Genomic DNA, 225,071 nt, shown 5'->3' with positions numbered 1-225,071 from the left:
TTTCGTGGTCAGTTTGTCCGTACGCATGGTGCAGACTCCTTCAGTAGTCGTTCGCTTTGACTATTGATATGGGGTGTGCATCAGGCCTTTGCAAGTCGCGCCACGAACCCGGCAAGACGGCCCGTGGCACCCTCACGCCGATAGGAATAACTGGTGCTCGACGCCGTGTGGGTGCAGCGCCCCACCCCGGTGATCGCGCCAATGCCCCCGTCCGCGAGAATCCCGCGGGCGGTGGCCGCCAGATCAAGTTGAAAGCGCCCGCTGGGGGTGTCACCCGCTGGGGGGCCCTGTCCCGCGTTGTCGGTGACGGTTGCCGACCGATATCGGGCAGCCACCCCTTCGCTTGCCATCGCCTCGAGCACCTCACCGCCCACCGCATAGGCCTCCGCCCCGATACACGGGCCGATACAGGCCATGAGCTCAGACGCCGGGACGGGCAGTGCCGCCAGGGTCTGCGGGATCACCCCTGCTGCCAGACCACGCCAGCCCGCATGGACCGCGGCCACACAACTGCCGTCCCGTGCGGCCAGCAGGATCGGCACACAATCGGCCACCAGCACCGCACAGACCTGGCCGGGCTGATCCGTCCACACCGCGTCGGCCTCGGTGACGTCGCGCTCGACGGCGCTTGCATGCACCACACGGGTGCCGTGCACCTGGGAGAGCCAGCGGGGCGCCTCGGGCAGGGCGGCCTGCTCAACCAGACGCCGACGATTTTCCCGCACCGCGGCAGGGTCATCACCCACATGCATCGCCAGGTTGAGGGCGTCATACGGCGGCTCGCTGACTCCACCGTGCCGGGTCGTAAAGCCGGCGTTCACCGGCGCTGGCCAGTCCGGGCGCAGGATCGACAGGCCCGTCCCGGCGGTCATGGCCGCCACCGTCCGTCATCCTCGGCGGCCGACGCCATCTGAGCCTGATGCGCACGCAGGGCGGCCAGCAGCGCGGCAAAATCGTCCGGCGGCGGCACCGACCAGGAAAGGGTCTCGCCGCTTGTCGGGTGCACCAGCGTGAGGGTCTCGGCATGCAGGGCCTGCCGGCGGAAGCGGCGCAGCACATCGGCCAGCGTGTGGACGTCGCGTGTGGATGACGAGTGTTCACTCGGCGCCAAAGCAACCCCACTATTCCCCTCGGCCGGGATTGCCGACTCGGCCCCTGACGGCAGCGCCAGCCGCCCGCCATACAGCGCGTCACCGACAATCGGATGCTGGATATGCGCCATGTGCACACGGATCTGATGCGTCCGCCCCGTCTCCAGCCGGCAGCGCAGCAGCGTATGGGCCGGGAAACGCGCCTCGATACGGTAATGGGTGACCGCCGGCTTGACCCCCGCTCCGATGGGATCGCCGTTATTGTCCACGCCCTGGCGCACCGCCATCCGCAACCGGTCCCGCGGGTGCCGGCCAATGGCCGCATCCACGCTGCCGCCCGCGGTAAAGGTGCCGCCCACCACCGCCAGATACTCGCGGCCCACAGTGCGGGCCTGGAGCTGCTCAACCAGATGGGTATGCGCCTCGAGGGTCTTCGCCACTACCATCAACCCCGTGGTGTCGCGATCGAGCCGATGCACGATCCCCCCGCGCGGCAGCCCGCCAAGGTGCGCATCATGATGCAGCAGCGCATTCTGCAGCGTGCCGTCCGCATTGCCCGCGCCGGGGTGCACCACCAGACCGGCCGGTTTATTGATCACCAGGATAGCCGCGTCCTCATGAACGATGGACAGCGGAATGGGCTCCGCCGCGACCACCCCCTCCTCCGAGGCGGTGGCGGCCAGCCGGATGCGCTCACCGCCCTTGACCGCCACGCGCCCCCGCGGCGATCCACCATCGACGGTCAGATCCCCATCGCGCAGCCAACGCTGCAGCCGCGAGCGCGAGAACTCCGGGAGCAGCTCCGCGAGCACGGCATCCAGCCGCCGCCCCGCGGCGGCCTCGGGGATCGTCGCGTCGCGCTCGATCCGGGTCACTGACGAGTCATTCATGCTGGGCGATGCTCCCCGTTTTCTCTAGACTGGGTGAATCAGACACACGGTGGATACAGGTGCCATGACGCGCTTTCTCGCAATTCTACTGCTTATCGGCCTGCTCGCGGGCTGCGCCGGCAACACGCAGACCTCCAACCGGCTCGACAACACCGAGGCGGCGGCCCTCTACGAAGCCGCCAGCGAGGCGGCCGGGCGCAACGACTGGCAGACCGCCATCAGCGAGCTCGAGTCGCTGCAGGCGCAGTACCCGTTCGGGCTCTACGCCACCCAGGCCCAGCTCGACATCATCCACGCCTACTACCAGGCCGGCGAAGTAGCCTCCACCGTGGCCGCCGCCGAACGCTTCCGGCGCATCAACCCGCGCCACCGCGCCGTGCCCTACAGCTGGTATATGCAGGGCCTCGCGCTTGAGGAGAAAAACCGCGGGCCGGTCAAGGACTGGGTGGGCATCAACGACGTCCTGCGCGACCCGGTCCCGAGGCGCCAGGCCTTCGCCGCCTACACCACACTGATCGAGGACTATCCCGACAGCGAGTACACCGACATGGCGCGCGGAAGACTGGATGTGCTGTACGCCGAAGGCGCGGAGTTCCAGTTGAGCGTGGCGCGCTTTTATGCCGATCGCGATGCCTGGGTGGCCGCCGCCCGGCGGGCCATCACCGTGATCGAGGCCTTTGAGGGCACCGCCGCGGTCAAGCCAGCCACCGACCTGCTTGGCACCGCCTACCAGCGCCTCGGTCTGGATGCCCTGGCTGATGGCGTGCGCACGGCCCAGCGCGAGACCGACCGCGATGCTGGGGACCGCATCCCCGACACGCCGACACTCTACGAGGAAGAGACGATGGAAGTGCCACCCGCCCCCACGTCCGAAGGCCCCTCAGGCGGCTCAGGCGGAATGGGTGGCCCGATGGGCGGCGGCCTCTAGCCGCCTCCAGCGGCTTCTAACCGCCGCGGACGGCGTTCGCGATCAGAGCGCCTGTTCGCCGGAATCGCTGGTACGGATCCGCACGGCCTGCTCCACCGGCGTGACGAATACCTTGCCGTCACCGATCTTGCCGGTATTGGCCGCCGCCACGATGGCCTCGACCACGCGCTCGACCTGGTCGTCGGCCACCACCACCTCGACGCGCATCTTGGGCAGGAAGTCCACGACGTACTCCGCCCCGCGATAAAGCTCGGTGTGGCCCTTCTGCCGGCCAAACCCCTTCACCTCGGTCACCGTCATGCCGGTGATGCCCACTTCGGCGATGGCCTCGCGCACGTCATCGAGCTTGAACGGCTTGATGATGGCCTCGATTTTCTTCATTCCAATGCTCCGCTGTTGGCTGGAGGCGTGAGTGTATCAGGCGCCCGGTCCGCCCGGCTGACGACCGAACCCGGAGGTGATCGGATAGCGCCGGTCGCGGCCGAATGCCTTGGTGGTCACCTTGACCCCCGGCGCCGCCTGACGGCGCTTGTACTCGTTGCGGTGCAGCAGCTTGACCACCTTGGCCACCGTCTCGCGGTCATGCCCCTGACCCACCAGATCCTCGACGCTGGCATCGTCCTCGACATAGGCGGCGAGGATGGTGTCGAGCTCGGCGTAATCCGGCAGGCTGTCGCTGTCCTTCTGATCGGGGGCAAGCTCGGCGCTCGGTGCGCGGGTCAGGATCCGCTCGGGGATGACCGGGGCGTCGGCGTTGCGATAGGCGGCCAGGCGGTACACCTCGGTCTTGAAGATGTCCTTGAGCGGCGAGAACCCGCCCACCATGTCGCCATAGAGCGTGGAGTAGCCCACCGCCATTTCGCTTTTATTGCCCGGCGCCAGCACCAGACCGCCCAGCTTGTTGGACACCGCCATCAGCATCGTCCCGCGGATCCGCGACTGCAGATTCTCCTCGGTGACATCCACGGGCCGGTCACCAAACACCGGCGCCAGCGTGGCGCAGAAGCCATCGAACACCGACTCGATGGCCAGCGTGTCGTAGCGAACGCCCAGCGCGTCGGCCAGCCCGGCGGCATCGGTCTGACTCATATCGGCGGTGTAGCGGGTGGGCATCATCAGGCAGTGCACCCGGTCCGGGCCCAGCGCGTCGGCGGCGATGCAGGTCACCAGCGCCGAGTCGACGCCGCCGGACAGACCGATCACCACGCTCGGGAAGCCGTTTTTCTCGACATAGTCGCGCACCCCCCAGACCAGGGCCTCATAGACCACCGCCTCGGGCGAGAGCGATGGCTCGATGGCCCCCTCCAGCGGTGTCCAGCGGCCATGGATGCACTCGACATCCACCGGATGCAGGCCCGTGTCGAAGTGTGGCGCGCGCACCATCAGATCGCCGTTGCCGTCGAACGCGCAGGAGCCGCCGTCATAGACGACCTCGTCCTGACCACCGGCCATGTTGCAGTAGAGGATGGGCAAACCGGTCTCGGCGACGCGGTCGCGCAGCACCGACTCACGGGCGGCGCTTTTATAGTGATCGAACGGTGAGGCGTTCAGGTTGACCACCACATCCGCGCCGGCCCCCGCCGCCTGGTTGACCGGCCCGCGGTGCCAGGCGTCCTCACAGATGGTCACGCCCACCCGGCAGCCGTCGACGTCGATCACACAGGGCGACGTCCCCGGTGTGAAATAGCGCAGATCGTCGAATACGCCATAGGTGGGCAGCTCCTGCTTGGCGTAGCAGGCCTGCACCGCGCCGTCGCGGATCACGCAGGCGGCGTTGTAGAGATGGCCATCGGCAAGCTGCGGGGCGCCCACGATCACAGTGATGCCCCGGGCTGCCTCGGCGATGCGGCCCAGGCCGTGATCGACGGCGGCGATGAAGTCGGGCCGCAGCAGCAGATCATCCGGCGGATAGCCGGTCAGCGTCAGCTCCGGAAAGCACACCAACCGCGCACCCAGGTCGTCCCGCGCCCGGGTGGCGGCTGCGATGACCGCATCGGTGTTGCCTGCGACATCGCCGACCAGCAGGTTGAGCTGGGCCATGACCAGCCGCAGGTGCTGATTCATCCGGTAAAGGCGTCGCTCACGCGCTGACCGATCTCCGCCGGCGAGCGAACCGTGGCCACGCCGGCGCGCTCGAGGGCGCCGAACTTATCCGCCGCGGTGCCCTTGCCACCACTGATGATCGCACCGGCATGACCCATGCGCTTGCCGGGCGGCGCCGTGACACCGGCGATATAGGCGATCACCGGCTTGCGCACGTTGGCCTGGATATACTCCGCGGCCTCTTCCTCGGCGGTGCCGCCGATCTCGCCCACCATGACGATGCCCTTGGTGTGGCGGTCGGCCTCGAAGCGCGAGATCACATCGATGAAGCTCATGCCCTGGATCGGATCGCCGCCGATGCCCACACAGGTGCTCTGGCCCATGCCGATGTCGGTGGTCTGCTTGACCGCCTCGTAAGTCAGCGTGCCCGAGCGCGAGACGATGCCGATGGACCCCGCCTTGTGGATATGGCCCGGCATGATGCCGATCTTGCACTGATCCGGGGTGATGATGCCGGGGCAGTTGGGACCGATCAGCGTGGCGTCGTAGAAGTCCAGCGCCGCTTTCACCTTGAGCATGTCCAGCACGGGAATGCCCTCGGTGATGCAGGCGATGACCTTGATGCCCGCCTCGGCGGCCTCGAGGATCGCGTCGGCGGCGAACGCGGCCGGCACATAGATCATCGAGGCGTCGGCCCCGGTGCCGTCCACTGCATCGCGCACGGTGTTGAACACCGGCCGGTCAAGATGCGTCTCGCCGCCACGGCCCGGCGTGGTGCCACCGACGATGTTGGTGCCGTAGGCAATGCACTGCTCGGCGTGAAAGGTGCCCTGCTTCCCGGTGAAGCCCTGGACGATGACCTTGGTGTGCTTGTCCACCAGAATGCTCATGTGTATTCCTCGTCGTTAGTCCGGGTTGCGGGATCAGGCGCTGACCGCGCCGACCACCTTGTCTGCGCCGTCGGTCAGGTCATCGGCGGGGATGATATCGAGACCGCTTTCAGCGAGCAGCTGTTTGCCCTGCTCGACATTGGTGCCCTCGAGCCGCACCACCACCGGGACGTTGACCCCCACTTCCTTAACCGCGGCGATCACGCCCTCGGCGATCATGTCGCAGCGCACGATGCCCCCGAAGATATTCACCAGAATGCCCTGCACATCGGGGCTGGCGGAGATGATCTTGAACGCCTCGGTGACGCGCTCCTTATTGGTGCCGCCGCCCACGTCCAGAAAGTTGGCCGGCTCGCCGCCGTGCAGCTTGATGACATCCATGGTGGCCATGGCGAGCCCCGCGCCGTTGACCATGCAGCCGATGTTGCCGTCGAGGGTGATGTAGTTGAGGCCGTGCTCGGCGGCCTGCACCTCGGTCTCGTCCTCCTGGCTCAGATCGCGCATGTCGGCGATCTCGGGCTGGCGGTTGACCTCGATGGCGTTGTCATCGACGTTGATCTTAGCGTCCAGCGCCAGCAGTGAATCATCCGCGGTGACGATCAGCGGATTGATCTCGATGAGGCTGAGGTCGCGGTCCTCGAAGCAGCGGTACAGGCCCTTCATGATCTGCGTCAGCTGCTTGATCTGGGCGGGCGTCAGGCCCAGCGCAAAGCCCATCTGGCGGCACTGATAGGGCTGCAGACCGGCGACGGGATTGACCCGAACGGTCACGATCTTCTCCGGCTCGGTGGCGGCCACCTCCTCGATGTCCATGCCGCCGGCGGCGGAGCCCATGAACACGACTCGCTTGCTGGCCCGGTCGACCAGGGCGCCGAGATAAATCTCGCGGGCGATGTCCAGGCCTTCTTCGACCATCACCGCGTTGATCGGCATGCCCTGCTCATCGGTCTGATGGGTGACCAGCCGGGTGCCGAGCATGGCCTCGGTGTACTCGCCCACCTCGTCAATGCTCTTGGCCAGCTTGACGCCACCGGCCTTGCCGCGGCCGCCGGCGTGGACCTGCGCCTTGACCACCTGCACCGAACCGCCCAGCTCCTGCGCAGCGGAGCGGGCCTCGGCCGCGGAGCGGGCCACGAAGCCCCGGGGGATGGGAATACCGAACTGGCTGAAGATGTGCTTCGCCTGAAATTCGTGAAGGTTCATGGACGCTCCGCCTCCTCCAATAAAAGTGCCGACATTCTCCACGATTAAACGCACCGATTCAAAAGATCAGCTACCCCGTGATGACCGCCATTCGTCCGGCGCATCCGCCGGGCGGCTCGGTTGTGTGACCCGGCGCGCAGATCGGCACCGGCACCTGGGGCTGAATGGACCGGCAGGCCGCAGTCTGGCCTGAGCATGACAATGGAGGTTTCCCATGCGAATGCGACAGAAGGGCTTCACCCTGATCGAGCTGATGATCGTGGTCGCGATCATCGGCATCCTGGCGGCGGTGGCCGTACCGGCCTACTCGGACTACACGGTGCGGGCGAAGGTCACCGAGGCCCTCACCGCCGCCGGCGCCGCCAAGACGAGTGTGGCGGATTACTACTATGCGAATGGCGAGTTGCCGACCAGTAATGCGGAGGCGGGCCTAGCGACGGGGACCGATTATGCAACAGACGTGATCAAGGATCTTTCTATTCACGGGGATGCGGTGCCGGGACAAACTCAGGGGACTATTGAGATCGAATTTGGCGATATCGGAGACTCTGCTGCGATAGATACCCTGCTGAACTTCGTACCGGACACCTCGAACAACGCCCTCGCCTGGAACTGCGAGATCCCCGACACCAATGGCCTCCCCGCTCAATACGCCCCGGCCAGCTGCCGTTCCACCTCCACCACTCAATAGCGACCCATCCGTCATAACCCGGCCCTGAGCATGCGCCGACGCGCAGGCCGGTCCACCGCAAGCGGCAGCGGGCGCATCACCGGCAGCATCATGCTGGAAACGGTGATCGCCCTGCCGGTTGTACTGGTGCTGGGCCTGTCGATCACCCAGTGGGCGCTCATCCATCAGGCCCGGGCCGTGGTCGATCACGCCACCCTGATGGCGACGCGGACCGGGGCCCTCGCCAATGCCGAGACGGGCCCCATGCGCAATGCCTTTGCCCGCGCCATCGTCCCGCTGCATCTCAAAGACGCCACGGCCACCGGGTTCGAGACGGCCTTTTTCACCCGGGCCATGCCCGATGCCCGGCTCAACCTCGCGCTGCACATTCTTAACCCGACCCGCGAGGCGTTTGCCGACCACGGCCAGCGGGACGCCAACGGCAAGGTCTATCTGCCGTTCCGCCACCTCGATCGTGCGCCCAGCGGCATCGGCCGGCGCAGCGGCATCAGCCTCCAGGACGCCACCCTGCTACGGGTCCGGGCCACCTACGGCTACGCCCTTGAAGTGCCCTATGCCGGTGCATTCATTCTCCAGGCCCTGCGCACCGCCACGCGCTGGACTTCGGCGTACGGCGCGCGGGAGCGTGCCATGCTGGCCACCGGGCGGCTGCCACTGGTGACCACGGCCACGGTGCGGATGCAGACCCGGGCCTACCGCGGCGGGCGCTTTCCGCGTCGCAGCGAACTGCCGGAGGTGCCGCGACGGGCGCCGGATAACGGTAATAACGCGCCATGATCGTGCATGATTCGCGCCATTTTAAAGCATATGCCACTGACTTGACCCCCGCGAACAGCGCGGGATAGCTTTAACGGGTCTGTCACATCAGTGACGGCTGGTAATCGGCAAGTGCGCGGCATTCTGCCGTCACCCGAAACAGCAACAAGGAGACTCATTCATGAAGTCATCCGCGCTTTTCACGCGTACCGCCGCCGGTGCGCTCGCCCTCGGCCTGTCCACGGCCGCCTTCGCCGACACCTGGCGCTATGCGCACGAGGAGTATGAAGGCGACGTGCAGGACGTCTACGCCGTGGCCTTCAAGGACTACATCGAGGCCAACTCCGATCACACCCTCGAGATCTACCGCTTTGGCGAGCTGGGCGAGTCCGACGACATCATGGAGCAGGCCCAGTCCGGCATCCTCGAGTTCGTCAACCAGTCGCCGGGCTTCAGTGGCGCCTGGCTGCCACCGGCACAGATCTTCTTCGTGCCCTACCTGCTGCCCACCGACGAGCAGACCGTGCTCGAGTTCTTCAACGAGAGCGAGGCCATCAACGAGATGTTCCCCGAGCTCTATGCCGAGCATGACCTCGAGCTGCTGAAGATGTACCCCGAGGGCGAAATGGTGGTCACCGCCGACGAGCCGATCACCAGCCCGGAGGATCTCAACAACAAGAAGATCCGGGTCATGACCAACCCGCTGCTCTCCGAGACCTACGACGCCTTCGGCGCCAGCCCGACGCCCCTGCCCTGGGGTGAGGTCTATGGTGGCCTGCAGACCGGCGTGATCGACGGTCAGGAGAACCCGATCTTCTGGATCGAGTCGGGCGGCCTCTACGAGGTCTCGCCGCATCTGACGTTCACCGGTCACGGCTGGTTCGTGACGGCGTCGATGGCCAACCAGGACTTCTTCGAAGGCCTGTCGGACAGCGATCAGCAGATGATCCGCGAGGCGGCCAATGTGGCTTATGACCACACCATGGAGCACATCCAGGGTCTGGCCGACGAGTCGCTTGAGAAGATCCGCGAGGACTCCGACGAGGTCACCGTGACACGTCTCACCGACGAGCAGATCGAGGCCTTCAAGGCCCAGGCGCCGCAGGTCGAGCAGGCGTATCTCGAGATGACCGGCGAGGATGGCGAAGCGCTGCTCGAGCAGTTCAAGGCCGATCTCGAAGAAGTCCAGTCCAACTGAGACCCTGACTGACTGATCGCCAGTCAGCCCCGGGGCGGCCCGCGTGGCGGGTCGCCCCCTTTATTAACCAGTGATCGAGGAGGCGGAGCGGGCATGAACGCCGAAGACGAAGCAGCGGAACGGGCCTATCGCTCGGACCTGCCGGGCCCACTTGGCCTGCTCGACACCTTTCTCGCACGACTGGAGGCCGTCATCCTGGCCTCGGGCGTGCTGCTCATGGCCACCAACACCATCGCCAACGTGGTGGGGCGCTTCGCGCTGGGTCAGAGCATTTCCTTTTCCGGCGAAATCAACCGGATCCTGATCATCCTGATCACGTTCGCGGGCATCGGCTACGCGGCGCGCCACGGCCGCCACATCCGCATGTCGGCCATCTACGACGCATTCCCCGTCGGCGGGCGCAAGGTCGCGATGATCATCATCGCCCTGGTCACCTCGGCGACGATGTTCTTCCTGCTCTACTTCTCGGTGTGGTACATCATCGACGTCCGCGACAGCGGTCGGGTACTGCCGGCACTCGGCTTCCCCATCTGGACGGTCTACGTCTGGGTGCCGCTGGGGCTGGGGATCACCGCCATCCAGTACCTGCTCACCGCCATCAAGAACATCCGCGAGAAGGACGTCTACCTGTCCACCGCCGTCATCGACGGCTACCGCGACACCGAGACCGAGGTCTAGGCCATGAGCATCATCATGTTCAGCGCCATGGTGATCCTGCTGCTGCTGGGATTCCCCATGATGGTGCCGCTGATCGCCGGGGCGGTGATCGGCTTCACCATGATGTTCGGCGGCTTCGGGCAGATGGAGACCCTCATCCAGCAGATGCTCGCGGGGATCCGGCCGGCGTCGCTGATCGCGGTGCCGATGTTCATCCTCGCCGCCGACATCATGACCCGGGGGCATTCCGCCGAGCGCCTGATCAACATGGTCATGAGCTTCATCGGCCATATCAAGGGCGGCCTGGCGGTCAGCACCGCCGCCTCCTGCACGCTGTTCGGCGCGGTCTCGGGCTCCACCCAGGCAACGGTGGTGGCCATCGGCTCACCGCTGCGGCCGCGGATGCTCAAGGCCGGCTACAAGGACCCGTTCACGCTCGCGCTGATCATCAACGCCAGTGACATCGCGTTCCTGATCCCGCCGAGCATCGGCATGATCGTCTACGGCGTGATCTCCGAGACCTCCATCGGCGAGCTGTTCATCGCGGGCATCGGCCCGGGGCTGATGATCCTCACGATGTTCTCGGTCTACTGCATCATCTATGCCCACATCAAGGACGTCCCCACCGAGGACAAGGCCAGCTGGGGCGAGCGCCTGGCAGCGGTGCGCCATGCACTCTGGCCGCTCGGCTTTCCGGTGATCATCGTCGGCGGCATCTACGGCGGCGTGTTCAGCCCCACCGAGGCCGCCGCGGTCTGCGTGCTCTACGCACTGATCCTTGAGTTCGTGATCTTCCGCTCGCTCAAGGCCAGCGAGATCTGGGCCATCGCCAAGTCCACGGGCCTGATCACCGCGGTGGTGTTCATCCTGGTGGGCGCGGGCAACGGATTTTCCTGGATCATCTCGTTCGCCCAGATCCCCGAGGCAGTGCTCGGCGCCGTCGGCATCAACGAAGCCGGACCCGTGGGCGTACTGATCGCGATCTGCGTGGCGTTTTTCATCGCCTGTATGTTCGTCGACCCCATCGTGGTCATCCTGGTGCTGACCCCGATCTTCATGCCAGCCATCGAGGCCACCGGGCTCGACCCGGTGCTGGTGGGCATCCTGATCACGCTGCAGGTGGCGATCGGATCGGCGACACCGCCGTTCGGCTGCGATATCTTCACGGCCATCGCGATCTTCAAGCGACCCTATATGGAGGTCATTCGGGGGACACCGCCGTTTGTCCTTATGCTGGTGTTCTCGGCGGCCCTTTTGATCATGTTCCCGCAGATCGCCCTGGGACTGCGCGACCTGATGTTCAACTAGAGGCGGCGTATGGCGTTATTCAACCGAATCCTGGTGCCCGTGGATGGTTCGAGCGGCGCGATGTCGGCGCTGCATACGGTGATCGGCCTGCAGCGACTGACCGACGCCGAGGTGTTCGTGCTGTGTGTGTTCAAGCACCACAGCCTGCGCGAGGCCTCGCTGTCCATGGTCCGGCCAAAGCGCATGACCATGCCCGACGACGCGCTCAAGGAATACGCCACCGACATCGCCATGTCGGCCAAGCAGTCGATCATCGACCACCACGTCCCCCGCGATCGGGTGCGGGCGTTCGTCAAGGGCGGGCGGCCGGCGAGCACCATCGTCCAGTTCGCCCGCCAGCGCGAGTGTGACCTGATCGTGATCGGCGCCCAGGGCACCACCGACGAGACCAGTATGCTGCTGGGCAGCGTTGCCCACCGTGTGGCGGGCGGGGCGCACTGCCCGGTCATGGTCGTCTAGCGATCGTTCCAGCGGGGGCCCGGCGGCTCAGCCGATGATCAGCAGCACGCCCGCCGCCACCAGGGCCAGCCACACATAAACCGTCCGCCGCAGCAGCGCATAGGCATCGTCCACAGCGTCGGCGGTCAGATCGCGGGGGGCGTTGGCCAGCGGCACACCCAGAGCCGCCATGCCGGTTTCCGCCAGGCGCCGCGGTGCGCCCGCCGCCGCCTCAGATTCCCAGACCGTCCAGGCCGCACTGAAGTGGCCCGCCAGCGCCAGTGTCAGCGCCATCAGCCGGTCGGGCAGCCAGTCCAGTCCCGCCACCAGGCGCGTTGCACGCCCGCAGTAGCCGGGACCGGCATTGTCCTGGCAGTCGCCGAACGCCCGCGCCAGCACCGCCAGTCGATAGCCGAACGCGCCCACCGGGCCCAGCAGCACAAACCAGAACACCGGCGCAAACAAGCGCGTCCGGGCGCGCAGCATCAGATGCCCCGCCGCCGCCTCGGGCATGGCCTCGAAGGCCATCGGCTCGTCCCGCCCCCCGGCCAGCGCCTTCAAGGCGGTCTCGGCGGCGGCGATGTCCCCGCGCCGCCAGGCCGCGGTGAACGCCGCCACCTCGGCCTCGAGGGGCTCGCCCCCGCCAAACGCAAAGCACAGTGCGGCCACGCTCAGCACCAGCCCCACGCCGCCGAACAGCGCGCCACCCAGGCTCCACTGCAGGATCGCCACCGGCAGTAGCGGCGGCAGCAGCACCAGCGCCACGCCCAGGCCATGGTCCCAGGCGCGCAGGCGCATCAGCCGCGGCTGCAGCCAGGCACTGTAGCGAAAGAACCCCCGCGCACTGCGCCAGCCCCCGGGTGGCAGGCGGCTGTTGATGAGCAGTGCGGCAATCAGGGCAAGCAGCTTCACAGGGTGAGCGCCCGGCGCTGGGTGATCGGGCAGCGGATCTCGAGGTTGCGGGCCAGGCGCTGCCAGTCAAATCCGGGACCGGGATCGCTCTTGCGCCCGGGGGCGATATGGCAGTGCCCCACCACGCGGTCCGCGCCGATGGCCGGATAGGTCGCCCGCAGCCCGCGGATCAGCGCCTCAAGCCGGTCATACTGAATCGGCCGGTAGGGCTGGGTGTCCGTGCCCTCCAGCTCGATGCCAATGGAGAAATCATTGCAGTCGCGCCGCCCCTCGAACACCGACTCGCCGGCATGCCAGGCGCGCCGGTCAAACGCGACATACTGGGTCAGCCCGCCGTCCCGGGCGATCAGCACATGGGCGGATACCCGCACGCCGGCCAGGTAATCGAAGCGCGCGTCACCGCGGGTGTTGAGCCGATTGGTGAACAGCTCGGTAATATGACCGCCGCCGAACTGGCCGGCGGGCAGGCTGATGCCATGCACCACAATCAGCTCCGGCGCCTGACCGGGCGGTCGCTCGCCCTGATTGGGCGATGCCACAAAGGCCGCCTCGGCAACCCGTCCGGTTGCCCCATCGATCCGCATGAGTGCCCGTTCCTGTGCGTCGAGACCCGTTGATGGCGAGGATGATAGCATCCAGCCCGCGTTATCACTGTCTGTCGGGATCATGCCATGGCCGAATCACCCCTCACCAGCAATCGACTGGGCGCGGCGAGCAGCCCCTACCTGCGCCAGCACGCCGACAACCCGGTGCACTGGCAGCCGTGGGACGACACCGCGCTGGCCGCCGCCCGCGATCAGGACCGGCCGATCCTGCTGTCCATCGGCTATTCGGCCTGTCACTGGTGCCATGTCATGGCGCATGAGTGCTTCGAGGATCCGGCCATCGCCGATCAGATGAATCACGGGTTCATCAACATCAAGGTCGACCGCGAGGAGCGCCCCGATCTTGACCACATCTACCAGACCGCCCATCAGCTGTTGGTGGGCCGCGGCGGTGGCTGGCCGCTGACCGTCTTCCTGACCCCCGATCAGATGCCGTTTTTTGCCGGGACCTACTTCCCCGCCAAGGCCAGCCAGGGCATGCCCGGCTTTGGCGATGTCATGGATCGCATCACCCGGGTGTGGCGCGACCACCGCGACGAGATCCACGAGCAGAACGCCGATCTCAAGCGCGTGCTGGATCGGCTGGGCACGGTCACGCCGCGCACTGCCCTGCCCGATGCCGGCGTGCTCGACACCGCCCGCCAGCAGCTGGGCGAGCGCTTCGACCCGGCCCACGGCGGGTTCGGCCCGGCGCCCAAGTTCCCGCAGCCCATGACCCTCGAGCGGCTGCTGCGCACCTATGCCCGCGGCCAGCAGCGCGGTGAGCCCGACCGCGGCGCCCTGCACATGGCCTGCCACAGCCTGCGGCGGATGGCGCTGGGCGGCATCTATGACCAGATCGGCGGTGGCTTTGCGCGCTACAGCGTGGATGCCGAATGGCGGATCCCGCATTTTGAGAAAATGCTCAGCGACAACGCCCTGCTGATCGGTGTCGCCAGCGACGCCTTCCAGGCCACCGGCGATCGGTTCTTCCGCCGCATTGCCCGGGAGACCGCCGAGTGGGCGCTGCGCGAAATGGAACAGCCGGGCGGCGGCTTCGCCACCTCGCTGGACGCCGACAGCGCCGGGGGCGAAGGCGCGTTCTATCTATGGACGCCCGAGCAGATGCGGGCGGTGCTCAGTGCCGACGAGGCGGAGCTGGTGATCCGGCGACTGGGCCTGGATGAAAAACCCAACTTTGACGGGCGCTGGCACCCGCAGGTGCATATGGCCTTCTCAGAACTGGCCAAGGCCCTGCACACCCCGCGCGACGTCCTGGTGGCCCGTTGGAAGTCGGCGCAGCAGAAACTCCGTGATGCCCGCGACCAGCGCCCGCGGCCGGGCCGCGACGACAAGGTGCTGACCGCCTGGAATGCGCTGATGATCCGTTCCCTGGCGCGGGCCGGGCGCTTCCTCGACCTGCCGCACCTCATCGATGCCGCCGAGCGCACCGAGGCGGCACTGCAGGCGCGCGGCGCGTTGACCTTCCTCGACGATCACGCCTTCCTGCTGGATGCCCTCATCGAGCTCCAGCAGGCGCGCTGGTCCGATGCCCGCACGGCGTGGTCGCGCTCACTGGCCGATGCCCTGCTTGAGGGCTTCGAGGATGCGGCCGTCGGCGGCTTCTATCTGACCGCCCGCGACCATGCCCCCCTCATCCAGCGGCCCCGGCGCTGGACCGACGATGCCCTGCCCGCCGGCAATGGCATTGCGGCGCTGGCGCTCAACCGACTGGGGCACTGGCTGGGCGAGCCGCGCTACCTGGATGCCGCCGAGCGCACGCTGATGGCGGCTGCCGAGAGCATCGAGCAGGCACCGGCGGCGCACTGCACCCTGCTGGATGCCCTGGATGAGCAGCTCGTCCCCCCGGCGCTGGTGGTGATCCGCGGGGACACGCCAACGCGCCAGGCCCTGCGCGACGTCGCCGAGGGCGGCTTCGCCCCGGGCCGGCTGGTGCTGACCCCCGGGGACGGCCAGCGTGCCGGCGCCGCGCCGGTCGAGGGCAGCGGCGCGTGGGTGTGCCGCGCCCGGGCCTGCCTGCCGAAGGCGGCCACCGCCGCCGAGCTCAAGGACCGCCTCAGCGAGTCGCTGTGAACGCCCTGTTGCGTCTTCACCACGGCTGTCATCCAAATGCCATCGTCCTGTCATTGAACCGCCACTGATCTGTCACTGAATCCTCATCGCCTCGTCACATTGCCCCGGCATTGTCATCGCCAGTCGGGGCAGCGGCGGACGCCGCGGCTGTCGCGTCAACGCAACGCCACAATCAAACGAGGATTCAAGTGATGAAGCACGCACCCAAACTGGCCCTTCTGGTCGCGGCCGGCATGGCCTCCGCCGGCGCCCAGGCCGCCGATTTCGAAGTCTCCGAGAACACCACACTGACCCTGGGCGGCGAAGTGGTCCTCAACTACCTGTACGAGAAGAAAACAAACGGCGAAAACGACACGGACTTCAAAGATGACGGGTCGAAAGTCGTCATCGGCGGTACCCGGGATCTGGGCAATGGCATCACGGCGTTTGCCGAGGCGGAGTTTGAGTACAACACGCTCGGAAATAGCGACACTGTAAGCCGCGACGGCAGCATCCTCGGGTTTGTCGGCGACTTTGGTGAAGTGGCGATCGGTGCCAGCGATAACGTCTTCGAGGACCTCATCTCTGACGCGGTGGATCCGTTTGAGAATGCTTCGCTGGACGGCGCCAGCCTGACCGAGGAAGACAGCATGCTCACCTATTACAGCCCCGACATGGATGGGTTCTCATTCCGGCTGCAGGGTCGTCACAACAATCGTGACGGTGGTGAGAGTGCAGAAATCAGCCTGATCGCGGCGGCCGAGTATGACTTCGGCCCGGTCGCCATCGCAGCTGCTTACGACAGCCGCGGCTCAGAGGATTCCACTGAAAGCGATGACTTCAAGTCGCAGGACCACGTGGTCGGCATCGCTGCAGTGGCCCAGCTGAGTGACCGTCTCGAGGCGAGTGCTCGTTTTGCCCAGGAGAACGATCAGGCTGGTAATGACACCGATTACACGGCTATCGCGCTTTCCTACAACTACGGCGGCGGTGACCTCTACGGGGCGGCCCAGAGCGTTGATCCCAGCAACGGTGACTCGAACACGCAGACGGCAGCTGGTATCAACTACGAAATCGCCAGCGATGTAGTGATCTTTGCCGAGTACGGCGACCTTGATCGCAAGGCCACTGACGGCAAAACGTTCGCCGAAAGCGACACCGACAAGCTGGGCGTCGCGGGTCTGATCTACGAGTTCTGATCCCACTCCCAGGGTTTCCCCCACACAACCGCTGACCGGCGTCGCTACCCGGTCGGCGGTTTTTTTGTTCCAGGGACTAGAGATCCAGCGTGCCCTGCCCCGGCGGCGGGCGGCGCCGGCCGGAGCGCGGCCGCTCGGGGGCGGGGCTGCGGCTGGCGTGCTGGCGGCGCACTCGGGCCGATTCCCGGGCCAGATCCCGCTGCTCGCGGTGGGCCTTGATGCGCGCCCGGGCGTCCCGCGCGGCCTGCTCGTGATCCACCACCGGCCAGGGGTAATCCCGCCCCAGACGCACACCGTAGCGCCGCTGCAGCCCGCCGGGCATCCGCCAGGGCTCGTGAATCCACTCGCCGGGCACGGCGGCCAGCGCCGGCAGCCAGTGGCGGATATAGGCGCCGTCCGGATCCTGATCGCGGGACTGCTTGACCGGGTTGTAGATGCGCAGGGTGTTGATCCCCGTGGTGCCGGACTGCATCTGGAACTGGCAGTAGTGGATGCCCGGCTCGTAGTCGGTAAAAAGCCGCGCCAGCGCCTGTGCCGGTTCACGCCAGTGCATCCACAGGTGATAGCTCGATACGGCGACGAGCATGGCGCGCATCCGGAAGTTGATCCAGCCCTCGGCCCGCAGCTGGCGCATGCAGGCATCGACGAAGGGCAGACCGGTGCGGCCCTCGATCCAGGCGGCGAGGCGCTCGGGATCGGTCTGCGACTCGTCCCGCAGCCCGTCGTAGCCGCGGTGCATGTTGCGCCACTCAAGCGCCGGCTCGTCCTCGAGTTTCTGGATGAAATGGCAGTGCCAGTGCAGGCGCGACTCGAACGACTTGAGCGACCGCGCCCAGTGCGAGCGCGGCGCCTCGGCCTTCAGTGCCATCCAGCGGCGGCGATGGGTCTGCACGATCTCGCGCAGCGAAAGCGTCCCGTAGGCGATATGCGGCGAGAGCCGCGAGCAGACCTCGCCGGCGGACACCGGGCTTGCCATGCCCTGGCGGTAGGTCTCGCCGCGGGTGGCCAGAAAGCTGGCCAGCAGGGACTCGCCAGCGGCCCGACCGCCCGGCTGACGGCCCGGGCAGTCAATCCGCCCCCAGCCGCGCTCGGCCGGCAGCCGATCGATGGGGATGGCGGCGGCGTGCACCGCCGCGCCCGGGTCAAGCGCCCGGGCGGTCGCCGGCGGGCACACGGGCGGGGCCTTCATCCGCCGCTCCCAGTGTCCGGCCCATTCATCGCGGCTCGCCAGCGGGCGGACGACGCCGAACTGCGGCACCTCATGCAGGGCGATACCGGCCTCGCGGCAGCCGCGTCGCACCGCCCGGTCACGCTGATGGGTCCAGGCGTTGCCCGTCTCCTCGTGGGCGTGGAGGGTGATCCCGCCCAGCGCGGCATTCAGCCACCGAAAGATCACCATGGCCTCGCCCTCGAACACCCACAGGCGCAGGCCCCGCTCGGCGAGGGCCGCATCCAGTTCGATCAGGCTCTCGCGGATGAACGCCCAGTGGCGCTGAGCGGTGTCCGGCTGGCGCCAGTAGTCGGGCTCAATGACATACACCGGCAGCACCGGCCCTTCGGCCATGGCGCGTGCCAGCGGCGCATGGTCGGCGGTGCGCAGATCGCGCTTGTACCAGACAAGCTGCGCGCTCATCGACTGCGCCGACAGCGTTCCGAGCAATAGCGCACGTTCTCCCAGTCACGCGCCCACTTGCGTCGCCAGTTGAACGGCCGGCCGCAGACCGGGCAGATCTTGCTGGGCAGCGGCTTTTTCGCCATCAGCCCACCGCCCGGCGGGGTGACAGGGACTGGATGATCGCGGCAAGCCCGCTCGCGCAGTCCGCGGTCACCCGACCGCTGGCCTCGGCGTCGCCGCGGGTGATGCCAAGCCCCAGCACATACACCGGCTTGCCGGCCGCCGCCGCGGCGCGCACGAACCGGTAGCCCGACCAGACCATCAGGGAGGAGCCCACCACCCACAGCGCGCCGGCCGACTCAAGGGCGGCGAAGGCGGCGGCGACCCGGGCCTTGGGGACCGTCTCACCAAAAAACACCACTGCGGGCTTGAGCATGCCACCGCAGGCCTCGCACGCCGGCACCACGAAATCGTCGTAGTCGACATCGCCCAGCTCGGCATCACCATCCGGGGTCATCTGCGGGGACCGGGCCGCGGCCGCCCAGCCGGGGTTGGCCGCCTCCAGCTGGCTCTGGTGATGGGCGCGGGGGATAACCCGGCCGCAGTCCAGGCACTCGACGCGATCGAGCCGGCCGTGGAGGTCGTGAACCGCCGGGCTGCCGGCGGCTTGGTGCAGGCCATCGACATTCTGGGTGATCACCGGGCCCACCACGCCACGGGCGCCGAGTTCGGCCAGCCGCCGATGGGCGGCATTGGGTCGGGCCTGCTCGACGGTGCGCCAGCCCACCAGGCTGCGCGCCCAGTAGCGCCGGCGACCCGACTCGTGACCGGTGAACTCGGCCAGCTGCATGGGCGAGCCGCGCTTCCAGACGCCGTGATGGTCGCGATAATCCGGAATGCCCGAGCCGGTGGACACCCCGGCGCCGGTGATCACCAGCGCCGGGGCGTGCGCCTCGAGGGCCTGCGCCATGCGCTCGACGGGCCATTCATCGGCGGGTTCGGGAAGGGGTCGTGAACGTGCCACGCGAAGGAACTCCTCGGCCTGACTGGCCTCCACTACGCTACGGTATACTGACAGATGCAAGCGGCCGGAATTCGCTTGCTCTTTGGCGCCAGGAGGCCCTCACCCTTGTTCGGACCCATCAAGCCCGCCCGCCCCGACGGCGTGGCGATGATCATCATTCTGGGCGTGATCACCGCGTTCGCCCCGCTGTCCATCGACCTGTACCTGCCAAGCCTGCCGCTGATCGAGGCGGACCTGGGGGTCAGTGCCGGGCAGACACAGCTCAGCCTGGCGCTGTTCTTTGTGGGACTGGCACTGGGGCAGTTCTTCTATGGCCCCCTTGCCGATCGCTACGGCCGGCGCCGGCCGCTGCTGGCCAGTATTTTACTGTATGGCGCGGCGACGCTGATATGCGGTCTTGCGACCGGCATCGAGGCCCTGCTGGTCGGCCGGCTGATCCAGGGCTTCGGGGCGGCGGCCGGGCCGGTGATCGCCCGCGCCGTGGTGCGCGATCTGTACTCGGGCCGACGGGCGGCGCGCATGATGTCGTTCGTGATCCTGGTCATGACCATGGCGCCGCTCATCGCCCCGGTGCTGGGCGGCTGGATCAGCTCGCAGCTCGGCTGGCGTGCGGTGTTCGCAGTGCTCGCCCTGTTCGCGGTGATCTGCACCGCCATGCTGCTCATCGCGCTATACGAAACCCACCCTGCGGAGCGGCGCCCGGATGCCCGGCTGGGGCAGCTGTTCATGGCCTATGGCCCCATCCTGCGGGATCCGGTCAGCCTCGCCTATCTGGGCGCCGGCGGCATGGCCTTCGCCGCGCTGTTCGCCTATGTCGCCGGCAGCCCGTTCGTCTACACCGAGGTGTTCGGCGTCTCGCAGGCGCAGTTCGGCTACTACTTCGCCCTCAACGTGGTGGGGCTTTTGATTGGCAACCTCACCAACGGCCAGCTGGTCATGCGCTACGGCCACCGGCGCATGCTGAGTGCCGGAGTGCTGATCATGGCGAGCGCCACGGCCGCCCTGGTCGCGCTGGTGGCGGGCGGGGTGACCGCGCAGTGGCTGATCACCCCGCCCCTGTTCGTGGCGTTGGGCACGGTGGGCATCATCGCCGCCAACACCGTGGCCGGACTGCTCGATCGCTACCCGGCCCACGCCGGGGCGGCCTCGGCGCTGTTCGGCGTCGCCCAGTTCAGTCTGGGGGCGGTCAGTGCGGCGCTGGTGGGGCTCATCACGGCCGGGCCGCTGATCACCATGGTCGGTGTCATGGCGGTCACCGCGGCGCTCGCCCTGGCGGCGGTCTCCGCACTCTGGCACCAGCAGCGCCGGCCGGCATCCGTCGCCTGAGCCATGGCCCGCGAAGACGACCGCATCGACAACCGCATCGCGTGCCTGCGCACCGATCGACTGCCCGCCACGCTGGTCTCCGACGCGGGTTATCACTGCGAGGTCTGGCGCAGCAGCGGCAGCGTCCGCCGGGACGGCGAGCGCCAGCCGGTGGACCGGATCATCAAGATCCCACGGACGGCCACGCCGGCCCGCGAGGTGGCCGTCCTCAACCGCGACCACCAGCGCCTGCGCGCCGCCCTGGGTGACATCGTCCCGCCCACGGTGTTCGTGCGCACCCACATTGACGGCGAGGCGAGCGTGATCGCCATGGCACCCAACATCCGCCGCTGGTTTGACGTGGCCAACCCCGGCAATGAGGCCGAGCTCGCGCCCATGATCGCCCGCGACCCCCGCCTGCGCGACGCCCTGGCGCATTTCATCGGCAGCGCCGAGCGCTGGTACCGCGAGGACGACCGGGTGCTCGACCTCTACGGCATCGACAATCTGGTCCTCGACCGCAATCATCACCTGCACTACATCGACAGTTTCGGCGTATTCTTTCATGCCGATCTGCTCGAGATCCTGCCCGACCCCGACCCGGGGCTGGCGACACGGATCCGTACCTCTCGGCTGCGGCTGGAGTACCTCAATCATCTGCTGGAGCGCGCCCATGACAAGATCTAGCCCCCTCGCCCGGACCCTGCTGGCCCTGATCGCCGCGCTGCTGATCCCCGCCACCGGGGTGCAGGCAAGCGCCACCACCCCCGACGAGGGGCCGCCCGAGGCGCCCAAGGCGGTGGTCAACTACGTGGTCACCGAAGCCCTCAATCGCATTGTCGACGAGCGCGAGACGCTGGCCAACGATCGCGCGGCGGCGGTCGAGCTGTTCAACAGCCGGGTGCGTCCCTGGGTAGATACCCAGCTGATGGCCCGGTTTGCCATGGGCCCGGCGGCGCGCACCGCTGAGCCGGCGGAGATCGAGCGGCTCGCCACGGCGCTTGCCGATCGGGTGGCCAACCTCTACGCCGGGGCGCTGCAGCGCTATGCTCAGGAGGCCGTGGATTTTGCCGAAAAGGGTGAGGTCGACCTGCGCCTGGTCACCCAAGAGGACGACCGCGCCATCGTCAACGCCATTGCCCAGGGCCCGGACATCGACACGCTCGAGCTGCGCATCCAGCTCTACAAGCGCGATGATCGCTGGCGGGTCTTCGACATCGAAACCCGCGGCGTGAGCATGCTGCTGGTGTTCCGCGACGCGCTGCAGGCCGAGGCCGGCCGTGACGGCGGCGTGGACGCGATGATCGCCGCCCTCGAGGAAGGCACGGTGGATGTCGAGGGCACCTGGGAGGAGGAGACCGGCGACGCCGGTCAGTAGCCGGTCATCTCCAGATAGCCCACGCCGCTGGCGCTGCCGGTCACCGCGACGCTGCCCTCCCAGTAGCGCACGGTGGTGGGCATCGCCTGGTCATCCAGACGGGCATTGACCCGCAGGTCGATGCCCTCATCCGGCAGCTGAATGCGCCAGGCCACCGGATAGCGCGACCCGGTGCGCGGGTTCTGCCACTCCCGCGTCGGCGTCAGACGGAAGTCCTCGGCGCTCAGGCGCCGGCTCTGCCCGGCGGGCCCCACCAGGATCCCGGCGGAGCGGGGGTCTGTGCTGCCATCCTGCCGGCGCAGGCGATAGACCATCAGATCGCGGCCGTCGTCGAGCTGCAGCGCAAACCAGTCCCAACCCGCCTGATCGGCATCCAGCGCGCTGGTGGACCACTCACGATCCAGCCAGGCACTGCCGGTAACGGCATGGGTTTGATCGGCAAAGCGTACCTCGCCATCGGCGGCGAGACGCGTGTACGAGTAATAGCGCGAGGCATTGCCCGGTTCCTCACCCTTGCGGCTGTAGCCGCGATCCCCCTGCAGCACCCGCGGTTTCTGCGCGGCAATGGCCAGATCGATGCCAATCCCGCGCGACGGGGCGCTGGCGGTGACCCGCAGCGGGAACAGCGCCTCGCTGCCCTCGCTGCGGATCTGCCAGTCATCCAGCCACACCCGCACCGGTCGGGTGGTGGCGCCGGCCAACCCCAGGGCCCCGCGCTGGTAGCGCTCCACCGCCCGATGCGTGCCGGCCGTCACATCGGTGACCGCGAAATGCCCCATCCAGACCTGCCGGGTCGCCCAGTCCGAGGGCCGATCGCCCGCCTCCGGCGCCAGGGCGGTGCGGAACAGCGTCAGCTGAAAGCCGTAGTCGCGGCCCGCCGGACTGGTGAGGTTGCCGGTGAAATACCACCACTCGGTGCGGTGGTCGGGATGCGCGCCATGATCGGCGGGAAAGTCGAGCGGCCGTGGGCCGGTGACCCGGGCGAAGGCATCGGCGTTGGCGCTCGGGCCCATGGCGGCGGCGAGACTCTGGGCGCCGTCGCTGGCGGGCTCACCCGCCGGTGTGCCCCCAAAGCGCACCGCCCCGATCACAATGGCCGCCACCAGCAGTCCGGCCAGTCCCAGCAGCCCCGCATCCAGTCGATTGCGCATCACTCCCCCTTCAACGCCGCGGCAATCCGCAGCCGTGTGGCCCGCCAGGCCGGATAGACCGTGGCGAGTAGCGCCGCGACCACCGCCAAGGCAACGCCCTCGACCACCGGCCCGGCCTGCAGCTCAAAGCCCATGGTCCAGCCATAGGCCCGGCGGTTGATGACAAACACCAGCAGCCCCGCCAGCGTCACGCCCAGCGGCACCGCCCAGAGCCCGGCGATCAGCCCCAGCAATGCGCTCTGCCCGCTGATCAGCCCGGCCAGCCCGGCGCGGCCCAGCCCCACGGCCCGCAGCACCGCAAACTCGCGCAACCGGTCGAGCTGCAGGGCCATCAGCGCCGAGATCACGCCGACGAAGGCCACCAGCCCGGCCAGCCAGCGCAGCACCTCGGTGATCGCGAAGGTGCGATCGAAGATGCGCAGCGACTGCTCGAACACCGCGGCATTGTCGGTGACCCGCGCCCCGGGCACCCCGGCCAGAGCCGATTCAAGGCGGCCGATCAGCGCCTGCCGGTCCGCGCCGTCACGGGCATGCACGCCGATCCCGGCCAGCCCGGCATCGTCGTAGAGATCGCGATACAGATCACGCCGCATGAGCACCGCGCCGGTGGGCGAGGCGTAATCGCGATAAACGCCCGCTACGGTCAATGCCTGGCGCGACTCGCCCACCGGCAGCCGCAGGGTGTCGCCGGGCGCCAGGTCGCGCCGGACGGCAAACGGCTCGCTGATCAGCACCGCCGTCTGCCCGCGATAGGCCGCCAGCGCCGCGGCACGCTCGGGCCGGCGGATGTCCACCGAGGGTTGGCGCCCCTCGGGCAGGCCCAGCGCCCAGATCGTAACCGGCCCGTCCGCGGTGGCCAGGTCGTACCACTGCGAGCGGCTGACAAAGGCCACCTCATCCAGCGCCGCCAGGCGGTCGGCCCGGGAGTCGCTGAGATCCGCCGGGGACGAAACATAGAAATCCGCGGCCAGCGAGCCTTCCAGCCAGTCCACCACACTGGCGCGGAAGCTCGCGATCATCACGGCCACCCCGATCACCGCCGCCACCGCCACCGACAGCGCGGCGACCGCCACCCCGGTGCGACTGAGTGAAGCCACCGCCCCTTCGACGATGAGCCCGCCCACCGGCCGGCCGCGCATCAGCGGTCGCAACAGCGCGCCGACGCTCAGGATGATGGCCGGGGCCATGAACGCGGCCCCCAGGATGACCGCGAACAGCCCGACAAAGGCGGCGACCAGGCCGTCGCTCGCCGCAATCACCAGCGCCCCCAGCAGCAGGGCACTGCCACCGATCCAGCCGGCACGGCCCGCCAGGCGCCGGGCGCGCTGCTCCAGATCAGCCCGCGACAGCGCCGCCCGCGGGGGCGTGGCGGCGGCGTCCCGGGCCGGCGCGGCCGCCGCCAGCACCGATCCGCCCAGGCCCACCAGCAGGCCCGCCGCCAGACTCCAGGGCGAGAGCACCAGATCACCCGCGGCGCGGGCGAAATAGACATCATTGACGGTCTGCAGGACCAGTCCCACCAGCCCATGCGCCAGCGCATAGCCAAGGGCGAGCCCGGCCAGCGTGCCGATCAACCCGATCAGCAGGGCGTCACCGATCATCTGCCCGATGATCTCGCGCCGCTGCACCCCCATGGCGCGCAGGATGCCGATGGCCGCCCGGCGCCGGACGCCCAGAAAACTCAGGGTGTTGAACACCAGGAACGCGCCCACCACGACGGCGAGCAGCGAGAGCGCGGTCAGGTTGATCTGAAAGGCGAGGCTCATCTGCAGCACCGACTGGGCGCTGGCCGCCGCGGGCACGATGCGCACCCCCGCGCCCAGGGTCTCGGCCAGTGCCGCGGCCCGGGCCTCATCCACCATCAGGTCAATGCGATCCAGCCGGCCGTGTTGATCCAGCAATGTCTGGGCGGCGGCGATATCCGCGAGCACCAGCCCGCGGGCCTGATCGTCGGGATCGTCCACCACCGCCACCACGGTGACGGTGTGGCGCGCGCCATCAATGAGCAGATCGAGGGGGTCGCCGGCGGTCACGCCCAGGCGCTTGGCCTCGCCCTGGCCGACCACCACGGCATCATCGCGCAGCATCAGGTCGTTGAAGGCGTCCCCCAGGTTGTTGGTGGCGCCCAGCGGGCGCTGGAACGGGCCCTCGGCAAAGGCATCCACCCCCAGCAGGGTCAGGGCACGACCACTGCCGTCGGCGCGCACCACACCGCCCTGGATGACCGGTGCCGCGCGGCGCAGGCCCATCTCGGTGCGCAGTCGGGTGTAGAGCCGTTCGTCGACGCCCGCCGGGCCGCCGACGACCTGGTGGGTGGCACTGCCGGTGACCGATTCCAGCGACACGCGCATGGCCTCGCGCGCCGAGTGGTTGGCCAAGTCCACGGCCACCACCACCGCCACGGCGATCGCCACGCCCAGCATGGCGAGCCCGGTCTGCAGGGGATGCCGCGCGAGGTCCGCGCGGCCGATGCGCCCGATCAGTCGAGTCATTCGGCGTCGACCAGCCGGCCTTCACGGATGGTGAGCAGCTGATCGGCCAGCCCCACCACCTCCTGGGCGTGGGTGACCATGACCAGCGTGCGCCCCTCGGCGCGGCACAGCCGGTCGAGCAGCGCGACAATGCGCTCGGCGTTGTCCAGATCAAGGTTGCCGGTGGGCTCGTCGGCCAGAATGATATCCGGGGCGTGGATCAGCGCCCGGGCAATGGCCACGCGCTGCTGCTCGCCGCCCGAGAGGCGATCCGGCCAGTCGCCGCCCCGCCCGGCCAGGCCGACCCGCTCGAGCCACTGCTCGACCCGACCGTCTTCCGGCAGGCGGTTGAGGCTGAGCGGCAGGCGCAGGTTATCGGCCACGGACAGTGTCGGGATCAGGTTGTAGGCCTGGAACACAAAGCCCATGCGCCGCCGGCGCAGGGCGGTGAGCGCCCGATCATCAAGGCGGGCGATGTCGGTGCCATCGATGCGCACCACCCCGTCGCTGGGCGACTCCAGCCCACCGAGCAGGTTGAGCAGCGTCGACTTGCCCGAGCCGCTACGCCCCACCACCACCGCGAATTCGCCCGCCTGGATGGTGCCCGAGACCTGATCGAGAACAGTGCGTCGCGGGGTCTCGCCGTACCAGCGGCTCAGCGACTCAAAGGCAATATCGGCCATGCAGGCCCTCCCATCATGTTGGTGCGGCGGCTCTGTTATTCTCAGTGACCGACAACCGCGCAAGAGATTCCATTATGAGCGACTCCGAGCAGCCGACGGTCGGGCCCCGGCATTACCAGATCCCCGAGGGCGATGATCGTGAACGGCTCACCTGTCCCGACTGCGGTTTCATCGCCTACGAAAACCCCCGCATCGTGGTCGGCGTCGTGGCCCGCGCCGAGGATGAGCGCATCCTGCTGTGCCGCCGGGCCATCCCGCCGCGGATCGGCTACTGGACCCTGCCCGCGGGCTACATGGAGCTGGGCGAGACCGCCGAGACCGGCGCCCGGCGCGAGGCCTGGGAAGAGGCGCGGGCCCAGCTCAAACTCACTGGCCTGCTCGCGGTCTACAGTCTGGCACGCATTCATCAGGTCCAGCTGATCTATCGCGCCGTGCTCACCGACCCGCATGTCGAGGCGGGCCCGGAATCGCAGAGCGTGGGGCTGTTCCACTACTCGGAACTGCCCTGGGACGAACTGGCGTTTCCCACGGTGCGCTGGGCGCTCGAGCAGGACCATCAGGCCCACATGCAGGGCCACGGCGAGGCCTTTGCCAATCCAACCGCGGAGGAAGACTGAATGGCGACAGCAACACTGGGCGGCGGATGCTTCTGGTGCATCGAAGCGGTATTCCAGCGCCTCGACGGCGTTCATTCGGTGACATCCGGCTATGCCGGCGGCGATACCCCCAACCCGGACTACCGCAGCGTGTGCACCGGCCGCACCGGGCATGCCGAGGTGGTGCAGGTGGACTACGACCCGGCGGTCATCGACTTTGACACCCTGCTTGCGGTGTTCTTTGCCATCCATGATCCGACCACCCCCAACCGCCAGGGTGCGGATGTGGGGCCGCAATACCGGTCCATCGTGCTCTATGCCGATGACGCGCAGCGCCGGACCGCCGAGGCGCACATCCAGCGCCTGACCGACGAGGGGGCATTCCGGGCGCCCATCGTCACCGAGGTCAAACCGCTGACGGCGTTCTACCCGGCCGAGGGCGATCATCAGGACTACTACCTGCGCAACGCGCCCATGCCCTACTGCCAGATGGTCATTGACCCCAAGCTGGACAAGGCCCGGTCACTGTTCGCCGATCGCATGCGCGATCAGGCCCCCACCGCCGGCTCCTGAACCAGCACCCACGGGGCGGCCACCACCGCCCACAGGTCAGGATCGCGCTGGTGCCAGTCCTGGGCCTCATCAGTACTGGCCCGGGCGACCTGCCCGGCGGTCATCCAGCTCATCACTGTCGGCTCGTCATCGCGCACGAACGCCGCCGCCACCGCCACCAGATCCAGCGCCGGGTCCACCCGCACCACCACCCCGCGGGCGAAATGGCGTTCAAGCTCGGCCCAGCGAATGGGCCCGGTTTCGGTGTTCAGCTGGGTCTCAAGCGGGATCTCGGTATCGGTCATGGCCGGCTCCTGGTGATGCGTGGGGCGTTGCGCGCAAACAACGAGTCGCAGAAGCCACTCATGGTTATCGCCCAAGCCCCTGAAAAATTATGCCCTTGTTGATGACAAAGGGGTTTGCATGGGGGCGGAAACTAGGCTACCTTCCAACTCGTGCGCAACAGTTGCATGGCATTTGTGGCAAAAACACAACGCCGGCACTGACCAGCACACAATACGAACAGTCGGGGTAGCTACCCGACACGATTGTTCAAAACCTATCCCATATGGGGGAAACCATGATGAAGAAGACAACTAGCGCCCTGGCCATCGCGGCCCTGCTGGGCACCGGCGCGGCCTCCGCCGCCACTTTCCAGATCAATGACACGACCACGGTCGGCATTGGTGGTGCGTTCTATCCGTTCTACACGAACACCAAGGATGCAAACGGCGATAGCACCGACGGCTACGGCGACGCCAGCCGCCTGATCTTCACCGCCGAGAAGGCCGCCGTGAACGGCATGACCGCCTCGCTGTACTACCAGCTGCGTCCGCAGAATGGTCTGGGTGATTTCGCCGACAGCAATGCCGTTGTTCAAACTCAGGGCGGAGACACCACTGAGAACGACGCCGGCGTCCGCACCCACGTGGCTCATGCCACGCTTAGCGGCGACTTCGGCTCCGTCACCTACGGCAAGAACGACAACCTGATGTACCGTTACATCGACGTCGTCCGTGACTACAACGACGCGCTGGTGTTCACGTTCTCGAACGCCATCACGCGGACTCGCATCCTCAACTACGCTTCCCCGGACTTCGACGGCTTCGGCTTCGAGATTGAGTCTGAGCTGGCCGGTGACGATGAACAGGCCAAGACGGATACTGGCAACTCCAGCAGTGTCAACGTGGCGGCCTACGCCGACCTCGATCCGGTGCGTGTGCATGCTGCGTACACTGCCGGTAACCTGCAGGACAAGAACTCCGACGGTGCCTACGGTCTGGCGGCGGTCACCAGCATCGATGTTGTCGACCTGAGTGCAACCTACGTCAACAGCCAGATCGAAGACGGCCAGGATGAGAAGATTGCCGGTGTGTATGCCAGCACTTCTTACAACTTCGGCTCGCTGCAGCTGGGTGCTCAGAGCGTAGATGTTGATGGCCAGTCGAACCGCACCGAGGTGATCGGTCGCGCGACTTACGACATCGCCGACAACGTCTACACCTCGCTCGAGTACCGTTCCGCCGACAAGGCGAATGATGCGGGCAACGGCTACGCCGTGTCCCTCTGGTACGGCTTCTAAAACTGCCCAGCAGTTAGAGCCTTCAAAGGCGGCCTTCGGGCCGCCTTTTTTTGTGCGTTTGCGCTGGACGCGGCGGGGTTGGCGGCCTAGGCTTGCCCGCCATGAACACCCGCGACTGGCTACTCCTGATCATCCTCTCCACTGTCTGGGGCGGATCCTTCTTTTTCTTTGAGCTGGCGCTGCAGACCCTGCCGCCGTTCACGGTGGTGCTGGGGCGAGTCAGTCTGGCGGCGATGACGCTGCTGGTGATCGCCCGGCTGCGCGGTGTTCCCCTGCCCTTCAACGCCTCGCTGGTCCGCCGCTATCTGCTGCTGGGCCTGATCAGCAACGCCATGCCGTTTTCCTTCATTGTCTGGGGGCAAACCCAGATCCCCAGTGGCCTCGCCTCGATCATCAATGCGATGACGCCGATCTGGGCGATGCTGGTGGGATTGCTGATCGGCAGTGATGAGCGGCTCACCCCGGCCCGTGCCCTGGGCATTCTGCTGGGGTTCTCCGGGGTGGCGGTGCTCATGGGCCCGGATCTGCTGCGCAGGATCGATCCCTATAGCCTGGGCCAGCTCTCGGTGCTGGGGGCGACGATCTGCTACGGCTTCGCGGTGCACTACGGCCGGCGATTCAAGGACACCCCCTCGCTGGTGAATGCGGCTTATATGCTGACCGCCGCCACCGTCTGGCTCACGCCCGTGGCGCTGGTGGTCGATCAGCCGTGGACACTCTCGCCGGGGCTGTCGGGCTGGGGCGCGCTGCTGGGGCTCTCGCTGCTATGCACCGCCGTGGCCTATCTCCTCTACTTCCGCCTGCTGGCCTCGGCCGGCGCCAACAATATGTCGCTGGTGACGTTTCTGGTGCCGGTCTCCGCCATCACCCTGGGGGCGGTGTTCCTTGACGAGCGACTGGGGTCCACCGCGTTTGCGGGCATGGGGATCCTGTTCGTGGGTCTGGCGGTCATCGACGGGCGCCTCTGGCGGCGGCTGCGGGCGGGCTGAGGCTGCGTCCTGTGCCCGCTCAGTCCTGGGCCGGGTCCTCGCCGCCCAGGGGCTGGAACAGGGTCTCAAGGGTGGAGGCATCAAGGGCACTCACCGCCGAGGCATCCTGATCACCCAGCAGGCGCTCGCCCAGATCGGCCTTGTCCCGCTGCATCGCCATAATGCGGTCTTCCACCGTATCCCGGGTCAGCAGGTGGTAGACGAACACCGGCTGATCCTGGCCGATGCGATGCGCGCGGTCCGTCGCCTGGCGGGTGACGGCCGGGTTCCACCAGGGGTCGTAGTGGATGACGCTGTCCGCCGTGGTCAGGTTAAGCCCCGTCCCGCCGGCCTTGAGGCTGATCAGGAAGATCGGCACCTCGCCCGACTGAAAACGCTGGACGGCGCCCTCGCGATCGCGGGTCTCGCCGGTCAACCGGGCATAGGTCATGCCGCGGGCGGTGAGCGCCGCACCGATCAGGTCGAGCATGCGCGTGAACTGCGAGAACACCAGGATGCGGCGGTCGTACTGGCGCAGGTCGTCGATCAGCGTGAGCAGCCGCTCGAGCTTGGCCGAACGATGGGCGGTCTGCGGTGCATCGCGCACCAATCGGGGGTCACAGCAGACTTCGCGCAGCTTGAGCAGGGCGTCGAGGATCTGGATCCGGTTCTGGGGCTGATCGGGGCGCGCCAGGGCTTCCCGAATGCGCGGCTCCTGCCCCAGGCGTAGCTGCTCGTAGAGGGCGCGCTGATCGCCACTGAGCTCGGCGTAGACCGGGATCTCGGTCTTCGCCGGCAGTTCTTCAGCGATCGCGGCCTTGGTCCGGCGCAGCAGAAACGGCGCCACCCGCGCGCGCAGCGCCGCCAGCCGGCTGTCGTCGCCGTCATCTTCGATGGGCCGGCGATAGACCCGCTTGAACGCGGCCGCATGTCCCAGTAGCCCCGGGAGGACGAAGTCGAACTGCGACCAGAGCTCGCCCAGGTGATTCTCCAGCGGTGTGCCGGTCAGGCTCAGGCGCTGCCCGGCGCTCAGCGTGCGCACTGCCCGGGCGGCCTGGGCGCGGGGGTTCTTGACCGCCTGCGCCTCGTCCAGCACCAGCAGGTGCCAGGCCTGTGCCTGCAACCGCTCGATGTCGCGCACCACCAGACTGTAGGTGGTGAGCACCAGATCCTGCTCACCCAGACGGGCATAGTCGGCGTGGCGCTGCGGCCCATGCAGCCGCAGCACGCGCAGTGTCGGGGCAAACTGCTCGGCTTCGCGCTGCCAGTTGAACAGCAGGCTGGTGGGCACGACGATCAGGCTGGGCGCCTGGGTGCGGCCGGCAGCCTTTTCCATGAGCAGATGACTGAGCACCTGAAGGGTCTTGCCAAGCCCCATGTCATCGGCCAGCACCCCGCCCAGGCCCAGCCGCGAGAGGTGCTGCAACCAGCCGACGCCCTCGCGCTGATAGGGCCGCAGTTCGCCACGCAGACCCGGCGGCGTCACCGGTACGTCGGTCTCCGCCGGCGGATGCCTCAGGGCCTGCCCCAGACCCCGCACCTGCGCCTCGTCCCGCCAGCGCAGGGCATGGCCCTCGGCCCGCTCAAGATCATCCAGCACCGCCGCGCGGGCGGTGGGCAGGACGAGCTGGCCGTCACGCAACTGCGTGGTCGGGTCATAGAGTTCGGTCAGCCCCTTGAGCAGGGGCACCAGCCGGCGCGCGGGAACCGGCGCGAGGCGCCCATCACCCAGGTCCACCAGCAGGCTGCTGTCGGGATCGATGGTGTCCAGATGGCGGGTGGCCATGGCCTCGGGGTGTTCGCGGATGAGCGCCAGCAGAAGGGGCATCAGCGGGTGGTGCTCGCCCTCCACCTCAAGGGTCATGCCAAAGCTGAACCAGCCGGGCTGACTGGACCGGGTCTCGGCCTGCCATTGATCGGGGCTGACCACCCGCCAGGGAAAGCCGCGCTCCACACTCACCCGCCAGCCCTCGGCCTCCAGCTCGGGCAGGGTTTCGACAACGATCTTGCGCCAGTCGCGGGTGTGATCCGGCACGCGGCGGCCCTCGGCCATGGTGCCGGTGGCGTGCAGGCCTGCCTGGGTAAGGCGCTGCAGGGCGCGGGTCTCGGCACGGGTGTCCCGCGGGTAATCAAGGATCTCGCCGCCCTCGAACACCGACAGCCAGTCGCCCCCGGTCTCGGCATCGATACGATGCTGATCGTAATCGAAGTGCAGTTCCGCGACGGCCTCGCCCCGCTCGTCGCGGGCCGGCCGGCGGGTGTCGCCAAGTCGCGTCAGGCGCAGGACGGGGACCGGCTGCACGCCCTCCACACGGCGCCGTTGCGGGGCTTCGGGCACCGGAATGGGCAGACGCCCGTCAGACAGCTTGGCGGCCACCGCCGGGACCTCCTCGGGGGCGACCACCGGGCCGGCCTGGAGTTCGGCTACCAGCGCCGGCGCCAGACCCGTGTCGATGACACCAAAGGTGCCGCTTGCCGGCGCCAGCCACAGCGGCGGCTGCGCGGCCAGGGCCAGACGCCCGGCGCCGGCGTCCACGGTCAGGCGCTGACTGCCATCGGCGAGGGTCTGCCACGCGAAGGCCCCCTCAATCGCCGGTGCGGCCTGAATGGCGGCGGCGTCGGGCTGCTGCCAGTGGGCGTGCCCGGTGGCGGCCAGCGCCTGCAGCAGAAAGTACGCATCGTCCGGATTCACGGGACAGCCGGTCTCGGGCAGCAGGCGCAGCAATCGTCGGTCGGCGGCCGTCAGCAGGCCTTCGGGCGCCCGGCGCATCCCGGCAAACGGCAACAGCCGCCCGTAGCCGCCGTGCCGGCGCAATCGGGCGCGTTGGGGGGTCACGGTCAGGCGACCACTGGCGTCGCGGTCAAGCAGATAGATCAGCGCTTCGCCGCGTGGCGTCGCCGATGAATGCGACTCGGCGGCAAGCCGGCGGGCGCGATCCAGCCACTGGGTGACGGCCGGGTTGGCGCGGGTCAGCCCGGCCGGTGCCGTGCGGCCCAGGTAGTGCAGGATCGCGGCGACGGCATGCCCGCAGGCGCCGCCCTCAGGGCAGCTGCAGAGCGGGGTCAGGGGCCGGTGCGAGGGCAGTGGATGGACCCGGATGTCCACCGAGTGGATGTGGCGGCGATCGGCCTGGACGCGGGCGAAAAACCCCTGCCCCCCGGGGCTGCAGTCGAGCACGGCCCGTGACTGGATCAGGCGCTCACCGGCCTCCAGTGCCTCGCGCGGGAAGTCCGCCCAGAGGACGGCCTCACCGTGGGTCGAGATCCATTCGGCAAGAGGATCGGTCAAGGCGGCTACTCCCGGGCGTCTGCATGCACAACCTCACAGCATACATCAGCCGCCGCTCACCGGCGGCAATAACACCAGGGTTTCGTCGCCCTGCAGGATGTCCTGGCGGGTTCGCATCTCGTCGCCCACCGCACACGCCACACGCGGCAGAGTGTCGGCCAGCGCCGGATACTGGCGGACCAGCGCGGTCAATGCCTCGGCAATGGTGCAGGGTGTGTCGACGGACAGCTCCACGGTCTGAGTGCTGGCGACTTCGCGGAGCCGGCCATAGAGTTCGATTTTCATAATCGCATTGCCCGCGGTCGACTTTGAACCTGGTACTCAATTATCCATAAAAAAGCCCCCTGACGGGGGCCTTTTCATGGATGGCTGGGGGACCAGGATTCGAACCTGGGTTGACGGATTCAGAGTCCGTAGTCCTACCGCTAGACGATCCCCCAATAAACCCTTTAGCGCTTGGAGAACTGCGTGGCGCGGCGCGCTTTGTGCAGGCCGATCTTCTTACGCTCGACCATCCGGGCGTCGCGGGTCACGTAGCCGGCCTTGCGCAGGCCGCCCTTGAGCGCTTCGTCGTAGTCGATGAGCGCGCGGGTGATGCCGTGCCGGATGGCGCCGGCCTGACCACTCGAGCCACCACCGAAGACGCTCACCTTGATGTCGAGCTTTTCCGTCGTGTCGGTCAGCTCGAGGGGCTGACGCACCACCATGCGCGCGGTCTCGCGGCCGAAGTACTCGTCAAGGGGCTTGCCGTTGACGGTGATCTGGCCGTTGCCGGGCCGCATGTTCACACGGGCCGAGGACTTCTTGCGCCGGCCGGTGCCGTAATACTGTTGGACTGCCATCGGTTATCGTCGCTCCGATTCAGATTTCCAGCGCCTGAGGCTGCTGGGCATGGTGCTGATGTTCGCCACCGCTGTAAACCTTGAGCTTGCCGAGCATCTGCCGGCCGAGAGGGCCCTTGGGCAGCATGCCCTTGACCGCGAACTCGATGGCCCGCTCCGGGTGCTCCTGGATCAGCGTCGCGAAGTTCGTCGACTTCATGTTGCCGACATATCCCGTGAAACGGTGATACATCTTCTGCTCCGCCTTGCGGCCGGTGATATCGACCTGCTCGGCATTCACCACAACGATATAGTCGCCCGTATCAACGTGCGGCGTGAATTCCGGTTTATGCTTGCCCCGAAGCCGATAGGCGATTTCAGAGGCGAGTCGTCCGAGGGTCTTGCCGGTGGCGTCGACGACATACCAGTCACGCTGGACCGTCTCGGCTCTGGCGCTAAACGTTTTCATGGGTGCTGTTTCTCCGAAGTCAACGCGCCCGAATTAAGATCGTGGAGTGTACAGAAACCGATTTACGGCGACAAGCCATCCCCGGTGCCCGGAGCCGCGACCACCTCATGGCTGTGGGTGACCGTGCAGGCCTTGGCCAGCATGATCGACGCCGAGCAGTATTTCTCGGCGGACAGCTTCACGGCCCGCTCCACCGCGGCGTCCTTGAGCGCGTGCCCGCTGATCCGGAAATGCAGATGGATCGCGGTGAACACCTTGGGGGGTGTCTCCGCGCGACTTGCCTCGATATCCACCTCGCAGCCCGTCACCGCGTGGCGACCGCGCTCGAGGATATACACCACATCCACCGCCGAGCAGGTCCCCAGGCCCTGGAGCATGAGCTCCATTGGCCGCGGGCCCCTGCCCTGGCCGCCCAGATCCGGTGGGCCATCCACCGTTAGTCGGTGGCCACTGCCGGATTCCGACTCGAATGCCATCCCATCAAGCCAGCGTACATGCGCTTTCACGGTTCACCCCCCATTCTGGACCCCTCCATATGGGTCATATCCGATTACCGCCGGTGAGTATAACGTCCAAGAACCGATTGACCGATGCGATTCCAGGAAACAGGGAGGTTCCCATGTCACCGGCCAGCTACCGCTTTTTCCAGCGCCCATCGATCATCGAGCTGCTGCGCCACTGCGGCCGCAGCCGCTATCGACCCCATTCCACGCTGATCCATCAGGGCTCGAGCAGCGACCGGCTGTTCCTGCTGCTGAGCGGATCGGTGAGCGTGCTCGAGGAAGAGCCCGACGGGCGGGAGCTGATTCTGGCCTATCTCAACCCGGGAGATTTCATCGGCGAGATGGGGCTTTTCCTGGAGGCGCCGCAGCGCAGCGCCTGGATCCGTACCCGCACCACCTGTGAGTTCGCCGAGATCAGCTATGCCGGTTTTGCGCGGGTGCAGGCCGAGCATGCCATTGTGCTGCAGCCGCTGATCGAGCAGATCTCGAGCCGGCTGCGCGACACCAACCGCCGGTTCCGCTCACTGGCCTTCGAGGACGTCCGCGGCCGGGTGCTCGCCACGCTCCACGACCTCGCCCGCCAGCCCGATGCCATGACCCACCCGGCGGGCATGCAGCTGAAGATCACCCGCATCGAGCTCGGCCGGCTGGTGGGCTGCTCGCGGGAGATGGTCGGCCGGGTGCTGCGCGACATGGAGGCCGATGATCTGATCTCGGCCCGCGGCAGGACCATCGTGGTGCACGAGGCGCGCTGATCAGCCGAACAGCGCGGCCAGCTGATCACCGGGGGAATCGGCCCGCATGAAGGCCTCCCCCACCAGGAAGGCGTCGATGCCCCGCGCACGCATGGCGCTGACATCGTCGCGGTGATGAATGCCGCTCTCGGTCACCAGCCGCACGTGGTCGGGGACGGCGGGCGCCAGTCGGGCGGTGGTCTCCAGGGTGGTCTCGAAGGTGCGCAGGTCGCGGTTGTTGATGCCGATCAGGTCCGTGTCCAGCGCCAGCGCCCGATCCAGCTCGGCGGCATCATGCACCTCCACCAGCACATCCATGCCCAGCGCCCGGGCCTGGTCGTGGAGCCCGCGCAGTCGCGCGTCATCCAGCGCGGCCACGATCAGCAGGATGCAGTCCGCACCCAGGACCCGGGCCTCGAGCACCTGGTAGTCATCGAACAGGAAATCCTTGCGGATCACCGGGCAGCGGCAGGCGGCGCGGGCCTGCTCGAGATGCGCGTCCGCGCCCTGGAAGAACGCCGATTCGGTGAGTACCGACAGGCAGGCCGCACCGCCGTGCTCGTAGCTGCGGGCGATGGCGGCGGGGTCGAAGGCCTCGCGCAGCACCCCCTTGCTGGGCGAGGCCTTCTTGACCTCGGCGATCACCCCCGCATGGCCGGCGCCGATGCGCGCCTCGAGGGCCGCGCGAAAACCCCGCACCGGCGGTGCCTCGCCCAGCCGGGCCTCAAGCGCCGTGGCACTGACCTGGCGCTGGCGCTCGGTCACCGACTCGGCCTTGCGGGCCATGATCCGGCGCAGGATATCGGGGGTATCCGGGCCAGCGCTCATGGCGTTGCCCCCAGTCGCTGGCTGGTGGCGATGAACCGGTCGAAACGGGTCCGCACTTCGCCACTCGCAAGCAGCCCGCGGGCATGGGCCACGGCGTCGCCAAGGTGGTCGGCAAGGCCCGCCACATGGATGGCCGCACCGGCATTCAGCGCGAGTAGATCCGCCGCCGGACCGGGCAGGCCGTCAAAGATCGCCTTGATCACCTCGAGGCTGCGCTCCGCGGAATCCACCCGCAGCGACTCGAGCGAAGCCGACTCCAGGCCGAAGTCCTCGGGACGGATCGTGTATTCACGTACCTCGCCGTTGCGCAGTTCCGCCACCCGGGTGGGGGCGGCGATGCTGATCTCATCAAGACCGTCTTCCGAATGCACCACCATCACCCGCTCGCTGCCCAGGGTGCGCAGCACTTCGGCGATGGGCCGCACCCAGGCGGCGTCATAGACGCCCAGCAGTTGATTGGGAGCGCCCGCGGGGTTGGTGAGGGGTCCCAGCAGGTTGAACAGGGTGCGCACGCCCATCTCGCGGCGCGGGCCGATGGCATGGCGCATGGCCTGGTGGTGCTGCGGGGCGAAGATGAACCCCACGCCCTCGGTGTCGATGCACTCGGCCACGGCCGCGGGCTCCAGATCGAGACGCGCCCCGGCGATCTGCAGCAGATCGGCACTGCCCGAGGCGCTCGAGACCGAGCGGTTGCCGTGCTTGGCCACCCGACCGCCGGCCGCCGCCACCACAAACGCGGTAGCCGTGGAGATATTGAACGTGCCGCGGGCGTCGCCGCCGGTGCCGCAGGTGTCCACCAGATGGGTGCGATCCACTTCGACCCGCATGGCCAGCTCGCGCATCACCGCCGCCGCCGCGGCGATCTCGGTGACCGTCTCGCCCTTCATCCCCAGACCGATCAGAAACCCGCCGATCTGTGCCCCCGTGGCCTCGCCGGTCATGATCCGCTGCATGACCGCGGTCATTTCGGCGTGGTCAAGATCAGCGCGGGCCATCACCCGTCGGATCGCCGCCTGCATCTCCATGCTGACTCCTTAGAAAGTTGCGCAATAGATCGTGCCCGGTGCGGGTGAGGATGGACTCGGGATGGAACTGCACCCCTTCGACATCCAGCTCGCGGTGGCGCACGCCCATGATCTCCTCGCGATCGCCGTTGGCATGTTCGGTCCATGCCGTCACCTCGAGGCAGGCCGGCAGGGTCGCCGCCTCAAGCACCAGCGAGTGATAGCGGGTGGCCTCGAGCGGGTTGGGCAGCCCGGCGAACACCCCCTGATCGCGGTGATGCACCCACGAGGTCTTGCCATGCATCACGGTCTGGGCGCGGATCACCGCCCCGCCAAACGCCTGGCCGATGGCCTGATGGCCCAGACAGACCCCCAGGATCGGCAGCCGCCCGGCAAAGCGCTCGACCACCGCCATGGAGACGCCCGCTTCGTCAGGCGTGCAGGGCCCCGGCGACAGGACGATGCGCTCGGGCTGCAGGCGCTCGATGGTCGCCAGATCGATGGCGTCGTTGCGATAGACCTCGACATCCGCGCCCAGCTCGCCCAGATACTGGACCAGGTTGTAGGTGAACGAGTCGTAGTTGTCGATCATCAAGAGCATGGCGTTCGCTCACATGGCTGGCACTGACTGACACCCGACAGGATAACCCGGATGGGCCCCGGCGCGAGTCCCAGGGCGGCGGGAATATGGATATTCCAGTTCGTTATTTAACGCGGAGTGCTCAGACTGAGTAAGCTTTGGGGTTTGATCAGCGATGGAACCCGTATGTCTGCCCACCAGCGCTTGAACCGTTCGACCCGCAACCCACTGATCGCCCTCGCCCTGGGGGCGGTGCTGGCACTGACGGCGGCCGCCCCCCGGGCCGAGTCGCCGGTGACCCTCGAGGTGGGCTACATGCCGATCCTGCCGGTGGCGCAGCTGTTCGTGCTCGAGGAAGCGGGCTGGGCGGACGAGGCGGGGCTGGATCTGTCCCTGACCCGTTTTGGGAGTGGACCGGCCATGGTCCAGGCCCTCGCCTCGGGCGAGCTCGATGTCATGGTGTTCGGCATTGGCCCGGCCATGGTCAGCCGCAGCCGCGATATCCCCATCCAAGTGCTGGCCGCGAGCATTCAGGAGCAGATCGGGCTGATGGCCACCGGGGAACTGGCCGAGGCCTTCGCCGATGAACCCGATGATGCCGCGGCGGCGTTCGAGCTGTTCGAGGAACGCACCGGCAGCCGCCCGCGCATCGCCACCTTTCCCCAGGGCTCGGTCCCGGACACGGTCCTGCGCCACTGGCTGATCGAGGAACTGGACGTGGGCGTTGATGCCGTCGAGATCCTGCCCATGGGCGCCGACCGGGTTCAGCAGGCGCTGCTCGCCGGCGCCGTGGACGGGGCGTCGACGCTTGAGCCGATCCTGACCACGGTGCGCGAGCGGGTGGATGGCGCGCGGGTGGTGGCCACCGCCGGCGACATGCTGCCCGGCCAGCCCGGCGCGGTGCTGGCGGCGCGGGAGTCGGTGATCGCCAACGAGCGCGAGGCCCTGATCCGCCTGCTGGCCCTGCATGAGCGCGCCACACGGCAGCTCAACGACCAGCCCACCGAGGTCGCGCCCTACGTGCGCGAGTTCGTGGGCAAGCGCCTGATCCCGCTGGCCACCGTTGAGCGCGCCCTGCAGTCGCCGGCGTCCAACTACGTCGCCGATCCGGCCGCCATCCGCGAGGGCACCCGCCGGATGCATGACTTCCAGATCCGCCAGGGCAGCCTGGTCAAGCCGGTCGATCTTTCGGCGCTTTTCAACGACACGCTCTACGAGGCGGCGACCGACGGTGATTGACGCCGGACCCCGTGGCAGGCGGCTGGTCGCGAGCGCGGCGGGACTCGCCGGGTTCCTGCTGCTGTGGGAGGGCATCCTGCGGCTGGGACTGCTCCCGAATACTCTGGTGCCGCTGCCCTCAGCGATCCCCGGCGTGCTCGCCCAGGAGATCCGTGACGGCATCTGGCAGACCATGGTGGTCTCGAGCCTGCAGCACTACGGGATTGGTCTGCTGCTGGGCTCGAGCCTGGGCATTGCGGTGGGCATGAGTGCGGCGATGTTCCCCGCCTTTGATGCGGTGCATGCCTGGCTGGCGCGGCTGCTGCGCCCGATCCCGCCACTCGCCTGGATCCCGTTCGCCATCATCTGGTTTGGCATCACCCCGACCGCGGCGGCGTTTATCATCAGCATCGGTGTGTTCTGGATCAACTACTTCGCCAGTTACAGCGCGGTGGATGCCATTGACCCGGGTTATCAGGAGCTTGCCGCGGCTTTCGGGCAGAACCAGCCGCTGGTGCGGCTGCGCAAGATCACCCTGCCCGCCGCGGCGCCCGGCATCCTCGGCGGGCTGCGTGCCGGCCTGGGCCAGGGCTGGATGACGGTGGTGGCCGCGGAGCTGTTCGGCATCACCGGCATCGGTCAGCGCATGATGGAAGCCTCGAGCCTGCTCGCCACCGACATCGTGGTGGTCTACATGCTGACCATCGCCGGTCTCTATGCCCTGGTGGACGCGGTGTTCGTCATGCTGCAGCGACGGATCCTGCAATGGCAGTACTGAGCGCCGAGCAGCTGGCCGTGGGCTTCGGCGACGCCCCGGTCCTCGAGGGGGTCGATCTGACGCTTCAGGCCCAGGGGCTGATCGCCATCGTCGGGCCCTCGGGGGTAGGCAAATCGACGCTGCTGCGCGCCCTCGCCGGCCTGCTGCCGCCACTGGCCGGCCGCATCGAGCGGCCCCGTCACGCGCCGCGCAAGGCCCGCGACAGCGCCATGGTGTTCCAGTCGCCGCGCCTGCTGCCGTGGCGGCGTGTCCTCGGCAACGTCGAGCTGGGGCTGGAGAACCTCGGCGTGCCACGCGCCGAGCGCCAGTCACGCGCCCGTCACCACCTCGAGCAGGTCGGCCTGGGCGAGTTCCTCCATCGCTGGCCCCACCATCTGTCGGGCGGTCAGCAGCAGCGCGTCGGCCTGGCCCGGGCGCTGGCGGTCCAGCCGCGGGTGCTGTTCATGGACGAGCCCTTCTCGGCCCTTGATGCGATGACCCGCGGGCGGCTGCAGCAGGCGCTGATCGCCCTGCGCCGCCAGACCACGGCCGCCATCGTGTTCGTCACCCACGACATCGAGGAGGCCACCCTGCTGAGCGACCGCATCATGGTGCTTGGCCACGCCGGCTCCCGTCAGCCGGCGCGGGTCCGGGCGCTGCTTGAGGTGGATCTGCCGCTGGATGAGCGCCGCGATGATCCCGGCTTCCGCCGGACCGTCCACGAGGTCGAGCGCCTGATCGGCGAAGGGGCCGCGCCATGACCGACCGGGTGATCTTTCATGCGCCGACCGCCGGGTCGCTGGCCCGGGCGCGCCGCAATCTGCTCAATTTCAGGGCCATGGCGCCGGCGGCGGAGCTGCGCATCATCGCCAACGCGGCGGCGGTGGCAGCGGCGCTGGAACACCCCGACCCCGACACCGACGCGCAGCTGGTGCTCTGCCGCACGAGCCTGACCCGTCAGGGCCTGAACAATGACGCCGGCGTGGCCGAGACCGATTCAGCGGTGGTGGCGATCGCCCGTCTGCAGCAGGCGGGCTGGCAGTACATCCGCGCCTAGCCGGGGACGTTCAGCGCGGCTCGAGCCCCGCCTCGGCCATGGCCACCGCCCGGAACAGCGCCCGGCCCTTGTTCACCGTCTCCTCCCACTCGGCCTGGGGGTCGGAGTCGTGGACGACGCCGCCACCGGCCTGCACATGCACGCGTCCATCCTTGATCACCGCGGTGCGGATGGCGATGGCCGTGTCCATGTTGCCCGACCACGACAGATACCCCACCGCGCCGCCATAGACCCCGCGCTTGACCGGCTCGACCTCGTCGATGATCTCCATCGCGCGGATCTTGGGCGCACCGCTGAGGGTGCCCGCCGGGTGGGTCGCGCGCAGCAGATCCATGGGCCCCAGGCCCTCGCGCAGCCGCCCGGTGACGTTCGAGACGATGTGCATGACATGGCTGTAGCGCTCGATGGTCATGCGGTCGGTCAGCCGCACGCTGCCCAGTTCGCTGACCCGGCCGATGTCGTTGCGGCCCAGATCGATCAGCATCAGGTGTTCGGCGCGCTCCTTGGGATCGGCCAGCAGTTCGGTCTCGAGGGCGCGGTCCTCTTCAGCGGTGGCGCCGCGCCGGCGGGTGCCGGCGATGGGGCGCACCGTCGCCTCGCCGTCCTCGAGCCGGGCGAGGATTTCCGGCGACGAGCCCACCACCTGGAAGTCGCCAAAGTCCAGAAAGAACAGATACGGCGACGGGTTGGTGCCGCGCAGCGCACGGTACAGATCCAGCGGCCGGCCATGGTAGTCGGCGCTCATGCGCCGTGACGGCACCACCTGCATGCAGTCGCCGTCGATGATGTACTGCCGGATGCGCTCGACGATGGCCTCGTAGTCGTCGCGGCCAATGGACGAGTCGAAATCCTCCTCGGCGACCACCCGCGGCGTCGCCGGGGCGGCGTCCTGCAGGGTCCGGGTGCGCAGCTGCGTGGCCAGCCCGTCGAGCCGCGCCTCGCCGCGGGCCAGGCCGTCGGCCTCGGCGGGATCGATGTTGACCACCACATAGAGCCGGCCGGCGAGGTTGTCGAACACCAGCACCTCCTCGGACTCCATGAGCAGGATGTCGGGCACGCCCAGCGGATCCGGGTTGGGACACTCGGCGAGCCGCGGCTCGATATAGCGGATCGTGTCGTAGCCGAAGTAGCCCACCAGCCCACCGATGAAACGCGGCAGTCCCGGCAGGCCCTCGGGCGGTGCGGCGCGCACGGCGCGGTGCCGGTGCTCGACCCACTCCAGGGGATCATCGACGGTCTGGGTGGCGGTGCACTCGCCGTTCTCCCAGGTCTCGATGCGGTGACCGTGGATGCGGTACTGGCGCTGGCAGGGCAGCCCGATGATCGAATAGCGCCCCCACTTCTCGCCGCCCTGGACCGATTCGAACAGATAGCTGCCGGCATCGGCGGCCAGCTTGAGATAGGTGGAAAGCGGCGTCTCGAGGTCGGCGAGCAGCTCGCGCACCAGCGGCACGCGGTTGAAACCGTGCTGGCGGTGCTCGGCGATGGTGTCCTGGTTCATGATGCGTTCGTGAGCCCTGTTGCGAGCTGGTCGATGGTCAGCGTCATCGCCGCTGGGTGATCGGCGAAGATAGCATCGTCGCCGGGATAACCGTAAGGCACCCGCACCAGCGGCATGCCCGCCGCCGCGGCGGCCCCCTGGTCAGCAGCGGAATCACCCACATACAGGCAGTCGCCGACGGCCACCCCAAGCTGATCGGCGGCATGGATCAGGGGCGCGGGGTCGGGCTTTTTGACCCCCAGCGTGTCGCCGCTGACCGTCGCCGCGAAATACCCGGCGATGCCCAGCGCCTCGAGCAGCGGCCCGGTGAACGCCGCCGGCTTGTTGGTGACCACCGCCATCGGGCGGCCCAGCGCCCGGAGGCGATCAAGCCCGTCGCGGACTCCGGGGTACAGCTGACTGCGATCGCACAGACAGTCGTGGTAGTGGACGAAAAACCGCGCCAGCGCGGCCTCGGTTTCCGGCGGCTCGGCATCAATGTCGCGTCGACCCGCGATCGCCCGGGCCACCAGCCGGCGGGCGCCATCACCAATCCACTGCCGCACCCGGGTCTCGCTCAGCGCGGCATGGCCCAGATCGGCGAGGCTGTGGTTGACCGCGGTGGCCAGATCCGGGGCGCTGTCCACCAGCGTGCCGTCAAGGTCGAACAGCAGGCCGCCGGCTTGCAGCGGCTTCATGACGCCGCCCGGGCGGCCCGCTGGCGCAGGGTGTCGATCACCGCGGCATAGTCCGGCTGGCCGAAGATCGCCGAGCCGGCGACCACGGTATCGGCACCTGCGGCGACCACCGCTTCGATGTTATCCGGGCCGACACCGCCGTCCACCTCCAGGCGAATCGGGCGCGATTGCGCATCAATCAGCGCCCGGGCCTCGCGCAGCTTCTCGAGGGTGACCGGCAGGAACTGCTGGCCGCCGAACCCGGGGTTCACCGACATCAGCAGGATCAGGTCGACCTTGTCGATGACATAGCGCAGGGCATCCAGCGGGGTCGCGGGGTTGAACACCAGCCCGGTCTGGCAGCCCTGGTCGCGGATCAGCTGCAGGCTGCGGTCGACATGCGCCGAGGCCTCGGGGTGAAAGCTGATCAGGTCGGCGCCGGCGGCGGCGAAGTCGGGGATGATGCGATCCACCGGACTGACCATCAGGTGGACATCGATGGGCGCCTTGATGCCATGCCGGCGCAGGGCCTGGCAGACCACCGGCCCAAAGCTCAGGTTGGGCACGTAGTGGTTGTCCATGACATCAAAGTGGACCCAGTCGGCACCGGCGCGGATCACCTGGTCCACCTCGTCGCCCAGACGGGCGAGGTCGGCGGCGAGGATCGAGGGGGCGATAATCAGATCATTCATGGCCGGGAATGCTAGCAGAAGCCGGGCCTAGACGCTGCTGCCCGCGAGGTTGGCCAGCAGCGCCCGGCGGACGGCCGCAAAGTCGCCACGACCGTGCAGCCGGGCCAGCTGCAGACCGCCCTGGGCGGCCGCCATCACCACCCGGGCCTGATCGCGGGCCGAGCCCGGAAACTCCAGCGTGCCGGCCCTGCGCCCGGCGTCCAGGGTGGCCGCCAGCCATTCGAGCAGATCGTCGCGCAGGCCCTCGGCCTCGGCGCAGGCACCGGCGGGCAGGCTGGCGTACTCCACCGCCGCCACCCCCAGCGGGCAGACGCGCTGGTCATCGAGGTGGCGGGCCTCCAGGTCCAGAAACCGCTCGATCTGCTCGCTGGCCTCCAGCGGGCTCGCGCTCATCTGCTGGCACCACCTGACGAGGTCCTCGCGATACTGGCGAAATAGCGCGGTGGCGAGATCCGCCTTGGCCGGAAAGTGATAGTGAATGGCGCTGCTGCCCACCTCCAGCGCCTCGGCCAGCTGGCCAAAGCTGAAGCCGTGATAGCCGCGGGTCTGCAGCCATTCACCGGCGAGACGCAGAATCCGCCGCCGCATTTCGCCACGCGGGCGGGCCTGGGGCGGCGTCCCGCTCACAGTCCCAGCGCCAGTTCCGCCAGGTTGCAGGGGCGGTGGGTAACATCGAGCTGCTCGCTGAGCAGTCCCGACCAGCCATCCCGGCAGGCGCCGGTCGAGCCCGGCAGCGCCACCACCAGGGTGCGGTTGGCGATACCGGCCAGCGCCCGCGACTGCAGCGTCGAGCTGCCGACGCTGGCGTGGGAGAGCTGTCGAAACCGCTCGCCAAAGCCGGGGATGGTGCGATCGAACAGCACCTCGATGGCCTCCGGGGTCACGTCCCGCTGCGAAAACCCGGTCCCGCCGGTGCAGATCACCGCGTGAACGCCGGGATCGGCGATCCACGCCGAGACCACGGCACGAATGGCGTAGCGGTCGTCGGTGACGATCCGGTGGTCGGCGATTCGATGGCCATCGGCCGCCGCCAGCTCGCGCAGGGTCTGCCCGGATCGGTCGTCCGCCACGGTGCGCGTGTCGGAGACCGTCAGCACCGCCACACTGAGCGGGGTGAATTCACGGGGTTCGGTCACGGTCTACTCCGGTGTCTTCCGGCCAAAGGCTGTAGAATATAGCGCTTCAGACAACAGTGAGTCATTGCATGCAATCTCGGAGAATCGCGGTGGTGGGGAGCGGCGTTGCGGGCATCAGCGCCGCCTGGATGCTCTCGCAACGCTATGAGGTGACGCTTTTCGAGGCCTCGGACCGGCTCGGCGGCCACAGCCATACGGTGGACTGCGACCTGCCGGAGGGCCGGGTGCCGGTGGATACCGGCTTCATCGTCTATAACGAGCCCAACTACCCGCAGCTGAAGGCGCTGTTCGAGCATCTCGCGGTGGCGACCCTTGACTCGAACATGTCGTTCGCCTTCGCCGCCCGCGATATCGACCTGGAATATGCCGGCAGCGGGCTCGGCACCCTGTTCGCCCAGCGCCGCAATCTGATCCGCCCGCGTTTTCTGGGCATGGTGCGCGACATCCTGCGCTTTAACAAAGCCGCCCACGAGCGCCTGACGGACGGTACCCGCGGCGATGACATCAGCCTGGGCGCGCTGCTCGACGAGCTGGGCATGGGCGAGGCGTTCCGGCGCTACTATCTGCTGCCCATGAGTGCCGCGATCTGGTCCTGCCCGCAGGACGTGATGCTGGCCTTTCCGGCGCGCTCGTTTCTGCAGTTTTTCTACAACCACGGCCTGATCCAGCTCAAGGACCGGCCGCAGTGGCGGACCGTAGCGGGTGGCAGCCGCGAATACCTCGAGCGCCTGCGTCCGGCCATCGCGCATATCCACACCGGGACCCCCGTGGGCTCGGTCCAGCGCACGGACGCGGGGGTGCGCCTGGCAGGCCCCGGTGGCGACCTGGGTACCTTCGATGAGGTGGTGCTGGCCGCGCACGGCGACCAGAGCCTGGCCATGCTCGATGCCCCGCGCGATGACGAGGCGCGGCTGCTAAGTGCGTTCCGCTACCAGATGAACGAGGCGTTTCTGCATACCGATGCGCAGCTGATGCCCCGACGCCGCGCCGTCTGGTCATCGTGGAACCATCTGACCACTGAAAGCGTCGACGGGACACGACCCGTTTCCGTGACCTACTGGATGAACCGACTGCAATCCCTGCCCACTGACACCGATGTCTTCGTGACGCTGAACCCGCTCGAGACCCCGCGGCCGGCGAGCGTCATCCAGCAACAGACCTACGACCATCCGGTGTTCGACCGCGATGCCATCGCCGCACAGGCCGGACTGGGCAACCTCCAGGGCAATGATCGGCTCTGGTACTGCGGCAGCTACCATGGCTATGGTTTCCACGAAGACGCCCTCGCCAGCGCGGTGCGGGTGGCCGAGCGCCTCGGCGCCCCCGCGCCCTGGCAGCGAGACGCGGTGGCATGAGCGCCGACGACGCGCTCACCCTGTATGCCGGCCGGCTCTTCCACGAGCGCCGCATCGCCCCGTTGTACCGGTTCCGCTATCGGGTGTTCAGCCTGTTGCTGGATATCGACCGGCTGGATGAGGCGGACCGGCGCCATCGGCTGTTCTCGTATAACCGCTTCAACCTGATCGGGTTCCGCGACCGCGATCACGGGCCCAAGGATGGCTCGCCGCTGCGGCCCTGGATTGACGCGCGGCTGGCCGAGGCGGGCATCGACCTCGCGGGCGGGCGCGTGCAGCTGCTGTGCTACCCGCGGGTCCTGGGGTATGTCTTCAATCCCCTGTCACTGTGGTACTGCCGGCACGCCGACGGCAGCCTGCGCGCGGTGCTGGCCGAGGTGCGGAACACCTTCGGTGAATGGCATGGCTACCTCATCCACGACCAGGGCGCGGCGCTGTCCGAGCGCCTGCACGACCGCGCCCACAAGGTTTTCCATGTCTCGCCGTTCCTGCCGCGGAACGGTCACTACCGCTTCCGCCTTCAGGCGCCGGGCGAGCGCTATGGCGCCACCGTGAACTGGCACAGCGCCGAGCAGCCCGAGACACCGGCGCTGATCGCGGTACAGACCGGTGAGCGCCGGCGGGGCGGCGATCTGGGCTTGCTCCGCATCGCCGTGACGGTACCCTTGATGACCCTGAAAGTGATCACTGCCATTCACTGGCAGGCCCTGAAAATCTGGCTCCGGGGCGGACGTTTCCACCGCAGACCGGCGCCGCCGGATTCGGAGATCAGTCAATGACGAGTCAGCAGCAATCGATGATCGATCTGCCGTCGCCGCTGCCGCTTGCCGGCCGCATCCTGCTGGGGTGGTTCGCGCGCCTGCGCCGCGGCCGCATGGAAGGCCGGATGCCCAACGGCGACGCCTTCGTCATCCAGGGCGGCGAGGCGGGGCCCACGGGCACGCTGCGGCTGCACCGCCCGGCGCGGATGGTGGCCCGCATCGCCACCCGCGGCTCGGTGGGCTTTGCCGAAAGCTACATGGCCGGCGAGTGGTCCAGCCCCGACACCGCGCATCTGCTCGAGCTCATGCTGGTCAACGAGGACGCCTTCCAGCAGCGCATGGAACCGTCCTGGCTGCACCGTCTGCGTCTGTCGCTGCACCACCGCGGGCGGCGCAACACCCAGCGCGGGAGCCGGCGCAACATCGCCGCGCACTATGACCTGGGCAACGAGTTCTACCGCCACTGGCTTGACGAGACCATGACCTATTCCGCGGCGATCTTCGATCACCCGGGGCAGTCCCTCGCCGAGGCCCAGCGCAACAAATACGACCAGCTCCTCGACACCCTGGGCGCGCAGCCCGGCGAGCATATCCTCGAGATCGGCTGCGGCTGGGGCGGGTTCGCGATGGCGGCGGCGCGGCGTGGCATCAAGGTCACCGGCCTGACGCTGTCCACCGAACAGCTCGCCTGGGCGCGGCGCCAGATCGCCGAGGCGGGCCTCGCGGAATGGGTCGACCTGCGGCTCGAGGACTATCGCGACACCCGCGGGCGGTTTGATCACGCGGTCTCCATCGAGATGCTCGAGGCGGTGGGCGAAGACTACTGGCCGGCCTATTTCCGCATGCTCCACGACCGGGTCCGGCCCGGGGGGCGGATCGGCCTGCACGGCATCACCATCGCCGAGGATCGGTTCGAGGACTATCGCCGGCGGCCGGACTTCATCCAGCGGTACATCTTTCCCGGCGGCATGCTGCCCACCCCGCAGCGGCTGGCCGAGGAGAGCAACCGCGGCGGACTGGCGGTGGTCGAGTCCACCGGCCTCGGCCAGCACTATGCCACCACCCTGCTGCAGTGGGACGCGCGCTTCGTCCAGGCCCTCCCGCAGATCCGGCAGCTGGGCTTTGATGATCACTTCATCAACATGTGGCGTTACTACCTGGCCTACTGCTACGCGGGGTTCCGCACCGGCAGCATCGACGTCAAGCGCCTGCTGCTGCGCCGGCCGTGAGCCTGAGCCGCGGCCAGATCCTGACCTACGGGCTGCCGGCCGTGCCGCTGGCGGTCATGGGCGTTCCCATGTACGTCTTCCTGCCGGGCTTCTACGGCGAAACCCTGGGTCTGGCGGCGGTGGGCGCCGCGCTGTTGCTGGCGCGCCTGTGGGATGTGGTTACCGACCCGCTCATCGGCAGTCTGGGCGATCGTCTGCAGACGCGCTGGGGGCGGCGTCGGCCGCTGATCGCCGCGGGCCTGCCGATCCTGCTGGTCAGCGCCTGGGCGCTGTTCCGCCCGCCCGAGGCCGTGGGCCTGGGTTACCTGCTGGGCTGGGGGTTGGCCGCCTATCTGGGCTGGACGCTGATGTCGCTGCCCTACACCGCCTGGGGCGCAGAGCTGTCCGAGGACTATGACCAGCGCGCCAGCCTGACCGCCAGCCGCGAGGGCTTCATGCTGGCCGGCACGCTGCTGGCCATCGCCTGGCCGACCCTGGTGGGGGCCGGCCGCGCCGATGCCGAAACCCTCTCCGGGCTTGCCTGGCTGCTGGTCCTGCTGCTGCCGCCGGTGGTGGCACTGGCCCTCTGGCGGGTGCCGGAGTATCGGCTGACCGCCCACTCGGTCGGCTGGCGCGAGGGCTGGCAGCTGCTGCGCCACAACCGCCCGTTCCTGCGGCTGCTGGCCGCCTATGTCATGAATGGCCTGGCCAACGGGCTGCCCGCATCGCTGTTCACGCTGTTTGTCATCCATGTCCTGCGCGCCGAGGCCTGGACCGGACCGCTGCTGCTGGTCTACTTCGTGGTCGGGATCGCGGCGCTGCCGGGCTGGCTGTGGCTGTCGCGGCGCATTGGCAAGCACCGCGCCTGGGCGCTGTCGATGCTCTGGACGTCACTGATCTTTGCGGCGGTGCCGTTTCTGGGGCCGGGGGATACCACCGCGTTTCTGATCATCTGCCTGCTCTCGGGCGTGGGCGTGGCGGTGGATATGGCCCTGCCGGCGGCCATCCAGGCCGATCTGGTGGACATCGATACCGCCGCCGGCGGCGGCCGGCGCACGGGGCTGTATTTTGGGATCTGGAACATGGCCACCAAGCTGGCCCTGGCGCTGGCGGTGGGCATCGCCTTCCCGCTGCTGGAGTGGTTCGGGTTTGATGCAACCCGGGTCGAAGATCGCGACGGCACCTTCGCCCTGGCGCTTTTCTATGGCGCCGTGCCCATCGGCTTCAAGCTGGCGGCGACGGCGCTGATGTGGCGTTTTCCCCACGACCGGCGTGCCCAGGTGGCGACGCGGGCGCGGATGCACGATACCCAACAGGCCTATGCGTCCACCGACAGCCGGGCACGCAGCCAGCGCATCAGCCCACCCAGCACCGGGAACTGATCATAGAGCTCGCCGGCGGCGTCCCAGTAATCAATGTGCTCGCGCACCCGGCCATCTTCGGCCAGCACCACCCGCGAGACGCCATCGATGGGGCGGCGGTCGTGACGGTCACGCTTGAGGCGAAAATGAAAGCGCCAGCGCAGATAGCCCGTCGCCCCCTCACCCACGGTTTCCAGCACCTCGAAGCGGGCGGCCGCGCAGTTGGCATACATATGCTCGAACACCGCCCGGATCCCCGCCAGGCCCTCGACTTCATTGAAGGGATCACGAAACCGCGCGTTCTCGACGAACACCGCGTCCAGCCGATCCAGATCCGCCGGCTGCATCGCGGCAAAGAACGCGCCATAGCGCTCGAGGGCCGTCACGACTGCACCATGCGCCGGGTCAGCGCAAAGTAGAGCTTGTAGGGCAGCAGCCGCAGCAGCTTGAGGGTGTAGCCGAAGCGCTTGGGAAAGACGATCTCGAAGCCGGCGTCATCGATCTCGTCGTGGATATACTCCGCGGCGCGCTCGGCGGAAATCAGCTGCGGCATATGGAAGCGGTTTTTCTCGGTCAGGCGGGTTTTGACGAACCCCGCGTTGATCACCCGCAGGGTCACGCCGGTACCCTCGAGCGCCGGGCGCAGGGACTCGGCCATGTTGAGCACCGCCGCCTTGCTGGCACCGTAGGGCGCCGCCTGCGGCAGCCCGCGATAGGCGGACAGGCTGGCGGTCACCAGAATCTGGCCGCGGCCGCGCGGCCGCATCCGCGCCAGCGCCGCCCCCACGCCATTGACGGTGCCTAGGTAATTAACCTCGGCCAGGCGCCGGAAAACCGCCGGGTCAAAGTCGTCGAGGGGCATCGGGTCGTAGTCACCGGCGTTGAGGATCAGCGTATCGATCTCGCCCACCTCGGCTTCCACGGCGTCGAACACCTGCTCGCAGGCCGCCGGATCGGTGACATCCAGCGGATAGGGATGCAGTCGCCCGGCGATATCGGGGTGCGCCTCGCCAATCGCCCGCAGGGCGGCCTCGCGGCGGGCGCTGACCACCACCTGCCAGCCATCCCGCGCCAGTCTGATGGCGAGCGCCTCGCCAATGCCGGCACTCGCGCCGGTGATGAGGGCGACGCGGCCCCCCTCGGTTGTTGCTGCGGTCATGCTTTTCCTGTGCCCCCGGTTGGACGGTTGAGTACAATTATGGGCTCAGACAGCCACGGCTGGCCAACGACTCCACCCAACCAGAGGATGCCGCGCCATGCACCCTGCCCTGTACTGGATCCGCCGGGACCTGCGCCTTGCCGATAACCCGGCCCTGCACGCCGCCGCCCGGTCGGGTCGACCGGTGGTCCCGGTGTATGTGCATGCCCCGGACGAGGCCGGTGCCTGGGCGCCGGGCGGTGCCAGCCAGTGGTGGCTGCATCACAGCCTGCAGGCACTGGCTGAAGCGCTTGCCGGTCACGGCCTGACGCTGATCATCCGCCACGGCGACAGCCTTGCGGCACTGACCGAGCTGATCGCCGAGACCGGCGCGACGGCGGTGCACTGGAACCGGCTCTATGAACCGGCCCGGGTACAGAGTGATATCCGTGTCAAGCAGGCCCTCAAGGCGAACGGGATCGAGGCGCACAGCCATAACGCCGCCCTGCTGCACGAACCCTGGACCATCCAGACCGGCAGCGGCGGCGATTACAAGGCCTTCACGCCCTTCTGGCGGGCCTGCCGGCGCCAGCAGCCTGAACCACCAGCACCGCTGCCGATCCCGGCGGCGCTCACGGCGCCGGCCGGCGCCGACGCCCTGCCCGGCGCGGTGGACCCGGGTCGCGGCCGCACCGCCGCCCTCGACGCACTGGGCCTGCTGCCCCGGGTGGACTGGGCGGAGGGCCTGCGCGCCACCTGGCAGCCCGGCGAGGCGGGCGCCGGGCAACGCCTGAGCGCCTTCCTGGATCAGGCCCTCGCCGGGTATCACGACGGCCGCGAGCAACCCGCCGTGGCCGGCACCTCGCGACTCTCGCCACACCTGCATCACGGTGAAATCGGCCCGCGCCAGGTCTGGCAGGCGGTTCAGATCCGGCTCGCGGAGCACGGCAGCGCAGACGGCCGCGGCGAGAGCGCCGAGACGTTTCTCTCGGAGATCGGCTGGCGCGAGTTCGCCCAGCATGTGCTCTATCATCACCCGGCCTTTCCCGATGAGCCGCTCAACCCGCAGTTCGCGGCATTCCCTTGGCAGGATGACCCCGGCGATCAGCTACTGGGCGCGTGGCAGCGCGGCGAGACCGGCATCCCGCTGGTGGATGCCGGCATGCGCGAGCTCTATGCCACCGGCTGGATGCACAATCGTGTCCGCATGGTGGTGGGCTCGTTCCTGGTCAAGAACCTGCGCCTGCCCTGGCAGGCCGGCGAGGCCTGGTTCTGGGACACGCTGGTGGATGCGGATCTGGCCAGCAACAGCCTGGGCTGGCAGTGGGTGGCGGGCAGCGGCGCCGATGCCGCGCCGTTTTTCCGGGTGTTCAACCCGATCCGTCAGGGCGAGCGCTTCGACGCCGAGGGCGCCTATGTGGCCCGGTGGCTGCCGGCCCTCGCCGGGCTGCCGGCCAAACACCGTCACGCCCCGTGGCAGGCCCCGGCAGCGGCGCTGGCGGCGGCCGGGGTTACGCTGGGGATCGATTACCCACATCCGCTGGTCGACCTGAAGGAAAGCCGTCAGGCCGCCCTCGCCGCGTTCGAGCAGATCAAGAAAGGAGCCTGAAGTGCCCCCCGAGCGCCTCTATCAAAGTGAACTCAAAAGCCTTGAGCTGCTGCAGCGGGGCAAGGTCCGTGACGTCTATGCGGTGGACGACCGCACCCTGCTGGTAGTGACCACCGATCGCCTGTCGGCGTTTGATGTGGTGCTGCCCGACCCGATCCCTGGCAAGGGCGCGGTACTCAACCGCCTGTCGGCCTTCTGGTTCGAGCGGCTGGCTGGCCGCCTGCCGGATCAGCGCCTGGATCTGCCCCTCGAGGCGGTGCTGAGCGACCCGGCGGAGCGCGAGGCCGTGGCCGGCCGGGCGAGTCTGGTCAGGCGCGTCCAGCCGCTATCCTTCGAGGCCATTGCCCGCGGCTATCTGATCGGCTCTGGCTGGAAGGACTATCAGGCCACCGGCCAGCTCTGCGGCCTACGCCTGCCGGCCGGCCTGCGCCAGGCTGATCGTCTGCCCGAGCCGCTGTTCACCCCCTCGACCAAGGCCGAGGTGGGCGATCACGACGAGAACGTGGGCTTTGAGGCGGTGGTCGAGGCCCTGGGCCGGGATCTGGCCGAGCGGCTGCGGCGGATCACCCTGGCGCTCTACACCGAGGCGGCCGAGCACGCCCGCCGGCAGGGGCTGATCATCGCCGACACCAAGTTCGAGTTCGGCCTCGACAGCGCCGGCGATCTGGTCTGGATTGATGAGGCCCTGACCCCCGACTCAAGCCGCTTCTGGCCGGCCAGCGAGTACCGCCCGGGCAGCTCGCCGCCGAGCTTTGACAAGCAGTACATCCGCGATTACCTGGAGACCCTGGACTGGGACAAGACCGCGCCGGCCCCCACCCTGCCGGCCACCGTCATCGAGCGCACGGCGGCCAAGTACCAGGAGGCGGAGGCCCGGCTCAGCGGACGATCTCGCTGACCTTGACCACCTTCATGGCGTTGGTGCCGCCCTGCTCACCGGCCAGATCGCCCTTGGTGATCACCACCAGATCGTCATCGCCGACCGCGCCCAGGCCCTTGAGCTCGGCCACCGCCTCGCGGTTGACCGCATCATGCTCGCGCTGGGTGGGATCGAAGCGGATCGGATTTACGCCGCGGTAAAGGGTCACCTTGCGCCGCGTGCGGGGCTGCTCCGAGAGGGCGTAGATCGGGATGTCGGTGCCGATGCGCGACATCCACATCGCCGTGGCGCCGGACTCGGTCAGGGCCGCGATGGCCTTCGCGCCCAGGCTGTTGGCGGTGGTGATGGCGGTCTTGGCGATCGCCTCGTCGATGCGGTCGAAGTGCACGCCGGGTTTCAGTCCACCCGACGGCCGCGTCTCGTCGGCATAGGTCTCGGCCCCGATGCAGACCCGGGACATGGCGCCGACCGTCTCGGCCGGGTACTGCCCCATGGCGGTTTCCTCGGACAGCATCACCGCGTCGGTCCCGTCGAGCACCGCATTGGCCACGTCCAGCACCTCGGCCCGGGTGGGCATGGGGCTGTCGACCATGGACTGCATCATCTGGGTGGCGGTGATCACCACACAGTCCCGCTCGCGGGCCATGCGCATGATGCGCTTCTGCACGCCGGGCAGTTCGGCATCACCGATCTCCACGGCCAGATCACCGCGGGCGATCATCACCGCATCGGCGGCCTCCATGATCTCATCGAGGGCCTCGACCGCCTCGTGGCGCTCGATCTTGGCGACGATGCCCCCGTGGCCTCCGGCCTCGCGCAGCAGTGCCCGCGCCTCGTCGATGTCCGCGCCGTCGCGGGGGAAGGACACGGCCATGTAGTCGGCCTCGAGCTCGGCGGCCAGCTTGATGTCGACCCGGTCCTTGTCGGTGAGCGCACGCACTGACAGCCCCCCGCCCAGGCGGTTGATGCCCTTGCGGTCGCCGAGCGTGCCGCCCACCGTCACCCGGGTGTGGATGCGGGTGCCCTCGATGCGCTCGACCTCGAGCCGGATCAGGCCATCGGCCAGCAGCAGGATGTCGCCCGGGGCCACGTCGGTGGGCAGCCCGGCGTAGGCCACGCCCACCCCCTCGGCAGTGCCGGCATCGCCATCAAGCTGCGGGTCCAGGAAAAACGCCGCGCCTTCATCAAGCTCGACCGATCCGCCGGCAAAACGCTCCACCCGGATCTTGGGGCCCTGCAGGTCGCAGAGCATGCCCACCACCCGGCCGGCATCGCGGGCGGTCCGCCGCAGTGTCTGCTCGCGCGCCCGGTGCTCGTCATGATCGCCATGCGAGAGGTTCATGCGCACGACATCGACGCCGGCGTCGACGATCCCCCGCAGCGCCTCCTCGTCGGTGGTCGCCGGTCCCAGCGTTGCCACGATTTTGGTTTGACGGCTCATCGTCGATTGTCTCCCTATCGATCCAGCACGGCCACGGCAGGCAGCTCACGACCCTCGAGAAACTCGAGGAAGGCGCCACCGCCGGTGGAAATATATGAAATGCGATCCTCGACGCCGTATCGGGCCACGGCGGCCAGCGTGTCGCCGCCGCCGGCGATGGAAAACGCCCGCGAGTCGGCGATCGCCTCGGCGAGCGCCCGGGTACCGGCACTGAACGCGTCGATCTCGAACACCCCCACGGGCCCGTTCCAGACCACCGTGCCCGCCTGGCGCAGGCGATCGGCATAGGCGGCCGCCGTCTTCGGCCCCACATCCAGGATCATTTCGTGATCCTCGACGGCGTCCACCGCACGCACCCGCGCTTCGGCGCTGTCACTGACCTCGTCGGCGACGATCACGTCCTCGGGGATGGGGATCTCGCCGCCGGCGGCGCGGGCACGGGCCATCAGCGTACGGGCGGTGTCGACGAAGTCCGCTTCGATCAGTGACTTGCCCACCGGGTGGCCGGCGGCGGCGATGAAGGTATTGGCGATGCCGCCGCCCACGATCAGCTGATCGACCCGCTCGCTGAGCTGATCCAGCACGGTCACCTTGCTCGAGACCTTCGAGCCGCCGATGATCGCCACCAGCGGCCGGTCCGGTGACTTCAGCGCCTTGCCCAGCGCCTCGAGCTCGGCGGCCAGCAGCGGCCCGGCCACGGCATCGGGCGCGAAGCGCGCGACGCCATGGGTCGAGGCCTGAGCGCGATGGGCGGTGCCGAAGGCGTCCATGACGAACAGGTCACAGAGCGCGGCCATCCGCCGCGACAGGGCCTCGTCGTTGTCGGTCTCGCCGGCGTTGAAGCGCACGTTCTCGCAGAGCACGATCCCGCCCGGCGCCGGCACGGTGTCGCCCTCCAGCCAGTCCCGCACCACCGGCACGGGGCAGTCCAGCAGCTCGCCCAGCCGCGCGGCCACCGGCGCCATCGAGGCCTCGGGGTCAAAGGCCCCGGCCTTGGGACGGCCAAGATGGCTCATCACCATGACCCGGGCGCCGGCGTCCATCAGCCGCCGCAGGGTGGGCAGCGCGGCCCGCAGCCGGGCCTCATCGCCGATCCGCCCGTCCTTGATCGGCACGTTCAGATCCTCGCGGACCAGCACCCGCTGGCCGTCGAGGGTGACATCATCGAGGGTGCGGACCGCCATTATTTGGCCTTCATCATGGCCAGTGCGGTATCGAGCATCCGGTTGGAGAAGCCCCACTCGTTGTCATACCAGGCACAGGCCTTGACCAGCCGGCCGCTGACCTTGGTCAGGGTGGCGTCAAAGGTCGAGGAATGCGCGTCGTGGTTGAAGTCCACCGACACATAGGGCCCGTCGCTGTACGCCAGCACGCCCTTGAGCGCCCCCTCGCTGGCCTCGCGGACCACGCGGTTGACCTCGTCGACATCGGTATCCCGCGAGGCGATGAACGACAGATCCACGCTCGAGACGTTGATGGTCGGCACGCGCATGGCGTAGCCATCCAGCCGGCCGTCGAGCTCAGGCAGCACCAGGCCGACCATGGCCGCGGCACCGGTCTTGGTGGGGATCTGCGACATGGTCGCGCTGCGCGCCCGGCGCAGATCCTTGTGGTAGACGTCGGTGAGGACCTGATCGTTGGTGTAGGCGTGAATGGTGGTCATCAGCCCCTGCTCGATACCGATGGCATCATTCAGCGGCTTGACCAGCGGCGCCAGGCAGTTGGTGGTGCACGAAGCATTGGAGACCACCTGATGGTCGGCGCGCAGCACGTCGTGGTTGACGCCGAACACCACCGAGGCGTCGACGTCGCTACCGCCGGGCGCGGAGATCAGCACCTTGCGCGCACCCGCCTGCAGATGCGCCGAGGCCTTCTCCTTGCTGGCGAACAGCCCGGTGCACTCCATGACCACATCGACCCCCAGTTCGCCCCAGGGCAGCTGGGCCGGATCGCGCTCGGCCATCACCCGGATCTCGTCACCGTTGACGACCAGGTTGCCGTTGCTGACCTCGACCGTGCCCGGGAAGCGGCCGTGGGCCGTATCAACGCGGGTCAGGTGGGCGTTGGTCTCGGCATCGCCCAGGTCGTTGATGGCCACGACGCGGATCTCATCGCTGCGGCCGTTTTCGTAGAGTGCCCGCAGCACGTTACGGCCGATGCGGCCATAACCGTTGATTCCTACCTTGATCGCCATGCTTCGAACTCCTGTTATTGCTCTAATTGCTGCTCAAGCGCGCTGACCACGGCATCGGTGGTCAGCCCCATGTGTTCATAGACCCTATCACCCGGCGCCGATGCGCCGAACTGACGCAGTCCGACCAGTCCCACGTCGTGGCGCACCAGCGCCCGCCAGCTGTCGGGCTGTGCCGCTTCCACCGCCGCCCGGGCCTGGATGGCCGCCGGCAGGACCGATTCGCGATAGGCGGCGGGCTGCGCCAGAAACCGCTCGAGGCACGGCACCGAGACCACGCGGATGGCATGTCCCCGGGCCTCGAGGGCGTCGGCCGCGTCCATGGCCATGCCCACCTCCGAGCCACTGGCCATGATGATGCCCTGGGGCTCGACCGCCGGCTCGCGCAGTATATACCCGCCCCGGCGGATGCCTTCGATCTCATCGTTCTGACGCGACTGGTGGGGCAGTTTCTGTCGCGACAGCGCCATCGCGCTGGGCCCATCGCTGCGGGTCAGCGCCATCTGCCAGGCCACGGCGGTTTCGGTGAGATCGCAGGGCCGCCAGACATCCAGATTGGGGATCAGGCGCAGGGCGGGGAGCTGCTCGATGGGCTGATGGGTGGGCCCGTCCTCGCCCAGACCGATGGAGTCGTGGGTGTAGACCAGGATGCTGCGCACCCCCATCAGCGCCGCCATGCGCACCGCGTTGCGGGCATAATCGGAGAACACCAGGAACGTCCCGGCGTAGGGGATGAGCCCGCCATGCAGCGCCATGCCATTCATGATCGCGGTCATGCCGAACTCGCGCACCCCGTAGAACAGGTAATTGCCGCCCGGGTCCTCGGCGCTCACCGCCGAGCAGTCCTTCCACCAGGTGTTGTTTGAGCCGGTGAGATCGGCGGAGCCACCGGTGAGCTCGGGCAGATGCGGGCCAAAGCCGTTGAGCACCGCCTGCGAGTGCTTGCGGCTGGCATCGTCGCCGCCCTCGGCCTGGGCCTTCTCGATGAAGGCCTGGGCATGCGCGGCGAAGGTCGAGGGCAGCTCGCCGGCCATCCGGCGCTCGAAATCGGCGGCCAGTTCGGGATGCGCTTCGCGGTAGGCGGCCAGCGTCTGGCGCCACTGCGCCTCGGCGGCGTTGCCGCGGGCACGGGCGTCCCAGCGATCGTAGATGCTGTCGGGGATCTCGAAGGGTGGGTGATCCCAGCCCAGGAACTCCCGACTGGCCTGGATCTCGTCATCGCCCAGGGGCGCACCGTGCACGCCATGGGTGCCACAGACATTGGGAGCACCGAAGCCGATGGTGGTCTTGGCACAGATCAGCGACGGCCGGTCGGTGACCGTGCGGGCGGTCTCGATGGCGGCGCGCACCGCCTCGGCATCATGGCCGTCCACCGCTTCGACCACATGCCAGCCGTAGGCACGGAACCGCGCCGGGGTGTCGTCGGTAAACCACTGCCGCACCTTGCCGTCGATGGAGATGCCGTTGTCGTCGTACACCGCCACCAGCTTGCCCAGCCCCAGCGTGCCGGCCAGCGAGCAGGCCTCGTGGGAGATCCCCTCCATCAGGCAGCCGTCGCCGAGGAAGCAGTAGGTGAAGTGGTCCACCAGCGGATGACCGGGCCGATTGAACTGCCCTGCAAGGATGTGTTCGGCAAGCGCCATGCCCACCGCGTTGGCCAGCCCCTGACCCAGCGGGCCGGTGGTGGTCTCAACGCCCGGGGTGTCGCCCACCTCGGGATGGCCGGGGGTACCCGAGTCGAGCTGGCGGAACTGCCGCAGCGCCTCCATGGGGACGTCATAGCCGGTCAGGTGCAGCAGCGAGTAGACCAGCATCGAACCGTGGCCGTTGGACATCACGAACCGGTCGCGGTTGGGCCAGTGCGGGTTGGCGGGGTTGTGCCGCAGGAAATCGTTCCATAGCACTTCGGCGATGTCGGCCATGCCCATCGGGGCGCCGGGATGCCCCGACTGGGCGGCCTGGACGGCGTCCATAGACAGGGCGCGGATGGCGTTCGCGAGCTCGCGGCGGGTGGTCATGGGGCGGAGTCTCCGGCGCAGGGGCGGTGGATGAAAGGCGTCAATTCTCCAGAACTTCCCGCACGCAGGCAACCGACGGTACACTCTGGCGCTAATACGCGTGTCATCGTCACAAGGAGCCAACGGCCAAGCATGGGCAGTCAGTACCTCTTCACGTCGGAATCGGTCTCGGAAGGCCATCCCGACAAGGTCGCCGATCAGATCTCCGACGCCATTCTCGACGCCATCCTCGCGGATGACCCCTCGGCGCGCGTCGCCTGCGAGACTCTGGTCAAGACCGGGATGGTCATCGTCGCCGGCGAGATCACCACGTCGGCCTGGATCGATCTCGAGGATCTGGTCCGCCAGCGCATCACCGAAATCGGCTACAACAACGCCGATGTCGGGTTCGATGGCGTCACCTGCGCGGTGCTCAACGCCATCGGCAAGCAGAGCCCCGACATCAACCAGGGCGTCGACCGCGCCTCGCCCGAGGAACAGGGCGCCGGCGACCAGGGCATGATGTTCGGCTATGCCTGCCGCGAGACCGATGTCCTCATGCCCGCCCCGATCACCTACGCCCACCGGCTGGTCAAGCGCCACAGCGACATCCGCCGTAACGGCGTGCTGCCGTGGCTGCGGCCCGATGCCAAGTCCCAGGTGAGCTTTGTCTATGAGCAGGGCCGGCCCGTGGCGGTGGACACCATCGTGCTGTCGAGCCAGCACGATGAGACGGTCTCGGCGGCGGACCTGCGCGAGGCGATCATGGAAGAGATCATCCGCCCGGTGATCCCGGCGGAGTGGATCAGTGACCGGACGCGGTTTTTCATCAACCCCACCGGCCAGTTCGTGATCGGCGGGCCGGTCGGCGACTGCGGCCTCACCGGGCGCAAGATCATCGTCGACACCTATGGCGGCATGGCCCGGCACGGCGGCGGGGCCTTCTCGGGCAAGGACCCGTCCAAGGTGGACCGCTCGGCGGCCTACGCCTGCCGCTACGTGGCCAAGAACATCGTCGCCGCCGGCCTGGCCGAAAAGTGCGAGATCCAGGTGGCCTACGCCATTGGCGTCGCCGAGCCGATGTCGATTTTCATCGACACCTTCGGCACCGGGCGGATCGCCGAAGACCGGCTGGTGGAACTCGTGCGGGCGCACTTCGATCTACGCCCCTATGGCATCCTGCGGATGCTTGATCTGGTGCGGCCGATCTATCAGCCCACCGCCAGCTTCGGCCACTTCGGCCGCGAAGAGGATACATTCACCTGGGAGCGGACCGACCGGGCCGAGGGCCTGCGCGAAGCGGCCGGGCTGTAACAACCGATTTCACGACCCGGGCATCGAGGAGCGCTGCACCGCACCGTCTGACGGCGCGGGAGGCTCGATGCCGGCGGTCCAATACCAACGGCGCTCAACCGCAACCCATGGAGTCAAGCCATGAACGCTGTCGTTGAGACGAAGCTTTCCGGATCGATCATCAAGGACCCGTCACTGGCCCCCTTCGGCCGTCGGGAAATGGATATCGCCGAAACCGAAATGCCCGGCCTGATCGCCCTGCGCGAGAAGTATGCCGGCGAACAGCCCCTCAAGGGTGCCCGCGTGGCGGGATCCATCCACATGACCATCCAGACCGCGGTGCTCATCGAGACCCTCGAGGCCCTCGGTGCCGAGTGTCGCTGGGCGAGCTGCAACATCTACTCCACCCAGGATCATGCCGCCGCCGCCATCGCCGAGAGCGGCACCCCGGTGTTCGCCTACAAGGGCGAGTCGCTGGAGGAGTACTGGGAGTTCACCCATCGGATCCTCGAGTGGCCCAATGCCGAGCCCAACATGATCCTCGATGACGGTGGCGATGCCACGCTGGCCGTCACGCTGGGGGCGCGGGCCGAACAGGACCCGTCGCTGCTCGATCACCCGGACAGTGACGAGGAGCGCGCCCTGTTCGCGGCGATCCGCCGGCGGCTGAAGGACAACCCCGGCTTCTATGCGCGCACTCAGGCGGCCATCCGCGGTGTCACCGAGGAGACCACCACCGGTGCCAAGCGCCTCTACGAGATGCAGCAGACCGGCGAGCTGCCCTTCCCGGCCATGAACGTCAACGACTCGGTCACCAAGACCAAGTTCGACAACCTCTATGGCTGCCGCGAGTCGCTGGTGGACGGCCTCAAGCGCGCCACCGACGTCATGATCGCCGGCAAGATCGCGGTCGTGGCGGGTTACGGCGATGTCGGCAAGGGCTGCGCGCAGAGCCTCAAGGCCCTGGGCGCCAGTGTCTGGGTCACCGAGATCGATCCGATCTGCGCCCTGCAGGCGGCCATGGAAGGCTATCGCGTGGTGACCATGGAAGAGGCCGCCGACAAGGCCGATATCTTCTGCAGCGCCACCGGCAACTACAACGTGATCAACCATGACCACATGAAGGTCATGAAAAACGAGGCCATCGTCTGCAACATCGGCCATTTCGACAACGAAATCGATGTGGCCGGGCTGCGCCAGTACGAGTGGGAGAACATCAAGCCGCAGGTGGATCACGTGATATTCCCCGACGGCAAGAAGATCATCCTGCTGGCCGAAGGGCGCCTCATGAACCTGGGCTGCGCCACCGGGCATCCGAGCTTTGTGATGTCGGCGAGCTTCACCAACCAGGTGCTCGCGCAGATGGCGCTGTTCAACAACGACGGCAGCTACGAGAAAAAGGTCTACGTCCTGCCGAAGGACCTGGACGAGGAAGTCGCCCGTCTGCATCTGGATAAGATCGGCGCTCAGCTGAGCACGCTGCGCGAGGATCAGGCCCAGTACATCGGGGTCACCGTCGATGGGCCGTTCAAGCCCGAGCACTATCGCTACTGATCCCGCGACCCGCCTGCATGTGACAGGCATCCCGCCGGTCGGAGAGGTCATCGACCTCCCCGACGCGGCGGTCCGACATATACAGGCCCGTCGACTGCGAAGCGGTGACGGGCTTGTGCTTTTTGATGGCAGCGGCGGCGAATACACCGCCCGCATCGAAGCCCTGGAAAAGCGCCGGGCGCAGGCACGGATCGAGGCCTTCTCGGCCCGCGAGGCCGAGGCACCGGTGGGCGTCACCCTCCTGCAGGGCATCAGCAAGGGCGAGCGCATGGATTACTCCATGCAGAAGGCCGCCGAGCTGGGCGCGGCGCGCATCATCCCGGTCATCAGCGCGCGCTGCGTGGTCCGGCTTGACGCTGAGCGCTGGGCGAAAAAACAGCGCCACTGGCAGGCCGTGGTGGTGGCGGCCTGCGAGCAGTGCGGCCGCAATCGCATTCCAGCGGTAGAAAAGCCCTGCGCGCTGGACGAGGCTCTGGCCACCGTGGCTGGCCTGCCCGGCGTCATCTTTGACACCGAGGGTGACCGCGCCGCGCAGGACCTCGAACCCACCGCCGAGCTGGCGACCCTGATCGGCCCCGAAGGCGGGCTGGCGCCGGACGAAATCCAGCGCGTCGCCGACCTCGGCTGGCAACGCATCCGCCTGGGCCCGCGCATCCTGCGCAGCGATACCGCCCCGGTCGCCGCGCTCGCGGTCATCCAGACGGTCATCGGCGATCTGGGGTAGCGCCCCTTCATGGTGCTGACCGACCCGTTGCTGAACCAATGCAGTGCAAACCCACCGCCCGCGCGCGCGTCGCTCGACATGCTCCATCGGTGCCCGGGCTGCCCGCAAGGCAGCGGCAGGAAACTGGCAGGGATATTGCAGGGCAATAATCGGGTACACGGGACCCTCGGCGGATTCGCCTCGGGCGATCAGCCGCTACAATCAGGTCACCAATAGGACGCTAGGGTTCCGATCCGCTCTGCGGGTGTCTGGTCCGAGAGCATCCGACCTCTCCGGAAGGGGTTACACGGCGGGATAAAAGCCCGGGAGATTCGTTGAGAGGCTCCCGTGTGACATCCCGACCAACCTCATAGGAGACGGTCATGAAACGTCCAAACCGCACCCGTTCCACCGCCCGGCGCGTTGCCGGCGCCGGCCTGCTTGCCGCCATGCTCGCCCTGCCCGGGCTCGCCAGCGCTCAGGAGAAGGACAGCTTCCGCATTGCCTGGAGCATCTACGTGGGCTGGATGCCCTGGAGCTATGGCGACAGCGCCGGCATTGTCGACAAGTGGGCCGATCGCTACGACATCGAAATCGACGTCGTCCAGATCAACGACTACATCGAGTCCATCAACCTCTACACCGCCGGCGAGTTTGACGGCGTCACCATCACCAACATGGATGCCCTCGCCATACCGGCGGCAAGCGGCGTTGACACCACCCTGCCAATCATCGGCGACTTCTCGAACGGTAACGACGGTGTCGTGCTCAAGGACACCGATGAGCTGACCGACATCGAGGGCCAGCGCGTCAATCTGGTGGAGCTGTCGGTCTCGCACTATCTGCTGGCCCGTGCCCTCGAATCAGTCGGCATGAGCGAGCGGGACGTGACCGTCGTCAACACCTCGGATGCGGACATCGTCGGTACCTTCTCGACGCCCGACGTCACCGCCGCGGTGACCTGGAACCCCCAGCTGAGTGAACTGCGGGCCATGCCCGAGGCCAACGTGGTGTTCGACTCCTCGGACATCCCCGGCGAGATCATCGACACGCTGGCACTCAACACCGAGGTGCTCGAAGCCAACCCCGAGCTGGGCAAGGCCCTGACCGGTGCCTGGTACGAGATCATGGCGCGGATGTCCGGCGACGATGAGACCGGCGTCGATGCCCGCACCCGCATGGCCGAGGCCGCAGGCACCGACCTGGCGGGCTACGAGGCACAGCTGGCCAGCACCCAGATGTTCTACGACGCCGCCGACGCGGTGGAATTCGTGACCAGCGACCAGCCCGAGGCAACCATGGACAACGTCCGTCAGTTCGCCTACGACCGGGGTCTGCTGGGTGCGACAGCCACCAGCCCTGACTTCGTCGGCATCGAGTTCACGGACGGATCGGTGCTGGGCTCAGAGGACAACGTCAAGCTGCGCTTTACCAGCGAGTACATGGAGATGGCTGCCGAGGACACCCTGTAACGCGTCCCGCCCCGTCCGGGGGTGTCATGGGCACCCCCGGGGCTTTCCGCCCGCGCAGGTCATACCGATGAAGCGACTGATCAACCAACGTCCGGGCCGAGCCATGGGCGGTCTGCTGATGCTACTGCCGTTCGTGCTGGTGGTTGTCGCCTATATGGCGGCCTCAATGGCCCGCCTGGCCGATAATCCGGACGACAAACTACTGCCCTCCCTGATGACGATGGCCGACTCGTTCGCGCGGCTGGCCACCGAGCCGTCGCGGCGTACCGGCGAGATCCTGCTGTGGGCGGACACGGCCGCCAGCCTCAAACGACTGCTGGCAGGGGTGGCGATCAGCATGGTGGCGGCGATCATCATCGGCACCACCACCGGTCTGATCCCTTACCTGCGACGCACCCTCTCACCGTTCATCGCCGCGCTCGCGATGATCCCGCCACTGACCATCCTGCCGATCCTGTTCATCGCGTTCGGCGTGGGGGAGCTCTCGAAGATCATGCTGATCGTGTTCGGGATCCTGCCGTTCATGATGCGTGACATCCAGCAGCGGGTGGAGGAAATCCCCGACGAGCAGCTGGTCAAGGCGCAGACACTGGGGGGCTCGACCTGGCAGATACTGCTGCGGGTCACCATCCCGCAGACGCTACCCCGCCTGTTCGATGCCACGCGGCTTGCGCTCGGCGCCGCCTGGCTGTTTCTGATCGCCTCCGAGGCAATCGCCGCCGAACAGGGGCTCGGCTATCGGATCTTTCTGGTCCGGCGCTACCTCGATATGCAGACCATCATCCCTTATGTGGCCTGGATCACGCTGCTTGCGTTCTCGCTCGACTGGTCGCTGCGCCGGCTCACGGCGTGGCTGTTTCCCTGGTACGTCGCGGGGCGGTCGGCATGAGCACGATCGAAGCCAGAGCCCTGTGGAAAACCTACGGTCAGGATGTCGTGCTGGAGGATATCCACCTGCGGGTTGAGACCGGCGAGTTCGTGACCGTGGTCGGCGCCTCGGGCTGCGGCAAGAGCACGTTCCTGCGCATGCTGCTCGGCGCCGAGTCGCCCAGCCGCGGCCAGTTGCTGCTGGATGGCGCGCCCATGGCCGCCGAGCCCGGTCCCGACCGCGGCGTGGTGTTTCAGAAGTATTCGGTGTTCCCGCACCTCACGGCGATCGCCAATGTGCTGATCGCCGAAGAGATGGAAAAGGCTCCGGCGCTGGGGCGGCTGTTTGGCCGCGCCCGGCACGAGGCCGTGGCGCGGGCCCGTGACATGCTGGGGCGCGTGGGGCTCGCGGACGCCGCCGATAAATACGCCAGCGAACTGTCAGGCGGTATGCAGCAGCGCCTCGCCATTGCCCAGGCGTTGATGAAAAACCCGCGCATCCTGCTGCTCGACGAGCCCTTCGGCGCCCTCGATCCGGGCATCCGCAAGGACATGCACGCGCTCATCCTTGATTTGTGGGCCCGCAGCGGCATCACCGTGTTCATGGTCACCCACGACCTCAAGGAGGGCTTCGATCTGGGCACGCGGCTGCTGGTGTTCGACAAAGTGCGCCACGATCCGCAGGCCCCCGAGGCGTTCGGCGCCAGCATTACCTACGACCTGCCCCTGCAGCACGGCGAGGCGCGTGACGCCGCGCTGGCACCCGAGCTGCGTGAGCAGCTTTCCTCCCCCAACCGCAAGGAGAACGACTGATGCCTGCGACTCCGATCGCCGAATCGCGCATCGTCCATCACGAGCGCGTCCCCGGCGGGCGTTACTGGTCGATGGTGGTGCGCCGCGGCTTCACGCTGCGCCTGGTGGATACCGACGGCACCGCGAATGCCGCGCTGCTGGCGTATAACCCGTCCAACCCGCTCGAGCGCTACAACATGGCCGACACCCTGAAGGGTCAGCACGTCAGCCGACTCAGCCGGGGCAACATGCTGTTCTCGGACATGGGTCGGGCGATGCTCTCCATCGTCGAGGACACCGTGGGCTGGCACGACCCCATTGGCGGTATCAGCGATGCCGAGTCCATTCAGCGGCGTTTTGGCGAGGCGCGCTTCCAGGAGCACTGGAACGACTTTTACCGCAACGGCCGCGAACTGTTCCTCATCGAGCTGGCCAAGTGGGGGCTGGGACCGCGCGATCTGGTCAGCCCGGTCAATTTCTTCCAGAAAGTCAGCGTCAACGACGACGGCGATCTGCATTATGCCGCCGAGCACAGCCACCCCGGGGCCAGCGTCGACCTGCGCGCTGACAGCGATACGCTGGTGGTACTGACCACCGCGCCCCACCCCATGGCACCGGGGCCGATCTATCAGCCCGGGCCGGTGGACGTCTCCATCTACCGCTCCGCGCCGGTGCGCGATGACGATGCGTGCATCCATCACCGCCCCGAAAACGCCCGGGCCTACGCCAACACGCTAATCGCCAACTGCCAGGAGGGCTGACCGTGCCTGCGATGAACCTCAAAACCAGCGAGCTTGATCCCACCACCGCGCTTCAGCGCACCGTCGTCCCCGCCGGTGACTGGTGGATGGCGGAAATCCGTCGCGGTCAGCATCTGCGCATTGTCGATGTGGAAGGCAACGAGGCCGCCGATACCCTGTTCTACAGCCTGAGCGACCCACGTCACGAGCACTACAGCGCCGTCGACACCACCACCCGCCAGGGCAATGTCTATCTGACCACCGGTACGCAGCTCTACTCCAATCAGGGACAGGTCATGCTGACCATCACCGCCGACACCTGCGGCCGTCACGACACCCTGGGCGGCGCCTGCTCGGCCGAGGCCAACCAGATGCGCTACGCGCTGGAGAAAAAGCCCATGCATTCGTGCCGGGACAATTTCCTGCATGCCATCCAGGAGAGCGGCTATGGGCTGACCAAGCGGGATGTGCCCAGCAACATCAATTTCTTCATGAATGTGCCGCTGACCGGAGAGGGCGGCCTGAGCTTTCAGGACGGGATCTCGGGGCCCGGCAAGTACGTCGAGATGCGCGCCGAGATGGACGTGATCGCCCTGATCTCGAACTGCCCGCAGCTCAACAACCCCTGCAGCGGCTTCAATCCGACGCCGCTCGAGATGATCATTTGGGATTGAGCATGTTCTCGAAAGTACTGATTGCCAACCGCGGCGCGATTGCCTGTCGCATTGAGCGAACCCTGCACCAGCTGGGGATCACCGCCGTGGCGGTATACTCCGAGGCCGACCGGGCCTCGGCCCATGTCCGCAACGCCGATGAGGCCATCCCGATCGGCGGGGCGCGGGCCAGCGATTCGTACCTGGATGCCGGGCGCATCCTTGCCGTCGCCCGCGAGCAGGGCGTCGACGCCATCCATCCCGGCTACGGCTTTCTCTCGGAGAATGCCGAATTCGCCGAGGCCTGCGAGCAGGCGGGGATCGCCTTCATCGGCCCCACCCCGGACCAGATCCGGCGTTTCGGGCTCAAGCACACCGCCCGCGAGCTGGCCGCCGCCAATCAGGTGCCCCTGCTCCCCGGCAGCGACCTGATCAGCGATGTCGAGGCGGCCGCCAGCGAGGCCGCCACCATCGGCTATCCGGTCATGGTCAAGAGCACCGCCGGCGGCGGCGGCATTGGCATGGCGATCTGCGACGATGAGGCCGCCCTGCGCGCCGCCCATGCCTCGGTGGAGCGCGTGTCACAGAACAACTTCGCCAACGCGGGCCTGTTTGTGGAGCGCTTCATCCGCCGCGCCCGCCACATCGAGGTGCAGATCTTCGGCGATGGCGCGGGTACCGTGATTGCCCTGGGCGAGCGCGACTGCTCGCTGCAGCGCCGCAACCAGAAAGTCGTCGAGGAAACACCCGCGCCGGGCATCGATGCCGAGACCCGTGCCGCGCTGATGGAGGCCGCCGAGCGCCTGGGTCGCAGCGTGGCCTACCGCTCGGCCGGGACCGTGGAATTCATTGTCGACGCCGACACCGGGGCGTTCTTTTTTCTGGAGATGAACACCCGCTTGCAGGTCGAGCATGGCGTGACCGAGGCGGTCACCGGCGTGGATCTGGTGGCGTGGATGGTGCAGGCGGCCGCCGGCGAACTCGATGACCTGGCCGCCCGACGACCCGGGCCCGCCAACGGTCACGCCATTCAGGCGCGGGTTTACGCCGAAGACCCGGGCAAGGACTTTCAGCCGGCGACCGGTCTGATCACCGAGGTCATCTGGCCCGAGGCAATGCGTGTCGACACCTGGGTGGAGGCGGGCACCGAGGTCACCCCCCACTACGACCCCCTGCTCGCCAAGATCATCAGCCACGGGAGCGATCGCGAAGACGCCCGCCGGGCGATGGGCGAGGCCCTGGCGGCAACGCGCATCGACGGGCTCATGACCAACCTCGCCTATCTGCGCGCGATCATGACCGACCCGGTGTTCATCGAGGGCCGCGCCACCACCACCCGACTCACCGACTTCCGGCCCGCCGAGCCGCGCATCGACGTGATAAGCGCCGGCACGCTCACCACCGTGCAGGACTGGCCGGGACGGACCGGCTACTGGGACATCGGTGTCCCGCCCTCGGGCCCGATGGACGAACTCTCGTTTCGGTTGGGCAACCGGCTGCTGGGCAACCCGGACAGCGCCGCCGGACTGGAGATCACCGCCCAGGGGCCGACCCTGCGCTTCGCCGAGGCCACCCATGTGGTCGTTACCGGCGCCACGGTCTCCCTTGACTGCGATGGCCAGCCGCTGCCGGCCGGCGAAGTGGTACGTCTGCCCGCCGGCGCCACCCTGACCATGGGCAGTGCCCGCGGCGTGGGCATCCGCAGCTATCTGCTCATCGAGGGTGGCATCGATGTGCCGTTGCACATGGGCAGTCGCGCCACCTTTACCCTGGGGCAGCTGGGCGGGCATGGCGGCCGCGCCCTGCGGGCCGGCGATGTCCTGCACCCGGTCGCACCGGCCACCGACCGCCCCTCACCCGGCGGGCGGCGGCTGCCCGCCGGGCTGCAGGCCGAGGCGTTGATGCCCGGCGCCGATGAGCCCTGGACACTGCGCGCCATGTCCGGCCCCCACGGCGCGCCGGATTACTTTACCCGCGAGTTCATCGAGACCTTCTTCGGGACCGACTGGACGATCCACTACAACTCGAGCCGCACCGGCGTGCGGCTCATCGGACCGGCCCCGGCGTGGGCCCGCGAAGACGGCGGCGAAGCGGGACTGCACCCCTCCAACATCCATGACAACGCCTACGCCATCGGCACGGTCGACTTTACCGGCGACATGCCTGTCATTCTGGGTCCGGACGGCCCCAGTCTCGGGGGCTTTGTGTGTCCGGCCACGATCATCGAGGCCGATCGCTGGAAGATCGGTCAGCTGCGCCCGGGCGACCGCATCCGCTTCTGCGCGGTGGATCGCAGTGAAGCGGCCATGGCCGAGGCCGAGCGCACCGCGATGATCACCACCCTGCAGCCGCCCGCGCCACGGACCACCGCCGCACTGGCGCCGCCCGATCCGGTCGCCCTGCATCGGCCCGACCGCCCGCATGCACCGCAGGTCACCTACCGGGTCGCCGGCGATCGCTATCTGCTGGTTGAATACGGACCGATGATGCTCGATCTGGGCCTGCGGTTCCGCGTCCAGGCGCTGCTGGACTGGCTGAGTGCGCGGCCCATCCCCGGCGTCATCGAAATGACTCCCGGCGTGCGCAGCCTGCAGATCCACTTCGAGCCCCGGCAGCTGCCCGCCGAGCGGTTGATGGAAATCCTCGAGCAGGCCGAGCGCCACATCGAGGCCATGGCCGACAGCGCGCTGCCATCGCGGATCATCCATCTGCCGCTCGCCTGGGACGACAGCCAGACCCGGCTGGCCACCCGCAAGTACATGCAGTCAGTCCGCGAGGATGCTCCCTGGTGCCCGGATAACATCGAATTCATCCGCCGGATCAACGGCCTCGAACACCGGGAGGACGTCAAACGCATCGTCTTTGACGCCTCTTACCTGGTCATGGGCCTGGGGGATGTCTACCTGTCCGCGCCGCTCGCCACGCCGGTGGATCCGCGGCACCGTCTGGTCACCACCAAGTACAACCCGGCCCGCACCTGGACGCCCGAGAACGCCGTGGGCATCGGTGGCTCGTACATGTGCATCTATGGCATGGAAGGCCCCGGCGGGTATCAGTTCGTTGGCCGGACATTGCAGATCTGGAACCGCTATCGCACCACGCCCGAGTTCCAGCAGCCCTGGCTGCTGCGGTTTTTTGATCAGGTGCGCTTCTACGAGGTCTCGGAAGACGAGCTCATGGAAATGCGTGCCGCCTTCCCGGCGGGTGGCCTGCGTCTGGACATCGAGGAGACCCGCTTCTCGCTGGCCGAACACGAGGCCTTTGTCGCTGCCAACGCCGGGTCCATCGACCGCTTCAAACGTCACCAGCAGGGCGCCTTCGAGGCCGAGCGCCAGCGCTGGATCGACAGCGGCCAGGGCGATTTTGCCGCGAGTGTGCAGGCGACCCCCGATGTCGATGCCGAGGCCATCGAGCTGGCCGACGACGAATCCGCCGTCGAGGCTGGCGTCCAGGGCAGTGTCTGGGCCATTGAGGCGCGGGTCGGCGAGCGTGTCGAGGCCGACGCGACCCTGCTGGTGGTGGAGTCCATGAAAATGGAAATCCCGCTGCCGGCGCCCTGTCCAGGCACGGTCAGTCGCGTCCTGTGCAAGCCCGGCACCGCGGTGGCGCCGGGTCAGACCCTCGTCATCATCCGCCGGGAGTCCACCTGATGGAAACCATCGCCGCCCGTCTCAGTGCCTATCGCGACGCCGGGGACTCGGTGCGCGATCACCTGCTCGAACGCCGGGACGCCATCGTCGGCGCTGATCCGCACAATGCCTGGATCAGCGTCATCGACACGGCCACCCTGAGCGGCATGATCGACTGGCTCGAGCAGCAGTCCCCATCACTGCCGCTCTACGGCGTGCCATTCGCAGTCAAGGACAACATCGATGTGGCCGGCCTGGCCACCACGGCCGGCTGCCCGGCCTATTGCTACTGGCCCGACGCCCATGCAGCGGTGGTCGAGCGACTCATGCGCGCCGGTGCGATCCCGCTGGGCAAGACCAATCTCGATCAGTTCGCCACCGGCCTGGTGGGCAGCCGGTCACCCTACGGCGCCTGCCGCAATGCCTTTGACCGCCGCCGCGTCTCGGGCGGTTCGAGCGCCGGCTCGGCGGTGGCGGTGGCGCTGGGTCAGGTGGTCTTCGCCCTGGGCACGGATACCGCCGGCTCGGGTCGGGTACCGGCGGCGTTCAACAACCTCATGAGCCTCAAACCGACCCGCGGCCGGCTGAGCACCCGCGGGGTGGTGCCGGCGTGCCGCAGTCTCGACTGCGTCAATATCTTTGGCCTGTGCGGCGACGACCTGCGCCGGGTCTTCGAGGTGGTGGACGGCTTCGATCCCCTCGATCCGCAGTCCCGTCCTCCGCAGCCCCCGGCGCCCCTGCGGGCGGCCATCCCGCCGGGGCGCTTTGCGTTGGGTGTCCCCCGTGATGAGGATCTGGAGTTTTTCGGCGACGAACAGACCGCGACGGCGTTCCACCGCGGCATCGAGGCCCTCGAGGCCCTGGGGGGCGAGGTCCGCCGGATCGATCTGACGCCCTTTCTCGAAGCCGCTCGCCTGCTCTACGAAGGCCCCTGGGTGGCCGAGCGCTACAGCGCCATCCGTGGATTCATCGAGTCCCAGCCCGACGCCCTGCTGCCGGTCACCCGCCAGATCATCGGTGCCGGCGCCGAGCCGCTGGCCTGTGACCTGTTCACCGCCCAGCACCGGCTGGCCGAACTGCGCCGGGCCACCGAATCGGTCTGGGCCGGGATCGACTGCCTGGTCACCCCGACCGCCGGCCACCTGCCGACCCTGGAGGCGGTGGAGGCCGATCCGGTGGGCGTCAACAGTCAGCTTGGCTACTACACGAATTTCATGAACCTGCTCGACCTCAGCGCCGTCGCCGCGCCCGGCGGGTTTACCCCCGACGGCCTGCCGTTTGGCCTGACTTTATCGGCCCCGGCGTTCATGGATCGGGCGTTGATCGATCTGGCCGAGCGGCTGCAGCGTCACTGCCAGCTGCCACTCGGCACCGGTCGGCAGACCGCGCCCGCGGCGGAGGCCCTCGACGCCGGGCATGGCGAGCATCGCCAGGCGATCGCCGTCTGCGGGGCCCATATGAGTGGTCTACCCCTGAACGAAACACTGATCGAGCGCGGCGGGCGCCATCTGCAGACCACCCGCACCGCCGCGCTGTACCGACTCTATGCCCTGCCCGGCGGACCGCCGGCGCGACCCGGGCTGGTGCGGGTCGACGCCGACGGCCATGCCGTGGAGGTCGAGGTCTGGACCCTGCCACGGCATCGCGTCGGCGATTTCCTCGACACCATCCCGGCGCCGCTGGGCCTGGGTCACATCACACTGGAGGATGGCCGCGAGGTGACCGGCTTTATCTGCGAGGCCTGGGCCACCGCATCGGCCGAGGATATTTCGGCGCTGGGATCGTGGCGGCGGTATCTGACGCGTCCGGCGTGACGCGCAGCGCGATCATTTAAATGGGAGCGTCCACCCAGGGATCGATCACTTCGATACCGCAGTCTGCAAAATCCCGCGTGTTGCGGGTCGCCAACTGCGCACCGCGCGAGGCGGCTGCCGCTGCGATCATGGCATCGAACTGACTGATGGGGCGGCCGATGCGACGGCGGTGCGCGGCAATCTGCGAAAATGCCTCTGCGCATTCACGGTCGAACGGGATGACACGCGCGCGAAAGTCTTCAAGAAAAATCCCATCCAGCGCTGCCTGCAGCTGGTCCCGACGCTCACCTGCATCGAGAATGCCAACGCCGTAACGCAGCTCGGCCTCGACAACAGCAGTCGTGAAAAATGTCGATCGAGGCGGACAGGCAAGCCAATCAACCACTGCCTTCGCGGGCGATGGCTTGAGCACTTCCGAGAGCACATTGGTATCGAGGATAATCATTCAGATAGATCCGGCGGCTCGCGCATCGACTCGCGCTGCGGAACATCCAGCTCCACGCCACCCAACGGTTCGATACGACGACGGATTGCCTCATAGAGCGATCCCGTCTCGGCATCTTCGCTGGTCAGGGCAACCCGCAGGATGTCCCGGGCTTCATCCTCCATGGAACGCCCATGCACAGCCGCCTGAATGCGCAAGCGGCGCTTCAGTGCTTCATCCAGATGACGAATTGTCATTGCGGCCATGACAGACTCCATTTTGCAATCAATGAGTGCAAATTATCCGTTGATAAGAAACTTGGCAAGGCGCTGGCGACGCACTCGCGGTGATGGCTTATACTGCGCGCCTGCCAAAGGAGTGCCCGCTATGCCCTACCGCCTCGGCGTTGTCATGGATCCCATCGAGGGGATCACCCCGTACAAGGACACCACCCTTGCCATGCTGCTCGAAGCGCAGCGGCGCGGCTGGATAATCCAGTACTACACCCTGGCCGACCTGGCCCTGCGCGACGGGGTTGCCTACGGGGACGGGGCCGAACTGACGGTGCGCGATGACAATCACGACTGGTTCAGCCTGGGCGAGCGCCGCGAAGCCCCGCTCGACGAGCTCGATGCCCTGCTCATGCGCAAGGACCCGCCGGTGGACAGCGCCTTTGTCTATGCCACGCAGATCCTCGAAGTGGCCGAGCGCGCCGGCGTCCAGGTCGTGAATCGACCGGCCGGGCTGCGCAATGTCCAGGAAAAGCTCGCCATCGCGATGTTCCCGCAGTGCTGCACGCCCACCGTTGTCGAAATGAAGGCCGCCCCGCTGCGGGCATTCATCGACGCCCAGGGGCAGGCGGTGCTCAAGCCGCTGCATGGCATGGGCGGCGAGGCCATCTTCGTGGTGCAGGCCGGCGATCCGAATACCAGCGTCATCATCGAGCAGCTCTCCGAACGGGGCACGCGCTACGTCATGGCGCAGCGCTACCTGCCGGAGATCAGTGACGGCGACCGCCGCATCCTGGTGATCGATGGTCAGCCCGTGGATTATGCCCTGGCGCGCCTGCCCGCCGCCGGCGAGAGCCGCGGCAACCTGGCCGCCGGCGGTCGCGGCGTTGCCCGCCCCCTGACCGATCGCGAGCGCTGGATCGTCGATCAGGTGCGACCGCTGCTCATCGAGCAGGGGATCCTGTTTGCCGGGCTGGATGTGATTGGCGGCTATCTCACCGAAATCAACGTCACCAGTCCCACCTGCGTGCGCGAGATCGACGCCCAGCAGGAGACCTGCATCGCCGGCGAGCTGTTTGCGGCCATCGAGCGCGCGCTGCCCGCCGCATCCTGATCGATAATGGAGGATGCCGCCCGGGTCCGCGATCGGCTGATCATGGCGATACTGATTTCGGCGGTGATCCACCTGATCGTGATCATGGGCCCGCTCGGACCCATGCCACCGACACCCGCGACGCGGACCGCCGAGCGCCCCCTGGCGCTCAACGTGCAGCCCGCCAGCCCGGCCGACCGGCCGGTGTTGCGGCTGATGGCCGGGGACGGACCCGCGAGCGAATCCGCCCGATCGTCCGCCGATCCCGCGCCGCGTGCCATCGACGGCACCCAGGATGACGACGCCCGGGCGCGGTATCTGCGCGACTGGATCGTGCACACCGAAACCCGCGGCAACCGCGCCTATCCGGCCGAACTGATCAACGCCGGCATCCGTGGCCGGGTGGTGATGGCCATCACCCTCAACGCCGCCGGCGAGGTGCGCGGGGCGCGTATCATCGGCGGCAGCGATAACCCGGTGCTGCGCCGGGCCGCGCGATCCCTGGTGCAGGCCGCCGCGCCCTACCCCCCGGTGCCCGAGACCATCCTCGAGGACCGGGACACGCTGGTCATCACCCGCAGCTGGTCATTCGGCGGGGACTGACGGATACTGGCGGGCGATGAGCGCGACCGGCACCTATCTGGGCTTTGACGCGGGCGAAAAACGCCTGGGCGTCGCCGTTGGCGAGACCGTCACCGGGCATGCCCGTGCGCTGGCGGTGATCACCTGCCGTCAGGGGACGCCCGACTGGTCACGCCTTCAGGGGCTGATCGACGACTGGAGCCCGGAGGGCCTGATCGTGGGCATTCCGCGACATGCCGATGGCCGCGACTCGCACAGCACCCGGCTTGCGGAGCGGTTTGCCGGCGAGCTCGCCCGGCGCAGCGGCGGCAGCGTCCATCGCATCGACGAGCATCTGTCCAGTCACGCGGCCCGGGACGCCGTGCGCGGCCGGGGCCAGCGCCCCGAGGTGATCGATGCCGAGGCGGCGCGTATCATCCTCGAGACCTGGTTAAGCGAGCATTTCCCGTGAGCACCGATCTGCCTGATATCGAACCGCTGCTCGAGCAGCTGACCACCCGCGTCGCCGCGCTCATCGATGCCGAGGGCCGCGAGCGCTGCACCCTGGTGGGCATCCATCAGGGCGGTGCCTGGCTGGCCCGGGCCCTGCAGCAGCGCCTGGGACTGGACACGGCCCCGGGCACCCTCGACATCGCCTTCTACCGCGACGACCTGAGCCGCGCCGGTCTGCCCGGCGATATCCAGCCAAGCCGCATGCCGCTGGATATTGACGACCGGGTGATCATCCTGGTCGACGATATCCTCTACACCGGGCGCACCATCCGCGCGGCCCTCAACGAGATCTTCGACTATGGCCGCCCGGCCGCGGTGCGCGTGGTGGTGCTGTTGGAGCGCTCCGGCCGTCAGCTGCCCATCGCGGCGGACATCGCCGCCGCGCCCATCGACCTGGCTCCGCGCCAGCGCGTCAAGCTGCGCGGTCCCGACCCCCTGCATCTGGTGATCGAGGAGGCGAGCCCATGAGCGTGCAGATCGACACCCAGGGCAACCTGCGGCATTTCCTGACCACTGAAGGCGTCGATCCGCGCCTGCTCGGGCGCATCCTCGACACCGCCGAATCGTTTGCCGGCGTGCTGGGCAAATCGGTGAAGACCGTCCCGTTGCTGCGCGGCCGCACCGTGGTCAATCTATTCTTTGAGTCGAGCACCCGCACCCGCACCACCTTCGAGCTGGCCGCCAAACGGCTCTCGGCCGATGTACTCAACATCGCCGTCGACACCACGACCACCAAGGGCGAGAGCCTGCTCGACATGCTGCGCAACCTGCAGGCCATGCAGGCCGACATGTTCGTGGTGCGCCACCACCAGAGCGGCGCCGCGGAGTATTTCGCCCGGCATGTCGACCCGGGCGTCGCGGTGCTGAATGCCGGCGACGGCTGGCACGCCCATCCAACCCAGGCCATGCTCGATGCCTTCACCATCCGCCGCCACAAGGGCGCCTTCGAGCCCCTGCGCATCGCCATCGTCGGGGACATCCGCCATTCGCGGGTGGCGCGCTCGCAGATCCATGCCTTCAACGCGCTGGGCGCCGGCGAGGTGCGGGTCATCGCCCCCGACACCCTGCTGCCCGCCGACATCGACAGCCTGGGCGCGCAGGTCTACAACGACCTTAATGCCGGTCTGCGGGATGCCGATGTGGTCATCGCCCTGCGCCTGCAGCGCGAACGCATGCAGGGCGCGCTGCTGCCGGGCGAGTCGGAGTACTTCCGCCACTACGGACTCACCGAATCGCGCCTGCGCGGTGCGCACCCCGAGGCGATCGTCATGCACCCCGGGCCCATCAACCGGGGCGTCGAGATCGACTCGGCGCTGGCCGACGGGCCGCGCTCGGTGATCCTCGATCAGGTCACCAACGGCATCGCGGTCCGCATGGCGGTCATGACCATGGTCCTGGGCGTCCAGCCCGACACCCCGCGGGAGGCATCATGACGCGCATACTCATCCGTCAGGGGCGGCTGATCGATCCCGAGAGCGGACTCGACGAGGTGGGCGATCTGGCCGTCGCCGATGGCCGCATCGTCCAGCTCGGCGGCACGGTCGACGACTTCACCCCCGACCAGACCATCGACGCGGCGGGCCAGTGGGTGATGCCGGGGCTGATCGATCTGAGCGCCCGGCTGCGCGAACCGGGCCTGACGCGCAAGGCCGACATCGCCAGCGAGAGCCGCGCCGCGGCCGCCGCCGGGATCACCACCCTGGTCATGCCACCGGACACGACGCCGGTCATGGACAGCCCGGCGGTGGTCGAGCAGGTCACGCACCGCGCCGAGCAGGCCGCCGGCGCCCGGGTCGTCCCGCTGGGTGCCCTGACCCTGGGGCTGGCCGGCGAACAGCTATCGGCCATGGCGGGGCTGGCCGCGGCCGGCTGTCCGGCCGTCTCCGACGGTGGCCGGCCGGTGCAGGACTCGCGGGTGCTGCGCAATGCCCTGGACTACGCCTGCACCTTCTCGCTGCCGGCGCTGCTCACGCCGGTGGATCCGTTCCTGGCCACGGGCTGCCTCAACGAAGGTCCCACCGCCACCCGGCTGGGCCTGCCCGGCGTGCCGGCCGCCGCCGAAACTGCCGGTCTCGGGCGCCAGCTGGCGGTGGCCGGCGCCACCCGGGCCCGCGTGCATGTCGGCCGGCTGTCCAGCGCCGAGGGCGCCCGCCTGCTGACCGATGAACAGGGCCGCCAGCGCCGGCTGAGCGCCGATGTCGCGATCCATCAGCTGTTCCTGACCGATCAGGACGCCATGGAGTACGACACCCGTTTTCATCTGGATCCGCCCCTGCGCGATATCGTCGACCGCCAGGCGCTGCGCCAGGCCGTGGCGGATCGGGTCGTGCGCATCATCTGCTCCGACCATCAGCCCCACGACGGCGACGCCAAGGATGGCCCCTTCGCCAGTACCGAGCCGGGCGCCAGCGGCATCGACACCCTCCTGCCCCTGGTGCTGCGGCTGGTGGAAGACGAAGTCCTCCCCCTGCACCGCGCCCTGGCGACGGTGACCGTTGAGCCGGCGCGCCTGCTGGGGCTCGAGGGAGGGCGCCTGGGCCTGGGCGGTGTTGCCGACCTGGTCGTCGTCGACCCGGTGGCCCCGTGGTTCTGCACCCGCGGGACGCTCGCCAGCCGCGGCCACAATTCGCCGTTTCTGGGCTGGGAGTTCAGCGCCCGCGCTACGCATACGCTGGTGGGCGGGCGCCTGATCCGCGCCGCCGACCGGGCATGACACCGGGCCGGCTCATCGATGCCATGCCGGTCATCGATGACTGGTGGCTGCTCCGGCTCGAGTGGCGTGCCGGCCGCCCCGCACCCGGTCAGTGGCTGTGGCTTGACCTCAATGGCCAGCGCCTCTGCCTGCCGATCCGTGACGCCGATACCGGCGAGGGTTGGGTGGCCGGCATCCTGCCCGGCGCCTGCCTCCCCGACGGGCTGCGACCGGGGCTGACCGTCTCGGTATCGGCGCTGCAGGGTCAGGCCGTGCGCCCGGATCCCGACGATACGCTGCTGATCATCGGCGAGAACCTGGGGGTGGGCCCGGCCATCGCGCTGGCCGAACGGCATGCCGATCAGACCCGGCTCGCCCTGCTCGGCGGCCGGCATGGCATCCCGGGCCGGCTGGTGCCGTCGCGGTTTTTCGTGCCGGCGCTGAGCGAGGTGGCCATCGCCGGGCTGACGGCGCTGGAGCAGGCCGGTGTCCCGGCCCGGGTGGCGCTCGACGAGGAGCGCCCCGGTGTCCATGAGGGCAGCGTCATCGAGCTGACCAGCCGCTATCTGGGCGACACGCCGGCGGACCAGCGCGATGGGCTGCGTGTCATCGCCTTCGGTCCGTGGCAGAGCCTGCACCCGTTCCGCCAGGGTGCCGCCGCCAATGTCGGCGAGGCCGAATGGGTGGAGCTGCCGAGTCGCTAGGCAACCGCCGGGATCGGCCCGCGGCCTGCAGCATTCGACGCCATCACACCTCCCGCCGTATCATTCGGTCATGACGACAACCCCGGCTCACGACATCGCCCGACGCCTGGCGGCGGTCCGCCAGCGGATCCGCACCGCCGAGGCCAGCTATGGCCGTCAACCCGGCAGTGTAGCGCTGCTGGCGGTCAGCAAGCGCCAGCCCGTCGAAGCCCTGCGGGCGGCACTGGCCGAGGGTCAGCAGGCGTTTGGCGAGAACTATCTGCAGGAGGGGGCGGAGAAGCGCGAGACGCTGGCCGACACCCCCATCGAATGGCATTTCGTCGGGGCCATCCAGTCCAATAAGACCCGCGCGGTTGCCGAGGGCTTTGACTGGGTGCACACCGTCGACCGGCTCAAGATCGCCCGGCGGCTGTCCGAGCAGCGCCCCGCAGACCGTCCGCCGCTGCAGTGCTGTCTGCAGGTCAATGTCAGCGGCGAAGCCAGCAAATCCGGCGCCGGGCCGGAGCAGGTGCACGAGCTGGCCCACGCCATTGCCGAACTGCCCCACCTGACCCTGCGCGGGCTGATGACCCTGCCCGAGGCGGTGACCGACTTCGACGCCCAGCGCGCCGCATTCCGGCAGCTGCGTGAGCTGCAGGCCGGTCTTGTCGACGGGGGCCTGAGACTCGATACCCTGTCCATGGGCATGTCCAACGATCTGGAGGCCGCGGTGGCCGAGGGCGCCACGATGGTCCGCCTGGGCACCGCCGTTTTCGGACCCCGACCGGAGAAAACGCCTTGAATGAAAAGACCATTGCCTTCATCGGTGGCGGCAACATGGCACGCAGCCTGATTGGTGGGCTCATCGCCGATCGCCATCCGGCCGCCGGACTGCGCGTCGCCGAACCGGACGCCGAGCGCCGCGAGGCCCTGATCGCGGACTTCGAGGTGCAGGCGTTTCAGGAAAACGCCACGGCCGTGCGCGGCGCCGACGTGGTCATACTGGCGGTCAAGCCCAACCGCGTCGCCGATGTGGTGCGCGAGCTGGCGCCGCAGATTCAGGCCCAGGGCAGCCTGGTGATCTCGGTGGCGGCCGGCGTGCGCTGCGCCGACATCGACAGCTGGCTGGGCGGCGACCGGCCGGTGGTGCGGGCCATGCCCAACACGCCGGCCCTGGTGCAGACCGGCGCGACGGCACTGTTCGCCAACGCGGCGGTCAGCAGCGAGCAACGGGATCTGGCCGAGACCATCCTGCGCGCGGTGGGGCTGATCGTGTGGCTCGAGGACGAACGCGACATGAACGCCGTCACGGCGATCTCCGGCAGCGGCCCGGCGTATTTCTTCGCGACCATGGAGGCGATGCAGTCCGCCGGCGAGTCGCTGGGGCTGGATGCGCGGACGGCGCACCTGCTGACCCTCGAGACCGCCCTGGGCGCCGCGCGCATGGCGCTTGAGAGCGCCGAGGATGTGGATGAACTCAAACGCCGGGTCACCTCGCCGGGCGGCACCACCGCCGCGGCCATCGACGAGCTCGAGGCCGGGGATCTGGCCGGGGCCTACCACCGCGCGCTGCACGCCGCCGCCCGACGCGCCGAGGAACTGGGCCAAGAGCTGGGAGATCAGTAGCCATGGGCCCGGGCTATCTCACCAATCCGCTGGCGTTTCTGGTCGACACGCTGTTCAGCCTCTACATCATGGCGGTCATGCTGCGGTTTCTGCTGCAGTGGTCGCGGGCGGATTTCTATAATCCGCTGGTGCAGTTTCTGGTGCGCGTCACCCAACCGGCGCTGCAGCCCCTGCGCCGCCTGATCCCGTCATGGGGCGGCGTGGACATCGCCGCCATCGTGCTGATGGTGATCCTGCAGATGATCGCGATCAGCCTGCTCATGAGCATCGCCGGCGTCACGCCACGCATCGACTACCTGCTGCTGCGCACGCCCGCGGAACTGATCAGCCTGCTGCTGAATGTCTACCTCATCGCCATTGTGGTGCGGGCGATCCTCTCGTGGGTCAGCCCGACCGACTACAACCCCGCCACCACGGTGCTGCTGAGCCTGACCGAGCCGGTGATCCGCCCGTTTCGGGCCATCCTGCCGGACATGGGCGGGATTGATCTGTCGCCGCTGGCGGCGATCCTTGCCCTGCAGGTGGTGAAGATGCTCGTGCTGCCGCCGCTTGATCGCATCGCCCCCGGCCTGATGATGTAGCCATGGCCGCGCCTGCCGAGGAGACATCGGTCGGGGTGATCGTCCCGCAGACCGTGCATTTCGATGAACCCCTGGCGCTGGACTCGGGCCGGGTGCTGCCGGGCTATACTCTGGCCTACGAGACCTACGGCACGCTCAATGCCGACGCCAGCAACGCCATCCTGGTGTGCCATGCCCTGTCCGGCAACCACCATGCCGCGGGCTATCACCACGCCGGCGAGCGTAAGCCGGGCTGGTGGGAGGCCTGCATCGGCCCGGGCAAACCGCTCGACACCAACCGCTTCTTCGTGGTCTGCAGCAACAACCTGGGCGGCTGCCACGGTTCCACCGGCCCCACCTCGATCGACCCCGAGACCGGCGAGCTCTATGGCGCCGACTTCCCGCTGGTCACCGTGCGCGACTGGGTGCGCAGCCAGGCACGGCTCGCCGACCACCTGGGGGTGGCGCGCTGGGCGGCCGTGGCCGGCGGCAGCCTGGGCGGCATGCAGGCCATGCAGTGGGCCATCGATCAGCCGGAGCGCCTGCGCCACGCGGTGGTCATCGCCGCCGCACCCCGCCTGTCGGCACAGAACATCGCCTTCAACGAGGTCGCCCGTCAGGCGATCCGCTCCGACCCGGATTTCCAGGACGGCCGCTACGCCGCCACCGGCGATCGGCCGCGGACCGGACTGATGCTCGCGCGCATGCTCGGCCACATCACCTATCTCTCGGAGGCGGCCATGGGCGAAAAATTCGGGCGCGAGCGGCGCGACACGCGGGGCGGCTATCACTACAACTACGATGTCGAATTCGAGGTGGAAAGCTACCTGCGCTACCAGGGCGAGTCATTCGTCGACCGGTTTGACGCCAACACCTACCTGCTCATGACCCGGGCGCTGGACTACTTTGACCCCGCGGCCGCCACCGATGGTGATCTGTCGGTGGCACTGAGCGGCGTGACGGCGCCGTTTTTCGTCGCCTCGTTCACCAGCGACTGGCGCTTTCCGCCGGCCGCCAGTCATGAAATCGTCCGGGCGCTGCTGGATACCGACAAACGCGTGAGCTATGCCGAAATCCGCGCCAACCACGGCCACGACGCCTTTCTGATGCCGGTGCCGCGCTACCGCGAGGTCTTCTCGACCTATATGCAACGCATCGCCGAGGAGGTCGGGGTATGAGCCCACTGCGTGCGGATCTCGAAATCGTCGCCAACTGGGTGGGCCGCGGTGACCGGGTACTTGACCTGGGCTGCGGCGATGGCCGGCTGCTGCGCTATCTGTTCGATCGCCGCCAGGCCACCGGCTATGGGCTGGAGATCGATCCCGACGGCATCACCCGGAGCCTTGCCAACGGCATCAACGTCATCGAGAGCGATATCGACGAGGGCCTGTCCGATTTTGACACCAATGCCTTCGATCAGGTCATCCTCACCCAGACACTGCAGGCCGTGCAGCGGCCCGACCAGCTGCTCTGGGAAATGCTGCGGGTGGGGCGCACCGGCATCGTGACCTTCCCCAACTTCGCCTATTACCGGCTGCGCTGGCACCTGGCGGTCAAGGGCCGCATGCCGATGAGTCATGCCCTGTCCTATGCCTGGTACGAGACGCCCAACATCCATTTCTGCACCATCGATGATTTTGAAGCACTCTGCGAGCAGCTGAGTATTCACATTATTGAGCGCCGCGTGTTATCTCATGACTACAAGAGTCCGCGACTGGCGCGCTGGATGCCCAACCTGTTCGGAGAAGTGGCGCTGTACCGGATCTGTCGGGCGTAAAGGAGAATGACATGAAGCATCCCGGACATCGGCTGGCCCGCTGGGCGGCCGCCCTGCTGGTCGCCCTTCCCCTGCTGGCATCGGCCCAGCAGTCGGAGCGCTTCGGTGACTATGAGATCCACTACAGCGCCATCCCCACCGGCATGCTCAATGCCGACGTGGCCCGCGAATACGGACTGGTGCGCAGCCGCACCCGCGGCATGGTGATGGTGACGATCCTGCGCAATGGCGAGGCCGTGTCCGGCGCCGTCGACATCGTCGCCCGCGATGACAATGACGAGCTCACCGAAATCCCCGCCGAGCGGGTCCGCGAGGACGGCTGGGTCTCCTATGTCGGGACGTTCCCCATCGAGCCCGGCGATGCGCGTATCTTCGAAATCGACGTCAACCCCCATGCCGGTGGCGAGGTCTACTCGGTGGCCTTTCGGCAGACCTTCCACCCGGGGGAATAGGCTTGTGTCGACCTGGCTGATCACCCACGAGGCCTGCCTGCAGCATGACACCGGCAGTGGCCATCCCGAGCGCATCGAGCGGCTTGAGGCCATCCTCGCCGCCCTCGACACCCCGGCGTTTGCCGACCTGCAGCGCCATACCGCGCAGTCGGCGTCGCGGGCGGTGCTCGAGCGCGCCCATAGCCCCGGGTATATTGATGAGGTGATGGCGGCCGTGCCGGCCACCGGGCGGACGCAGCTCAACGCCGATACCACCCTGTCGGCCGGTTCGGGAGAGGCCGCACTGCGCGCCGCCGGTGCGGCGACCCAGGCGGTGGACGCCATCCAGACCGGCGAGGCGCGGCGGGTGTTCTGTGCCGTGCGCCCGCCCGGGCATCATGCCGAGACCGGTGAGTCCATGGGGTTCTGCCTGTTCAGCAATGCCGCCATCGCCGCCCTCCACGCGCAGGCGGTACACGGTGTCCAGCGCGTCGCCATCGTCGATTTCGATGTCCACCACGGCAACGGGACCCAGGCGGTGGTGGCCGAGCGCGAGGGGCTGTTCTACCTGTCCACACACCAGTATCCGCTGTTCCCCGGCACCGGCAGCCGCAAGGAAAACCGCCCCGGGCATATCCTGAATATCCCCATGCCCGAGGGCACCGGCTCGGCGGACTACCGCGAGCAGTTCCACCGCGAGGCGATTTCAGCGCTGATCGACTTTGACCCCGAGCTGATGATCATCTCGGCGGGATTTGATGCCGCCGTCGAGGACCCGCTGGCCGGCATGGCGCTGACCACGGAGGACTTTGCCTGGATCACCGACGAGCTGGTGGCCGTGGCCAACTACTGCTGCGGGGGGCATATCTGCTCGGTGCTCGAAGGCGGCTACGACCTCGATGCCCTTGCCCGGGGTGCGGCCGCGCACGTCGCCGGGCTGATGAAATAGGGCTTGACAGCGGCGGTTGTGCACATCCAGCGCGGCGCCGGACGGTCACGACGCCGCTAACTCCCTGATACCGCCGGATAAACCGTAAGTACCTGTTTTTAAAGCTTATTTAAAACTGGTTAAGAATTCGCCAGTCTGAGAAAAGCCGCATCACGCGGGCCTGTCCGGCATTCATCCCCGGGTTCCTCCACAGACTTGTCCACAGGGTCTGGGGAAAACCCTAGGGCCGGTGGGGCAGGGCCAGATACTCCCGGGACTGCATCTCGCGCAGACGCGAAATGATGCGCCGAAACTCAAAATGCAGGTGCCGGCCGCGGTACAGCCATTCAGGCTCGGCGGTGGCGGAGATGATCAGCTTGACGCCGCGATCATAGAACTCGTCGACCATCGCCGCGAAGCGCCGCGCCGCGTCTTCGCGGTCGCGATCCATAATCGGCACGTCCGAGATCAGCACGGTGTGAAAGCGACGGGCGATCTCGACATAGTCATCGGCGCTGCGCGGCCCCTCGCACAAGGCACCGAAGCGCACCCAGAGCACGCCGTCGCCAAGGGCCAGCACCGGGATGTCGCGCTGGTTGATGGCCAGTCCATCGGTTTCATGATCACGCTCGGGGCTGAGGCGCTCGAAGGTCTCGGCAAGGGCGGTGCGGGCATGCGCGTCCGCGGGCACATGATAGACCGGTGCGCGGCTGAGCAGCCGCAGGCGATAGTCGGTGCCACCATCCACGTTCATCACCTGCAGATGGCGCTCCAGCAGATCGATGGCGGGCAGGAAGCGATCACGCTGGAGACCGCCCGGATAGAGCCCGTCCGGCGGCAGGTTCGAGGTGGCCACCAGCGTCACGCCCTCGTCGATCAACCCATGCAGCAGTCCCGAGAGGATCATCGCGTCGGCGATGTCGCTGACGAAGAACTCGTCAAAGCAGAGCACCCGCGCCTCGCCGGCCCATTCAGCGGCCAGGGTGCGCAGCGGATCCGGCTGTTCACGCAGCCAGCGCAGACGGTAATGGGCGGACTGCATGAAGCGGTGGAAATGCACCCGGCGCCGGGGGATGGAGGCGGGCAGGCATTCATAGAAGGTGTCCATCAGATAGGTCTTGCCGCGGCCCACCCCGCCCCACAGATAGAGCCCCGACACCGCGGCGGGGGCAGCGCCGCGGCGACGCTGCCACCAGCCGCGCAGGCCGGTGGCCGGCGGCGGCTGGTCCTGCAGCGCCGCCTGAAGGGCATCCAGCGCCTCCACCGCGGCGCGCTGCGCCGGATCGTCGACGAAATCACCGCCGGCCAGATCGGCCTCGTAACGGATACTCGGCGTTGTCACCGCCCCTTGCCTGCCCTGTCGCTTTCCTCAATTGCAGAGTATGCCATTGCAGGGCGTGGCGACGATTGCCACCCGCCCCGGAGTTTCGTATTTTGTCGGTTGACCGATCACTACCCATCATCAAGGAATCACCATGGCCGACAACCGCCGCAGCCGCGCCGTTACCGAAGGACGTGCCCGCACCCCCAACCGCGCGATGATGCGGGCCGCCGGCTTTACCGACGAGGACTTCGCAAAGCCCATCGTCGGCGTGGGCAATGCCCATAGCACCATCACGCCCTGCAACATGGGCATCGGCGCCCAGGCCGAGCGCGCCAGCGACGCGCTGCGTGCCGCCGGTGCGATGCCGGTTAGCTTTGGCACCATCACCATCTCCGATGGCATTTCCATGGGCACCGAGGGCATGAAGTACTCGCTGGTCTCGCGGGAAGTGATCGCCGATTCCATCGAAACCGTCTGCAACGGCCAGAGCCTTGACGGCATTCTCGCCACCGGCGGCTGCGACAAGAACATGCCCGGGGCGATGATCGGCATCGCCCGGCTGAACATCCCCGCGATCTTCGTCTATGGCGGCACCATCAAGCCGGGCCACTACAAAGGCCAGGACCTGACCATCGTCAGCGCCTTCGAGGCGGTGGGCCAGTCCGCCGCCGGCAACCTCTCGGATGAGGACCTCAAGGGCGTGGAAATGAACGCCTGCCCGGGCGCCGGCTCGTGTGGCGGCATGTTCACCGCCAACACCATGTCGAGCGCCTTCGAGGCAATGGGCATGAGCCTGATGGGCTCGAGCACGGTCTCGGCCGAGGACGACGAGGCGCGGGACGTGGCGGCACGCGCCGCCGAGGTGCTGGTGGATGCCATCCACCACCAGCGCCTGCCCCGCGACCTGATGACCCGCAAGGCCTTCGAGAACGCCGCCAGCGTGGTTATGGCACTGGGCGGTTCGACCAATGCCGTGCTCCACCTGCTGGGTATCGCCAGCGCCTGCGAGGTGGAATTCTCCATCGACGATATCGAGCGGATCCGCCAGCGCGTGCCGGTGCTCTGCGATCTGAAGCCCTCGGGGCGCTATGTCACCAGCGAATTCCACGCCGTTGGCGGCACCCCCCAGGTCATGAAAATGCTGCTGGCGAATGGGCTGCTGCATGGAGACTGCATGACCATCACCGGACAGACCATCGAGCAGCTGCTGGAGTCGGTCCCCGCCACGCCGTCGCCGGATCAGGACATCATCCGCGACTTCGACAACCCGGTGTATGCCGAGGGCCATCTCGCGATCCTGCGCGGCAACCTGGCCAACGAGGGCGCCGTCGCCAAGGTCAGTGGCATTAAAAAGCGCCGCATCGAAGGCCCCGCTCGGGTGTTCGATTCCGAGGAGCTGGCCATGGATGCGATCCTCGCCGACCGGATCCAGGCCGGCGATGTCCTCATCATCCGCTACGAGGGCCCGCGTGGCGGCCCCGGCATGCGCGAAATGCTGGCGCCGACCTCGGCGATCATCGGCCGCGGGCTGGGTGACGCCGTGGGCCTGATCACCGACGGGCGGTTCTCCGGTGGCACCTACGGCATGGTCGTCGGCCATGTCGCCCCCGAGGCGGCGGCCGGCGGCAACATCGCCCTGGTCGAGGAAGGCGATACGGTGATCATCGATGCCGACCAGAACCTGCTCGAGGTGCAGATCGACGAGGCCACACTCGCTGAGCGCCGCGCCCGGTGGAGCCCCCGGCCGCCGAACTACCGCCGCGGCGTGCTGGGCAAGTTCGCCCGGCTGGTCAGCTCGGCGTCCTACGGCGCGGTCACCGACAAGGACCTGTTCGAGGACTGAGCGCGCCGAGCTGACCCCGGGCTAACCCCGGGCGATGCGCCGCAGATCCGCGGCCATTCCCGTCACACTGTCGCTCGGGCGGAACAGCGCCCGGGCGTGACCCTCGGCATCAAACACGTACATCGCGCTCGAGTGCGAGACGTTGTAGTCGCCGAACTCATTGGGCTCGCCGTAGCCGAAGGTGGCGCGGTAGCGCTTGGTGAGCTCGCGGAGTCGCTCCACCGGTGCCGTGGCGCCGGTGACGCGGTCACTGAAAAAGTCCGTGTAGTCGGCAAGCCGCTGGGGCGTATCCCGGCCGGGATCCACCGAGACGAACAGCACCTGCAGATCGCCGTCGAGGCTCTCGCCGGCCGCCTCCGTGGCCGCCGCAATCCGCGCCATGGCCGTGGGACAGACATCGGGGCAATGGGTGAAGCCGAAGAACACCACCGTGGGCGCGCCCCGCAGATCGGCGGCGGTCAGCGTTTCGCCAGTCTCACTGGTCAGGCGGAAGGCGAGATCCGGCAGCAGCCCCTCGATGCCCTTGGTCTGATAGCCACTGCCGCCGCAGGCGCTCAGCAGCGCAGCCATCATCACAACCAGCGCGGGGCCCGGCCAGCGACGTTTTCTGGGGTGCTCAGGCATCCGATTCCCTCCCGTGCAGACGGAATGCGAGGACGATGATGGCAGCCATCACGCTCATCATTGCCGCCGGTATCCATGTAATCAGGCCGCCGATCTGCTGATCAAGCAGCGGATCGATGGGAAACGCGCGGCCGCAGACATCGTAGATTTCGAACAGATTCTGGCCGCTGAATGTGATGTACGCCCCCAAGGCGATCTGCGGCGGCATGATCAGCGCCAGCAGCAGAATGCGCCGACCGGGGCTCAGGCGGGGTGTGACGGCCTGATCACTGCGCTCGAAAATGAGCCACCAGAACAGCAGCCCGTCGAGCAGCATCGTCCAGTTCATGAACCAGTACAGGTCGATGCTCAGCATGGCGTCAAAGTGAATCTCGGGCGTCAGCCAGAAGTAGATCACCCCGACGAACAGCACACCGGCGATGAACGGCTGCTGGAGCACGCGATACACCCGGCGCAGGGCACCGAAAAGCGGTGCCGCCGGCCCCCGCGGCCAGGCCCGGACCCGCGCCGGCAGGGCAGTCGCCAGCACGCCCGCCGGCATTGCCAGTGCGATCAGGAACGGCCCCAGGTGATGCAGCACCAGATGCTGCAGCCGGTGCGCCGAGAACAGATACTGCGAGTAGTAATCATAATGGGTCTGGGTGACGGCATAGATCAGCGCCACACCGGCGAAATACGACAGCGCCGGCCAGAACCCGGGCGAGGCCCCCCGGATCAGACCGATGGCGTACAGGCCGACGGCCAGCGCGCAAGCCAGAAAGACCGGCAGCGAGGGCTCCCACGGCTGCAGCCAGGTGACCAGGGTATTCATCGGCCGTCAGACCCCGGCATGACCGGTAGCCGCGAGCAGGCCGCGCGGGACAGCAGAATGGCCACGTGGCTGCTCGGGTAGAGTCTGCCGTCGGCGCGCAGGCGCTCGATCAGCGCCGCGGCGGCGGCATCGGACGGGGCATCGATGGGCTCGACAAAAAAATCCCGCTCCTCGACCAGTCCGGCCTGACAGCGCTTGAAGGCGCGAAAGGCGGTGCCCTTGGGCGCCGCCGCCCATTGATCGAGCTGGCGAAGCGTCGCCACATCGACGCCGCGATGGCGGTAGAGTGCGGTGCCAGGTGGGTTCATGCCCCTCCCCTGCGGCGGGTGGCTTCTTTCATCGGTTGGCTCGCGTAGACTTGCAGTCCAGTCGTATTCGGCATTCATGAAAGGATAACGCGATGGAATTCCTGCAGGATTATGCCCTTTTCCTGGCCCGTGTGCTCACCCTGGTGGCGGCGTTCGCGGTGGTGCTGGGCATGATCGGCGGCATGACCAGCCGGCGGCGCGGTCGTCACCGCGAACAGCTCGAGGTCGAGCCCCTCAACCGCCGCTACGAGGCCATGAGCCGGCGCATCCAGCGCGGTCCCGACGCCCGTCGGTCCAACCTGCTCCAGCGCCTACGGGAGCGCCGCCAGAAGCGCCGCGGACAGGATGGCGAAGGTCGCCTGCCGCGGTTGTTCGTGCTCGACTTCGACGGCGACATCCGCGCCACTGCGGTCGACTCGCTGCGCGAAGAGGTGAGCGCCATCATCGCCAGCGCCCGACGCGATGACGAGGTGCTGCTGCGCCTTGAAAGCCCCGGCGGCATGGTGCCCGGCTACGGCCTTGCGGCCAGCCAGCTGGCACGGCTGCGCGAGGCCAATATCCGCCTGACCATCGCGGTGGACCGGGTCGCGGCCAGCGGCGGCTATCTGATGGCCTGCGTGGCCGACCGCATCGTCGCCGCCCCGTTCTCGATCATCGGCTCGATCGGCGTGGTCGGCCAGCTGCCCAACTTCCACGGCCTGCTCAAGCGCCACGACATCGAGTTTGAGCTGCACACCGCCGGCGCGCACAAGCGCGATCTGACCGTGTTTGGCGAGAACACCGACGAGGGCCGCGAGCATTTCCGCGAGTCCCTGCAGGCGGTGCATGACCTGTTCCGCCACCACATCGGCCGCTACCGGCCACGCATGGACGTCGACCGCGTCGCAACCGGCGAGCACTGGATGGGCGAGCGCGCCCTTGAGCTGGGGCTGGTGGATGATCTGGGCACCAGCGACGACCTGCTGCTCGAGCGGCGCGAGCGCATGGAGCTGATCAGCCTGTCCTGGCATCAGGCGCCGTCGTTCAGCCGACGGCTGTCCGTGGTGGCCGAGTCCCTGCTGGCGCGCCTCAGGGGCCCTTCTCAAGCCAGAATGTGAGGACATCGCCGGACTCGGTCTCATGCAACAGCTGATGCCCAGTGGTGTCACACAAGGCACGGAAGTCGATCACCGCATGCGGGTCGGTGACCTGCACAGCGATGCATTCGCCCACCGCCATGTCCCGCAGCGCCTGTTTGGTGCGCAGGATGGGCAGGGGGCAGTTCAGTCCCCGCAGGTCCAGTTCACGATGGGCATGAGGGTATGAGGCAGCGGCCATGGAGGCGGTCCGGTTTCAAACGTATACTGGATTTTACATGACACAGTCAGGATGCGGAGGGTGCCGTCATGAGTGATGAACGGCCAGACAAGCAGGATAAAGACGATACCGAGGGATATGATCCGCGGCCGGTCAGCGATGGCCGTCTGCGCGAGGAAATGACCCGTGAGGAGGTTGAAGCCTACCGGGAGGACGCCGATCGGGCGCACGCCAACTGGTTTTCGGTGATGAACAACCCCTACGGCAAGGACTGAACGAGGCAAGGAGTCGGACATGCCCGAACTCAAAGGCATCCCCGTTGTGGTCAGCGGCCAGAAGGTCGACAAGGACAACGGTATCCGCGCGATCAAAAATGGCGTCAAAGCCCAGCGCGACACCGCGCCGGTGGGGCGCGGCGACAAGCCGGACTGGCTGCGCGTCAAGGTCCCCACCGGTGAGACCTATCAGAAGGTCCGCAACACGGTGCGCGAGCACAAGCTTGCCACCGTCTGCGAAGAGTCCATGTGCCCCAACATGGGCGAGTGCTGGAGCGCCGGGACAGCGACCATCATGCTCATGGGCGATGTCTGCACCCGCGCCTGCAGGTTCTGCGCGGTGGACACCGGCAACCCCAAGGGCTGGCTTGACGACAACGAGCCCAATGGCGCCGCCACCACTGTTGAACTGATGGGCCTTAAGTATGTGGTGCTGACCTCGGTGGACCGCGATGATCTGGCCGACGGTGGGGCCCAGCACTACGCGGACTGCATCCGCGAGATCAAGCGCCGCAACCCCAACACCGCGGTCGAGGCACTGACCCCCGACTTCAACGGCCGCCACGAAGCGATCGACACCGTGGTCGACACGGGGCTCGAGGTGTTTGCCCAGAACGTTGAGACGGTCAAACGCCTCACCCACCCGGTCCGTGACCCGCGGGCGGGCTATCAGCAGACGCTGGACGTACTGGCGTATGCCAAAAAGCGCCGGCCGGGCGTGCTCACCAAGACCAGCCTGATGCTGGGCCTGGGCGAGACCGATGAGGAGATCATCGAGACCATGGACGATCTGCGCGCCATCGGCGTCGATATCGTCACGTTCGGCCAGTACCTGCGCCCCACGGTCAATCATCTGCCGGTGGACCGCTACGTCACGCCCGAACAGTTCGAGCGCTACCGCGAGATCGGGCTTGGCAAGGGTTTTCTCGAAGTGGTCTCGGGCCCGCTGGTGCGCTCGAGCTATCGCGCCGACCGCGTCCTCGAGAAAAACAACGTCGGCCTGGACAGGGCGGCGGGCGAAGGCTGAACGCCCCTCAGTCACCCGCGTCGCCGCGATCCTCCGGGGTAATCGGGGGAATGGGCGTGCGCTGGGTTGGCGGGGCGCCGCTGATCAGATCCACTGCCCGATCGGCGGCGTCCTGAAAAGGCTCCATGACCGTGTCCGCGCCGCGGGCGAGCAGTTCGTCCGTCTCACGGGCGTTATGCGAGGCCACCGCCACTTGGCCACGGAATGGGGTTGAGCGAACGATCTGCATCAGCGTGTGGCGACTGTCCTCGTGGCTCAGGCCCGTCGGGTGCCGCGGCACCGTGCTGACCACCCACTGGGCCTGTTCGAGGGGCAGCGAGGCGATGAACTCCGGGTCGGTCGCATCGCCGTATTCAGCCCGCAGCCCCAGACTGGTGGCGCGTGCGATGGCACGCGGATCAAAATCCACGCCGATCACTCCAAACCCCCGGCGCTGGAGCCGCAGCGCCATGGCGGTGCCAAACCGCCCCATACCAAAGATGAGGACGTCGGCGGCCGCCTGACTCGCCCCCGCGTTGCCCTTCGGTTCACGCGGCGTCCCGGCGCGCTCGAATATCGATAGATGACGCCCGACGTGTTCGTAGAGCCAGTGCGAGTAGGTAATCATATAGACCGAAACCGCGATCGTGATCAGCCCCACCAGCGTCACCAGGCCGAGGGCCTGCTCACCGACATGACCCAACGCCAGTCCCATGCTGATGAAAATCAGCGAGAACTCCGAGATCTGCGCCACCGTCAGGCCCGCCAGAAATCCGGTTCGCCGACGGTAGCCCATCGCCCCCATGATGGCGAGCACGATCAGCGGATTACCGATCAGGACGAAGGCCGAGAACACCAGCGCCTCGCGCAGACTGTCCCCCAGCAAGGCAAGATCCAGTGTCGAGCCCAGCGAGATGAAGAAGAACAGCAACAGGAAGTCGCGCAGCGGAGCGAGCCGCGCCGAGATGGTCTCGCGGTAGGGCGTTGACGCCAGTGAGACCCCGGCCAGCAGGCCGCCCAGCTCCTTACCGAGGCCGATGACGTCGGCCACAGTGGCAAAAACGGTCGCCTGGGCAATGGCGAAGATCACCAGCAGCTCCGGGGCATGGGCCAGCCGGGCACTGAGCGGGTTGGCCACATAGCGGACGAAGAGGATCACCAGGCCGACCAGCGCCACGCCGGCCAGCAACACCATGGCGATTTCAGCAACGCCGCCGCCATCGGCGCGACCACCGATCCCCACCGTGGACAGGACGATCATCGCCAGGACCACCACCAGATCCTGGACGATCAGAAACCCCAGCGCGATCTGGCCGTGAAGCGAATCGATCTCGCGCTTGTCCGAGAGCAGCTTGACGATGATGATGGTACTGGAGAAAGTAAGCGCGACGGCGACGTACAGCGAGGTGACCGCCTCAAGCCCCATGGCGAGCCCAAGCAGAAAGCCGATCCCGGCGGTGAAAGCCACCTGACCGAGCCCCGTGACCAGCGCCACGGCGCCGAGAGACCGAATGAGCTTGATATCCAGTTTGATGCCGACCAGAAACAGCAGCACGGCAATGCCGAGTTCGGAAAGCAGGTCAATCTGCGCCTCGGCATGCACCACATCGAGCATGGAGGGGCCGGCCATGATGCCAACGGCGATAAAGCTCACGATCAGTGGCTGGCGCAGGAGGATGCCGGCAAAGCCGACCACCGCCGCCAGCATGAGCAGGGTGGCGACCTCCGCGAAGGCGGAATGCAGCATCAAGTCCATGATCAAACTCCTCCCCGCCGGCCGTTTGCGTCATCGGCAGGACGCGGAACCCCGCTGATGCGCCGGATTGTCTTGGCGACCGACTTCAGTGACCGTGCCGAGCGCGCGCAACGCATGGCGCTGCTACTGGCCCGTGAGCATCGCTACGGCCTCAAGCTCGTCTACGCCATCGATACCGACCAGCCGACGGCCATGATCGATGCGCAGCGCGACACCGCCAACTTTATGCTACAGCGTCTCGCCACCACGATCGAGACGGTGGATGGTGTGGCCTGTTCCGTCGCGGTCGTGAGCGGCCGGGGGCCCGATGAGGCCATCCGATCCGCCGTCGACGACACGACACCGCTGATCGTGTTGGGCAGCCACCGCAAACGCCAGCTGCGTGACCTGTTCCTGGGCGGCACCTCGGAGCGCATCATCGCCCATACCGACTGCCCGGTACTGGTCGTTCGGGCGGCTCCGGTCGAGCGCTACCGCCGGCTGCTCCTTGCCACAGATCTCTCGGAAGGCTCCATGGCCAGGGCGCGCGCTCTGGGCGCGACTCCCGTCAGCGCCGGCACCTCCACGACGGTGGTGCATCTGGTCGGCACTCAGGAGCAGTCCGCCGTGCCGACCGGCCGAATGACGGATGACGCGCGCGATCGACTGCTCGCCCACGATCAGGCGGTGGCCCGGGAGCGGTTGGAAGGATTCGTCCGCAATGCGGACCTGGGGGCTGTCGGTATCCGGGTCGAGGCGGATACCCGCCCCACTGCCACTGCCCTGATGGACATCGCGGCGCATGAGGGGGCGGATCTGATCGTGCTGACCCCGCGTCAGGGCGAAGGCCTGGATCACTCTCTGCGCTATCGCACCACCACCCGGCTGCTGAATGCCTCGCCGGTGGATCTGCTGATTCTGTGATTCAGCCCAGCAGGGGCGCCAGGATCACCGGCAGATAGGCGTCCAGCAGCAGCACCGCGAACAGCGCCATCAGATAGACAATGCTGAAGCCGAACGACTTCATCGGTAGTGACCGGTCGTCGGGGCGGGCGAGCAGTGCGTAGCCAAACCACAGATAACGCGCTCCCAGTCCCACAGCGCCCACCAGATACACCCAGCCACTCATCCCGGTGGCAAACGGCATAAGCGTCACGCCCACAAGCAGCACGGTGTAGAAAAGGATCTGCCAGCGCGTGAATCGATCGCCGTGGGTGACCGGCAGCATCGGGATGTTTACACTCGCGTATTCCTCGCGCCGATGAATGGCCAGGGCCCAGAAATGCGGTGGCGTCCAGGTGAAGATGATCAGGAACAGCAGCAGGGCATGAGGATCGATGCTGCCGGTGACCGCGACCCAGCCCAGCACCGGCGGTGCGGCCCCCGCCGCGCCACCGATGACGATGTTCTGCGGCGTCGCACGCTTGAGAAAGAGGGTGTAGATGAACGCATAGCCAATCAGCGAGCCGAAGGTCAGCCAAGCGGTAAGCGGGTTGACCAGAAAGTACAGCATCGACAGGCCCGCCAGCCCCAGCACCCCGGCAAACAGGCTGGCGTCGCGGGTGCGCAGCCCGCCGGTGGGCAGCGGGCGCCCTTCGGTACGCTTCATGCGGGCATCGATGCGCCGATCGACCAGATGGTTGATCGGCGCCGCCGAGCCGGCCGCCAGCGCAATCCCCAGGTTACCCAGCGTGAGTGCTGTCCAGGGAATGGCACCGGGGCTCGCCAGCAGCTCGCCCACCAGCGCGGTGAACACCATCAGCGCCACCACCCCGGGCTTGGTCAGCTCGTAGTAATCCCGCCAGTGCTGGACGGCATGCTGCAGGACGGCCGTAGCGCCCGTGGCAGGGTTGGAAGTGGCGTCGATATATCGGCTCATGATCGCGCTATGGGTCGCCGGACGTGAATGGCGGTGACCAGCACCAGCATCAGCAGCGCTGCGCCTGCATTGTGCGCGACGGCCAGTGTCAGCGGCAAGCTGTAGATGACATTACCAATGCCGATCAACACCTGCAGACCCAGCGCCCCGGCAACCGCGACGCCCATGACGCGGCCCAGCCCGCCCGCACGCCACAGCCAGAACGCCAGGCCACCGAGCACCAGCGTGACGGCGATGGCGCCGATGCGGTGGACCAGATGAATGGCCATGCGCGCTGGATGGTCCAGCACGCCGAACTCGTAGTTCACACCCAGGCCGCGCCACAGCACAAAGCCCTCGCTAAAGTCGGCATTATCCGGCCAGTACTCGCCGAGGCTGCAGGTCGGAAACTCATTACAGGCAAGCGCCGCGTAGTTGGTGCTTGTCCAGCCGCCCAGCGTGATCTGGCCGACCGCCGCCAGCACCCCGACGGCAAGGAACACCCCCAGCCCCGGGACCTGCGAGAGCCGTCCGGCCCCCAGACGATTGCTGCGCAGCGTCACCCACCAGAGCAGTGACAGCGTTGTCAGGCCGCCCAGCAGATGCGCCGTGACCACCGCGGGCTTGAGCTGCCAGGTCACCGTCCATGCGCCCAGCAGACCCTGAAAGCAGACCAGCGCGACCAACAGCAACGGCACCCGCCACGGCTGGCCGGGGCGATGCCGCTGGCGCCAGGCGAACACCCCCATCCCCACGATCAGCAGGCCCAGGCCGCTGGCGAGATAACGGTGCACCATCTCGCGCCATCCCTTGCCCACATGCACCGGCGTATCGGGGAATGCCTCATTGGCCGCGGCGATCGCCTCGGGCGTGTTGGGGACATCCCACTGCCCATAGCAGCCGGGCCAGTCCGGGCAACCCAGTCCGGCATCCGTCAGCCGCACCCAGGCACCCAGCACCACGACGCAGAGCGCCGTCGCAGTCGCCAACAGACTCAGGCGGTAAAACCAGGGATGGGGATTCATTCGTTGACAGCCTCCTCAAGGGCGCGGCGCTCGGCCTCCTCTTTGGCCAGACTGAGGAGGTTTTCCAGATCATCCAGCAGGCCGGATGCATCCAGCGGCCGGGGGTAGCGCATGACGTGATAACCGCGATAATCGACAATATGCGCGGCCATCGGTTCACCGTTGTGGACAGCCAGTCGATCCACCACGGCATCGGCCGCCGACAGATTGAGGATGCCGGGAACGGGTTCGAACACCGGATCCTCGAGGCTTTCGGGCTGCAGCACCACCAGGCGCACCCGCTCAATGTCGCGGTCCAGTGCGATCTGCACCCGGTTGAGGCGATCGACCCGCTCGCGGCAGGCCTCGCCACAGGACTCGCGCTGCGGCGTCACGATCAGCCAGTCGCCGGCGAGGATCGGCGCTGCCTCGACCACGCCCTGCCACTGCCCGGGATTGATCTGCTCAGCGGGCTGCACCAGCTCGCCATTGTTGGTGAATGATTCAGGTCGCCAGTCGCTGAAGACCATGATCATGGCCGCGGCGGTGGGCAGGATGAAGACCGCCAGCAGCGCGAACGGCTGCCAACGGCCCTTGAGTCGATCGATCAACTGCTCTCTCCTCGTGTTGGCCGGCGCGTATTGACCACCAGCCAGATCACCGTCAGCGCCGCGGCCAGTGAGAACCACTGCACCGCATAGCCCTGGTGACGCTCGGGCCCGAAGCGCCAGGCATCCCGATCGCTGCGCCGGGCGACCGCGTCGGTGGAAAGCGATCCCTCGACCAGTACGTAGTCGCTGAGCGGATAGTCGAGCATCGCGTTCATGGCCTCAAAATCAATGTATTGCAGGCGCCGCGGCCAATCCCCGCTGCCATCCGCCGCCTCGCCCAGACGCATGCCCACGGACGGCCCCGACCCGATCCGGCCACTGACCCGCGCGGGCGAGTCCGCCGGCGGCAGCTCGGGCAGCGTCTGGCGGCTGCCGGCGATCGGCACGAATCCCCGCTGAACCAGCACCGCGGCGTCCCGGCCCGTCAGTCGCAACGGCGTCAGCACCCGGTAACCGATACGCCCGTCCTGGACCTGGTTGTCCAGCAGGAACTGGTGGTCCGTGTCATAGCGCCCCTCGGCGGTGGCCCGCCGGTATTCGTGGCGGGCCAGGCTCGCCGGGCGGTCATTGAGCGCCATCACCGGAGCATCCGTGGCGTCGGCCCTGGCAGCCAGTGCCGAGCGCTTCTCCGCCGCCCGGTCGAGCTGCCACTGACCCAGCCCGATCAGCAACCCCAGCAGCACCGCATAAACCAGCGTCGGCAGGGGGCCGGGTGCGAACACCCAGCCGCCGACGCGGATCCCCCGGCGGGCGGTGATCAAGCCAGCTGCCGCCCGTATCTTCCTTTACAATGCGCGCAAAGCGACAGGGAATAGCTCATGGATTTCGCAATTCGCATCACGATTCTGCTCACATTGTTCGTCATCGTCGCGAGCCTCGGCTCGGGTCTGTTCTATCTCATCCGCGACCGGGGCGAATCGCGCCGCACGCTGAACGCCCTGACGGTGCGCATCACGCTGTCGATCATCCTGTTCGTGCTGATCCTGGTGGGCTTTCTGACCGGGGCCATCGCCCCGAACGGCAGCCCGTTGTAGCCGCGCTAGAGGATGTAGACGAAGATAAAAAGGCCCAGCCAGACGACGTCGACGAAGTGCCAGTACCAGGCCGCTCCCTCGAAACCGAAGTGTGACTTGGGATCGAAGTGGCCTTTCATGCACCGCAGCGTGATCACCAGCAGCATCAGTGTACCGATCACCACATGCATGCCGTGGAAGCCGGTCAGCATGAAGAACGTCGACCCGTAGATGCCGGTGTCCATGCGCAGATTCAGGTGGACGTAGGCTTCGTAGTACTCATAGGCCTGCAGGCCGACGAACAGTGTGCCCAACAGCACCGTGGCCCACATGAAACCGATCAGCTTGGTGCGGTTGTCGTCCTTGAGGGCGTGATGCGCGATGGTCAGCGTCATCCCCGAGGTGAGCAGGATCAGGGTGTTGATGGTGGGCAGCGGCCAGGGGCCCATCGGCCGCCACTCCATGGCCGCATTGGCCGGCCCGGCGGTGGGCCAGTTGAGCGCCATTGAGTCCCACAGCAGGCGGCTGGTGGCCGGGTCTTCGCCGGACAGCCACGGTACCGACAGCATCCGGGCGTAGAACAGCGCGCCGAAGAACGCGGCGAAGAACATGATCTCGGAGAAGATGAACCAAATCATCCCCCAGCGCAGTGAGCGGTCGACCTGATCGCTGTAGAGGCCCCTGACGCCCTCACTGACCACGTCACTGAACCAGCCGAACACGAACCAGGCAGTGATCAGGCCGCCACCGCCCATCACCCACGTCCCCAGTGCCATGCCTTCGAGGTACATCGCGATCCCGACCACCAGGGCGGTGACGCCGATGGTGCCAATGATCGGCCAGTAGCTTTGATGCGGGACGTAATACCCGCCCTGTGCCTGTGCCATTGTCTGCTCTCCCTCTCCCCCGGTCGGATCGCTAGAGACGATCGAGGAAAACCCCCAGATAGATGCCCAGAACGAGCAGCACGAGCAGGACCACCGTCCAGCGGATCCTGCGTCGTGTGCGTCGATCGACTTCGCGGTTGATCATTCCCTAGCGGACGACCGGTGGCGTCTCGAAGGTGTGGTGCGGCGCCGGTGAGGGCACATCCCACTCAAGACCGTCAGCGCCTTCCCAGGCCTTGGCCTCGGCCTGCTGGCCACCACGGATGCACTTGTAGAGCAGGTAGACGAACAGCAGCTGGGCGAACCCGAAGCCGAACCCGCCGATGCTCGAGACCATATTCCAGTCGGCGAACTGCACCGAGTAGTCCGGGATGCGGCGCGGCATGCCGGCGAGCCCGAGGAAATGCTGCGGGAAGAACAGCACGTTCACGAACACCACCGACAGCCAGAAGTGCCACTGCCCCAGCCGCTCGCTGTACATGTGCCCGGTCCACTTGGGCATCCAGTAGTAGGCCGCCGCAAGGATGGCGAATACCGCCCCGGTGACCAGCACATAATGGAAATGCGCGACCACGAAGTAGGTGTCGTGGTACTGGAAGTCGGCCGGCGCGATCGCGAGCATCAGCCCGGAAAAGCCGCCGATGGTGAACAGGAACACGAACGCCAGCGCGAACAGCATGGGCGTTTCAAACGTCATCGCCCCGCGCCACATGGTCGAGACCCAGTTGAACACCTTCACCCCCGTGGGCACCGCGATGAGCATCGTCGAGTACATGAAGAACAGCTCGCCGGCGAGCGGCATGCCGACGGTGAACATGTGATGCGCCCAGACAATGAACGACAGGAACGCGATGGACGCCGTGGCGTAGACCATCGAGCTGTAGCCGAACAGCGGCTTGCGCGCGAAGGTGGGGATGATCGTCGAGATGATGCCGAATGCCGGCAGGATCAGGATATAGACCTCGGGATGACCGAAGAACCAGAAGATGTGCTGATAGAGCACCGGATCGCCGCCACCCGCGGCGCTGAAGAACGTGGTCCCGAAGTACTGATCCGTCAGCAGCATGGTCACGGCGCCGGCCAGCACCGGCATGACCGCGATCATCAGATAGGCGGTGATGAGCCACGTCCACACGAACAGCGGCATCTTCATCAGGCTCATGCCCGGCGCGCGCATGTTCAGGATGGTGGCGATGACGTTGATCGAGCCCATGATCGAGCTGATCCCCAGCACGTGGATCGCGAAGATCACGAACGGGAAGGCGGTGCCGGTCTGGAGCATGAGCGGCGGGTACATGGTCCAGCCACCTGCCGGTCCGCCGCCGGGCATGAACAGCGTCGACAGCAGCACGGCAAAGCCGAACGGCAGAAGCCAGAAGCTCCAGTTGTTCATTCGCGGCAGCGCCATGTCCGGCGCGCCCACCATCAACGGGATCATCCAGTTGGCCAGCCCGGTGAACGCCGGCATGACGGCCCCGAAGATCATCACCAGCGCATGCATGGTGGTCATCTGGTTGAAGAAGTACGGATCCACAAGCTGAAGGCCGGGCTGGAACAGCTCGGCGCGGATCACGAGGGCCATGGCGCCGCCCACCAGGAACATGGCCAGCGAGAACAACAGGTACATGGACCCGATGTCCTTGTGGTTGGTGGTCACCAGCCAGCGTGTGATGCCGGTCGGCTCTCCCTCGTGCGATGCGTCGTTGTAGGTCGTTGCCGTCATCTCAACCATCTCCCCTGTCTGATTCTGTTTACCGGGCGGCCAGTTCGGCGTCGGTGTCCGGCGTCGCGTCGGCGTCGGCGTCGGCCGTCATGCCCTCGCCACTGGCCTGGCGGTTGGCGAGCCAGGTCTCGAACTCCGCCTTGGGCAGCGCCTCGACCACGATGGGCATGAAGCCGTGATCACGTCCGCACAGCTCGGCGCAGCGGCCGCGATACACGCCCGGCTCTTCGATCTCGGTCCACATCTCGTTGACATAGCCCGGGATCGCGTCCTTTTTCCAGCCCAGGTCCGGCATCCACCACGAATGGATGACGTCCGCGCCGGTGATCTGAAAGCGGATGCGGGTGTCGACCGGCAGCACCAGGCGCTGGTCGACGTTCTGCAGGTAGTTATCCACCGAGGCCGGCTTGATCCCTGAGTCGAGCCGCCGTGCCCGGTCGCTGTCCGTCGACAGGCGACTGAGGAACTGGACATCCTCGCCGCGGTACTCGTAGCCCCAGAACCACTGGTAGCCGGTCACCTTGACCGTCATCTCCGAACCACTGGTGTCATCGAGGTCGATCAGTACCTGAGTGGCGGGCACCGCCATGGCCACGAGAATGCCCAGCGGAATCACCGTCCAGACGATTTCCATGGTGGTGCTGTGATGGAACTTCGAGGGTGTTACGCCGCGCGACTTCCGGTGCCGGAAAATCGAGTAGAACATCGCCCCGAAAACGCCCACACCGATCACCACGGTGATCATGAAAATGGTCATGTGCAGGCCATAGATCTCGCGGCTCGACTCGGTGACCCCCTGGGTCATGTTGAGCAGGCCAAAGTCGGCGCTGGCCGGTACGGCGGCGAGTGCGCCCGCCAGGGCGGTCAGTTGGGCCACACGCTTCATCGCGGTTGCTGCAGTCATCCCGATTTTTCTCCAACGTTGGCGGTGAGCCCCGGCGTCCAGGACCTCTCCGGCGCATTCGATTCAGTGGCCGTCACCGGGCGCGCGTCACCCCACCGGGCCATCGGCCCGATGCAGGCCCTGAGCGCCCGCTCGAGGCTGCGTCGCTCGTCGGCGTCAAGAAACGCGCCGATCACCAGTGACCGGTCCCGCGAGCGCAGCAGCAGCTGGGTTTCATCCCAGCGCCGGGACCGCCGGCGGAGCTGCACGTCGGTCCACGTGCGGTCCATTTCGAAGCGCTCCTCGACCCGGCCGCAGCCTTTTTCCACGACCACGGCGTTGTCCACTACGTGGATGACCTCGCGGTCGAGCGAGCGCCGCGCCGACTTGTAGAGCGCCCAACCCAGGGCCGTCACCTCAATGCCCGCGAAGGGCAGGATCGGCCACAGCCCGAACCACGCGCAGACCACGCCGATCCCCAGACACACTGTACTGATGCCGGCGAAGATCAGCATGGTCTGCCGCCAGTCGGGCGCGATATTGGGCGCCAGAACAAAGCGGCGGCCGTGATTCGGCTCGCTTTCCGTCCGGGTACTCATGGGCCCGCCCCGCTCGGGTTGAAACTGATATTCGTCAAGTTTAGTGAATTCCGCGCGCGGAGGAAAGCAATAGCGCGGGTAGCGATCGCCTCAGCGCTGCCGGTGAGGCATGGACAGGGTATCCAGCGGTACCCGCACGGCGCCGTCGTCACCGGTGATCTGCCGCTGGGCATCGGTGCCCCAGGCATGCCCATAGGCGATTTCCCAGGTTGCCGGCAGCCGACCCTCGGCGTCGGCCAGGGCCTGATAGGCGGTTTCCATCGCCTGCCAGCGCTGCCGCGACGTGAGCCCCGGCTGACGGGCCATCAGCGCGTTGCGCAGCCCCAGTGCATCGAGGTCGCGGATCAGCGCGGGCACGTCCGCATAGGTCAGCGTGAAATGCTCCATGTCCATCACCGGATCCGCCAGACGGGCGTTGACCAGGGCATCGCCAATATCATGCATGTCGACAAAGCCGTGCACATGGGGCGTCTCATCGGCCGCCTGCCAGGCCGTCCGCAGCTCGTCCAGCGTATCCGGCCCGAAGGTCGCGAACAGCAGCACCCCATCGGGGCGCAGCACGCGTTGCAGCTCGCGGGCAGTGGGCGCCAGGTCGGGCACGCGGTGCAGTGCCAGGCTCGAGACCACCAGATCAAAGCTGTCATTGCGGAACGGCAGCTGATCGAGCCCGGCGCAGACACCCGGCGGCCGGCGCCAACGGCCGGCGCGCCGCCGCGTCTGGGCCACCAGCGGGGCGACCAGATCCATGGCGTAGTAATCCGCCCGGGGATAGCGCTTGCGCAGCGCCTGGGTGTTCAGCCCGCTGGCACAGCCAAGATCGAGCATTGCCGTCGGTTGCAGGCGGATGTAATCGAGTCGCTCCACCAGTCGCCGACTGACTTCGCGGTGGAGTACCGCGGCGTCGTCAAAACGCGGGGCGGCACGCTCCAGCCGGCGCCGAAGGACGCGGGGGTCAAGCTGCAGGGGATCGTTGGCGGGCTCTGACATACGCTCATCCTGACATAATCCACCGCCGGTCGGCAGCGCCCGGCGGCGCACTGGCCGCAACGCGGCCGCCGCGGCAGTCTGCCCGCATGACCCTGCCCGTCCCGCCACCTCAGGCGCGCACGCCCTGGCGCCCGCCCGGCCGCGGCGCCGCTTTTCTGCACAACCTGCTCAGCGGCCGCTGCCGGTTCTGCCAGGCCCGCAGCCTTGAGTGCCCCCTGTGCCCCGGCTGCCGCGAGGACCTGCCCTGGATCAGCGCCGCCTGCGAGCGCTGCAGCCTGCCACTGGCCTCGGGCGAGCCGCTCTGCGCCGGCTGTCGCACCGCGCCGCCGCCATTTGACCGGACCCGCGCGATCTGGACCTACGGCGAGGGTGTCGACGACCTGATCCGCGCCTTCAAGCTGCACGAGGATCTGGCCGCCGGCCGTCTGCTGGCCGAACTGGCCGCCACGGCACTGCATCAACGCGGCACCCCCTGCCATGGCCCGCTGGTGCCGATGCCGCTGCATGCGGCCCGCTATCGCCGGCGCGGGTTCAACCAATCGGCGCTGCTCGCCCGCTGGCTGGGACCACCGGTGGCCCCGTCACTGATCCAGCGCCACCGCCATACCGCCCCCCAGCGCGGTCAGACAGCCGCCGACCGGCGCGCCAATCTGCACGGCGCTTTCCGGCTGCAGCGCCCACCACCGGCCGCGGTCACTCTGGTGGATGATGTCGTGACCACGGGGGCCAGCCTGGCGGCGGTGGCGGACTGCCTGCGCCGCGGCGGGGTCAGGCGGATCGAGGTCATCGCCCTAGCCCGGGCGATTTAGGCGCCGGTCAGATAGGCCAGCGCGATCCCCGCAAAGACCACACCGCCGTACAGATTGTTATTGAGAAACGCCCGAAAACTGCCATCACGACTGCGGTCGCGGATCAGCCACTGCTGGCGCAGGAACAGTCCCGTGGCCAGCGCCAGCGCCAGGTAATAGACCGGCCCCAGTCCGGCACGCCAGCCGATCACCGCCAGCAGCAGGGTCAGCAGCCCCTGCAGCAGCCCGATCATGGCGCGGTCGTAGCGCCCGAACAGCACCGCCGTGGACTTGATGCCCACCTTCAGGTCGTCATCGCGATCGACCATGGCGTACTCGGTGTCATAGATGGTCGCCCATACCACCGATGCGGCGAACACCAGCCAGGCAAGCACCGGCACACCGCCGGTCTGGGCGGCGAAGGCCATGGGGGCCGCCCAGCCGAACGCGGCCCCCAGGTGGACCTGGGGCAGATGGGTATGGCGTTTCATGAACGGATAGGTGGCGGCGAGGATGACACCGCCCAGCGAGAGCAGGATCGTGAGCCGGTTCATGAGCAGGACCAGCGCGAAGGCGATCAGACACAGGCCAGCAAACAGCAGCAGCGCCTCGCGCTCGCTGACCTCGCCGGTGGTCAGCGGCCGCGTGCGGGTGCGTTTGACGTGACGGTCAAAGTCGCGATCGGCGTAGTCATTGATCACGCAGCCCGCCGCACGCATCACCACCACGCCCAGCACGAACACCACGAGGACATCGAGGCGCGGCTCGCCAGTGCCCGCCAGCCACAGCGCCCAGAGCGTGGGCCAGAGCAGCAGGAAGTTGCCGATGGGCCGGTTCAGGCGCGCCAGCCGGGCATACAGCGTCAGCCGATGCGGCCAGCCGGTGGCGGATGCCGTCATGGGTGGAGCTCCTCGATCAGGGGTTGCAGGAAAACTTCGGTCACCAGCAGCGGGCGGCCGGCGATTGAGAACACCGAGCGCCGTGCCCAGCACGGCTCGGCTCCCGGCGCCCGGGCCCGGGCGCCGAGGCGCGAGCTGGCGTCGAGCGGCGCCACCTCGATGGGCCCGCGGGCCACCGGGTAGCGACCGAACAGCAACGCCCCCAGCGGCTGCCGCCCCAGGGTGCGCAGACGGCGCAGCGGGCCTTCGAGGCTATGGCGCGGGATGACGCTGCGGGCATGGATCCAGGGCTGGTCACCGGTGCCCAGCCTGACCTCGCGGATCCACAGCCAGGCCGGCGCGCGCGCGCCCAGCCGCCGGCGCTCATCCGGCCAGGGCCGCCCCCAGTACTCGCGCAGCACCTGCACCCGGAAGGCGCCACCGGCCTGTGCCCGCAGCCGCCGGGTCAGTGAACCGGGCTCGTCCAGCCAGTCACGGACGGGCCCCGGCCGCGGGCGGGCGCCGGGCACACCCCGCGGTCGCCAGTGACGCAGTCCCGGCTCAGCCATGCTGGAATCCCCTCATACCTGTGCGTAACGCTCGCCCTCGCCCACCCAGCGGCGGATCAGCTCGGACACCGCCACCGGATCCTCGTCGAGCAGCGTGCGCGCCGCCGCCTGGACCGCGTCCAGCAGATCGGCGTCACGGGTCAGATCGGCAATGCGATAGGTCAGCGCGCCGGTCTGGCGCGTGCCCAGCACCTCGCCGGGACCGCGGATTTCGAGGTCGCGCCGGGCGATGCGAAAGCCGTCGTTGCTCTCACGCAGCACGCCCAGCCGCGCCCGGGCGGTGTCGCCCAGTGGGCCATGGTACAGCAGCACGCAGCTGCTTCGGGCATGACCGCGCCCCACCCGGCCGCGCAGCTGATGCAACTGCGACAGGCCCAGCCGCTCGGCGTTCTCGATGATCATCAGCGAGGCGTTGGGCACATTGACTCCGACTTCGATCACCGTGGTCGCCACCAGCAGATCGATCGCGCCCGCCTCGAACTGCGCCATGACGGCCTCCTTGGCCGCTGCCGGGAGACGCCCGTGCACCAGCCCGATGGTCAGCTCCGGCAGCTGTTCGCGGAGTCGATCGGCAGTGGCTTCGGCCGCTTCGGCTTCGAGCCAGTCCGAGTCCTCCACCAGCGTGCAGACCCAGTAGGCCTGCCGGCCCTGCGCCCCCACCGCCCGAATGCGCTCGATGACGGCGTCGCGGCGGGTGTCGGGCAGGGCGACGGTCTGCACCGGCAGGCGCCCCGGCGGCAGTTCGTCGATCACCGAGGTATCCAGATCGGCGTAGGCGGTCATCGCCAGCGTGCGCGGGATCGGCGTGGCGGTCATCACCAGCTGATGGGGCTGGTGATGATCGCTGCCCTTATCCCGCAGCGCCAGGCGCTGATGGACGCCGAAGCGGTGCTGCTCGTCAATCACCACCAGTCCCAGCGCGCGGAACACCACATCAGCCTGGAAGAGCGCATGGGTGCCCACCACCACCTGGATGTCGCCGGCAGCGAGCCCGGTCAGCGTCGCCCGCCGCTGGGCGGCGCCGGCTCGGCCACTGAGCCAGCCCACCCGCAGGCCAAGCGGCTCGAGCCAGTCCCGGAAGCTGCGCTCGTGCTGCTCGGCGAGCAGTTCGGTGGGCGCCATGATCGCCACCTGCCAGCCGGCCGCCACCGCATGCAGTGCCGCCAGCACGGCGACGACGGTCTTGCCCGAGCCGACATCGCCCTGCACCAGGCGCAGCATGGGCAATGGCTGGCCCAGATCGGCCACCACCTCGGCGTGCACACGCTGCTGGGCGCCGGTCAGCGCGAATCCCAGTCCATCCAGAAAACGCGCGACTCCCCGGGTGTCCTCGCCGATCACCGGCGCGGGCATGACCTGCTGCTGGGCGGCGCGCAGGCGCAGCAGGCTGAGGCGGTGGGCCAGCAGTTCCTCGAAGGCCAGGCGCCGCACGCTCGGATGGCGCCCGTCCAGCAGGGCGTCGACGTCGCTATCCGCCCCCGGCGCATGAACCTCGGCCAGGGCCGTGTCCAGTGGCACCAGATCGAGCGATGCGCGCAGCGGGGCCGGCAACCACTCGGTGACCGCGCCGGGCTTTGCCAGCGCCGCCGCGATGGCGCGCCGCAGGGCCGCCTGGGTGATCCCCTCGGTGGCGGGATAGACCGGTTTGAATTCGCCCTGGGCCGGTGGGGCACCCGCCTCGACGCGCTGCCAGTCGGGGTGGACCATCTGCATGACCACCGGCCCGGCACGGGCCTCGCCAAACACCCGCAGCGACACACCGCGCGCCATCTGACGCTGCTGACTGGCGTAGAAATGAAAGAACATCAGCTCGAGACTGCCGGTGCCATCGCTGATGCGGCAGATCAGCCGGCGGCGTTGCCCGCCGACGACCTCCACGGCGGTCACCGTGCCATCCACCAGCGCCGCGACGCCGGGCACCAGCTCGCCGATGGCCCGCACCCGGGTGCGGTCCTCGTAGCGGTTCGGCAGGTGAAACGGCATGTCCTCGACGCGCTCGAGCCCCAGCCGTGCGAGTTTCTCGGCGAGCCGTGGGCCGATCCCCGGCAGGCGGGCCACCGGCGTGCCCGACGCGGCGGCGCCCTCAGCCATGGCTCAGGCGTCTTCGGCCAGGCTCAGGATCGCCTCGACCTCGACCATCGCCCCCTTGGGCAGCTCGCGCACGCCCACCGCGGCTCGCGCCGGGTAGGGCTCGGCGAAGGTCTCGGCCATGATGTCGTTGACCGTCGCGAAATGGCCGAGGTCGGTCAGAAAGATCGTCAGCTTGCAGATCGAGGCCAGATCGCCCCCGGTGGCAACGCAGACGTGGCGCAGGTTATCGAATACCTGGCGGGTCTGGACGCTGATGTCGCCCTCGACCAGGGTCATGCTGGCCGGGTCGAGGGGGATCTGACCCGAGATGAAGGCCAGATCGCCCACCTGCACCGCCTGCGAGTAGGGCCCGATGGCCGCCGGTGCCTGGTCGGTCTGAATGATACGGCGTGTCATGGCTTGCTCCGTTGTGGGATGACTGGAGGCGCTCAGCCGCGCCGCCGGGTGATGCGCTGCACCGCTGACAGGCCCCGCAGCCGCCGCATGATACGCGCCAGATGGGCGCGGTCACGCACCCCCACCACCAGCCGCAGGGTAGCGATCATGTCGGCCTTTTCGTCGATCTCGACGGCATCGATGCTGGAGTCGAGATCGGAGATGACCGCCGCCACGCTGGCCAGCACGCCGCGGTTGTTCATTACGTCCATATCCACGGCCACCGGATAATCGCCCTCGGCAATGGCGCCCCAGCGCACGTCCACCCACTTCTCCGGGTGCTTGCGGTACTCGCGGATGTTGTTGCAGGCCTCGTGGTGCACCACCACGCCCCGCCCGGCGCTGGCAAAACCGACAATGGGGTCACCCGGGATCGGCCGGCAGCAGCGCGCAAACGCCACCACCGCCCCTTCCGTGCCCTGCAGGGTCAGCGCGCCACCGGCGCCGGCGGTATCGGGCCGATCCGCGCCATCGTCGCCCCCGGCCAGATAGCGGGCCACGAACCAGGGCAGCCGCCGCCCGAGACCGACTTCCTCGAACACCTCGTCGACGCGCTCGACGCCGAACGACTCGAGGGCCGTCGCGATCTGCTCGTCGCTGAGATCGCCCAGGCTCAGATCCATGGCATTGAGCCCCCGCTCCACCAGACGCCGGCCCAGATCGGTGGCCTCGGCCCCCTGCAGCCGCTTGAGGCTCTGACGGATGGCCGAGCGCGCCTTCGCGGTCACCACGAAGTCCAGCCAGGCGGGATTGGGACGGGCGACGGGGGCAGAGATGATCTCGACGGTCTCGCCGGTCTTGAGCGGCGTGCGAAGCGGGGCCAGGCGGTTGTCGATGTTGGCGGCGATACAGGCATCACCGATCTCGGAGTGGACCGCGTAGGCGAAGTCCACCACCGTCGCGCCCTTGGGCAGCTCCATGATGTCGCCGCCGGGGGTGAACACATAGACCTCGTCGGGGAGCAGATCGATCTTGACGTTCTCGATGAACTCCAGCGAGTTGCCCACGTTTTCCTGGATCTCGAGCAGGCCGTGGACCCACTCGCGGGCCCGGGTCTGGGCGACATTGCTGGGCTGGCCCGGGTCCTTGTACAGCCAGTGGGCGGCGATCCCGGCCTCGGCCACCCGGTCCATCTCGGCGGTGCGGATCTGCACCTCGAGCTGAACCCGGCGCGGCCCCAGCAGAGTGGTGTGCAGGCTCTGGTAGCCGTTCACCTTGGGAATCGCGATGTAGTCCTTGATGCGCCCCGGCAGGGGTTTGTAGCGCCCATGGCAATGGCCGAGCACGCGATAGCAGGTATCCACGTCCGCCACCACCACGCGGAAGCCATAGACGTCGAAGATGTCCTCGAAGCCGGCCTGCTTGCTGCGCATCTTCTGATAGATGCTCCACAGGTGTTTCTGCCGGGCGCTGATCTGCGCATCGATGCCCGCTTCGGCAAGGCTCGCCTGGATCTCGTCGCGGACGTTGTCGAGCAGCTCGCGGCGCGATCCGCGCTGCTGGCGCACCCGCTCCTTGAGGACCCGATAGCGCATCGGATGCAGGGCGGCGAAGCCCAGGTCCTCGAGCTCCACCCGAATGCTGTTGATGCCCAGTCGCTGGGCGATCGGCGCGTAGATCTCGAGGGTTTCGCGGGCGATGCGGGCCCGCTTGCTGGGCGGCATCACGAAGATGGTCCGCATGTTGTGGAGCCGGTCGGCCAGCTTGATCAGAATGACCCGGATGTCCTTCGACATCGCCAGGATCATCTTGCGGAAGTTCTCGGCCTGGGCCTCGGCCTTGCTGCGGAAGTTGATCTGGGTGAGCTTGGAGACGCCATCCACCAGCTGGGCCACTTCCGGGCCGAACGCCTCGGCGATCTCGACCTTGGCGGTGGGCGTATCCTCGATCACGTCGTGGAGGATGGCGGCGCAGAGGCTCTCGGCATCCAGGCCCATCTCTCCCAGCGTGCGCGCCACCGCCAGCGGATGGGTGATGTACGGCTCGCCGGAAAGTCGGCGCTGGCCCTGATGGGCCTGGGCGCCAAACTGATAGGCCCGATAGACCTTCTGGACGTTGTGCGGGTCGAGGTAATTCTCGAGCAGCGAGCACAGGTCGGCCGCCCGGGCCGCGGAGTCGTATCCCGATGTGTCGGGGGTGACTACTGCCTCGCTGCTGGCCATGGCTCCCCGGTCAGTCGCCGGTCTCCGCCCCGTCATCCGCCGGCGGCGTCGCCGGGGTGTCGGCCGCTTCCGGCTCGGCCTCGCGGCTGGCGTCATCCAGCGCGCCCAGCGCCTCGGCCGCCTCCGCCTCGACATTCAGGATGTCGGCGGTGACATAGCCCTCGGCAATCTCGCGCAGCGCGACCACGGTGGGCTTGTCATTTTCCCAGTCCACCAGCGGCTGGGCACCATGGGCCACCTGGCGGGCGCGCCGGGTGCCGGCCAGCACCAGTTCGAAGCGGTTATCGATGTTGTCGAGGCAGTCCTCGACCGTGACTCGTGCCATGGCGGCGTTCTCCAGAATGAATGCGCTGTGGAATGACGACCAGTCTAGCCTGAAAGCCGGGTTGCAATAAAGGCTTGATTGTGCGGCCAGAAACGCCCGCCCGCGCGGAATCAGCCCGCCGCGTCACCGCCGGTGAGCTGCGCCAGCGCCGCCGCGTGGGCGCGCGCCTGCTGATCGGTGGCCAGACGCCGCGCCCGGATGACGGCCTCGAGGTCGGCCAGCGCCACCGCAAAGTCGTCATTCCAGACCAGGTAATCGTACTCGCGGCAATGACTCATCTCGCTGACCGCTTCGGCCATCCGCGCCGCGATCACCGCGTCGCTGTCCTGCCCCCGACCGCGCAGCCGTGACTCGAGCACATCCCGCGACGGCGGGAGGACGAAAACGGACACACAGTCCGGCAGACGCTCGCGGATCTGGCGCGCCCCCTGCCAGTCGATCTCCACCAGCACGTCGCGACCGGCGGCCAGATCGTCGTCCACCGCCGCCCACGACGTCCCGTAGCGGCGATCGAAGACGTGCGCATGCTCGAGAAAGGCATCGGCGTCGATCAGGCGCCGAAACCCCTGCTCATCGACAAAGTGATAGTCGCGGCCGTCGCGCTCGCCGGGTCGCGGCTGGCGCGTGGTGTGCGACACCGAGAAGCACAGCCGCGGGTCGCGCTCCATGAGCGCGCGCAGCAGCGAGGTTTTGCCGGCGCCCGACGCCGCCGAGACGATATACAGAGTGCCCGTTGTGCCCGATTGCATGCCCGCGATGTTACCCTGCGCGCTGTTTTTTCGCATCTTGCCAACCACCCGGGAGATCCGCATGCGCCCCAGCGGCCGAAGCCCTGACCAACTCCGCACCGTTCGCCTGACCCGCGACTTCACCCGACACGCCGAAGGCTCGGTGCTGGTGGAGTTCGGTGACACCCGGGTGCTCTGCACCGCCTCGGTCGAAGAGCGCGTGCCGCCGTGGCTGCGCAACAAGGGCCGCGGCTGGGTGACCGCCGAGTACGGCATGCTGCCGCGCGCCACCGGCAGCCGGACGGATCGCGAAGCGGCCCGGGGCCGTCAGCAGGGCCGCACCATCGAGATCCAGCGGCTGATCGGCCGCAGCCTGCGCGCCGTGGTTGATCTGGAGGCGCTGGGCGAGCGCCGCGTGGTGGTGGACTGTGACGTCCTGCAGGCCGACGGCGGGACGCGTACGGCGGCCATCACCGGCGGCTATGTCGCCCTCGCCGACGCGGTGCAGACGCTGGTGCGCGCCCGCAAGCTGCGCCGTAACCCGCTGCATGGCCACGTCGCCGCGATTTCGGTGGGCATCCATCAGGGCACGCCGGTGCTTGATCTCGACTACGCCGAAGACTCCGAGGCCGAGACCGACATGAACGTCATCATGAATGACGCCGGGCACTTCATCGAAGTCCAGGGCACCGCCGAGGGCCACGCCTTCCGCCGTCCCGAGCTCGATGCCATGCTGGATCTCGCCGGCGCCGGCATCGCCGAACTGATCGCCGCGCAGCGCACCTCGCTGGAGGCCTGATATGGCGCTCATCGAACGACTGGTACTGGCAAGCGGCAATGAGGGCAAACTGGCCGAGCTCACCGCCCTGCTGCGCGGCCCCGTCGATGAGATCGTCCCGCAGTCCTATTACTACGTCCCCGAAGCGGCGGAGACCGGGACCACATTCGTCGAAAACGCCCTGATCAAAGCGCGCAACGCCGCCGCCCACACCCGGCTGCCGGCCATCGCCGATGACTCGGGGCTCGAGATCCCGGCGCTGGACGGGGCTCCCGGGGTGCGCTCCGCCCGCTGGGCCGGCGATGACGCCGGCGATGCCGAGAACAACGCCCGGTTGCGCGATGCACTGATCGATCTTGGCGAGGATGAGCGCGGCGCCGCCTACCGCTGTGTGCTGGTGGCACTGCGCCACGCCGATGACCCCGCGCCGCTGATCGCGGAAGGGGTATGGACCGGGCGGCTGATCGAAACGCCCCAGGGCAGCGGCGGATTCGGCTACGACCCGCATTTCTATCTGGTCGAGTCCGGCTGCACGGCCGCCGAACTGCCCGCCGATACCAAGAACATGCTGAGCCACCGCGGCCAGGCGCTGAGTGCCCTGCGCCGGCGGCTGGAGCAGGAATGGCAGCCACGCTGATCCCGCCACCGCTGGGGCTGTACGTCCACCTGCCGTGGTGCGTGCAGAAATGCCCCTACTGCGATTTCAACTCCCACGCCCTGCGCGGCGAGCTGCCCGAGGCGGACTACACCGCCGCCCTGCTGCGGGATGCCGGGCGCGAGGCCGCCGACGCCGGCGGCCGGCGCATCGACAGCGTGTTCATCGGCGGCGGCACGCCGAGCCTTTTCAGTGCCGGGGCCATTGGCGGGCTACTGGACGGCCTGCGAGAGCGGCTCAACCTGTCCCCGACTGCCGAGATCACCCTTGAGGCCAACCCCGGCACCGGCGAGGCCGGCCGCTTCGAAGGGTTTCTGGCCGCCGGCGTCAATCGCCTGTCCATCGGGGTGCAGAGCTTCCAGGGCCATCACCTCGAGCGCCTCGGTCGCATCCATGGCGGTGATGAAGCGGCGGACGCGGTCAGGACGGCCCAGCGCGCAGGGTTTGAGCGCATCAACGTCGACCTGATGCACGGTCTACCCGGGCAGACGGCCGCCGAGGCGCTGGATGATGTCGAGCAAGCGCTGGCACTGGGTGTTGAACACCTCTCGCACTACCAGCTGACCCTCGAGCCCGGCACCGCCTTTTTCGCCCGCCCGCCGACACTGCCGGACGACGACCAGCTCGCCGACATCGAGGCGGCCTGCGCCGAGCGGATCGAAGGCGCCGGACTGCAGCGCTATGAGGTCTCCGCCTGGGCGGTGCCCGGCGAGGAATGCCACCACAATCTGAACTACTGGCGCTTCGGGGATTACCTGGCGATCGGTGCCGGTGGCCATGCCAAGCTGAGCCGGCCGGAGGGCGGCATCCGCCGCACCCACAAGCAGCGGCTGCCGCGGCTCTATCAGGAACTGGCGGGCACTGATGCGGCCACCGCGGGGGAACGCGACATCACCCCTGACGAGCGGCCGCTGGAGTATCTGATGAATGCCCTGCGCCTGACCGGAGGCACATCCATGGCCGACGCCCGGGCCCGCACGGGCCTGTCGGCAGCGGCCTTCGAGCCGGGGCTGAGCGAGGCCCGACGCCGCGGGTTAATGGTGACCGACCCCGCGCGACTGCAGGCGACGGCGCTGGGGCAGCGTTTCCTCAACGACCTTCTGGGGCTTTTCCAATGATGATCGAGACGCTCACCATCGACTGTCCTTACTGTGGCGAGACATTCTCCACCGTGGTCGACTGCTCCGCCGGCGATCAGGCCTATATCGAGGATTGCGTGGTGTGCTGCCGGCCCATCGAGTGCCGGCTGACCGTCACGCCCGATGGCCCGGTCCTGACGGTGCAGCGCGACGACGACTGATCAGATCGGCAGCGGGGTCTTGTACAGCGCCACCATGACGATATAACCGTAGACCACCAGCGCGGCCACGAAGGCCGTGACGCGGATGGTGGCGGTGCGCCCGCGCTTGAGTGCGATGATGCCGAGCACGATATAGACCACCAGCGCAACCACTTTGGCCGTAATCCAGTCATGCGGCACCACCGGGTAGCGCCAGCCGATCCAGGCCACCGCGAAGGCGGTGATCAGCAGTGTCGTGTCGATCACATGCGGCAGGATCTTCACCCATTTGCGCTGCAGCATCGCCGAGCCGGCGACCATCCAGCCCCCCCGCAGGATGAACAGCAGGACCGTCAGCGTGGCGACGGTGGTGTGCAGATGCTTGAGCCCGATGTAGAGCATGAACGCGATTCCTGTTCGACGGCCGAGTTGACCGCGTCATCCTACCGGCGCGACATGGGCCGGTCGAGCGCGTCTCTTGTACCGCCGGCAGCGACCGCCTAACATACGCGCATCTTTTAACCAGTGTTTCGAGAGACGGAATGAAGAAAGACATCCATCCCGAGTACCGCCAGGTGGTGTTCCAGGACATCTCCGCGGATTACTCGTTCCTGACCCGCTCGACGGTGAAAACCGACGAGACCATCCAGTGGGAAGACGGCAACGAGTACCCGTTGGTCAAAGTCGAGATCTCCAGCGCCAGCCACCCCTTCTACACCGGCAAGCAGCGCGTGCTGTCGAGCGGTGGCCGGGTTGATCAGTTCCGTCGCCGTTATGGCGGGATGGCGAAAGGCACCAAGAGCTGAGACCGGACAGCGCCGAACGAACAGGAGGCGTCTCGATGGCCGACAAGACCGTTACCATCACCGACAACGAGACCGGCCGGCGGGCGGATATGCCGGTACGCCAGGGCACCCACGGCTCTGACGTCATCGACATCCGCTCACTGCAGAGCGATCTCGGCTACTTCACCTACGATCCGGGCTACGGCACCAGCGGCAGCTGCCAGAGTGACATCACCTTCATCGATGGTGAGCGCGGCATCCTGCTGTATCGCGGTTATCCCATCGAGCAGCTGGCCGAGCACGGTTCGTTCCTCGAGGTCGCGCGGCTGCTGATCCACGGTGATCTGCCGAATAAGCGCGAGCTCGAAGAGTTCGACGAGGCCATCACCCGGCACACGATGGTCAACGAAAGCCTGCGGATCTTTTTCAACGGTTTTCACTACGACGCCCACCCAATGGCCATGCTGACCGGCGTGGTCGGATCGCTGTCGGCGTTCTACCACGACGCCATGGACATCACCGACCCCGAGAGCCGCCTGCTGTCGGCGCACCGCATCATCGCGAAGATGCCCACCATCGCCGGCGCCTCGTTCAAGCATATGGTCGGCGAGCCGTTCGTCCACCCGCTCAACCGTCTGTCCTACACCGGCAACCTGCTGAACATGCTGTTCGCGCGACCCAGTGAGGACTACGCGATCAACCCGGTGGCCGAGCGTGCCCTCGATCAGCTGCTGATCCTGCATGCCGATCACGAGCAGAACGCCAGCACCTCCACGGTGCGGCTGGCCGGCAGCACCGGGACCAACCCGTTCGCCGCCATCTCGGCCGGCTGCGCCGCCCTCTGGGGCCCCGCCCACGGCGGTGCCAACGAGGCGGTGCTCAACATGCTGAGCGAGATCGGCAGTGTCGAGCAGGTGCCGAAGTACATCGAAAAGGCCAAGGACAAGAACGACCCGTTCCGGCTGATGGGCTTTGGTCACCGGGTCTACAAAAACTACGACCCGCGGGCGACGATCATCCGCAAGACCTGCCACGAGCTGCTCGATGAGCTTGGCGTCGGCAACGACCCGCAGCTCGAACTGGCCATCCGGCTTGAGGAGATCGCCCTCGCCGATGATTACTTCGTCGAGCGCAAGCTCTACCCCAACGTCGACTTCTACTCGGGCATCATCTACCGCGCCCTGGGGATCCCCAAGGAGTTCTTCACGGTGCTGTTCGCCATCGGCCGCACGCCGGGCTGGATCGCCCAGTGGATGGAGATGCTCTCCGACCCCGAGCAGCGCATCGGTCGGCCGCGCCAGCTCTACACCGGCCCGGCCCGCCGCGACTATATCCCGCTGCACCGCCGCGGCTGAACCCTAGTCGACGGCGCTGGCGTCCTCGGCGATCAGCGCCTCGACGTCGCGACGGCTCGCCCGCTGCATGGGCCGGCCGTCGATCGGGCTTTTCGGCGGCTGATGATTGCCGCGCCCCGCGAACACCGCCACCGTGATCGGCGTATCGCCGGCGACGAAGTGGTGCACGGGAATCGTCTCGTAGTCATCCTCGAACCGAAACCGCTTTTCCTGGGTATCGAAAGGGATGTCGTGATCCATGAGAAAGAACACGACGTCCTCAGGGGTTTCGGCGAAGCAGTGCAGGTCCACGGCGCTCTGATCACCGGCGGTGCCATCCAGCACCGAGCCCGTCAGCCGCGGCCGGAACGCCGCGAAAAACGTCATCGCCTCGAGGGCCGCCTCGCGCAGCGACTGCAGGGCCGTTAGCTGGCGCTCGCCGCCGAACAGCCGCTGATAATCCTGCAGGGCGGCCTGGATCTCGCGGTTCTGCGGCAGATTGGTGGTCCGCGGGGCGTTCAGCTGCAGCGCCGCCTTGCGCTTCGCGATTGAAAAGTCCCGGATCCCTTCCACCGCCATGATGCGGGCCGACTCCTGAACCAGGCGCTCGCGCATGCGGGCATCACGGTTGGCTTTTCCTCGGGCCATGGGGGTGTACTCCCAGATCAGAACAGGGGGGTGTCCGCTTCCCCGCCGCTGCCCGACGAACCCTCGTCGCTGGGCGCCGGTGGCGGCGGGAGATTCTCGGTACGGAACGTCTCGTAAATGGCGTCGGGGGCGTCACCGCTGACCCGCTCACCGGTCTCGGGATCGATCTTCACCGTCACCAGACCATTAGGCCGCGACCACTCGGATGCCGGCCGCCCCGCCAGCGCCTCACCCATGAAGTCCATCCAGATGGGCAGGGCCGCCCGGCCGCCGGTTTCATAGCGGCCCAGGCTCTGGCGCTCGTCAAAGCCCACCCAGACCGTCGCGACCAGGTCAGCGTTGAACCCCGAGAACCAGGCATCGTTCTGGTCATTGGTGGTGCCGGTCTTGCCGGCGATGTCCGAGCGGCCCAATTCCCTGGCCCGCCGGGCGGTGCCCTCCTCGACCACATTGCGCAGCATCGAGCGCATCAGCCAGGCGTTGCCGGCGCTGATCGCCCGGCGCCGCTCGGCGGATTCGGTCTTCGGGGCTTCATGCACGGTCTCGCCGTCGTTATCGACGATGCGCTCGATGACATGCGGCTCGACGGCATAGCCGCCGTTGGCGAACACCGCATAGGCCCGCGCCAGCTCAAGCGGCGTGACCTCGGCCGCCCCCAGCGCCAGCGACAGGTTGCGCGGCAACCGCCCGCGAGGCAGGCCAAAGCGCTCGAGGTGAGCCAGTGTGGGGCTGATGCCGATCTGGCGCAGCACCCGGATCGAGACCAGGTTGCGGGAGCGGGTCAGGGCCTCGCGCAGGCGGGTCGGCCCGAACACGCGGCCGCTGTAGTTCTCGGGACGCCAGACGTCCTCCAGCGCGGCATCCGTGAACACCACCGGGGCATCGTTGATCAGCGTCGCCGGTGTCAGGCCGTTGGCGAGCGCCGCCGAGTAGATCAGCGGCTTGAAGGCCGAACCGGGCTGGCGGGCGGCCTGGGTCACGCGGTTGAACTTACTGAATGAAAAGTCATAGCCGCCCACCAGCGCACGGATGCCGCCGGTATCGGGATCCAGCGCCACAAGACCGCTCTGGGGCTCAGGCGGCTGGGCCAGGCGCCAGCCGTCATCCGTCTCGCGGGCGTGCACCACATCCCCCACCGAGAGCACCAACTGCGGTCGCGCCCACTGCATGCCCGCCTCGGGCAGCGCGATCCGTTCGTCCGCGGCGGTCAGCAGCGTCGCGCCCTCATCATCGACCCCGGTCACTACGCCCACGCGAAGCGCCCCCGGGCGCGGAAACCCGGACAGCCGATCCAGCAGGGCCTCGCGCGGCCCGTCGATGAGCGCCGGTTCAAGCTGCGCGAGTGGGCCCCGGTAGCCGTGGCGCTCGTCATAGGCATGCAGCCCCGAGCGCAGTGCCCGACGGGCCTCGGCCTGGCGATCGGCGGCGACGGTGGTATAGACCGAATAGCCCTCGGTGTAGGCGGCGGTGCGACCAAAGCGCTCGACCACCCGGGCGCGCGCCATCTCGGCGACATAGGGCGCATCCACGCGGCTCTGGCGGCGATGCTGATCCGCGGTGATGGGCGCCGCCATGGCCATGTCGTAGCGGTCCTGGTCGATCACGCCGGTGGCGAGCATGCGCCCCAGCACATAGGCCCGGCGACTCAGGGCCTCGTCCGGATCGGCGAGCGGATTGGAGGCCGACGGCGCCTTGGGCAGCCCGGCGATCATCGCCTGTTCGGGCAGCGTCAATTCCGCCAGTGGGCGGCCGTAGTAGGCCTCGGCCGCCGCCGCCACCCCATAGGCACGCTGACCCAGGTAGATCTTGTTCAGATACAGCTCGAGGATCTTGCGTTTGTCGAGCTCCTGCTCGATGCGCAGCGCCAGAAAAATCTCGCGGAGCTTGCGAAGATAGGTCTGTTCCGAGCTGAGGAACAGGTTGCGGGCGAGCTGCATGGTGATGGTGCTGCCGCCCGGTCCTTTCTCGCCGGTGCGAACCAGGTACCAGACCGCCCGGGCGATGCCTTCATAATCAACGCCGGGATGTTGATAGAAGCGCTGATCCTCGGCGGCGATGAAGGCCTCCACCATGCTCGGCGGGATGGCTCCAAGGCCGACGGGCGTCCGCCGCACTTCGCCGAACTCGTCGATGAGCTCGCCCTCGGCGGTGTAGACGCGCAGCGGCACCTGCAACTCGACATTGCGCACCGACTCAACGCTGGGCAGCCCGGGCGCCAGCACGATGTAGGCGGCAATCATGCCGCCGGCCGCCAGGAGCCCCAGCGAGGCCAGCCCCGCCAGCATTTGCAGTGAGCGCCGAATGATGACCGACATGAACCTTCTTGCATGCACTGACCCGTCGAGAGCCGAGTATATCACCGCCGGCGGCGGCGACGGGGCGCCGGGGCCCACCGCATCATGATGCCAGTGCGACGCCGGCGCTCCCGAGGCCCCGCCGTCATCGGCATCGACTGCGGCACCACGGCGGTCAAGGCCGTTGCGCTGCGCCGGGCCGGCGGGCAGATGATCCTCGCCGGCCATGCCATCGAACCCTATCCGGTCGACGACCCGTCACCCGCCTCGGTGGCCGCGACCATCGCCACGGCCGCCCGGCGCGCCGCCCCCGACGCGCGACTGGCTGCCACTGCGCTGGCCGACGAACAGGCCATCACCCGAGTGATCAAGGTCCCGGCGGGTCTCCATGAGGCGGCCCTCGAGACCCGGGTCCAGCTCGATATCGAGGCGACCCTCAAACAGTCCCGCCAGGCACTGGCGTTTGACTTTCGGCGACTCGCCGCCGAGCCCGACGGGGATCAGCAGGCCGTTCTTGTGGTGGCCGCCCGGGACAGGGCCATTGCCGAGCGGCGGCGTCAACTCAAGGCGGCCGGACTGCGCTGCCAGCTGATCGACCTCGACGCCCATGCCAGCGTCCGCGCCGCGTTGCGGGACGATCGCCTGCCGCTCGGCCCCACCAGCGCCCCGGTCGCACTGCTTGATATAGGGGCGCGCTTGCGGCTGGGCATCTTCGATCGCCAGCGTCTGCACTACTGCCAGACCCACGAGCTGAGCGATACGCCGGGCGACAGCGACTGCCTGCGCCGCATTGAACAGGCCCTCGCCATGCACCACGGCAGTGCCTCAACCCGCGTCCCCGATGCCATGGCCCTCATCGGCGGCGGCGCCAGCCAGACGCTGGCGGCGGCCATTGCCAGCCGGCTGGGCAGCGACTGCTACCTGCCGGACCCGCTGCGCGGCCTGGAACTGGCCGACGCCAGCGATGCCGATGCATTCGCCGCCGACCAGTCACGGCTTGTCACGGCCATCGGGCTGGCCCTTCATGCCGGAGACCGTTATGCCCATTGGCGTTAACCTGCTGCCCTGGCGCGCCCGACAAGCCCGCCGGCGGCGTTGGCGGCTGGCGCTGATCGGCCTTGGCGGGGGCCTGGCGGGGCTGATGGCCCTCGCCATCATCGCCACCCGCGTCGATCAGCAGAATGCCGCGGACCGGGCGCATCAGGCCGAGCTCGAGGCGCAGCTCGCCGAGCTTGCCCCGGCGATCGAAGCCCAAGGTCGCCTCGAGCGCACCCGCGAGCGCCTCGATGCCCGCCATGCAGTGACTGAGACACTGGGCGAGCAACGCCGCCGCGCGCCGGATGCACTGACCCAGACGCTGGCCGCGCGCCCGCCGACGATCGCCCTGACCCGGTTGCGGATCCACGCCGAAGAACGCGTCATCGAGGGCCACAGCCGACAGCCCGATGCCCTGCCGCGGCTCATCGACGCGCTGCGTGCCGCGCCGGCGTTCGCGGGGTTTCACCCGCAGCGGCTGACCCACCTGGCCGCCGAGGGCGGGGAACGCCGCGGGTTCCGGCTGACCCTGACGCGCCCGTCAACGCCGACGGTGGACGATGACCGTTAAAGCGCTCAAGACCGCGGGCGTGGGGCTGTTGCTGGGGCTGATCGCCGGCTGGCTGATTGCCCTGCGACCGGCGCTGGCCGAGCGCGACCGGCTGGCCGAAAGCCGCGCCCCCCTTGCCCAGCGTCTGGATGCCGAGCAACGCCGCCTCGCCGACCGCAAGGCAGTCACAGCGGCGATCGAGCGGCGGCGCAGCGCCCTCCGCCATCACCCCATGCGCCTGCCGGCAGCAGCGGACGAGTCCCGGCTGGTGAGTCATCTGGCGGGACTGGCTGCCGACAACGGCGCACGTCTGGTCGACATCGACCCCGGCACCACCCGAGCGACGCCCGCCTACCATCAACGCCGCCTGGTGGTGCGCCTAAACGGCGGGTGGACGCCCCTGATGCGGTTTCTGGCCGGCGTCGAGCAGACCACCCGCGGGATCGCCATGACCGGCCTCGAATTCAACGATGGCGATGCCGATGCGCAACCGGGCGGAATCGTCCTGACGCTGAACCTGGACGTCTACTGGCAGCCGTCGGTGGCGGGGGCGTCCCAGCCCGCGGAGACCAGCTTGGGCTGGATCGCCGAAACCCCGCGACCGGACGCCGTGCCCCCGGGGAGACCGCCGGCCAACCCCTTCGCCAGCGCCAGCCCCTCCATGCCCATCGCCGACACCGATATCCGCTACATCGGCCGGATCATCCGCGGCGATCGGCAGTGGGCACTGATCCGCCGGGCCGACGGTCCGCTGCAGCGACACCAGCGCGGCGACCCGATCGCCGGGCTGGGGCAGCTGGCGCGCATTCAATCCGGTGCGATCAGCGTGGCGCCCGGCCCCAGCAACCCCGACGCCCCCATGCGGATCATTCCCCGACAGCCGGGACCGCCATCGGCAGGAGAATAGCGGATGCCCCTTCCCCTCATCCGGCCGCTACCCGCGGCGCTCATCGCCCTGATCACGCTGCATGGCGTGGCCCTGCCCGCGGTCGCCCAGCCGGTTCAGCTGGACGTCGACTCGGTGACCCTGCCGGAGGTGCGCGAGCACGTCGAAGCCATCACCGCCGAGCCGGGGCCCGCCACCGACGCGCCGGCCACCACGCCGGCACGGACGGTGTTCATGCCGATCCGTTATGCCAATGCCGGCGAGCTCGCCAGTCTGCTCGACGATGCGCGGGTCAGTGTCGATGGGCGCACCAACACCCTCATCATCCGCGGGTCGGATCGCGCCATCCAGCAGGCCCGGACGCTGGTCGAGCGTCTTGACGTGCCGGTGAGGCAGGTGCTTATCGAGGCGCGGATCGTGATCGCAAGTGACGATTTCAGTAACGAGATCGGCGTGCGCTTCAATGCCGCGCGTCGCAATCAGACCGGCGACACCCGCATCACCAGCGGCGGCACGCTGGATGCCGACGGCCTGATGGTGGATCTGCCCGCCAGCAATGCCGCCGGCGGCGCCGGGGTGGCCATCGGCAAGATCGGCAGCTACCTGCTCGAGCTCGAGCTCTCGGCCATGGAGAGCGAGAACAAGGGCGAGATCATCTCAAGCCCACGCGTGGTCACTGCCAGCAACCGGCAGGCCGAAATCAAGCAGGGCGTGCAGATCCCCTTCGAGCAGGCCACCTCCAGCGGCGCCACCAGCATCGCCTTCCGGGAAGCGGTTCTGGGGCTGGTGGCGACACCCCAGATCACCCCGGATGACCAGGTGCAGCTGACCCTGGCGATCAACCAGGACAGCCGCGGCGAGGAGACCCCGGAGGGCCCGGCCATCAACACCCAAGCGGTGCGCACCCACGTGCTGGTCGCCGACGGCGAGACCGTGGTCCTCGGCGGCGTGTTCGAACAGACGCGCCGCGATGGCGTGCGCCGCGTCCCCGGACTGTCGGATCTGCCACTGGTGGGACAGCTCTTTCAGCGCCGCACCGCCGTCAACGACCGCAGCGAATTGCTGATCTTTGTCACACCCCGCATCCTCGAGGCTCCGGGCACACCCACAAACGCGATAGAATCAGAACCATGAGCAGGATTGACCGGGTATTCCTCGTCGGCCCCATGGGCGCGGGCAAGAGCACCATCGGCCGCCGCCTGGCGGCGCGGCTGGCGCTGTCGTTCGTCGATCTGGACGCCGCCATCGAGGCGCGGACCGGCGTCGACATCCCACGCATTTTCGACATCGAGGGCGAGGCGGGCTTCCGACGCCGCGAGTCGGAGCTGCTTGAGACACTGACCCGGCAGCCGCGTACCCTGCTCGCCACCGGCGGCGGCGCCGTGCTCGACCCGGCCAATCAGCGCTGTCTGCGCGAGCGCGGCCAGGTGGTCTATCTGCGCGCCGATGTGGCCACGCAGATCGCACGCACCCGGCATAGCGATCGCCCGCTACTGCGCGGCGACGACCCGGCCGGACGGCTGGCGGCGATCCTCGAGGCACGAGCGCCGATCTACGAAGCCATCGCGGATATCAGCATCGATACCCGGGATGGATCACCGGAGCGGATCGCCGAGCAACTGGCCCGGCGCCTGCAGCAGACGGAGCCCTCGCATGACGGATAAACCCCGCCGCGTCGACGTCGCCCTGGGCGAGCGCAGCTACCCCATCCTGATCGGCCGCGGCCTGCTCGATGATCCCCGCTGCCTGCGCGATTCCATCGACGCCCGCGAAGTCATGGTGATCAGCAACGAGACCGTCGCGCCGTTGTACCTCGACCGACTGCGTGCGGCATTCGCGGACCGTCGCCTGGCCAGCGCCTGCCTGCCGGACGGCGAACAGGAAAAACGGCTCGAATCGATGCTGCCGGTATTCGACACCCTGCTGGTCAACGGCTTCAGCCGCGACTGCCAGGTGGTGGCCCTGGGCGGCGGCGTCATCGGCGATCTGGCGGGGTTCGTCGCCGCCACCTACCAACGCGGGGTGGGCTTTGTTCAGGTGCCCACCACGCTACTGGCCATGGTCGACTCGTCCGTGGGGGGCAAGACCGGCGTCAACCATCCCCGCGGCAAGAACATGATCGGCGCCTTCCACCAGCCCCGCGCGGTCATCGCCGATCCGGCCGTGCTGGACAGCCTGCCGCAACGGGAACTGCGCGCCGGCATGGCCGAGGTCATCAAGTACGCCCTGCTGGGCGACGCCGATTTCCTTACCTGGCTCGAAGCCCACCTCGACGCGGCGATGGCGCGCGATCCCGCCACGCTGGCCCATATCGTCGAGCGCTGCTGCCGTAACAAGGCCGCCATCGTCGCCGCCGACGAGCGCGAGGCCGGCCAGCGTGCCCTGCTCAATCTGGGGCATACCTTCGGCCATGCCATCGAAGCTGCCCGTGGCTATGGCGATTGGCTGCATGGCGAGGCGATTGCCGCCGGCATGTGTATGGCGGCGCGCCTGTCCGCGCGGCTCGGCTGGATCAATGCCCGCGACCGCGACCGGGCCATCGCCCTTATCGAGCGCGCCGGGCTGCCGGTGCATGCGCCCGCCGACATGGGCGCCGGGCGCTTCCGCGAATTCATGGCCCGCGACAAGAAAAACCGCGACGGCGCGTTGCGCCTGGTGCTCTTGCGGGCCCTGGGGGACGCCACGGTCACCGCCGATTATGACCCCGATGCCCTCACCGCAACACTGGAGGCGGAAGGCCATGACTGAGCCGGCCAGTGACCCCCTCGGCCTGGCGGCGTTTGCCTGCCGCCCGTCCACCAGCCGCGGCCGGCGTCATGCGGACAGCCGCCCCGACCTGCGCAACGCCTTTCAGCGCGACCGCGACCGGATCATTCACAGCGCGGCATTCCGGCGCCTTGAGTACAAGACCCAGGTATTCGTCAATCACGAGGGCGACCTGTTCCGGACGCGCCTCACCCACAGCCTCGAGGTGGCGCAGATCGCGCGCACCATCGCCCGGGCACTGGGCCTTAACGAGGATCTGACCGAGGCGATCGCACTGGCCCACGACCTGGGCCACACGCCCTTCGGGCATGCCGGGCAGACCGCGCTCAACGACTGCATGGCCGAGTACGGCGGGTTCGAGCACAACCTCCAGTCGCTGCGCGTGGTGGATCAGCTCGAGACCCGCTATCCCGAGCACGATGGGCTCAACCTGACCTTCGAGACCCGCGAAGGACTGGTCAAACGCTGCCCGCTCGCCCATGCCGAGCGGCTGGGCGATGTCGGCCAGCGCTTCATCGACGGGACCCAGCCATCCCTCGAGGCGCAGCTCACCAACGTCGCCGACGAAATCGCCTACAACAGTCACGACGTCGATGACGGCCTGCGGGCCGGACTGCTGGATATCGATGCGCTGCGCGAGGTGGAGTGGATCGACGCGCTCGACCGCCATGTCGAAGCCGAATATCCCGCCCTCGGCGGCCGGCGGCGGGTCTATCGCATCGTCCGCGAGCTGATCGCCGGGCAGGTGAACGACCTGCTGACCACCAGCCGCGAGCGGATCACCCGGGCCAACCCCCTCGGACCCGACGATGTGCGCGCGAGCGCGCAGCCACTCATCGCCTTCAGCCCCGGCATGCAGGCGCGTCACCGGGCGCTCAAGGATCACCTGATGGCCAACCTCTACCGGCACTACCGGGTGCACCGCATGACCACCAAGGCGGACCATGTGGTCCACAGCCTGTTCGAGCGCTTCATGGCCGACCTCCAACTGCTGCCCCCGGAGTTCGCCGAGAGCGCCCGCGAGCGGGCCGGGCGCAACGGCCGACGCGGTCAGGCACGGGTGATTGCGGACTATATCGCGGGCATGACCGACCGCTTTGCACTGGAGGAATACGAGCGCCTGACCGATCCCGCCAAGCTCACCTGACATTGCCGCAAAACGCCGCCCGCGCTATATTGTCCAACCATTTGCCCGCTGACATGGAAGTCGCGCATTGATTGAGGACGTCAACTGCTGGCGCCGCCGGAGGCGTCGTCCGCACCGGGCCCCGATGCGGCCCGAACGCCGGGCGACGCCCAACCCCAGCCAATAACAGAGAGGCAGTTAGCGTGGAGCAACTACCCTTCAACGGTCCGACGCTCTATCAGCCGGAATTCGAGCGAGACAACTGCGGCTTTGGCCTGATCGCCCACATGGACGGCCAACCCAGCCACTGGCTGCTGGAAACGGCGATTTCCGCCCTGGCGCGGCTCACGCATCGCGGTGCGGTCGCCGCCGACGGCAAGAGCGGCGACGGCTGCGGTCTGCTGATCAAGCCGCCGGTGGCGTTCATGCGCCAGGCGGGCGCCGCGGCCGGCATCGATCTGGCCGAGCGCTTTGCCACCGGCTGCGTGTTCCTGTCCCGCGATGCGGAGGCGGGCCGCCATGCCCGCAGCGTGCTCGAGCATGCACTGGCCCACTACGAGGTGCCGGCGGCGGGCTGGCGCGAAGTCCCGGTCGACACCAGCGCCTGCGGCGAACAGGCCCTGGCGACGCTGCCGGACATCGCCCAGGTGTTCGTCAACACGCCCGATGACATGGAAGAGTCCGAGTTCGAGCGGCGCCTGTTCATGGCGCGCCGGCGTGCCGAGAAGGCGCTGGAGGGCGTCGATCCGGTCTTCTATATCCCGAGCCTGTCGGCGCGGGTGCTCTCTTATAAGGGCCTGGTCATGCCGGAGAACCTGCCGGTGTTCTACAAGGACCTGCAGGATCCCTCCCTCGAGACCTCGCTGGCGGTCTTCCACCAGCGCTTTTCCACCAACACGCTGCCGCAGTGGCGGCTGGCCCAGCCGTTCCGCTATCTCGCGCACAACGGCGAGATCAACACCATCCAGGGCAACCGCAACTGGGCCATCGCCCGGGCGTACCGGTTCAGCACCCCGCTGCTGCCCGACATCGAGGCGATCCAGCCGCTGGTCAACCTGACCGGCTCGGATTCCTCGAGCCTCGACAATATGCTCGACGTGCTGATCACCGGCGGCATGGATATCTTCCGGGCCCTGCGTCTGCTGATGCCGCCGGCCTGGCAGAATGTCGAGACCATGGACGCCGACCTGCGCGCGTTCTACGAATTCCACTCCCAGCATATCGAGCCCTGGGACGGGCCCGCCGGCATTGTCCTCACCGACGGCCGGCATGCCGCCTGCGCCCTCGACCGCAACGGCCTGCGACCGGCGCGCTGGGTGATCACCAAGGACCGCCATATCACGCTGGCCTCCGAAGTGGGCGTGTGGGATTACGATCCCGATCAGGTGGTCGAAAAGGGCCGTCTCAAGCCCGGCGAGATGCTCGCGGCGGACACCGAGACCGGCAACCTGATCCTGCCCGAGGACGTCGACGAGCGGCTCAAGAACCGCGCGCCCTACAAGCGCTGGCTGGCCGAGCACTCCCGCGATGTGCCCTCGGTGGGCGACACCGGCGAGTCGCGTATCAGCCACTCGCTCGACACCTATCAGAAGCAGTTCGGCGTGACCTTCGAGGAGCGTGACATCGTCACCCGCGCACTGGCCCAGGGCGGCCAGGAAGCGGTCGGCTCCATGGGTGATGACACGCCGATGCCGGTGCTCTCGCGCCAGGTGCGGCCGCTCTACGACAACTTCCGCCAGCAGTTCGCCCAGGTGACCAACCCGGCCATCGATCCGCTGCGCGAGCAGATCGTGATGTCGCTGGAGACCGTGTTCGGCCCGGAGAAGAACCTCTTCGAGGAGGTCGAGGATCATGCCCGGCGCCTGGTGCTCGACTCGCCGATCCTCTCCGACGGCAAGTTCAGCGGCCTGATCGAGGCCCACCGCGAAGGCGAGCGCGTCCACCACATCGACCTCAGCTTTGCCGCGGACGGTTCGCTGGAGGCGGCCATCCATGCCATCCGCGACGAGGCGGCCGAGGCCGTCCGCGGCGGCGCCACATTGCTGGTGCTCACCGACCGAGAGCTGGCCCGCGATCGCATCCCGGTGCATGCCCTGCTCGCCACCGGCGCCGTTCACCATCACCTGGTGCGCACCGGTCTGCGCTGCGACACCAACCTGGTGGTGGAGACCGGCACGGCCCTCAACAGCCACGAGTGCGCGGTGCTGATCGGTTACGGCGCCACCGCGGTGTACCCGTATCTGGCCTTCGAGGTGGTGCAGGATCAGCTGCGCACCGGCGAGATCAAGGGCGCGGAGCTCTCCGACCTGCTGCGCAACTATCGCAAGGGGCTGAACAAGGGGCTCTACAAGATCCTCTCGAAGATGGGCATCTCGACGATCACCAGCTATCGCGGCGCTCAGCTCTTCGAGATTGTCGGCCTCGGCGACAGCGTGGTGGACCTGTGCTTCACCGGCACCACTTCACGCATCCAGGGCGCGGATTTCGCGGACCTCGAGGAGGACCAGCGCAGTCTCCACGAACAGGCCTGGCGGGCCAGCGTGCCCCTCGCCCAGGGTGGGCTGCTCAAGTACGTCCACGGCGGTGAGTATCACGCCTACAACCCCGATGTGGTGGCCGCCCTGCAGGAGGCCGCCTACACCGGCGATTACGCCCGTTATCAGGCGTACGCCGAAACGGTGAACACCCGCCCGGTGGCCGCCATGCGCGATCTGTTCCAGGTCACCGACCGGACACCGATCCCGCTCGACGAGGTCGAGCCGCTCGAGAACATCATCCGCCGCTTCGACTCGGCCGGGATGTCACTGGGCGCGATCTCGCCCGAGGCCCATGAGGCCCTGTCGATCGCCATGAACCGCCTCGGCGGGCGCTCCAACTCCGGCGAGGGGGGCGAGGATGCCCACCGCTTCGGCAACGAGCGGATGTCCAAGATCAAGCAGGTGGCCTCGGGCCGCTTCGGCGTCACGCCGCATTACCTGCGTAACGCCGAGGTGCTGCAGATCAAGGTCGCCCAGGGTGCCAAGCCCGGCGAGGGCGGACAGCTGCCCGGGCATAAGGTCAACGAGATGATCGCCCGGCTGCGTTACTCGAAGCCCGGGGTGGCGCTGATTTCGCCACCGCCGCATCATGACATCTACTCCATCGAGGACCTCGCCCAGCTGATCTACGACCTCAAGCAGGTCAATCCGCAGGCGCTGGTCTCGGTCAAGCTGGTGGCGGCGCCCGGTGTGGGCACCGTCGCCGCCGGCGTGGCCAAGGCATATGCCGACCTGATCACTATTGCCGGCCATGATGGCGGCACCGGCGCCAGCCCGCTGACCTCGGTCAAGTACGCCGGGACGCCCTGGGAGCTGGGCCTCACTGAGACCCATCAGACGCTGCGCGCCAACGACCTGCGTGGCAAGATCCGGCTGCAGACCGACGGCGGGCTCAAGACCGGGCTCGACGTCATCAAGGCAGCCATCATGGGGGCCGAGAGTTTCGGCTTTGGCACGGCACCGATGATCGCCATGGGCTGCAAGTACCTGCGCGTCTGCCATCTCAACAACTGCCCGACGGGCGTGGCGACGCAGGAGAAGGTCCTGCGGACCAAGCACTTCATCGGTACCCCCGAGCGGGTCGCCAACTACTTCACCTTCGTGGCCATGGAAACGCGGGAGTGGATGGCGCGGCTGGGAATCCGCTCGCTCGAGGAGCTGATCGGCCGGGTGGATCTGCTCGAGCAGCGCACCCCCGAGACGGCCCGGCAGGCCAAGCTCGATCTCTCGCCGATCCTCTCCGACGGCGGGCTCGATCCGGCCAAGCCCACCCACTGCGTCACACCCAGCAACGTGCCGTTCGACCGCGGCGAGCTCGCCGAGCGCATGGTCGCCGACGCCCTGCCGGCCATCGAGTCGGCCTCGGGCGGGGTGTTCGAGTACGCGGTGCGCAACGACGACCGCTCCATCGGTGCGCGGCTGTCCGGCGAGATCGCCGTCCGCCACGGCAACCTGGGCATGAGCGGCTCGCCCATCCGTCTTAACCTCTCCGGCAGCGCCGGTCAGAGCTTTGGCGTGTGGAATGCCGGTGGGCTCAACATGGTGCTCGACGGTGATGCCAACGACTACGTCGGCAAGGGCATGGCCGGTGGCAAACTGGTCATCCGCCCGCCGGCAGGCAGCGGCTTCGCCAGTCAGGACACCACCATCATCGGCAACACCTGCCTCTACGGGGCCACCGGCGGCAAGCTGTTTGCCGCGGGCCTGGCCGGTGAGCGGTTCGCGGTGCGCAACTCCGGCGCCCATGCGGTGGTGGAAGGCGTCGGCGATCATGGCTGCGAGTACATGACCGACGGCGTGGTCTGCGTGCTCGGGCCGACGGGGCTCAACTTCGGCGCCGGGATGACCGGTGGGATCGCCTTCGTACTGGACATGGACAACCAGTTCGTCGATCGCTACAACCACGAGCTCATCGACATCCGCCGCGTCCAGACCGAGCCCATGACTGCGCATCGGGAGTTCCTGCGCGATACCATCGCCGAGTACATCGACGAGACGGGCTCGCCCTGGGGGCAGGAGATCCTCGACAATTTCCGCGATTACGTCGGCTGTTTCTGGCTGGTCAAGCCGCGGGCTGCTGACATCAACGAGGTACTGAGCACGCTGCGGCAGGCAGCCTGAGAACGCTATGGGTAACTACTTCCAGTTTATCGACGTCCCGCGTCAGGACACCGAGAAAGAGCCGGCGCGTGCCCGGGTGCAGAAGTTCACCGAAATCTACGGTGACTTCAGCACCGAGCATGCCGCCGCCCAGGCCGACCGCTGCGTGGAGTGCGGCAATCCGTACTGCGAGTGGAAATGCCCGGTCCACAACTACATCCCCAACTGGCTCAAGCTGATCGCCGAGGGCAACCTGTTCGAGGCCGCCGAGCTCTCGCACAAGACCAACACCCTGCCCGAGGTCTGCGGCCGGGTGTGTCCGCAGGACCGGCTGTGTGAAGGCGCCTGTACGCTCAACGACGGTTTCGGCGCCGTGACCATCGGCTCGGTCGAGAAGTACATCACCGACGAGGCCTTCAAGCAGGGCTGGCGGCCGGACATGACCGGTGTAGTGCCCACCGGCCGGCGGGTGGCGGTCATCGGTGCCGGCCCGGCCGGCCTGGGTGCCGCCGACATCCTCGTGCGCAATGGCGTCGAGGCGGTGGTCTTTGACCGCTACCCCGAGATCGGCGGGCTGCTGACCTTCGGGATTCCGCCGTTCAAGCTCGAAAAGGAAGTCATCGCCAAGCGCCGCGAGATCATGGAGTACATGGGCGTCGAGTTCCGTCTGGGCGTGGACGTCGGCACCGACGTCACCTACGCCGAGCTCGAGCGCGAGTACGACGCGGTCTTCCTTGGCATGGGCACCTACACCTACATGCGGGGCGGTTTTCCCGGGGAGGACATGCCTGGCGTCTACGAGGCGCTCCCCTATCTGGTCTCCAACATCAACCGGCTCATGGGCTTCGAGAAAAGCCCGGAAGAGTTCGTCGACATGGCCGATCAGCGCGTGGTGGTGCTGGGCGGCGGCGACACGGCCATGGACTGCAACCGCACCGCCCTGCGTCAGGGCGCGAGCAGCGTGACCTGCGCCTATCGACGCGACGAGCAGAACATGCCCGGATCGCGGCGCGAGGTCTACAACGCCCGCGAGGAAGGCGTCGACTTCCGCTTCAACCGTCAGCCTGTCGAGATCGTCGGTGATGGCCAGGTGGAGGGCGTCAAGGTGGTCGAGACCCGCCTCGGCGCCCCCGACGAGCGCGGTCGCCGGCGCCCCGAGACCGTGCCGGGCAGCGAGGAGATCATCCCCGCGGACCGGGTCATCATGGCCTTCGGCTTTCGCCCCGATCCGCCGGAGTGGTTCGACGAGCACGGCATCGGCGTCGACGAGCGCGAGCGGGTCCGCGTCAAAAAAGGCGGCCGGCACCCCTTCCAGACCGACAACCCCAACGTGTTCGCCGGCGGCGACATGGTGCGCGGCTCGGACCTGGTGGTCACCGCCGTCTATGAAGGCCGCGAGGCCGCCAAGGGCATCCTCGCCTACATGGGCGTCTAGGCCGGCCCGTGGTCATGAGCGAACTGCACAACGACCGTCTCCTGCGGGCCCTCGCCCGCGAGCCCGTCGACCGCACCCCGGTCTGGATCATGCGCCAGGCCGGGCGCTATCTGCCCGAGTACCGCGAAATCCGCGCCCAGGCGGGCAGTTTCATGAACCTGTGCCGCAATCCCGAGCTTGCCTGCGAGGTGACCCTGCAGCCGCTGCGGCGCTTCGACCTGGATGCCGCCATCCTGTTCTCGGACATCCTCACCGTGCCCGACGCCATGGGCCTGGGGCTCTATTTTGAGCCCGGCGAGGGTCCGCGCTTTGAGCATACGGTGCGTGATGCCGCCAGCGTCGACCGCCTGCCGGTGCCGGATGTGGACGCCGAACTGCGCTACGTCACCGATGCCGTGAGCCGGGTCCGACAGGCGCTGGAAGGCAGCGTCCCGCTGATCGGCTTCGCCGGCAGCCCCTGGACGCTGGCGACCTATATGGTCGAGGGCGGCAGCAGCAAGGACTTCCGCCATATCAAGGCGCTCGCCTACGACGAGCCCCAGGTCATGGCCCGCCTGCTCGAGAAAACCGCGCGCGCCGTCACCGCCTATCTCAACGCGCAGATCGAGGCGGGTGCCCAGGCGGTGATGATCTTTGACACCTGGGGCGGCGCGCTGGCCCACGATGTCTATCCGCGGCTGTCACTGCAGTACGCCCAGCAGATCATCGACGGGCTGATCCGCAGCCGCGAAGGCCGGCGCGTGCCAGTGACCTTCTTCACCAAAGGCGGCGGCATCTGGCTCGAGACCATCGCCGACAGCGGTGCCGACGCGCTGGGCATCGACTGGACGCTGTCAATGGACGAAGCGCGGCGCCGGGTGGGCGATCGCGTGGCCCTGCAGGGCAATCTCGACCCGAGCATCCTCTACGCGCGCCCCGAAGTCATCCGTCGCGAGGTCGAACGCGTGCTGCGGGAGTTCGGCCCCGGCAGCGGTCATGTCTTCAACCTCGGTCACGGCGTACACCCCCAGATCCCCCCGGAACATGTCGAGGCCATGGTCGATGCCGTCCGCTCTCTGAGCCCGGCCTGGCATGACTAGACAGAACCCACGCATCCTGTCCGCCGGCGTGGTTCTGGTGCGCGCGGAACACCGCCGCTGGCGGTTTCTGCTGCTGCGCGCCTACCAGTACTGGGACTTCCCCAAGGGCCGGACCGAAACCGGCGAGACGCCCCTTGAGGCCGCCCGGCGCGAAGTGGCCGAGGAGACCGGCATCACCGACATGTGGTTCAACTGGGGCGAGGACTACACCGAGACCGGTCCCTACGCCCGCGGCAAGGTGGCGCGCTATTACCTGGCGGAAACCCCCATCCGAGAAGTGACGCTAGGTATTGCCCCTGAGCTTGGCACCCCCGAACATCACGAATGGCGCTGGGTGGACCAGCCCACGGCCTATCGCATCACCGCGCCCCGGGTGCGGCGGGTGCTGGACTGGGCGGTGGCCCGCCTGCCCGAACAACCGAGCGGAGGATTCAAAGGTGACGCATGAATCAGCCCACGGGCCGGGATTTCCCGCCAGCCGTCCGCGGCGGCTGCGGCGCGACGACGCCACCCGGCGACTGGTGCGCGAGAACGGCCTGTCGGTCAACGATCTGATCCAACCGGTCTTTGTCATCGAGGGTCACGATCACAGCGAACCGGTGCCATCCATGCCCGGCGTCGAGCGCCTGACCCTGGATCGCCTGCAGGCGGAAGCCGCCGAGCTGGAGCGGCTGGGGGTGCCGGCCATCGCCCTGTTTCCGGTCACGCCGGCGGCCGCCAAGAGCAATGATGCCGCCGAGGCCTGGAATCCGGAGGGGCTCGCACAGCGCGCAGTCCGCGCCATCAAGGCCCGGACGCCGGAGATTGCCGTGATCACCGACGTCGCCCTTGATCCGTTCACCGTCCACGGCCAAGACGGGCTGCTGGATGCCAATGGCTATGTCGCCAATGACATCACCCTGGAGGCACTGGTCCGCCAGGCGCTGTCGCATGCGGCGGCCGGGGCGGACATCGTTGCCCCATCGGATATGATGGATGGACGGGTCGGCGCCATCCGCCGGGCACTTGAGGCCGATGGCCACCCCGAAACGCGCATCCTTGCCTATGCCGCCAAATACGCATCGGCCTTCTACGGGCCATTCCGCGACGCGGTCGGCTCGGCCGGCAATCTGGGCGGCGGCGACAAGCGGACCTACCAGATGGACCCCGGCAATGGCGCCGAGGCGCTCCGCGAGGTGGGGCTCGATCTGGCGGAAGGCGCCGACATGGTCATGATCAAGCCGGGCATGCCGTATCTGGATATCATCCGGCGGGTGCGTGAGCGCTTCGACGTGCCGACCTTCGCCTACCAGGTCAGTGGTGAGTACGCCATGCTGAACGCCGCTTTCGACAACGGCTGGCTCAGCCGCGAGGCCTGCGTGATGGAGTCGCTGCTCGGTTTCAAGCGGGCCGGCGCGGATGCCATCCTGACTTATTTCGCGAGGGACGTTGCCGGCTGGCTGGCCGAGCACTGAACGCCCCGACCTATCGGAGGTCCCCATGGATTCCTATGCCGTTTTCGGCCACCCCATCGATCACTCACTGTCACCGCGCATCCACGCGCTGTTCGCCGAAGAGACCGCCCAGCAGATCGAGTACACCCGGCGCGAACCACCACTCGATGGACTCGCCGAGGCAATCGCGGCCTTTCGCGCCGAGGGGGCGCATGGCGCCAACATCACGGTGCCGTTCAAGGAACAGGCCTGGGCGCTGGCCGACCAGCGCAGTGATCGGGCCGAGCGCGCCGGTGCGGTCAACACCCTGATCTTTGGCGAGAGTGTCTATGCCGATAACACCGACGGCGAGGGACTCATCAACGACCTGCGCAACAACCTGGGCGTCGGCCTTGCCGGCAAGCGCATCCTGCTGATCGGTGCCGGCGGCGCCGCGGGCGGCGTGCTGATGCCGCTGCTCGACGAGAACCCGGCCACTCTGGTGATCGCCAATCGCACCCCCGAGCGGGCACAGACCCTCGCCCGGGCCTTCGCCGACGCCGGCAGCATCGAGGGCTGCGGACTCGATGACCTGAGCGGCGAGCGCTTCGAAGTGGTCATCAACGCCACCTCGAGCGGGCTCGAAGGCGACGTGCCCGACCTCCCGGCCAGCATCGTCGGCGACGGGGCCACTGCCTTCGACATGCTCTATGGCGCCGAGCCCACGCCGTTCCTGCGCTGGGCCGAAGCCAATGGCGCCTATCGCACCCGTGACGGACTGGGCATGCTCGTCGAGCAGGCCGCCGGGGCCTTCGAGCTCTGGCGCCGCATCCGGCCCAGCACCGCTCCGGTGATCGAAACCCTGCGCAACGACACCCGTCCCTGACCCGCGTGGATGATCCAGGCCAGCGCCACACCTGACTCGCTACTGGTGCTGCTGGTGGGCGGCGTCACGCTGCTCGCCATCGTGCTGAAACACCTCTGCGAGCGCTTGAGGATCCCGGCCCTGGTGGGCTATATCCTCATCGGCCTGGGCCTGCGGCTGCTCCACGACGTCGTGCCGCTGCTGAGCCCGGCGGTGCAGGGGGCCTTCGACCTGCTTGCCGCCCTGGGGCTGGTCGCCCTGCTGTTTCGGGTGGGACTGGGCAGCAACCCCCGACGACTCCTCGACAAACTCCCCGGCGCCAGCCTGATCTGGCTGATCAGCGTGCTGGTCTCAGGGGCGGTGGGCTACTACGCGGCGCGCTGGGCGGGTTTTGATAACGTGCCGGCGCTGGTCGCCGGCGTGGCCCTGACCGCCACCAGCATCGGCGTCGCCCTGCCGCCGTGGCAGGCCGCCGGTGCGCTCCGCAGCGAGCAGGGTGCGCTGGTGCTGGACGTGGCCGAGCTCGACGACATCTCCGGTGTGGTGCTGATGGCACTGCTGCTGGCGATCATCCCGACCCTGACCGGTGGCAACGGCGTCGACTGGATAGCGGCGAGCACCACCGGCGCCGGCCTGCTGGCAAGCCTCGCCGCCTTCACCGCAGGCTGCTATGCCTTCGCACACTGGGTCGAGCCTCCCATGACCCGGGCGCTCATCCGCCGCGAGCGCTCGCCAACGCGCATGCTGATCGTCGTGGCGGTGGGCAGCCTGATCGCCGCGCTGGCGGGCATGCTCGGATTTTCGCTGGCGGTGGGGGCGCTGTTCGCGGGACTGGTCTTCAGCAAGGCACCGCGAAAGATCCGGCAGGATCGGGGTTATCGCGTGCTCTACGACTTTCTCACGCCGTTCTTTTTCATCGGCATTGGCCTCAAGCTCGAGCCCGAGGCCCTGACCGGCGCGCTCAGTGCGGGTGCCATCCTGCTGCTGGCGGCGGTCCTCGGCAAGCTGGTCGGCACTGCCCTGCCGGCGCGGTTCATGGCCCCGCGGTCGAGCGCGCTGGTCATCGCCATGAGCATGGTGCCCCGGGCCGAGATCGCGATGGTGATCGTCGACCAGGCCGGCCGCTACGGGCCCGGCGTTGTGCCGCCGGCGCTCTACGGCGCGATGACCGTGGTCACCCTCGCCACCTGCGCGATCACCCCCAGCATTGTCCAGCGCCAGTTGGCCGCCAACCCGATCACGCCCCCCAACCTGACCGGGCCCGATCAGCCGCCGTCGCGGTGACGCCCCATCAGTGACTCGTAATGGCGGGCGGAGTAGGCCAGCTGTTCGCGCTCGCGATCATCGAGCGCACGCACCGCCCGCGCCGGGCTGCCCAGGTACAGATAGCCACCCTCGAGCTGCTTGCCCGGGGGCACCAGCGCCCCCGCACCAAGGATCGCCTCGTCCCCGACATGGGCGCCGTCCAGCACCGTCGCGCCCATGCCCACCAGCACACGATCACCGATGTGGCAGGCATGAATGATGGCCCGGTGCCCCACGGTGACGGCCGCACCGATGATCGCCGGATGACCGGATTGATAAGGCCCCTCATGGGCTACATGGACGATCGCGCCATCCTGGATATTGGTCTGCGCGCCCACGTCGATGTGGTGCACATCCCCCCGCAGCACGGCCGTCGGCCAGACCGACACCGACGCCGCGAGCCGCACATCACCGATCACCACCGCGCTGTCATGGATCCAGGCCGAGGCCGCCACCTGCGGGGTAATGCCCTGATAGGTCTCAATCATCGCGACACCACCTGTCTCAGGTCAGGGTGACCAGCTCTTCGGCGCTGGTCGGATGGATGGCGACGGTTTCATCCAGGTCGTGCTTGGTGGCGCCCATGCGCACCGCCACGGCAAAGCCCTGCAGCATTTCGTCGCTGCCGACTCCGAACAGGTGCACGCCCACGACCCGCTCGTCATCGCCCACGCAGACCAGCTTCATGGTGCTGCGCTGCTTGGCCTCGGCGGGCGCCAGAGCAAAGTCCATGGGCACAAACCGCGTTTCATAGACGCGCACCGCATCGCCATGGGCCGCGCGGGCATCGGCCTCGGTCAACCCGACGCTGCCGATGGGCGGATGCGTGAACACCACAGTGGGAACGTCCCGATACTCCAGCCGGCGCTCATGCTGACCGCCCCACACCCGATCGGCCAGGCGCCGGCCGGCGGCAATCGCCACCGGCGTCAGCGGGTAGGGATTATCGGTGACATCGCCCAGCGCAAATATATGCGGCTGATTGCTCGACTGCCATTCATCCACCGGGATGGTGCCGGCGGCATCCATACGGACACCCGCCGCGTCCAGGCCCAGCTCGTCGGTATTGGGCAGCCGCCCCACCGCCCAGATCACCTGATCGAGACCTTCCAGCGTGCGGCCGTCGGCTCCATGCAGCGTATAGCCGCCCCAGGCGGCCTCCAGCCCCGCCGGTGTGAAATGATTGACCAGCGTGGGGCCATGCGCCGCGATGGATTCGACGAAGGCATCCTGAATGGCGGCATCAAAACCGCGCAGCGGCTTTTCCCGTCGCACCACCAGCTGCACGTCGCTGCCCAGTTGATGAAGGACGCCCGCCAGCTCCACGGCGATATAGCCCGCGCCGACCACGGCCACCTTCTCGGGCCGATCGGTCATCTCAAAAAACCCATCCGAATCAATGCCCAGATCGCCACCCGGGATACCGGGCCGTCCCGGCGTGCCACCGGTGGCGATCACGAAGCGCTCGGCCCGATAGGACTGACCGTCCACCTCAACGGTATGCGGATCGGTGAAGCGCGCCTGACCGCGGATAAGGTCCACGCCGGAGTTATCCAGGTTGCGGTCGTAGATGCCGTTCAGGCGCTCGATATAGGCCTCGCGGGCACTGACCAGGGCGCCCCAGTCAAGGCTTGGCGCGACGCCGCTGAAGCCGTAATCCGCGGCCCTGGCCATGACCTCGCGGCTGTGTGCGGCCTGCCACATGACCTTCTTGGGCACACAGCCAACGTTCACGCAGGTGCCCCCCAGCCGCGACGCCTCGATCACGGCGCAGCGTGCGCCATGGGCGGCCGCACGCCGCGCGGTGGCGATCCCGCCACTGCCGCCGCCGATGCAGATCAGGTCATAGTCGTATTGCTCGCCGCTCATTGCCGGCTCCTGCTGTCGATGAATGTCTCGACCGCCATTTTGACATAGTCATGGCTCAGGACCGCGAGTCGGGATCAGACAGGGGTTCGGAGTCCTCCCTCTGCCGGCTTTCTTGCTGGGCCCGTTCCGAGGTCAGACCGGGGGAAGGCCAACTGTCCCGGACCGTATAAATGACGCTGGCGGGAACCGCGAAACGGGTACCGGAAGCCTCGACGATTCGCTTGATGTGGAAGTTCACGTCCTCGCGAATGGCGTGATACTCGTTCCAGTCGCGGGTGAGTGCATAAATGCGCACGCTGACATCGAGCGAGGATTCGCCATAGCCCGCAAAGCGGACACGGATCGTGGATTCCTCGATCCGAGGGTGGCCGTGCAGCATTTCGCGAATGCCGATGAGGACGTGGCGAAGCTGATCGGCCGAGGTCTCGCAACGCAGCCTGAGGGTCTGTTCGATCAGCATGGTGTCGCATCGCGCCCAGTTGACGATTTCCATATCAACGAACTTCGCATTGGGCACCGAGATCAGCGCCCGGTTGAGGGCGCGGATCTGGGTCGACCGGATGCCGACCCCTTCGACCGTGCCACTCATGTCCCCGAAGGTGCAGAAGTCGCCAACACGCACCGGCTTGTCGCTGAACAGGATCAGCCCACCGATGAGGTTTTCCAGCGTCGGCCGGGCCGCTAGCGCCACGGCCAGACCGCCCACCCCCAGACCGGCCAGCAACGGCACCACATCCACACCCAGCCGCCCCAATCCAAAGGAGGCGACGCCAATGCTTGCGGCCACGCCGAGGAGCCCGGACAGCAGCCGGACCAGGCTGGCATCGAAACCGCGATTCGACAGGGCCGACGACGCCAGTATTGTCGTGGCGAACGCGCTGGACAGACGCCAGACCGCCCAGACAAGAAAGCCCAGCACAGCCAGCCCCGATGCGAACAGCAGATATTCGAGCATCGTGCCGCTGAAATTCAGGTCGTAATCGATGAAAAGGGTCGCGCGGTGGGTCAGGAATGCGGCGAGCAGCGGGGCGGCAATCGCCATCCAGGCGGCGATCCCGCTGTCCGGGTGGTGCCGGGCAGGCTGGTCGATGACGCGAAACGCAAGCCAGATGGTAAGGACCAGGACCGCCAGCGTCACCACGGATCCGCCCCACTGCCAGACGGTTTGATCCATGATCACCCGCTCGGACCAGTCGGGCAGTCGGTCGACGATGGCGCCCAGCGGATGGGCGCCGGGCACCAGATAACCCGGACCCGTTATGTAGAAATCATAGAATCCCGGCGTGATCCCGGCCGCGGGAAAGGCCGCGAGGGCAAGGGCCGTCGGATCACGGTACTCAAGGTCACGCAGCGCCGCGTAGCTGTCCCGCAGAATGCTGACCGTATTGGCATCGAACAGGAAGCTTCCGGCGTGGGGGCCCGACTGCATGCGCTCGATCCGAATCTGCGTGCCCGGTATTCGCCAGTCGTAATCCGCCCCGGCGGGCAGCCCGGCCAGATCGATTGCGTCGGGTATCGTCTCCGGCCGTGGTAGCGGGATCCGGTCGATGATCTCCTTGAGGAGCAGCGCGGCCTCGATCCCGGTATCCCGTCGCAGCGCTTCAGGCACTTCCGACAGATCAAAGACCGATACCGCCTGCTGGAGCTGGTCGGTGGCGATGGCCTGCTGGCGTCGCGCCGCCTCGATGGATATCTGCGGCGGATCGCTGCCGAGCTGGCGGGCCGCGGTCCGCGCCACCCGGTAAGCGTCGGTCATGTTGCCGAGAAAGCTCTCCATGGTGTCGCGCGGGCTGGTGGTGCCAACGACATGCAGGCGGCTGGCGATCAATGCCTGACTCAGCCCCATCGCGCCCGCACCGGCGTCGACGTCGGCGATGTAGCGCTGATAGGCATCGGGCGCGCCGTCGAGCCTGGGCCTGTCGCTGATCCGACGATACAGATCATCGATTTCCGCGATGGTGGCGGCATCAAACCTGAATGCCCCCTCGTGGCGGGTACCGGTCATGCGCCGCATGCGCAGCTGGGTCCCGGGAACGGTCCAGCTGCGCAGATCCGTCTCCGTCACCCGGGCTCGGTCGGGGATCGTATCCAGCGGCGGCATGGGCAGACGCGCGATGATCTCGCGGGCCATCAGGATCCGGCGGATCTGCTCGGCGGTCGATGAGGCGTGGGGCGTCGCGTCAAAATCGAAACTGCCGGCCGCTGCACGAAGACGGGGGACCTGCTCGCTCACCGGCGCCCCGTCGGCGCGGAGGCCGATCAACGCGTCGGTGTTGCGGATGAAACGGTCGAACGAGGCACGGGGACTGAAATAATCGACCGAGAGCAGCGACGGGGAGTCCGAGGCGTCCGCGCGAGCGGTGCCGGGCAGCAACAGGACCAGTGAGGCCAGCGCGAGTCCGGCAGCAAACGTGGCCGCGCGGAGGCGTTTCGTGCTGATCATTGAGTGTTCATTATTATGGCATGCCCCGGGTTCAGACCACTCAGACGGTATTGCAAGGCACTGACACAAAGCAACGGCTGGCCGGAACCATCGAACTTCCGAGCGAGGATTCGGTTCGAACAGGCCAAGCCGAATCGACTACCCTGATGATCTGTCCGCAACGGGGAATCTTCCCCACTGACCTACGGAGCACAACGGCATCACCATGACCAACCCATTGCTCGCTGAATCCGGCCTGCCCCGTTTCTCGGAGATCCGTCCCGAACATGTCCAGCCCGCGGTCGACCAGGTGCTGGCCGACAACCGCGCCGCCATCGACGCGATCACCCGCGATGGCGGGCCTTACACCTGGCACAACCTGGTTGCCCCGCTGGAGCGGCTTGAAGACCGGCTCGAGCAGATCTGGGCGCCCGTGTCGCACCTGAACGCCGTCATGAACAGCGAGGCGCTGCGCGAGGCCTACAACGCCTGCCTGCCGGCGCTATCCGCCTACCATACCGAGATGGGGCAGAACACGGCGCTCTACAGCGCCTTCCGGACGCTGCGCGACAGTGATGAATACGCGCATCTCGATCAGGATCAGCGCCAGAGTGTGGACAATGCCCTGCGTGACTTCGAGCTGGCCGGCGTTGCGCTGGAAGACAGTGCCAAGCAGCGCTATGCCGCCATCGCCGCCCGCCTTGCCGAGCTGTCATCGCGGTTCCAGGAGCACCTCATGGATGCCACCGATGCCTGGTACCGCGATACGGGCGATGCCGACGAGCTGGCCGGCCTGCCCGACAGCGCGCTGGGGGTCATGAAGCAGAATGCGGAGCAGGCGGGGGTCGAGGGCTGGCGCATCAGCCTGGACATGCCAGTCGTGCAGGCCGTCCTGGCGCATGCCCATGATCGCGGGCTGCGCCGCGAGGTCTACGAGGCGTTTACCACCCGGGCATCGGATACCGGCCCGCAGGCCGGCCAGCGGGACAATCACCCGATCATGGCCGAGATCCTCGACCTGCGGCAGGAGCAGGCGGAGCTGCTGGGCTATCGCGACTATGCCAGCCTGTCACTGGCGCCCAAGATGGCCGACTCGGCCGCCGAAGTGATCGCCTTTCTGGAAGACCTTGCCGAGCGCGCCAGGCCCGTCGCGGAGCAGGAGTATGCCGGGCTCCAGGCCTTCGCCCGCGAGCGGGATGGGCTGGCGTCGCTGGAGGCCTGGGATGTCGGCTATTACAGCGAGCGGCTGCGCGAGGCGCGCTTTGACCTGTCGCCCGAGGATCTGCGCCCCTGGTTTCAGGCCGACCGGGTGATGGCCGGGCTGTTCGCGGTGGTGGAACGGTTGTTCGGTGTGCGCATCGCCGAGCGCGAGGGTGTCGACACCTGGCACCCGGATGTCCGCTTCTATGAAATCCGCGACGCGGATGGGGCACTGCGCGGGCAGTTCTACACCGACCTCTACGCCCGTTCGCACAAGCGTGGCGGGGCGTGGATGGCCCCGGCCCGGGGTCGCATGAATCACAGCGGCCAGACCCGGACACCGGTGGCGTTCCTGACCTGCAACTTCACCCCGCCGGTGGGGGATCGCCCGGCGCTGATCACCCATGGCGAGGTCGAGACGCTGTTCCATGAGTTCGGCCACGGCCTCCACCACATGCTGACCCGGGTGAATGCCGCCAGCGTGGCCGGCATCAACGGCGTCGCCTGGGATGCCGTGGAGCTGCCCAGCCAGTTCCTCGAGAACTGGTGCTGGGAGCGCGAGGCGCTGGATCTGTTCGCCCGCCATCACGAAACCGGCGAGCCGATCCCCGATGCCCTGTTCCAGCGCATGACCGCGGCGCGCAACTTTCACGCCGCCATGCAGATGGTCCGCCAGCTCGAGTTCTCGCTGTTTGACCTGCGCCTGCACGTCGAGCATGACCGCCAGCGGGGCGAGCGGATCTTTGCCCTGCTCAACGAAGTCCGCGAGCAGGTGGCCGTCGTCCAGCCACCGGCCTTCAATCGCTTTCCCAACAGCTTCGCGCACATCTTTGCCGGTGGTTACGCCGCCGGCTACTACAGCTATAAGTGGGCCGAGGTGCTGTCGGCGGACGCCTTCGCGCGGTTTACCGAGGAAGGCATCTTCAATCCAGTCACCGGCCGGGCGTTTCTCGAAGCCATCCTCGAGCGCGGTGGCTCGGTGGATGCCGCGACGCTGTTCAGGGACTTCCGCGGCCGGGCGCCGAGCATCGAACCGCTGCTGAAGGCCAGCGGCCTGGCCGCCTGAGCGGCGCAGGGGCGCAGGCGGGCATGACCGCGCGGCATCTGCTGCTGGTGGGCGGCGGCCACAGCCATGTCGAGGTGGTGCGCCGCCTCGGCCGGCGGCCACTGCCCGGCGTCCGCGTCACCCTGCTCTCGCGGGACCGGTTCACCCCCTATTCGGGCATGCTGCCCGGCTATATCGCCGGGCATTATCGCTATCGCGACGTGCACATCGACCTGCAGGCACTGGCGGCGAGGGCCGGCATCGAGTTCATCCCCGCCAGTGCGACCGGGCTGGACCGCACGGCGCGCACCCTTATCACCGCATCGGGCGCAGCCTATCCCTACGATGCCGTGTCGCTGGACATCGGCTCGACACCCGATCCCGGTCAGACCGGGGCCGATCGGCATGCGGTGGCGGCCAAACCCATTGACGGCTTCGATGCGCGCTGGCGGGCCCTGCTTGAGCGGGTGTGCGCCGATCCGCGACCGCGGCGGATTGCCGTGGTCGGCGGTGGCGCCGGCGGTGTCGAGCTGGTGCTCGCCATGCAGCACCGCCTGACAGCCGAGCTCCAGGCCCGGGGTACTGACCCGTCAGTGCTGCGCTTTGCCCTCTACACCCGTGGCGCCAGCGTGCTGCCCACCCACAACCCGCGCGTGCGGCGACGCTTCCAGCGGCTGTTGGCCCGGCGTCATATCGGCCTGCACTGCGGCGAGGCGGTCACCGCCGTCGATGCCCACGGTCTGACCACCGCCGATGGCCGACATCACGATGCCGAGGAAGTGATCTGGGTGACCCGCGCCCGGGGCGCCGACTGGCTGACCACCACCGGACTCGCCCTCGATGCGCAGGGCTTCATCCGGGTCGGCGACACCCTGCAGAGCGTGACTGACGCCCGCGTGTTCGCGGCCGGCGACATCGCCAGCATGGACAATCAGCCGCGCGCCAAGGCGGGTGTGATCGCGGTCCGCCAGGGGCCGCCGCTGGCGCACAACCTGCGCCGGTTTCTGCGCGATCAACCGCTACGGCCCTATCACCCCCAGCGCCGCTGGCTGGCGCTTGTCACCACGGGTGATCGTCATGCCGTTGCCTCGCGCGGGGCCTTCAGCATCGGCGGGCGCCTAGTCTGGCACCTCAAGGACTGGATCGACCGGCGGTTCATGCGTCGCTACCGTAGCGCCCGCGGTGCGACGTCCAGCGTCTGACCGATGATCATCCCGACACTGCACGGACGACGGCCTCAGCGTATACTGCACGTCTGCCAACACGCTGCCCGGAGTCCTCGGTGAAGATCGCGTCCTGGAACGTCAATTCGCTCAACGTCCGCCTGCCCCATGTCCTCGACTGGCTCGAGACCGCCGGCCCCGACATTCTGGGGCTGCAGGAGACCAAGCTGCCCGACGAGCGATTCCCGGTGGAGGCGATACGCGAGGCCGGCTACGAGGTGGCCTACTCGGGCCAGAAAACCTACAACGGCGTGGCGGTGCTCGCACGCGCGCCGCTTGAGGCGGTCAGCCTCGACATCCCCGGTTTCGAGGACCCGCAGCGCCGGGTGCTGGCCGCCACGGTCGATGGCGTGCGCTTCATCAACCTGTATGTGCCCAACGGCAAGGCGGTGGGCGACGACAAATACCAGTACAAGCTGGAGTGGCTCGCGCATCTGCGCGGCTGGCTGCAGGACGAGCTGAGCCGCCACGACCAGGTGGCGGTGGTGGGCGATTTCAATATCGCGCCGGCGGATGCCGATGTCCACGATCCCGAGGAGTGGGCGGGGAAGATCCTCTGCTCCGATGCCGAGCGCGATGCCCTGTCGGCCATCACCGCACTGGGCTTCAGCGACAGCTTCCGACGCTTCGAGCAGCCGGCTGACCGCTTTTCGTGGTTCGACTACCGGGTCAACAACTTCAAGCGCAATCGCGGTCTGCGCATCGACCTGATCCTGACCAGCCCCGCCCTCACCCGGCGCCTGACCGCCAGCGCGGTGGACCTCGACCCCCGGCGCTGGGAAAGGCCCTCGGACCATGCCCCTGTGCTGGCGGAGTTCACGCCGGCGTGAACGTGACCGGCACCGTCAATGTCTGTCCTGCCACAAGCCACGACCCGCTGACTGAGGGAGACAACCGATGAGCTACCAGGTCCGCATCGCCGACAGCGATCACGCCTTTGACGTGGATGATGGCGAGAGTGTCATCGATGCCGCCCTGCGCGCCGGGCTCATGCTGCCCTACAGCTGCCGCGGCGGCACCTGCGGGACCTGCATGGGCGATGTGGTCGAAGGACGGATCGCCTATCCCGACGGGCTGCCCCCGGCCATCGACGCCGACCAGGATGAGTCGGGCAAGGCGCTGTTCTGTCAGGCCCGACCGGCCAGCGATCTGGTGATACGGGTGAAGGAAGTCCGCGAGGCCGGCGATATCCGCCCCCAGCGCCTGCCGGCCCGGGTGGAGGCCATCGAGGAATGCGCGCCGGACGTGCGCCGGCTGTTTCTCAAGTTGCCGCGGGACAAGCGCCTGGCATTCCTGCCCGGGCAGTACATCGACTTTCTGCTGCGGGGCGGCCAGCGGCGCAGCTTTTCGCTGGCCAACACCCCCTACGACGACGATCTGCTCGAGCTGCATATCCGCCACCTGCCGGGGGGCGTATTCTCGGGGCATGTATTCAATGACCTCAAGGAAGGGGCGCTGCTTCGTTTTGAAGGCCCGCTGGGCAATTTCTTTCTCCGCGACGACAGCGATCGCCCCATGATCCTGATGGGTGGCGGCACCGGCTTTGCCCCGGTCAAGGGCATCATGGAACAGGCCCTGCACCTGGGCCTCAAGCGGCCCATGCATATCTATTGGGGGGCCCGCCGGCCGGCCGATCTCTATCTCGATTCGCTGCCGCGCCAGTGGGCCGGGCAGGCTGCGAACATCGCCTACACCCCGGTGCTCTCCGATCCGGAACCCGCCGATGAGTGGCGCGGCGCCACCGGCTTTGTCCATGAGCAGGTGGTGCGCGATCACCCGGATCTGAGCGGCTTCGATGTCTATATGAGCGGACCGCCGCCGATGATCAACGCCGCCCGCGAGGCCTTTGCGGCGGCGGGGCTGCCCTCGGACCGGCTGTTCTACGACTCCTTTGAAGCGGCACCGGAGTAATTCAGTGACCCGGCAGCATCATCCGAACCACCCGCCCGCCGGCATCCTCCGGCTGGTCGCCCTGCTTCTGATCACCCTGGTGGTGAGCGGCTGCGCCAGCACCGGCAGCAACTCGGCCAATGACCCCATTGAGGGGTTCAACCGGGGTGTCTACGACTTCAACGAGGGCGTCGACACCTACGCCCTCGAGCCCGCCAGTGAGGGCTGGACGCGCATCACCAGTGAGGGCGTGCGGGACAGCGTTGACAACTTTTTCACCAACCTCGAGGCGCCGGGCTACATCCTCAATGACCTGCTTCAGGGCAAGGCGGGGGATGCCGGTCGCGAGAGTGTCCGGTTTGTGGTGAACACCACAGTGGGGCTGCTGGGACTGTTCGACCCGGCGCAGGCCTGGCTGGGCATCGAGGGCCGCGCCGAGGACTTTGGCCAGACCCTGGGCGTCTGGGGCGTCGATGCCGGCCCCTATCTGGTGCTGCCGCTGTTCGGTCCCTCTGACACCCGCGACGTCACCCAGTACCCGGTGGCCTATTACACCAACGTGATCACCTACGTGACCCTGGATACGGTGACCTTCGGCGCACTGACCGCCCTCGAGATCGTCAACACCCGCGCCCGGATGGCGGGGGCGGCCCGCTTCCGCGATGACGCCGCGGTTGACCCGTACGTCTTCACACGCTCGGCCTATCGCCAGTACCGACGCTCGCAGGTCGTTGACGGCGACGTGTCCCTGGAGGACGACGCCTACTCCGACTTTTTCGAGGAAATGGGCCGCCTGCCCGGCGAGTAACGGCTAGCTGGGGCTTGCGGCCAACCGCTCGCGCAGCGGACTGCGACGCGGGAAGTGCGCACGCAGGAAGGCCATCTGATCGGCCAGAATGCGTCGCCCCTGCAGATAGACATACTCGGCATGGGTGGGGGCGAACGGCACCGCCAGCAGCTGCATGCCGGCCTGCTCCGGCGTGCGGTTGCCCTTGAGGTTGTTACAGCGCTTGCAGGCCGTAACCACATTGGTCCAGGTGTCGATGCCCCCGCGACTGATCGGCTTGATGTGATCGCGGGAGAGCTCGCGGACCGGCCGGCGCTCGCCGCAGTACAGGCACAGATGATCGTCCCGGCGGAACAGCGTGGCGTTATTCAGGGGCGGTCGATAGGCGGCGTGATCCTTGAGGCTCGCCTGCATCGCCCCTGCGGTCGCGATGATCGAGTTGACGTCGACCACGCTGCGTAGACCGGTCCGGGCGCTGTAGCCGCCGTGGACCCGGTAGAGGGTGTGGCCGCAGGTATAGGCCACCTGGTCGAGGTGGTAGAGGCGGACCGCCGCCTGGTAGGTCATCCACTCCAGTGGCATGCCGGAGACATCGGTCCGGAGGATGGGCTGCTGCAAGCTGATCACGCCAGGGTCCCCTTGTCACGCGCGTCACCGCACCTGAATGACTGACTTCGATCATCCGATGCTTGACGTTACTGTGCAAGTATGACTGCTTGATTACCGTGGCGGTTCCGGGATACCCCGATGGGCGTGGGGGTGTTTAGCCGCAAAGATGTTGTAGAATCGCGGGTTCGACGGTTCAAGTGGACCGCCAAAGGACAGGAGTTAACTCGATGAGCATCACCATCGCCGTCCCCAAGGAAACGGCCAACGGAGAAAAACGCGTCGCCGTCGTGCCCAGTGTTCTCAAGCAGTTCACCAAGCTTGGCGTCGAGGTGCGGATTCAGCGGGGCGCCGGCGAGTCGGCCGGTTTTCCCGACGAGCTCTACGAAGGGGTCAGCTGGGCCGACGATCAGGCAGCACTCTACAAGGATGCCGATGTGGTCCTTCGGGTCGAGCCACCCAGCGCCGATGAAGCCGGCAAGCTCCCCGAGAAAAGCCTGCTGCTCGGGTTTCTTACGCCCCACGAGGGCGACACCCGCATCCGCAACCTCAACAAGCGCCGCGTGACCAGCTTCGCGCTGGAGCTCGTGCCGCGCATCACCCGCGCCCAGGGCATTGATGCCCTGTCGTCGCAGGCGAACATCGCCGGCTACAAGTGCGCGCTGCTGGCCTCGCACCTCTCGCCCAAGCTGTTCCCGATGCTGACCACCGCCGCCGGCACGGTGCGCCCGGCCAGGGTGGTGGTTGTCGGCGCCGGCGTGGCGGGTCTGCAGGCCATCGCCACCGCCAAGCGCCTGGGTGCGATTGTCGAGGCGTACGACGTGCGCTCCGCCACCCGCGAGCAGGTCGAATCGCTGGGCGGCAAGTTCATCGACACCGGCGTCAGCGCGGAGGGCGAAGGGGGCTATGCCCGCGAGCTCACCGACGAGGAAAAGGCCCAGCAGGCCGAGGTCCTCGCCCGCCACATCGCCCAGGCCGACGCGGTGGTGACCACCGCATCGATCCCGGGGCGGCCGGCGCCGACCATCATCGACCGGGCCACCGTCGAGCGGATGAAGGCCGGTGCGGTGATCGTCGACATGGCCGCCGAGACCGGCGGCAACTGCGAGCTGACCGAGGCCGGCAAGGAAATCACCCACCAGGGCGTCATCATTGCCGGGCCCAGGCACATTCCCAGCATGGCCGCGACCCATGCCAGCGAGATGTACGCCCGCAATCTGGTCAACCTGCTCGGGCTGATCATCAAGGACGGCGAGATCCACCTCGACTGGGACGACCAGGTCCTGGCCGACAGCTGCCTGACCCACGACGGCGAGACCCGGCATGCGCCGACCCGCGAGCGCATGGAAGGAGATAAATAATGGCGATCGAAGGATTTGTCGCAATCTACATATTCATGCTGGCGGCGTTCGCCGGCTTCGAGGTCATCAGCCGTGTGCCGGTCATCCTGCATACGCCGCTGATGTCCGGCTCCAACTTTGTCCACGGCATCGTGGTGGTGGGCGCCATGGTGGTGCTCGGCCATGCCGGGACGGTGACCGAGCAGATCATCGGCTTCATCGCGGTGCTGCTCGCCGCGGGTAACGCCGTGGGCGGCTATGTCGTCACCGAGCGCATGCTCGAGATGTTCAAGAGCAAGGATGAGCAGAAGAAGGGGGCCGAGGAATGAACTTTGTTGTCCAGCTGAGTTACCTCCTCGCGGCGGTCCTCTTCATTCTTGGCCTCAAGGCCATGAGCTCCCCGCGGACCGCCCGCAAGGGCATCATGTGGGCCGGCGCCGGCATGGTGCTGGCCACCCTGGTCACCTTCCTGCACCCGGCGGTGCATGGGCTGACCAATTATGTCCTGATCGTGATCGCGATCGCCGCCGCCGGTGGGCTCGCGTGGTGGTCGGGGCGTCGTGTGGGCATGACCGAGATGCCCCAGATGGTCGCGCTCTACAACGGCATGGGTGGTGGCGCCGCCGCCGCCATCGCCGCGGTCGAGATGCTGCGCGCCCTGCGCACCCTGCCCAATGACCTCCAGGTACGGGCCGAGGCGCTGGCCGCCGATGCCGACATCAGCGTTCAGGCGGCCACCGCCGCCCTGCGCGCGGAAGGCGCCGGCAGCGTCGGCATCGCCGGTGCCCTCGGGGCCGACGTCGCCATCCTGGCGATTCTGGGTGCGTTCATCGGCACGGTGGCGTTCTCAGGATCGCTGATCGCCTGGGCCAAGCTTGACGGCCGCATGAAGCGCAGCCAGCTGGTCCCCGGCCAGCAGATCGTCAACATTGTGGTGTTCGCCCTGGCGGTGCTGTTCGGCATTCTGACCTTCTTCACCGACAGCGCGCTGGTGGTGGCGGTGTTCTTTGCCCTCGGCCTGCTGTTCGGCGTGTTCGTCGCGGTACCGATCGGCGGCGCCGACATGCCGGTGATCATCTCACTGTTCAACGCCCTGACCGGTCTGGCCGTGGGCTTTGAGGGCTATGCCATCGGCAACCCGGCCATGATCATCGCCGGTACGGTGGTGGGTGCCGCCGGTACGCTGCTCACGCAGCTCATGGCCAAGGCCATGAACCGTCCGCTCACCAACGTCCTGTTCGCCGGCTGGGGCAGCAGCGAAGGGGCGAGCAGCGAAGGCCCCGCGGGCGAGATGAAGGACATCTCGGCCGAGGACGCCGGCATCATGATGGCCTACGCCGAGCGCGTGATCATCGTGCCCGGTTATGGCATGGCGGTGGCCCAGGCGCAGCACAAGATCTGGGAGTTCGTCGAGCTGCTGCAGGACCGGGGGGTTGAGGTCAAGTTCGCCATCCACCCCGTGGCCGGACGTATGCCGGGTCACATGAACGTTCTGCTCGCTGAGGCCGGTGTGCCCTATGACATGATCTTCGACATGGAAGACATCAACGAAGAGTTCGCCATGACCGATGTCGCCGTGGTGATCGGCGCCAACGACGTCGTCAACCCGGCGGCGCGGGACGATCCGTCGAGCCCGATTTACGGCATGCCGATCCTCAACGTCGACGAGGCCGAAAACGTGATGGTCATCAAGCGCGGCGGTGGCGCCGGCTTCTCGGGCGTCGAGAACCATCTGTTCTACGGCGAGAACACACGCATGGTGTTCGGCGACGGTCAGAAGGTCGCCGGTGGCATGGTTCAGGCCGTCAAGGGCCTGTAACGGCAAAAGGAGTCAACATGACGGATGCCGAAAACGCGGACACCCTGGACCAGCTCACGCTGAATGCGGACGGGCTGTACCAGGAAGAAAACTTCACCGATCGTCAGGTCGGCAGCATCCAGCGGCTGAGTCCGGTCACCCGCGACGGGAAGCCGGACGACAGCCGGCCGGTGCTCTACCTGGGCAGCACCCAGGTCATGACACCGGCCGGTGCCCTGCCGCTCAACTTTGAGCTCGAGGCCAACAGCCTCGAGGAGGCCATGAATGCTTTCCCGCCCGCCGCCCAGGCAGCGCTGGAGCAGACCATGGAGCAGCTCAAGGAGATGCAGCGTGAGCAGGCGTCACGCATCATGACGCCCGATCAGATGGGCGGCGGGGGTGCCCCGGGTGCCGGTGGCGGCATGCCGGGCGGCGGCATCCAGATGCGCTAGCGCCCCGTGGCCGTCGGGGCTGCCGGCCCCGGCGGTCCGACGACGTCCGCCCCGCCCATGACCGATATCATCCGAGTCGCGGTGGCGGGGCCCTTCACTGAGGCCCTCGACTACCTACCCCCCGCCAACGGTCCCGCGCCGGCCGTGGGCGCCCGTGTCCGGGTTCCGCTGGGGCGCCGCGAGCGGGTGGGGATCGTCACCGCCGGCCCCACCGCCAGCGATCTGGCCGCCGACCGGCTGCGACCGATCATCGATGTCATCGACCCGACGCCGCTGCTCGATCCCGCCACCATGGCCCTGATCGAATGGGCCGCCCGCTATTATCACCACCCGCCGGGCGAGGCCTATCTCACCGCCCTGCCGACACGGCTGCGCCGTGGCGATCCGGCGACGCCCGGCCAGTCCACCGCCTGGCACCTGACCGACGCGGGTCGTGCGGCTCAGCCCGACGCCCGGGCGCGACGGGCACCCCGCCAGCGCCAGCTGCTCGAGGCCCTGCAGCGCAGCGGCACGCTGACCCCCGTGCAGCTCGCGGGCATCGGTGGCGACGCCCGCAGCGTGCTCAGGCGTCTGGTCGAGCAGGGACTGGCGGCCACCGATACCGCCCCCGACTACGGCCTGTTGCCGGGACGCGCCGATCAACCCGGCGCCGCCCTCAATGACGAGCAGCAGGCCTGCGCCGCCGCCATCCGCCCGACGGCCGGGCATGCCGCCATCCTGATCGACGGCGTGACCGGCAGTGGCAAGACCGAGGTCTATCTGGACGCCATCGCCCGCACCCTCGAATGCGGGCGGCAGGTCCTGGTCATCGTCCCCGAAATCGGCCTGACCCCTCAGCTCGTGCAGCGCTTTCAAAGCCGTCTCAGCGGGCGGATCGCCATCCTCCATTCGGGGCAGGCCGATGGCGAGCGCCTCAATGCCTGGCTGGCGGCGCGGGCAGGCGTGGCGGACGTGGTCATCGGCACGCGATCGGCGGTATTCGTGCCGCTGGCCCGGCCCGGATTGATCGTCATCGATGAAGAGCACGACGCCTCGCTCAAGCAACAGGAGGGGTTTCGCTACTCGGCGCGGGATCTGGCGGTGCTGCGCGCCTACCGCAGCGACGTCCCCGTTGTCCTCGGCTCGGCGACGCCGTCGCTGGAAAGCCTCGCGAATGCCGCGCAGGGGCGCTATCAACACCATGCGTTGACCCAGCGGGCCGGTCATGCCCGGCCGCCCTCAATGCAGCTGCTGGACATGCGCGGTCAGCCCACCCGGGAAGGCCTCTCGCAGCCGCTCATCGACCGGGTACAGAGCCATCTGGATGCCGGCGGTCAGGCCCTGCTATTTCTCAACCGACGCGGCTTTGCCCCGACACTGATCTGCCATGAATGCGGCTGGCTCGCCGAGTGCGATCGCTGCGACGCCCGCTATACCTATCACCGCGGGCGTGGCCGCCTGCACTGCCATCACTGCAATCGCGAGCAGCGCCTGCCACACCACTGCCCGAGCTGCGGCAGCGTCGATCTGCGCGCACTGGGATTGGGTACCGAGCGGATCGAGGCGGCGTTGACCGAGGCCTTCCCGCATACCCCCCCGGTGCGCATCGACCGCGACAGCACCCGCCGCCGCGGCAGCTTCGAGCAGGCCATGCAGCGGGCGCAGACCGGCGAGACGCGGCTGATCCTGGGCACCCAGATGCTCGCCAAGGGCCATCATCTGCCGGCGGTGACGCTGGTCGCCATCGTTGACGCCGACCAGGGCCTGTTCGGTGCCGATTTTCGGGCGCCTGAGCGGCTCGCCCAGCAGGTCATTCAGGTCGCCGGGCGGGCCGGCCGGGCCGAGCGGCCCGGCGAGGTGGTCATCCAGACCCATCACCCGGAGCACCCGCTGCTCCAGCAGCTGCTGCACGGTGGCTACCCGGCGTTCGCCCGGACGGCACTGGCCGAGCGTGAGGCCGCCGGACTGCCGCCCATGCGGGCGATGGCACTGATCCGCGCCGAGGCCACCGACCGTCACGCGCCACTGGCCTTTCTACGCGCCGCCGTGCCACTGGCCCCCGCCGACGACGCGGTGGAGCGGCTCGGTCCGTTTCCCGCACCCATGGAGCGACGCGCCGGTCGCCATCGCGCCCAGCTGATGCTTCTGGCCGACAGCCGTAGCAATCTGCAGGCCGTGCTCAGCGGCTGGCTGCCGGCACTGGGGCGGCTGCCCGAGGCGCGGCAGGTGCGCTGGTCGGTGGATGTCGATCCGGCCGAGTCGCTGTAGCGCTTGAAGACTGCGACCGAGGCCGGATAATGGTCGCTCGTTTGCCAACCGGATATTGAACACCCCGATGAAAGAAGAACTCGTCGATCTGCTGAGTCAGGCCCTGCAATCCCTGGCCGCCGCCGAATCCCTCAGCCTTCCCGACCGGATCGACATCCAGCTCGAGCGCGGCCGCGGCAGCGGCCACGGCGACTACGCCAGCAACCTCGCCATGCGTCTGGCCCCGGTACTGCGCCAGAACCCCCGCGAGCTGGCGACCCGGCTGGTGGCCCATCTGCCGGTGCATGCCCACATCGATCAGGTCGAGGTGGCCGGCCCCGGGTTCATCAACTTCTTTCTCACCCGCGATGCGGCCAACGCCGTCATCGCCCGGATCCACCGCGAGGGCCGTGAATTCGGCCGCAGCCACTATGGCCGGGGCCAGCAGGTGATCGTCGAGTTCGTCTCGGCCAACCCCACCGGCCCGCTGCATGTCGGCCATGGCCGCGGCGCCGCCTTTGGGGCGGCGCTGGCCGACGTGCTCGAGGCGACCGGCCACGCCGTCCATCGCGAGTATTACATCAACGACGCCGGGCGGCAGATGCATATCCTCGCCGTCAGCGTGCTGATCCGCTATCTGGAACATCGTGGCGAGTCCATGGCCTTTCCCGCCAACGGCTATCGCGGCGACTACATCCACGGCATTGCCCGCGATCTGGAGGCCGAGGCCGGCGAGCGCTACCGCATCACCGCCGCCGAGCTGACCGCTGGTCTGCCCGCCGATGCCCACGCCGGCGGCGACAAGGAGGCGTATATCGACGCCCTCATCGCGCGCGCCCGGGGCCTGCTGGGAGAAGGCCGCTACGAGGAGATCCTCGAAGCGGCGGTCACCGCCATCACCGGGGATATCGCCGAGGACCTGGCCGCCTTCGGTGTCCGCTACGACCGCTGGTTCAGCGAGCGCGCACTGGTGCGCACCGGCGCGGTGGAGCATGCCCTCGAGCAGCTCCAGGCCGCCGGCGCGCTCTACGACGCCGAGGGTGCCCGCTGGTTCCGCTCCACCGACTATGGCGATGACAAGGACCGGGTGGTGCGCCGGGCGGATGGGCAGACCACCTACTTCGCCTCGGACATCGCCTATCACCTGAACAAGTTCGAGCGTGGCTTCGAACAGGCCATCGATGTCTTCGGCGCCGATCATCACGGCTACATGGCCCGCGTGCGGGCGAGCCTCGAGGCGTTTGGCCATGCCACCGACGCGCTCACCTTCCGGCTGGTGCAGTTCGCCATCCTCTACCGCGGCTCCGAGCGCCTGCCCATGTCGACCCGTGCCGGCGAGTTCGTCACCCTGCGCGCCCTCCGCGACGAGGTGGGCAACGACGCCGCCCGCTTTTTCTATGTCATGCGTCGGCCCGAACAGCACCTCGACTTCGACCTCGAGCTGGCCAAGTCGCAGTCCAACGACAACCCGGTCTACTACATTCAGTACGCCCACGCCCGGGTCTGCAGCGTACGCCGGCAGAGGCACGAGCGCGGGATCGAGCATGACCACGACAACGGGCTGAGCCATGTCGACCGGCTCGACGCCGATCATGAGCAGGCCCTCATTCAGGCCCTCGGCCGCTACCCCGAGGCGCTCGAGTCGGCGGCGGCCAATCACGAGCCGCACCTGCTGGCCGCCTACCTGCGCGAGCTGGCCGGCGCGTTTCACACCTACTACAACGCCCATACGTTCCTGGTCGACGACCGCGACCTGCGCGATGCCCGCCTGACGCTGATCGAGGCCGTGCGCCAGGTGGTGCGCAATGGCCTCGATCTGCTGGGCGTCTCGGCACCGGAACGCATGTAGACATGGCAGCGAAGGGCAGCACCCGCCGCAAGCCGGCCCGCAAGAGCAATGGGCAGGCGAGCCGTCCGACCCGCGCCCGGGCGGCGTCGGGCCGTCGGCCGGGTGCCATTGTCTGGGGGGCGACGGGGCTGGCCGTCGGCCTGCTGGTGGCCCTGGTGGTGCACCTCGAGCATCGCCGGCCCGATGCACCCCGCGCCGACGCAACCGCAGACAGTGAAGCGGCCCCCTCGCCGGCGACGCAGGACGATCAGCCGCGGTTCGAGTTCTATCGCCTGCTCAACGAGCAGGAGGTGGAAGTGGGCGAGCGGGATGACGGCGGGGAGCCGCCCGCACCGGCCGTGCCCGAGGCCGATCCCGCCGCTGATCCACCGGCCGCCCCCGAATCGGACGGCACCCGCTATCTGCTGCAGGCCGGCTCGTTCCGTCAGGCGGAGGATGCCGATTCACTGAAAGCCAGCCTGGCGCTGCTGGGCATCCAGGCCCGCGTCCAGGTGGTCGAGCTGCCCGGCGGCGAGACCTGGCACCGGGTTCGCGTGGGGCCGTTCGCCGATCTCGAGCAGGTCAATGGAGTCAGGGCGCGGATGGCCGATCAGCAGATCGAATCCATCCTCCTCCAGGCCGGCGGCTGACCCGCCCGGCCTAGAGACTCTTGCGGTTGCCCGATTCGAACAGCTCGCGCTTGAGGCGGAACAGCGCCGAGGTGTCCTCGTCGCCGTAGCCCTGATCCAGCAGGCGCTCATAGTGCTTGATGGTCATCTCCACCAGCGGCAGATTGACGTCGAGCTTCTGCAGCAGGTCGCGGCACAGGTTGAGATCCTTGTGATGCAGCGACACCCGGAAGCCGGGCTCAAAATCGCCGGCCAGTATCCGGCTGCCACGGCGCTCGAGCAGACGGCTTCCCGCCGCGCCACCGGTGAGAACCGGCAGCAGGCGCTCGGTGTCGAGGCCACTCGCCTCAGCGAATGACAGTGACTCGCTGATCGCTTGGACGATGCCGGCAACCATCACCTGATTGACCGCCTTGGCCCGCTGGCCACTGCCCACCGGCCCGAAGTGCGTCGCGTCGCTGCCGATGGCCTGCAGGGCCGGGCGCACCCGCTCGAGCACCGCCGGGTCGCCGCCCACCATGATCTGCAGGGTGCCGGCCTCGGCGCCCTCGGGGCCACCGGTGACCGGCGCATCCAGGAACGTCGCGCCCTTCGCCTCCAGCATCGCGGCGGCCTCGCCGGCCGCGTCCACGCCAATGGTCGAGGTATCGATCACCACATCACGCGGGCTGACACCCGCCGCCAGCGCCGCAACCACTTCCAGCACATCGGCATCCGCGCGGACGCAGGTGATGACCACATCGCAGGCGTCGGCAAGCGCCGTCGCATCGTCGGCCACCGGTACGTCCAGCTCATTGCCGAGGGCATCGGCCGTGGCCCGCGTGCGGTTCCACACCCCCGCGAGCAGTCCATCGGCGGACAGGTTCCGCGCCATCGCCCGGCCCATCACGCCCAGTCCGGCAACACCCACTTTCATGCTTGTCTCCCTATCGTGCGTCAGCCCATCTGAGGCCCGGCAGTCTAACGCAGGTGCTCATCCTGCCCCAGAAAAAAAACGGGCGCCCGAAGGCGCCCGTGGGTCCGTGGTTCAGCCGGTCCGCGTTAGCGCGGGTTGCTGAACTCCGGATAGGCCTCGACACCGCATTCGACAATGTCGAGCCCGGTCTCTTCATCCTCCTCGGAGACACGCAGTCCGATCACCGCCTTGAGGATGGTCATGAGGATGTAGCTGACGCCAAAGGTCCAGACGAAGATCGTCACCAGACCGATGATCTGCGGCCCGAAGCTGGCGCCTTCATTCCACAGCGGCACCGCCAGGACACCCCAGATGCCGGCCGTGCCGTGCGCGGAGATGGCACCCACCGGGTCGTCGAGCTTGAGCTTGTCGAGTCCGACGATGGAGAACACCACCAGCACGCCGCCGACAACGCCGATCAGGGTCGCGCCCAGCAGACTCGGCACGTTGGGACCCGCGGTGATCGACACCAGACCGGCGATACCGCCGTTGAGGGCCATGGTCAGGTCGGCCTTGCCGAACATCAGGCGCGCGGTGACCAGCGCGGCGACGACACCACCGGCAGCGGCCAGGTTGGTGTTGGCGAACACCAGGGCGACCGCGTTGGCTGAGCCGGCGTCGGAGAGCTTGAGCTCGGAGCCGCCGTTAAAGCCGAACCAGCCGAACCACAGGATGAACACACCCAGCGTCGCCAGCGGCATGTTGGCACCCGGAATCGGCTTGACCTCGCCATTGGGGCCGAACTTGCCCTTGCGCGGGCCCAGCACCATCACCGCCGCCAGCGCCGCGGCCGCACCGAACATGTGGACGATGCCCGAGCCGGCGTAATCGGAGTAACCGACCTCGGCCAGGAAGCCACCACCCCAGCTCCAGAAGCCCTGGATGGGATAGACCAGGCCGGTGACGATCACCGTGAACAGGAGGAACGTCCAGAGCTTCATCCGCTCGGCCACGGCACCCGAGACGATCGACATCGCGGTTGCCACGAACACCACCTGGAAAAAGAAGTCGGAGATGTTCGAGTAGTAGGCATCGCTGCCCGCGGCGATGTCCGCCGGCACGTTATCCGATGCGCCGAGAATGCCGCCGATGGACGGAATGACGCTGCTGATGCCGCCGCCATACATGATGTTGTAGCCGATCAGCATGTACATGATGCAGGCGATCGCGTAGAGCGAAACGTTCTTGGTGAGGATCTCGGTGGTGTTCTTCGAGCGCACCAGGCCCGATTCGAGCATGGTGAACCCGGCGGCCATCCACATGACCAGCGCCCCGGAGATCAGGAAGTAAAAAGTATCCAGCGCGTAGGCCAGTTCGTTGAATTCTGCAGACATGTTTCAGACTCCCAGTGATTCCTTAGAGTGCGTCTTTGTCGGTTTCACCCGTACGAATGCGGATGGCCTGTTCGACGGGCGAGACAAAGATCTTGCCGTCGCCGATCTTGCCGGTGTTGGCCGCCTTGCTGATGGCCTCCATGGCGCGTTCGACAAGATCATCGTCGAGCACGACCTCGACCTTCATCTTGGGCAGGAAATCGACGACGTACTCAGCCCCCCGATAGAGCTCGGTGTGGCCTTTCTGACGGCCAAATCCCTTGACCTCGGTGACGGTGACGCCCTGCACGCCGATCTCCGAGAGTGACTCCCGGACATCGTCGAGCTTGAAAGGCTTGATAATCGCAGTGATCAGCTTCATGCCTGAACTCCCCTGTCGGGACCGGATCCCCCGGTGCCCATGAACGATATAAATGCACCAGAGTTTATGCACGGACCGTGCCAACGAGCGGGCGCTCAGCGATCGGCGACCTGATCCTGTGCATCGCGGGCAATATGCACTTTCTCGGTGCAAACTCCGTTCATCGGACGCACCAAAATGAGTCGCCCCGTGGATTGGGAATTGCCCGCGAACGCCTTAAACTGGCCCGACAGTCAACGGAGGCCGAACAATGCTCGATCCGAAACAGCTTGACGACATGGCGAAGCGCTTTTCCGAAAACCTGCCCAGCGGGCTGCGCGACTTTCAGGCGGAAGTCGAGAAGAACGCCCGGGTGGCGCTGCAGAGCACTTTCAGCCGGATGGAGCTCGTCACCCGCGAGGAATTCGACGCCCAGGCCAAGGTGCTTGCCCGCACCCGCGAGCGCCTCGAGGCGATGGAAGCCCGGGTCGCGGCGCTCGAGGGGACGCCAACAACCGGCGAAGCGGCACAGCCGGACGACGCCGCCGACTGATTCCCGCCCGCCATACGCGGGGTCCTCAGCTTCGCACAGGGAGGTGCGTCGCCATGGCACTGGCACAGATTCAGGCCCGCGCGGCGGTGGGCATCGACGCCCCGCGCGTGGGCGTCGAGGTTCATCTGGGCGGCGGTCTGCCGTCGCTGTCCATCGTGGGATTGCCCAATACGGCGGTGCGCGAGGCCCGCGACCGGGTCCGCGGGGCACTGACCACCAGCGGTTTTGAATTCCCGCGTCGCCGCATCACCGTCAATCTCGCCCCCGCCGATCTGCCCAAGGATGGCGCCCGCTTCGACCTGGCGATTGCGCTGGGCATCCTCGTGGCCTCCGGCCAGATTCCCGGACAGCATTGCGGGACCACCGTGTTCTGCGCCGAGCTGGCGCTGTCCGGCCGCCTGCGTCCGGTCAACGGCACCCTGCCCGTGGCACTGCGCTGTACCGCCGCCTCGGAAACCCTCGTCGTTGCCGCCGACAATGCCGCCGAGGCCGCGCTGGCGGGTGGCCCCGTGCATGGCGCCGATCATCTGCTCGATGTGACCCGGCATCTCGGCGGCAAGCGTCCCCTGCCACCGGCGCAGCCCAGCGGGCGCGGCCATGCCCCGGCAGGCCCCGATCTGCGCGATGTCATCGCCCAGGCGCCGGCGCGGCGGGCCCTTGAAATCGCCGCGGCCGGCGGCCATAGCCTGCTGTTCTGCGGCCCGCCCGGCAGTGGCAAAAGCCTGATGGCGGCGCGCCTGCCAGGCCTGCTGCCCGCCATGACCGATGCCGAGGCAATGGAGTCGGCATCGCTGCACTCCATCGCCGAGGGTTGCTTTGACCCCGCTCACTGGGCCCGACGCCCCTTCCGCAGCCCCCATCACAGCACATCGTCGCGGGCACTGACCGGCGGTGGCATGCGCCCGCGGCCCGGCGAGATCTCGCTCGCCCACCACGGGGTGCTGTTCCTCGACGAGCTGCCCGAATTCCCCCGTGAAGCCCTCGAGGCCCTGCGCGAGCCACTCGAGACCGGCGAAATCAGCGTCTCGCGGGTCAACGCGCGGCTGCGCTTTCCCGCCCGCTTCCAGCTGATTGCGGCCATGAACCCCTGCCCCTGCGGCTACGAGGGTGACAGCGACCATGACTGCCGCTGCACGCCGGCGCAGATCCGTCGCTACGGCAACCGCATCAGCGGTCCGTTGCTGGATCGCATCGATCTGCAGGTGCGGGTCCCCCGGCTGACCGCCGCCCAGCTCGACACCTGCACTGAGGGCGAGTCCAGCGACGCGGTGGCCCGCCGCGTCCAGATCGCCCGCGAGCGCCAGCTGGACCGTGACGGGATCCCGGCCAGTCATCTGTCGGTGAGCGCGATGCGCCGCGTCGGCCAACTCGATGCCGCCGGCCGGCAAATCATGCGCCAGGCCACCCAACGCTTTGGTCTGTCGGCACGCGGCTGGCACCGCTGCTGGCGGATCGCGCGCAGCATCGCCGATCTCGACGGCGCTGCCGACATACGGGAACACCACATCGCCGAAGCACTGTCCTATCGTGAGCGGGTTCAGCGTTAAACTGAACGCAATACGTCAGGGGAGGTTCAGTGAATATCATCGTGATGGGCGGCGGCCTGGTCGGCGTGGCCACGGCATGGTATCTACTCGAGGGCGGTCATTCGGTGACGCTGCTCGACCGGGCACCGGAACTGGCCTCGGAGGCGAGCCATGCCAATGGAGCCATGCTCCACGCCAGCCACACTGAGCCCTGGAATACCCCCCAGGCCCTGGGCCAGCTGCTGCGCTGGATGGGGCGCGAGGACTCACCACTGCTGCTGCGGCCCGCGCAACTGCCGCGCCTGATGGGCTGGGGACTGGGATTCCTGCGCTACAGCCGCCCCCATCACCACGCCCGCAACACGGCCGTCAACGCGCGTCTGGCCACTTACAGCCTGCAGCGCATGCGCGAGCTCGAGGCGGAAACCGCCATCGACTATACCCAGGCGCACAACGGCATCCTCAAAATCTTCCGGCATCCCGAGGAAATGGAGACCGCCCGCGCCAGCAGCCGCCTGATGGCGGACTCGGGGGTGCGCCACGAGACGCTGAGCCCCGCCGGGATCAGCCAGCGCGAGCCGGCACTCGCCGATATCCAGGCGGAACTCGCCGGCGGGTTCTTCTACCCCGACGACGCCAGCGGTGATGCCCGCCTTTTCTGTCAGCGGCTGGGCGAGAAGGCCGTCGAGCGCGGACTGACCCTGCGACTGGGCGAATCGGTACAACGCCTGCACGTCAAAGCCGGCCGGCTGCGGGCCATCGACACCGACCAGACCACCCTCGAGGCCGACGCATTCGTGCTGGCCACCGGCGCCGAGGCACCGTACCTGGCCCGTCAGGCAGGCCTTCGCCTGCCCATCAAGCCAGTGAAGGGTTACTCCGCCACGCTGCCCGTGGACGGGCTCGAGGCGGCACCGCGGTTGCCGATCATCGACGATGGCCGCAAGATCGTCATCACGCGACTGGGCGATCAACTGCGCATGGCCGGTACCGCCGAGTTCACCGGTTATGACCGGCGGATACGGCCGCAGCGGGTCGAGCATGTGCTCGAACAGGGGCTGGCGAACTTTCCCGCCCTGGCGCGCCAGGTCGACACCCGCGAGGCCGATCAATGGGCCTGCCTGCGCCCGATGACCATTGATGGTCCGCCGATCCTGGGGCCTAGCGGCATCGACGGGCTCTACCTCAACACCGGCGCCGGCCACCTCGGCTGGACCTTCGCCGCCGGGACCGGGCGCGTCGTCGCTGATATGATCGACCAACGTACGCCGGATATTGATGTCTCCGGCCTGACCCTCGAGCGCTACCAATAGGCGAGGACGCCACCCCGAGCATGGACAGCCTGCAAAGCATCATCCTCCTGCTGACCACCTCCGTGGTGGCGGTCTCGGTGTTCCGCCGGCTGACCCTGCCGCCGATCATCGCCTACCTGGTGGTGGGCATGGCCCTGGGCCCCTCGGCACTGGGTCTTATCCCCGAAAACGAAACCACCCATCTGCTCGCCGAGTTCGGAGTGGTCTTTCTGCTGTTCACCATCGGTCTGGAGTTTTCGTTTCCGCAGCTGCACGCCATGCGCTGGGCCGTGGGCGTACTGGGTGGCAGCCAGGTCACCCTGTGTCTGGCGCTGTTCGGTGGCATCGCCTGGTGGCTGACCGGCTCCATCGAGGTGGGCGTGGTGCTGGGCGGCGCGCTGGCACTGTCGTCCACCGCCATCGTCACCAAGCAGCTCACCGAGCAGGTCGAGGTGCACACCCGACATGGGCGGCGGGCAGTGGGCGTGCTGCTGTTTCAGGATCTGGCGGTCGTCCCGCTGCTGATCGCCATTCCGATCCTGGCCGGCAACAGCGACAACTCACTGACCACCGAGCTGGGGCTGGCGCTGATCAAGGGTGTGGTGGTGTTCGGCATCATGGTCTGGGTGGGGCGCAAGGCACTGCGACCGATCTTCCACGAAGTGGCCCAGGCCCGATCCAACGAGCTGTTCACGCTGACGGTGCTGCTGATCGCGGTCGCCGCAGCCTGGCTGACCCATCTGGCGGGCCTGTCGCTGGCGCTGGGGGCGTTCCTTGCCGGCATCATGCTGGGCGAGACTGAATACCGCTATCAGATCGATGCCGACATCCGACCGTTCCGGGATGTGCTGCTCGGGTTTTTCTTCATCACCGTCGGCATGGTGATCAACCTGCCGGTGCTGATCATGGAGCTGCACTGGGTGCTCCTCATCGCCGCCGGCATGGTGGCCGTCAAGCTGCTGCTGGTGTACGCCATCGCCCGCCGGGTGGACGGCCCACAGGACTCGGGCCGGACCGCGATCATCCTCGCCAACGGCGGTGAGTTCGGCTTTGCCCTGATCGCCCTGGCGATCAGCGCCGGGCTGATGACATCGGCCACCAGCCAGCTGGTGCTGGCCGCCATCGTCCTGAGCATGCTGGCCGCGCCGATCCTCATCCGCCACAACCAGGCGCTCGCCCAGCGCGTGCTCAGTGCCCCGACGGAGGGCGCCAATGCCGTCGACGCCAGGACCGAGGTCTCGCGTATCGCCGAGCCCCTCGCCAACCACGTCATCCTCTGCGGCTATGGCCGGACGGGTCAGAACATCGGCCGCTTCCTGGATCAGGAAGCGCTGCCGTACCTCGCCCTCGACCTCGACCCCCAGCGCGTCCAGGAGGCCCGCAACGCCGGCGACCCGGTCACCTATGGCGATTCCGAGCGACGCGAAGTGCTGCAGGCCGCCGGGCTCGAGCGGGCGCGGATGATCGTGCTCAGCTTTGACAACCCGGCCGGTAGCCTCAAGGTGCTCGAGCATACCCGCGCCGAGCGTCCGGACATTCCGATCATCGTGCGCACCCGCGACGACCGCTGGATCGAGCGCTTTGAAGCGGCCGGCGCCACCGTGGTGGTCCCGGAAATCCTTGAGGCAAGCCTGATGCTGTCCTCCCATGTGCTGGCGCTGCTGGGGGTGCCCATGGCGAAGGTGTTCCGCAGCGTGCGCGAAGTCCGTGGGGATCGTTACCGGCTGCTCAAGGGGTATTTCCACGGCGCCGAGCGCGTGGATATGGAGAAGGTCGGGCGCTTCCAGGAACAGCTCCACGCCATCACGCTCAGTGGAAACGCCCCGGCGATCGGTCAGCGGCTGAGCGACATTGACCCCGACTCCATTGGGGTCACCATCAACGCCGTGCGGCGGGGTGGCATCCGCGGGCCGCAGCCATCACCGGACACCGTACTGCGGGACGGGGATGTACTGGTGGTGTATGGCACGCCCGAGGCCCTCGAGCATGCCGAACACGTCCTGCTCGGCGGCGAGCCGGCGGGCTGATCAGGACTCGGGGACTTCCAGCCCGGTTTCGGATTCGACCATCCACTCGATGGCCGCGCGGATCTCTTCCTCGGAGGCGGCGCCACCCTGCGCGGGCATGTTGCCGTAGCCATTGGCGACGTTCTGGGTGAGCGTTTCCCAGCCCTTGCCAATGCGCTCATTCCAGGCCGCCTTGTCGCCGACCCCGGGAGCATTGAGGAAGTTGCCCTGATGACAGGCGATGCAGACCGCCTGGGTGACCTGCTCGCCGCTGCGCACCTCCATGGCGCCGCCCTCATCCGCGCCGGAGTCCGCCGAGGCGATGGCGGGCGCCGGCTCGCCACTGAGGCGGACGGCGAAATCCGGCGACAGGTTCTGCTCGGCGCGCTCCTCGGCAAGCGCCTGCCGTTCAGAATCCTCGTCACCGAACACCGAATTCGCGATCACGATGAGCAGAACGGTCACGCCCACCAGCGTGGCAATGACCAGTGCGAAGTTACGGACGAAGACACTATCCTGCTCGGCGCTCACTTGATAATCCTCAATTTTCGGGCTGTCACAAAGTATAGCGGCATTGCCCGACACGGCAAACCGGGGGCTATGCCCGGACCGCGGCAGACGCTACAATCTGCGACATGCGCCTGTAGCTCAGCTGGATAGAGCGTCGGCCTCCGAAGCCGAAGGTCGCAGGTTCGAATCCTGCCGGGCGCACCACTCCACATCTCCCAGGGAATAGCCTCCGTGAAAGCCTATTTCGATCACCGTCAGGACCTTCATTACCCCCGGACCTATTTCACCCGTGGCCAGATGCGGGCGCCACAGGAGATCCCCGAGCGGACCGGGCACATCCTCGAGGGCCTCGAACGGGCCGGCGCCCGGCTTGAGACGGTCAGCGATCACGGCATCCAGCCCATCAGCCGGGTGCATGATCTGGGCTATCTGCGGTTTCTGGAATCGTGCCACCGGCGCTGGACGAGCATGCCCGAGGACTGGGGCGACGAGGTGCTCTCGAACGTGTTCGTGCGCGAGCCCAACCCATTGCGGGGCATCCTGGCCGAGGCGGCGCGTTATCTGGCCGATGGCAGCTGCCCGGTGGGCGAGCATACCTGGGAGTCGGCCTACTGGTCGGTGCAGGCCGCGCTGTGCGCCGCCGACGATGTCGTCGCCGGCGATCCGATGGCGTTCGCCCTATGCCGGCCGCCGGGTCACCACGCGCGGGTCGATGCCGCCGGTGGCTTCTGCTACCTGAACAATGCGGCGATCGCCGCCGAAGCGCTGCGTCCGCACTACCCCCGGGTGGCGGTGCTCGACACCGATGTGCATCACGGCCAAGGCATCCAGGAGATCTTCTACGACCGCGCCGATGTCCTTTATGTCTCCATCCACGGCGATCCCACCAATTTCTATCCGGTGGTCACCGGGTTCGAGGATGAGCGCGGCCGCGGCGAGGGCTATGGGACCACCATCAACCTGCCGCTCCCCCACGGCTCCGATGCCGGGGCGTTCTTCGGCAGGCTGGACGAGGCGCTCACCGCCATCCGCCTGTTCGCCCCCGATGCACTGGTGTTCTCCAACGGCTTCGATATCTACCACGAAGACCCGCAGGCGAAGATCGGGGTGAACACGGACGATATCCGCACCCTGGGCGAGCGCGTGGCCGGACTGGGGCTTCCCACGGTGGTCATCCAGGAGGGGGGGTATCACTACGCCAGTCTGGCGACCAACACCGAATCGTTGATGGCGGGGCTCAACACGCCGCGGTGACAACGCGGCGTCGCGGCGGTTCCCGGGCATTTGTGCCCTGCAAGCATAGGCGATCATCCGCCATGGCTATTCCGGCAGCATGCGACAAGGACTAGGATAAGAGTCGTTGTCAGGGGCGATCCCCTGAACCGACTCTCCTCCTCTTGGCCGACGTCATCGTCGGCTTTTTTTTGTCCGGATGACGCCGCTGATGATCCCCGTCAGTCAAACCAGGCCATCAACCGCGGCAGAAACCGACCCAGCTCCTCGGCCATGATCACAAAGTCGGCATCGAACCGCTCCTGCGGCGACTCGGCATCGCGGTCATCGACATCACTCTGTACGCCATCGGTGAACTTCAGTCGCTTGATGGACAGATCCGAGTCGAGCACTGCGTTGACCCGATCATCCCAGGTCATCGCCAGCCGACGGACGCGCTTACCGGCCTTGATATGGCCACGGATTTCGGCGCTGCGCAGGTCCTGGCGTTTGCAGCGCACCTCGGCGCCCTCGCTGCGGGGATCCTCGAACACCGCCTCCTCGCCCGGCTCCAGGTCGGAAGGGAAGCGGTCATGGGCGAGCCACTCGGTCATGACCTGATGCGGCGCGCTCTCGGTCTGCAGCGGCCGGATGGGCAGGCTGCCCAGCAGCGCCCGCAGATCATCCGTGAGCAGCTCGGCCTCACGCCAGGTGGCGGCATCCACAACCAGCCAGCGTCCGCTCAGATCCAGATAGGCGTAGGCGCGTTTGCTGCGCGTGAAGGCCCGTGGCAGCAGATCGATGGTCACCTCTTCTTTGATGCGGGCCTTCTCGCGCCGCCCCAAAGGTCGGGCCATGGCATCCTCGCGCTCGGCCACGCGGGCATCGACGTTTTCCCGCACCACCGCCGGCGGCAGCACCCGGGTTTCGGTCTGCAGGCAGATCATGAAACGGTCACCGGCCGCATGCACCAGCGTCTCACCCCCCTTCTCGAGCGGTGGAACCCAGCCGCGGGTTTCCGGATCATGCGGGCCGACGGGCTGGAACTGGCCGGCACTGAGCCGGTCCTCCAGCGCCTCGGCATCGATGGTGAAGGCATCGGCGATTTGATAGACGCAGAGATTGCGAAACCACATGGTTGATTGATTGTTCCGTGCTGAAAGGGGTCAGGGATTGGGGGGGCGGACCAGGGCGGCCCGGGCCGCCTGGACGCGGCGGACCGCTTCGTCCCGATCCGGGGCCGAGGCGGTCAGATGCCCCATCTTGCGGCCGGGTCTGGGCTCGGCCTTACCGTAGAGGTGCAGGTTGACGCTCGGCGCGGATAGCGCCGCGGCCCAGTCGGGCTCGCCATGCGCCCAGAGATCGCCCAGCAGGTTGGCCATGGCGGTGGGCCGCTGGCGCTGGGTATCCCCCAGTGGCAGGCCACAGACCGCCCGCAGCTGCTGATCGAACTGACTGCTGGGGCAGGCCTCGATGGTCAGATGGCCGGAGTTATGCGGCCGCGGCGCCAGCTCATTGACCAGCAGCTCGCCGTTCTGGTCCAGAAAGAGCTCCACGCAGAGCACACCCACCACGTCGAACGCTTCCATCACGGTCGCGGCGATCTCCCGGGCCCGCGTGATCTGGGCGTCGGTGAGCGGGGCGTCGGCAATGGACACATCCAGGATGTGATCGACGTGCCGGTTCTCGATGACGCCAAAGTCCACCTGATCCCCCGCCGCGCCGCGGGCGGCCACCACCGACAGCTCGGCGGCGAAGTCGACCACGCCCTCGAGAATCGCCGGACCCCGGCCGATGGCCGCCCAGGCCGCCGCCGCATCATCCGCGGTGTCGATCCGGGCCTGGCCCTTGCCGTCATAGCCAAAGCCGGCGGTTTTCAGGATGCAGGGCGTCCCCAGCCGGGCAATGGCGGCCGACAGCGCCTCGAGTGACTCCACCGCTTCGTAGGGGGCGGTGGGCAGCCCGGCGTCGGTCAGGGCATGCTTTTCGCGCCAGCGGTTCTGGCACAGGTGCAGCACCTCGCCGCGCGGTCGCACCGGGCCATGCCGGGCAGCGACATCGGCCGCCGCCGAGGATATGTTCTCGAACTCGAACGTGACCGCATCGACATCGCGGGCGAAGCGCTCGATGGCATCAAGGTCTTCGTAGGCGGCGACGGTCTCGCGGTCGGCGATCTGTCCGGTCGGCGAATCCGTGGCCGGCGAGAGAGTGTGAACGCGATACCCCATGCGCCGCGCGGACTGCGCCAGCATACGGCCCAGCTGCCCACTGCCAAGGATGCCGAGGGTGGCGCCGGGCAGGACCGGGTCAGTCAAGGCAGCTCATCCTCGATCACCTTCTGCGCCTGGGCCTCACGGAAGGCGTCGAGACGCTCGGCAAGGGCCGGGTCATCCGCCGCCAGCATCGCCACGGCGAACAGCGCGGCATTGCGTGCCCCGGATTCGCCGATGGCGAACGTGGCCACCGGCACGCCACCCGGCATCTGCGCGATGGACAGCAGCGAGTCGAGCCCCTTGAGGGCGCGGCTCTGGACCGGCACGCCCAGCACCGGCACCGGCGTCTGGGCCGCCACCATGCCGGGCAGATGGGCGGCTCCACCCGCACCGGCAATGATGGCCCGCAGACCACGCTCCCGCGCCGTCGCCGCGTAGTCGTTCATGCGCGCCGGCGTGCGGTGCGCCGAGACGATCCGGCACTCGTGGCGCACGCCGAGCTCCTTTAGCACACTGTCGGCATGGGCCATGGTCTCCCAGTCGGAGCGACTACCCATGATGATGCCGACCCGCGGGGCGTCATCGACCATCGCTCGGCTCCTTCACGTACCGGCCCGGCGCATCCTCGATGGGGGTCAGCTTGCCATCACCGGGGGTCCGTGCCGGCACCTCGCCACCGCGCTTCGGCGACAGCCACTTGGCCCAGTCGAGCCACCAGGAGCCCTCATGGTGCTTGGCGCCGTTGAACCAGGTATCCGGGTTCTTGGGGTTGCGCCCGTTCAGCCAGTAGCCGTACTTCTGCTTTTCAGGCGGGTTGACGACGCCGGCGATATGCCCCGAGCCACCCAGCACGAAACGCGTCGACCCGCTCAACAGCTGCGAGCCGCGGTAGCAGGCATGCCAGGGCGCGATATGGTCTTCCTTGGCCGAGACGAAATACGACGGCACCTCGACCTTGCCGAGGTCGATGGGAATACCGTCCAGCGTGATGCCGCCCGGCTCGCGCAGCTTGTTCTCGAGGTACATCTTGCGCAGATAGAAGGCATGCATGCGCGCCGGCATGTTGGTGGAGTCCTGGTTCCAGTAGAGCAGATCGAACGGGAACGGATCCTGGCCCTTGAGGTAGTTGTTGACGAAAAACGACCAGACCAGATCGTTGGAGCGCAGACTCGACATGGTCGACGCCATCTGATTGCCGGCCAGGTAGCCACGCTCGTTCATCTGCTTTTCGAGATTGGTGAGCTGCTCCTCGTCAATGAACACCTCGAGCTCGCCGGGGCTGTCAAAGTCCAGCAGCGTGGTCAGGAAGGTGGCGCTGTTCACGCCGCCCTCGCCCCGACTGGCCATCCAGGCGAGGGTTGAGGCCAGCAGCGTGCCGCCCAGACAGTAGCCGATGATGTTGACGTCGCGCTCGCCGACCGCCTGCTCGACGGCATCCAGCGCCGCCAGCGGACCCAGCTTCATGTAGTCCTCGAACTCCTTGTCGGCGAGTTCGGCATCCGGGTTGCGCCATGAAATGACGAACACCGTAAAGCCCTGGTCCACCAGCCATTTGACCAGCGAATTCTTGGGCCGGAGATCGAGAATGTAGTACTTGTTGATCCACGGCGGCACGAACAGCAGCGGCCGGCGCGCCACCTGCTCCGTGGCGGGCGCATACTGGATCAGCTGCATCAGCTCGTTCTCGTACACCACCTTGCCGGGCGTCACCGCCAGATCCTCGCCCACTTCAAAGGCGTTCGGATGCGTCTGGCGGATCTTGAGCTTGCCGTTGCCGCGTTCCAGGTCCTCGAGGAGGTTATTGAGGCCGTCCACCAGGTTCTGGCCGCCGGTCTCGACGGTCCGCTCAAGCACCTCGGGGTTGGTGGCGAGGAAATTGCTGGGCGAAGCGGCGCTGATGAACTGCCGCGTATGGAAGTCGATCTTGCGCTGGGTCTTCTCGTCGAGCCCCTCAACGGTGTTCACCGAGTGATTGAGGTAATCGGCGGTCAACAGATAGGTCTGCTTGACGAAATCGAAGAACGGATTGTCGTCCCAGGCATCGTGCTGGAAGCGCTTGTCGCTCTTCGGCGCGGCGCGCACCGGCTCGCTCTCGACGCCCATCATGCGCAGCGTCTGATTCTGGACAATCGACAGGTAGTCCTGCCAGAAGGCCATCTGCGACTCCATCAACTGCACGGGGTCGGCCATCAGGCGGGTGTAGAGGTCCTGGAAGAGCTTGCTCATGTGCAGCGCATCGTCCACCGAAATCTGCTGGCCGAACTGCTGACGCGTCAGAAAGTCCTTGACCAGATGCTGACTGCGGCCGGCGACCTCGGCCAGCGAGCGTGACAGCTCGTTGGGGTCGACCTGACCGGTTCCGGTATCCTGCTTGTCAGTCATAGCGAGCCTCCGCTCACGAAACAAATGGTGATTGGGATCATACGGCACTGCGACAAACCGCCACAAACCCCTTCACCGCCACCCGTGGTGGCCGCCGATGAGACGTCGATGGCGGCCGCCGGAACGCTGTCCGAGCGGCTTGGCAGCCCCCGGTGGACCCATCCTCCCGCGCGCGGCCTGTACCTGTGGCTGGCACCGGACGGTCTCAGTCTCTGCCAGGCCGCCGGCCCGGCCATGTGCATGCGCGCGGAGTTCGTAAGCGGCGTGCAGGGCTATCGCAGTGCCCGACAGCGCCACCAGCACGAGGCCGTCGTCCGCGCCTGCGGGATCACCCACCAACACTGCCCGTGGGTGGTCGACGCCACCGCGGGGCTGGGGCGCGATGCCTTCGTACTTGCCAGCGCCGGCGCCCGCGTCACCCTCCTCGAGCGCTCGCCCGTGGTGCATGCGCTCCTCACCGATGGACTGCAGCGGGCCACGGCGGCCGGCGCCGGCGAGCGCACGGGCCGCATGCACGCCCACGCCGTCGACGCGGTGGACTGGCTGACCGGCGCGGCCGGCGACGTCAGCCCGGCGGTGGTCTATCTTGATCCGATGTATTCCGGCCGGCGCCGCGGTGCCGCCGGCAAGGAACTGGCCCTGCTGCAGGCGCTTCTGACCGACACAACGGACGAGCGCGCACTGCTTGCCCGGGCACGGGCCGTGGCCACCGAGCGCGTGGTGGTCAAGCGCCACCGCCATGCCGCACCGCTGGCCGATCAGCCCCCGGATTATCACCTGCCGGGCCGCAGCACCCGGTTTGATGTCTATCGCACCAGAAATGCCTGATCCGGCTCGGCCCGCGACAGACTGACCGATGCCTCGAGCGCCAGCATGCAGGCCCAGGGATCGTCCGCCGCAGCGGGCGCGACCAGATCGGACTGCGCCACCAGGCGCAGCCGCAGATCACTGAAGCCGTTTCGGGCCAGGCGGGTCACGGCGGCCGCCTGCGCGGAGGCATCGGCTGACCCCGCCACCAGGGCGATCAGCGTGCCGCCGCGGCGTGCATGGGGGTTGAACTCCGCCACCCGCAGGCTGCGCAGTCCCTCGCCCAGTGCCTCGTCGAGGACCGGCCACACCGCCTGCAGACGCTGGCGATGCGCGGGCTCCAGTGTCGGCACCGGCGGCATGGCCAGACGCAGCGCCTGTTCGATGAGGACTTCCGACGGTGGCCCGGCGGCCATGTAAGCCGCTGGCGTGCGGTTGCCCAGGCCCGGCTGAGGCGTATCCCACCAGTGGCGCGCGGCGGACTCGCCCTGCGGATGGCCGTGGAGCAGGCGTTCGATGAAATGATGATTGCAGCTGACGGCGAACCGTCCGGCCACTTCGCGGCGGGCGCCCGGGTAGCCGCAGGCCTCGCAGGTTACCGCCGCGCGGTCGCGGGCCTCGACCACCCGCGGCGAGACCGGGTCGCGGAGGCCGTCAAACGCCACCTCCAGCATCCCCTGGCGGGCGCACAGCCGACGCCAGCGAAAACCGTGGCGCTCGGCCACGGGCATGCCGGCTTCGACCTGCTCGAAGAGTCGCTCGAGCACGCCATACCAGCCCGGCGGGACATCCACCTGAACGCCCTCGGCGTCCTCGGGGCCCCCGGGGCAGCGGAACTGCCAGGGATAACGGAGCTGCGCGGCAGCGAGAAAAGCGCGATAGCGACGCTCGGCGGTGGTCGAGTCCATGGCTCATTGTGACCTGAGCGGATGGCGGCGGTCATCCCGCTGGATCAGCGATCGCCCATAAAAAAGGGCCCGATGCCGCACGCGGCATCGGGCCCTGGCAGTCAAGTCCTGCGGTTACCAGGAACGGCGCGGGCCGCCTCCACCGCCGGGCTTACGTTCCTGCGCCTCATTGATGCGCAGCGTGCGTCCGCCCATTTCCGTGCCATTGAGTGCCTCGATGGCGGCGTCCGCCTCGGCAGGGTCCATGCGCACGAAGCCGAAGCCACGAGGACGACCGGTTTCCCGATCGGAGATCATCCGCACCTCTTTGACCTCGCCGTGGTTGGCGAAAAGGTCACGGACTTCATCCTCGGAGGCGGAGAAGGGCAGATTGCCCACGTAAATCGATTTCATCTATCTGTCTCATCAAGGTCTGCCGGGTCTATCAAACCGACAGGTCAAACATCGCAGAAGGCGTCTGCCTTCCTTTAGACCGCCCGAACGTCGGGCTGCCGGGTGCTGACCACAGCATGATCATGCACTTGGTTTGGACAATACGGCAGGGCTGGACGCCGCGCAATCAAAAATTTTCCGCGTAGCGACCCGCCAGCGCTTCCTGCACGCTGGGATGCACGAAACGGCTGACGTCACCGCCCAGGGCCGCGACCTCGCGCACCAGACTGGAAGAAATGTACGCGTACTGCTCGGCGGGGGTGAGAAAGACCGTCTCGACGTTGGGCACCAGCTGACGGTTCATGCTCGCGAGCTGGAACTCGTGCTCAAAATCGGAAACCGCCCGCAGACCGCGCAGGATCACGCGCGCGCCCTGGGCCTCGACAAAGTCCACCAGCAGCGAGTCAAAGGGCATGACTTCGACCCGGCGATAGGGCCGCAGCACATGGCGCGCCAGCTCGACGCGCTGCTCAAGGCTGAAGGCGGGATGCTTGCTGGGGCTGGGGCTGCCGGCAACCGCCACGATCAGATGATCAAAAAACCGCGAGGCGCGCTCGACCAGATCACTGTGACCGTTGGTCAGCGGATCGAACGTGCCGGGGTAGACCGCAACGACTGACATAACGCCTCCTCCCTCGAGGCGATGCATCGTATTGCCTGTCGAACCAACATGCCAGCCCCCGACCGGTGACTGCGCCTCACTCCGCCCGCTGCAGCAGCCCGAACCAGACATCCCCGGCGGTTTTCTGGCGCTGACAGGCCCACGCTCCGGGATCGAGGGTCGGGGCATGGCCGGCGCGCGTCTCGACGTACACCTGCGCCGTGTCGGCAAGCCATCCGCCCTCCGCCAGCCCGGTCAGGACGGCATCAAGCCAGTCGCTCGCAAAGGGCGGATCGAGAAACACCAGATCAAAAGCCACGGGATCGGATCGCAGAAACCGCCGCGCATCCATCGTCACCACCCGGGCGCGCGATGTGGCCTCGAGACGCTCGACAAGCGCCTGGAGCGCCGCCGCCACCGGGCGCGAGCGCTCCACGAAGGTGGCGCAGGACGCGCCCCGGGACAGGGCCTCGAGCCCCAGCGCGCCGGTGCCGGCGAACAGATCGAGCACGCGGGCGCCACGCAGCGTCGGCTGCAACCAGTTGAACAGGGTTTCACGGTTGCGATCGGCGGTGGGGCGGAGCCCGGCGGCCGTGCTCACCGGAAACCGCCGTCCGCCCCAGTCACCACCGATGATGCGCATTATTCAGCGGCGTCGATCGTGGCCTCCGGGCCGACCAGCACGGTGACATTGCGCGCCGGGTCGATGTGCTCGTGCATGGCCGCGCGGACCGCCTCGCCATCCAGCCCATCGATGCGCTCGACGAACGCCTCGAGATAATCCCGCGACAGGTCGTAAAAACCGATGGTGGCAATGTAGCCCAGCAGATCCCGGTTGCTGTCGAGCTGCAACGGGAAGCTGCCGGTGATGTTGCGCTTCGAGTCACTCAGCCGCTGCGCCGCCGGCTCGTCGACCCGCATCTCCTCAAGGCTGTCCCGCATCACCGACAGCGCCTCGGGCAGCGAATCATTGCGCACCTGGGTGGTCATCTGGAACCGCCCGCGGCGGGCAGCGGACGTCAGGGACGAGGCACTGCTGTAGGACAGGCCACGCTCCTCGCGCATGCGCTCGGCAAGGATAGAGGTCAGTCCCCCGCCGCCGAGGATGTGGTTGCCCAGATACAGCGGATAATAGGCTTCACTGCCCTTGCGCACCGACGGCTGGCCCATCATGACGTGGGTCTGCTCGGCTTCCAGCGGCACGCGGATGGTCTGCGCCGAGCTCGGGAGCTCCACCGGCGGCAGCGCCGCCAGCGCCTCACCGGCCGGCAGCGCGCCGCTCAGGGCGTTGGCGATCGCTTCGGCGCGCTCGGCACTGAGATCGCCGACAATGGCGATGGTTGCGTTGCGGGCGGTGTAGTGGCGGCGATGAAAGTCGACCACCGCCGCGCGGGTCAGCGCTTCCACCGACTCCAGGGTGCCCCCGGGCGGTGTGGCGTAGGGATGCTCGCCGTAGATGCCACGCATGAAGGCCTTCTCGGCGAGCGCCGAGGCCGACGACTGCGCCTGCTGCAGCCCAAGGCTCATCTGCCGGCGGACGCGCTCGACGGCATCGGCGGGAAAATCGGCCTTGGCGATGACGTCGGCCAGGCTGTCGATCACCGGGTCAAGGCGCGCTGGCTCACTCAGCGCGCGAACGCTGACCTGGGCGGTGTCACGGCCACTGCCGGTGCTGACCCGGGCGCCGTAGCGCTCGAATCCGCGGGCGATGGTCCCCGCCGAGCGCTCGGGCGTTCCCTCCAGCAGCAGATTGCTGGTCATCCGCGCCAGGCCGGGCGTATCGCCATCGCGGGCGCTGCCGGCATCAAAGGTCACGCGGACGTCGACGATCGGCAGCTCGTGGCGCTCGACGAACAGCACCTCAGTGCCGGCACGGGTGGTCCACTCCTGGATATCGGCCTGCATTGCGCCCCCTGTGTGACTGAAAAGGATCAGGGCCGCCGCGACGATGAGACGCTTCATCCGGTCTCCTCCTGATCGGCGGCTTGCATGATGCCGACGGACAGCATCTCGGGGCGGAGATATTCACGGGCGGCGGCCCGCAGATCCTCCGCGGTCAGGGCGCGCACGTTTTCCTCGAACTCATTGAGGGTCTGCCACCCGGCACCGGTGGTCTCGAGCATGCCGAGCTGCATGGCCTGATAGAACACCGAGTCCATTTCGAACAGGTGATCGGCCAGCATCTGGCTGCGGGCCCGCTCCAGCGTCTCGTCCGATACCAGGGTTTCCTGCAGACGGCGGATCTGCTCGCGCAGTGCCGTTTCCACCGCGTCGACATCACCGTCGGCCGGCACGCCAAACAGCGAGAACTCGGCATCCAGCCTGACCATGGGGTTGTAGCCCGCGCCGGCCGCAGCGGCCACGCCCGAGCCGCGCACCAGGTCCTCGGCCAGCCGGGCGCCGTCACCGCCATCGAGGATGGTGGCGAGCATCTGCAGTGCGTAGGGGTCACGGCCTGACTCGGCCGTGGCGAAGGACGGCACTTCGTAACCCATACGCAGCTGCGTCACCCGCGCCTGGGGATCGCGATGGATGACGCGCCGCTCGCCGGGTGGCTGGAGGTTGTCGGGATCGTGCACCGCCGGCACATCCCGGCCTTCAATGCCGCCGAAGTATTCCTGCGCCATTGAATGAACCGCCTCGGGCTCGACGTCACCGGCCACCACCAGGGTGGCGTTGGTGGGCGTGTACCACTGGTCGTACCAGTCACGCAGATCCGCGACCTCGAACGCGGCCACATCGTCGGCCCAGCCGATGATGGGATGCGCATAACCCGTGCCGGGGTGGGCGATGGCGGCATAACGCTCGGCAAAGCGGCCCTCCGGCCGGTCATCGGTGCGCAGCCGGCGCTCTTCAAGCACCACCTCGCGCTCGGTGGACAGCGCCTCGGCGTTGATCTGCAGATTGGCCATGCGATCGGCCTCAAGCTCGAGCGCCACCGGCAGCCGGTCGGCGGCCATGATCTCGAAGTAGGCACTGAAATCCCGCCCGGTAAAGGCGTTCAGCCGCCCACCCTCGCGGGAGATGATTTCGGAGAACTCGCCCTCGGCATGACGCTCGGTGCCCTTGAACATCATGTGTTCAAACAGATGCGAGAGGCCGGTCTCGCCGCGGGTCTCGTAGGATGAGCCCACGCGGTACCAGACCTGCGAGACCACCACCGGGGCGCGGTGGTCCTCGCGCACCAGGATCTGCATGCCATTGTCGAGGGTGAACTCGGTGACGCCCGCGCCGGACTGCGCGGCGACCGGCGTCGCCATCAGGGCGGGGATCAGGGCGAAGAGCGCGTTTCGCATCGTCAATGAAGCCTCTGGTTTGACACATCGAACCATCGATGCGGTGTTAGCATACTGGATCATTCGTTCACGCCCGAGCCCCGAGAGTTCCATGCTGCCGTTCCGTCGCAAGAAAAAGGCCCCACCCGCCGAGTCCGACGACACGCCCGCCACCGCGGCGCCATCGCGCCCCGGGCTGCTGGCCCGTCTGCGCAGTGGGCTCAGCCGCACGGGCAGCGGTCTCGGTCAGCTGTTTCTGGGTCGCAAGCGCATCGATGCCGACCTGCTCGAAGAGCTTGAAACCCATCTGCTGATGGCCGACGTGGGCATGGAGGCGACCACCCGCATCATCACCGATCTGACCGACCGGCTGAAGCGCAACGAACTCGACGACACCGACGCGCTGCAGCGCGCCCTGCGCGAGGACATGCTCGAGATCCTCGAGCCGGTGGCCCAGCCCCTGGAGATCAGCGCCCACGACAAGCCCATGGTCATCCTGACGGTGGGCATCAACGGCGCCGGCAAGACCACCACCATCGGCAAGCTCGCCGAACAGTACCGCCAGCAGGGACGGCGGGTGATCCTCGCCGCCGGGGACACCTTTCGGGCCGCCGCGGTGGAACAGCTCCAGACCTGGGGCGAGCGCACCGGCACGCCGGTCATCAGCCAGCCCACCGGCGCCGACTCCGCCTCGGTGGTGTACGACGCCCATCAAGCGGCCATCGCCCGCGGTGCCGACGTGCTCATCGCCGATACCGCCGGTCGTCTGCATACCCAGGGCAACCTGATGGAAGAGCTGCGCAAGATCCGGCGAGTGCTTGGCAAACAGGACGACAACGCGCCCCACGAGGTGCTCCTGGTGCTGGATGCGGGCACCGGACAGAACGCCCTGGCACAGGCCGAGCAGTTCGGCGCGGCGGTCAATGTCACCGGGCTTGCCCTGACCAAGCTCGACGGCACCGCGAAAGGCGGCGTCATCTTTGCCATGGCGCAGCGTTTTGGCATTCCAGTGCGCTTTATCGGGATCGGCGAGGGCGTCGATGACCTGCGGCCATTCGATGCCGAGGCCTTCGTCGACGCCCTGCTCGACGCGGCGGTCGCGGGAACCGATGACACATGATCCGCCTGGAGGGGGTGGGCAAGCGCTACCCGGGCGGTAACGAGCCGCTGCGCGGGCTCGACCTGCACGTCGAGCGCGGCGAGCTGGTTTTCATCACCGGCGCCAGCGGCGCGGGCAAGAGCACACTGCTGCGACTGATCCCCCGCCTTGAGCGCCCCTCCCGCGGTCAGGTGCTTATCGACGGCGCCAACCTAGCCCGGCTGCCGCGCCGCCGAATCCCCTACCTGCGCCGGCGCATCGGCATGACCTTCCAGGACCATCGCCTCCTCCATGACCGCACCCTGTTCGACAATGTCGCACTGCCGCTGGTCATCGAGGGCCGCCCCCACGCCGATATCCGCCGCCGGGTGCAGGCGGCGCTGGACAAGGTCGGACTGCTGGCGCAGAGCCGCGCCTATCCGGTCACCCTGTCCGGCGGCGAACAGCAGCGCGTGGGCATCGCCCGCGCCATTGTCAGCCGACCGCCGATCCTGCTGGCCGACGAGCCCACCGGCAACCTCGACCCGGCGCTCTCACTGGAGATCATGCAGCTGTTCGGGCAGTTCAATCAGGTGGGTGTCACCACCGTCATCGCCAGTCATGACCAGCCGCTGATCGACGCGCTGGGGCACCGCCAGATCCATCTCAGCGAGGGCCGCGCAACATGAGGATCGGCGCCATGCCCGGGCGCTGGGCCAAGCTCCACGCCCATGCCGCGATCAGCTCGCTGGGACGCCTGCGGCGGCAGTGGCTCGGCAGCGTCATGACCGCCGCGGCCATCGGCATCGCCCTGGCCCTGCCCGCCGCGTTCGTGGTGGCCATGGACAACCTGGAATCGGCCATGGACGGCTGGCAGGGCGCGCCACGGGCATCGGTGTTTCTGGACACGGAGACCGCGGCGGATCAGTACGCCGCGATCGCCACGCGGATTGACGGGCTGGACGGCATCCGCGGGGTACGCCTGATCACGCCCGACGAGGCGCTCACCGAATACCGGCAGAGCAGCGGTGTCAGCGACCCGCTGGCAATGCTCGACGCCAACCCACTGCCGGCGGTGGTGGTGGCGGAACTGGCCGCGCGCCTCGGGCCGGAGTCGGTCGACCGGCTCGTCGATCGCCTGCGGGCGTTGCCGGCGGTGGCCGATCTGCGCGTTGACCGCGACTGGATGGCGCGCCTTGCCGCCATCATCGATCTGGGCAACCGCATCACCGCACTGGTCGCGCTGCTGCTGGGGCTGACCGTCATCCTGGTGCTGTTCAACACGCTGCGCCTGGACATCGAAAACCATCGCCGCGAGATCGAGATCACGCGCCTGATCGGCGGCACCAATGCATTCATCCGCCGCCCGTTCCTCTATACCGGCGTCTGGTACGGGATGGCCGGCGGGTTGATCGCAGGCCTGCTGCTGGCCATTGCGGTTACATCGGTCGCCGACCCCGTCCAGCGGCTCGCGAGCCTCTACGGCAGCGGCTTCCGGCCCAGCGGTCCGGGTCTGACCGGGACCCTGACACTCGTCGGCGCCGGCGCGCTGCTCGGCCTGAGCGGTGCCTGGCTGGCCGTGGGCCGTCATCTGTCGGCCATCGAACCGCCATGACGGAACTTGCCGGCTGCCCCGCCCTTCAAATATTGGTATTATAATTGCATCATCGAAACGACTCGGGAGGGTTGTTATGGACACAGGCGCGGCACTGGTCAGCACCGACTACAACAAACTGCCACTCCGTGCGGGCAGCGAGAACCATTACATCCAGGCGGTCAACGCGATTCCCGCTCTGGGGGCCGAGGAAGAGCGCTCGCTCGCCGGCCGCTACCGCGACCACGAAGATCTGGAAGCCGCGCGCTGGCTGGTGCTGTCGAACCTGCGCTTTGTCGTTCATATCGCCCGCGGCTACACCGGCTACGGCCTGCCACTGGCGGACATCATCCAGGAAGGCAACATCGGCCTGATGAAGGCGGTCAAGCGCTTCGACCCCGAGGTCGGGGTGCGGCTGGTGTCATTCGCCGTGCACTGGATCCGGGCCGAGATCCACGAATACATCCTGCGCAACTGGCGGATGGTCAAAGTGGCCACCACCAAGGCCCAGCGCAAGCTGTTCTTCAATCTGCGCGGCTCCAAGAAACGTCTGGGATGGTTCAATCGACAGGAGGTCAATGCCGTGGCCGAGGATCTGGGCGTCAAGCCCGAAACGGTCCTCGAGATGGAGTCACGGCTGTCCGGTCAGGATGTCGGATTTGACCCGGCGCCTGAGAGTGACGACGAGGACAGCGTCGCCCGCGCGCCGGCGGCGTATCTGACCGATCAGTCCATGGATCCGGCACAGACGGTCGAAAGCGAAGACTGGGCCGACTGGCAGGATCATGCCCTGGGTGACGCGCTGGCGGCGCTCGATGCCCGCAGCCGCGACATCCTGCGGCGGCGCTGGCTGAGCGAACACAAGGACACCCTGCACACGCTGGCCGATGAGTACGGGGTTTCCGCCGAGCGGATCCGCCAGCTCGAGAAGAACGCCCTGCGCAAGCTGCGCGAGGGGCTGGGCCCCCAGGTGCTCGAGGCCTGAGCGGCCATTTCAGATCAGGCCGCGTTCAGCAAAGCTGACCGGCCGCCCCTCCCCCACGACAAAGTGATCCAGGACGCGGATGTCCACCGTGGCCAGGGCCTCGCGCAGCCGGTCGGTCATGCGCTCGTCCGCCAGACTGGGCTCGGTGACGCCGGAGGGATGGTTGTGGGCGAGGATCACTGCGGCGGCGTTCAGGCGCAGCGCCCGGCTGACCACCTCGCGCGGATAGACGCTCGCCGCGTCGATGGTGCCGCGGAACAGCTCCTCGAAGCCGATCACCTGATGCCGGTTGTCGAGGAACAGACAGGCGAAGATCTCATGAGGCAGATGCCGCAGCCGGGCGACCAGATACTGCCGGGTGTCCTCCGGACCGGTCATGGGTTCGCCGCGCTCGAGGCGGGCCTGCAGGTGGCGCCGTCCCATTTCCAGCACGGCCTGCAGCTGCACGTACTTGGCCGGACCCAGGCCATGATGGCCGGCGAATGTCGCGGCATCGGCCTCCAGCAGCGGTCGCAGCCCGCCAAACGCCGCCAGCAGGTGTCGGGCCAGATCCACCGCCGTGTGCCCGCGCACGCCAGTGCGCAGGAAGATCGCCAGCAGCTCGGCATCCGAGAGTGCCGATGCGCCACGATCGAGGAGCTTCTCGCGGGGCCGTTCCGCCGCCGGCCAGTCGGAAATCGCCATACTCACCTCATGCCTGGCGTTTTCATGCAACGGGCAACAGTGTAGTTTCCTGTGATCCACTCAAGCTGCGAACACGTTCCGCCATGAGCCTTTCCGGTCAAAACATCCTGCTGGGGGTGACCGGCGGCATCGCCGCCTACAAGGCGCCCGACCTGGTCCGGCGACTGCGCCAGGCCGGCGCCGCCGTGCGGGTCGTCCTCACCACCGGGGCCCAGGCGTTCGTAACGCCGCTGACCTTTCAGGCGGTTTCCCATCAGCCGGTACACACCGATCTGCTCGACCCCGAGGCCGAGGCCGGCATGGGCCATCTGGAGCTGGCGCGCTGGGCCGACCGGGTGATCATCGCGCCGGCCAGCGCCGACGCCATGGCCCGCCTGGCGCACGGACTGGCAGGGGATCTGCTGACCACGCTGTGTCTGGCAACCCGTGCCCCCCTGTGCATCTGCCCGGCGATGAATCACGTGATGTGGCAGTCCGCCGCTACCCGGGCCAACGCCGAGACATTGCAGCAGCGCGGCATGCAGCTGCTCGGGCCGGTGGAAGGCCCGCTCGCCGAGGGCGAATCAGGCCCCGGCCGACTCATGGAACCGGCGGACATCGTCGCCGCCCTTGATACGCCCGGGTCCCTGCAGGGCCGCTCGGTGCTGGTCACCGCCGGTCCCACCCGCGAGCCCATCGATGCCGTTCGCTTCATCGCCAACCGCAGCAGTGGACGCATGGGGTTTGCGGTGGCTGGCGCGGCGGCCGCGGCGGGTGCCACGGTCACCCTGATCGCCGGGCCGAGCGAGCAGCCGACTCCCCCCGGCGTCGAGCGCATCGATGTCGAGACCGCCACCGAAATGCACGCCGCCACGCTCGAGCGGGCGGGTGATGTCGAGCTTTTCATTGCCGCCGCCGCCGTCGCGGATTACCGCGTGGCACAGCCCGCCGATCACAAGGTGCGCAAATCCGATGCGCCACCGACCCTCAGCCTGGTGCGCAATCCGGATATCGTCGGTGACGTGGCGGCCCTGCCGACGGCGCCATTCACGGTCGGCTTTGCCGCGGAAACCCACGACGTGATCGATCATGCCCGCGCCAAACTCACCGCCAAGGGGCTCGACATGATCGCCGCCAACCGGGTCGGCGAGGGCCTGGGGTTCGAGGTCAGCGACAACGCCCTCGACGTGCTCTGGGCCGGGGGCCATCAGCGCCTGGGCCCCATGGCCAAGGATCGGCTGGCGGCGGCGCTGATTGAACTCATTGGAGCCCATTGCCATGCAGAGCGTTGAACTGCGCATCCTCGACCCGCGCCTCGGCAGCGAATTCCCGCTGCCCGACTACGCCACCCAGGGCGCCGCCGGCATCGACCTGCGGGCCTGCGTCGAGACCACCCGGGTCCTCGCCCCCGGCGACACCCAGCTGATCCCCTCGGGCATCGCCGTGCACATCGCCGATGCCGGTCACGCCGCCGTGGTGCTGCCCCGCTCTGGCCTTGGCCACAAGCACGGCATCATCCTCGGCAATGCCGTGGGGCTGATCGACTCCGACTACCAGGGCGAGATCTTCATCTCGTGCTGGAACCGCAGCCAAGCCGCGTTCACCATCGAGCCCGGTCACCGCATCGCGCAGCTGGTCTTTCTGCCGGTCAGCCGGCCGCGCTTTACCCCCGTCGAGGCGTTCACCGACAGCGAGCGCGGCACGGGCGGTTTCGGACATACCGGCCAGCAATAGACAAGGGAGCCTGTCGCATGCCCATTGATGCCTCCATTCTGCGCGCCTACGACATCCGTGGCCGCGTCGACCGCGAGCTGACCGAGACCACGGTGGAGTGGCTGGGTCAGGCCATCGGCTCGGCGGCCGCCGACGCCGGCCAGTCAGGCATCGTGGTGGGTTATGACGGCCGCGAGTCGAGCCCGCGCCTGGCCGCAGCGCTGCGCCGGGGGCTGATGGCGGCCGGGCGTCGGGTGATCGATATCGGTCAGGTGCCCACCCCGGTGATGTACTTCGCCACTCACTGGCTGGACACCCAGGCCGGCGTGGTGGTGACCGGCAGCCACAATCCCGCCGAGTACAACGGCCTGAAGACCATCATCAACGGCCGGCCGCTGTGGGGCGAGGGCATCACCGCACTGGGCGAGCGCATCCGCCGGGGCGATCTGGTGACCGGCACCGGTGAGACCCGCTCGGTGGAGGTGATCGACGCCTATCAGCAGCGCATCACCCGCGAGATCCGGCTCCCGCGCCCCATCAAGGCGGTGATCGACTGCGGCAACGGCGTCCCCGGCGCAGTGGCTCCGTCCGTGCTCGCGGCCATTGGCGCCGAAGTGGTGCCGCTTTTCTGCGAGGTGGACGGGCAGTTCCCCCATCACCACCCCGACCCCACCGTCCCGGAAAACCTGACCGATCTGATCCAGGCCGTGGCCGATCATCAGGCCGATGTGGGGCTGGCGTTTGATGGCGACGGCGATCGTCTGGGCGTCGTGGATGAGACCGGCCACATCATCTGGGCCGATCGCCAGATGATGTGCTACGCCCAGTCGGTGCTCGCCGAGCATCCCGGTGGCGGCATCATCTTTGATGTTAAATGCAGCGCGGCCCTGGCCACGGTGGTCGAGGCCGCCGGCGGCCAGCCCATCATGTGGAAGACCGGCCATTCCCTGATCAAGGAAAAACTCCGCGAGACCAATGCGCCCCTCGCCGGGGAGATGAGCGGGCATCTGTTTTTCAACGACCGCTGGTACGGATTTGACGACGGGATCTACGCCGCTGCCCGGCTGCTGGAGATTCTCGCCGCCGATGACCGCCGGGTCAGCGAGGTATTCGCCGCGCTCCCCGAACCGGTGGCGACGCCCGAGATCCGTCTGGATCTGCAGGAAGGCGAACCGCACCGCCTGATCACCGCCCTGATGGACCGTGCCGAGGGCTTCGATGCCGCCCGCGTGACCACCATCGACGGCCTGCGCGTGGACTTTGCCGATGGCTGGGGACTGGTCCGTGCCTCCAACACCCAGCCCTGCCTGGTCATGCGTTTCGAGGGCAGCGACGCGGCGGCGCTGGCGCGCATTCGCGAGCGCTTTGAGGGCCTGATCCAGCGCGCGGGGGAGGCGGTCGGCATCAGCGTTTGATCCGGATCAAGTATCGCGCAGGTTCAGCTATTCAATGCCCGCAGGGCGGCCTACGCTTGGCTCCAACAGTTCGAGTCAAGGAGCAAAGTCATGAAGGCCGTCCATTCCATCCCCGTCGCCGTTGCGCTCGGGCTCGCCAGCAGCGCCACGCTGGCCAACGATGCGCTTCTGGAACGCGCCCAGATGCTGTTCGAGCCGATCCCGGACAGTGCGGCCGGTCACATCGCCGAGCGCAACGAGATGACCCCCGAGAAGGTCGAGCTCGGCAAGCTCCTGTTCTTTGACCCGCGCCTGTCGGCCAGCCAGACGATCAGCTGCAACACCTGCCATAACGTGGGCATGGGTGGCGATGACAACATCCCCAGCTCGGTCGGCCATAACTGGCAGCGCGGGCCGCGCAACTCGCCGACCATCTTCAACGCGGTGTTCAACGTCGCGCAGTTCTGGGATGGCCGCGCCGAGGATATGACCGAGCAGGCCAAAGGCCCGATCCAGGCCGGCGTCGAGATGAACAACACGCCCGCCAACCTCGAGGCGACGCTGCAGAGCATCGATGCCTACGTGGACGCCTTCGAGAACGCCTTCCCCGAGTCGGAAAAGGCGGTGAGCTTTGACAACACGGCGAAGGCTCTCGAGGTCTACCAGGCCACGCTGATCACGCCGGATGCGCCGTTTGATCAGTACCTCAAGGGGGACAAGGACGCGCTGACCGACCAGCAGATCGCCGGCCTCGACGCGTTCATGAACAAGGGCTGCGTCGCCTGCCACAACGGCGTCAATGTGGGCGGTCAGGGGTACTATCCCTTCGGCGTGATCAACCGCCCCGGCGCCGATGTCATGCCTGAGGGTGACACGGGCCGCGCCCAGGTCACGGAGACGGCCGCTGACAAGTATGTGTTCCGCTCCCCGTCACTGCGCAACGTCGAGCTGACGGCGCCCTACTTCCACTCGGGCAACGTCTGGAGCCTGCAGGAGGCGGTGTCGATCATGAACGACGCGCAGCTCAACAGCCTGCTCACGGAAGAAGATGTGGTGAACGTCACGGCCTTCCTGCGCTCGCTGACGGGTGACCAGCCGAGGGTGGTCTACCCCGAGCTGCCGCTCAGCTCGGACGACACGCCGATGCCCGATATCCCGGACTACCCGCGGGCGACGAGCGCCGAGGGCTGAGCCGCCCCCACGCTTGCGTCCCGCCCCCCGGGGGGCGACCATTGGACCGCACCACAGGGTGCGGTCTTTTTGTGTGAACCGGAAAAACATCGCCCATGAATACTGATGCCACGCCGCCCAGTCAGGTCGCCCACGTCCTCACCGAGGCCCTGCCCTACATCCGGCGGTTCCATGGCCGCACCGTGGTGGTCAAATACGGCGGCAACGCCATGGTCGACGATGACCTGAAAAAGAGCTTCGCCCGGGACGTGGTGCTCATGAAGCTGGTGGGCATCAATCCGGTCATCGTCCATGGCGGCGGCCCGCAGATCGGCAATGTCCTCTCGCAGATCGGCAAGCAGACCGAATTTGTCCAGGGCATGCGCGTCACCGATGCCGAGACCATGGACGTGGTTGAAATGGTCCTCGGCGGACTGGTCAACAAAGACATCGTCAACCTGATCAATACCCATGGCGGCCGCGCGGTGGGGCTGAGCGGCAAGGACGGCGGGCTCATCCGGGCGCGGCGGCTCACCCTCACCGGCACCGGGCCGGCGGAACAGGCCCCGGAGATCATCGATATCGGCCACGTCGGCGAGGTCACCGGCATCGACCCCGCCCTGATGACACTGCTCGATGGGGCCGACTTCATCCCGGTGATCGCGCCGATCGGTGTCGACGACCAGGGCACCTCGTACAACATCAACGCCGATCTGGTCGCCGGTCACCTGGCGCGTACCCTCAAGGCGGAAAAGCTCATCCTCATGACCAACACCGCCGGCATCCTCGACGGCGACGGGTGCCTGCTGACCGGTCTGAACGCCGCCCGGGTGCAGCAGTTGATCAACGACGGGACCATCCAGGGCGGCATGCTGCCCAAGGTCGACTGCGCGCTGGAAGCCGTGCACGACGGCGTCGGCGCCGCCACCATCATTGATGGGCGGGTTGAGCATGCCGTGCTGCTGGAGCTGCTGACCGACAGCGGCGTCGGCACACTGATCCACGGCGCGGACGCCGCATGAGCCCGAGCCCGAGCCCGCGCATCGGCAGCATCGACACGGCGCGGTTTCTGGCCATCGCGCTGGTGTTCTACGGTCATCTGGTCGAGCAGGTCATGTACCTGGACAGCGCCGCGGCGGCCGCCCAGTACAAGTGGGTCTACAGCTTTCACATGCCGCTTTTCTATGTGCTCTCGGGGATCGTCCACAACGAGCGCCGGCTGACGCAGGGTTGGGGGGCGCTGCTCAAGCGCATTGCCCGCGGGCGTCTGGTGCCCTACGCGGTGTTTGCCCTGCTGCCGGCCGGCGTGGCGCTGGCGGGCGTGCCGGGCTGGTTTCCCACGGTGGATCTGAGCGGTGCCGACGGCTATATCGCCGGGCTGATCAGCACCGCCCGGGGCCTGCCCGCCTTCAGCATCCCGCTGTGGTTTCTGGCGAGTCTGGTCGTCCTCGAGCTGCTCCACGGCGCCATCGGCCGTCTGTGGCGCAGCAACACCGCGCTTGTCGCGGCGATCATCGGTTTTTACGTCATCGGGTACGTCTTCAACCGCGAGGTCGATGTGCTGAGCGCGGGCCTGATCATGTGGATGGCCCATGTGGTGCCGCTGGGCTACGCGTTCTACCTGACCGGCATTCTGGTCCGCCGCACCGGCGTGCTGGAGCGCTCGTTCCCGCCCTATGGCGTGGCACTGGCGGCTGTCGCGGGCCTTGCCATCATCACCCTCACCTACAACCTCAATCAGGGACCGTTCCGGCTGCTCGACGTGGTGGTGATGATGTTCGGCACGGTCGGGCACCCGCTGCTGTTCCCGCTGACCGCGCTGGTCGGTACCGCCACCATCATCCTGATCGCGCGGCTGGTACCGGCATGGACCGGGCTACAGCGTCTGGGTGAGGTCACCCTGATCATCTACTGCCTGCATGGGTTTTTCTACCACTTCGCCAACCCGCCGCTCGCCGCGTGGATGCAGGCCAACCTGCCGACTTCGTCACACTGGATGCTGGCGGCCGGCAGCGCTCTCGCCGTGGCGCTCAGCCTGGCGATCGCCGCGGCGCTGGCGCTGCTGCTCGAGCGTCATCTGCCGGCCATCACCGGCGGGCGCCGGCGTCAGGCGCCGTAGCGGGCGCGGTACTCGCGCATCGCCGCCAGGTCGCCGCCCCGATCCGGCTGGCGCGCCAGGTATTCCATGAGGATATCGACGGTGAGGATGGCGATGACCGGCACACCGTGCCGCGCGGCGACCTCCTGGGTGGCGGATAGCGCTTCCTGACCGCGCTCCTGGCGGTCCAGCGCCACCAGCACGCCGGCCAGCTGGGCCCCGGCCGCCTCGATCAGCGCGACGCTCTCGGCCACCGAGGTCCCCGCCGATATCACGTCATCGACGATCAGCACGCGGCCCGACAGCGGCGCCCCCACCACAGACCCGCCTTCGCCGTGGTCCTTTTCCTCTTTGCGGTTGAACGACCACGGGCAGTCGATCCCATGCTCAGCGGCCAGCGCCATGGACAGGGCCGAGACCAGCGGGATGCCCTTGTAGGCGGGCCCGAACACGCCGTCAAAGGCCAGCCCCGCATCCACCGCCCGCCGGGCGTAGGCGGCCCCGAGCCGGCGCAGCGCCTCGCCCGAGCTGAACAGCCCGGTATTGAAAAAGTATGGGCTCTGGCGCCCCGACTTGAGCGTGAAGGTGCCAAAGCGCAGCACCTGACGCTCGAGGGCGAAGTCGATGAGATCGTGCTGATACGGCTGCATGGGCTACCCGGTGTTGCGCATGCCGGCGGCAATGCCGTTGATGCAGATCATCAGGGCATCGCGCAGGTCTTCCTCGTGGCCGTGGCGCACCCGATCAAGCAGCTCGACCTGCAGCAGGTTGAGGGGATCGACGTAGGGGTTGCGCAGGCCCACCGAGCGCTGCACCACCGGCGCATCATCCAGCGGCTGGGCATGCTGACTGACTTCGAGCACGGTCCGCCGGGTTTCGTCATGGCGCTCGCGCAGCCCCTCACCCAGCCCATGCAGCGATTCGGGCACCAGCCGGGCGTCGTACCAGGCGGCCACTGCGGGGTCACTCTTGGCCAGCACCATTTCCAGCATGTCGATGAACGCCCGGAAAAACGGCCACGCCTCGTACATATGGTGCAGTGTGTCGCGCCGACCCGCCTCAAGGCTTTCCGCCAGGGCGCTGCCGGCCCCCAGCCAGGCCGGCAGCAGCAGCCGGGTCTGTGTCCAGGCGAAGATCCAGGGGATGGCACGCAGGCTTTCCACGCCCTGGGTCGGTTTGCGCCGGGCCGGCCGGCTGCCGATGGCCAGATGGCTGATTTCGTGCTCGGGCGTCGCGTGGCGGAAGTATTCGATGAACTCCGGCGTCTCCCGGACCATGTCGCGGTAGACCTCGCAGGAGCGTCCCGCGAGCTGATCCATGACCTCACGCCAGCCCTTTTCGGGCGGATTCGGCGGCACCAGCGTCGCCTCGGCCACCGCGGTGATATAAAGCTCGAGGTTGCGCTCGGCAATGCCCGGCAGGCCGAACTTGGCCTGGATCACCTCGCCCTGCTCGGTGACCCGCAGACGACCGTCCACCGAACCCGGTGGCTGCGAGAGGATGGCGGCGTGCGTGGGGCCGCCGCCACGACCAATGGAACCGCCCCGGCCGTGGAACAGCTTGAGGCTGATGCCATGGCGGCGGGCACTCTCCACCAGCTGCTCCTGGGTCTGGTAGAGCGCCCAGGCCGCGGTCAGATGACTGGCGTCCTTGCCCGAGTCGGAATAGCCGATCATGACTTCCTGGACGCCGTCGATGTGCTCGCGGTACCAGTCGATGCCGATCAGCTGATCGAGACAGGCCTGAGCGCCCTGCAGGTCGGAGAGCGTTTCAAAAAGCGGCACCACGCGCAGCGGCGAGCGCACGCCGGCCTCTTTCTGGAGCAGCTTGACGGCGAGGATGTCGGAGGGCTTCGAGGCCATGGAGATCACGTAGGCACCCAGCGAATCGGCGCCCATCTCGGCGATGACGCGACAGGTATCGAGCACCTCGGTGACCTCTTCATCGGCCTCGAAGTCGCGGGGGATCAGCGGCCGGCGGCTGTCCAGCTCGCGCACCAGAAAGCGCTGGCGCTCGTCCTCGTCCCAATCGGCGTAGCTCCCGATGCCAAGCGCCTCGGTCAGGGCGTTGAGCGCATCGGTATGACGGGTCGATTCCTGGCGGATGTCGACGCGCATCAAGGTCAGACCAAATACCGACAGCCGGCGCAGCAGATCCTTGAGCCGCCCCTCGGCGATCATGCCGGCGCCGCTTTCATGCAGCGAGCGGTAGCAGATCATCAGCGGCTCGCGCAGTTCCTCGGTGCGCCAGTAGATCAGCCCGTCGGTGGGCTGCCGCCCCGCCAGACGCGCCTCAAGCCAGTGCCGCGTGGCCAGCAGCCGGTCGCGGACCGCCTTGAGGGCGGTTCGATAGGGCTCCCAGGCATCACCCACCCAGCCGCGCAGCTCGTCGCTGGCGCACTGCAGGGACAGGTCCTCGATCAGGGCGTTGATCTGCTGCTCGTAGAGCTCCACCGCCTTCCAGCGATTGAGCAGGCAGACCTCGCGGGTCACGGTTGCGGTCACCCGCGGGTTGCCGTCGCGGTCGCCGCCCATCCAGGAGCCGAAATGGATGGGCGCGGAGTCCAGCGCCAGCGGCGTGCCGGTCTGGCGTTTGAGGTTGCGGTCCAGACGCCGCAGAAAATGCGGCACCACATCCCACAGGGTCTGCTCGATGACCGCGAGCCCCCAGCGTGCCTCGTCCTGGGGCGCCGGACGTCGACGGCGGATCTCGTCGGTTTCCCAGGCGGCGGTGATCTCGCGCTTGAGTGCCTGGTGGACCTCTTCGATCTCCTCCGGCGTGGGATCGAGCCGATCCCCCTGTCCCAGCAACTCGGCGATGTGGTTGTACTTCTGCAGCAGCGACCGGCGCATGACCTCGGTGGGGTGCGCGGTCAGCACCAGCTCGATATCCAGGTTGGCGATGGTCTCGTGCAACTCGCCGGTGTTGCCGGCGGCGTCCATGCGCTTGAAAAACTCCTCGAGCGAGCCGCGCAGCGGCCCGGTCTGGGTGTCACGGACCCACGCCCGACTACGGCGGATGCGGTGATGCTGCTCGGCGATGTTGGCCAGATTGAGGAACTGCGAAAACGCCCGCACCACGGGGACGATCAGCTCATCGGGCAGCTCACCCAGACGCTTTTCCAGCGCGCGGGCCGCCGCCTCATCCCCCGCCCGGGCGCTTTTCGCCAGGCCGCGGATCTCCTCAACGGTTTCGTAGACATGCGCGCCCGACTGCTCGTGGATGGTACTGCCAAGGAGGCCCCCCAACTGGCGGATATCCTCGCGCAATGGCGCGTCGCTGCGGTTTTCACTCATTGGTGCGGCCCTCCCGGCCAACAAAAAGTCCGGACGGCAAAAGCGCCGACCGGACTCCCCCTGAACGATTCATTCTGACCAAACGGCCATGGGTGATCAAGAAAGCTTGCTCCGCCCCGCGCCTTCCCCGACGATGCGTGTATGGAGCAAACAACCCGGATCGGGCGCTGGCGCGAGGCGATCACCATATATCGCCGTCCCACCGTCCTTGCCATGCTGTTTCTGGGCTTTTCGGCGGGACTGCCGTTCATGCTCGTGTTTGCCACGCTCAGTGCCTGGCTGCGCGAGATGGAGGTGAGCCGCAGTGCCATCGGCTTTTTCAGCTGGGTGGGCATCACCTATTCGATCAAGTTCATCTGGTCGCCGGTGGTCGACCGGCTGCCGGTGCCGGGGCTGACACGGGCGCTGGGCCGGCGCCGGTCGTGGATCCTGCTCGGGCAGATCGGCATCGCCGCGGGGCTGGCGGGCATGGCCTTCGCCGATCCGCAGGCGGCGCTGTTGCCGGTGGCGCTGCTGGCGCTGCTGGTGGCGTTCTCATCCGCCACCCAGGATGTCGCCATCGACGCCTTTCGCATCGAGTGCGACATCGATCGCCACCAGGCGGCCCTGGCCGCCGCCTATCAGCTGGGCTACCGCATCGCCATCCTCGCCTCGTACACCGGCGCCCTGTATCTCGCCGATCTGCTCAGCTGGCGGGCGGCTTATCTGAGCATGGCCGGGCTGATGGGCATTGGCATGCTGACCGTGCTGCTGCGGCCCGAGCCGGTCGCCGAGCAGGATCGTCTGGCGCGCGGGGCAGACGCCCGGGCCCAAGCCTTCGTCGCCCGGCACCCGGACATGCCGGTCTGGCTGCGCGCCACGCTGGCCTGGCTGCTGAGCGCGGTCGTCGCCCCCGTGCGCGATTTCTTCAGCCGCTTCGGGCGCTTTGCGCTGGTGATGCTGGCGCTGGTGGCGAGTTTTCGGGTGACCGACATCGCCATGGCCAGCATGGCCAATCCGCTGTACATCGATCTGGGCTACAGCAAGGCGATGATCGCCAACATCAGCGGGGCCTGGGGGCTGGGCATGACCATTCTGGGTGCACTGCTGGGCGGTTCGCTGGCGACCCGCTTCGGTATCCTGCGGCCGCTGCTCGCCGCCGCCTTTCTGGCGGCGGTCACCAACCTGCTGTTCGCCTGGATGGCCGGTCAGGACGGCGCGACCCATGCCCTGGTGCTGACCATCAGCGCCGACAACCTGTCAGGCGGTCTGGCCGGGTCGGTGTTCATCGCCTGGCTATCAAGCCTGACCAACGTCCGCTACACCGCCACCCAATACGCGCTGTTCAGTTCGCTGATGACGCTGCCGGGCAAATTCCTCAGCGGATTCGGCGGGATCGTCGTGGATGCGATGGACTATCCCACCTTCTTCACCCTCTCGGCGCTGCTCGGCCTGCCCGCCGTGGGACTGGTCCTGATCATCATGAAATACCAACCCGCGCCCGCAACGGTAGACGCCCCGACGCGGGGCGATGGAAAATAGGGTTTTAACGCACAGGGAGTCCGTCATGTCCGAAGCGCGTCATTGCCGCCTGTTGATCCTCGGTTCGGGGCCGGCGGGCTACACCGCCGCGGTCTATGCCGCCCGCGCCAACCTCGAGCCGGTGCTGGTCACCGGCATGGAGATGGGCGGGCAGCTGACCACCACCACCGATGTGGACAACTGGCCCGGCGATGTTTCGGGCCTGCAGGGTCCTGATCTGATGGAGCGGATGCGCCAGCACGCCGAGCGCTTCGGGACCGACATCCGCTTCGATCATATCCACACCGCCGAGCTGGGCGAAAAGCCCGTGCGCCTGATCGGCGACAGCGGCGAGTACACCGCGGATGCCCTGGTGATCTCCACCGGTGCCTCGGCCATGTATCTGGGCCTCGACTCCGAGAGCCGGTTCATGGGCAAGGGCGTGTCGGCCTGCGCCACCTGCGACGGGTTTTTCTACCGCAATCAGGAGGTGGCCGTGGTGGGCGGAGGCAACACCGCGCTCGAAGAGGCGCTGTACCTGTCCAACATCGCCCGGCATGTCACCATCATCCATCGCCGCGACCGGTTCCGCGGCGAGAAAATCCTCCAGGACAAGGTCCAGCAGCGCGTCGACGCCGGGCAGATCAGCATTCGCTGGAACAGCACCCTGGACGAGGTCCTGGGCGACGACAGCGGCGTCACCGGCGCCCGCCTGCGCAGCCGTGTTGACGACTCCACCGACGATCTCGCGCTGACGGGTGTATTCATCGCCATCGGCCATCGCCCCAACACTGAGCTGTTTCAGGGCCAGCTGGACATGAGCGGGGGATATATCCGGGTCAAAAGCGGTCTTGAAGGCAACGCCACCGCCACCAGCGTGCCCGGGGTGTTCGCCGCCGGCGACGTCATGGATCATGTCTACCGGCAAGCCATTACCTCGGCGGGCAGTGGCTGCATGGCCGCGCTGGACGCAGAGCGTTATCTGGACACCCTTGAATCCGGTCAGTGAGGATCAGAATGGAAAAACCGAACCATCTCGCACTCTACGAACACGAACTCTGCGGCTTCTGCCAGAGCGTCCGGCGCTCGACCAGCGACCTGGGCGTCGAGTTCGAGTCGCGCAACATCCTGCGCGAGCCCGGTCGGCGTCAGGAACTGATCGAGGGCGGCGGCAAGGGCATGGTGCCGTGCCTGCGCATCGAGTACCCGGACGGTCGCGTCGAGTGGATGTATGAATCCTCGGATATCGTCGACTATCTCAAGCGGCTGGATGCCGAGGACGGATCCGGCCAGTCGTAATCAACGGTCAGCGGAGCGTGGTCCGAGAACCGGTCGGCACGGTGCACCCGGGCGTCCTGGACCCGCGCCCCGATCCCCGGCGTGGTGATCTGATAGTCGATGCGCCAACCGGTGTTATTGGCCCACGCCTGACCGCGGAATGACCACCAGGTGTATTCATCGTCGCGGTCGTTGACCTGCCGGAACGCGTCCACGAACCCGGCCTCGCCCAGCAGGCGGTCCATCCACTCGCGCTCGTGGGGCAGAAAGCCCGAGTTCTTGCGGTTGGAGCGCCAGTTCTTCAGGTCGCGCCAGGTGTGGGCGATGTTCCAGTCGCCGCCGATGATGTATTCGCGGCCATCCGCCGCCATCGTTTTCAGGCGCTCGAGCAGCGGCTCCATGAACGCATCCTTGATGCCCTGACGATGCTCACCGGAGCTGCCCGAGGGCATGTAGAACGAGACGACGCTCAGATTGCCGAACCGCGCCTCCAGCCATCGGCCTTCGCGATCGATCTCGTCAATGCCGATGCCCCGATGGTAGGCGTCCGGCTCGCGCAGGCTATACACCGCCACGCCGCTGTAGCCCTTGCGCTCGGCATCGGCAAAGGCGGCGTGATAGCCGTCGGGGAAATACGGCCCGCCTTCGAGCTGAGCCTGCTGGGCCTTGGTCTCCTGAATGCACAGGACATCCGGGCGCTCAGCGTCGAGCCACTCAAAGAACCCCTTACGCTGGGCCGCGCGTATGCCATTGAGATTGGCGGTCATAATGCTCAGTGTCATGGGCTGAAGAATAACTGATGAGCAGGACATAACCCATGCAACGAAGCGCCGATCTTGACGAAGTCTGCTACCCGTTCATCCACGAAACCTCGCCACTGTGCGATTTCGAGGTCATCACCGACGAGCTCTGCGGCAATATCGGTGCGGCGCTCTCGAGCCTGCCCGCGGAAATGACCGACCTGCACGCCGATCTGGACACCCTCCAGCCCCTCGCCTTTCACCTGAATGGCTCGATCCGTGGCCGGCTGGCCATCCAGGAGGCGGACCTGACCTGGGCCAAGGCCCGGCTCGACCACTATCGCAACGAGGCCGACGGCCGGGCCGACGGCTTCGTCCTGCCCCGCGGCGACGTGCCTGTCCCATTCCTCAACCTGGCCCGCTCCGGCGCCAAGAAGGCGATCCGGCAGATGGTGCGCATCGAGGAGGCCGGCATCGAGGTGCCCGATGTCCTGCCGCGGTTCTGCAACATCCTCTGCAATCTGTTTTTTGCGATGATTCTGGTGATCAACCAGCGGCGGGGCGATACCGAGGTGGCGTTCGTCTCGAAAAGCTACGGGCCGAGGACGCGCAGCGACTGAAAGACCGGGCCGTGATCGGTGGAGCGCAGAAACGCTTCAATATGAAAGATCCGGGCCAGGTGATCGGCGGTCAGCACCTCGTGGGGCGTACCGTCGGCCACTACGCGCCCCTCTCCCACCAGGATCAACCGCGTGCAGTGACGGGCCGCCAGCCCCAGATCATGCATCGACACGAGCACTGAACCGCCACTGGCCGCAATCCCGGAAAACGTCTCCATGGTGGTGATCTGATGCGCCGGGTCGAGTCCCGCGATCGGCTCATCGGCCATGATCAGGGGGGTCTGCTGGGCCAGGGCGCGCGCAATCAGGGCCCGGGTGCGCTCACCGGCTGAAAGCCGCGTCACCGCCCGCTGCTCGAAACCGGCCAGCCCCACCTGCCGGATCGCCGCGGCCACCTGCTCATGATCCTCCGCACTCGGGCGCTGACCCGGCATCCGGTGCGGCATCCGACCCAGCATGACGAGCGCCGCGACGCTGATCGGCCAGGCGACGCTGCGGTCCTGGGGCATCCAGGCCACAGTCCGGGCGCGGCTGCGATCATCCAGACCCGCCAGCGAGCAGTGCCCGGTGGCCGGGATCAGCCCCAGCGCCGCGCGCATCAGGCTGGTCTTGCCCGCCCCGTTGGGGCCGATCAACCCGACCAGCTCGCCGGGCTGGATGTGGAGATTGACGTGCTCAAGGACCGGTCTGTCCCCCAGCGACACCGAAAAATCGCGGATGGTCAGGGCATTCATGCCAGCGTCCGGCGCGTCTGGTAGATCAGGTGCAGAAACAGTGGCGCGCCGATCAGGGCCGTCACCACACCCAGCTTGAGGTCCGAGGCCGGCAGTATCACCCGCACCAGCACATCGGCGAGCAGCACCATGGCGGCTCCGCCCAGCGCGCTGCTGACCAGCAGCCGACCGGGCATTGCGCCCACCCAGGGGCGGATCAGATGCGGAACGACCAGGCCGACAAAACCAATGGTGCCGGCCACGGCGGTGCTGGCCCCCACCACCAGTGCTGATCCGATGATCAGCCGCCAGCGCACCCGGCGCACCCGCATGCCCATGGCCTCAGCGGTGTCCTCGCCCAGCGTCATCGCATCCAGTGGCCGGCCCAGGGTCAGCAGCAAGAGGGCGCCCAGCAGCACGAACGGCAGCGCCAGCAGGACATGGTGCATGGAGCGGTCGGCGAGTGATCCCATCATCCAGAATACGATCTCGCTAGTGGCGAACGGGTTAGGGGAGAGGTTGAGGACCAGTGACACCAGGGCGCTGGCGAGGGCCGAAATCGCGATCCCCGCCAGAATCAGGCTGAGCGTGCCGCCCTGCCGGCCCGCCAGCAGGGTGATCAGCAGCACACCGATCAGCGCGCCGGCGAGGGCCGCCAGCGGCAGCGCCAGGGCAAAATCCGCTGCCAGCCCGGTCTGGATGGCCAGCACCGCCCCCAGCGCCGCGCTGCCCGAAATCCCCAACAATCCGGGTTCGGCCAGCGGGTTACGCAGGTAGCCCTGCATCGCCGCCCCCGACAGGCCAAGACTGGCCCCCACCATGACCGCCAGAATGGCGCGCGGCAGACGGATCTCACGCATCACCAGTGACAGCGGCGTCTGTCCACCGTCGAACAGCGCCTCAAGACTGCTCAGCGGACCAATCGGAGCCGGGCCCACCACCAGCGACGCCCCGAACAGCGCCACCAGCAGAACCCCGAGGACCGCCAGCAATCGGGTCATGGAGATGGCTCACCAGCCGGGCGCTGGAGCAGGGATGCCATCCGCTCGACGGCGTCAAGGACATGCGGCGTCCCGCAGACCCAGTCAGCGTTACCCAGCCCCCGATGGACGCCGAACGGCGCGATCTCCTCGAGGACCGGATGCTGCATGATCGCCTCCGAGCGCGAGTAACCCGGCCCCCGACTGGCCGTGATCACCCGATTCGGGCCTGCCATCACCAGCCGCTCCAGCGGCAGCATCGCCCCCCGCGTCACGCCCAGATCACTCGCCACATTGTCGAAACCCGCCGTCTCGACGATGTCACCGATGAGGGTCTCTTCACCGCGGGTGTAGCCGTTGGGAAAGAACAACGCCGCATCCGCCCCTTGCACCGGAGTCCTGGCAGCACGGATGGCGTCCAGGCGCCGATCAAACTGCCGGACCAGCGCCTCGGCCCGCTGGGACCGCCCCAGCACTTTTCCCATTCGCCGCAGGTTATCGCGCACATCGTCCAGGGAGGTCGCCGGCTCAAACACCGCGACGGGGATGTCCAGCCGCCGCAGCATCGACACGGTGGTCGTGGCACTGAAACGTCCGGCAATCACCTGGTCAGGCTCGAGGACATGGATCTCCTCGGCCCGCCCATGGTTGACGGGATACTGCCGGGCACGATCCGCCATCGCCGAGTTGGCAGGGTCCTGAGACAGGGACGACACCGAGATCAACTGCTCAGGTCCCGCCACCAGCATGGCGAGCTGATCAGTGCACAGGTTCATGGAGACGACGCGCTGGGGCGTGTCCGCCGCCGCCAGCACCGGCGTGGCGAGGAAGAGCGCGGCCGGGAGCAGCAGCCCGGATAATCTATCGCGCCATCTCCGAATCACCATGATGTGCGGATACCCACAAACGCGGCACGATCACGGGTCGCGAACCCTAAGACCTCTTGATAGTCCTCATCGAGTGCGTTGGTGATGCGCGCAGTCAGATCCACATGATCCGTTAAAGAATGAGTAGCCGCCAGGTTAACAACAGTGAAGTCAGGCAGTCTCGCCTGCGGTGCTCCTTCTTTCCAGTTTTCGTTGTCGTAAAGACCATTGACGTACCGCAGGTTGCCGGACACCGAACTGGCAATCGCAGGCAGTTCCCACAAGGCATTGATGCCCACCTCATTACGAGGGCGCCTATTTTCCGTTTTTCCATCGGGCGTCTCGGATTCGACATGCGTGACGGCAAAGCCAACAGTAAGCGTGGAAGTGAGAGAAAAATCTCCCTGTAATTCTACTCCTTGGCGGTCAGTATCCCCATCCAAGTTCTGCGCTGTAAAGCTGTATGGGTTAGGGTAGACGATTTTGTCGACCAAAACTTCCTTGAAGTAGGTGATGTCAAGCACTCCACGGCCAGAGAGCACTGGCTTTTCAAAGCCTATATCAAATCCGCGATTCTTCTCTATATCAACATCAGCGAATTCCGACTCAAGGGAAACGGGATAAACAGTAGACTGTCCCGCAGAAAAGTGGATTCGGGAGTCATCTTCCAGGTAATAACTTGTCGCAGCACTCCAACCAAAGGAGTTTGAAAACTTATTGCTATTATTATAGCGAACACCTAACTGAAGACTGATGTCCTCAGTTGCCCATCCTGAGTACTCTAATGCTAGCGAATCATTAGTCCGACGGTCTTCAGCGTAGTTGGTCTCATCTGTGCGACTCTCGACAAGAAAGCTCAATCGAGAACTGGAGGAATCCAATGAGTGGCCATCAATAGCCGCCTGGAAGCGATAACTGAAGACATCGGTCTCTGTGTCACCACTCAATGAGTTATCTGTAAGATTAGAGGTTTGATCAGCACGAAGTTTATGGCTGTACGTTTCGTCAGGTGACATGACCTCGATGTAACTGCTAGCAGCTCTCTGAGTTAAGTTTCGGACTTTGGTAGGATCATCCTCGACATAACCATTTACGGTATCAGCTCCCTGACTGAAAATTGTACCGTTAAACTTTTGAAAGTCGTCAGTATCGTCAAAATCATAACGCGCGTCTGCGATACGGAAACTAAACCCTGCCGTTACGCTGGGAGATAGATCTACTGCACCTTTCGCAATCGCTGATTCCCAGCGGGTGCCGTCTTTCTCACCACCGCTCCCGCTGAAGTCATAGCCTTCGTCGTTCAGGTTGGATAGCGATAGCGACAGCTTGCTGTTCTCAGTGCCGCGGGTGACATAGGCACTCTGACGATCACCTTCACCAAACTCGGCTGACGCGCCGAAGCCGACTCCTTCACCCGCCTCGCGTGTGATGATATTGACAACACCCGTTGCGGCATCCGTGCCATAGGGAACCGACTGCGGGCCCCGCAGGATCTCAATCCGCTGGATGTAACTCGTGTCCAACCCGCGCAGGAAAAATTCGTTATCGCCTGAAGCGGCGCGGACGCCGTCGATCAGCACGAGCGTGTGGTTACCCTCACCGCCGCGAATGCGAATCTGCCGATCGTTCGGCCCCGTCCCGTTGATTGAAACCCCCGGCTGCGCTTCAAGCGCCTGCTGGACGGTGGCGTAGCCGCTGTCTTCGATATCGCGGCGGGTGATGACGGTGTTCGAGCGGCCGAATTCATCCGCGGCGACCGGGGATATGCCGCCGGAGACGATGATCGGTTCAAGCTCGGTGGTCTGGCTGGTTTGCGCGTAGACATTCGTCGACACACCGGCGGCCAGCGCCAGTGCGGTCAGAGGGATCGCTTTGTTCATTTGATTGAGGCCCTTGGCGTTCGGGCGGGATGGCTCCCGCCGACAGACACACGTGGTCTGCGAAGGCCCTCATCGGACAGCCCACCGCAGACCGGCGACTGTCACCGCTGCGGTAGTGCCGCTTCCCTGGCGCGCCCCGCACCGGAAATGGGTGATCGCTCTGGCAGGTCTCCTGGCTCGCGGGTCAACGCTTGGCCCCACCTTCCCATCGCCGTGGCGACAGTGGCATATCGGGGCTTCGCTCTCCGCTCACAGTTGCGGGGGCAGCCGCAGTCTTGCACTGCGTTCCCTTTTAATCGGATGCCGTGGCACCCAAACCAAAGTGATCATTAGTCTGCAGCAAACGGATCAAGCCTTCAATGCGGCCCTTCACAGCGGCTCCGCCCCCTCGTTGAGGATATTGAGGTAGCGGCGATAGACATAGACACGATCGCGCTGACGGCCCGTGACCTCGTCGACAACCCCCATTTCTTCGAGGGCATCAACCGCCCGGCCAACCGTTGGCGCACTGAGATCGCTACGCCGCCGGAGGTCTTTTATGGATGCCACCGGACGCGAACGAAGTGCGTCGAAGACCCGGAGGGTATTGGCGGATGCCCGCCCAAGAGTCTGAATCTGTTGCGCATCCTCCCGGAACAGCGTCACCAGCCGATCCGCCGTGTCGACAGCGCCCGTGGCGGTGACCTGAACCCCCTCCAGGAAGAAATCCAGCCATGCCTCCCAGTCCCCGTCGTAGCGCACGCCATCGAGGAATGGATGGATCGTCTCAATCTGCATATGGGCAAGCGCGGCCTTGATCAACGCCGAAAAAGGCAGCTCCTCCTCATGCAGAAACGCCTCCAGCGAAGCCATCACGTCCTGCACATACTCAGGCGGCGCAGGGACGAAACGGGCGTTTCCGGGCCGCGTCCCGCCAATCCAGTTCTGTGATCGGCGGAATGCTCCGGGCTGCATCCGGGCGCCGCGACCGCGCGCGAGCAACCGCGCATGCATCTCGCACAGGAGCCGGTTGGATAAAGGGAATCCAGCTCGAAGAGCAGCAGATCAGACAACGAAGACTGGGTCCCCTCGATCTGACTGGAGACAAGCGCTTCGCGGCGGATATACGCATAGAGAAACAGGTCGGGCTCCGGGAGGAGCTGGGTGATTGAATCCAGTCGACCGCAAGCCAGTAGTGCCTGCTCATGGCGTCGTGCGCGCGACCCCGTGATCTCCGGTGCGGGACACGGGGGTAACGGCTGCGGGACGAAAGCGGTGGCTCAATCGTATCTGCTCGACACGAAGGGTTGGGTTGATCACACATCCACCCGCTGCAGGATAAGGTCGAACACCTCATGCCCCTTGCGTCGGCCGCGGCGCTCGAAGCGGGTCTCGGGCCGATCACCGGCATCGGGCGCATAGCCGCCATAGGGGTTTTCGAGGCGCGGCTCGGCGTCGCTCAGCGACAGCATCCATTCGGCATAGTCCGCCCAGTCGGTGGCCATATGCAGAAAGCCGCCGGGCTGCAGGCGGTCCGCCACCCGCGCCAGCCATTCGGCCTGCACGATCCGGCGCTTGTGATGGCGCTTTTTGGTCCACGGATCGGGGAAGAACAGCTGCACCCCCGCGAGCGATGCCGGGGCCAGGCCGTCGCGTAGCAGCTCGCTAGCATCGGCGAGCAGCACCCGAAGGTTGGTCAGGCCTTCCGATTCAATACGGCGCAGCAGTCGGCCCGTGCCGGTGCGATAGACCTCGACACCCAGGTAATTGCGATCGGGATGGGCGGCAGCAATCTCCGCCAGTGCGTCGCCGTCGCCAAAACCGATGTCCAGCACCAGGGGCGCGGGGCGCTCGAAGCCTGCCGCCACATCGATCCTGCCGCCCGACCAGTCGACGCCGTAGCGCGGATATAACTCATCAAGCGCCCGCTGCTGGCCGGCGGTCAGGCGACCCTCGCGCCGGACAAAACTGCGGATCGGTCGGTAACCGGTCGTACTCACTGGCGGCCTTGCCAGAAGGTGCCCTCCAGCGGCGAGCTGGCGGATGCAAACCGGCGCATCGGCATGCGCCCGGCCAGGTAGGCTTCGCGCCCCGCCTCGATCCCCTTGCGCATGGCCGAGGCCATCAGCACCGGTTCCTGCGCCGCGGCAACGGCGGTGTTGAGCAGCACGCCATCGGCGCCCAGCTCCATGGCCACCGCCGCATCCGAGGCCGTTCCCACGCCGGCGTCGACAATGATCGGCACCGAGGCATTCTCCAGGATGGTCAGCAGGTTGTAGCGGTTCTGGATGCCCAGCCCCGAGCCGATCGGCGAGGCCAGTGGCATCACCGCCACGCAGCCCATCTCCTCGAGCCGCCGGGCGATGATCGGGTCGTCACTGGTATACACCATCACCTTGAAGCCATCGGCCACCAGACGCTCGGCGGCCTCGAGCGTGGCGGGGATGTCGGGATAGAGGGTCTGGGGATCACCCAGCACCTCGAGCTTGACGAGGTCGTGCCCATCCAGCAGCTCACGGGCCAGCCGGCAGACGCGCACGGCATCATCGGCGGTATAACAGCCCGCGGTGTTGGGCAGGATGGTGAACTCGCTGGGCGGGACGACATCGAGCAGGTTTTCCTCGTCGGCATTCTGGCCGATGTTGGTGCGCCGGATCGCGACGGTCACGATCTCGGCCCCGCTGGCGCGAATGGCCTCGCCGGCCTGCGCCATATCCCGGTATTTGCCGGTACCGATCAGCAGGCGGGACTGGTAGCTGTGCCCCGCGATGGTCAGTGGTTGCTGCTGCGTCATGCTTGCCTCTTGGTCATTCACCCGCCGCCGATGGCGCGGATGATTTCAATACGGTCCTGGTCGTTGAGGGATCGGCTGGCGTGCTCGCTGCGCGGGACGACCTCGCCATTCAGCTCGATGGCGATCCGCCGCTGGCCGAGCTCAAGGGACTCCACCAACCGGGCAACGGTAGTCTCGGCCGGCACCGATCGGGCCTCGCCGTTCACATACAGGGTGATCTGGGGGTCGTTTGCGTTCATACGGCCATTGTACCGCAGCCATCCAGCGATATAATGATCCCGCAGCGCGGCTGTAGCTCAATGGTAGAGCGCTGCCCTCCCAAGGCAGTGATGCCGGTTCGATCCCGGTCAGCCGCTCCATCCCTTTGGTGTCTCGATGCGATCACCGGGTGCCGGATAAGCCTGGCAGGCCGTCGTCTCGTGGCCATTGACCCGCACCCGACAGCGCTGACACTGGCCGATGGCGCAGAACCAGTCCGGCCGCTGACCCTGATCCGCCTGCAACAGCAGCGCACCCAGCACGCTCACCCCACGGGGTATCTCGACCGACCGGCCGTCAATCTCGACATGCATCCCTTCGCCCGCCGCCTCCAGACAACGAAACCCCGGCCCCGTCATTGAAACCGCTCCGGGTGCAGGCGGCCCCCATAGGGGTGGGTATCGCCGTCGGCCACGCAGGCGGCCACCAGATCGCCGGTCACCGCCGCCAGCCCATGGCCGGCCCCTTCGTGGCCGGTCGCCACGATGAGTCGTTCCGCGCCGGGCACCGGACCGATCACCGGATGGCCGTCGGGCGAAAACGGTCGCAGACCGGCGTAGCCGCGGATCACCCGCAGGCGGGCCAGGTCGGGGACGATGCGCACGCAGTCGGCCAGCAGCTGCTGAACGGTCTGCATATTGACCGCCATGTCGAAACCGGCAAATTCGCGCGAGCTGCCGCAGAGGATGGTCCCGCTGCGGGTTGCCTCGATGATGGCGGCAGTCTGGACCGCGGTCTCGTCCACCTCGGTGCTCTCGGCGGCGGCCTGGTAGCCAAAATCGGCGATCTTCGAGTTGACCACCACATCACCCCGCTCGAGCACGGCGATATGCCCTTTGCGCGGCTGTACCGGCACGGACAGACCCAGCGGCGCGAGGATCTCGGGCGTCCAGACCCCCGTGCATAGCGCGACGTGGCCGGCCTCGATGCGATCACCACCGTCCAGGGTGACGGTCACGCCCTCGTCGCGCGGTTCAAGCCGGTCGATGCCCTCATAGAACCGATAGGTCACCCCTTGATCACGCAGGATCCGCGCGATCTGGTAGCAGGCCAGCATGGGCTGCACCTGGGCGTCGTTCGGCCAGTTGCCGACGGCCACGGTTTCCGGGCCCAGGTGCGGCTCAAGGGCGTGCCAGCCGCTGTCGAGAAACCGGCAGTCGATGCCGCGGGCCTGATGCTCGGCCACCAGCGCCTTCAGGCCCCGGGCCTCATCCGCCGAGCGCGCCACCACCGTCGCCCCCTTGGGGTCGAATTCGCAGTCATTGCCATAGCGCCCGGCGAAGCGGTGCCACGCGTCCAGGCTGCGGCGCGAGAGATCCAGCATCAGCCCGGGGGATTTATCCGAGCACAGCAGGTTGCCGTCACTGCTGCGCGATGTCCCCGGCGCAAGCCCCCCGCGGTCGACAACCATCACCTCGAGGCCCCGCTCGCGCAACGCCAGGGCGACGAAACTGCCGATGATCCCGCTGCCGACCACAAGCGCATCAACCCGTTCCATCGATCACCTCCCCCACACGGACCGGTCGCGAGAAGGCACGCTGATTGAGCGCTCCCCGGGGCGTGGCACCGGCGGCACGGATGCGCGCCGTCACCTGCGGCTCGCAGTAGCGGCCCTGACAGGGGCCCATGCCGCAACGCGTCACCACCTTGATCGATGACAGGTCGGCCAGACCCAGCGAGACGGCCTCGTCGACGGCGCTCACCCGGGTCCCTTCACAGGGGCAGATGACCGCCTCGGCGGCGGGTCGGGTGGCGGCCCGCCGCGACTGCCGGTGTTCAAGCGCGCGGCCGAACCCGATCAGAAAGCGCCGCCGCAGGCCATTGTCGCGGGCCTTGAGGGGCTGACCCGCCAGATCCGCGGCCACCGCCGGGGCCACCCGCTCACCGGATAGTCGTGCATGCCGCCAGCCGCGCACGCCCTGGCCTTCGCCGATCACGTAAATACCCGGGCGATCGGTGCGCCCGCGGGCATCGGTCACCACCCGCCAGTAACCGCCCACGGGATCGTACTCAAGGCCGCAGCCGGCGGTCCGCGCCAGCTGGGTCTGGGGGATGAAGCGCTCGGTGAGGCCCAGATGACCAAAGCCGATGGTCTCGCCCTGATCGGTGGTCAACTGATTGTCGCCCACAGCGGTCACGGCCACACCATGCCGCATCGCGACCCCGGCCCGGGCCAGCTGCCAGCGGGTCTGCAGAAACTCCAGGCTGTTGCCGGGGATGCCGGCGCCCCAGGGGGCCAGGCGAAAATAGTCGCTCAGACGCAGCCGATCCAGCACCTGCGTGACCGGCACACCGGCGCGCACCAGGCCGGCGGCGACCACTCCCAGAAACGGTCCGCTGCCAGCGATGACCACCGGCCCCTCGGGGACCAGGCCCTGACCCTTGAGCAGGGCCTGCAGGGCGCCGGCGCTACTGACCCCCGGCGCGGGCAGGCCGGGGATGGGGTCGTGGACATCATAGGCCCCACAGGCGAGCACGATGGCGTCAAAGTCCCGCGCCTCGGCGCCGTCACCGGCATCAAACCAGACCCGGCCACCGGCCTCGGTGGACAGCACCCGCGTGGCGGTATGCAGCTCCAATTCCGCTGAGGCGCGGGCGAGGGTCTCGAGGGGCGTGGCGGCATCCGTTGCCCGGATCCGGCTGATATTGCCGCCGCTGCGGGGCTGCTCATCAAACAGCGTCACCGCCACGCCGCGGCCGATCAGCCCCCGGGCCGCCGCCGCGCCGGCCGGGCCGGTACCCACGATCGCCACCCGCATCAGGCCCCCAGATAGGCCTGGACGATGCTCTCGTCCTCGGCAAGCGCCGAAGCCTTCCCCTGGTTGTGGATTTCGCCGTTCTCGAGGACGTACGCATAGTGCGCGATCTTGAGCGCGAGGCGCACATTCTGCTCGACGAGCAGGATGGTGGTGCCCGCCTCGTTGAGTTGTTTGACGATGCGCATGGTCTGGGTGACCAGCTTGGGCGCAAGCCCCATGGACGGCTCATCAAGCAGCAGCACCCGCGGGCCATGCATCAGCGCCCGTCCCAGGGCCAGCATCTGCTGCTCGCCGCCGGAGAGCAGCGAGCCGTCCTGGTGACGCCGCTCAGAGAGGATCGGGAAGCGCTCGAACACATCCGCCATGCGCTCGCGCCGCACCGCGGGGTCGCGGACCGTGAAGCTGCCGAGCTCGAGGTTTTCCTGCACGCTCAGGCCCTTGAGGATATGCCGGCCCTCGGGCACATGCACCACGCCCTTGCGGGCGATCTCATGCGGGGGCAGACGGGTGATGTCCTCACCGTCAAAGTGGATGCGGCCGACCTGGGCACGCACCAGTCCCGAGATGGTCTTGAGCGTCGTGGTCTTGCCGGCGCCGTTGCTGCCCAGCACGGCGATGATCTGGCCGGGGGCCACCTCGATGTCGATACCGCGGAGCGCCTGGATCTTGCCGTAGAACGACTCGACCTGCTCCACGCGAAGGACCGGCTCTGTCACAGCACCATCTCCTCGTCTTCCTGCCCCAGATAGGCTTCGATGACCCGGGGGTTGTTCTTGATCTCCTCGGCGTTGCCATTGGCGATGATACGGCCGTAATCGAGCACATTGATGCGCTCCGAGACCTGCATCACCAACCCCATGTCATGCTCGATGAGCAGCACCGCGATGCCGCGCTCGTCACGGATACGCCGGATCAGCTCGATCAGCGCCGCCTTCTCGGTGGCATTCAGCCCGGCCGCGGGCTCATCCAGCAGGATCAGCCGCGGCTGGGTCGCCAGCGCCCGGGCGATTTCCACCAGGCGCTGGTAGCCATAGGCCAGGTTGGTGGCAAGGCGGTCGGCGTATTCATCGACGCCCACAAAACGCATGCAGTCGTGGGCCACTTCGGCGATATAGCGCTCCTCGGCGCGCTGGCCGGGGGTGCGCAACACGGCGCCAAAGGCCCCCGCGCGGGTGCGGCAGTGCATGCCCGCCATGACGTTTTCCATCACCGACATCTCGCGGAACAGGCGCACATTCTGAAAGGTGCGGGCGATGCCGAGCTGGGTGACCTTGTGGGGCTTGCGCCGCAGCACGCGTTCGCCGGCGAACTCGATACGCCCCTCCTGGGGCCGGTAGAAGCCGGTGATGGAGTTGAACAGCGAGGTCTTACCCGCGCCGTTGGGCCCGATCAGGCTGGCCAGCGTATTCGCCTCGACCCCGAAGTCGACCTTGTCGAGCACGGTGTTGCCGGCAAAGCGCAGCGTGACTTGTTCAAGATTGAGCAGCATCCGTCACTCCTCCGCTTTAATGACGCCGTTCGGGCCAGATGCCGCTGGGCCGCAGCAGCATGATCAGCAGCATGACCACCGCGAACAGCAACAGCCGCAGCTCGCCGAGCTCGCGCAGCAGCTCGGGGCCGAGGATGATGATGAACGCGCCCAGGATCACCCCCGGGATCTTGCCCATGCCGCCCAGGATCACCGCCATGAGGATCAGCACCGACTGCTCGAAACTGAAGCTCTCCGGGGAAATGGCGCCCAGGTTGACCGAGAAGAAGATCCCGCCAACGGCCCCGAACACCGATCCGGTGACGTAGGCGGCCAGCTTGACCCGCACCCGATTGATGCCCATGGCCTCAGCCGCGTCCTCGTCATGCCGCACGTACAGCCATGCCCGTCCCAGCCGCGAGTGATAGAGCCGATGGCTGGCGATGACCGCGATCACGGCCAGCAAAAGGAATACATAGTAGAAATCGACGTAGCTGTTGATCACATAGCCGAAGAAATTCGGCTCAGGGATGTTCGACAGGCCACTGGCACGGCCGGTGATCTCGAGGTTGCGCGCGCTGAAGCGCACGATCTCGCCGAACCCCAGGGTTACGATGGCCAGGTAGTCACTGCGCAGTCGCAGGGTCGGCCCGCCGATGATCACTCCGGCCATGCAGGCCGCGACCAGTGCTGGCGGAATGGCCAGCCAGAAATTCCAATCGAACTGCACGGTGAGGATGCCGATGCTATACGCCCCCACCGCAAAGAAGGCGGCATAGCCGAGATCCAGCAGCCCGGCATAGCCCACCACGATGTTGAGCCCCAGCGCGAGCACCACATACAGCAGCGCGTTGGTCATGATGGTGGTCGCATAACGCCCCATCAGCATTGGCAGCACGGCCATCACCACCACGATGGCCGCCATCAGCAGCATCTGCCGCCGGGGGCTGTCGAAGGCGGCGTAGAGGCGGTCGACCAGACCGGTCGTTGTGCCCGTTGCGGTACTCATCGCTACATCCGCTCCACTTCTGATTTGCCCAGCAGGCCCGTGGGTTTGAACACGAGCACGAGAATGAGGATCGAGAAGGTAAATACGTCCTTCCACTCGCTACCAATCCACGGCACCAAGGTGCCGAAGGATTCGAGCAGGCCCAGGATGAGACCGCCCAGCATGGCCCCGGTAATGCTGCCGATACCGCCGATCACCGCGGCGGTGAACGCCTTGAGGCCGATGAGAAAGCCCATGAAATACCAGATGCTGCCGTAGTAGGCGCCCGCCATGGTGCCGGCGGCGGCCGCGAGCCCCGAGCCGATCAGAAAGGTGATGGCGACGACCCGCGAGACGTTGATCCCCAACAGCCGGCACATGTCCTTGTCGATGGATACCGCGCGCATGGCGCGGCCATACATCGTCCGGCTCACGAACAGCTCGAGCGCGATCATTAGCAGTCCGGCGATGGCCACCAGCACCACGGCCTGGTGGCTGATGAAAAGACGCCCGAATTCAAACCCGCCAAAGCCGAGGTCGGTGCGGAACGCCGTGTACTTGCCGTCGGTCAGGCTGAGGGCGCTGTTCTGCAGCACCAGCGAGACCGCCAGCGCGGTAATCAGGATCGAGAGCCGCGGCGCCGAGAGCATCGGCTGATAGGCGACCCGCTGAATGATCACGCCGAGACAGCCGACCGCGATCATGGAAACCAGAATGGCAATGCCAAGGCCGAACCAGCCCGCCCCGACAACGCCCGAGATCAGTGAGAGCACGCCGAAGCCGACGAACGCGCCCACCATATAGACATCGCCATGGGCGAAGTTCAGGAGCTTGATCACACCGAAAATCATGGTGTAGCCAAGCGCGATCAGCGCGTAAAAGGATCCCAGCACCAGGCCGTTGACGATGGCCTGGAGGAATGTCTCAAAGGCCGGCATGCCAGGCCCCCCGTTGACTCTGCCTGAATGAAGCGGCGCGGGCCCGCGCCGGACCCGCGCCGCGATTCAGCCCGTTAGTTTTCGAAGAACGTCCAGGCGCCGTCTTCGCCCTCGAGGATGATGAAGTTGCTGCGGGCCAGCGTGTTCTCGTCGGTGAAGCGGATCGGGCCGGTCAGCCACGACTGCCCGTCCGTCGACTCGAGCACGTCGATCACGGCCGCCGAATCGGTCGTCCCGGCGGTCTCCATGGCCCAGGCGAGCAGCTTGAGGCCGTCGTAGTTGAGCGGGGCGTAGGGACCCGGGCTCTGGCCGTACTCGGCCTCGTAGTCGTCGATGAAGTCCGCCGCGGCGGGCAGGAACTCGGCGGTGGGGTTGGAAAAGGCGAACACGCCCTCGGCCGCGCCACCGGCGATCTCGAAGAGCTGCGGCGAGTTGGAGCCATCACCCACGGCGATCATGCCGCGGAAACCGCCCTGACGGAGCTGGCGGATCATCAGGCCGCCATCGGCGTAGTAGGCCGTCCAGAACACCGCCTCGGCACCGCTCGAGCGCACGTTGCTGACCACGGCCGAAAAGTCCTGCTCGCCCTTGTTGACCGTCTCGCGGGTGACCACCTCGTGGCCCATCGCCTCCCAGCGCTCAACGGTCAGGTCGGCCAGGTCCTGCGAGTACGAATCGCCCTGATCGATCACGGCCAGGCGCTCAATGCCCTGTGACTCGAAGAACTCGGCCGCCTTTTTCGACTGATCCGCCCCGGTGGAGTTGATCATGAAGGCATTGCCGGGGTTGGCGGGGATGAGCTGGGTGGAGTTCGACGCGGTGATCACGAACGGCAGGCCCTCGTCGCCGTAGGTCTTGAGGGTCGGCATCGTGGCGCCCGAGCAATACCCCCCGACGATGCCCAGGACATCGCGCGAGACCAGGTTGCCGGCGGCGTTGACGGACTGCTGGGGATCGCAGGCCGAGTCGCCGTTGATCAACTCGATCTGCCGGCCCAGCAGGCCGCCGTCGGCGTTGATCTCTTCGGCCGCCAGTTCAGCGGCGTTGTACATGTCCTGACCGTAGGTCGCCTCGGAGCCCGTGGTGGGCACCTGCACGCCGATGACAATGGCATCGTCCTGGGCCTGCGCGGCCCCGCCCAGACCCACGCCCAGGGCGACGGTCGTGGCGATTGCGGTGATTGTGATTTTCATCGGATGAGCCTCCAAAAATTGTATACAGTCTACGGTTTAGACGATCGTGACCCTTCGCGCAAGCATTACCTACGCTGCGGTGCGCCATATCGGGGCACCGAGCACCGAGTAATCCAGGCTCACGCCCAACCCGGGGGCAGTGGATGCGGCCATCTCGCCCCCGCGACGCTGCGGGGCCCCCAGGGCGAACGCCCGGGTGACGTAGCTGTTGAAATCGGTGACGGAAAAGCGCGCCGCCTCGGGCGTCGAATGGGCCAGATGGGCAATGGCCGCGGTGGCCACATCGCCGCCCCAGGTGTCCTCCAGGGTCATCACGATCCCCGATTCCATACACACATCGCGCATCCGATGGGCCCGGGTGAGTCCTCCCACCTTGGCAATCTTGATGTTGACCGCGTCCATTGCTCCATCGTTGATCGCTTGCAATAACCACGCCATCCCGTCCACCGACTCATCCAGCACGAACGGCCGGGCCGTCGCCCGCCGCACCTGCAGACAGCTGCGATAGTCGGCGCAGGGCTGCTCGATGGCGACATCGAGATCGGCCACCGCCGCGGCCACACGCAGCGCGGCGTACTGGCTCCAGCCGGTGTTGGCATCGGCCACCAGTGTGTCCCCCCGGCGCATGACCGCCGCGCAGGCGTGAATGCGGTCGATGTCGGTATCCGGATCGCCGCCCACCTTGAGCTGGAAGCGGCGATAGCCCTGGGCCTGGTACTCGCGGCAGCGCTCGGCCATCTGCTCGGGGCTTTGCTGGGAAATGGCGCGATAGAGGCTGATGGTCTCGCCATATCGGCCCCCCAGAAGGTGGCAGACCGGCTGACCGGTGGCCTTGCCCAACAGGTCCCAGCAGGCCATGTCGATGGGCGATTTGACGTAGGGATGCCCGCGCAGGGCGGCATCCAGATGATGGCTGATCTGCATCGGGCGGGTCGGGTCCATGCCCAGCAGCCCGGGGGCCAGCTGCTGCAACCCGGCGCGGGCGCCGGCGGCGTAGGCCGGCAGATAGGCCGGGCCCAGCGGGCAGACCTCGCCAACGCCGGTCAGGCCGGCATCGGTCTCGATCTCCACCACGGTGCTGTCGAACACGTCGACGCTGTTGCCGCCGGACCAGGCATAGCGGCCTTCGTGCAGCGGCAGATCGACCTGGTAGACATTGATCGCGGTTATCTTCATCGCACTCCCCTCAGTCATTGGCCCGGCGCACCGACAGGAAGTCGAGCAGATCGTCGCGCGCGGCGAGGATGTGCTCGTTCAGCAGGCGGCTGGCCTCGGCGTTATCGCGCTCCTCGCAGAGGGTGACCAGGCGGTCGTGCTCTTCGCGGGCACGGGCATTGTTGTGATCCGAGAGATTGAGCTGCAGACGCAGGTAACGGTCGGCATTGCGGTGCAGCTTGCGCAGGATGTCGAGGCTGCGGTGACGGCCCGCCGGCGCGCAGAGCGTGGCATGCAGGCGCCAGTTGAAGTGGCCCCACTGGCGCTCGGCCGAAGGCGCGGCCAGGTTCTCGTCGAACTGGGCGAGCACCTGACGGGCTTCGGCGATGACCTCGGAGGTGATGTGCGGCAGGGCGCGCTGGAGCAGGTCCACCTCGATCAGGGCGCGCAGATCAAAGATCTCGCGGATCTCCTCAAGCGACAGTACGCTGACCGCGTAGCCCTTATGGGCGGTCTGTGTGACCAGCCCCTCGCCTTCAAGCTGCAGAAGCGCCTCGCGCAGCGGGATCCGGCTGACCCCGAATTCGGCGGCAAGGGTGTCCTGGCGCAGGGGGGCTCCCTCGGGAAACTCCAGGGTGAGGATGCGCTCGCGCATCTCGCTGACCAGCATCCCGGCCACTGTCTGCCGGCCGCTACTACTCTGCAGATTCATTGTCGTTGACCATCCCTATCCCGAAGGATAACTTTATACAATATACAATGGCCGACCGAAAGGCGGTCATCACCCACAGGAGGAGCAGACCCATGATTCCCGATTGGCGCGGCATCTACCCAGCAGTCACCACGCAGTTCCATCCCGATCACAGCCTCGATGTCGCGGCGACGGAACAGGTCGTCGACAACCTCATCCGCGATGGTGTGCATGGCCTGGTCATGCTGGGCACCTGTGGCGAGAACACCTCGCTGTCCGACGAGGAAAAACGCGAGGTCATCCGCGCGGCCTGCCGGGTCAGTGCCGGCCGGGTGCCGGTGATCTGCGGCGTGGCCGAGTTCACCACCGAGGCGGCCTGCCGCTATGCGCGCGATGTTGAGGCCATTGGCGCCGATGGCATCATGATCCTGCCGGCGATGGTGTACAAGGCGGACCGGGGCGAAATCGTCCACCACATCAGCACGGTCGCCAATGCCTGTTCGCTGCCGGCGATGATCTACAACAACCCGGCCTCGTACGGCATCGACATCGACCCGGAAACCCTCGTCGAGCTGTCCCGGACACCGGGCATCGTCGCCGTCAAGGAGTCCTCCGAAGACCCGCGCCGGATCAACGACCTCATCAACCGGGCGCCGGATGCGCTGGCGATCATGGCGGGCGTGGACGATGTCGCGCTGGAGTGCATGGTGGTGGGCGCGATTGGCTGGGTATCCGGCTTCGCCAACGTCTATCCGCGCGAAAGCGTGGCGATCTACGACCATCTTCAGGCCGGGCGGATCGAGCCGGCGGTGCACCTGTACCGCTGGATGATGGACTCGCTGCATATGGACACCGACCCCAAGCTGGTGCAGATGATCAAGCTCGCCGAGCAGATCGCCGGTCGCGGCAGCGAGACCGTGCGCCTGCCCCGCCTGCCCCTGGTCGGCGATGAGCGCGCTCGGGTGACGGCGGTCATCGAGCAGGCCCTGGCGACACGGCCGTCCGTCTGAGCCATGGCACGGCATACGTTTTTCTGCATTGACGGCCACACCTGCGGCAACCCGGTGCGGGTGGTGGCCGGCGGCGGGCCGCGGCTGCGCGGCGACAGCCTGAGCGGGTACCGCCAGGACTTTCTGGCCCACTACGACTGGATCCGCCAGGGGCTGATGTTCGAGCCCCGCGGCCACGACATGATGTCGGGCTCGATCCTCTACGCCCCCACGCGGCCCGACTGTGACCTGGGGGTGCTGTTCATCGAGACCTCGGGCTGCCTGCCGATGTGCGGGCACGGCACCATCGGCACCGTCACCACCGCCATTGAGGAAGGACTGGTCACGCCGACCCAGGCCGGACGGCTGGCGCTGGAAACGCCCGCTGGCAAGGTCGAGGTCAGCTACGAGCAGCCGGGGCGGTTCGTCGAATCGGTGAGCCTGCGCAATGTGCCGGCCTGGCTTGAAGCGCATGATGTCGAAGTGGATGTCCCCGACCTGGGGCGGCTGCGTTGCGACATCGCCTATGGTGGCAACTTCTACGCCATCTTCGATCCCCAGCCGGGCTTTGAGGGCCTGGATCAGCTGAGCGTGGACGATATCCTGCGCCTGTCACCGCAGGTACGCCGGCGCCTCAACGCCCTGATTGATCCGGTCCATCCGGACGACGCGACGATCCGCGGGGTCTCGCACGTGATGTGGACCGGGCCGGCACGCGATCCGGCGGCCGATGCCCGCAACGCGGTGTTCTATGGCGACCGGGCCATCGATCGCTCGCCCTGCGGCACGGGCACCTCGGCGCGCATGGCGCAGCTCCACGGCCGCGAGCGCCTGGCGGTGGGCCAGCGGTTTGTCCATGAAAGCGTGATCGGCAGCCTGTTCACCGGCGAGGTTCTGGGCACTGAGATCATCGGCCCGCATACCGGCATCCGCCCGCAGATCACTGGCTGGGCCCGGGTCACCGGCTACAACACGATCTTCATTGATGATCGCGACCCCTTCGCCCTCGGCTTTTCGGTGAACTGACCATGCGCACACTCGACCGCCAGCAGACCCTCGAGCGACTCGACTATCCGGCCCTTGCCGACGCCTGCGCCCGGGTGCTGGCGAGCGCCCGGGCCGGACACACCGAGTGCCCCGCCCGCGGCGCCATGGGGCTTGCCGAGGGGGGTACGCTGCTGCTCATGCCTGCCACCGATGGCCGCCTCGCAATCACCAAACTGGTCACGGTCCACCCGCACAACAGCCGCCATGGCCGCCCGACCATACAGGGCGAGATGGTGGTCCTGGACGCCGCCACCGGCGAGCGTCAGCTGCTGGTGGACGGGGGCGCCGTCTCGGCCCGGCGGACGGCGGCGGTGTCGCTGCTCGCCGCCCGGCAACTGGCACCCCGCACCGATACCCCGATGCTGGTCTATGGGGCCGGCACCCAGGCCCGCACCCACCTCGAGGCGTTCCGTGATGGCCTGGGTCTGCGCGAGGCCTATCTGTACTCGCGCACCCGCTCCCGCGCCGAGGCCCTCGCCGCCGAGATGAACCAGGCCGGCATGCGCGTCAGCGTGATCGATGATCCGGCCACGGTTCTGGATACGGTCCGCGTCATCGTGACGGCCACCACTTCGACACGACCGATCCTGCCCACCGCGCTGCCCGCCGACACCTTTGTGGCCGCAGTGGGCGCGTTCCGTGCCCATATGGCGGAAGTGCCGCCGGCGCTGCTGGCCCATGGCCGGGTGGTCATCGACACGGCCGAAGGCGCCCGCGAAGAGGCGGGCGACCTCATCCAGGCCCATGAATCAGGGCATTTCGACTGGCGGCAGGCCACTTCCCTCGAGGCCGTGGTGCTGGACCAGGCCCAGCCGGTGGGCGGCGGCCCGATCATTTTCAAAAGCGTTGGTCAGTCTCTCTGGGACCTCGCCGCCGGCCAGGTCCTCGCAGAGTCTCTGGACCGACACCACACTTCATCGACGCAGTAGGGCTTTATGACGATCACAGCCGATCAATTCATTGCCGGGACCCGGACCGCGGCCGGCCGCAACCCGTTCAACGCCCGCGACGCCGCCAGTGGCGAACCGCTGGCCCCGGCCTTTGCCGAGGCCACGCCGCAGGAGGTCGACCGGGCATGCCGGGCGGCGGCCGATGCCGCCGATGCACTGGCAGCCGCCGAGCTCGAACAGCGCGCAGCGCTGCTGGAATCCATTGCCAGCGGGCTCGATGACCGGGCCGATGCCTTTGTCGAGCGCGCCGGCGCCGAGACCGGACTGCCCGAGGCACGCATTCGCGGCGAGCTGGCCCGCACCACCGGACAGCTGCGGCTGTTTGCCGGCGTCGTCCGCGAGGGGGCGTTTCTGGGCGTTCGCATCGAGCACGGCGATTTCGATCTGCGCCAGCGCAATATCCCCCTGGGGCCAGTGGCCGTATTCGGGGCCAGCAACTTCCCACTGGCCTTTTCGGTGTGTGGCGGTGATACCGCCTCGGCGCTGGCGGCCGGATGCCCGGTGGTGGTCAAGGCCCATCCGGCGCACCCTGGCACGTCAGCCCTCGCCGCCGAGGCGGTGGAAGCGGCGGTCGCCGAGCACCGGCTACCCGGCGGCGTGTTCTCGATGCTGCAGGGCGCCGAACATGCCCTGGGCGCCGCACTGGTGCAGCATCCCGCCATCCAGGCGGTGGGCTTTACCGGCTCGCAGCGCGGCGGCCTCGCCCTGCAGCGCCTCGCCGCCGAGCGCCACCGGCCGATCCCGGTGTATGCCGAAATGGGCAGCGTCAACCCGCTGTTCATCCTCCCCGAAGCCCTCGCCCAGCGCGGCGGCGATATCGCCTCGGGCCTCGCCGGTTCAGTGGCCATGGGCTGCGGGCAGTTCTGCACCAAACCCGGCGTCGTGTTTCTGCGCCATGACGCGGGGTTCGAGGCGTTCCGCGACCAGCTCGCCGGCGCCATCGCCGCCATTCCACCGGCGGTCATGCTGCATGAGGGGATCCTGTCGGCCTATGAATCGGGCTGCGCGCGGCTCGATGCCGCCGACGGGGTGAGCCGGCTGGCAACGGGCGAAGCGGCCGATGGACGCGCCCGGGCCATGGCATTCATCACTGACCTCGAGCACCTGCGCCAACAGCCGGAACTGGCCGACGAGGTGTTCGGCCCGGCGGTGCTGATTGTGGTGGTGGACGCCGCCACGCCCTTCACCACGGTGGCCGCTGATCTCGACGGCCAGCTGACCGCCGGTATCCACGCCAGCGATGCCGAACTGAGCGGGCATGCCGCGCTCATCCACCAGCTCGAACAGCGCGCCGGGCGGGTGCTGTTCAACGGCTTTCCCACCGGCGTACAGGTCGGCGAGGCCATGGTCCATGGCGGGCCCTATCCCGCCACCACCGACAGCCGCAGCACCTCGGTGGGCACCCGGGCCATGGAGCGCTTCCTGCGCCCGGTGGCGGTGCAGGACATGCCCGCGGCGGCTCTGCCACCGGCGCTGCAGGAGGACAACCCGCTGGGCCTGCCGCGGCGGGTGGACGGCATCGAGCAGCCCGGGACGCGGCAGTGACGCCGACCGCTCACCATTACCGCTACACCGATCTGCATGCGGCCGGTGAGCCGGTGCGCATCGTCACCGACGGGGCCCCGCCGCTTGCCGGTGACACCCTGCTCGAGAAACGCCGCGACGCCATGACCCGGCACGACCGGGTGCGCCGGCACCTGATGCTCGAACCCCGCGGCCACGCCGACATGTACGGCGTCTGGCCGGCCGCGGCCGATCACCCGGACTGTGCACTGGCGGTGCTGTTCATGCACAACGAGGGCTACAGCACCATGTGCGGCCACGCCACCGTCGCCCTGGGGCGCTGGGTGATCGACACCGGCCTTGTCACGCCGACGCCCCCGGTCACGCACTTCAACCTGCAGTGCCCCTGCGGCCCCGTGGCCGTGCGCGTGGAAACACCGGCCGACGGCCCCATCGGGGCGGTCAGCTTTGACAGCGTGCCGGTCTTTGCTGGTCCGCTGGCGCAGACCCTGACACTGCCCGGCCATGGCGCGGTCAGCGTCGATATCGCCTACGGCGGTGCTTACTACGCGGTCGTTCGGGCGCGTCGACTGGGCCTTGATCTGGCCGACAGCCCGACGGAGTCCCTGGTGCAGGCGGGTCGCGGGATCATCCAGGCGGGACGCGCGCAGCTGACGATCCGCCATCCCGATGCCGCCGATCTGGGCTTTCTGTATGGCTGCATCATCACCGACGGGCGACTGCCCGGCGAGTCGCCGGCGTCACGCAACCTGTGCATCTTTGGTGGCGGCCAGGTCGATCGCAGTGCCACTGGATCCGGGATTGCCGCGCGGCTGGCGCTTGGCCATCGCCAGGGGCTGATCGGTCCGGGTCAGGCCTGGGATGTGGCGGGGCTGAGCGGCGTCGCCTTCCGTGGCGTGATCCGCGAGGTGGATGCCGATGGGCATCTGATCGTGACAGTCACCGGGACCGGGCATTACAGCGGCAGCGGCCGGTTCGAGGTGGAGGCCGACGACCCCCTGCCCGATGGCTTCGAGGTGCCGGCGCGGCTTGCCGACCCTGGCGGCTAGTCAGGCCGGCTTGAGGATGACCTGGTCGGTGCCCGTGCTGGCCAGCCGGTAGGGCACGGCGCTGCAGGCAAAGCGGCGGATGATGCGTTGCGCCTGGGCGTGGGCCTCGCGCGAGGGGCCACTGATGACGATGTCACAGCCGCGGTATTCAACGTGACAACTCTGCTGCGCGACGCCTGCCATGAAACCATCTCCGCGTATTTTGGTGCACTGCAAAGGCGCGGAGTCTGACGCTGGGGCGGGCGGGAGTAAAGGCTCTGTCATTCGCCTTTATCAATGATTGACGCCAAGCACTTCGGGTCGGATCAATGCATGCAGACGCCGGCCCGGCTCAAGCCGCAGGGCAGCCACTGACTGGCGGGTGACATGCGTCCACAACGCCGCGCGATGGCCCACCGCCAGGCGCACGCGCACCACGCCGTCGCGCTCGTTCTCGAGGGCCTCGACCCGCACCGGCAGGCTGTTGAGCATGCTGGTGGCCATGGGCGGCTCGAGGCTCAGCACCACGTCGCGGGCGCTGACCCGCAGCATCACCGGCGCGCCCGAGCCGGGGTTGATACCGCTCACCCGAAGCCGCCCGGCGTCGGTGGCCAGTGTGGTCAAGCCCCAGTCGTTGTCCCGGGCCACCACCCGGCCCGGCCAGACCACGGCCGGCTCGGTGAGCCCCAGGATGGGCCAGTAGTCCGGCGCCGAAAACAGATCGCTCACCGGCGCCTGGGTGATCAGCCGCCCGGCCTGCATGAGGATCATGCGATCCGCCAGCGAGAGCACCTCGTGGCAGGCGTGGGTGACCACCAGCAGCTGCACGCCGAAACGCTCGGGAATGGCCCGCAGCAGCGGCATGATCTCGCGCTGGCGCGCGGCGTCCAGCCCGCTCAGGGGTTCATCGAGCAACAGCAGCCGCGGCCCGGCGAGCAGCGCCCGACCCAGCGCCACGCGTTGCGACTCGCCGCCGGAGAGCGCCGCGGGACTCTGATCAAGCAACGCGCGCAGGCCAAGACCCTCAATCACCTCGGCACGGCCAGGGCCGTCGCCCCGCCGTCGGCGTTCGGCAAAGTCCAGGTTTCCGCGCGCGCTCAGATGCGGGAACAGCCGGGTGTCCTGGAACACCAGCCCAACGGCACGGCGATGCGGCGGCAGGCGCACCTCCCGGCCCTGCCAGGGCTGATCGCCATGCCGGATCCGGCCCCGGCACGCCGGCTCGAGCCCCGCCAGGCAGCGCAGCAGGCTGGTCTTGCCACAGCCCGATGGACCGAACAGCGCGGTAATCCCCGACTCGATCCGGTCCGCCGCCCGCAGCTGGAAGCCCGGGCGCTCGAGCGTCACGTCAAAATCCAGCGGCCGCGCCGTCACAGCCCCACCCCCGTGCGCCGCCGGCCGTTGAGCGTGTAGATGATGAGCAGCGCCACGAACGAGAACACCAGCAGCCCGGCGGACAGGGCATGGGCGGCCGCGTAGTCGAGGGTCTCGACATTTTCGTAGATCGCGATGGCGACGGTGCGCGTCTCGCCCGGCAGGCTGCCGCCAACCATCAGGATCGCCCCGAACTCCCCGAGTGTGTGGGCGAAGCCGAGCACGATGGCGGTGACAAAACCCCGCCCCGCCAGCGGACAGGCCACCGTCACGAACGCATCCAGCCGGCCCGCGCCCAGCATCGCCGCGGTCTCCAGCGGCCGCGGGCCGATCCCGCGGAAGGCATCGCGCAGTGGCTGGACGACAAACGGCAGCGAATAGAGCACCGAGGTGATCACCAGACCGGTAAAGCTGAAGGTAAGGGTCTGACCGGTCACTGCCAGCCACGGCCCTCCGACCGGTCCCTGCGGGGCGAGCAGGATCAGCATGTAGAAGCCAAGCACCGTGGGGGGCAGCACCAGCGGCAGGGCCACCACCGCATCCACCGCCACCCGCCAGCGGCTGCGCCCCGTGGCGAGCCACCAGGCCAGCGGAGTGCCCAACACCAGCAACACCACGACGGTCACCGCGGCAAGCTGGAGGCTGATCCACACCGGCGTGAGGTTCATCGCGACCCACCCGCCGGGCGATAGCCGAACGACGCCAGCACGTCGGCCGCCGCCGGCCCGCGCAGAAACGCGAGGAAAGCCCGGGCCTGATCGGCGGATGCCGTCCCGGACAGAATGACCGCGTCCTGGCGGATCGGAGCATACAGCTGCGCTTCCACCGGCTGGTGGTCGCCGGCCGGACCCTCATCGAGGCGGGTGTAGGACGCCGCGACCAGCGCATGGCTGACATTGCCGGTCGCCAGATACTGCAGGGCCTGGCCGACGTTCTGCCCCTGAACGATCCGCTCACTCAGCACCGACCACTGTCCGCTTGCCTGCAGCGCCTCACGGGCGGCCCGACCGTAGGGGGCAAGGGCCGGATTGGCGATGGCGAGCCGTGTCACTGACGAGCGCTGCAGCCCGGCCAGGCCATTGACGGGCAGCTCGACACCGGGCCGGGCCCAGAGCACCAGCCGGCCACGGGCATAAGTCATGCGCGAGTCGGCAAGCGCCGCGCCCTCGGCCACCAGCCGTTGCGGCCGGGCCTGATCCGCGGCCAGAAAGACATCATAGGGCGCACCCTGTGTGATCTGGGCGTAAAGCTGGCCGGTGGCGCCGGCACTGATCTGCAGCGCGGGGCCACCCTGCCGGTGGTAGACGTCGGCCAGGGCCTCGAGCGGTGCCAGAAAGTTCGAGGCCACCGCCACTTTCAGCGGTGCGGCCCATGCCGGCGCGACCAGCCCCAGCAACAGCCCGGCGAGCAGCCACTTGAGCAGCGCGGAGCCACGCCCCGCGCCGGGCGCCAATGCGGCCTGATCGCTCATGTTTCCCTTTCGGCGTTATGATCCCAGTCGTCATCCTAACAAGAGAGCCATCGCATGAGGGTGCTGTTCATCCTGCTCGGCGGTATCGCCACACTGATTGTGGCGGGCATTGCCGCGCTGTTCCTGCTGTTCGATCCGAACGACTACCGCGACTCGCTGACCGCCGCGGTCGAGGATCAGCTGGGGCGCTCGTTCGTCATCGAAGACGAAATCGGCTGGAGCCTGTTCCCGCGGCTCAGCCTTGATCTGGGTGGCATTCGGCTGGGCAGCGGGGACGGGTTTGACGACACCCCGCTACTCAGCGCCGAAGGCGTCAGTGCTGGCATGGCCGTCATGCCGCTGCTATCGGGCCAGATCCAGCTGGAGACCCTGACCATCGATCAGCCCACCGTCCGGCTCATTCGCAATGGCTCCGGACAGGCCAACTGGCAGATCGGCACCGCCCGTGACGGCGCCGGCAAGGGCGGCGATGCGGGTGGTGCCACCGGCGGCCTGCCGGACTGGCTGGTCGGCCTGAGCCTGGGAGGAATCGATCTGTCCGGCGGGCGGCTGCTCTACACAGACGAGACCACCGGCGAGCGCCTCCGCGCCGATCCGGTCACCCTGGACCTGGGAGCCATTGCGCTGGGTGAGACCGCTCCCATCACCTTTGAAGCCGCCATCGAGCGGGGCGACGAACAGTGGCAGACGCGCATTGACGGCGATCTGATCATCCGCCGCGATCACACCCTGTCACTGCGCGACACCACGGTCAGCGCCAACGATCTGACACTGACCGCGCTGAACGCCGATGTCGTCCAGACCGGCGAGGGCTGGCGTATCCATCCGCTGGGCGCGGATTTCTACGAGGGCGCGTACACCGGTGACATCCGCCTGGCTAGCCAGCAAAGCCGTCTGCCGGTCACATTTGACGAGGGGCTCAACGGCGTCGCCATGGGGCCGCTGCTCGAGGCGCTCACCGGCATCGACCGCCTGACCGGCACCGCCGGGATCAACGCCGACGGCGAAATGGCCCTGTCGAGCGGGGCCGCGCCGCTGTCCACGCTCAACGCCCGTGGCGATTTCAGCATCCGCGACGGCGCGGTGAAGGGGGTCAACATCGCCCGCCTGATCCGCGAGGCGCTGGCCCGCCTTCAGGGTGAGACACCGCCCGCCGCCGATGCCAACCCGAGCACCGATTTCACCAGCCTGACCGCCAGTGTGGTCGTGCGCGATGGCGTGGCCCGCAGCGATGACATCGCCATGGACTCGCCGGTGCTGCGGCTGCGCGGTGAGGGTCAGACCGACCTGGCCGCGCAGCGCCTGGACCTGTCGCTGGATGTCAGCGTGGTGGGCAGTCTCGAGGGACAGGGGGGTGAGCCGCCGGAGTCGCTGCGGGGCGTGTCGATCCCGCTGCAGATCGAGGGCAGCTGGAGTGATCCGTCCATCCGGCTGAACATCGCCCGCGTGCTGCAGGAAAGCCAGGGCACGCAGATCCGCGAGCGGGTCGAGGAAGAGGTCGACAGACTGCGCGACCGGCTGGAGGGGCTGCTCAACTGATGGCCGTGGCGCAGCCTCCGACCCGGGACGGATTTGCCCCGGCGGTACTCGAGTGGTTTGACCGCGCGGGCCGCCATGATCTGCCCTGGCAGCATCCGGCGACGCCCTACCGGGTGTGGATCTCGGAGGTGATGCTGCAGCAGACCCAGGTCACCACCGTCATCGCCTACTTCGAACGCTTCATGGCCCGGTTTCCCGACGTCGAGACGCTGGCGGCGGCAAGCCTGGACGAAGTACTCAGGTATTGGGCGGGACTGGGGTACTACGCCCGCGCCCGCAACCTGCATCGCTGCGCGCAACGGCTGGTGGACGAATATGCCGGCGTCTTCCCCGACGACCCAGCCGCGGTGGCCGACCTGCCCGGGATCGGTCGCTCCACCGCCGCCGCCATCCTGTCGCTGTCCCGGGGCACGCCTGCGGCGATCCTGGATGGCAACGTCAAGCGGGTCCTGGCGCGCTACTTCGCGGTGCCCGGCTGGCCGGGCCGAAGCGCCGTGGCCCGCGAACTGTGGGCATACAGCGAGGCGGTGACGCCCACCCAGCGGACCGGCGACTTCAACCAGGCCATGATGGATCTGGGCGCCACGCTCTGCACCCGCCAGCCCCAGTGCCCGCGCTGTCCGCTGCAGTCGGGCTGCCAGGCGTTCGCCCAGGGCAATCCAGGCGCCTATCCCGGCCGCCGGCCGAAGCGGGAGAAACCGCTGCGAACCACCACCATGATCATCATTGACGGGCCCGAAGGGATTCTGCTCGAGCGCCGGCCGCCCACGGGAATCTGGGCCGGCCTCTGGTCACTGCCCGAGGCAACGGCGCCGACCGAGGACTGGGCCCGGACTGAGCGCGGGCTGGAGATCGAGCTGATGGACGATACACTGCCGCCGCTGCGCCACGAGTTCACCCACTACAGCCTGACGATCCAGCCGGTTCGCGCCCGGTTACTGAGCGATCATGGCATCGAGGATGCCGACCGGCTCTGGTATAAACCGCATACCGACAACCCACCCGGGCTGCCGGCCCCGGTGCAACGCCTGATTCACCAACAGGAGCTCGATCATGAGCGATGATACCGTCCACTGCATCAAACTCGGCCGTGAGGGCCAGAAGATGAAACGCCAGCCCTACCCCGGTGAACTGGGCGAGCGGATCATGGCGAACGTCAGCCAGGAAGGCTGGAAGATGTGGCTGGGCCACCAGACGATGCTGATCAACGAGTATCGACTCTCGCCGATGGACCCGAAGGCACGCACATTTCTTGAGCAGGAGATGGAGAAGTTCTTCTTTGGCGAGGGCTCGGCGCCGCCGCCGGATTTTCAGCCCGAGGACTGACCCGGGACGGCGGTGCCGCCCCGGGCCGCCGTCAACCTCAGCGCTTGACGATCACGTAGTAGATCGTGGCGCCGAGCAGCGCGCCGATCACCCACGAAAACCCGGACAGGCTCTCGAGCGCCGGCACCCAGACCGTGCAGATCGAGAAGATCCCGGCGATGGCGAAGGCCATCATCGCGCGGCGATTCCAGCCATTGTCGTAGTAGTACTGCCCTGTCTCGTCGCTCGAGAACAGTGCATTCAGATCAATGCTCTGCGACTTCACCAGGTAGTAGTCGGCGATCATGATGCCGTAGACCGGGGCCAGGATGGCTCCGAGGGTGTTCACGAAACCGAAGATGCCGATCTGCGAAATCGTCGAGACCCACAGCGCACCGATGATGAAGCCGCATACCGAGGTGATGGCGCCACCGACCCGGAAATCGATCTTTGACGGGGCCAGGTTCGCCAGGTCATAGGCCGGCGGAATGAAGTTGGCCACCAGATTGATGCCCACGGTGGCGGCGAAGAACATGAGCGCCGCGATGATCGTGAGCGGCAGCGAATCGACCCGCTCGACCATCTCGGTGGGATTGGTGACGGTCTCGCCGAATACCACCGCCGTACCGGCGGTGACGATCAACGCAATGAGCGAGAAGAACGCGATGTTCAGTGGCAGGCCGAAGAAGTTGCCCTTTTTCATCTGCCGCTCGCTGGCGACGAAACGCGAGAAGTCGCCATAGTTGATCACGACGGCGGCGAAGTAGGCGATCATCGTGCCCACAACGGCGAAGAACGCCGCCACGGAGCTGCCCTCGTAGTCGCCCATGCCCTGGAAGATCGTGCCCAGCTGCGGGAGCAGATCGGAACCCGCCTCAAGCCAGATCAGCCCGGCCAGAATCAGCATGACGATGTAGACGAATGGCCCGGCAAAGTTCAGGAAACGACTGATCCAGTCGATCCCCCGCCAGAACAGCACCACCTGAAAACCCCAGACGATGATGAAGGCGACCCAGGACAGGGTGTTCATGCCCAGCAGCATCCCGCCGCTGTCCGCCGAGCCGCCAAACAGCGAGAACAGCAGCATCGCGACCGCCGTCGAGGCAAAATAGGTCTGGGCGCCGTACCAGAAGATCGCCACGATGCCGCGCACCATCGCTGGAAAATTGGCGCCGCGGACGCCCATGCTGACCCGGGCCATCACCGGAAAGGGGATGCCATGCTCAACGCTGGGCCGACCCATGAGGTTGACCAGCCACATGACGAAAAAACCGGCGACCAGGATCGCCAGAAACACACTCCAGCCGTTGAGCCCGTAGCTGATGAACAGCGATGCGGCCAGGGTGTAGCCGAACAACGACTGTACGTCGTTCGCCCAGACGTTGAAGATCTCGAAGGCGCCCCATTTTCGGGCAGACTTTGGAATCGGCGCCAGATCCTCGTTATAGAGCGACGGATCGTGGTTTTCGAGGCGGTCAGTCATCACGGGACTCCCTGCGTTTGCACCTGCATGGTGCATTTTTGTTTAAAATCAGACGGTTAACAGGACACGAGCCTGCAATCATTGCGCATACGGATTTCGTATGCAATCCGTCGGTCTGTTGGATACGATGTTGTGTACAAAATTGGAGGCGAGAGAGTTGAGCGAGCAACGGGACAGAACAAGCGACGAAGCGATCTATCAGGCCGTGCGCACGGCGATCGTCGACCACCGGCTGAGGCCCGGCGATCGGCTGCCGGAGGACACCCTGGGGCAGACCTTCGGGGTCAGCCGGACCAGCATCCGCAAGGTCCTGCAGCGACTGTCCATCGATCGGCTGGTGGTGCAGCGGCCGCGCCGCGGCGCGGAGGTCAACCGACCTACCGCCAGGCAGGCGGCGGATGTGTTCGCCAACCGGCGCCTGCTGGAGTGCGGCAGCATCCCTGCGGTGGTCAGGCATTTCACGCCCGAGCATCACCGTGACCTGCATGCGCTTGTCCAGCGTGAGCAGGCCGCCCGACGCGCCGGCGATCGCAGCGCGGCCATCAAGCACTCGGCGGATTTTCATACCCAGCTGATGGCAGTCACCGACAACGAACTGACCCGCGCCTTCGTCGAGCAGCTGAGCTCTCTGTCCTCATTGATCATCGCGGTCTATGGCACGCATCAAAGCATTGGCTGCGACTGTGGCGAGCATGACGAACTGCTGCGGCTGCTCGAAGCCGGCGCGGTGGAGCAGGCCGAGCGCTGGATGGATCACCACCTGCGCGAGATCGAGGCGAGCCTCGAGTTTGCCGAGGCGCCGCGCGAGGCCCCCGACTTTTCCACCCTTTTCGACGACTCGGAAATCGCTTCATGACCCATCCCAACCCGCGCGACCTGATTGGTTACGGCCGCCATCGTCCTGATCCACAATGGCCCGGTGGTGCCCGGGTTGCCGTGCAGTTCGTGCTCAACTTCGAAGAAGGCGGCGAACGCTGCGTCCTCGAGGGAGACGCCCATGCCGAGACGTTTCTCTCGGAGATCATCAACGCGCCGGCCGTCGCCGATCGCCACATGAGCATGGAATCGATCTATGAATACGGCAGTCGGGTGGGCGTCTGGCGGGTGCTCCGCGAGTTTCAGCGGCGCGGCCTGCCACTGACCGTCTTCGGCGTCGCCCGGGCCCTGCAGCTCAACCCCGAGGTGACCGCAGCGCTGCGCGAGGCGGACCACGAAATCGCCTGCCATGGCTATCGCTGGCTCGACTATCAGGGGATCGATGAGGCCACTGAACGCCAACACATGCAGACCGCCATCGAGATCTTCCGGGCGCTGACGGGACACCCGCCCGAAGGCTGGTACACGGGCCGGGACAGCCCCCGGACCCGGCGCCTGGTGGTCGATCAGGGGAATTTCCTGTACGACTCGGATTACTATGGCGACGAGCTGCCTTTTTGGATGCCGGTCGAGGACACCCATGGCGAGCCCCACCACCAGCTGGTGGTACCTTACACGCTGGATTGCAACGACATGCGCTTCGCCACCCCGCAGGGTTTTAACAGTGGCGATCAGTTTTTTGCCTATCTGCGCGACAGCTTTGATGTCCTCTACGCGGAAGGCGCGGACCAACCGGGCATGATGTCGGTGGGACTCCATCCACGGTTGATCGGGCGTCCGGGGCGGTTCCGCGCCCTGCAGCGGTTTCTCGACCATCTCGAAAGCCACGCGGATGTCTGGGTGACGCGCCGCATCGACATCGCCCGGCACTGGCAGCAGCTCCATCCCGCTCCCGGGGTCACCCGCGCATGACCATCACCCTGACCGCCGAACCCCTCACCGCGAAGCGCTTCGCGGTGAGGGGTTCGGCGGTCAGGGTGATGGTCATGCGCGG

General features: G+C 67.5%; 227 protein-coding genes, 3 tRNA genes, 1 pseudogene and 3 riboswitches (1 of these 234 running past the window's edge). Of the genes and pseudogenes, 122 read left to right on the top strand and 109 right to left on the bottom strand.

Annotated elements, in window-relative coordinates; all coding sequences use genetic code 11:
- The 3 genes in view from clpB to BBH56_RS01140 are tightly spaced (at most 53 nt apart) and all read right to left on the bottom strand, a layout consistent with a single transcriptional unit that may run on beyond the window.
- On the bottom strand, positions 1-27 hold the 5' portion of the coding sequence (gene clpB, locus BBH56_RS01150; RefSeq protein ID WP_148121655.1) for an ATP-dependent chaperone ClpB. The gene continues 2,595 nt to the left of window position 1, outside the view; the window shows 27 of its 2,622 coding nt (coding positions 1-27); its start codon is at positions 25-27; its stop codon lies off the left edge, out of view.
- A gap of 53 nt (positions 28-80) precedes the next feature.
- A complete protein-coding gene (gene pgeF, locus BBH56_RS01145) occupies positions 81-872 on the bottom strand; it encodes a peptidoglycan editing factor PgeF (protein ID WP_148122700.1) in 792 nt (263 codons plus the stop codon).
- On the bottom strand, positions 869-1,981 hold the full coding sequence (locus BBH56_RS01140; protein ID WP_148121654.1) for an RluA family pseudouridine synthase: 1,113 nt from the start codon (positions 1,979-1,981) through the stop codon (positions 869-871). The genes pgeF and BBH56_RS01140 overlap by 4 nt, the downstream gene beginning before the upstream one ends.
- A 64-nt stretch (positions 1,982-2,045) precedes the next feature.
- Between BBH56_RS01140 and BBH56_RS01135 the strand changes: the two genes are divergently transcribed.
- Positions 2,046-2,909 (top strand): outer membrane protein assembly factor BamD, encoded by an 864-nt coding sequence (locus tag BBH56_RS01135; protein ID WP_148121653.1) that lies wholly within the window; start codon positions 2,046-2,048, stop codon positions 2,907-2,909.
- A 42-nt stretch (positions 2,910-2,951) separates the two neighbouring features.
- Here BBH56_RS01135 and BBH56_RS01130 read toward each other — a convergent pair whose 3' ends face one another.
- The 4 genes from BBH56_RS01130 to sucC are packed head-to-tail and all read right to left on the bottom strand — an operon-like array spanning position 2,952 to position 7,045.
- A complete protein-coding gene (locus tag BBH56_RS01130; RefSeq protein WP_110882487.1) occupies positions 2,952-3,290 on the bottom strand; it encodes a P-II family nitrogen regulator in 339 nt (112 codons plus the stop codon).
- Positions 3,291-3,326: 36 nt separating this feature from the next.
- A complete protein-coding gene (locus BBH56_RS01125) occupies positions 3,327-4,973 on the bottom strand; it encodes an NAD+ synthase (RefSeq protein ID WP_148121652.1) in 1,647 nt (548 codons plus the stop codon).
- Positions 4,970-5,842, bottom strand: a complete 873-nt coding sequence (gene sucD / locus BBH56_RS01120; RefSeq protein ID WP_110882485.1) for a succinate--CoA ligase subunit alpha — start codon at positions 5,840-5,842, stop codon at positions 4,970-4,972. Before sucD ends, BBH56_RS01125 begins: the two co-directional genes overlap by 4 nt.
- A 33-nt stretch (positions 5,843-5,875) precedes the next feature.
- Complete coding sequence (sucC, locus tag BBH56_RS01115; protein WP_148121651.1) at positions 5,876-7,045, bottom strand: ADP-forming succinate--CoA ligase subunit beta; 1,170 nt, start codon at positions 7,043-7,045, stop codon at positions 5,876-5,878.
- A gap of 214 nt (positions 7,046-7,259) precedes the next feature.
- On the opposite strand from sucC, the gene BBH56_RS01110 reads away from it, so the two are divergent.
- From BBH56_RS01110 to BBH56_RS01085, 6 genes are all read left to right on the top strand, one after another.
- Positions 7,260-7,736 (top strand): pilin, encoded by a 477-nt coding sequence (locus tag BBH56_RS01110; RefSeq protein ID WP_148121650.1) that lies wholly within the window; start codon positions 7,260-7,262, stop codon positions 7,734-7,736.
- Positions 7,737-7,766: 30 nt separating this feature from the next.
- Positions 7,767-8,513: a TadE/TadG family type IV pilus assembly protein gene (locus tag BBH56_RS01105; RefSeq protein ID WP_148121649.1), complete on the top strand. Its 747-nt coding sequence runs from the start codon at positions 7,767-7,769 to the stop codon at positions 8,511-8,513.
- A 160-nt stretch (positions 8,514-8,673) separates the two neighbouring features.
- Entirely contained in the window at positions 8,674-9,690 is a 1,017-nt protein-coding gene (locus BBH56_RS01100; RefSeq protein WP_148121648.1) for a TRAP transporter substrate-binding protein, read from the top strand.
- 93 nt (positions 9,691-9,783) lie between these two features.
- Positions 9,784-10,368, top strand: coding sequence for a TRAP transporter small permease (locus BBH56_RS01095; RefSeq protein ID WP_148121647.1), 585 nt, complete (start codon positions 9,784-9,786; stop codon positions 10,366-10,368).
- A gap of 3 nt (positions 10,369-10,371) precedes the next feature.
- Positions 10,372-11,655, top strand: a complete 1,284-nt coding sequence (locus BBH56_RS01090) for a TRAP transporter large permease (RefSeq protein ID WP_148121646.1) — start codon at positions 10,372-10,374, stop codon at positions 11,653-11,655.
- A gap of 9 nt (positions 11,656-11,664) precedes the next feature.
- Positions 11,665-12,114, top strand: a complete 450-nt coding sequence (locus BBH56_RS01085; protein ID WP_144347164.1) for a universal stress protein — start codon at positions 11,665-11,667, stop codon at positions 12,112-12,114.
- 27 nt (positions 12,115-12,141) lie between these two features.
- Here the strand turns inward: BBH56_RS01085 and ampE are convergent, their stop codons facing one another.
- Both ampE and ampD read right to left on the bottom strand, forming a co-directional pair.
- Entirely contained in the window at positions 12,142-13,005 is an 864-nt protein-coding gene (gene ampE, locus BBH56_RS01080) for a regulatory signaling modulator protein AmpE (protein WP_157809041.1), read from the bottom strand.
- Positions 13,002-13,589 (bottom strand): 1,6-anhydro-N-acetylmuramyl-L-alanine amidase AmpD, encoded by a 588-nt coding sequence (gene ampD / locus BBH56_RS01075; RefSeq protein WP_110882578.1) that lies wholly within the window; start codon positions 13,587-13,589, stop codon positions 13,002-13,004. The genes ampE and ampD overlap by 4 nt, the downstream gene beginning before the upstream one ends.
- A gap of 87 nt (positions 13,590-13,676) precedes the next feature.
- Between ampD and BBH56_RS01070 the strand changes: the two genes are divergently transcribed.
- Both BBH56_RS01070 and BBH56_RS01065 read left to right on the top strand, forming a co-directional pair.
- A complete protein-coding gene (locus tag BBH56_RS01070) occupies positions 13,677-15,683 on the top strand; it encodes a thioredoxin domain-containing protein (protein WP_148121644.1) in 2,007 nt (668 codons plus the stop codon).
- Positions 15,684-15,874: 191 nt separating this feature from the next.
- A complete protein-coding gene (locus tag BBH56_RS01065; RefSeq protein ID WP_148121643.1) occupies positions 15,875-16,861 on the top strand; it encodes a porin in 987 nt (328 codons plus the stop codon).
- Positions 16,862-16,937: 76 nt separating this feature from the next.
- On the opposite strand, the gene BBH56_RS01060 is transcribed toward BBH56_RS01065, so the two are convergent.
- Genes BBH56_RS01060 through BBH56_RS01050 form a run of 3 tightly spaced genes read right to left on the bottom strand, consistent with a single transcriptional unit; the run spans position 16,938 to position 19,500 of the window.
- The gene (locus BBH56_RS01060) at positions 16,938-18,494 is read right to left on the bottom strand and encodes an FAD-binding domain-containing protein (RefSeq protein WP_148121642.1); all 1,557 of its coding nucleotides are present in this window, start codon (positions 18,492-18,494) and stop codon (positions 16,938-16,940) included.
- Positions 18,491-18,619 carry a DUF2256 domain-containing protein gene (locus BBH56_RS01055; protein ID WP_144347159.1) on the bottom strand — a complete coding sequence of 43 codons (129 nt, stop codon included), beginning with the start codon at positions 18,617-18,619 and terminating at the stop codon, positions 18,491-18,493. Before BBH56_RS01055 ends, BBH56_RS01060 begins: the two co-directional genes overlap by 4 nt.
- Positions 18,619-19,500 carry an NAD-dependent protein deacetylase gene (locus BBH56_RS01050; protein WP_318262564.1) on the bottom strand — a complete coding sequence of 294 codons (882 nt, stop codon included), beginning with the start codon at positions 19,498-19,500 and terminating at the stop codon, positions 18,619-18,621. The genes BBH56_RS01055 and BBH56_RS01050 overlap by 1 nt, the downstream gene beginning before the upstream one ends.
- Before the next feature lie 105 nt (positions 19,501-19,605).
- Between BBH56_RS01050 and BBH56_RS01045 the strand changes: the two genes are divergently transcribed.
- From BBH56_RS01045 to BBH56_RS01040, 3 genes are read left to right on the top strand one after another with little or no spacing between them, the layout of a single operon-like run.
- Positions 19,606-20,826 (top strand): Bcr/CflA family multidrug efflux MFS transporter, encoded by a 1,221-nt coding sequence (locus BBH56_RS01045; protein ID WP_318262562.1) that lies wholly within the window; start codon positions 19,606-19,608, stop codon positions 20,824-20,826.
- Positions 20,827-20,829: 3 nt separating this feature from the next.
- Entirely contained in the window at positions 20,830-21,492 is a 663-nt protein-coding gene (locus BBH56_RS09540) for a hypothetical protein (protein ID WP_157809040.1), read from the top strand.
- Positions 21,479-22,183, top strand: a complete 705-nt coding sequence (locus BBH56_RS01040) for an MlaC/ttg2D family ABC transporter substrate-binding protein (RefSeq protein ID WP_157809039.1) — start codon at positions 21,479-21,481, stop codon at positions 22,181-22,183. Before BBH56_RS09540 ends, BBH56_RS01040 begins: the two co-directional genes overlap by 14 nt.
- Here the strand turns inward: BBH56_RS01040 and BBH56_RS01035 are convergent.
- Genes BBH56_RS01035 through BBH56_RS01025 form a run of 3 tightly spaced genes read right to left on the bottom strand, consistent with a single transcriptional unit; the run spans position 22,177 to position 26,488 of the window.
- A complete protein-coding gene (locus BBH56_RS01035; protein WP_148121639.1) occupies positions 22,177-23,334 on the bottom strand; it encodes a lipocalin-like domain-containing protein in 1,158 nt (385 codons plus the stop codon). The genes BBH56_RS01040 and BBH56_RS01035 overlap by 7 nt on opposite strands.
- Positions 23,334-25,826, bottom strand: coding sequence for an ABC transporter permease (locus BBH56_RS01030; RefSeq protein ID WP_148121638.1), 2,493 nt, complete (start codon positions 25,824-25,826; stop codon positions 23,334-23,336). Before BBH56_RS01030 ends, BBH56_RS01035 begins: the two co-directional genes overlap by 1 nt.
- Positions 25,823-26,488, bottom strand: coding sequence for an ABC transporter ATP-binding protein (locus BBH56_RS01025; RefSeq protein WP_148121637.1), 666 nt, complete (start codon positions 26,486-26,488; stop codon positions 25,823-25,825). The genes BBH56_RS01030 and BBH56_RS01025 overlap by 4 nt, the downstream gene beginning before the upstream one ends.
- Before the next feature lie 74 nt (positions 26,489-26,562).
- On the opposite strand from BBH56_RS01025, the gene BBH56_RS01020 reads away from it, so the two are divergent.
- Positions 26,563-27,105, top strand: coding sequence for an NUDIX hydrolase (locus tag BBH56_RS01020; RefSeq protein WP_110882467.1), 543 nt, complete (start codon positions 26,563-26,565; stop codon positions 27,103-27,105).
- On the top strand, positions 27,106-27,657 hold the full coding sequence (msrA, locus tag BBH56_RS01015; RefSeq protein ID WP_144347151.1) for a peptide-methionine (S)-S-oxide reductase MsrA: 552 nt from the start codon (positions 27,106-27,108) through the stop codon (positions 27,655-27,657). It abuts the gene before it with no gap.
- On the opposite strand, the gene BBH56_RS01010 is transcribed toward msrA, so the two are convergent.
- Complete coding sequence (locus BBH56_RS01010) at positions 27,633-27,941, bottom strand: DUF2288 domain-containing protein (protein WP_110882465.1); 309 nt, start codon at positions 27,939-27,941, stop codon at positions 27,633-27,635. The genes msrA and BBH56_RS01010 overlap by 25 nt on opposite strands.
- A gap of 275 nt (positions 27,942-28,216) precedes the next feature.
- Between BBH56_RS01010 and BBH56_RS01005 the strand changes: the two genes are divergently transcribed.
- Together BBH56_RS01005 and BBH56_RS01000 are read left to right on the top strand one after the other, a co-directional pair.
- The gene (locus tag BBH56_RS01005; RefSeq protein WP_157809038.1) at positions 28,217-29,218 is read left to right on the top strand and encodes a porin; all 1,002 of its coding nucleotides are present in this window, start codon (positions 28,217-28,219) and stop codon (positions 29,216-29,218) included.
- A 101-nt stretch (positions 29,219-29,319) separates the two neighbouring features.
- Entirely contained in the window at positions 29,320-30,207 is an 888-nt protein-coding gene (locus BBH56_RS01000; RefSeq protein ID WP_148121635.1) for a DMT family transporter, read from the top strand.
- Positions 30,208-30,226: 19 nt separating this feature from the next.
- Here the strand turns inward: BBH56_RS01000 and BBH56_RS00995 are convergent, their stop codons facing one another.
- The 6 genes from BBH56_RS00995 to BBH56_RS00970 all read right to left on the bottom strand — a co-directional run bounded on the left by BBH56_RS00995 (position 30,227) and on the right by BBH56_RS00970 (position 35,271).
- On the bottom strand, positions 30,227-33,475 hold the full coding sequence (locus BBH56_RS00995; protein WP_148121634.1) for a DEAD/DEAH box helicase: 3,249 nt from the start codon (positions 33,473-33,475) through the stop codon (positions 30,227-30,229).
- A 45-nt stretch (positions 33,476-33,520) separates the two neighbouring features.
- Entirely contained in the window at positions 33,521-33,760 is a 240-nt protein-coding gene (locus tag BBH56_RS00990) for a MoaD/ThiS family protein (RefSeq protein WP_148121633.1), read from the bottom strand.
- A gap of 81 nt (positions 33,761-33,841) precedes the next feature.
- Positions 33,842-33,915, bottom strand: a tRNA-Gln gene (locus BBH56_RS00985).
- A gap of 9 nt (positions 33,916-33,924) precedes the next feature.
- Positions 33,925-34,317, bottom strand: coding sequence for a 30S ribosomal protein S9 (gene rpsI, locus BBH56_RS00980; RefSeq protein WP_110882460.1), 393 nt, complete (start codon positions 34,315-34,317; stop codon positions 33,925-33,927).
- A 19-nt stretch (positions 34,318-34,336) separates the two neighbouring features.
- Positions 34,337-34,765, bottom strand: a complete 429-nt coding sequence (gene rplM, locus BBH56_RS00975; protein ID WP_110882459.1) for a 50S ribosomal protein L13 — start codon at positions 34,763-34,765, stop codon at positions 34,337-34,339.
- A gap of 62 nt (positions 34,766-34,827) precedes the next feature.
- Positions 34,828-35,271 carry an OsmC family protein gene (locus BBH56_RS00970; RefSeq protein ID WP_144347145.1) on the bottom strand — a complete coding sequence of 148 codons (444 nt, stop codon included), beginning with the start codon at positions 35,269-35,271 and terminating at the stop codon, positions 34,828-34,830.
- 113 nt (positions 35,272-35,384) lie between these two features.
- Between BBH56_RS00970 and crp the strand changes: the two genes are divergently transcribed.
- Positions 35,385-36,023 (top strand): cAMP-activated global transcriptional regulator CRP, encoded by a 639-nt coding sequence (gene crp, locus BBH56_RS00965; protein WP_144347144.1) that lies wholly within the window; start codon positions 35,385-35,387, stop codon positions 36,021-36,023.
- On the opposite strand, the gene trpC is transcribed toward crp, so the two are convergent.
- The 3 genes from trpC to BBH56_RS00950 are packed head-to-tail and all read right to left on the bottom strand — an operon-like array spanning position 36,024 to position 38,435.
- Complete coding sequence (trpC, locus tag BBH56_RS00960) at positions 36,024-36,830, bottom strand: indole-3-glycerol phosphate synthase TrpC (protein WP_148121632.1); 807 nt, start codon at positions 36,828-36,830, stop codon at positions 36,024-36,026.
- Positions 36,827-37,855 carry an anthranilate phosphoribosyltransferase gene (trpD, locus tag BBH56_RS00955; RefSeq protein WP_148121631.1) on the bottom strand — a complete coding sequence of 343 codons (1,029 nt, stop codon included), beginning with the start codon at positions 37,853-37,855 and terminating at the stop codon, positions 36,827-36,829. Before trpD ends, trpC begins: the two co-directional genes overlap by 4 nt.
- Complete coding sequence (locus BBH56_RS00950) at positions 37,812-38,435, bottom strand: anthranilate synthase component II (RefSeq protein ID WP_148122698.1); 624 nt, start codon at positions 38,433-38,435, stop codon at positions 37,812-37,814. Before BBH56_RS00950 ends, trpD begins: the two co-directional genes overlap by 44 nt.
- A gap of 183 nt (positions 38,436-38,618) precedes the next feature.
- On the opposite strand from BBH56_RS00950, the gene BBH56_RS00945 reads away from it, so the two are divergent.
- The 4 genes from BBH56_RS00945 to BBH56_RS00930 are packed head-to-tail and all read left to right on the top strand — an operon-like array spanning position 38,619 to position 41,446.
- Entirely contained in the window at positions 38,619-39,653 is a 1,035-nt protein-coding gene (locus BBH56_RS00945) for an ABC transporter substrate-binding protein (RefSeq protein ID WP_318262561.1), read from the top strand.
- A complete protein-coding gene (locus tag BBH56_RS00940; RefSeq protein ID WP_235011832.1) occupies positions 39,646-40,410 on the top strand; it encodes an ABC transporter permease in 765 nt (254 codons plus the stop codon). The genes BBH56_RS00945 and BBH56_RS00940 overlap by 8 nt, the downstream gene beginning before the upstream one ends.
- A complete protein-coding gene (locus BBH56_RS00935; RefSeq protein ID WP_148121628.1) occupies positions 40,398-41,150 on the top strand; it encodes an ABC transporter ATP-binding protein in 753 nt (250 codons plus the stop codon). The genes BBH56_RS00940 and BBH56_RS00935 overlap by 13 nt, the downstream gene beginning before the upstream one ends.
- A complete protein-coding gene (locus BBH56_RS00930; protein ID WP_110882450.1) occupies positions 41,147-41,446 on the top strand; it encodes a hypothetical protein in 300 nt (99 codons plus the stop codon). Before BBH56_RS00935 ends, BBH56_RS00930 begins: the two co-directional genes overlap by 4 nt.
- Positions 41,447-41,456: 10 nt before the next feature.
- Here the strand turns inward: BBH56_RS00930 and trpE are convergent, their stop codons facing one another.
- The 5 genes from trpE to moaB are packed head-to-tail and all read right to left on the bottom strand — an operon-like array spanning position 41,457 to position 45,431.
- Positions 41,457-42,947 (bottom strand): anthranilate synthase component I, encoded by a 1,491-nt coding sequence (gene trpE, locus BBH56_RS00925; protein ID WP_110882449.1) that lies wholly within the window; start codon positions 42,945-42,947, stop codon positions 41,457-41,459.
- On the bottom strand, positions 42,944-43,624 hold the full coding sequence (locus BBH56_RS00920) for a phosphoglycolate phosphatase (protein WP_148121627.1): 681 nt from the start codon (positions 43,622-43,624) through the stop codon (positions 42,944-42,946). Before BBH56_RS00920 ends, trpE begins: the two co-directional genes overlap by 4 nt.
- Entirely contained in the window at positions 43,621-44,295 is a 675-nt protein-coding gene (gene rpe, locus BBH56_RS00915) for a ribulose-phosphate 3-epimerase (protein WP_110882447.1), read from the bottom strand. The genes BBH56_RS00920 and rpe overlap by 4 nt, the downstream gene beginning before the upstream one ends.
- A gap of 27 nt (positions 44,296-44,322) precedes the next feature.
- On the bottom strand, positions 44,323-44,922 hold the full coding sequence (locus BBH56_RS00910; RefSeq protein WP_148121626.1) for a TetR/AcrR family transcriptional regulator: 600 nt from the start codon (positions 44,920-44,922) through the stop codon (positions 44,323-44,325).
- Complete coding sequence (gene moaB / locus BBH56_RS00905) at positions 44,919-45,431, bottom strand: molybdenum cofactor biosynthesis protein B (RefSeq protein WP_148121625.1); 513 nt, start codon at positions 45,429-45,431, stop codon at positions 44,919-44,921. Before moaB ends, BBH56_RS00910 begins: the two co-directional genes overlap by 4 nt.
- Positions 45,432-45,499: 68 nt before the next feature.
- Between moaB and BBH56_RS00900 the strand changes: the two genes are divergently transcribed.
- The 4 genes from BBH56_RS00900 to BBH56_RS00885 are packed head-to-tail and all read left to right on the top strand — an operon-like array spanning position 45,500 to position 50,137.
- The gene (locus BBH56_RS00900) at positions 45,500-46,786 is read left to right on the top strand and encodes an NAD(P)/FAD-dependent oxidoreductase (RefSeq protein ID WP_148121624.1); all 1,287 of its coding nucleotides are present in this window, start codon (positions 45,500-45,502) and stop codon (positions 46,784-46,786) included.
- On the top strand, positions 46,783-47,565 hold the full coding sequence (locus tag BBH56_RS00895; protein WP_148121623.1) for a DUF1365 domain-containing protein: 783 nt from the start codon (positions 46,783-46,785) through the stop codon (positions 47,563-47,565). Before BBH56_RS00900 ends, BBH56_RS00895 begins: the two co-directional genes overlap by 4 nt.
- Positions 47,562-48,776: an SAM-dependent methyltransferase gene (locus BBH56_RS00890; protein WP_110882442.1), complete on the top strand. Its 1,215-nt coding sequence runs from the start codon at positions 47,562-47,564 to the stop codon at positions 48,774-48,776. The genes BBH56_RS00895 and BBH56_RS00890 overlap by 4 nt, the downstream gene beginning before the upstream one ends.
- The gene (locus BBH56_RS00885; RefSeq protein ID WP_318262560.1) at positions 48,773-50,137 is read left to right on the top strand and encodes an MFS transporter; all 1,365 of its coding nucleotides are present in this window, start codon (positions 48,773-48,775) and stop codon (positions 50,135-50,137) included. The genes BBH56_RS00890 and BBH56_RS00885 overlap by 4 nt, the downstream gene beginning before the upstream one ends.
- On the opposite strand, the gene BBH56_RS00880 is transcribed toward BBH56_RS00885, so the two are convergent.
- Complete coding sequence (locus BBH56_RS00880; protein ID WP_148121622.1) at positions 50,074-50,502, bottom strand: nuclear transport factor 2 family protein; 429 nt, start codon at positions 50,500-50,502, stop codon at positions 50,074-50,076. The two genes, BBH56_RS00885 and BBH56_RS00880, sit on opposite strands and share 64 nt — an antisense overlap.
- Positions 50,499-51,275 carry an SDR family NAD(P)-dependent oxidoreductase gene (locus BBH56_RS00875; RefSeq protein ID WP_148121621.1) on the bottom strand — a complete coding sequence of 259 codons (777 nt, stop codon included), beginning with the start codon at positions 51,273-51,275 and terminating at the stop codon, positions 50,499-50,501. The genes BBH56_RS00880 and BBH56_RS00875 overlap by 4 nt, the downstream gene beginning before the upstream one ends.
- 97 nt (positions 51,276-51,372) lie before the next feature.
- Between BBH56_RS00875 and BBH56_RS00870 the strand changes: the two genes are divergently transcribed.
- On the top strand, positions 51,373-52,863 hold the full coding sequence (locus BBH56_RS00870) for a cryptochrome/photolyase family protein (protein ID WP_148121620.1): 1,491 nt from the start codon (positions 51,373-51,375) through the stop codon (positions 52,861-52,863).
- Between the two features lies 1 nt (position 52,864).
- A complete protein-coding gene (locus BBH56_RS00865) occupies positions 52,865-53,761 on the top strand; it encodes a phosphoribosylaminoimidazolesuccinocarboxamide synthase (RefSeq protein WP_148121619.1) in 897 nt (298 codons plus the stop codon).
- On the opposite strand, the gene pyk is transcribed toward BBH56_RS00865, so the two are convergent.
- From pyk to tkt, 4 genes are read right to left on the bottom strand one after another with little or no spacing between them, the layout of a single operon-like run.
- Positions 53,742-55,184 (bottom strand): pyruvate kinase, encoded by a 1,443-nt coding sequence (gene pyk, locus BBH56_RS00860; RefSeq protein WP_148121618.1) that lies wholly within the window; start codon positions 55,182-55,184, stop codon positions 53,742-53,744. The genes BBH56_RS00865 and pyk overlap by 20 nt on opposite strands.
- A gap of 14 nt (positions 55,185-55,198) precedes the next feature.
- Positions 55,199-56,368 (bottom strand): phosphoglycerate kinase, encoded by a 1,170-nt coding sequence (locus tag BBH56_RS00855; protein WP_148121617.1) that lies wholly within the window; start codon positions 56,366-56,368, stop codon positions 55,199-55,201.
- Complete coding sequence (gene gap, locus BBH56_RS00850) at positions 56,368-57,378, bottom strand: type I glyceraldehyde-3-phosphate dehydrogenase (protein WP_110882435.1); 1,011 nt, start codon at positions 57,376-57,378, stop codon at positions 56,368-56,370. The genes BBH56_RS00855 and gap overlap by 1 nt, the downstream gene beginning before the upstream one ends.
- 14 nt (positions 57,379-57,392) lie before the next feature.
- The gene (gene tkt, locus BBH56_RS00845) at positions 57,393-59,393 is read right to left on the bottom strand and encodes a transketolase (protein ID WP_148121616.1); all 2,001 of its coding nucleotides are present in this window, start codon (positions 59,391-59,393) and stop codon (positions 57,393-57,395) included.
- A 132-nt stretch (positions 59,394-59,525) separates the two neighbouring features.
- Between tkt and metK the strand changes: the two genes are divergently transcribed.
- The 10 genes from metK (at position 59,526) to atzF (ending at position 72,889) form a co-directional block, all read left to right on the top strand.
- On the top strand, positions 59,526-60,686 hold the full coding sequence (gene metK / locus BBH56_RS00840; RefSeq protein WP_148121615.1) for a methionine adenosyltransferase: 1,161 nt from the start codon (positions 59,526-59,528) through the stop codon (positions 60,684-60,686).
- Between the two features lie 19 nt (positions 60,687-60,705).
- A riboswitch (S-adenosyl-L-homocysteine riboswitch) is annotated at positions 60,706-60,789 on the top strand.
- Between the two features lie 17 nt (positions 60,790-60,806).
- Positions 60,807-62,219 carry an adenosylhomocysteinase gene (gene ahcY, locus BBH56_RS00835; protein WP_144347125.1) on the top strand — a complete coding sequence of 471 codons (1,413 nt, stop codon included), beginning with the start codon at positions 60,807-60,809 and terminating at the stop codon, positions 62,217-62,219.
- A 19-nt stretch (positions 62,220-62,238) separates the two neighbouring features.
- On the top strand, positions 62,239-62,943 hold the full coding sequence (locus BBH56_RS00830; RefSeq protein ID WP_235013329.1) for a 16S rRNA (uracil(1498)-N(3))-methyltransferase: 705 nt from the start codon (positions 62,239-62,241) through the stop codon (positions 62,941-62,943).
- A gap of 209 nt (positions 62,944-63,152) precedes the next feature.
- Positions 63,153-63,254, top strand: a riboswitch (guanidine-I (ykkC/yxkD leader).
- A 51-nt stretch (positions 63,255-63,305) separates the two neighbouring features.
- Positions 63,306-64,394, top strand: a complete 1,089-nt coding sequence (locus BBH56_RS00825) for a putative urea ABC transporter substrate-binding protein (protein ID WP_148121613.1) — start codon at positions 63,306-63,308, stop codon at positions 64,392-64,394.
- A gap of 67 nt (positions 64,395-64,461) precedes the next feature.
- Positions 64,462-65,283 (top strand): ABC transporter permease, encoded by an 822-nt coding sequence (locus BBH56_RS00820; RefSeq protein WP_110882429.1) that lies wholly within the window; start codon positions 64,462-64,464, stop codon positions 65,281-65,283.
- Positions 65,280-66,074: an ABC transporter ATP-binding protein gene (locus BBH56_RS00815; protein ID WP_110882428.1), complete on the top strand. Its 795-nt coding sequence runs from the start codon at positions 65,280-65,282 to the stop codon at positions 66,072-66,074. Before BBH56_RS00820 ends, BBH56_RS00815 begins: the two co-directional genes overlap by 4 nt.
- Positions 66,074-66,814: an urea amidolyase associated protein UAAP1 gene (locus tag BBH56_RS00810; RefSeq protein WP_144347121.1), complete on the top strand. Its 741-nt coding sequence runs from the start codon at positions 66,074-66,076 to the stop codon at positions 66,812-66,814. Before BBH56_RS00815 ends, BBH56_RS00810 begins: the two co-directional genes overlap by 1 nt.
- Positions 66,815-66,825: 11 nt before the next feature.
- Positions 66,826-67,467 carry an urea amidolyase associated protein UAAP2 gene (locus tag BBH56_RS00805; protein WP_110882426.1) on the top strand — a complete coding sequence of 214 codons (642 nt, stop codon included), beginning with the start codon at positions 66,826-66,828 and terminating at the stop codon, positions 67,465-67,467.
- 2 nt (positions 67,468-67,469) lie between these two features.
- Positions 67,470-71,096, top strand: a complete 3,627-nt coding sequence (gene uca / locus BBH56_RS00800; protein ID WP_148121612.1) for an urea carboxylase — start codon at positions 67,470-67,472, stop codon at positions 71,094-71,096.
- The gene (gene atzF, locus BBH56_RS00795; RefSeq protein ID WP_148121611.1) at positions 71,096-72,889 is read left to right on the top strand and encodes an allophanate hydrolase; all 1,794 of its coding nucleotides are present in this window, start codon (positions 71,096-71,098) and stop codon (positions 72,887-72,889) included. The genes uca and atzF overlap by 1 nt, the downstream gene beginning before the upstream one ends.
- 16 nt (positions 72,890-72,905) lie before the next feature.
- Here the strand turns inward: atzF and BBH56_RS00790 are convergent, their stop codons facing one another.
- Both BBH56_RS00790 and BBH56_RS00785 read right to left on the bottom strand, forming a co-directional pair.
- Positions 72,906-73,334, bottom strand: coding sequence for a type II toxin-antitoxin system VapC family toxin (locus BBH56_RS00790; protein WP_148121610.1), 429 nt, complete (start codon positions 73,332-73,334; stop codon positions 72,906-72,908).
- Positions 73,331-73,579 carry a FitA-like ribbon-helix-helix domain-containing protein gene (locus BBH56_RS00785; RefSeq protein WP_144347117.1) on the bottom strand — a complete coding sequence of 83 codons (249 nt, stop codon included), beginning with the start codon at positions 73,577-73,579 and terminating at the stop codon, positions 73,331-73,333. Before BBH56_RS00785 ends, BBH56_RS00790 begins: the two co-directional genes overlap by 4 nt.
- Before the next feature lie 121 nt (positions 73,580-73,700).
- On the opposite strand from BBH56_RS00785, the gene gshB reads away from it, so the two are divergent.
- The 14 genes from gshB (at position 73,701) to BBH56_RS00715 (ending at position 84,428) form a co-directional block, all read left to right on the top strand.
- Positions 73,701-74,657, top strand: a complete 957-nt coding sequence (gshB, locus tag BBH56_RS00780) for a glutathione synthase (protein ID WP_148121609.1) — start codon at positions 73,701-73,703, stop codon at positions 74,655-74,657.
- A 6-nt stretch (positions 74,658-74,663) separates the two neighbouring features.
- A complete protein-coding gene (locus BBH56_RS00775; protein WP_148121608.1) occupies positions 74,664-75,239 on the top strand; it encodes an energy transducer TonB in 576 nt (191 codons plus the stop codon).
- Positions 75,240-75,255: 16 nt separating this feature from the next.
- Positions 75,256-75,669, top strand: coding sequence for a Holliday junction resolvase RuvX (gene ruvX / locus BBH56_RS00770; RefSeq protein WP_144347114.1), 414 nt, complete (start codon positions 75,256-75,258; stop codon positions 75,667-75,669).
- Entirely contained in the window at positions 75,666-76,178 is a 513-nt protein-coding gene (pyrR, locus tag BBH56_RS00765) for a bifunctional pyr operon transcriptional regulator/uracil phosphoribosyltransferase PyrR (RefSeq protein ID WP_148121607.1), read from the top strand. Before ruvX ends, pyrR begins: the two co-directional genes overlap by 4 nt.
- Positions 76,175-77,143 (top strand): aspartate carbamoyltransferase catalytic subunit, encoded by a 969-nt coding sequence (locus BBH56_RS00760; protein WP_144347112.1) that lies wholly within the window; start codon positions 76,175-76,177, stop codon positions 77,141-77,143. Before pyrR ends, BBH56_RS00760 begins: the two co-directional genes overlap by 4 nt.
- Positions 77,140-78,423 (top strand): dihydroorotase, encoded by a 1,284-nt coding sequence (locus BBH56_RS00755; RefSeq protein WP_148121606.1) that lies wholly within the window; start codon positions 77,140-77,142, stop codon positions 78,421-78,423. The genes BBH56_RS00760 and BBH56_RS00755 overlap by 4 nt, the downstream gene beginning before the upstream one ends.
- Complete coding sequence (locus BBH56_RS00750) at positions 78,420-79,106, top strand: hypothetical protein (protein WP_148121605.1); 687 nt, start codon at positions 78,420-78,422, stop codon at positions 79,104-79,106. The genes BBH56_RS00755 and BBH56_RS00750 overlap by 4 nt, the downstream gene beginning before the upstream one ends.
- 70 nt (positions 79,107-79,176) lie before the next feature.
- Positions 79,177-79,887, top strand: a complete 711-nt coding sequence (locus tag BBH56_RS00745) for a YggS family pyridoxal phosphate-dependent enzyme (RefSeq protein ID WP_198515229.1) — start codon at positions 79,177-79,179, stop codon at positions 79,885-79,887.
- Positions 79,884-80,711, top strand: coding sequence for a pyrroline-5-carboxylate reductase (gene proC, locus BBH56_RS00740; RefSeq protein WP_148121603.1), 828 nt, complete (start codon positions 79,884-79,886; stop codon positions 80,709-80,711). Before BBH56_RS00745 ends, proC begins: the two co-directional genes overlap by 4 nt.
- Before the next feature lie 2 nt (positions 80,712-80,713).
- The gene (locus BBH56_RS00735; protein WP_110882413.1) at positions 80,714-81,292 is read left to right on the top strand and encodes a YggT family protein; all 579 of its coding nucleotides are present in this window, start codon (positions 80,714-80,716) and stop codon (positions 81,290-81,292) included.
- 2 nt (positions 81,293-81,294) lie between these two features.
- The gene (metX, locus tag BBH56_RS00730; protein ID WP_148121602.1) at positions 81,295-82,449 is read left to right on the top strand and encodes a homoserine O-succinyltransferase MetX; all 1,155 of its coding nucleotides are present in this window, start codon (positions 81,295-81,297) and stop codon (positions 82,447-82,449) included.
- Positions 82,446-83,048 carry a methionine biosynthesis protein MetW gene (gene metW / locus BBH56_RS00725; protein ID WP_144347106.1) on the top strand — a complete coding sequence of 201 codons (603 nt, stop codon included), beginning with the start codon at positions 82,446-82,448 and terminating at the stop codon, positions 83,046-83,048. The genes metX and metW overlap by 4 nt, the downstream gene beginning before the upstream one ends.
- A gap of 11 nt (positions 83,049-83,059) precedes the next feature.
- Positions 83,060-83,500: a DUF4426 domain-containing protein gene (locus tag BBH56_RS00720; protein WP_110882410.1), complete on the top strand. Its 441-nt coding sequence runs from the start codon at positions 83,060-83,062 to the stop codon at positions 83,498-83,500.
- Positions 83,501-83,504: 4 nt separating this feature from the next.
- Complete coding sequence (locus BBH56_RS00715) at positions 83,505-84,428, top strand: histone deacetylase family protein (protein ID WP_110882409.1); 924 nt, start codon at positions 83,505-83,507, stop codon at positions 84,426-84,428.
- Between the two features lie 220 nt (positions 84,429-84,648).
- On the opposite strand, the gene zapE is transcribed toward BBH56_RS00715, so the two are convergent.
- Positions 84,649-85,749: a cell division protein ZapE gene (zapE, locus tag BBH56_RS00710; protein ID WP_148121601.1), complete on the bottom strand. Its 1,101-nt coding sequence runs from the start codon at positions 85,747-85,749 to the stop codon at positions 84,649-84,651.
- A gap of 133 nt (positions 85,750-85,882) precedes the next feature.
- Between zapE and ilvD the strand changes: the two genes are divergently transcribed.
- A complete protein-coding gene (gene ilvD, locus BBH56_RS00705; RefSeq protein WP_144347103.1) occupies positions 85,883-87,574 on the top strand; it encodes a dihydroxy-acid dehydratase in 1,692 nt (563 codons plus the stop codon).
- A gap of 21 nt (positions 87,575-87,595) precedes the next feature.
- On the opposite strand, the gene BBH56_RS00700 is transcribed toward ilvD, so the two are convergent.
- Genes BBH56_RS00700 through BBH56_RS00690 form a run of 3 tightly spaced genes read right to left on the bottom strand, consistent with a single transcriptional unit; the run spans position 87,596 to position 89,317 of the window.
- On the bottom strand, positions 87,596-88,198 hold the full coding sequence (locus BBH56_RS00700) for an SCO family protein (RefSeq protein ID WP_110882406.1): 603 nt from the start codon (positions 88,196-88,198) through the stop codon (positions 87,596-87,598).
- Positions 88,191-89,009, bottom strand: a complete 819-nt coding sequence (locus tag BBH56_RS00695; protein ID WP_110882405.1) for a cytochrome c oxidase assembly protein — start codon at positions 89,007-89,009, stop codon at positions 88,191-88,193. Before BBH56_RS00695 ends, BBH56_RS00700 begins: the two co-directional genes overlap by 8 nt.
- Positions 89,006-89,317, bottom strand: a complete 312-nt coding sequence (locus BBH56_RS00690; protein ID WP_148121600.1) for a hypothetical protein — start codon at positions 89,315-89,317, stop codon at positions 89,006-89,008. The genes BBH56_RS00695 and BBH56_RS00690 overlap by 4 nt, the downstream gene beginning before the upstream one ends.
- Positions 89,318-89,409: 92 nt before the next feature.
- Here BBH56_RS00690 and sohB point away from each other — a divergent pair, with 92 nt between their 5' ends.
- Entirely contained in the window at positions 89,410-90,414 is a 1,005-nt protein-coding gene (sohB, locus tag BBH56_RS00685; protein WP_148121599.1) for a protease SohB, read from the top strand.
- Here the strand turns inward: sohB and BBH56_RS00680 are convergent.
- Positions 90,386-90,634, bottom strand: a complete 249-nt coding sequence (locus tag BBH56_RS00680) for a sulfurtransferase TusA family protein (protein WP_148121598.1) — start codon at positions 90,632-90,634, stop codon at positions 90,386-90,388. The genes sohB and BBH56_RS00680 overlap by 29 nt on opposite strands.
- A gap of 68 nt (positions 90,635-90,702) precedes the next feature.
- Here BBH56_RS00680 and BBH56_RS00675 point away from each other — a divergent pair, with 68 nt between their 5' ends.
- Both BBH56_RS00675 and lipA read left to right on the top strand, forming a co-directional pair.
- Positions 90,703-90,888, top strand: coding sequence for a hypothetical protein (locus BBH56_RS00675; protein ID WP_110882401.1), 186 nt, complete (start codon positions 90,703-90,705; stop codon positions 90,886-90,888).
- Between the two features lie 19 nt (positions 90,889-90,907).
- Entirely contained in the window at positions 90,908-91,915 is a 1,008-nt protein-coding gene (lipA, locus tag BBH56_RS00670; protein ID WP_148121597.1) for a lipoyl synthase, read from the top strand.
- Positions 91,916-91,922: 7 nt separating this feature from the next.
- Here the strand turns inward: lipA and BBH56_RS00665 are convergent, their stop codons facing one another.
- Positions 91,923-93,650 (bottom strand): cation:proton antiporter, encoded by a 1,728-nt coding sequence (locus BBH56_RS00665; RefSeq protein WP_198515227.1) that lies wholly within the window; start codon positions 93,648-93,650, stop codon positions 91,923-91,925.
- A gap of 57 nt (positions 93,651-93,707) precedes the next feature.
- On the opposite strand from BBH56_RS00665, the gene BBH56_RS09535 reads away from it, so the two are divergent.
- Positions 93,708-94,553, top strand: a complete 846-nt coding sequence (locus tag BBH56_RS09535) for a universal stress protein (RefSeq protein WP_198515226.1) — start codon at positions 93,708-93,710, stop codon at positions 94,551-94,553.
- Between the two features lies 1 nt (position 94,554).
- On the opposite strand, the gene cyoE is transcribed toward BBH56_RS09535, so the two are convergent.
- Genes cyoE through BBH56_RS00635 form a run of 4 tightly spaced genes read right to left on the bottom strand, consistent with a single transcriptional unit; the run spans position 94,555 to position 97,863 of the window.
- Complete coding sequence (gene cyoE / locus BBH56_RS00650; protein ID WP_148121596.1) at positions 94,555-95,508, bottom strand: heme o synthase; 954 nt, start codon at positions 95,506-95,508, stop codon at positions 94,555-94,557.
- Positions 95,505-96,512: a COX15/CtaA family protein gene (locus BBH56_RS00645; RefSeq protein ID WP_148121595.1), complete on the bottom strand. Its 1,008-nt coding sequence runs from the start codon at positions 96,510-96,512 to the stop codon at positions 95,505-95,507. Before BBH56_RS00645 ends, cyoE begins: the two co-directional genes overlap by 4 nt.
- Complete coding sequence (locus BBH56_RS00640; RefSeq protein ID WP_148121594.1) at positions 96,509-97,102, bottom strand: hypothetical protein; 594 nt, start codon at positions 97,100-97,102, stop codon at positions 96,509-96,511. The genes BBH56_RS00645 and BBH56_RS00640 overlap by 4 nt, the downstream gene beginning before the upstream one ends.
- A complete protein-coding gene (locus BBH56_RS00635) occupies positions 97,099-97,863 on the bottom strand; it encodes an SURF1 family protein (protein WP_157809036.1) in 765 nt (254 codons plus the stop codon). Before BBH56_RS00635 ends, BBH56_RS00640 begins: the two co-directional genes overlap by 4 nt.
- Before the next feature lie 57 nt (positions 97,864-97,920).
- Between BBH56_RS00635 and BBH56_RS00630 the strand changes: the two genes are divergently transcribed.
- On the top strand, positions 97,921-98,136 hold the full coding sequence (locus BBH56_RS00630; protein ID WP_144347093.1) for a twin transmembrane helix small protein: 216 nt from the start codon (positions 97,921-97,923) through the stop codon (positions 98,134-98,136).
- Positions 98,137-98,141: 5 nt separating this feature from the next.
- Here BBH56_RS00630 and BBH56_RS00625 read toward each other — a convergent pair whose 3' ends face one another.
- From BBH56_RS00625 to BBH56_RS00605, 5 genes are all read right to left on the bottom strand, one after another.
- Entirely contained in the window at positions 98,142-99,002 is an 861-nt protein-coding gene (locus BBH56_RS00625) for a cytochrome c oxidase subunit 3 (protein ID WP_144347092.1), read from the bottom strand.
- A gap of 148 nt (positions 99,003-99,150) precedes the next feature.
- Positions 99,151-100,725 carry a cytochrome c oxidase subunit I gene (gene ctaD, locus BBH56_RS00620; RefSeq protein WP_110882575.1) on the bottom strand — a complete coding sequence of 525 codons (1,575 nt, stop codon included), beginning with the start codon at positions 100,723-100,725 and terminating at the stop codon, positions 99,151-99,153.
- A 28-nt stretch (positions 100,726-100,753) separates the two neighbouring features.
- Complete coding sequence (gene coxB, locus BBH56_RS00615; RefSeq protein WP_318262559.1) at positions 100,754-101,629, bottom strand: cytochrome c oxidase subunit II; 876 nt, start codon at positions 101,627-101,629, stop codon at positions 100,754-100,756.
- Positions 101,626-102,207: a DUF2244 domain-containing protein gene (locus tag BBH56_RS00610; protein ID WP_110882392.1), complete on the bottom strand. Its 582-nt coding sequence runs from the start codon at positions 102,205-102,207 to the stop codon at positions 101,626-101,628. Before BBH56_RS00610 ends, coxB begins: the two co-directional genes overlap by 4 nt.
- 90 nt (positions 102,208-102,297) lie before the next feature.
- Positions 102,298-103,194, bottom strand: coding sequence for a methyltransferase domain-containing protein (locus BBH56_RS00605; RefSeq protein ID WP_148121591.1), 897 nt, complete (start codon positions 103,192-103,194; stop codon positions 102,298-102,300).
- 86 nt (positions 103,195-103,280) lie between these two features.
- Here BBH56_RS00605 and BBH56_RS00600 point away from each other — a divergent pair, with 86 nt between their 5' ends.
- The gene (locus BBH56_RS00600; RefSeq protein WP_148121590.1) at positions 103,281-104,003 is read left to right on the top strand and encodes a ComF family protein; all 723 of its coding nucleotides are present in this window, start codon (positions 103,281-103,283) and stop codon (positions 104,001-104,003) included.
- On the opposite strand, the gene ubiA is transcribed toward BBH56_RS00600, so the two are convergent.
- From ubiA to gmk, 7 genes are all read right to left on the bottom strand, one after another.
- Positions 104,000-104,881: a 4-hydroxybenzoate octaprenyltransferase gene (ubiA, locus tag BBH56_RS00595; RefSeq protein ID WP_110882389.1), complete on the bottom strand. Its 882-nt coding sequence runs from the start codon at positions 104,879-104,881 to the stop codon at positions 104,000-104,002. The genes BBH56_RS00600 and ubiA overlap by 4 nt on opposite strands.
- Positions 104,878-105,429 carry a chorismate--pyruvate lyase family protein gene (locus BBH56_RS00590; RefSeq protein ID WP_148121589.1) on the bottom strand — a complete coding sequence of 184 codons (552 nt, stop codon included), beginning with the start codon at positions 105,427-105,429 and terminating at the stop codon, positions 104,878-104,880. Before BBH56_RS00590 ends, ubiA begins: the two co-directional genes overlap by 4 nt.
- 12 nt (positions 105,430-105,441) lie before the next feature.
- Entirely contained in the window at positions 105,442-107,520 is a 2,079-nt protein-coding gene (gene recG, locus BBH56_RS00585; RefSeq protein WP_148121588.1) for an ATP-dependent DNA helicase RecG, read from the bottom strand.
- Positions 107,521-107,523: 3 nt separating this feature from the next.
- Positions 107,524-107,916, bottom strand: a complete 393-nt coding sequence (locus tag BBH56_RS00580; protein WP_110882386.1) for a RidA family protein — start codon at positions 107,914-107,916, stop codon at positions 107,524-107,526.
- A 32-nt stretch (positions 107,917-107,948) separates the two neighbouring features.
- Positions 107,949-110,117: a RelA/SpoT family protein gene (locus tag BBH56_RS00575; protein WP_144347086.1), complete on the bottom strand. Its 2,169-nt coding sequence runs from the start codon at positions 110,115-110,117 to the stop codon at positions 107,949-107,951.
- Positions 110,118-110,127: 10 nt separating this feature from the next.
- Positions 110,128-110,442, bottom strand: coding sequence for a DNA-directed RNA polymerase subunit omega (gene rpoZ / locus BBH56_RS00570; protein WP_144347085.1), 315 nt, complete (start codon positions 110,440-110,442; stop codon positions 110,128-110,130).
- A gap of 110 nt (positions 110,443-110,552) precedes the next feature.
- Entirely contained in the window at positions 110,553-111,191 is a 639-nt protein-coding gene (gene gmk, locus BBH56_RS00565) for a guanylate kinase (protein ID WP_148122694.1), read from the bottom strand.
- A 61-nt stretch (positions 111,192-111,252) separates the two neighbouring features.
- Between gmk and rph the strand changes: the two genes are divergently transcribed.
- Genes rph through BBH56_RS00545 form a run of 4 tightly spaced genes read left to right on the top strand, consistent with a single transcriptional unit; the run spans position 111,253 to position 113,903 of the window.
- Entirely contained in the window at positions 111,253-111,969 is a 717-nt protein-coding gene (rph, locus tag BBH56_RS00560; protein ID WP_110882383.1) for a ribonuclease PH, read from the top strand.
- A 1-nt stretch (position 111,970) separates the two neighbouring features.
- On the top strand, positions 111,971-112,585 hold the full coding sequence (gene rdgB / locus BBH56_RS00555; protein ID WP_144347083.1) for an RdgB/HAM1 family non-canonical purine NTP pyrophosphatase: 615 nt from the start codon (positions 111,971-111,973) through the stop codon (positions 112,583-112,585).
- The gene (gene hemW / locus BBH56_RS00550; RefSeq protein ID WP_148121587.1) at positions 112,570-113,721 is read left to right on the top strand and encodes a radical SAM family heme chaperone HemW; all 1,152 of its coding nucleotides are present in this window, start codon (positions 112,570-112,572) and stop codon (positions 113,719-113,721) included. The genes rdgB and hemW overlap by 16 nt, the downstream gene beginning before the upstream one ends.
- Positions 113,718-113,903, top strand: a complete 186-nt coding sequence (locus tag BBH56_RS00545) for a CPXCG motif-containing cysteine-rich protein (protein ID WP_370456333.1) — start codon at positions 113,718-113,720, stop codon at positions 113,901-113,903. Before hemW ends, BBH56_RS00545 begins: the two co-directional genes overlap by 4 nt.
- Here BBH56_RS00545 and BBH56_RS00540 read toward each other — a convergent pair whose 3' ends face one another.
- Entirely contained in the window at positions 113,904-114,284 is a 381-nt protein-coding gene (locus tag BBH56_RS00540) for a SirB2 family protein (RefSeq protein WP_110882380.1), read from the bottom strand.
- A 140-nt stretch (positions 114,285-114,424) separates the two neighbouring features.
- Between BBH56_RS00540 and BBH56_RS00535 the strand changes: the two genes are divergently transcribed.
- Both BBH56_RS00535 and BBH56_RS00530 read left to right on the top strand, forming a co-directional pair.
- A complete protein-coding gene (locus BBH56_RS00535) occupies positions 114,425-114,688 on the top strand; it encodes a type B 50S ribosomal protein L31 (RefSeq protein WP_110882379.1) in 264 nt (87 codons plus the stop codon).
- A 35-nt stretch (positions 114,689-114,723) separates the two neighbouring features.
- Positions 114,724-116,022 (top strand): citrate synthase, encoded by a 1,299-nt coding sequence (locus BBH56_RS00530; RefSeq protein ID WP_144347081.1) that lies wholly within the window; start codon positions 114,724-114,726, stop codon positions 116,020-116,022.
- Between the two features lie 3 nt (positions 116,023-116,025).
- Here the strand turns inward: BBH56_RS00530 and BBH56_RS00525 are convergent, their stop codons facing one another.
- Both BBH56_RS00525 and BBH56_RS00520 read right to left on the bottom strand, forming a co-directional pair.
- Positions 116,026-116,649 carry a hypothetical protein gene (locus tag BBH56_RS00525; RefSeq protein ID WP_144347080.1) on the bottom strand — a complete coding sequence of 208 codons (624 nt, stop codon included), beginning with the start codon at positions 116,647-116,649 and terminating at the stop codon, positions 116,026-116,028.
- Between the two features lie 17 nt (positions 116,650-116,666).
- Entirely contained in the window at positions 116,667-118,964 is a 2,298-nt protein-coding gene (locus tag BBH56_RS00520; RefSeq protein ID WP_148121586.1) for a penicillin-binding protein 1A, read from the bottom strand.
- 84 nt (positions 118,965-119,048) lie between these two features.
- Here BBH56_RS00520 and pilM point away from each other — a divergent pair, with 84 nt between their 5' ends.
- From pilM to BBH56_RS00450, 14 genes are all read left to right on the top strand, one after another.
- The gene (gene pilM / locus BBH56_RS00515; RefSeq protein WP_148121585.1) at positions 119,049-119,999 is read left to right on the top strand and encodes a type IV pilus biogenesis protein PilM; all 951 of its coding nucleotides are present in this window, start codon (positions 119,049-119,051) and stop codon (positions 119,997-119,999) included.
- Positions 119,983-120,549, top strand: coding sequence for a hypothetical protein (locus BBH56_RS00510; protein ID WP_148121584.1), 567 nt, complete (start codon positions 119,983-119,985; stop codon positions 120,547-120,549). Before pilM ends, BBH56_RS00510 begins: the two co-directional genes overlap by 17 nt.
- Positions 120,539-121,435: a type 4a pilus biogenesis protein PilO gene (gene pilO, locus BBH56_RS00505; RefSeq protein ID WP_157809035.1), complete on the top strand. Its 897-nt coding sequence runs from the start codon at positions 120,539-120,541 to the stop codon at positions 121,433-121,435. Before BBH56_RS00510 ends, pilO begins: the two co-directional genes overlap by 11 nt.
- Positions 121,436-121,438: 3 nt before the next feature.
- Positions 121,439-122,548: a type IV pilus secretin PilQ gene (pilQ, locus tag BBH56_RS00500; protein ID WP_148121582.1), complete on the top strand. Its 1,110-nt coding sequence runs from the start codon at positions 121,439-121,441 to the stop codon at positions 122,546-122,548.
- Positions 122,545-123,078 carry a shikimate kinase gene (locus tag BBH56_RS00495; protein ID WP_144347074.1) on the top strand — a complete coding sequence of 178 codons (534 nt, stop codon included), beginning with the start codon at positions 122,545-122,547 and terminating at the stop codon, positions 123,076-123,078. Before pilQ ends, BBH56_RS00495 begins: the two co-directional genes overlap by 4 nt.
- The gene (gene aroB / locus BBH56_RS00490; protein WP_148121581.1) at positions 123,068-124,162 is read left to right on the top strand and encodes a 3-dehydroquinate synthase; all 1,095 of its coding nucleotides are present in this window, start codon (positions 123,068-123,070) and stop codon (positions 124,160-124,162) included. Before BBH56_RS00495 ends, aroB begins: the two co-directional genes overlap by 11 nt.
- Complete coding sequence (locus tag BBH56_RS00485; protein ID WP_148121580.1) at positions 124,155-125,327, top strand: deoxyguanosinetriphosphate triphosphohydrolase; 1,173 nt, start codon at positions 124,155-124,157, stop codon at positions 125,325-125,327. The genes aroB and BBH56_RS00485 overlap by 8 nt, the downstream gene beginning before the upstream one ends.
- 182 nt (positions 125,328-125,509) lie before the next feature.
- Positions 125,510-129,964 carry a glutamate synthase large subunit gene (gene gltB, locus BBH56_RS00480; RefSeq protein WP_148121579.1) on the top strand — a complete coding sequence of 1,485 codons (4,455 nt, stop codon included), beginning with the start codon at positions 125,510-125,512 and terminating at the stop codon, positions 129,962-129,964.
- 7 nt (positions 129,965-129,971) lie between these two features.
- Positions 129,972-131,378, top strand: a complete 1,407-nt coding sequence (locus BBH56_RS00475; protein ID WP_144347070.1) for an FAD-dependent oxidoreductase — start codon at positions 129,972-129,974, stop codon at positions 131,376-131,378.
- 14 nt (positions 131,379-131,392) lie between these two features.
- A complete protein-coding gene (gene hemE / locus BBH56_RS00470) occupies positions 131,393-132,457 on the top strand; it encodes a uroporphyrinogen decarboxylase (protein ID WP_110882366.1) in 1,065 nt (354 codons plus the stop codon).
- Complete coding sequence (locus BBH56_RS00465; protein WP_148121578.1) at positions 132,450-132,905, top strand: NUDIX domain-containing protein; 456 nt, start codon at positions 132,450-132,452, stop codon at positions 132,903-132,905. Before hemE ends, BBH56_RS00465 begins: the two co-directional genes overlap by 8 nt.
- Positions 132,895-133,911, top strand: a complete 1,017-nt coding sequence (gene hemB, locus BBH56_RS00460; RefSeq protein ID WP_148121577.1) for a porphobilinogen synthase — start codon at positions 132,895-132,897, stop codon at positions 133,909-133,911. Before BBH56_RS00465 ends, hemB begins: the two co-directional genes overlap by 11 nt.
- A gap of 25 nt (positions 133,912-133,936) precedes the next feature.
- Entirely contained in the window at positions 133,937-134,755 is an 819-nt protein-coding gene (gene aroE / locus BBH56_RS00455; protein WP_148121576.1) for a shikimate dehydrogenase, read from the top strand.
- Positions 134,756-134,764: 9 nt separating this feature from the next.
- Complete coding sequence (locus tag BBH56_RS00450) at positions 134,765-136,018, top strand: cation:proton antiporter (protein ID WP_148121575.1); 1,254 nt, start codon at positions 134,765-134,767, stop codon at positions 136,016-136,018.
- Here the strand turns inward: BBH56_RS00450 and BBH56_RS00445 are convergent.
- The 3 genes from BBH56_RS00445 to BBH56_RS00435 are packed head-to-tail and all read right to left on the bottom strand — an operon-like array spanning position 136,000 to position 140,351.
- Entirely contained in the window at positions 136,000-136,527 is a 528-nt protein-coding gene (locus BBH56_RS00445) for a gamma carbonic anhydrase family protein (protein ID WP_144347065.1), read from the bottom strand. The genes BBH56_RS00450 and BBH56_RS00445 overlap by 19 nt on opposite strands.
- Positions 136,528-136,543: 16 nt before the next feature.
- Entirely contained in the window at positions 136,544-137,908 is a 1,365-nt protein-coding gene (gene gorA, locus BBH56_RS00440) for a glutathione-disulfide reductase (RefSeq protein ID WP_148121574.1), read from the bottom strand.
- Positions 137,909-137,963: 55 nt separating this feature from the next.
- Entirely contained in the window at positions 137,964-140,351 is a 2,388-nt protein-coding gene (locus BBH56_RS00435) for a mechanosensitive ion channel family protein (protein ID WP_148121573.1), read from the bottom strand.
- A 205-nt stretch (positions 140,352-140,556) separates the two neighbouring features.
- Here BBH56_RS00435 and BBH56_RS00430 point away from each other — a divergent pair, with 205 nt between their 5' ends.
- From BBH56_RS00430 to BBH56_RS00410, 5 genes are all read left to right on the top strand, one after another.
- Positions 140,557-142,596 (top strand): M3 family metallopeptidase, encoded by a 2,040-nt coding sequence (locus BBH56_RS00430; protein WP_148121572.1) that lies wholly within the window; start codon positions 140,557-140,559, stop codon positions 142,594-142,596.
- A gap of 23 nt (positions 142,597-142,619) precedes the next feature.
- The gene (locus tag BBH56_RS00425) at positions 142,620-143,777 is read left to right on the top strand and encodes an FAD-dependent oxidoreductase (protein WP_148121571.1); all 1,158 of its coding nucleotides are present in this window, start codon (positions 142,620-142,622) and stop codon (positions 143,775-143,777) included.
- A gap of 80 nt (positions 143,778-143,857) precedes the next feature.
- Positions 143,858-144,628, top strand: a complete 771-nt coding sequence (gene xth / locus BBH56_RS00420) for an exodeoxyribonuclease III (protein ID WP_148121570.1) — start codon at positions 143,858-143,860, stop codon at positions 144,626-144,628.
- A gap of 67 nt (positions 144,629-144,695) precedes the next feature.
- Positions 144,696-145,709: a CDP-6-deoxy-delta-3,4-glucoseen reductase gene (locus BBH56_RS00415; RefSeq protein ID WP_148121569.1), complete on the top strand. Its 1,014-nt coding sequence runs from the start codon at positions 144,696-144,698 to the stop codon at positions 145,707-145,709.
- A 4-nt stretch (positions 145,710-145,713) separates the two neighbouring features.
- Positions 145,714-146,496, top strand: a complete 783-nt coding sequence (locus BBH56_RS00410) for an MlaA family lipoprotein (RefSeq protein ID WP_235012782.1) — start codon at positions 145,714-145,716, stop codon at positions 146,494-146,496.
- Between the two features lie 3 nt (positions 146,497-146,499).
- On the opposite strand, the gene BBH56_RS00405 is transcribed toward BBH56_RS00410, so the two are convergent.
- Positions 146,500-147,057: an HNH endonuclease gene (locus BBH56_RS00405; protein WP_144347273.1), complete on the bottom strand. Its 558-nt coding sequence runs from the start codon at positions 147,055-147,057 to the stop codon at positions 146,500-146,502.
- 254 nt (positions 147,058-147,311) lie between these two features.
- On the opposite strand from BBH56_RS00405, the gene BBH56_RS00400 reads away from it, so the two are divergent.
- From BBH56_RS00400 to BBH56_RS00370, 7 genes are all read left to right on the top strand, one after another.
- Positions 147,312-148,442, top strand: coding sequence for an NAD(P) transhydrogenase subunit alpha (locus BBH56_RS00400; protein ID WP_148121568.1), 1,131 nt, complete (start codon positions 147,312-147,314; stop codon positions 148,440-148,442).
- Positions 148,442-148,750, top strand: coding sequence for an NAD(P) transhydrogenase subunit alpha (locus BBH56_RS00395; RefSeq protein WP_110882348.1), 309 nt, complete (start codon positions 148,442-148,444; stop codon positions 148,748-148,750). Before BBH56_RS00400 ends, BBH56_RS00395 begins: the two co-directional genes overlap by 1 nt.
- Positions 148,747-150,240, top strand: coding sequence for an NAD(P)(+) transhydrogenase (Re/Si-specific) subunit beta (locus BBH56_RS00390; RefSeq protein WP_110882347.1), 1,494 nt, complete (start codon positions 148,747-148,749; stop codon positions 150,238-150,240). The genes BBH56_RS00395 and BBH56_RS00390 overlap by 4 nt, the downstream gene beginning before the upstream one ends.
- Before the next feature lie 17 nt (positions 150,241-150,257).
- A complete protein-coding gene (locus BBH56_RS00385; RefSeq protein ID WP_110882346.1) occupies positions 150,258-150,671 on the top strand; it encodes a hypothetical protein in 414 nt (137 codons plus the stop codon).
- Positions 150,672-150,728: 57 nt separating this feature from the next.
- A complete protein-coding gene (locus BBH56_RS00380) occupies positions 150,729-152,918 on the top strand; it encodes a primosomal protein N' (RefSeq protein WP_148121567.1) in 2,190 nt (729 codons plus the stop codon).
- 67 nt (positions 152,919-152,985) lie between these two features.
- The gene (argS, locus tag BBH56_RS00375) at positions 152,986-154,746 is read left to right on the top strand and encodes an arginine--tRNA ligase (protein WP_148121566.1); all 1,761 of its coding nucleotides are present in this window, start codon (positions 152,986-152,988) and stop codon (positions 154,744-154,746) included.
- 2 nt (positions 154,747-154,748) lie between these two features.
- Positions 154,749-155,375 (top strand): SPOR domain-containing protein, encoded by a 627-nt coding sequence (locus tag BBH56_RS00370; protein ID WP_148121565.1) that lies wholly within the window; start codon positions 154,749-154,751, stop codon positions 155,373-155,375.
- Positions 155,376-155,385: 10 nt separating this feature from the next.
- Here the strand turns inward: BBH56_RS00370 and BBH56_RS00365 are convergent, their stop codons facing one another.
- The 3 genes from BBH56_RS00365 to glnK form a co-directional block, all read right to left on the bottom strand.
- A complete protein-coding gene (locus BBH56_RS00365; protein WP_148121564.1) occupies positions 155,386-156,270 on the bottom strand; it encodes an NAD(P)-dependent oxidoreductase in 885 nt (294 codons plus the stop codon).
- Between the two features lie 125 nt (positions 156,271-156,395).
- The gene (locus BBH56_RS00360; RefSeq protein WP_144347052.1) at positions 156,396-157,643 is read right to left on the bottom strand and encodes an ammonium transporter; all 1,248 of its coding nucleotides are present in this window, start codon (positions 157,641-157,643) and stop codon (positions 156,396-156,398) included.
- A gap of 22 nt (positions 157,644-157,665) precedes the next feature.
- Positions 157,666-158,004 carry a P-II family nitrogen regulator gene (gene glnK, locus BBH56_RS00355; protein WP_069133919.1) on the bottom strand — a complete coding sequence of 113 codons (339 nt, stop codon included), beginning with the start codon at positions 158,002-158,004 and terminating at the stop codon, positions 157,666-157,668.
- Positions 158,005-158,254: 250 nt separating this feature from the next.
- Here glnK and ubiK point away from each other — a divergent pair, with 250 nt between their 5' ends.
- From ubiK to BBH56_RS00335, 4 genes are read left to right on the top strand one after another with little or no spacing between them, the layout of a single operon-like run.
- Positions 158,255-158,536, top strand: a complete 282-nt coding sequence (gene ubiK / locus BBH56_RS00350; protein ID WP_148121563.1) for a ubiquinone biosynthesis accessory factor UbiK — start codon at positions 158,255-158,257, stop codon at positions 158,534-158,536.
- A 53-nt stretch (positions 158,537-158,589) separates the two neighbouring features.
- The gene (locus BBH56_RS00345) at positions 158,590-160,083 is read left to right on the top strand and encodes a YifB family Mg chelatase-like AAA ATPase (RefSeq protein ID WP_148121562.1); all 1,494 of its coding nucleotides are present in this window, start codon (positions 158,590-158,592) and stop codon (positions 160,081-160,083) included.
- A gap of 29 nt (positions 160,084-160,112) precedes the next feature.
- The gene (locus BBH56_RS00340; RefSeq protein ID WP_148121561.1) at positions 160,113-161,375 is read left to right on the top strand and encodes a D-amino acid dehydrogenase; all 1,263 of its coding nucleotides are present in this window, start codon (positions 160,113-160,115) and stop codon (positions 161,373-161,375) included.
- 20 nt (positions 161,376-161,395) lie between these two features.
- The gene (locus BBH56_RS00335) at positions 161,396-163,381 is read left to right on the top strand and encodes a monovalent cation:proton antiporter family protein (protein WP_148121560.1); all 1,986 of its coding nucleotides are present in this window, start codon (positions 161,396-161,398) and stop codon (positions 163,379-163,381) included.
- Here BBH56_RS00335 and BBH56_RS00330 read toward each other — a convergent pair whose 3' ends face one another.
- On the bottom strand, positions 163,382-163,891 hold the full coding sequence (locus tag BBH56_RS00330; RefSeq protein WP_148121559.1) for a c-type cytochrome: 510 nt from the start codon (positions 163,889-163,891) through the stop codon (positions 163,382-163,384).
- Between the two features lie 106 nt (positions 163,892-163,997).
- On the opposite strand from BBH56_RS00330, the gene BBH56_RS00325 reads away from it, so the two are divergent.
- Both BBH56_RS00325 and BBH56_RS00320 read left to right on the top strand, forming a co-directional pair.
- Positions 163,998-164,074, top strand: a tRNA-Arg gene (locus BBH56_RS00325).
- Between the two features lie 27 nt (positions 164,075-164,101).
- Positions 164,102-165,124 (top strand): histone deacetylase family protein, encoded by a 1,023-nt coding sequence (locus BBH56_RS00320; RefSeq protein ID WP_069133913.1) that lies wholly within the window; start codon positions 164,102-164,104, stop codon positions 165,122-165,124.
- Positions 165,125-165,324: 200 nt separating this feature from the next.
- On the opposite strand, the gene BBH56_RS00315 is transcribed toward BBH56_RS00320, so the two are convergent.
- The 4 genes from BBH56_RS00315 to BBH56_RS00300 are packed head-to-tail and all read right to left on the bottom strand — an operon-like array spanning position 165,325 to position 169,677.
- Positions 165,325-166,218: a recombination-associated protein RdgC gene (locus BBH56_RS00315; protein WP_069133912.1), complete on the bottom strand. Its 894-nt coding sequence runs from the start codon at positions 166,216-166,218 to the stop codon at positions 165,325-165,327.
- Between the two features lie 30 nt (positions 166,219-166,248).
- Positions 166,249-167,397: a 5-(carboxyamino)imidazole ribonucleotide synthase gene (locus BBH56_RS00310; RefSeq protein ID WP_148121558.1), complete on the bottom strand. Its 1,149-nt coding sequence runs from the start codon at positions 167,395-167,397 to the stop codon at positions 166,249-166,251.
- The gene (purE, locus tag BBH56_RS00305) at positions 167,394-167,885 is read right to left on the bottom strand and encodes a 5-(carboxyamino)imidazole ribonucleotide mutase (protein ID WP_069133910.1); all 492 of its coding nucleotides are present in this window, start codon (positions 167,883-167,885) and stop codon (positions 167,394-167,396) included. The genes BBH56_RS00310 and purE overlap by 4 nt, the downstream gene beginning before the upstream one ends.
- The gene (locus tag BBH56_RS00300) at positions 167,875-169,677 is read right to left on the bottom strand and encodes a PHA/PHB synthase family protein (protein ID WP_148121557.1); all 1,803 of its coding nucleotides are present in this window, start codon (positions 169,675-169,677) and stop codon (positions 167,875-167,877) included. Before BBH56_RS00300 ends, purE begins: the two co-directional genes overlap by 11 nt.
- 108 nt (positions 169,678-169,785) lie before the next feature.
- Here BBH56_RS00300 and BBH56_RS00295 point away from each other — a divergent pair, with 108 nt between their 5' ends.
- Positions 169,786-170,505, top strand: a complete 720-nt coding sequence (locus BBH56_RS00295) for a class I SAM-dependent methyltransferase (RefSeq protein WP_157809034.1) — start codon at positions 169,786-169,788, stop codon at positions 170,503-170,505.
- On the opposite strand, the gene BBH56_RS00290 is transcribed toward BBH56_RS00295, so the two are convergent.
- The 6 genes from BBH56_RS00290 to BBH56_RS00265 form a co-directional block, all read right to left on the bottom strand.
- On the bottom strand, positions 170,484-171,392 hold the full coding sequence (locus BBH56_RS00290; protein WP_148121555.1) for a hypothetical protein: 909 nt from the start codon (positions 171,390-171,392) through the stop codon (positions 170,484-170,486). The two genes, BBH56_RS00295 and BBH56_RS00290, sit on opposite strands and share 22 nt — an antisense overlap.
- A 114-nt stretch (positions 171,393-171,506) precedes the next feature.
- The gene (locus BBH56_RS00285) at positions 171,507-171,785 is read right to left on the bottom strand and encodes an RNA recognition motif domain-containing protein (protein ID WP_069133906.1); all 279 of its coding nucleotides are present in this window, start codon (positions 171,783-171,785) and stop codon (positions 171,507-171,509) included.
- A 166-nt stretch (positions 171,786-171,951) separates the two neighbouring features.
- Entirely contained in the window at positions 171,952-172,446 is a 495-nt protein-coding gene (gene coaD / locus BBH56_RS00280; protein WP_069133905.1) for a pantetheine-phosphate adenylyltransferase, read from the bottom strand.
- A gap of 76 nt (positions 172,447-172,522) precedes the next feature.
- Positions 172,523-173,068, bottom strand: a complete 546-nt coding sequence (gene rsmD / locus BBH56_RS00275) for a 16S rRNA (guanine(966)-N(2))-methyltransferase RsmD (protein ID WP_148121554.1) — start codon at positions 173,066-173,068, stop codon at positions 172,523-172,525.
- Complete coding sequence (locus BBH56_RS00270) at positions 173,068-174,387, bottom strand: M16 family metallopeptidase (RefSeq protein ID WP_148121553.1); 1,320 nt, start codon at positions 174,385-174,387, stop codon at positions 173,068-173,070. Before BBH56_RS00270 ends, rsmD begins: the two co-directional genes overlap by 1 nt.
- Positions 174,384-175,721 carry a M16 family metallopeptidase gene (locus BBH56_RS00265; RefSeq protein ID WP_235012732.1) on the bottom strand — a complete coding sequence of 446 codons (1,338 nt, stop codon included), beginning with the start codon at positions 175,719-175,721 and terminating at the stop codon, positions 174,384-174,386. Before BBH56_RS00265 ends, BBH56_RS00270 begins: the two co-directional genes overlap by 4 nt.
- A gap of 91 nt (positions 175,722-175,812) precedes the next feature.
- Here BBH56_RS00265 and ftsY point away from each other — a divergent pair, with 91 nt between their 5' ends.
- The 4 genes from ftsY (at position 175,813) to rpoH (ending at position 179,357) form a co-directional block, all read left to right on the top strand.
- Positions 175,813-176,820 (top strand): signal recognition particle-docking protein FtsY, encoded by a 1,008-nt coding sequence (ftsY, locus tag BBH56_RS00260; protein ID WP_148121551.1) that lies wholly within the window; start codon positions 175,813-175,815, stop codon positions 176,818-176,820.
- Positions 176,817-177,467 carry a cell division ATP-binding protein FtsE gene (gene ftsE, locus BBH56_RS00255; protein WP_069133900.1) on the top strand — a complete coding sequence of 217 codons (651 nt, stop codon included), beginning with the start codon at positions 176,817-176,819 and terminating at the stop codon, positions 177,465-177,467. The genes ftsY and ftsE overlap by 4 nt, the downstream gene beginning before the upstream one ends.
- A gap of 11 nt (positions 177,468-177,478) precedes the next feature.
- Positions 177,479-178,393 carry a permease-like cell division protein FtsX gene (gene ftsX, locus BBH56_RS00250; protein WP_235012733.1) on the top strand — a complete coding sequence of 305 codons (915 nt, stop codon included), beginning with the start codon at positions 177,479-177,481 and terminating at the stop codon, positions 178,391-178,393.
- A gap of 76 nt (positions 178,394-178,469) precedes the next feature.
- Entirely contained in the window at positions 178,470-179,357 is an 888-nt protein-coding gene (rpoH, locus tag BBH56_RS00245) for an RNA polymerase sigma factor RpoH (RefSeq protein ID WP_069133898.1), read from the top strand.
- A 9-nt stretch (positions 179,358-179,366) separates the two neighbouring features.
- Here rpoH and radC read toward each other — a convergent pair whose 3' ends face one another.
- On the bottom strand, positions 179,367-180,041 hold the full coding sequence (gene radC, locus BBH56_RS00240) for a RadC family protein (protein WP_069133897.1): 675 nt from the start codon (positions 180,039-180,041) through the stop codon (positions 179,367-179,369).
- 83 nt (positions 180,042-180,124) lie between these two features.
- Between radC and coaBC the strand changes: the two genes are divergently transcribed.
- From coaBC to BBH56_RS00210, 6 genes are all read left to right on the top strand, one after another.
- On the top strand, positions 180,125-181,312 hold the full coding sequence (gene coaBC, locus BBH56_RS00235; RefSeq protein WP_069133896.1) for a bifunctional phosphopantothenoylcysteine decarboxylase/phosphopantothenate--cysteine ligase CoaBC: 1,188 nt from the start codon (positions 180,125-180,127) through the stop codon (positions 181,310-181,312).
- Complete coding sequence (gene dut, locus BBH56_RS00230) at positions 181,299-181,754, top strand: dUTP diphosphatase (RefSeq protein WP_148121549.1); 456 nt, start codon at positions 181,299-181,301, stop codon at positions 181,752-181,754. The genes coaBC and dut overlap by 14 nt, the downstream gene beginning before the upstream one ends.
- Positions 181,755-181,771: 17 nt before the next feature.
- A complete protein-coding gene (locus tag BBH56_RS00225; protein ID WP_148121548.1) occupies positions 181,772-183,148 on the top strand; it encodes a phosphomannomutase/phosphoglucomutase in 1,377 nt (458 codons plus the stop codon).
- 90 nt (positions 183,149-183,238) lie between these two features.
- Complete coding sequence (locus tag BBH56_RS00220) at positions 183,239-184,318, top strand: cytochrome-c peroxidase (RefSeq protein ID WP_148121547.1); 1,080 nt, start codon at positions 183,239-183,241, stop codon at positions 184,316-184,318.
- A gap of 95 nt (positions 184,319-184,413) precedes the next feature.
- Positions 184,414-185,319 (top strand): acetylglutamate kinase, encoded by a 906-nt coding sequence (argB, locus tag BBH56_RS00215; RefSeq protein ID WP_148121546.1) that lies wholly within the window; start codon positions 184,414-184,416, stop codon positions 185,317-185,319.
- Positions 185,316-186,416, top strand: a complete 1,101-nt coding sequence (locus tag BBH56_RS00210; protein ID WP_148121545.1) for an acyltransferase family protein — start codon at positions 185,316-185,318, stop codon at positions 186,414-186,416. Before argB ends, BBH56_RS00210 begins: the two co-directional genes overlap by 4 nt.
- Here BBH56_RS00210 and pyrE read toward each other — a convergent pair.
- Together pyrE and ppc are read right to left on the bottom strand one after the other, a co-directional pair.
- Positions 186,404-187,045, bottom strand: a complete 642-nt coding sequence (gene pyrE, locus BBH56_RS00205; protein WP_144347034.1) for an orotate phosphoribosyltransferase — start codon at positions 187,043-187,045, stop codon at positions 186,404-186,406. The two genes, BBH56_RS00210 and pyrE, sit on opposite strands and share 13 nt — an antisense overlap.
- 3 nt (positions 187,046-187,048) lie before the next feature.
- The gene (gene ppc / locus BBH56_RS00200; protein WP_144347033.1) at positions 187,049-189,691 is read right to left on the bottom strand and encodes a phosphoenolpyruvate carboxylase; all 2,643 of its coding nucleotides are present in this window, start codon (positions 189,689-189,691) and stop codon (positions 187,049-187,051) included.
- A gap of 141 nt (positions 189,692-189,832) precedes the next feature.
- On the opposite strand from ppc, the gene BBH56_RS00195 reads away from it, so the two are divergent.
- From BBH56_RS00195 to BBH56_RS00185, 3 genes are read left to right on the top strand one after another with little or no spacing between them, the layout of a single operon-like run.
- Positions 189,833-191,212, top strand: coding sequence for an AmpG family muropeptide MFS transporter (locus tag BBH56_RS00195; protein ID WP_148121544.1), 1,380 nt, complete (start codon positions 189,833-189,835; stop codon positions 191,210-191,212).
- A gap of 25 nt (positions 191,213-191,237) precedes the next feature.
- Complete coding sequence (trxB, locus tag BBH56_RS00190; RefSeq protein WP_148121543.1) at positions 191,238-192,200, top strand: thioredoxin-disulfide reductase; 963 nt, start codon at positions 191,238-191,240, stop codon at positions 192,198-192,200.
- Positions 192,201-192,208: 8 nt separating this feature from the next.
- A complete protein-coding gene (locus BBH56_RS00185) occupies positions 192,209-192,490 on the top strand; it encodes a glutaredoxin family protein (protein ID WP_144347031.1) in 282 nt (93 codons plus the stop codon).
- Here BBH56_RS00185 and BBH56_RS00180 read toward each other — a convergent pair.
- Positions 192,445-193,251, bottom strand: coding sequence for an exodeoxyribonuclease III (locus BBH56_RS00180; protein WP_148121542.1), 807 nt, complete (start codon positions 193,249-193,251; stop codon positions 192,445-192,447). The genes BBH56_RS00185 and BBH56_RS00180 overlap by 46 nt on opposite strands.
- A 35-nt stretch (positions 193,252-193,286) precedes the next feature.
- Here BBH56_RS00180 and BBH56_RS00175 point away from each other — a divergent pair, with 35 nt between their 5' ends.
- Positions 193,287-193,829 carry a hypothetical protein gene (locus BBH56_RS00175; protein WP_069133884.1) on the top strand — a complete coding sequence of 181 codons (543 nt, stop codon included), beginning with the start codon at positions 193,287-193,289 and terminating at the stop codon, positions 193,827-193,829.
- Here BBH56_RS00175 and BBH56_RS00170 read toward each other — a convergent pair.
- The 9 genes and pseudogenes from BBH56_RS00170 to thiS form a co-directional block, all read right to left on the bottom strand.
- Positions 193,802-194,563, bottom strand: coding sequence for an ABC transporter ATP-binding protein (locus tag BBH56_RS00170; protein WP_148121541.1), 762 nt, complete (start codon positions 194,561-194,563; stop codon positions 193,802-193,804). The two genes, BBH56_RS00175 and BBH56_RS00170, sit on opposite strands and share 28 nt — an antisense overlap.
- Complete coding sequence (locus BBH56_RS00165) at positions 194,560-195,543, bottom strand: FecCD family ABC transporter permease (protein ID WP_148121540.1); 984 nt, start codon at positions 195,541-195,543, stop codon at positions 194,560-194,562. The genes BBH56_RS00170 and BBH56_RS00165 overlap by 4 nt, the downstream gene beginning before the upstream one ends.
- Positions 195,540-196,409, bottom strand: a complete 870-nt coding sequence (locus BBH56_RS00160; RefSeq protein ID WP_148121539.1) for an ABC transporter substrate-binding protein — start codon at positions 196,407-196,409, stop codon at positions 195,540-195,542. The genes BBH56_RS00165 and BBH56_RS00160 overlap by 4 nt, the downstream gene beginning before the upstream one ends.
- The gene (locus BBH56_RS00155; RefSeq protein ID WP_148121538.1) at positions 196,403-198,268 is read right to left on the bottom strand and encodes a TonB-dependent receptor plug domain-containing protein; all 1,866 of its coding nucleotides are present in this window, start codon (positions 198,266-198,268) and stop codon (positions 196,403-196,405) included. The genes BBH56_RS00160 and BBH56_RS00155 overlap by 7 nt, the downstream gene beginning before the upstream one ends.
- Positions 198,269-198,413: 145 nt before the next feature.
- Positions 198,414-198,605, bottom strand: a riboswitch (cobalamin riboswitch).
- Positions 198,606-198,637: 32 nt separating this feature from the next.
- Positions 198,638-199,261, bottom strand: a complete 624-nt coding sequence (locus tag BBH56_RS00150; protein WP_318262555.1) for a Fic family protein — start codon at positions 199,259-199,261, stop codon at positions 198,638-198,640.
- Positions 199,262-199,347: 86 nt separating this feature from the next.
- Positions 199,348-199,416, bottom strand: a pseudogene (locus tag BBH56_RS09665) (hypothetical protein); the annotation flags it as partial.
- 147 nt (positions 199,417-199,563) lie between these two features.
- A complete protein-coding gene (trmB, locus tag BBH56_RS00145; RefSeq protein WP_148121537.1) occupies positions 199,564-200,247 on the bottom strand; it encodes a tRNA (guanosine(46)-N7)-methyltransferase TrmB in 684 nt (227 codons plus the stop codon).
- The gene (locus tag BBH56_RS00140) at positions 200,244-201,041 is read right to left on the bottom strand and encodes a thiazole synthase (RefSeq protein ID WP_069133877.1); all 798 of its coding nucleotides are present in this window, start codon (positions 201,039-201,041) and stop codon (positions 200,244-200,246) included. Before BBH56_RS00140 ends, trmB begins: the two co-directional genes overlap by 4 nt.
- 17 nt (positions 201,042-201,058) lie before the next feature.
- Positions 201,059-201,280, bottom strand: a complete 222-nt coding sequence (thiS, locus tag BBH56_RS00135; RefSeq protein ID WP_144347024.1) for a sulfur carrier protein ThiS — start codon at positions 201,278-201,280, stop codon at positions 201,059-201,061.
- 46 nt (positions 201,281-201,326) lie between these two features.
- Here thiS and BBH56_RS00130 point away from each other — a divergent pair.
- A tRNA-Gly gene (locus tag BBH56_RS00130) sits at positions 201,327-201,400 on the top strand.
- Here the strand turns inward: BBH56_RS00130 and BBH56_RS00125 are convergent.
- The 10 genes from BBH56_RS00125 to BBH56_RS00080 form a co-directional block, all read right to left on the bottom strand.
- Complete coding sequence (locus tag BBH56_RS00125) at positions 201,389-201,658, bottom strand: 2Fe-2S iron-sulfur cluster-binding protein (protein ID WP_198515225.1); 270 nt, start codon at positions 201,656-201,658, stop codon at positions 201,389-201,391. The two genes, BBH56_RS00130 and BBH56_RS00125, sit on opposite strands and share 12 nt — an antisense overlap.
- Entirely contained in the window at positions 201,655-202,797 is a 1,143-nt protein-coding gene (locus tag BBH56_RS00120) for an NAD(P)/FAD-dependent oxidoreductase (RefSeq protein ID WP_148121536.1), read from the bottom strand. The genes BBH56_RS00125 and BBH56_RS00120 overlap by 4 nt, the downstream gene beginning before the upstream one ends.
- Positions 202,784-204,058 carry an NAD(P)/FAD-dependent oxidoreductase gene (locus BBH56_RS00115; protein ID WP_148121535.1) on the bottom strand — a complete coding sequence of 425 codons (1,275 nt, stop codon included), beginning with the start codon at positions 204,056-204,058 and terminating at the stop codon, positions 202,784-202,786. Before BBH56_RS00115 ends, BBH56_RS00120 begins: the two co-directional genes overlap by 14 nt.
- Complete coding sequence (locus BBH56_RS00110; protein ID WP_069133872.1) at positions 204,058-204,774, bottom strand: ABC transporter ATP-binding protein; 717 nt, start codon at positions 204,772-204,774, stop codon at positions 204,058-204,060. Before BBH56_RS00110 ends, BBH56_RS00115 begins: the two co-directional genes overlap by 1 nt.
- Positions 204,771-205,547: an ABC transporter ATP-binding protein gene (locus tag BBH56_RS00105; RefSeq protein WP_148121534.1), complete on the bottom strand. Its 777-nt coding sequence runs from the start codon at positions 205,545-205,547 to the stop codon at positions 204,771-204,773. Before BBH56_RS00105 ends, BBH56_RS00110 begins: the two co-directional genes overlap by 4 nt.
- 16 nt (positions 205,548-205,563) lie before the next feature.
- The gene (locus tag BBH56_RS00100; protein ID WP_148121533.1) at positions 205,564-206,535 is read right to left on the bottom strand and encodes a branched-chain amino acid ABC transporter permease; all 972 of its coding nucleotides are present in this window, start codon (positions 206,533-206,535) and stop codon (positions 205,564-205,566) included.
- A 2-nt stretch (positions 206,536-206,537) separates the two neighbouring features.
- Complete coding sequence (locus BBH56_RS00095; RefSeq protein WP_144347020.1) at positions 206,538-207,452, bottom strand: branched-chain amino acid ABC transporter permease; 915 nt, start codon at positions 207,450-207,452, stop codon at positions 206,538-206,540.
- Positions 207,453-207,526: 74 nt separating this feature from the next.
- Entirely contained in the window at positions 207,527-208,645 is a 1,119-nt protein-coding gene (locus tag BBH56_RS00090; RefSeq protein ID WP_148121532.1) for a branched-chain amino acid ABC transporter substrate-binding protein, read from the bottom strand.
- A 69-nt stretch (positions 208,646-208,714) separates the two neighbouring features.
- Positions 208,715-209,821 (bottom strand): cis-3-hydroxy-L-proline dehydratase, encoded by a 1,107-nt coding sequence (locus BBH56_RS00085; RefSeq protein ID WP_148121531.1) that lies wholly within the window; start codon positions 209,819-209,821, stop codon positions 208,715-208,717.
- 10 nt (positions 209,822-209,831) lie between these two features.
- On the bottom strand, positions 209,832-210,512 hold the full coding sequence (locus BBH56_RS00080; RefSeq protein ID WP_069133866.1) for a GntR family transcriptional regulator: 681 nt from the start codon (positions 210,510-210,512) through the stop codon (positions 209,832-209,834).
- A gap of 92 nt (positions 210,513-210,604) precedes the next feature.
- On the opposite strand from BBH56_RS00080, the gene BBH56_RS00075 reads away from it, so the two are divergent.
- From BBH56_RS00075 to BBH56_RS00055, 5 genes are read left to right on the top strand one after another with little or no spacing between them, the layout of a single operon-like run.
- On the top strand, positions 210,605-211,501 hold the full coding sequence (locus BBH56_RS00075) for a dihydrodipicolinate synthase family protein (protein ID WP_148121530.1): 897 nt from the start codon (positions 210,605-210,607) through the stop codon (positions 211,499-211,501).
- Positions 211,502-211,504: 3 nt separating this feature from the next.
- Positions 211,505-212,506, top strand: a complete 1,002-nt coding sequence (locus tag BBH56_RS00070) for a 4-hydroxyproline epimerase (RefSeq protein WP_148121529.1) — start codon at positions 211,505-211,507, stop codon at positions 212,504-212,506.
- A 2-nt stretch (positions 212,507-212,508) separates the two neighbouring features.
- A complete protein-coding gene (locus tag BBH56_RS00065) occupies positions 212,509-213,456 on the top strand; it encodes a delta(1)-pyrroline-2-carboxylate reductase family protein (RefSeq protein WP_148121528.1) in 948 nt (315 codons plus the stop codon).
- A gap of 6 nt (positions 213,457-213,462) precedes the next feature.
- Positions 213,463-215,022, top strand: coding sequence for an aldehyde dehydrogenase (NADP(+)) (locus BBH56_RS00060; RefSeq protein WP_148121527.1), 1,560 nt, complete (start codon positions 213,463-213,465; stop codon positions 215,020-215,022).
- Positions 215,019-216,050: a proline racemase family protein gene (locus BBH56_RS00055; RefSeq protein WP_198515223.1), complete on the top strand. Its 1,032-nt coding sequence runs from the start codon at positions 215,019-215,021 to the stop codon at positions 216,048-216,050. Before BBH56_RS00060 ends, BBH56_RS00055 begins: the two co-directional genes overlap by 4 nt.
- Here BBH56_RS00055 and BBH56_RS00050 read toward each other — a convergent pair whose 3' ends face one another.
- From BBH56_RS00050 to modA, 4 genes are all read right to left on the bottom strand, one after another.
- Positions 216,051-216,233, bottom strand: a complete 183-nt coding sequence (locus BBH56_RS00050; protein WP_069133861.1) for a hypothetical protein — start codon at positions 216,231-216,233, stop codon at positions 216,051-216,053.
- A 90-nt stretch (positions 216,234-216,323) separates the two neighbouring features.
- A complete protein-coding gene (gene modC / locus BBH56_RS00045; RefSeq protein ID WP_148121526.1) occupies positions 216,324-217,403 on the bottom strand; it encodes a molybdenum ABC transporter ATP-binding protein in 1,080 nt (359 codons plus the stop codon).
- Entirely contained in the window at positions 217,400-218,071 is a 672-nt protein-coding gene (modB, locus tag BBH56_RS00040) for a molybdate ABC transporter permease subunit (protein WP_148121525.1), read from the bottom strand. Before modB ends, modC begins: the two co-directional genes overlap by 4 nt.
- On the bottom strand, positions 218,068-218,874 hold the full coding sequence (gene modA, locus BBH56_RS00035; protein WP_148121524.1) for a molybdate ABC transporter substrate-binding protein: 807 nt from the start codon (positions 218,872-218,874) through the stop codon (positions 218,068-218,070). The genes modB and modA overlap by 4 nt, the downstream gene beginning before the upstream one ends.
- A 54-nt stretch (positions 218,875-218,928) precedes the next feature.
- Between modA and BBH56_RS00030 the strand changes: the two genes are divergently transcribed.
- Genes BBH56_RS00030 through BBH56_RS00020 form a run of 3 tightly spaced genes read left to right on the top strand, consistent with a single transcriptional unit; the run spans position 218,929 to position 221,739 of the window.
- Positions 218,929-220,413 (top strand): AsmA family protein, encoded by a 1,485-nt coding sequence (locus BBH56_RS00030; protein WP_148121523.1) that lies wholly within the window; start codon positions 218,929-218,931, stop codon positions 220,411-220,413.
- On the top strand, positions 220,413-221,477 hold the full coding sequence (gene mutY, locus BBH56_RS00025) for an A/G-specific adenine glycosylase (protein ID WP_148121522.1): 1,065 nt from the start codon (positions 220,413-220,415) through the stop codon (positions 221,475-221,477). Before BBH56_RS00030 ends, mutY begins: the two co-directional genes overlap by 1 nt.
- Complete coding sequence (locus BBH56_RS00020) at positions 221,467-221,739, top strand: oxidative damage protection protein (RefSeq protein ID WP_110882341.1); 273 nt, start codon at positions 221,467-221,469, stop codon at positions 221,737-221,739. Before mutY ends, BBH56_RS00020 begins: the two co-directional genes overlap by 11 nt.
- A gap of 37 nt (positions 221,740-221,776) precedes the next feature.
- On the opposite strand, the gene BBH56_RS00015 is transcribed toward BBH56_RS00020, so the two are convergent.
- Positions 221,777-223,201, bottom strand: a complete 1,425-nt coding sequence (locus tag BBH56_RS00015; protein WP_148121521.1) for an NCS1 family nucleobase:cation symporter-1 — start codon at positions 223,199-223,201, stop codon at positions 221,777-221,779.
- Between the two features lie 157 nt (positions 223,202-223,358).
- On the opposite strand from BBH56_RS00015, the gene BBH56_RS00010 reads away from it, so the two are divergent.
- A complete protein-coding gene (locus tag BBH56_RS00010; RefSeq protein ID WP_198515221.1) occupies positions 223,359-224,057 on the top strand; it encodes a GntR family transcriptional regulator in 699 nt (232 codons plus the stop codon).
- The gene (gene puuE / locus BBH56_RS00005) at positions 224,054-224,989 is read left to right on the top strand and encodes an allantoinase PuuE (protein ID WP_148121520.1); all 936 of its coding nucleotides are present in this window, start codon (positions 224,054-224,056) and stop codon (positions 224,987-224,989) included. The genes BBH56_RS00010 and puuE overlap by 4 nt, the downstream gene beginning before the upstream one ends.
- Positions 224,990-225,071: the final 82 nt, after the last annotated feature.

The organism is Spiribacter roseus, from assembly GCF_002813635.1.
Classification (GTDB): Bacteria; Pseudomonadota; Gammaproteobacteria; order Nitrococcales; family Nitrococcaceae; genus Spiribacter; species Spiribacter roseus.
Note: the sequence above shows the minus strand (reverse complement) of the source record. Positions and strands in the feature narration are given on the sequence as shown.

Bases quoted from the DNA above. Each gene is read 5' to 3' on its own strand.
- BBH56_RS00160 (WP_148121539.1), bottom strand. From the start codon at position 196,409: ATGGTGATTCGGAGATGGCGCGATAGATTATCCGGGCTGCTGCTCCCG.
- BBH56_RS00415 (WP_148121569.1), top strand. From the start codon at position 144,696: ATGAGCTACCAGGTCCGCATCGCCGACAGCGATCACGCCTTTGACGTG.
- rpoZ (WP_144347085.1), bottom strand. From the start codon at position 110,442: ATGGCACGAGTCACGGTCGAGGACTGCCTCGACAACATCGATAACCGC.
- rpe (WP_110882447.1), bottom strand. From the start codon at position 44,295: ATGAATGATCTGATTATCGCCCCCTCGATCCTCGCCGCCGACCTCGCC.
- BBH56_RS00485 (WP_148121580.1), top strand. From the start codon at position 124,155: ATGACTGAGCCGGCCAGTGACCCCCTCGGCCTGGCGGCGTTTGCCTGC.
- BBH56_RS00600 (WP_148121590.1), top strand. From the start codon at position 103,281: ATGACCCTGCCCGTCCCGCCACCTCAGGCGCGCACGCCCTGGCGCCCG.
- BBH56_RS00495 (WP_144347074.1), top strand. From the start codon at position 122,545: ATGAGCAGGATTGACCGGGTATTCCTCGTCGGCCCCATGGGCGCGGGC.
- gshB (WP_148121609.1), top strand. From the start codon at position 73,701: ATGCCCTACCGCCTCGGCGTTGTCATGGATCCCATCGAGGGGATCACC.
- BBH56_RS00695 (WP_110882405.1), bottom strand. From the start codon at position 89,009: ATGAATACCCTGGTCACCTGGCTGCAGCCGTGGGAGCCCTCGCTGCCG.
- rsmD (WP_148121554.1), bottom strand. From the start codon at position 173,068: ATGCGCATCATCGGTGGTGACTGGGGCGGACGGCGGTTTCCGGTGAGC.
- BBH56_RS00090 (WP_148121532.1), bottom strand. From the start codon at position 208,645: ATGAAAATCACAATCACCGCAATCGCCACGACCGTCGCCCTGGGCGTG.
- BBH56_RS01065 (WP_148121643.1), top strand. From the start codon at position 15,875: ATGAAGCACGCACCCAAACTGGCCCTTCTGGTCGCGGCCGGCATGGCC.
- BBH56_RS00625 (WP_144347092.1), bottom strand. From the start codon at position 99,002: ATGGCACAGGCACAGGGCGGGTATTACGTCCCGCATCAAAGCTACTGG.
- BBH56_RS00665 (WP_198515227.1), bottom strand. From the start codon at position 93,650: ATGGACTTGATGCTGCATTCCGCCTTCGCGGAGGTCGCCACCCTGCTC.
- BBH56_RS00890 (WP_110882442.1), top strand. From the start codon at position 47,562: ATGACGAGTCAGCAGCAATCGATGATCGATCTGCCGTCGCCGCTGCCG.
- BBH56_RS00825 (WP_148121613.1), top strand. From the start codon at position 63,306: ATGAAACGTCCAAACCGCACCCGTTCCACCGCCCGGCGCGTTGCCGGC.
- hemW (WP_148121587.1), top strand. From the start codon at position 112,570: ATGGCAGCCACGCTGATCCCGCCACCGCTGGGGCTGTACGTCCACCTG.
- BBH56_RS00990 (WP_148121633.1), bottom strand. From the start codon at position 33,760: ATGAAAATCGAACTCTATGGCCGGCTCCGCGAAGTCGCCAGCACTCAG.
- BBH56_RS00545 (WP_370456333.1), top strand. From the start codon at position 113,718: ATGATGATCGAGACGCTCACCATCGACTGTCCTTACTGTGGCGAGACA.
- ubiK (WP_148121563.1), top strand. From the start codon at position 158,255: ATGCTCGATCCGAAACAGCTTGACGACATGGCGAAGCGCTTTTCCGAA.
- rph (WP_110882383.1), top strand. From the start codon at position 111,253: ATGCGCCCCAGCGGCCGAAGCCCTGACCAACTCCGCACCGTTCGCCTG.
- modB (WP_148121525.1), bottom strand. From the start codon at position 218,071: ATGAACCTCACGCCGGTGTGGATCAGCCTCCAGCTTGCCGCGGTGACC.
- BBH56_RS00530 (WP_144347081.1), top strand. From the start codon at position 114,724: ATGGCCGACAAGACCGTTACCATCACCGACAACGAGACCGGCCGGCGG.
- BBH56_RS00210 (WP_148121545.1), top strand. From the start codon at position 185,316: ATGAGCCCGAGCCCGAGCCCGCGCATCGGCAGCATCGACACGGCGCGG.
- rpoH (WP_069133898.1), top strand. From the start codon at position 178,470: ATGGACACAGGCGCGGCACTGGTCAGCACCGACTACAACAAACTGCCA.
- msrA (WP_144347151.1), top strand. From the start codon at position 27,106: ATGGCGACAGCAACACTGGGCGGCGGATGCTTCTGGTGCATCGAAGCG.
- BBH56_RS00155 (WP_148121538.1), bottom strand. From the start codon at position 198,268: ATGAACAAAGCGATCCCTCTGACCGCACTGGCGCTGGCCGCCGGTGTG.
- BBH56_RS01135 (WP_148121653.1), top strand. From the start codon at position 2,046: ATGACGCGCTTTCTCGCAATTCTACTGCTTATCGGCCTGCTCGCGGGC.
- BBH56_RS00175 (WP_069133884.1), top strand. From the start codon at position 193,287: ATGCAACGAAGCGCCGATCTTGACGAAGTCTGCTACCCGTTCATCCAC.
- BBH56_RS01020 (WP_110882467.1), top strand. From the start codon at position 26,563: ATGAGCGACTCCGAGCAGCCGACGGTCGGGCCCCGGCATTACCAGATC.
- BBH56_RS00675 (WP_110882401.1), top strand. From the start codon at position 90,703: ATGAGTGATGAACGGCCAGACAAGCAGGATAAAGACGATACCGAGGGA.
- trpC (WP_148121632.1), bottom strand. From the start codon at position 36,830: ATGAGCGCTGGCCCGGATACCCCCGATATCCTGCGCCGGATCATGGCC.
- ftsX (WP_235012733.1), top strand. From the start codon at position 177,479: ATGCCCGGGCGCTGGGCCAAGCTCCACGCCCATGCCGCGATCAGCTCG.
- BBH56_RS00300 (WP_148121557.1), bottom strand. From the start codon at position 169,677: ATGACTGACAAGCAGGATACCGGAACCGGTCAGGTCGACCCCAACGAG.
- BBH56_RS01085 (WP_144347164.1), top strand. From the start codon at position 11,665: ATGGCGTTATTCAACCGAATCCTGGTGCCCGTGGATGGTTCGAGCGGC.
- BBH56_RS00610 (WP_110882392.1), bottom strand. From the start codon at position 102,207: ATGAGTACCCGGACGGAAAGCGAGCCGAATCACGGCCGCCGCTTTGTT.
- BBH56_RS00435 (WP_148121573.1), bottom strand. From the start codon at position 140,351: ATGATCAGCACGAAACGCCTCCGCGCGGCCACGTTTGCTGCCGGACTC.
- dut (WP_148121549.1), top strand. From the start codon at position 181,299: ATGCAGAGCGTTGAACTGCGCATCCTCGACCCGCGCCTCGGCAGCGAA.
- BBH56_RS00590 (WP_148121589.1), bottom strand. From the start codon at position 105,429: ATGGCTGAGCCGGGACTGCGTCACTGGCGACCGCGGGGTGTGCCCGGC.
- BBH56_RS00085 (WP_148121531.1), bottom strand. From the start codon at position 209,821: ATGAAGATAACCGCGATCAATGTCTACCAGGTCGATCTGCCGCTGCAC.
- metK (WP_148121615.1), top strand. From the start codon at position 59,526: ATGGGCAGTCAGTACCTCTTCACGTCGGAATCGGTCTCGGAAGGCCAT.
- BBH56_RS01030 (WP_148121638.1), bottom strand. From the start codon at position 25,826: ATGACTCGACTGATCGGGCGCATCGGCCGCGCGGACCTCGCGCGGCAT.
- gap (WP_110882435.1), bottom strand. From the start codon at position 57,378: ATGGCGATCAAGGTAGGAATCAACGGTTATGGCCGCATCGGCCGTAAC.
- BBH56_RS00285 (WP_069133906.1), bottom strand. From the start codon at position 171,785: ATGAAATCGATTTACGTGGGCAATCTGCCCTTCTCCGCCTCCGAGGAT.
- BBH56_RS00745 (WP_198515229.1), top strand. From the start codon at position 79,177: ATGACGACAACCCCGGCTCACGACATCGCCCGACGCCTGGCGGCGGTC.
- metX (WP_148121602.1), top strand. From the start codon at position 81,295: ATGGCCGCGCCTGCCGAGGAGACATCGGTCGGGGTGATCGTCCCGCAG.
- coxB (WP_318262559.1), bottom strand. From the start codon at position 101,629: ATGACTGCAGCAACCGCGATGAAGCGTGTGGCCCAACTGACCGCCCTG.
- BBH56_RS00365 (WP_148121564.1), bottom strand. From the start codon at position 156,270: ATGAAAGTGGGTGTTGCCGGACTGGGCGTGATGGGCCGGGCGATGGCG.
- puuE (WP_148121520.1), top strand. From the start codon at position 224,054: ATGACCCATCCCAACCCGCGCGACCTGATTGGTTACGGCCGCCATCGT.
- BBH56_RS00065 (WP_148121528.1), top strand. From the start codon at position 212,509: ATGCGCACACTCGACCGCCAGCAGACCCTCGAGCGACTCGACTATCCG.
- crp (WP_144347144.1), top strand. From the start codon at position 35,385: ATGTCACCGGCCAGCTACCGCTTTTTCCAGCGCCCATCGATCATCGAG.
- BBH56_RS00050 (WP_069133861.1), bottom strand. From the start codon at position 216,233: ATGGCAGGCGTCGCGCAGCAGAGTTGTCACGTTGAATACCGCGGCTGT.
- aroE (WP_148121576.1), top strand. From the start codon at position 133,937: ATGGATTCCTATGCCGTTTTCGGCCACCCCATCGATCACTCACTGTCA.
- BBH56_RS00510 (WP_148121584.1), top strand. From the start codon at position 119,983: ATGCCCATTGGCGTTAACCTGCTGCCCTGGCGCGCCCGACAAGCCCGC.
- BBH56_RS00030 (WP_148121523.1), top strand. From the start codon at position 218,929: ATGAGGGTGCTGTTCATCCTGCTCGGCGGTATCGCCACACTGATTGTG.
- BBH56_RS00930 (WP_110882450.1), top strand. From the start codon at position 41,147: ATGACCGACCGGGTGATCTTTCATGCGCCGACCGCCGGGTCGCTGGCC.
- BBH56_RS00755 (WP_148121606.1), top strand. From the start codon at position 77,140: ATGACGCGCATACTCATCCGTCAGGGGCGGCTGATCGATCCCGAGAGC.
- BBH56_RS00120 (WP_148121536.1), bottom strand. From the start codon at position 202,797: ATGGAACGGGTTGATGCGCTTGTGGTCGGCAGCGGGATCATCGGCAGT.
- BBH56_RS00720 (WP_110882410.1), top strand. From the start codon at position 83,060: ATGAAGCATCCCGGACATCGGCTGGCCCGCTGGGCGGCCGCCCTGCTG.
- coaBC (WP_069133896.1), top strand. From the start codon at position 180,125: ATGAGCCTTTCCGGTCAAAACATCCTGCTGGGGGTGACCGGCGGCATC.
- BBH56_RS00950 (WP_148122698.1), bottom strand. From the start codon at position 38,435: ATGCTCTTGATGATCGACAACTACGACTCGTTCACCTACAACCTGGTC.
- BBH56_RS00115 (WP_148121535.1), bottom strand. From the start codon at position 204,058: ATGCGGGTGGCGATCGTGGGTACCGGCCCGGCCGGCGCGGCGGCGGCC.
- pilQ (WP_148121582.1), top strand. From the start codon at position 121,439: ATGCCCCTTCCCCTCATCCGGCCGCTACCCGCGGCGCTCATCGCCCTG.
- coaD (WP_069133905.1), bottom strand. From the start codon at position 172,446: ATGTCAGTCGTTGCGGTCTACCCCGGCACGTTCGATCCGCTGACCAAC.
- BBH56_RS00170 (WP_148121541.1), bottom strand. From the start codon at position 194,563: ATGAATGCCCTGACCATCCGCGATTTTTCGGTGTCGCTGGGGGACAGA.
- BBH56_RS00360 (WP_144347052.1), bottom strand. From the start codon at position 157,643: ATGTCTGCAGAATTCAACGAACTGGCCTACGCGCTGGATACTTTTTAC.
- BBH56_RS00875 (WP_148121621.1), bottom strand. From the start codon at position 51,275: ATGACCGCAGCAACAACCGAGGGGGGCCGCGTCGCCCTCATCACCGGC.
- glnK (WP_069133919.1), bottom strand. From the start codon at position 158,004: ATGAAGCTGATCACTGCGATTATCAAGCCTTTCAAGCTCGACGATGTC.
- argB (WP_148121546.1), top strand. From the start codon at position 184,414: ATGAATACTGATGCCACGCCGCCCAGTCAGGTCGCCCACGTCCTCACC.
- BBH56_RS00395 (WP_110882348.1), top strand. From the start codon at position 148,442: ATGGCGATCGAAGGATTTGTCGCAATCTACATATTCATGCTGGCGGCG.
- BBH56_RS00180 (WP_148121542.1), bottom strand. From the start codon at position 193,251: ATGACACTGAGCATTATGACCGCCAATCTCAATGGCATACGCGCGGCC.
- BBH56_RS00080 (WP_069133866.1), bottom strand. From the start codon at position 210,512: ATGAATCTGCAGAGTAGTAGCGGCCGGCAGACAGTGGCCGGGATGCTG.
- BBH56_RS01090 (WP_148121646.1), top strand. From the start codon at position 10,372: ATGAGCATCATCATGTTCAGCGCCATGGTGATCCTGCTGCTGCTGGGA.
- BBH56_RS01010 (WP_110882465.1), bottom strand. From the start codon at position 27,941: ATGACCGATACCGAGATCCCGCTTGAGACCCAGCTGAACACCGAAACC.
- pyrE (WP_144347034.1), bottom strand. From the start codon at position 187,045: ATGCAGCCGTATCAGCACGATCTCATCGACTTCGCCCTCGAGCGTCAG.
- BBH56_RS00425 (WP_148121571.1), top strand. From the start codon at position 142,620: ATGACCGCGCGGCATCTGCTGCTGGTGGGCGGCGGCCACAGCCATGTC.
- BBH56_RS00070 (WP_148121529.1), top strand. From the start codon at position 211,505: ATGGCACGGCATACGTTTTTCTGCATTGACGGCCACACCTGCGGCAAC.
- trpE (WP_110882449.1), bottom strand. From the start codon at position 42,947: ATGAACCAGGACACCATCGCCGAGCACCGCCAGCACGGTTTCAACCGC.
- BBH56_RS00900 (WP_148121624.1), top strand. From the start codon at position 45,500: ATGCAATCTCGGAGAATCGCGGTGGTGGGGAGCGGCGTTGCGGGCATC.
- BBH56_RS00100 (WP_148121533.1), bottom strand. From the start codon at position 206,535: ATGAGTACCGCAACGGGCACAACGACCGGTCTGGTCGACCGCCTCTAC.
- uca (WP_148121612.1), top strand. From the start codon at position 67,470: ATGTTCTCGAAAGTACTGATTGCCAACCGCGGCGCGATTGCCTGTCGC.
- BBH56_RS01110 (WP_148121650.1), top strand. From the start codon at position 7,260: ATGCGAATGCGACAGAAGGGCTTCACCCTGATCGAGCTGATGATCGTG.
- BBH56_RS00095 (WP_144347020.1), bottom strand. From the start codon at position 207,452: ATGCCGGCCTTTGAGACATTCCTCCAGGCCATCGTCAACGGCCTGGTG.
- recG (WP_148121588.1), bottom strand. From the start codon at position 107,520: ATGGCTGAGGGCGCCGCCGCGTCGGGCACGCCGGTGGCCCGCCTGCCG.
- gorA (WP_148121574.1), bottom strand. From the start codon at position 137,908: ATGAGCGGCGAGCAATACGACTATGACCTGATCTGCATCGGCGGCGGC.
- BBH56_RS00580 (WP_110882386.1), bottom strand. From the start codon at position 107,916: ATGACACGCCGTATCATTCAGACCGACCAGGCACCGGCGGCCATCGGG.
- BBH56_RS00335 (WP_148121560.1), top strand. From the start codon at position 161,396: ATGGACAGCCTGCAAAGCATCATCCTCCTGCTGACCACCTCCGTGGTG.
- BBH56_RS00750 (WP_148121605.1), top strand. From the start codon at position 78,420: ATGACACCGGGCCGGCTCATCGATGCCATGCCGGTCATCGATGACTGG.
- ftsE (WP_069133900.1), top strand. From the start codon at position 176,817: ATGATCCGCCTGGAGGGGGTGGGCAAGCGCTACCCGGGCGGTAACGAG.
- BBH56_RS00870 (WP_148121620.1), top strand. From the start codon at position 51,373: ATGCACCCTGCCCTGTACTGGATCCGCCGGGACCTGCGCCTTGCCGAT.
- thiS (WP_144347024.1), bottom strand. From the start codon at position 201,280: ATGAACGCAAACGACCCCCAGATCACCCTGTATGTGAACGGCGAGGCC.
- BBH56_RS09540 (WP_157809040.1), top strand. From the start codon at position 20,830: ATGGCCCGCGAAGACGACCGCATCGACAACCGCATCGCGTGCCTGCGC.
- BBH56_RS00290 (WP_148121555.1), bottom strand. From the start codon at position 171,392: ATGGACTCGACCACCGCCGAGCGTCGCTATCGCGCTTTTCTCGCTGCC.
- ampD (WP_110882578.1), bottom strand. From the start codon at position 13,589: ATGCGGATCGATGGGGCAACCGGACGGGTTGCCGAGGCGGCCTTTGTG.
- BBH56_RS00060 (WP_148121527.1), top strand. From the start codon at position 213,463: ATGACGATCACAGCCGATCAATTCATTGCCGGGACCCGGACCGCGGCC.
- BBH56_RS00785 (WP_144347117.1), bottom strand. From the start codon at position 73,579: ATGGCCGCAATGACAATTCGTCATCTGGATGAAGCACTGAAGCGCCGC.
- BBH56_RS00790 (WP_148121610.1), bottom strand. From the start codon at position 73,334: ATGATTATCCTCGATACCAATGTGCTCTCGGAAGTGCTCAAGCCATCG.
- BBH56_RS00690 (WP_148121600.1), bottom strand. From the start codon at position 89,317: ATGAACCCACCTGGCACCGCACTCTACCGCCATCGCGGCGTCGATGTG.
- aroB (WP_148121581.1), top strand. From the start codon at position 123,068: ATGACGGATAAACCCCGCCGCGTCGACGTCGCCCTGGGCGAGCGCAGC.
- BBH56_RS00315 (WP_069133912.1), bottom strand. From the start codon at position 166,218: ATGTGGTTTCGCAATCTCTGCGTCTATCAAATCGCCGATGCCTTCACC.
- BBH56_RS00630 (WP_144347093.1), top strand. From the start codon at position 97,921: ATGGATTTCGCAATTCGCATCACGATTCTGCTCACATTGTTCGTCATC.
- BBH56_RS01130 (WP_110882487.1), bottom strand. From the start codon at position 3,290: ATGAAGAAAATCGAGGCCATCATCAAGCCGTTCAAGCTCGATGACGTG.
- ruvX (WP_144347114.1), top strand. From the start codon at position 75,256: ATGAGCGCGACCGGCACCTATCTGGGCTTTGACGCGGGCGAAAAACGC.
- pgeF (WP_148122700.1), bottom strand. From the start codon at position 872: ATGACCGCCGGGACGGGCCTGTCGATCCTGCGCCCGGACTGGCCAGCG.
- argS (WP_148121566.1), top strand. From the start codon at position 152,986: ATGAAAGAAGAACTCGTCGATCTGCTGAGTCAGGCCCTGCAATCCCTG.
- BBH56_RS00810 (WP_144347121.1), top strand. From the start codon at position 66,074: ATGCCTGCGACTCCGATCGCCGAATCGCGCATCGTCCATCACGAGCGC.
- BBH56_RS00820 (WP_110882429.1), top strand. From the start codon at position 64,462: ATGAAGCGACTGATCAACCAACGTCCGGGCCGAGCCATGGGCGGTCTG.
- BBH56_RS00015 (WP_148121521.1), bottom strand. From the start codon at position 223,201: ATGACTGACCGCCTCGAAAACCACGATCCGTCGCTCTATAACGAGGAT.
- BBH56_RS01035 (WP_148121639.1), bottom strand. From the start codon at position 23,334: ATGCGCAATCGACTGGATGCGGGGCTGCTGGGACTGGCCGGACTGCTG.
- trxB (WP_148121543.1), top strand. From the start codon at position 191,238: ATGTCCGAAGCGCGTCATTGCCGCCTGTTGATCCTCGGTTCGGGGCCG.
- sohB (WP_148121599.1), top strand. From the start codon at position 89,410: ATGGAATTCCTGCAGGATTATGCCCTTTTCCTGGCCCGTGTGCTCACC.
- BBH56_RS00385 (WP_110882346.1), top strand. From the start codon at position 150,258: ATGACGGATGCCGAAAACGCGGACACCCTGGACCAGCTCACGCTGAAT.
- BBH56_RS00645 (WP_148121595.1), bottom strand. From the start codon at position 96,512: ATGAATCCCCATCCCTGGTTTTACCGCCTGAGTCTGTTGGCGACTGCG.
- ctaD (WP_110882575.1), bottom strand. From the start codon at position 100,725: ATGACGGCAACGACCTACAACGACGCATCGCACGAGGGAGAGCCGACC.
- ppc (WP_144347033.1), bottom strand. From the start codon at position 189,691: ATGAGTGAAAACCGCAGCGACGCGCCATTGCGCGAGGATATCCGCCAG.
- BBH56_RS00895 (WP_148121623.1), top strand. From the start codon at position 46,783: ATGAGCGCCGACGACGCGCTCACCCTGTATGCCGGCCGGCTCTTCCAC.
- trpD (WP_148121631.1), bottom strand. From the start codon at position 37,855: ATGGAGATGCAGGCGGCGATCCGACGGGTGATGGCCCGCGCTGATCTT.
- mutY (WP_148121522.1), top strand. From the start codon at position 220,413: ATGGCCGTGGCGCAGCCTCCGACCCGGGACGGATTTGCCCCGGCGGTA.
- BBH56_RS00270 (WP_148121553.1), bottom strand. From the start codon at position 174,387: ATGAAGCGTCTCATCGTCGCGGCGGCCCTGATCCTTTTCAGTCACACA.
- BBH56_RS00195 (WP_148121544.1), top strand. From the start codon at position 189,833: ATGGAGCAAACAACCCGGATCGGGCGCTGGCGCGAGGCGATCACCATA.
- gmk (WP_148122694.1), bottom strand. From the start codon at position 111,191: ATGCAATCGGGCACAACGGGCACTCTGTATATCGTCTCGGCGGCGTCG.
- BBH56_RS00700 (WP_110882406.1), bottom strand. From the start codon at position 88,198: ATGCCTGAGCACCCCAGAAAACGTCGCTGGCCGGGCCCCGCGCTGGTT.
- BBH56_RS01100 (WP_148121648.1), top strand. From the start codon at position 8,674: ATGAAGTCATCCGCGCTTTTCACGCGTACCGCCGCCGGTGCGCTCGCC.
- BBH56_RS00380 (WP_148121567.1), top strand. From the start codon at position 150,729: ATGACCGATATCATCCGAGTCGCGGTGGCGGGGCCCTTCACTGAGGCC.
- BBH56_RS01000 (WP_148121635.1), top strand. From the start codon at position 29,320: ATGAACACCCGCGACTGGCTACTCCTGATCATCCTCTCCACTGTCTGG.
- BBH56_RS01055 (WP_144347159.1), bottom strand. From the start codon at position 18,619: ATGGCGAAAAAGCCGCTGCCCAGCAAGATCTGCCCGGTCTGCGGCCGG.
- BBH56_RS00265 (WP_235012732.1), bottom strand. From the start codon at position 175,721: ATGCGAAACGCGCTCTTCGCCCTGATCCCCGCCCTGATGGCGACGCCG.
- BBH56_RS00400 (WP_148121568.1), top strand. From the start codon at position 147,312: ATGAGCATCACCATCGCCGTCCCCAAGGAAACGGCCAACGGAGAAAAA.
- pyk (WP_148121618.1), bottom strand. From the start codon at position 55,184: ATGAGCCGTCAAACCAAAATCGTGGCAACGCTGGGACCGGCGACCACC.
- BBH56_RS00225 (WP_148121548.1), top strand. From the start codon at position 181,772: ATGCCCATTGATGCCTCCATTCTGCGCGCCTACGACATCCGTGGCCGC.
- BBH56_RS00475 (WP_144347070.1), top strand. From the start codon at position 129,972: ATGGGTAACTACTTCCAGTTTATCGACGTCCCGCGTCAGGACACCGAG.
- sucC (WP_148121651.1), bottom strand. From the start codon at position 7,045: ATGAACCTTCACGAATTTCAGGCGAAGCACATCTTCAGCCAGTTCGGT.
- radC (WP_069133897.1), bottom strand. From the start codon at position 180,041: ATGGCGATTTCCGACTGGCCGGCGGCGGAACGGCCCCGCGAGAAGCTC.
- BBH56_RS01095 (WP_148121647.1), top strand. From the start codon at position 9,784: ATGAACGCCGAAGACGAAGCAGCGGAACGGGCCTATCGCTCGGACCTG.
- BBH56_RS00445 (WP_144347065.1), bottom strand. From the start codon at position 136,527: ATGATTGAGACCTATCAGGGCATTACCCCGCAGGTGGCGGCCTCGGCC.
- rpsI (WP_110882460.1), bottom strand. From the start codon at position 34,317: ATGGCAGTCCAACAGTATTACGGCACCGGCCGGCGCAAGAAGTCCTCG.
- pilM (WP_148121585.1), top strand. From the start codon at position 119,049: ATGATGCCAGTGCGACGCCGGCGCTCCCGAGGCCCCGCCGTCATCGGC.
- ftsY (WP_148121551.1), top strand. From the start codon at position 175,813: ATGCTGCCGTTCCGTCGCAAGAAAAAGGCCCCACCCGCCGAGTCCGAC.
- BBH56_RS00405 (WP_144347273.1), bottom strand. From the start codon at position 147,057: ATGCCACTGGAGTGGATGACCTACCAGGCGGCGGTCCGCCTCTACCAC.
- BBH56_RS00075 (WP_148121530.1), top strand. From the start codon at position 210,605: ATGATTCCCGATTGGCGCGGCATCTACCCAGCAGTCACCACGCAGTTC.
- metW (WP_144347106.1), top strand. From the start codon at position 82,446: ATGAGCCCACTGCGTGCGGATCTCGAAATCGTCGCCAACTGGGTGGGC.
- rplM (WP_110882459.1), bottom strand. From the start codon at position 34,765: ATGAAAACGTTTAGCGCCAGAGCCGAGACGGTCCAGCGTGACTGGTAT.
- BBH56_RS00525 (WP_144347080.1), bottom strand. From the start codon at position 116,649: ATGGCCCGAGGAAAAGCCAACCGTGATGCCCGCATGCGCGAGCGCCTG.
- BBH56_RS00520 (WP_148121586.1), bottom strand. From the start codon at position 118,964: ATGTCGGTCATCATTCGGCGCTCACTGCAAATGCTGGCGGGGCTGGCC.
- BBH56_RS00855 (WP_148121617.1), bottom strand. From the start codon at position 56,368: ATGGCGGTCCGCACCCTCGATGATGTCACCCTCGACGGCCAGCGGGTG.
- BBH56_RS01125 (WP_148121652.1), bottom strand. From the start codon at position 4,973: ATGAATCAGCACCTGCGGCTGGTCATGGCCCAGCTCAACCTGCTGGTC.
- BBH56_RS00125 (WP_198515225.1), bottom strand. From the start codon at position 201,658: ATGACGGGGCCGGGGTTTCGTTGTCTGGAGGCGGCGGGCGAAGGGATG.
- BBH56_RS00465 (WP_148121578.1), top strand. From the start codon at position 132,450: ATGACTAGACAGAACCCACGCATCCTGTCCGCCGGCGTGGTTCTGGTG.
- BBH56_RS01040 (WP_157809039.1), top strand. From the start codon at position 21,479: ATGACAAGATCTAGCCCCCTCGCCCGGACCCTGCTGGCCCTGATCGCC.
- BBH56_RS00605 (WP_148121591.1), bottom strand. From the start codon at position 103,194: ATGTCAGAGCCCGCCAACGATCCCCTGCAGCTTGACCCCCGCGTCCTT.
- BBH56_RS00775 (WP_148121608.1), top strand. From the start codon at position 74,664: ATGGAGGATGCCGCCCGGGTCCGCGATCGGCTGATCATGGCGATACTG.
- BBH56_RS00935 (WP_148121628.1), top strand. From the start codon at position 40,398: ATGGCAGTACTGAGCGCCGAGCAGCTGGCCGTGGGCTTCGGCGACGCC.
- rdgB (WP_144347083.1), top strand. From the start codon at position 111,971: ATGGCGCTCATCGAACGACTGGTACTGGCAAGCGGCAATGAGGGCAAA.
- BBH56_RS01140 (WP_148121654.1), bottom strand. From the start codon at position 1,981: ATGAATGACTCGTCAGTGACCCGGATCGAGCGCGACGCGACGATCCCC.
- BBH56_RS00020 (WP_110882341.1), top strand. From the start codon at position 221,467: ATGAGCGATGATACCGTCCACTGCATCAAACTCGGCCGTGAGGGCCAG.
- ilvD (WP_144347103.1), top strand. From the start codon at position 85,883: ATGGCCGACAACCGCCGCAGCCGCGCCGTTACCGAAGGACGTGCCCGC.
- BBH56_RS00390 (WP_110882347.1), top strand. From the start codon at position 148,747: ATGAACTTTGTTGTCCAGCTGAGTTACCTCCTCGCGGCGGTCCTCTTC.
- BBH56_RS00165 (WP_148121540.1), bottom strand. From the start codon at position 195,543: ATGACCCGATTGCTGGCGGTCCTCGGGGTTCTGCTGGTGGCGCTGTTC.
- atzF (WP_148121611.1), top strand. From the start codon at position 71,096: ATGGAAACCATCGCCGCCCGTCTCAGTGCCTATCGCGACGCCGGGGAC.
- BBH56_RS00430 (WP_148121572.1), top strand. From the start codon at position 140,557: ATGACCAACCCATTGCTCGCTGAATCCGGCCTGCCCCGTTTCTCGGAG.
- tkt (WP_148121616.1), bottom strand. From the start codon at position 59,393: ATGACCACCCGCCGCGAGCTCGCGAACGCCATCCGCGCCCTGTCTATG.
- BBH56_RS00920 (WP_148121627.1), bottom strand. From the start codon at position 43,624: ATGAAGCCGCTGCAAGCCGGCGGCCTGCTGTTCGACCTTGACGGCACG.
- BBH56_RS01070 (WP_148121644.1), top strand. From the start codon at position 13,677: ATGGCCGAATCACCCCTCACCAGCAATCGACTGGGCGCGGCGAGCAGC.
- BBH56_RS00805 (WP_110882426.1), top strand. From the start codon at position 66,826: ATGAACCTCAAAACCAGCGAGCTTGATCCCACCACCGCGCTTCAGCGC.
- BBH56_RS01005 (WP_157809038.1), top strand. From the start codon at position 28,217: ATGATGAAGAAGACAACTAGCGCCCTGGCCATCGCGGCCCTGCTGGGC.
- sucD (WP_110882485.1), bottom strand. From the start codon at position 5,842: ATGAGCATTCTGGTGGACAAGCACACCAAGGTCATCGTCCAGGGCTTC.
- BBH56_RS00220 (WP_148121547.1), top strand. From the start codon at position 183,239: ATGAAGGCCGTCCATTCCATCCCCGTCGCCGTTGCGCTCGGGCTCGCC.
- BBH56_RS09535 (WP_198515226.1), top strand. From the start codon at position 93,708: ATGCGCCGGATTGTCTTGGCGACCGACTTCAGTGACCGTGCCGAGCGC.
- BBH56_RS01025 (WP_148121637.1), bottom strand. From the start codon at position 26,488: ATGGCCGATATTGCCTTTGAGTCGCTGAGCCGCTGGTACGGCGAGACC.
- lipA (WP_148121597.1), top strand. From the start codon at position 90,908: ATGCCCGAACTCAAAGGCATCCCCGTTGTGGTCAGCGGCCAGAAGGTC.
- BBH56_RS00680 (WP_148121598.1), bottom strand. From the start codon at position 90,634: ATGGCCGCTGCCTCATACCCTCATGCCCATCGTGAACTGGACCTGCGG.
- BBH56_RS00185 (WP_144347031.1), top strand. From the start codon at position 192,209: ATGGAAAAACCGAACCATCTCGCACTCTACGAACACGAACTCTGCGGC.
- cyoE (WP_148121596.1), bottom strand. From the start codon at position 95,508: ATGAGCCGATATATCGACGCCACTTCCAACCCTGCCACGGGCGCTACG.
- BBH56_RS00370 (WP_148121565.1), top strand. From the start codon at position 154,749: ATGGCAGCGAAGGGCAGCACCCGCCGCAAGCCGGCCCGCAAGAGCAAT.
- BBH56_RS01105 (WP_148121649.1), top strand. From the start codon at position 7,767: ATGCGCCGACGCGCAGGCCGGTCCACCGCAAGCGGCAGCGGGCGCATC.
- BBH56_RS00815 (WP_110882428.1), top strand. From the start codon at position 65,280: ATGAGCACGATCGAAGCCAGAGCCCTGTGGAAAACCTACGGTCAGGAT.
- hemE (WP_110882366.1), top strand. From the start codon at position 131,393: ATGAGCGAACTGCACAACGACCGTCTCCTGCGGGCCCTCGCCCGCGAG.
- BBH56_RS01060 (WP_148121642.1), bottom strand. From the start codon at position 18,494: ATGAGCGCGCAGCTTGTCTGGTACAAGCGCGATCTGCGCACCGCCGAC.
- BBH56_RS00575 (WP_144347086.1), bottom strand. From the start codon at position 110,117: ATGGCCAGCAGCGAGGCAGTAGTCACCCCCGACACATCGGGATACGAC.
- BBH56_RS00760 (WP_144347112.1), top strand. From the start codon at position 76,175: ATGAGCGTGCAGATCGACACCCAGGGCAACCTGCGGCATTTCCTGACC.
- ahcY (WP_144347125.1), top strand. From the start codon at position 60,807: ATGAACGCTGTCGTTGAGACGAAGCTTTCCGGATCGATCATCAAGGAC.
- modA (WP_148121524.1), bottom strand. From the start codon at position 218,874: ATGAGCGATCAGGCCGCATTGGCGCCCGGCGCGGGGCGTGGCTCCGCG.
- ubiA (WP_110882389.1), bottom strand. From the start codon at position 104,881: ATGACGGCATCCGCCACCGGCTGGCCGCATCGGCTGACGCTGTATGCC.
- purE (WP_069133910.1), bottom strand. From the start codon at position 167,885: ATGGTCGATGACGCCCCGCGGGTCGGCATCATCATGGGTAGTCGCTCC.
- BBH56_RS00295 (WP_157809034.1), top strand. From the start codon at position 169,786: ATGGCGGCCGCCGGAACGCTGTCCGAGCGGCTTGGCAGCCCCCGGTGG.
- BBH56_RS00345 (WP_148121562.1), top strand. From the start codon at position 158,590: ATGGCACTGGCACAGATTCAGGCCCGCGCGGCGGTGGGCATCGACGCC.
- BBH56_RS00540 (WP_110882380.1), bottom strand. From the start codon at position 114,284: ATGCTCTACATCGGGCTCAAGCATCTGCACACCACCGTCGCCACGCTG.
- BBH56_RS00150 (WP_318262555.1), bottom strand. From the start codon at position 199,261: ATGCATGCGCGGTTGCTCGCGCGCGGTCGCGGCGCCCGGATGCAGCCC.
- BBH56_RS00450 (WP_148121575.1), top strand. From the start codon at position 134,765: ATGATCCAGGCCAGCGCCACACCTGACTCGCTACTGGTGCTGCTGGTG.
- BBH56_RS00105 (WP_148121534.1), bottom strand. From the start codon at position 205,547: ATGCTGCTCAATCTTGAACAAGTCACGCTGCGCTTTGCCGGCAACACC.
- BBH56_RS00535 (WP_110882379.1), top strand. From the start codon at position 114,425: ATGAAGAAAGACATCCATCCCGAGTACCGCCAGGTGGTGTTCCAGGAC.
- BBH56_RS00140 (WP_069133877.1), bottom strand. From the start codon at position 201,041: ATGACGCAGCAGCAACCACTGACCATCGCGGGGCACAGCTACCAGTCC.
- pilO (WP_157809035.1), top strand. From the start codon at position 120,539: ATGACCGTTAAAGCGCTCAAGACCGCGGGCGTGGGGCTGTTGCTGGGG.
- BBH56_RS00735 (WP_110882413.1), top strand. From the start codon at position 80,714: ATGGGCCCGGGCTATCTCACCAATCCGCTGGCGTTTCTGGTCGACACG.